The following is a 223,792-nucleotide window of genomic DNA, read 5'->3' on the forward strand; positions in this document are numbered from 1 at the left end:
GGAATCATGTAACACCTCGTCAACCGTGCGCGGAAAACGCTGACTAAACCGAGTCCCACCATCATTTGTTTTGGTCCTGAATAAAAGCGGTTCCGCAGGATCACGCACCAACAGCATGCTGTGTGCAACCGAACGCTTATTAAAGTTAAAATCATAAGGGGAACCATACGAAAGATACAAACCAAGATCACCAACCTGAATACCATGATGATAAATCTGCAGTGCACCTGCATCGGCATGCTGATGATTGCCAAAATGATAACCGCCACCTTTAATTTCTGCAACCACATCGGAACTTCCGTTCTCTTCGCTCCAGCCTGTCCGGGCAACCATAGACCCTAAAATAGGTCCAAAATCTTTCGTCAACGGCATTTTCTCGCGATCAAAATCAGGCTTCAATTTTGGATCATCCAAGAGGAGAAACAAGATTGGATTGTCGGGCAAACCGCCCTGTTTGACAAACTCAGCCTTAATTACCGGATTCCCTGAATAGGCATAACAAAGCAGCATGGTCTGTGGATTTTTCCAATAAAAATCAGCACTGCTGTTGTACTTTACATTGAACATATCGCCGTCGCGTAACATTTTTCCATCAGGCGTGCGCATATACAGCCAATAATAGGGCATATTCTTGATATTATCGTCAAAAACCGGATAACCGAGCATGCGATAATACAACCAGGCTCCATGCATTTCCCACCCAAAACGATAGCCACCGTAATCAACACCTTGATTATGGCGCGGAGACTGATACTCAAACTTGCGCATGGGCACCAACTCTTCCAAAATAGAATACGAAGTATACTTGTAAGGTACCGGATCCTCGTCATATAAAGCAATACTCATTGCCAGCAGATCGCGCGACACCTGCGCCTCATTCCCATGCCCATTGATAATACTTTCGATACCAAAAAAGGGAGGCCAGCCAATTTCCATATCTTGCGCCAGACGCATCATATTTTTATGCAGACTGGTCTTAAGGTGCACATCCAATAATGCGTAGCACCAGTCATACACCAGTGCACCCGTGTAAATTGCACGTCCCAGCTCGCGTGTAATATCACCATAGGAAACATTTCCGAACTCCAACATCGTTAAGTATTGATCGGCTAGCCTGACCGCCTCCCTGCCTATTTTTTCGTCACCGGACATGAGGTAATAAAACGCTTTTGATTCAATAGCACGCTCGATCTTTTCATCGTAAAACATTTCCTTATTCGGATCAAAAACAAATTGAACAGGTTGTTGCGCAAGTGTTTTCACTTTCCCCCAAGCTTCGAGATGCTCCGCTTCTTCCAACCGCCCCTTAACGACCGGCAAAGATTCTTTGTTAACCCAAAGTCTCGGGTGACCTGCAGGCGGAACAATCTTTGGTTTATAATTTTCTGCTGCAGCTGGCGCAACCGGAGGCACAAAGGCATTGATCGAAACAGCTTTAACCTTAAAATAAGCGGGCAATTGCATGCCGACCGTCTGCTTCCCTTTCTCAAAATAAAATTTACCAAGATCTTGCTTCGCACCTTTAAAGCTGTCAAATACGATCCGTTTGGTCGATCGTGCAGCGCGAACATCAATCATCGCATACAGCGTCATCATACCTGTTTTATCTGCGGCCTTAATTTTATCCAAATCGGTAACCTCACCTTCAGAAACCAAGGTATAGACACCGGCCGTCGGAACTTCCACCTGCACCCGTAGGCGCTGTCCATTTCCCTTTATCGAAGTAACCTTTGCCTGTTGTCCATAGGAGGTTCCAAGGATCGCTATAAAAGCGACCCCCAGCATAGTACCTTTAACTTTTAGCCATATCCTTAAACCCATATCCTTATTTTACTTGCAGCCTTTTTACACTGATCTTCATTTCTTTCGTGGTATTATTGACGCTATTTACATATACATAAGCATTGTATTTGCCATCAGCCGTTTGTACCCATATCCCGGATTCAGCTTTTAGATTAATCGCAAAATCTGGCGCATCAACAAACGATTTATCTTTCAAATCCACATCGTCCACAAATACACTGTATTGCAATCGTGCCAGTTGCTGGTCGCGCACCGTCCAAGCCTTCACAATTTTCGTTTTATTTGTCAACCCTACAGGTAAGGTGAAGCTCGGCAAATAGCCAGCATCCGTCGTGGGAGCAACCAAAGAATGTGCATAAGTCACCGTTGGCAATGCCCGGTACAAATAGACCAAATCAATCTTATCCGGGTTTGCTGCCGCTTCGGTAGCAGTATACCATTTTAGGTCGGCCACAGAAAAAAAGCAGGCCGCGCCGTCTTTCCCGATCAAGTCCAAAGCCATATCCATATTACGAATCGCATAAGCTTCGGTCTTCAACGCAATTTCCTGCCCATTACTGGACCTCGCCCTGAACGTAAAAGTGACCGATTTACCTTTTGCTGCTGCCGGTATTTTGTAGCTATAACGCAGCGTTGAAGCGGAGGTATCTTTTGTAAATTTCACCTCCATGCTATTCCCATTTACTGTAGCAGGGTCGCCAACAACAACACCCACATCTGCCCCCGTACTACTGGTGTAATACGATTTGTTTTCAAGTACAGTACCCTCATCACCCGCAATACTGGCTTCTACAGAAATTGATGTAAGTTTCCCCTGATCCGGCAAAATCGCCGCAGCATAAGCAAAGTCCATGGTAGCCCCAACCACATTTGGCCCTAAAGAGCGCTTAATAATATCGTTTTGCAAACCATCTTTTGCTGTTGGAATTTCATAAGCCTCTTCTTTACAGGAACCGAACAACAAGAGCCCAAATCCGATGGACAACAGCCCTATTTTTAAATAATTTGTTTTCATCAGCTTACTTATTTTTGTACTGTCAAATAAACTTTATACGTCTTACGAACCTTTCTATTTCCAGACACGACAGTCCATTCACGTGGCGTATCCAAATTGGAAAAATCTTGTTTTCCTAAAATCTTAGGATCTAACACCGCATCGGTGACCAATGAAAATTGTGGGTATAGATTTTTCAAATCCGTACCAAAGAGCACCTCCACTTTTATGGTTTGCTCAACGGTATCCACCAACGCAGCTTTTGTACGTACCGTCTGAAAATCGGCGCCCAACAGTTCAAAACTACTGACATAACATTCCGACCTGGTCGTGATCAACAAACCATCCTCATCCATTGGATAATCATCCTTACAACCGGACAAGCTAACGAACAGCATACCGATTAAAAATAATGTATATTTCATTTTATTACAGTCAAGTGTTACCATATTATTTCCAAGGTATATTTTGTGTTAAATTCGGATTCCGCGAACGTTCTGTTTCCGGAATTTGATAGATATAACACTTTTGATAAGTCAATTCAGACTCATTGAAGAAAAAGCGTTCCCAATTATTTCCAAAACTATCCTGGAACCATTTTCCATCACCATAAGGTTTGCCAAACACTGTTTCCAGTTTACGCCATCTCCTCAAGTCAAATGCGCGCTGCCCTTCGCCAAACAACTCAACAATTCTTTCCTGCTCTATGGCATCGAAAAATGCATCACGAGACGAGGTTTTAGCTCCAGCAAGCGCAGGTAGGTTACCACGACGCCTAACCTTATTAACCAAATCAATTGCATCCGCCTGTGGACCACCAATCTCATTGGTTGCTTCAGCATACATCAGGTATACGTCAGCAATGCGCATCAAAGGCCAATTGTAATTTCCATCACTACGTGCCACACCACCATAATTGCGCACAAATTTACGCGATTGCAATCCCGAGAGATTTGTGGTATTATCGGTAAAGGAAGTTTTGTAGGAGACACCGTTAACCGTCACCGCAGCTCCCCAAGTTTTGTAGATAAAGGGAATATAACCTGTGGTCTCCGTAGGGCTCATACTCATAATCAATTCGTAATCCCACAACAAAGTCGCTTTCATGCGATAATCTCGATTACGGTACGACTCAGGGTTCACCGCTGAATTTGCCGTAGTACGTGCTGCAGGATTTTTAACCGGATCTAGCTGAGCCATCTTTGGCAAGAAATCTCCTGTAATGGTAGATTGGTAACGATCGGCCAATTCATAGCGCGGAATCGCCTGATTCTGTCCTAAAGACACCAATGGCCCCGTCCATACCCGCTGATATTCCTCACTTTGTTTTGTTCCCACACCGCCATGGGTAAGCACCATGACCATTTCCTCATCTTGGCTCAAGTTGCCGGTAGAAGGTATAAACATGTAGTAATAATTTGGGAGCACATCAGCCTTCCCCAATTCGCCCCATTGACCTGGATCACCATTTCTAAACATTTTGATGCCAAAATCATTGATTACACGTTTAAAATCCGCAGCGGCCGCAGTATATGCCGTTTTAGCCTCTGTAGCAGATTGTACAAATGCATCCAATTCGGGCCATCCATTTTTCTTCCACGCACCCCAATACAATTGAAACTTACCACGAAAGGCCAATGCAGCAGGCTTACCGGCACGACCAATTGCAGACCCCTTGTTGGGCAATTTGTCCACCGCATAGTTCAAATCAGCCATAATAGAATCTTTCAGCTGTGCAATAGGCATTCTCCGCACCGTATCAGCCTCTGCGGGAGCTGGTGCCGATTTATAAAAATAAGGCACATCACCCCACAGGGAAATCAATCTAAAGTATGCAATGGCGCGCAACAACTTGGCCTCCGCCACGATAGTTTCCAGGGTTTGTTTTACAGCATCAGTTTTTGCTACGGGCAACAAACGCGCATTGGTATTTTCGATCACAAAGTTAGAACTGAATATAGATCCATACAATGCTCTATACATTGCCGATGCACCGGAGCCATAATTCATCGGACTATTGACCGTTAATGAAATAGGCGCCGCACCAGTATTGTACATTTTAAGGAAATCTCCATGTCCATCGAAATGATAGTCGCGATCAAAACAAGGCCTAAATATGGAATAGTTCGCCATTAACGCAGCAAGCGCGTCATTTTCGTCCACCCAGAACGTTTCGGAGCTTGGCGTTGTTGTTGGATTCTGATTCAACAAATCTTTGCGACATGCGGACAAACCAAGAAGCAGCAAAGAAGAAATAAACAATATGTTATATATCGATTTCATAAGTTAATATATTATAAGTCAACATTCAGTCCAACCACAAAACTCTTCGTCATCGGATAAGCATCATTAGTATAGGTACTTTTCTCCGGATCTAAGCCTTTAAAACTTGTCAATACCGCTAAATTATCGACCGAACCAAATACACGTAACTTCTGGATGCCCAGCTTCATCAGTAATTCTTTCTTAAAAGTATAGCCAAGCTGCAGATTTTTCACCCTTAAATAAGACATGTTTTGCAGCCAAAATGTGCTCAAATACGCATTTGGACTCGTTGATCCTAATGTACTTGGAAGCAACTTAGGATAATCAGCATCGCGATTGTCCAGGCTCCACATATTATTCCACTGGTCCTCAGTAATAGCCTGATTTGCCGTTCCTAAAAAGTTCGAATTCGCTTTGTTCATCCAAAATTCCTTTCGTCCTGTGGCAGCCTGCAACAGGAAAGAAAAATCAAAACCTTTATAGTCCACCGAACCTCTGAATCCGTAATTCACCTTTGGTCTACCCAGTTGATAAGCTGGATATGCCACACGGTCATTCGCATCCAATTTGCCATCACCATTGACATCTTTCAACAAAATATCTCCCGGAGAAGCGCCCTGAGGAACAGCATTATAGACATCCTGCCAAGATTGAGCAATGCCCAACGATTCGAAAGCATAGATAAAATTATAAGGCATATCAATAAATACCGAACCTCTTTGCAACTGCTCATTCCAGGACAGCAGCTTGTTCTTGTTATACCCAACATTAAAGTTCAGCATGTAACCCACATCGCCCTTTCGGTCATTCCAGGTAACATTTGCTTCCAGCCCTTTATTCATCATATCACCAATATTACGTCGGGGGGCAGTGAATAAACCCGTCAGATGCATGGATACATCCGAAGGCCTGTTCATACCGATCGTCTTTCTTTCGTAATAATCCAGCTCCGCAGTCAGTTTATTTTTAAAGAATCCAAGATCCAAACCCAAATTAAACACACGTGTCTTTTCCCAGGTAAGGTCATAGTTGATCAGTTTCTTATTGATCAACCCTTTGACAACAGACCCTGTTCCTGTACTACTGTCAATCAAATAATAAGGACTAGAGACCAAAGATTGCTTCTGCTCATACAGTCCGACACCACTATTATTCCCCAAAGAACCATAAGAAGCTCTAAATTTGGCCGAACTCATCCTGATCTTTTCCTTGAATGCCGACATAAATACCTCGTCTGAAATCCGCCAGCCCACTGCCGCTGATGGAAAAAAGCCATATTGATCACCCGGCAAGAAACGTGATGAACCATCTACCCGGAAGTTCCCTTCAAACATATACTTTCCGAAGGCCGTATAATTTAATCGTCCAATATAAGAACGCAAACCTTCTGCCGATGATGATCCCGACACATTTTGCACGTCTTCAGAAGCGCCATCAATTTCATGTAAACTAGGATGCAAACGATCTAAGCGACTACCTGCCAAAACACGATTGTTCCAATATTCTTCTGAATACACGGCCAAAGCAGAGAAATCATGGTTAGCGCCAAACTTATGATCGTAACTCAATTTGAAGTTCAACTGGGTTTTGTAATTGTTTCGGTCTGTATTATATATCCCATCATTTGTCGGCACAAGATCCCGGATAGACAATCCCGTCCGGATGTTATATAATTTTGTCGGCATATCTGCCTTCCATTGAAAACGCGTATCATAATTTAGGGCATAATCCACTTTAGCCTCAAATCCTTTAAATGGCTTCCAGTTTAAATAACCATTCACCAAAGCCTGCTTTTGATTCATGTGGTTTTGGTTGCGCGTCATGTAATCTGCATAAATATTATTGGCCTGCGGACTTTCATTGTAAGACATTGCACCGCCATAAAAACCGGTAATAGGATCATAAGGCAATATACCTGCTGGTGAGGTAAACAGATCCATCCCACTTGTCGAGTTTGCAGTCATACCGTCTTCGTAGTTATAACGGTAATCGGACCAGTTTCCGGAGAACCGCACTCCAGCACCGATGGTGTTGGTTACTTTGGTTTCGAAGTTAAATGCAGCATTATAACGTTTAAAATCATTATTGATCTGTATCCCCTTCTCATCCAGCATACCGACAGACAAATAGTAATTATTATTTTCAGTTCCTCCATTAATGGAAACATTATAATTCCCACTTTGACCATTGCGGAGAATAACATCCCACCAATCGGTACTTGGATACAATCTCGGGTCGATCATACTTAAAGCCAACCATTCGTCGATGGTTCCATTCTTAAAATTGAATGCAGATGCGGCCGTATTATAGGCCTGTGCCCTTTGAGTAGCCGTCATTGCTTTTGCATAATTATTGACAAAATCAAAAGAGCGGGTAGGTTTCACCAGCGATTTGTTGGCACTAAAGGAAATAGCCGTCCTACTGTTTCTTTTACCAGACTTTGTCGTGATCAATACAACCCCATTGGCCGCTCTGGAACCGTATACTGCAGCGGAAGAAGCATCTTTTAGTACGGTCACACTTTCAATATCATTCACATTCACACGATTCATATTCACATCGGGCATTCCATCAACCACGATCAGCGGTCCAGCACTGTTGACTGTCCCCAATCCCCGAATCAAAAGATCCGCTGCATTATTTCCGGCCATTCCGGAGTTTTGACTTACGGCCAAACCAGGAATAACACCTTGCAATGCCTGCGAGGCATTGGAAAGGCCCCGACTCGAGGTCGATTGATCAAAATTAACACTGGCCACAGCACCAGTCAAGTTGCCTTTTTTCTGCTTACCATACCCCACCACAACCACTTCATCCAGTGCATTTTCGCTCGCATCAAGCACCAAAGCCTGCACATCTTTCCCCGACACCACTTTTGTATTAAAACCGATTAACCGAAATTGAATCTGATCGGAAACGGAACCCGTTAATTTAAAACGACCTTCTTGATCCGTAACGGTAACAGTTGCATTTTTAAGGTTACGCACTTCTACACCGGACAGTGGCTGCCCTTTGGCGTCCAGCACCTGCCCGACAAGCTGCTGCTGAAATTTAGCTAAACCCGACGAAGGGTTTAAAACTTCCGAGATCGGAATCTTTCCATTGTTAAGGGAAGAAGGTGCATTTGCCAATGCAGCCATCGAAATAAAAGGTAGTCCCAACAAAAGGCAACTCCTGTTTACTACATCCCGGATTTTAATCTGCTTTAGTATCATGAATACTCAGGTTAAAGTGGTTAAATAAATGATTTATAAGCTCTTTAGTTTATTGGTGTTTTTTCAGGAAACATAACGCTCGACCCTAATATGGTCTAAATTGTATTTCCATCGTTATCATAGCGAATACAATAATATATATTTTTTGTATACAATTCAATATTTTTTTTACTTTTTTACAAAAATAGGCTGGCTAATAGGCTCGTGACAATTCCACGACACCGCTCTTTTAGCTGTGTAATTATAAACTAAATCGTATTTACTGTAGACTGATAAAGTATTTTTGTATACAATTTTAATTATTTTTTGTATATTTATTTTTATTCAACTACATTTGACTAACCAAATAAATCAAAGGAATAACCGTAGATCCTATATGAAAAAACAAACCTATATTTGGCTTGTATCGCTGATCCCGCTACTATCCTCCTGTTCTTCCGAAACGGAAAGAGAACGTAAGCCAATAAATAACATCCAACTGGAGCACAGCATACTATCGCTAACAAAAGAAGCTACAAAACTCCATGTGCCATGGGATTTACAATATGACCGGATCAACGATGCCATTCTGTTTTCTGAAATCGGAGGAAGTATACGAAGACTGGATACAAAAACAAAAGCTGTTACTTTAGTGGACAGCCTGACCGATGTATACCATCAGCGCACCCTGGGACTCTTGGGAATGGCGCTCTATCAGCCGGAACAGCAGCAAGCCTATCTTTACCTTTCTTACACAAGCAAAAAGGACAGTCTCATTTTCTCCAATTTATATCGTTACGATTATAATACGGCAGGCAAGTTGTCAAACCCAAAATTGCTTTTACAGATTCCTGGAAACACCGGACACAACGGTTCGAGGGTTATTGTTTCGACAGACAAAAAAGTATATTGGGCTACAGGAGATGCAGCAAGTGATACCTTTGCGCAAGACAGCACCTCATTAAATGGCAAAATCTTACGCCTCAATCTCGACGGGAGCATCCCAAAAGACAATCCAATTGCAAACAGCTATGTCTATGCATGGGGATTTCGGAACATGCAGGGACTTACCCATGATGCAAAAGGCTTAATTTACACGTCCGAACATGGCGATGCCATCGAGGATGAAATCAACCTGATCCAACCCCTAAAAAATTATGGCTGGCCGCAGATCGAAGGTATGATTGACACGGAAAAGGAAAAAGCTATTGCCAAAAACTCCCCAAGACAGGAGCCCATTAAATCGTGGACTCCAGTCGTTGCACCATCCGGAATGGCGTATTACAGTTCAAATGTTATCCCTGAATGGCAACATAGTCTATTGCTCGCGACTTTAAAAAATCAGTCTTTACGTATCCTAAAATTATCCGCCGATGGTCAACAGATCGTCGATGAGAAGATCCTATTCAAAGATCAACTTGGCCGGCTAAGATCGGTATTAACCTTACCCAATGGAGACATTTATTTCTGTTCGAGCAACCGTGACTGGAATCCGCAAAAGGGATTTCCAAAACCCGATGACGATGTTATCTACCGTCTCCGTATTACCGATAAAGCATCTGCACCAATGATTAAACCCCTTGCAGCCAACACGGCCAACTCCCCTGCCAAAAGTGGTCAGGCATTATATGAAGCCTATTGCACATCTTGTCATAAAGCAGATGGAAAGGGACTTACAAATACCTTTCCCCCATTAGCCAATTCATCTCTTGTCAAAGGCGACCCAGCACCGCTATTACAGGTTATCCTCCATGGACTGAAAGACAAAACAATAAACAACGTCAAATACGAAAGTGCAATGCCATCTTTTTCATTCCTGAAAAATGAAGAGGTCATTGAAATCACCAATTATATCCGCACACACTTTGGAAATTCTGCACCTAAAATCAACCAACAGCATTTAACCTCATTACGATAAATCTCATGGAAAATAACCTCGAGCCAAAACCCTCTTTATTGAAAAGTTGGCTATCCATCTTGGGGCCCGGCATCATTACCGCCGCCCTGGTTTTCGGGCCCAGCAAAATGACCATCACATCAAAAATGGGTGCAGATTATGGCTTCTCTCTATTATGGGTTGTCGTCGTCGCCATCTTTTTTATGATGGTTTTCACCAATATGGCGGCACGTATCGGTATCGCGAGAGACGAATCTTTACTTGTTTTAATTCGCCAGAAATTTGGTAAAACAACATCCATCATCATTGGCCTCGGAATCTTCCTCGTTGCAACCTGTTTTCAATCGGGGAATGCGATAGGTGTCTCTATTTCCGTTTCGGAAGCAACGGGGACAAACCCCAAAATATGGATCATCGTTTTTAATGTCATCGGTATCCTACTGTTGTTCTTTAAATCTTTCTACGCGCTATTGGAAAAGCTTATGCTTGGACTTATCATCCTGATGTTATTTGCTTTTCTTTCTACAGCCATTATGATAAAGACACCCGCACAGGACTTTTTCTTAGGTTTTATTCCCAGCATCCCACCTTCATCAGTAGGTTTGATCATCGCTTTTACGGCTTCTTGCTTTTCGATTGTGGGCGCATTTTATCAAAGTTATCTTGTTCAATCAAGAAGAAAATTATCGGCCAACAAACAGCGTACTGAACGACAGATAATCGGTAGCCGAATAGGTATTATTATTCTTGGCATCATGAGTGCAGCCGTTATGGTCTGTGCGGCAAATACGCTTCATCCCCAAGGGATCAAGTTAAATTCTGCCGCTGAGATGGGCCGTGCACTGGAACCGCTTTTGGGAACCTATGCTTCACACCTCTTTTTTATCGGTCTCTTCGGTGCCTCCTTTTCCTCTTTGATCGGCAATGCCGTATTAGGCGGATCCTTACTGGGCGACACCTTTGGCTTCGGCAACGATCTCAATCACCCTAAAGTGAAACTCTTTATTTCTTTGGTCATGATTTTTGGATCTGCCATCGCGCTTATCTTCGGAAACCTTCCCTTGGAGCTTATTGTTTTTGCGCAAAGCATCACCATTTTTTTAGTTCCCTTTATTGGTATCATCCTCTTTCTGATCGCGAACGACAAAGAAATTATGGGCACGCTCAGAAACAGCCCCTTAACGCGATTATGGGCTATACTCGGACTCATATTACTCGTTTTTCTTGCTTTTAGTAATCTCTATAATTTAATCAAATAATTCAGACATGGACCATAACAATTTAGCGGAATTGGAACAGCAGCTGCTTGCACCATCATTAGATCTAATTGAAGATATAAAAAAGATACAAGGTGATATTCTTTTCCTAGGTATTGGCGGAAAAATGGGGCCAAGCATGGCAAAACTAGCCATGCGGGCTATTCAAGCTGCAGGAATAGACAAAAAGGTCATTGGTGTCTCGCGTTTTTCAACCAAGGAACTTCAACAGGAACTGGAGGATCTAGGCATAAAGACAATCGCCTGTGACCTATTGAATGAGGAAGAACTCAAAAAGATCCCGCAGATTCCGAACGTCATTTACCTCGCAGGACATAAATTCGGCACCACAGGAAATGAAGATTTTACCTGGGCGATGAATACCTATCTTCCCGGAATGGTGGCTTCTCATTTTCAAGATTCCAACATTGTTGCTTTTTCTTCGGGTAACGTACTTCCATTTGTACCGATAAGCAATGGCGGCGTTTCTGAGGAAAGAACTCCGGAGCCTGTCGGCGAATACGCGCAATCCTGTTTGGGAAGAGAGCGTATATTCGAGTATTTTTCGAAGAAAAACGGTACACCTACCCTGATCTACCGATTGAATTATGCGGTGGATTTTCGCTACGGTGTGCTCGTAGAAATTGCCAAATCGGTCAAAGGGCAGCTCCCAATAGATTTGACAACCGAAAACGTCAACGTCATCTGGCAGGGAGATGCTAACGAAATTGCCTTAAGATCATTACTGCACTGTCAGTCTCCAGCCAAAATACTGAATGTCACGGGACCGGAAATCCTTTCTACACGATGGATCGCAGAGCGTTTTGCTGAGCATTTCAGCACAAGGCCGATATTTGTAAATGAACCCGCCGGAACCGCTTTACTCAACAATGCGTCCGAATGCCATCGTTTATTTGGCTATCCGAAAACAACCATACGCGAAGCGATAGACATTACTGCCAAATGGTTGACCCAAGGCGGCGAACTATGGAATAAGGACACGCATTTTCAAGAACGAAAAGGAAAATTCTAATGAAAACTTTAGACAACAAATTACAACAGTTGCTTTGGGAAGGAACGGTTATTCCGGCACACCCCCTTGCCTTAAATGAGGACCGCAACATTGACGAGACGCATCAACGGCTCCTGACGCAATATTACATAGCCAGTGGAGCCGGTGGAATCGCCGTAGCTGTACATTCAACCCAATTTGAAATCCGTGACCCCGAGATCAACCTTTTTGAAACCGTATTGAGATGGGCTAGCGAAGAAGTCGAGAAAGCGGCACTCCAACGACCATTTATCAAAATTGCGGGCATCTGCGGTGCCACAGAACAAGCTGAACAGGAGGCAACGACTGCACTTAAATACGGTTATGATATTGGACTTTTGAGTATGGGCGGCCTGCAGAGCTGGACTGAAAATGCCATATTAGATCGAGTCAGAGCAATAGCAGCCATTATTCCTGTCTTTGGATTCTATCTTCAACCCGCCGTTGGTGGCCGTATTTTCTCCTATTCCTTTTGGCAGCAGTTTGCCGAAATCGACAACGTTGTCGCTATCAAATGTGCGTCGTTCAACCGCTACCAAACATTAGACGTTATGCGTGCTATAGCCAACTCCAGCCGACGAGATCAAATTGCTATGTACACGGGCAATGATGACAATATTGTCAACGATCTGATGAGCGTGTATAATTTCCCCGTAGCGGGAGAAAACGTCGCCATAGAATTTAAAGGTGGACTATTAGGCCACTGGGCTGTTTGGACCGCAAAAGCTGTTGAACTCCTTCAGGAAATAAAAACATACAAACAGGACCCCAATAACCTCCATGCAAGTCATCTCCTGAGCAAAGCGATTGCTGTAACAGACAGCAATGCAGCTTTTTTTGACCCAGCAAATGCATTCCATGGCTGTATACCAGGCTTACATGAGGTGCTCCGCAGACAAGGCCTGATGAAAGGGACCTGGTGCCTAAACCCCAACGAAAATCTATCCATCGGACAGCAAGAAGAAATAGACCGTGTATATAAAGACTACCCAGACTTAAACGACGATGAATTTGTCAAGGAATTTTTAAAATTGAGATCCTAATAGGTTAATCTCTTCAAAAGGTCCCATTGCCCCAGGCTCGTCACGATTGCCAGAGCAATGGGCCTTTTCTTTTACCTGCTATTCTTATTTGACGAATCAATGACCAAGCAAGGAAAATAGTGGATAGAACGAAAGGTTTGCTTTTTATAACTTTGCGTCATGAAATTTTTGAAAATAGCATTAACCTCCAGCCTTCCGTGACAAGCCTGCTATTCAAGGCAGCGTGAACGTCCACAGCGACGGAAAATAAATAAAAATTTTATAAAGGATGGAAAAAAACACTACCCCACAACAGTCGCTTATACCGACGATACTTGCATTTGCACTTGTTCCGATTACTGGGCTTGCCACAGATATTTATCTTCCTTCAATGCCACAAATGGCGCAGGAACTTGGCTTAAATGAAAGCAAGATCCAATTGACGCTTTCGCTTTTTCTAATTAGTTATGGTGTCGCTCAATTCTTCACAGGAGCTTTGGTGGATGCCTGGGGAAGGTATCGCATAAACCTCATTTCACTTTTTCTTTTTATTATCAGTTTTTGGGTCACGGCACACACGCAGGATATCTGGGTTATCTACCTAATGCGGATTTTACAGGGAATTTTATCGGCATTTGTTGTCATCTCCAAAAGAGCCTATTTTGTGGATGTCTACGACGGTGAGCAGCGTAAGCACTACCTGAGTATCATGACCATCGTCTGGTCGATCGGACCGATTGTGGCACCATTTATCGGTGGTTATCTCCAAACACAATTTGGCTGGCGTTCTAACTTTATGGTCCTGGCCGCCTATAGTGCTGTACTCTTTGTACTTGAACTGATCTTTTCCAGCGAAACAATCAGACAGAAAAAGCCCCTTCACATCGATTATTTGATTAGCGAGTTTAAAATGATGCTAAAAAGCACCGATTTTACCTTCGGCATATTCATGTGCGGCATATCCTATGGCCTGGTTATGTTTTACAATCTCAGTGGCCCCTTCTTTATTGAGCATCAACTGGGATATAGCGCGATTACCACTGGCTACACCTCCCTTATTATGGGTTTAGCCTGGATGTGTGGTGGATTTATTGGAAAAGCATTGATCAAAAAGGCATTGATACCCAAACTGAGAATTGCAAACTTTATTCAAATATTGCTTATCATAGGCATGCTGATCGTTTCACTTTATAAAGCGAATTTATACACGCTTACGTTCTTTGCATTTGCGGTACACTGTACTGCCGGATTCGTTTTTAACAATTATTTCAGCTATTGTTTGGGACGATTTCCATTGTCGGCCGGTATTGCCGGAGGGTTAGTAGGCGGAATAACCTACCTGCTCACATCTTCACTCAGCTATCTTACCGTGAGTCTGGTAAACCCTACAACTCAATTTCAGATTGGATTAGGATATGGCATATTTTCCATATTGGGTTTGATCATTTTATATGTGATCAATAAGCTCGTCAAGAGCAGCTAGTTGTTGATTGAGTCTTGCACAAAAAAACACCACTCAACTGTAGTCGTTTGGCTACAAAAATGCACATACGAGATAAATTGCTTTTAACTTAGTATCAAAAACAACTATATTTGTATCATCATAATTTAGGTTTATAATTGGTTATTTAAGGTTTTCATTCTCCCCGTTTGAAAACCTTTTTTTATCCTATTTTTTTTGTCTACCGGATAGCACTTGTTCTGGTCTTTTGTGCCGCACCCTAGCTATCAAAAATCAAAGTATCGAATGAAATACGTAGAATCAACCAAATGATGTTTTTGCTCCAATAAAATGGATGCCGTAAGGACCTTTCAACGTGCTATACAAGCTCGGAGATTACCAATTTTCCAATAAAATCGATATATTGTACCCCAAATCAATTTTAAGTGAGGGAGTCGATGACAATAAAAAAATATAGGAGCGTCTATATCTTTTGGTTTTGCACCATTTTATTTATTTTTCCAAACTGCAGCTATTGCCAGACCATCATACCTACAGGTACACCTTTTGTAAAACAATTCAAAAAAGACCAATACAAGGCTGGAAATCAAAACTGGTCCTTGGCAGTAGATAAAGATGGTCGTATCTATAGTGCAAATACTGAAGGTCTATTACAATTTGACGGACAGTATTGGCGTATCTTTCCGCTTCCAAATCATTCCACCGTCCGAAGTGTTTCGATCGGTAAAGATGGGAAGATTTATACCGGTGGCAGAGGAGAATTTGGTTATTGGACTGCTAAGCCTTTTGGAAACTTGACTTATCATAGTCTTTCGAAGCTTGTACGTGACAAGACCTATTTTCCAAACGAAGAAATCTGGAAAATCATTGTAGAAGACCAACGCGTATTTTTCCATACCTTTTCCAAATCATATATTTGGGAAAAAAATACGATAAGACAGTTAACGGCAGAAGGAGAACCTTTTTTATTTCCGCATCAGCTTAATGACCAGTTGTTTTTCGAACAACTACCAAGTGGTCTGCATGAATATAGACAGGGTAAATTGATTCCAATCAAAGGAAAAGACGTCTTAAGAGATAAAAATGTACTCGCCCTATTGCCTTTCGACACAAATACTTCGCTCATTGCCACCGCAAGAAATGGCCTTTATCTGATGAAAGCGGACGGAAGTATCGAACCTTGGTCTGTTCCTGCAAATCAGCTATTGAGCCAATCACAGGTAAATAATGGCATCTACCTCTATGATGGACAATATGCTTTTGGAACCATCCAGAACGGCGTTATCATCATCAACAAAAATGGCAAAGTCATTCAACACATCAATAAAAACAATGGTCTGCAAAACAATACGGTGCTCAGTATCGTAAAAGACAACCAAAAGAACATCTGGGTAGGGCTGGATAATGGTATCGATCGTATTGAAATCAATTCCCCTATTTCATTTTATACAGATTTTATTGGAAAAATTGGAACGGTCTATACATCTATTATCTATCAGGGAAAAATCTACCTGGGCACCAATAAAGGATTATTTTCCAGTGAATGGAAGGGATTGAACAATTACAATGCATTAAACTTTTCTCAGGTTCCAAATTCAAATGGCCAGGTTTGGACGTTAGCATTATTCGGTGATGAACTCATCTGTGGCCACAACGATGGGACCTTTAAGCTACTAGACGGCCGTCTGGAAAAGATTTCACAGATCACTGGCGGGTGGATTTTCAAACCTATATTTGGCACGAGAAATATCCTCCAAGGAAATTATACTGGTCTCTCAAAATTTACCTTCGATGGTATGCACTTACAATTTGTGCAGCAATTTGAGGGTATTAAGGAGCCCGTTCGATTTTTAGCCCAAAAAGATACTCATTCCTTTTGGATTGGAGACTGGGGACAACTACAACTTATCGGATTTGACCCAAGTTTCCAACAGGCAAATATATTATTCTCCTCCAAACAGGACAGTGTTGCCTCGAAGAGACAATTTAAAGGCGTTTATACGTTAGAAAATAATCTTGTATTCGCCACTGACAGCGGATTCCTTCAATTCGACAATATCGTAAAGCGATTCAGTTATGCAAATGAATTGAACGCCGCATTAGGTACCTATAAAAACTCCAATAAGATCATACCGATCAACACAAACAGTTATTGGTTGATTCAGAAGACTAAAATTGCCAAAGTAGATTTTGATAGCAAGGGTAAGTTACACATTGACTCCAACCTATTAAGTCCACTACAGGACCGAATGATGAATAATTATGAAAACATCCTTCCTATTGAAAATCAATACTACCTCATCGGTCTAGATGATGGCTTTGCGATCTATCGACATACAGATAAATCACAAAAACATAGCTTGCCACTTCCGCAAATAGCGCAGCTCATCAACTTGACCACCGGACAGGCTATCTTTCCAGATTCAACGTTTAAATTATCGCCTACAGACAATAACCTGAGAATTAGCTTTTCGAGCCCCTATTATTCATCTTCACCACTTCAATATCAATATTATCTGGAGGGATACTCAGACAATTGGTCTGAATGGAGTGAGACGGCCTACCAGGATTTCACCAATCTGCCCTATGGAAAATTCCAAATTAAAATAAGGGCAAAAAATAATATGGGGATGGTTTCTGAAATCCAATCATACTCCTTTACCATTCAGCACCCTTGGTATCTATCCTGGTGGGCAAAGGCTTTGTACACGCTTGCCATTTTAATACTGCTATATTTTGCCTATATCTTTAATGTTCAACGTGAGCGTAGGCGTCAGTTTCAAATACGGCGAAAATGGCTCGAAGAAAAAAAGATTGCTTTGGAACGCGAAGCTGAAAAAAAGGAAAAGGACTGGATCAAACTGAAAAACCAGCAATTGGAAGACCAGCTTCAATTAAAAAACAAAGAATTGGCGAATGCAGCCCTCAATATCGTCTACAAAAATGAGATGTTGAACAACTTGCATGACGAACTTAAACAGCTTAAAGATGCGGATGGAAACAAATTGAGTTCGGATGAGCTGAAAAAAATCAATAAGCTCATAGATGATGCCCATAATGACGACCGTGACTGGCATATATTTGAAAGAAGTTTTAATGAATCGCATGAAAACTTCTTCAAGAAATTGAAGCAAGAATTTCCTGATCTAGTCCCCAATGATCTTAAGCTATGCGCCTATTTACGGCTCAATATGTCCAGTAAGGAAATCGCTTCGCTGCTCAACATTAGTACGCGCGGGGTCGAGATCAGACGCTATAGATTACGCAAAAAACTAGGACTTCCAACAGACAAGAACCTATCTGAATTTCTGTTAGAACGTTAAATTCCCCTTGCAAACACTACATCATTACCACACACACTCTTTAGTGTACAAAACACACTAAAGAGCGCATTATCTGCTCAAAGAAATTGATTTAAATAACTGACTATCAAAAATATAAGATACACATGAAATACATTTGAGCAGGCGGAATTTTCGTGTAGTAGTGATGTGCAAATGTTAAATTTTGGGAAAGTTGTACTACATCAACATATTTGCCTCAGGGAAATAACCAACTGTATTTTAAACAAACACCAAAAATTTACGATATGAGGAATCTATCCGCATTATTTTTGACTTCCATGGTCGTCTCTGTTGCCTATGGACAAACTTCTATACAAGGAGTGGTCAAAGATGGCTCAAGCATGATATCCATGCCTGGCGTAACCATTAGTATTAAAGGGAAAGCTGTATCTACGAAAACCGACGCAACGGGGAAATTTCAGATTAATGCCGCTCCTACCGATTCGTTAGTCTTTAACTTTATTGGTTATCGCAAACAAACTGTATACATTGGCAACCAAACACAGCTGAATGTATTTTTAGAAAATGAGAATCGAGCATTGGAAGAGGTTGTGGTTATCGGTTACGGTACACAAAAGAAAGCCGATCTAACCGGATCGATCAGTTCATTGAAATCGTCCGATATCACCAAGCAACCGGCCATGTCAGCCATGCAATCCATACAGGGTAAAGCTGCCGGTATCAATATCATTGCCAACGAAGCTCCGGGATCGTCACCCAACGTCGTTATTAGAGGTCTAGGTACAGCGCTTGGAGGTAGAAATCCACTCTATATTGTGGACGGTATTGCGCAAACCGATATCAACAATATCAATCCTTCTGACATTGAGTCGATGGATGTATTGAAGGATGCTTCATCAGCTTCAATTTACGGTCTTCGCGCTGCAAATGGGGTTATTATCGTGACCACGAAGAAAGGTAAAACTGGAACGACAAATATCAACTATGAAAGCTACGCAGGAATGAAGAAGATTCTTAACCGCGTTAAGATGGCTAATGCCGGACAGTTTACAACCTATGCAAATGAATTTTTAGTATCTACTAACGGCAAATATACGTTAGCTAAAAATCAAGCTAATGATACAGATTGGTACGATGAAATATTAAAAACGGGAACAGTTTTTAATAACGCTGTCAATATATCAGGTGGAAACGAGAAAATAGATTATTTTCTATCTGCAAATAATTACACGGAAAATGGCATACTTGACGGATCAAAGTTTATACGGAACACGATCCGCAATAACAATGTCTACAAGTTATTCAACAATCGTCTTAAATTTAGCCAAAACGTCAATTTAACATTGACCAAAGCAACACCTAAACCCTATAGCGCATTTACTACAGCTTATAGACAATCTCCATTGGTACCTGTCATGTATGACAATGGTCGGTATGGCACGAACAGTGTCAATACAACGACGGGGATAGTTGGACTGGAAACAGCTCCAGGCGAAAGTCTTGGGAATTTAAACTCGCAAGGCAACCCAGTCTATGAAGTACTTCGTCAAAATCAATTGACAAACACATTGCGTTTGCAAGGAAGTTTTGAAGGAGAATTCAAAATAACCGATTATTTAAAAGTCAACTCACGTATTGGCGGAAATAAATTCTATTCAAAAGATCGGAATTTTGTCAACATCAAACAAAACTACCTAAATGCCAACCCATTAAAATCGGAAGCCGACTTCTATGCGGAAAAAGAAAAAGGTGGTAAAGGAAATGTCGCTTTTGCAAATAATAGTCTTAAGTATGAAAATCTGGAGCAGTTCAGATGGTCTTGGGAAAACTTCTTAACATTTAATAAGAGTTTTGATAAACACCACATAGAAGCTGTATTAGGTATGTCTCGTGAAAAATACGACATCAATAGTATGAATAGCCAAATGGGCTATAGTGTACCTTCTCAAGAACAATATTGGAATATTGATTTAGCGTCAGATGAATATCAATTGATCTCTCGACAAACTTACTATACGCCCAGAGCATTAGCATCCTACTTTGGTCGGGTACAATATAACTACGATAGCCGTTACTACTTTACTGGAACAGTGCGCCGCGACGGATCAAGCGTTTTTAAAAATACGGGGAAATATTGGGGAACCTTTCCTTCTTTAGGTTTTGGGTGGAATGTTTCTAATGAAGAATTTATGAAAGATGCATCTTGGATAAATTTATTAAAACTTAGAGGTAACTGGGGTAAATTAGGAAACCAAGATATTCCACTAAATGTCTCCACAATTATGAATAGCCCTGGTGCTTCGACTTACAATTATGTTTTTGGTCCGGAGCAGGATCTGGTTTATGGCAGTGCATATGGAACTCCAGCTGTAGATGTTTCTTGGGAAGTAACCCGTGAAACAGGTGCAGGCATCGATTTCGCTTTCCTCAACAACAACTTATCGGGATCTATTGATTACTACCATAAGCTAAATACAAACACGATTTTAAATGTAACCCCTACATTAACTTCTCCTTCCGAGCAGAACTTCTATGCCCACGGTGCCAAAGTCGTCAATCAGGGAGTCGAAGTTGTACTCAATTGGAACAAGAGCATTAGTCCTGATTTTAGCTATTCCTTCGGTGTAAATTATTCATACAATAAAAACAAAGTAACAGAAGTGCTGCCTGCTTATGATGGTGCAACAGGAGGAAGTCTAAATAACGGAGAAATAACCAAACAACTCCGTGTTGGTCAGCCCATTTATGGTTGGTGGATGTTTGAATCTATCGGTGTTTTCCAAGATGCCAATGACATTGCTTCAAATCCATCATTCGGTGTAGCAAAACCCGGTTATTTAAAATTTAAAGACCAAAATAATGACGGGGTAATTGATTCGAGAGATAAAAAGTTCTTTGGATCATTCTTGCCTACATCTACTTACGGAATCAACTTAGGCATCAACTACAAAATGATAGACTTTAATGTATCAGGATATGGTGTCGCTGGCAATAAAGTTTATAACGGCCTTAAAAGTGTTAGACAGGATGCTGGAGAAAATATCACCTTGGAAACATTTGAAAACCGCTGGACGGGTGCAGGTTCAACCAATGTACATCCAGGTGCTGAGCATGCCTATTGGGCATCAAGCTATTATTTAGAGTCTGGTAGCTATTTCCGTATTAATAATATTACGCTAGGCTACACGTTCCGTAATCTCTATAGTTCGAAATCTAATTTACGATTATATGTAACGGCTCAAAATCCATTTATGTTTACGAAGTATAGTGGCTTTTCGCCAGAATTGGCCGGTGATGGCAGTCCCAACTTAACTTCTGGAATAGAACTTTCAGCCTATCCAACTACCCGTAATTTCCTTTTTGGACTCAACATGCAGTTTTAAATTTTAAATTCGAACAAAATGAAAATTAACAAACTCTATATAGCAATTCTCCTCAGCGCAGGTATTACACTACAAGGGTGTAAAGACAATAGCTTTCTCGATGTACCATCAAGAGAAAATGTAGAAGCTAATGATAGTGAACAAGTATTTACCCCAGAGCAATTTGTCAACGGAGTATATGGTATGTTTACTTCCTGGGATTATTCCTTCTCCTATATTGGTATCACAGATATGATATCGGACAATGCCGATAAAGGGAGCTCAGCAACTGACAATGGTGGCGACAAAGCCGATCTCGACAATTTGACCTATACCACCACTACCGGTTCATTTAAATCGATGTGGACCCATTGGTACAAGTCTATAGGAAGAGCGACCCAGGCAATTGAATACACAGAAAAATTTGGCTTGACTGACGCGGTATACAAAAATAGATTAATTGCCGAAGCACGTTTTTTAAGAGCTTTAAACTATTTTTATCTTGTGCGCGGATGGGGCGACGTTCCTATCCAAGATCGTGATTTGATCAAAAGAGAGCCCGCAGCTGAAGTGTATGCCTATATTGAGGCTGATCTTCAATTTGCAATAGATAACTTACCCGTAAAAGCTGCTTATGCAGCAAAAGACTTAGGCAGGGCAACTAAAGGTGCTGCACAAGGATTATTATCCAAAGTATATCTATATCAGAATAAATGGCAGCAAGCAGCGGATATGGCAAAAACTTTAATAAACTCAGGTGGCTACAGTCTAGAATCAGATTATGCTAAAATTTGGAGACTAGAAGGGGAAAATGGTCCTGAATCATTATTTGAGTGGCAAGCTAGAGGTACATCGATCGCACTAGGTGTGAAACAATATAGTCAAGTACAAGCCCCCCGTGGTGGTTTGGTAAGACTTGGCTGGGGTTTCAATACACCGAGTCAGAATTTGCTCGAGGCTTTCAACGCTGAAAAGGACAATATTCGTCGCGATGCAACGATTATTTTCAGAAATTCCACTTTGTATGATGGTCGTGTAATTGATGCCGGCGTAGAAAATGCTATGTACAATATGAAAGCCTACTCATCAGCGAATGGTGGAGCAGAATACACAGATAAAAATGTACGTTACCTTCGTCTGGGCGAAATTTACCTTATCCTTGCTGAGGCTGCGAATGAACTAGGAAATAACAGTGAAGCACTAACAGCGTTAAACACTGTTCGTACTCGAGTGAAACTGCCTAATGTAACAACAACAGACCAGGCACAGCTCCGTCAATTGATCTGGAAAGAAAGACGCCTTGAATTGGCATTTGAGCACGACCGCTGGTTTGATCTCATTCGTACAAAACAGGCTAAAGCCGCGATGGCAGCCAATGGAAAATCGTTTCAGGAGAAAATGATGCTTTTCCCTATTCCGGAAGATCAACGCATCCAAACTCCAGAAATGTCTCAGAATACCGGTTGGTAATCATATAAAGTAAAAGTAACTCCGTTCAAACGGCCAAAGGCCGTTTGAACATTTTTTCAAGAATTAAACAACTTATCCATGAGAAAACGAATAGCTTATCCGGTGTTCACCGGTATAGCTTTGGCGCTTATTCTCAGCAGTTCGTGCCAAAATGCTATCAATAGCAGTCCAGATAATCCCTCAAAAATTGATTCAACAAATGGAAGCCGCATCAATGAAGATTCGCTATTGACCAATATTCAGCAACACACATTTCAATATTTTTGGGAAGGTGCCGAGCCTACTTCTGGCCTTGCCAGGGAACGCATCCATATGGATGGTGTTTACCCTCAAAATGACCGGAACGTCGTCACGATAGGTGGTAGTGGGTTTGGTCTTATGGGGATGATTGTTGCCATGGAACGCGGATTTATCAGCAAAGAACAAGGTGTCCAAAAGCTGGATCACATCATGGATTACCTAGGAAAGATCGAACGGTTCAAAGGTGCATGGGCACATTGGTATGATGGCGAACTAGGCACAGCTAAACCATTCAGTGAAAAAGATAATGGCGGCGATATTGTTGAAACCGCTTTCTTAGCCCAAGGTCTGATTGCGATTCGGGAGTATCTAAAGGATAAAGGTGATCCTGCTCAAAAGGTTGCCCAAAAGGCTGATAATTTGTGGAAAGAAATCAATTGGAATCATTATACAAATGGGCAAAATGTTATTTATTGGCATTGGAGCCCTAAATTTAACTTTCAACAAAATCACCCCGTAAGAGGTTATGATGAATGTCTTATCACCTATATTTTAGCAGCCTCCTCGCCTACTTACCCTATTGCTCCATCGGTATATCATGAGGGCTGGGCAAGATCAGGTGCGATTAAAACTGCAGCAAAAAAATATGACATTCCACTCGTCCTTAAGCATAATGCCAAAAAAGGCGAAGTGGGCCCGCTTTTCTGGGAGCATTATTCTTATTTAGGACTGAGCCCTAAGGGATTAAAAGATCAATATGCAGATTACTGGGAAGCAACGAGCAACCATGCCAAGATAAATTTGGCCTATGCTGATCTAAACCCAAAAGGCTACACAGGTTACGGCTCCACTAAAGGATGGGGCTGGACAGCCAGTTATTCCATCAACGGTTATGATGCCCATCACCCAGACAACGATCCTGGCGTGATCGCGCCTACAGCGGCATTATCGTCTATGCCTTACACTCCGCATGAAAGCATGCAATTTGCACAATACCTCGACAAACAACTTCGCGACAAAATTTGGGGTAAATATGGCTATTACGACGCGTATAGCGAAACAGCTAATTGGTATCCTCAGCGATATCTGGCGATTGATCAGGGACCTATTATAGTGATGATTGAAAACTATAGAACTGGTAAAATCTGGGATCTTTTCATGCAAGCCCCAGAAATTCAACAGGGACTAAAAAAACTTGGTTTTACAAGTCCCTATTTAAAATAGTGGTCTGTGGAATCATTTTCGATCCATCACACGTTGAAAATGGTTCCTACCACTATGATAACATAGTATAGTATCAAGAACGTTCAACAATCCAATTGAACATCTACCATAAATATTAAGTAGCGCAGGGTAGAAAGTTCATGCGCACATTAACAAAAGATAATAAGATGAAAAAAGTAGTAGGTACTTTCCTTCTTGCATTTCTAGCTTGGCATACAAGTTCGGCTCAAACCAATCAGAAAATGGACAAGTTTATTGATCAACTGATGGCTAAAATGACTGTCGAAGAAAAGATTGGACAACTTAATCTAGTAACAGGTGGTGAGGCGACTACAGGAACGACTGTCTCCACCGATGTGGAATCAAAAATTAAAAATGGTCAAATTGGTGGTATTTTTAGCATGAGTACTCCTGCTAAAATCCGCAAAACACAGGAGATAGCCATTAAGCAGTCCCGTTTGAAAATACCCATTATCTTTGGTATGGATGTCATTCATGGGTACCGTACGGTATTCCCTATACCTTTGGGACTTGCCGCTACTTGGGATATGAATTTAATTCAACAATCTGCGCGTATCGCGGCAGAGGAAGCTACTGCAGATGGAATCAATTGGGCATTTTCGCCAATGGTTGATATTTCGCGCGATCCGCGATGGGGTCGTATTTCTGAAGGTGCAGGTGAAGATACCTATCTTAGCTCAAGGGTTGCTGAGGCTATTGTCCATGGTTTCCAAGGTGATAATCTCGCGGCATACAACACCATGATGGCCTGCGTCAAACATTTTGCCCTATATGGTGCAGCCGAAGGTGGTCGTGATTACAACAGCACGGATATGAGCCTCCACCGGATGTACAATGAATACTTGCCTCCTTACAAAGCAGCAATAGACGCCGGAGCTGGAAGTATCATGACGTCTTTTAACGATATCAATGGTGTCCCTGCTTCGGCAAACAAATGGTTAATGACAGATGTTTTACGCCAACAATGGGGCTTTAAAGGATTGGTTGTAACCGATTATACAGCGGTAAATGAATTAACTGCACATGGCCTAGGAGACCTCCAGCAGGTTTCTGCTTTAAGTCTTAATGCAGGTGTTGATATGGATATGGTGGGTGAAGGGTTTCTTACGACGCTAAAGAAATCTTTAGACGCTGGAAAAGTCAAAATCGTAGATATTGACAGGGCCTGCCGCTATGTTTTGGAAGCCAAGTATAAATTAGGATTATTTGATGATCCATACCGCTATTGTGATGAAAAACGGGCAAAAACAGTGATTGGATCTGAAGCCAATCATGCGAAAGCCAGAGAAATTGCGGCAAAATCATTTGTCTTATTGAAAAATGAAAACCAAGCGCTTCCATTGAAAAAAACAGGCACAGTCGCTGTTATTGGACCTTTAGCCAATTCAGGACCAAACATGCCCGGAACCTGGAGTGTCAGTGCTGAACTAGACAAAACAGCCTCGTTAGTTGAGGGCATGAAAGCTGTATTGGGCAACAAAGTAAATATCCTGACACACCTAGGCAGCAATCTGTTGGAAGACCCGAACTACCAAAAACATGCAACTATGTTCGGCCGTACAATCGCACGGGATTCCCGCAAAGAAGAGGAGATCATTGCAGAAGCCGTGCAAGTTGCCCAGCAGTCCGATGTAGTCGTCGCTGCGCTCGGCGAATCTTCGGAAATGTCTGGAGAAAGCTCCAGTCGCTCAGAACTCGATATTCCAAAAAATCAACAAAATCTGTTAAAAGCATTGTTGGCCACAGGTAAGCCAGTTGTCCTTGTGCTATTCACTGGCCGACCACTGACGCTCACGTGGGAAGATGCTCATGTTCCCGCGATATTAAATGTTTGGTTTGGTGGAACGGAAACAGGAAAAGCAGTAGCCGATGTTTTATTTGGGGATGTCGTTCCTTCAGGAAAAATTACGGCCACTTTCCCACGCAATGTTGGTCAGATTCCGATCTATTATGCACACAAAAATACCGGCAGACCTTATGGAAACTCGGGCGATTTTGAAAAATTCAAATCTAATTATCTCGATGTAAGTAATTCGCCACTTTACCCTTTTGGATATGGTCTAAGTTATACGACCTTTTCCTATAGTGACATTCGTCTTGACCGAAACACAATCGACGAAAAAGGTACGTTACAGGCGAGTATCGACATCACTAATACCGGAAACTATGATGCTGAGGAAACTGTACAGCTGTATATACAAGACGTCGTTGCATCAGTTACACGTCCCGTAAAAGAACTAAAAGGGTTTCAGAAGATATTCCTTAAAAAAGGAGAACAAAAAACGGTAAAATTTAAAATTAACGTAGATGATCTGAAATTTTTTGACAACAGCCTGAAATATATCGCAGAGCCAGGAAATTTCAAAGTGTACATTGGGCCCAACAGTCGCGATGTCAAAGAAAAAGAATTTGAACTGCTTTAAACTATTTTTCTAAATAAAAACAAAGCGGCACTTAATTAAATAAGTGCCGCTTTATTTTTCCGTGGCGATGGTCATTGGGTGCTAACAACTTCATCTTTAAAAGATCTTTTATTTTAAAGATCTCAAATAGGTTTTAATCAATGATATTCCATCATCATGCAGTATTGTGGTTCCCTTTTGAGGCATATGCATCTCTCCTAATGTAGACATTCTTCCAATCATCTTGGCCTGTTTCAACAAAATTCCAGTTTCATTCAAGGGGCTTTCGTAACGGAGATCCAGCATCGTCATATAAGCGGTACCTTTAGGATTATGACAATGGGCGCAATTAAGATCTAAATAAGCACGTGCCCGCATAGTTGTCGACCGAGTCACATCATCATAACTTGGCAGGGTTGTATAATCACCCAACGATGTCAAATCAAGCATACCTCTATCGCTCAAATATACCAATTGCTGGACGGGTTCTTTATTTACATGGACAATACGGTTCATATTTCTTATTTTTGGACCTATTGGAAGCACATGATTCCCTTGACGGTGGCATGCAAAACAATCCTCCCGGGAAGGAATGATATAATTTGTCTGTCTTTCAACACCTTTGCTGTCTAGAAACGAAACATGCACGGAAGCGCTGTCCATTAGTAGAAAAGCTTCATCTTGAGCCGCATTCCATTGATAGGTAGCCGCATTCCATTGCCCATCTTTATTGATGAGAAGCCTAGTCTCAAGCAGCAGTACTTTAGTCCCTTTAAGCACACTTGCTGCCGAATAGAAAAAAGTTTTGGCTATGATAGTACCATTGGGGAATTCAGGTAATCCATCGTCCGATGCAGTCATTTTTTTCCCTTTGGGAAGAAAGATTGCACGCTTTTTATCAGTATAGTCTGTGAATAAAGCAGATGCTAATTCATAGGAAATCCCTTGGTCGTTTGGCGTAAGATCAGCCAATTTACCTTTGAACAAATTGTAATCCGATAATTTGCTCCTAAATACAGTATTATCTTTAGCAGGTCTTCCCCGACCGATATTATTTACGACAATCAAAAGTACGGGTATTAATAAAACACCCATCAAAATGATTATTTTCTTCATTTCGCTATATATTCTTCTCTCCCTCTCTAGTCCATCATTAAATCGGACGAAGATAAGATAAATAAGGGATTATGGTGAGTCATGAGGGATTATCGTTCTGATTTTTACAATCAGCTCAGAAAACGATAAAAATGCGCCATTTTTTAGCAAAAATAAATTGTCTCCACGCTAAATTGGGAAATAAAATGGCTATATTTAGCTGTCTTTTAACCAAAACTTCGGATCCATGGAAGATATGATTCTCTACAATCGGCTTCAGTTCGCATTTACTATTACATTTCATTATCTTTTCCCCCAATTGACCATGGGTTTATCGCTGATGATCGTATACTTTAAATGGAAATTTCTTCAGACTCAAAACGAAGATTACAACCATGCTTCAAAATTTTGGATGAAAATCTTTGCCCTTAATTTTACCATGGGCGTTGTCACCGGCATCCCGATGGAGTTTCAGTTTGGCACAAACTGGGCGAAGTTTTCGGAACTTACTGGTGGAATTATTGGACAGACCCTAGCTATGGAGGGCATGTTTTCCTTTTTCCTAGAATCTTCGTTTCTAGGGATGTTTCTTTTTGGAGAAAAGTTGCTCGGCCATAAGCTGCACTTTTTAGCTGGACTGATGGTCTTTATTGGATCTTGGGCCAGTGGTTTCCTGATTATCGCCACGCATTCCTGGATGCAGCATCCTGTTGGATATGAGATTCTCGAAAATGGCAAATTTGTACTTAACAATTTTAGTGCATTATTCAGTAATCCATGGTTATGGCCATCTTATCTACATAATCAAGCCGCTTCATTGGTGACCAGCTCGTTTTTCGTTGCCTCTATTGGAGCCTTCTATCTGTTAAGTGACAGGCATAGTAAGTTTGGAAAGATCTTCGTTAAAAGCGGCGTTATTTTTGGCGCTATTTCCTCCGTTATGCTGGCGTTTCCTACCGGAGACCTTGCAGCCAAAAATGTAGTCAAATATCAGCCCGCAGCCTTTGCTGGCATGGAGGGAATTTTCAAAACTGAAAAAGGGGGATCAGAGATTATTCTGATCGGTCAACCGGACATGGAAAACAAAAAATTGGACAATAAGATAGCCGTACCGAATGTATTGAGCTTCCTTACCTACCAGCGTTGGGATGCAGAAATTAAAGGATTAAATGAATTTGACCAATCGTTACACCCAACGAACGTGCCCGGACTGTATTATAGTTATCACATCATGGTAGGTTTGGGTACCATATTCATTGGCATTATGGTCCTAGGAGCGCTACTGCTTTGGCGGAACAGGTTGTATCAAACGAAATGGTTGTTGTGGATCATTATGTTTATGATTCCTTTCCCCTACATCGCGAATACTGCAGGCTGGTACACAGCCGAGCTCGGACGACAACCTTGGCTTGTGTATAATCTCATGCGTATGGTAGACGGTGTATCCCCTACCGTATCTTCTGGAAATACATTATTTACCTTTCTCGGCTTCGTTGGTTTATACATTCTTTTGGGTTTGTTATTTCTGATGTTAGTCTTGAAGATCATTAGAAAAGGTCCTGAAACGACAGTTGCATCAACCTAATTAGCTATGGAAATATTCTGGTTTATCGTATTAACTTTTATGTTGGGAATTTATATCGTACTCGATGGGTACGATTTTGGGGCGGGAATTGTCCATCTATTCTTTGCTAAAACCGAACAGGAGAAAAAAGCTGTTACTAACGCGATTGGGCCGTTTTGGGATGCCAATGAAGTCTGGCTCATCGCTTCCGGCGGTGTCCTATTCTTTGCTTTCCCAACGCTTTACGCCTCCTCTTTCAGTGGATTTTACTTACCGCTCATGCTTGTATTATGGTTGCTTATTTTTAGAGCGATAAGTCTTGAACTCAGGGGGCAGGTTCACCATCGGCTTTGGGAGGCTTTATGGGATAAAGCTTTTGGTCTAGCAAGCCTGTTGCTGGCACTTTTCTTTGGCGCGGCTCTGGGAAACGTCGTTCGTGGAGTCAATCTTGGTATGGTCGAAAATGGTATATCAACACAAGAACCACATTATTTTTTCCTTGCACTTTGGAACCCGACATTTGACCCATTAGCCCAACATCAAGGCATTATAGACTGGTTCACCATCATATTAGGTTTAGTTGCAGTCGTTACATTAACAATCCACGGTGCAGGCTGGGTCATTCTGAAAACATCCAGCACACTAAATACTAGATTAAAGAATATTGTTTTTAAACTCAACTTTGTCTTGCTTATTCTCGTCCTACTATCGGCCTATGTATGGCATTATGTGAAACCCATCTCCTTAAACAATCTTCAAAATCATTATTGGCTGTGGATATTTCCTTTGATTGCTGCTGTTGGATTGTTTGGACAATTTTGGATCAAGACCTTTAAGAAAGATGGTATTGGCTTCCTATTTTCATCCCTGTTTATACTGGGGAGCTTTGCGACGACCGTTGCTTCCATGTTCCCGATAGTTTTGCCTTCAACGAATGACGTAAACCCTTCCTTGACGATTCAAAATGCTGCAGCACATGAATATGGTCTTTCCGTAGGTTTAGGCTGGTTTATGTTTGCAGCAATTCTGGTGGTTGCTTATTTTATTATCCAATTTAGGGTCTTCAAAGGTAAGCTTGATGACGTCGGTTACGGTGACCACTAAGAGCGTTCTCTATTCGAGTCCCAACAACTTATGTTTCATCGCAAGCTGTACAAGTTCAATCATATTTTTAACTTTAAATTTAGTCAGGAGATTGCGCCGATGCGTTTCCACAGTAACTGGACTTAAAAATAACTGCTCGGCGATTTGGTTCGTGGTAAGTCCATTGGAGATCAACGTCAAAATCTCTTTTTCACGCTGTGTAAGCCTGGGGAGACTGCTGATCGTAGAAATTGCGCCACGATAAAGTTCTTTTGCCCGAACACAAATTGCTTCTTTGCCGTCCAGGCCGAGCTGTACACAGCCTAGAAATTCTTCGTTGCTAACATCTTTTAAGATATAGCCATTTCCGCCAGCCTGCATAAACTGAAAAATAAGATTACCCTCGGCTAAATTGCTCAAGGCGACTATAGGAACCAAAGGGAACTGCTTCCTAACCTGAGTACAGACATCTACTCCATTTGTCTGCAACAGTTGCATATCCATGAGTAGGAGATCCGCTTTCGTGGCCTTTAAAAATTCAATTAACGCAATCTCTTCCAAAAAGGGATATACAAGATACCCATCCTGATTATTGAGAAAAGAGGCAACACCTTCCAGCAATAAAGGATGATCGTCTAACACTGCAATTATCTTCATGACTCAGCCTATTTAAACAGTTACACCAATTTCGATTTGAGTTCCGGATCCAAGCTTACTCTGAATATCAATTGATCCATTGATCCATTTCACTCTATTGACCATATTATTTAAACCCAATCCATAATTTAACACAGCGGAATCAAAGCCTTTGCCATTATCCTCAATGAGGATATGCAGTACTTCGTCCGATTTACTTACCTGAACGATAATTGCATCTGCGTTTGCATACTTTAATGCATTTGAAATGGCCTCTTGAACAATTCGATATATGGCCAACCCTTTTTGAAAATCCACATTCAATTCAGGTTCATAGTTTTCAAATTGGATCGAAACATGACTATTTTTCATTGCTATACACAATTGCTCCAATGCTGCTATCAATCCAAACTGACGCAACGATTCGGGCATTAGATTATGGGATATACGCCTTACTTCGCCTAAGATGTCGTTCAACTTCTGCGGCACTTCATCAGTCAAGAGTGTACCCTTTCCTACATCGCCGGCAATCTTAAATTTTAGACCTGTTAACATACCACCTATGCTATCATGCAGATCTTGGGCTATACGCTGACGCTCCTGCTGCTCCCCCTTGAGCATAGATTCCGAAATTTGCAGCTGTTTTTCCTTTTCCAATTTGTCCAACACGATTTCGTGGTTGAGCTGAATCTGTGTATTGAGCTTCCGTTGTTTTCGATAGAAAAAAGCAACAAAAAGCACAATACAAAAAAGCAAAACGGCAATACCCAAAACGAGAAAAATCCGAAATTGGTTACGGTCCTTTTCTGCGCGTAAATTCAAAATTTCTTTTTCTTTTTCAACGGTCTTATATTTCGTCTCCATCTCATTCATTTTTTCCAGCAATTGGACCTGCTGTATGCTATCGGATAGTTTATTTGCCATATTGGACATCTTCAACGCATCCTGATAATTACCCATAAGCTCATTCACTCCCGCCAGTTGACTGTACACAATTTTACTGTTGTAGAGATCTCGCGTTAATAATCCATTTTTCACGATTTCCTCCAACTGCAGTTTAGCATCAGCATACTTTTTCTGCAAGAGATACACATTAAATTTTCTGAACCGCATCATCTGAAATAATTTCCAATTGTTCATCTTCACCGACCAATCCAAGCCGATATCCAATAACCGTAACGCCTCATCCGTTTGCTGCTTTGTTGTAGCGTAAAGAGCCTCGTTGTAGTAGTAATTGGGCAGCTGAGTGGAATTTGGATACTTGTTTAATAGTTGTTTGACTTTGTCCAACAGTACTCTTGCTTCTTTGGATTTCACCTGATAACAATAATTACTGACTGTATTGAGATAAGCCACCACAAGTGGAGCACTCGGCGGTTGCTGCTCGAGCTGTTTTATAGCCAATTGATGGTATTCGTCCGCTTTTGCAAGCTGTTTGGACGACATAAATGCCATGCCGATCATCGTATTTATACTACCTTCCATAATAGGATCGTGTGCTTTGGCGTATGGCAGACACTTCCCATTGAGGATATCCAGAAAATCAGCAAATCCTTTTTTAGGAAATCGAATTAAGCCCAGATTATACCAAGCTTTGGCCAAAAGCCCCTGCTGAAAAGGCTTTTGTGCATTTCCAAGGAGGTCTACACATCGTTGGGCTTCAACTCCTGCATTTTTACTATCTAGAAATTGCCCATAATAATAGCTTTTATAAAGTGCCCCCATCGCCTGTAAGCTCCGGAACGGTTTGGCTAACCGCTCCCCCTGTTGCATATGATCCCAAAATTCGGTCGTATCTCTAAATCTATAGTAATCTGCCAAATAAAAATGCTGCATTGCTTTCACACTGTCCCCCGAGCTCGATAGCAATAATTTTTCCGCATCAGATCGATATTTATTTTCATCCAATGGCAAAAAACTCTGTGCAGCTACAGCATGTACAGTAAAGTATACTATAAAAAAGGCAATTATCTTCGTTAACTCTCTCAACTGAAACATCATTAATCCAATATCTTAATCAATTAAACTAAATCGGGCCTTTTCAGCCAATGGTTTCATAATATGTAACAAGAAAGTCTTATGGTGGTTAAAGACTTCTCTCTACCTCTAAATTTGCCGTCGATGAGGCTTCTTCAAAGTCGACAATAGAACATATAGGTCGGAAAACCGCGTAATCAAATGGCGGGTCCAAAAAACAAAGATATATCTCCGCGATGAATTGCTAAAGACATTCTTCTACTTTTTTGAAATTAATTTTCCATATAGGGTTTGGCTAATCTATTTAAATATAGGCTAAAATATCTCTCTTTGATAAAAAGACCTCTAGGTAATTCGAGAGGCCTTTTTATCAACGATATTCGCTACTCTTTTTCGTAGCAATATCGATCAGCAAGTCCAGCTTACACTGGTAAGCCGAAGACAGCACATTTGGATTGTCGGACTCAAAAAGCGTAGATTTCATGATGGGCACACTAAAGGGCACTGTCCAGGCGCGGAGCGACTTCGCGATAGCATCCATTGCATTAATGCCCTGTAGTGCATGCACACCATCGGCCCAACAAACTAGTCCAATATGTTTATCCGTCAGGTAAGCCGGTTTATTTTTAGCGCTGACTTCAAGCCAATCCAAACAGTTTTTCATAACACCGGGAATACTTCCATGATAAAGCGGAGACAACCAAAAATGTATATCTGCCTCAAGAAATAAGTTATTCATAATCTTGACCGCATTGGGCACCCGATTGAGACTCAAATCAAATAAGGGTATTCCGCTATCAGCCAAATTAAAAATAGTATTTTCAACACCCCTTTGGTTCAGTTGGTCGGAAAAATAGTGTGACAATTTTCCCGATGTAGATTCTTGCCTTCTTTCCAAGGCGCCATTGAATAGTAATGCTTTCATTATACTTTCCCTTTTTTAAAAATAACTTTTGGCATACCAACCTCACCATACATCAACGTCTGGACGATAGGAATCAATCGTTCTGTCGCCAACATATAAAGTGACGCCGGAATATTAGGACGGGCCCTTATGACAACTTTTTGCTGCTGAAAATTCGACAAATCCATCGCTTGCAAAGCCTGCATCCATAGGTCTATTTCCAAATCCTCCATCGCCTTAAAATCGTAATACGCTGCAACAGGATGAAGTTTTTCCGCCAGGGCCATATAGACCCAAGGCGGGATAATTGCGTCCACAGAACAGCTAATGGCAACCGCCTTATTTCGAAAAGCAGGCCAGTCCACCGCCGCCAAAGCTTCTCTGAATTCTTTTTCTTTAACGATTGCTTCCTGATACAACAATGTTTTGATGTCAAAACTTAGGATAGCAAGATCGGTCTTAAAATCAATCAGATCTAAGGCCAATATACCCGAATTTTCAACTTTATTTATAAACATGTCGTCTTTATACCAAACTAGCGATTACCGTCTCATATTTTTGTTCCACAACAGACCAATCCAAAAGCGACCAAAATGCATCCAAATAATCGGCTCTTTTATTTTGATATTTCAAATAATACGCATGCTCCCAAACATCGACTCCCAAAATAGGGAAACCTCTGCCGATCGATTGTGTATCCATCAGCGGATTATCCTGATTGGGAGTAGCTACGATAGCTAAGGCGCCAGAATGTTTTACATAGAGCCAAGACCAGCCCGAACCAAACTGCCCAAGACCCGCATTTTTTATCTGGGCTTTGAGCTCTTCCAAAGAACCAAATGCAGCGTTTATCTCATCGGCTAACTTCCCTGTGGGTACCGATTTTGGATTGGGCGATAAAATTTCCCAAAATAGCGTATGGTTAAAGTGACCGCCGCCGTTATTGCGGACTGCTGGGCTATATTTACTTACGCTTGTTAATATATCCAATAGATCGTCAGCTTCGCTTGCTGTTCCTTCCAATGCCTTATTTAGATTGTCAACATAAGCTTGATGATGCTTTTGATGATGAATCGTCATGGTCTCGCGATCAAAATAGGGTTCAAGCGCCGCATAGGCATATCCTAACTGGGGTAATTGAAATTTGTGCATAGTTTTATTGTTTTTATGATAAGTCAAAACTAGAGAATCAAACTTAATAAAACAACCAATTTGTTGTTTTATTAAAGTCATAAAAATAAATCAAAAAGGATAAACCTGTGTTTGAAACACATTTTAGAACAAAAAATAAAAACACTACCTTTGCTGATGTTATATAAAACAACTTTTTTATTGCCAAATGCAGAAGAATCCAGCTGATCGAATATTAATGTTATTAAAAATGCGCCGAGAAGCCACTGCAGCTTTGATTGCAACAGAGTTGGCTATAACAAAAGAAGGGGCCCGTAAACATTTATTGAACCTGGCGAATCAAAACCTGATTGTCTCCAATGCCCGGAGCGAAGGTATAGGCCGCCCTTCGACTTATTACAGTCTTTCACCACAGGGCATGGCACGATTTCCGGATAGTCACGCCGACATTACAGTACAATTGTTGCAGTCGATTAAACAAGTGCTTGGCGAGAATGCTTTGGATCTACTTATCAGTGATCGGGAGTCTAAGGTATATCAAAAATATACTGACGCACTATCGGATATTGACTCCATCGAAAAAAAACTTGAAATTATAGCCGCAAAAAGAACGGCGGAAGGTTATATGGCAGAATGGAAAAGAGAGGCTGACGATTATCTTCTCATTGAAAATCATTGCCCCATATGTGCAGCAGCAACCGAATGTCAGGGATTTTGCCGTTCAGAACTGAATAATTTTCAGCAACTCATCGGTCCGGCATATCGTATCTGTAGAACAGAATACATCATCGAAAATGCCCCCCGCTGCACCTATCGCATTTCAAAGGCAAAATAAAACCAATTTCTAAGGCATTCCTGCAGAAATTATTAATATACCAAAAAGTATTTTTTATATTTGCATTAAATGAACAGGAATTACATGTCAAAAGCAGAACAGACACGACAATATATCATTGAAAAGACTGCGCCCATCTTTAATAAAAAAGGCTACTTTGCAACTTCGCTCTCGGACATCACGACAGCGACAGGTTTAACAAAAGGAAGTATCTACGGTAATTTCAAAGACAAGGATGACCTAGCTACCCATGTCTATACCTATCAGAGCAGAAAAATTTCAGAAGCTGTTAATCAGCAGATTATACAGCAAAAAACATCGCTAAAGAAGCTTTTGTCTTTTCTAGATTTCTACAAGGACAATTTCAAAAATATCGCAGCTTCAGGGGGCTGTCCCATGATGAATGCGGCCGTGGAGGCTGATGATTCGCTTTCTTTTTTAACGCCTAAAGTCAAACGTTCCTTTGACCTTTGGAGGCAGCGGCTAATCCTAATTCTTGAAGAAGGAGTTGCCAGCGGTGAATTTAAGCCGCATATTTCTGCTGAAAATTATGCTATCACCTTTATGGCCATGGTCGAAGGCGGAATCTTGCTTTCCAAGATTTCCGGACGCGGAAAAGATCTTGCCATTGTATTGGACAAAATGAAGGAAATGGTGGATCGGGAAATCAAAAGCTAGTTTTTTTTAAAATCTAAATACCAATCGGTATATTATTGCGCACATAATAAAATAAAAAGAGATGAAAAGAGTTGTAGTTACCGGCATGGGAACAATTAACCCGCTGGGAGAAAACATAGACATATTTTGGGATAACATTTTGCGAGGCGAAAACCACACAACACTTATTAGCCGTTTTGATGCTTCGTTGTTTCGAACACAGATTGCAAGTGAAATTAAGCAATTTCAACCTGAAAAATACTTAGATAGAAATGAGATTAAACGGAGTGATCTCTTTACGCAATATGCGTTATACAGTGCAGCGCAGGCAATGGAAGATTCGGGACTAGATCTCGATACCATGGATCCCTTTGACATCGGTGTCATCTGGGGTGTTGGTCAGGGCGGAATGGAAACTTTCGAAAAAGAGGTAGAAGGTTACGTAACGGGAGATTACAAACCACGATTCAGCCCTTTCTTTGTTCCTAGACTTATCGTCAATATGGCTTCAGGCATGATTTCAATGAAGTATGGTTTAAAAGGAATCAATTACACGACCGTATCGGCTTGCGCCACATCCAATACGGCCTTTATGGATGCTTTTAATTACATTAGGCTCGGCAAAGCCAAAGTCTTTATAAGCGGCGGTTCCGAAGCCCCCGTTACCCCGGCTTCCGTTGGCGGTTTTTCTGCCATGAAAGCCATGTCGAGCCGGCATGATAGCCCCCAGACCGCAAGCAGACCATTTGACCGTGATCGTGATGGTTTTGTCATGGGTGAGGGAGCTGGAGCACTCATCTTGGAAGAATACGAACATGCCAAGCAAAGAGGCGCAAAAATTTATGCGGAGCTTGTCGGAGCTTCAATGACCGCAGATGCTTACCATATGACCTCCCCTCATCCCGAAGGGATAGCCGCAGCAAAAGCCATGACTCTGGCTTTGGAGGAGGCTAAAATTAATACCAGTGAGCTCGACTATTTAAATCTCCACGCGACTTCAACGCCAGTTGGAGATATCGCCGAACTTAAAGCCGTACAACGAGCTTTTGGAAAGCTAAATAATCTATGGGTCAGTTCTACCAAATCAATGACAGGACATTTACTTGGGGCAGCCGGTGCTATCGAAGCAATCATTGCCATAAAATCCATCAACAATAATGTAATTCCGGCAACAATTAATATCGAAAATATCGATCCCGAAATTCCCGAGGGAATTCACATTGTCGTCAATCAGCCCCTAGAAAAAACTGTTCAGACTGCGATGAGCAATGCGTTTGGTTTCGGCGGGCACAATTCGAGTATCGTTTTCAAAAAGATTTAATTTTTTTTGAAATAATTCTTGACAAAGTGTAATAAACACACTATCTTTGTTGTATCATAATTTAGGTTTATAATTGGTTATTTAAGGTTTTCATTCTCCCCGTTTGAAAACCTTTTTTTATGCCTGTTCAATTCTTGTTATCAGCAAACTAGAATTTTTATTTTTAACCGATACGACAAAACTATTTGGCCCATTTATCCATTTACCAGATACAAATCCGTTGAGGATCTTCAATAGTGTCTACTATTTACCCCCTTCTTCGAAGTTCATTCGAGGCATCTTCGGGTCTTATTCGTACTTAGGAGCAGATAATAGCGTTTTCTGACAGCCATGCTACTGTCTTATCTCCGAGTATAACTCGGACTCACCACGGACTCATGTCGCTCTTACCACGGATACACCCAGACTCTGATACGGTGATGTATCGGAGGAGACACGAAACGATAGCGAAGCAGAGGTCTTGCGTCCATGCCATAATCAGAACATTCAAAATCCCGCCCCTATCATTGATGACTAAATGAAGCTTGTAGCCATCCCATTGTAGATTTTCCAACTTCGGCTATTCCTTTAAATACCCTCTGCTCGCCTTAATCCGCTTATTCTTGCAACTCCTGAACGGTGTCGAATCAAAAGAAATCATAAAAAAACAGCGGGATAACCGAAGTTACCCCGCTGCGTAAAAATAAACATGTGAAACTATTCTTTGCCATTATCTTTAGCCCACCATAACCGCTTACCCCAATTGTAATCGACTGTTCCAGCCGCTGCAGCTTTAACATTTTCTGCATTATACAAATATTCATTATTTGGATACGGTAAACGGAACGGCTGATCGGTGTGAGGTTCTTTAAACTTCTGAATGAGCGAAGGATAGTTTGTATTTGGAATACCCGTACGGCGATATAAGCTCCAAGCTTCATAATTCTCCTTAAATAAAGCCACCCACATATCCCAATAAACACGTTCTTTGGTATTGTTAAACTTACCCTCACCAGCCAAGTAATTTGCTACATCACTTGCTGCTACGTTATTATCTTGCATCGAAAGTGTAACGGCTTTTTCATACGCATCCTTCGCTGTGAGCGACCCTACATTATATCCTAATAAAGCTGCTTCCGCTAAAATGTAGTAGGTTTCACAGGCTTTAAAGAAGGGTACTGCTCCGGCAGGATCATTAATATAATGTAGACCAATCCAAGAGATTGAGGTTGCTGGCGACGGATTGTCTTTTGAACCATTTATAAATCCTATATACTTACCTGCGTTATTCTTTTGTGCAATGGCTGCTATACGTGGATCTTTGGTCTCTAATAAATGATTGATAAAAATATCAAACATTCCCCAATTGTTAATACGACTACCGTAAATGCCGGATTCATACCAAGGTTCCATATAAGGTAAGGTGCCAGGGAAAAACATTTGGCAACTTTCTGCATTTGTTTCAATAACAGGATATTTCTCTTTATTACCGGCAATTTCCTCAATAGTCGATTTAGCTAATGCTGGCGCAACAGAAGAAATACGCATGGCCATCCGTAAGCGCAACGCGTTACAGAATTTTTGCCACCTTAGCATTTGCTCCTTTATATCCGCACTTCCACTATTGGTTTTTCCATAGATCACATCATAATCCCCCATTTCATCCGTTCCTATCCCTGCCGCCATTTCATCCGCAATTGATTTAAGGTCGGCCAATACTGCAGGGAAGATATCTTCCTGTTTATCATATTTGGCTTTCAAGATCGAGCCATCCTCGGGACGTCCTTGAAATGCTTCTGAGTATGGAATATCTCCCCAACCGTCCAATAAATACGACCACATATAATTATTCCATATTCTGGCAATGAGGCGGGTATTTTTATACCCTTCAGCATTTTTTTCCGTTTTTTTCAACAAATCAAGCATTTGGGTAATATTATAATAACAGGCTGCCCAACGATTTCCATACGTATTATTCGAAGGTGTTAACCCGCTTAAATCGTCCGGATATTGAATTTTAACAATATAGCCGGCAAAGGTACCATAGCCATCTACATCGCCACCGAATTGGTCTCCGGCATAGCGCATCACATTCACCAACATATTTTGAGGAGGAACATCGTGTAAAGCATCCGGATCTGTATTTATTTTTTCAAAATTCTTGGTACATCCAGATACTAAAAGAGCGACTAGGATAGGTGTATATTTTAGTTTTTTTATTAAAGCATTCATATTCATATTTTTTTTGGTTTTCGATTTTCAAGTTTCAAAATATCTTTAAAAATTAAAATGTAAAACCCAGTTTAAGACCTATACTTCTTGAATTTGGCACGCCCGCTTGTTCAAAACCAACTCCTCTTGAATCACTTGATACACCACCTCCTTCCGGATCCAAGCGCATCGTATTGCTTTTGTGCACCCATAAAAGCGCTAAATTTGTCCCGGTAACGGAAACATTTGCGCGTTTTATCCCTTTTATTCTGCTGTATAAAGTTTTTGGTAAATTATAGGATATATAAGCTTCTCTCAACTTTAAGAATGAACCATCAAAAACAAATGTTTCTGCAATGCTGTTATTTTCATACCAGTCTTGTGCATTAGTTTCAATGGTGTTTTCTATCCATCCATTATTTCCGTCCGACATAGCAAAGCGTTCATTTTTCATTACATCTCTACCTGCCAAAATAGCACGTTCACGAATTCCATCTGCTGCGGTAATTGATGCTATCCCTGTATTATACCCATGTGCCATTGTTTGAGACCAAATATCGCCACCTTTTCGAAAATCAAGCATAAAGCCAAATCTAAAATCCTTGATGGTAAAATCATTTCGCATAGAAGCCAAGAAATCAGGTACCACGTTACCGATATCTTGAGCATCTAAAGAATTAGCAATTGTTCCTTCTTTTCCTATTTTAATTGCTCCTTTCATTGGTCCGTCTTCAACACGATCAAAACCAGATCCGACTAAAGTGCCCCATGGCTTTCCAACAGATGCCATATTGGAGATCCCCCAAGTCCAGCCAAGCCTATAATCTTTTAAATCCAATTGTGGATATAGTTCAACAACTAAATTATTGTCTTTAGAAAAATTAACTGTTGTTGTCCAATTCAAACCGTCACCACCTTTAAGGATATCGCCTCTTAATTGCAATTCAACGCCTTTGCTTTTAATTTCACCAGCGTTTAGGAATATCGAACTAAAACCCACCACATTGGATGTGGATACTTGAAGTAGTTGGTTTTTATTTGTTTTATTATAATAAGTAAAATCAAGATGTAAGCGATCTTTGAATAAGCCCAGCTCCGTTCCGATTTCGTATGAAGTAATTGCTTCGGGTTCTAAGCCCTCAATTGCATACGTCATGCTCTTATACATCTGCGCTAAATTATTATAGGAATCGGTCTGCGCATAGTAGTAATTTCCGTTTTGATACGGACGCGTTGCATTACCAACCTTAACTACATTTAAGCGCAATTTCCAGAAATTTAAATAATCACTTTTTAGCCCTTCAAAACTTGCTGTTGGCAGCCAGCTTAAACTCGCCGAAGGGTAAAAGAAGGATTTCGTCAAGGTTGAAGACCAATCATTCCGCGCTGTCAAATCCAGATATAATTCGTCACGCCAGCCTAAACTAGCCTGTGCATAAACAGAATTTGACCGGCCTTTCGAATGGTCCATAACGGTATAAGCATCTCCAATTTTATTGGTAATGGTATAAACCCCTAACACATTTAGCCCCTTAGCACCCAAGGTGTTGGTTTCATATTGATAATCCCGATAGTTGGCGCCTAAAATTCCCGTCAAACTTAAATCGCCAAATTGTTTATTAAAGTTTGCAATAAAATCGGCATTAAATTCAGAATTACTATTTTTTATTTGATTGAATTTACCGTTTTTATTGTCATAGTTAAAATAGGTGGTTTCAAATATATTCGTATTATAATAATCTAAGCCGACTCGACCTTCAAATTTTAAGAAATCAAAAGGTTGATAGTATAAAGATGTCTTTCCAAATACACGATTTATCTTCAAGGCATTTTGCGATTTATTCATCGTGAAGTAAGGATTCATATGGTACACGGAATTCCAATTGTAATAGGTATAGTTACCCTGCTCATCTACCTGATCCCAATTATTCTTCAGGTCTTGCATATCTACCTGGCGGCCGAACCAAATCAAGCCATTCATTGGATTGGCACCGTCGTAACCTTGCGTGACTAAGTTATTACTTTCAGTACGTGTGAAATTACTCATAATATCATATGAAACTTTATCACTGATTTTATAATTATTATTTATTTGTGCCGTATATTTCTTTTGATCGGTATTGGGCACTGTTCCGCGTTGATCACGAAAAGAAATGGAAGCTCTCGTGGATGAACGATCTGTTTTTGAAAGTAAAGAAACGTTGTGATTTTGGGAAAAACCTGTCTGAAAAAAATCCTTAACGTTATTTTTATGGGAAATCCAATCAGTAGCTTCGCGCACCCCATTATTGACAGGACTATTAAATTGAGGAACCTTTAATCCGATATCCAATCTTGCTCCCCAGGATTCATCTATATTGTCATTTGTACCAAAACTTCCTGTCCCATCAACATAACTAAATGATTTCTTCAATACATAATCCTGATACGACATGCCAGCGCCATTAATTTTATAACTGTATTCATCCCCTCTGGAACCTTGGCCATATAAATTTTGATATTTGGGTAAATTAGCTGCTCGATCAATGGAAAAATTTCCATCATAGGATATTTGTACTCCATTCTCCGCCCGCTTTCCCGATTTAGTTGTAATCATAATAACGCCTGTACCGGCACGCATACCATAAAGTGCAGCAGCTCCACCTTTCAGAATATTGATACTTTCGATATCATCCGGATTAATATCATTTAATCCCGAACCATAATCCACCCCAGAGTAGGTATTATCACCCGAACGTTGCGCATTATTTGTAATTGGCACTCCATCGACAACAATTAACGGCTGTTGATCTGCCTGCAGAGAAGAGTTTCCCCGAATGGAAATACGAGCTGAGGATCCTATTGCTCCACCAAATTGGTTTACTTGGACACCAGCAGCCTTACCCGCCAAAGCTCCTGTTAAACTGTTTGCTCCTGCGTCAGTCAAAACTGCAGCTTTCAATTCCTGAGTCGCATATCCTAACGATTTTTTTTCCCGGGTAATGCCCATCGCAGTTACCACAACTTCGTCCAAACTGCGCTCATCGGTCGTTAATGTAACCTGAATTGTACTCTGATTGGTTAAATTCACTTCTTTACGACCATAACCAATAGCCGAAACGCTTAAAGTCCCTGCCTGCTTGTAGTTAATCGTAAACTCGCCGTTTTGTCCTGTTTGTGTCGCTGTTCCGTCCTTGAGTGTCAGTGTAACTCCGGGTATTGGCTTTCCATCTTGGTCGACCACCTTCCCCTTTAAAACTGTTTGCGCATATACCGCCGAGCTTACCAAAACGGTAGCGGCTAGCATAGCAATGCTTCTTCTGTTCATAAGTTTAGTTTCAGATGTTAGTTTTTAGTGTTTTTACAAAAACTAAGTTAGGGGTACTTAGTCTGCATTGATAACCGAATATTGATCATTATTACCCGATTTTTAACCCAAAGTATTAAATAACTAACATGTTCGCAACAAAAAAAGCTCCGTACCACTTACATATCCCAAAAAAGACACTCCAAAAGGCATTAAATAGCTTTTTCCTTATATAAAACAACTAATAAAAGCACAGATTTAATAAAACACATTAAAACACATTAATCTCACAAGCTATTTTTCAAAGAAAACAATAAAAAAAATAAAAACTTTACTTGTTTGAAGGTTTTTAAGAAAAAAATAATATTTTTTTTTAAAAAACAATAGGTAGAGACGACCAATTGCTACCATCAAATTTGTAAACTACATGCGTTCCTTACGAAATAGATAGATCAATAAGAAGCTGAAAATCCCATTAAATAGAACTTTAGCATTTCAATTTAATGAGATTTTAGTATCGTTGGATTTTAATAGCTATCTAATCAAAGCGAGCAAATAGAAGAATATTTAATAGCTTAAATATCCTTCATCCTGTCTTTTCGACTAACATTAGATCATAGCATATAGCGTTTGTTTGTACTGCTGGACATACTCTTTTGGATTGCAGCCGACGATTTGTTTAAATACGCGATTAAAGTTGGTAATGCTATTGAAGCCACAGTTGTAGGCAATAAAAGAAACACTGTCCAAGTGGTCTTCATTTAACTGGTTACACACTTCTTTGACCCTTATGCGATTAAGATAAGTGACAAATGTAACCCCACAATGCTTTTTAAAATAGCGACAAAAAGCTTGTGGCGTAAGATTGGCGTGATCAGCAACTTCTTCCAACTTCAGTTCATCTCTATAATGTTCTCTGATATAGTTGCAGATAAAATGAATGCGATTTGATCCATGCACTGTTTCAAAGCCTGCTTCCACACGCTCGTTACAAAGCGCATCGGCGCCCCTTGAAATATTTGCTAACGTTCTCAATAGATAAAAAAAATGCATCAACATGTCCATTTGATTCGCAGATTTCAACTGACAAACTCGTTGTGATATCTGGTCAAAATAAGGTTCGGGGACTTTAAATCCTCTGGAGTTACTACAGATAAATTGATGCAGCGATTCAAATTCGTCCAGGGAAAATAGGGATTTAAGCTTTCCGTTTGGATCGAAAAAAATGGAAACAGAGCGAGATTCATTTGAAAAACCGTCCTGAGAGACCGATTTAAACACATGCGGTTGGTTTGCACCCAAAAAGAAAATATCATTTTCCTTAAAGGGGTGTAAGGTATCTTCAACAATCAAAACTCCTTTGCCTTTTTTTATCCACATTAATTGAGCTTCTTGATGTCGATGAAAATGAGGGTAGAAATTTTCCAAAACATCTTCTTGAATAGTAAGGCTTTGGCCTCGCATGGTAGGAACATTAAATTGGAGCGTTTTCATAGGTATGTTTAGTTTATGTTACTGTTTAGTTAACATAAATATAGCAACTGCAAAGCAACAACAATCTATTTAGTTTGTTCTTAAAATTACAATACTAAAATATGTTTAGAATCCGACAATATTTAATAATCCTTAACAAATCTTCTAAAGAAAAGTATAATTGTTATTAAAAACGTTTTAATATTAAAAAAATGGGTTAAAATACAATTAGACTTTGATAAATTGTGATAATTAGAATTCCACAGAAACATAGAACTTTATTAAATTTCATTTTTGATTCTTTAAAGTGTATAAAAATGAATCTTATTCGTTTGTAACAATAGCAAAAATTGCACTATCAAAGATAGACCTCTTAAATAAATCGTTTTGAAGCGCTTAAATTTTACGATATTCGTATTCGACAATTTACATCTAAGGGGCAAGCCAATTGCAAATCACAAGTATTTCAAAAATCTATGGCTTTAACAAAATAAAAAGCATTACATTCTAAAATTTCCAAAATTTATGTTCAAAAAAGAAATATATCTTCACCGCCGAAATAAACTGTTATCATCCGTCAGTTCTGGCAAAATTCTTTTGTTAGGCAACATTGAAAACCCGATTAATTTTGAGCACAACACCTATCCTTTTCGTCAGGACAGCAGCTTTTTATATTATATAGGAATAAAAAGTCCAGGTTTGGCTGCTGTATTGGATATTGAAAAAAATGAGACTATCCTATTTGGGGACGAAATGACGATCGACGATATTGTGTGGATGGGCCAGCAGCAAACTTTAGCGGAAAAAGCAGAACTGTCGGGTATTCGTACAGTCCTCCCATTCAATCAACTCTTCGACTATCTTAACAAGAAAACGCAAGCAGGAATTCACTACCTTCCTCCTTATCAATCGCACAACAAATTATTACTTCAACAAATAACTGGCCGATCTGTCAGTCAGCTAGCACCTTCGGTCGCTTTAATTAAAGCCGTGGTTGCTCAACGTAGCATCAAATCGGAAGAAGAGATCGCTGAACTAGAAAAGGCGGTAGATATCGCTGTCGATATGCATCGCATAGCTATGCGAATGACAAAACCTGGTTGTTATGAATATCAGATCAGCAATGCTATGCAACATTTTGCGCAAGATCAAGGAGCCCCATTTTCCTATCCTCCGATAGTTACAAAACGAGGTGAAATTCTGCACAATCATATGCAATTTCACCAACTTGATGAAGGTAATATTCTCCTCAATGATTCCGGCGTTGAAACTGCTATGGGATATGCTTCTGATCTAACCAGAACCTTTCCTGTAGGAAAACGATTTACAGGTTTGCAAGAAGAAATTTATCAGATTGTTTTACATTCTTTTAAATCTGCTGAACAGCTGCTGACATCCGGAATACGTTTTAAAGAAATACATCTAAAAGCCTGTGAAGCACTTGTAGACGGACTTATCCAAACCGGATTTATGAAAGGCAACGCGCAAGATGCGGTCATGAATCACGCGCATGCGCTTTTCTTTCAATGTGGACTTGGCCATATGCTCGGTCTTGATGTGCATGATATGGAGGATCTTGGTGAACAATATGTAGGTTATACCGAAGCTGAGCCAAAAGAGACCAAGACTTTTGGAATCAAATCACTGCGGCTAGGTAAGAAATTGGAGGCTGGCAATGTGCTAACCGTTGAACCCGGCATCTATATTATCCCGGATTTAACGGAGCTTTGGGAACAGCAAAATTTACACAAAGACTTTATCAATTATGATTTCTTAAAAAAACATCTCGATTTCGGCGGGGTTCGTATTGAAGATAATTATCTTATTGAAACAGATGGATATCGCCGTTTGGGAAAATACCTTGAACGTGAAATACAGGAAATATATCAGCTTAAAGACAATCCAATTAATTAAAAAACAGATAACGAACATAGCAATTAACCCGAAAAGTGAACTTAGATCACTTTAGGGACAACGCTCAAATAGATAAACAAATGAACAGCATTAAACAGTCGATTTTTATTATTTTATTACTGATTTTTCAGGTTCCAGCTTCCATTTTTGCGCAGCGACTCTGGACAGATCAGGGTGATCAGTATTATGAATTTTCTGACAAGGGAATAGAAATGGTCAACCCTAAAAATGGGATGAGATCCATCTTTCTTTCACAGCAATCGCTTATTCCAAAAGGGGTAACTACAGCGCTTAAAGTTGAGAATTTTTCGATTTCCAAAAACAAGGAGCTTATATTGATCTATACCAATAGTAAAAGAGTTTGGCGCGAGAATACAAGAGGCGATTATTGGGTTTACAACAAGAAGACCAATCAGTTGCAGCAACTAGGCCAAAAATTCCCGACCTCACAACTGATGTTTGCGAAATTTAACCCACAAGCAGATAAAGTCGCCTACGTTAATAAAGCCGACCATAATGTTTACGTGGAAGATCTCGCTAATGGCAGCATCGTTTCCGTTACCAAAGATGGAACAGATCGTTTAATCAATGGTACTTTCGACTGGGTATACGAGGAAGAATTTGGCTGTAAAGATGGTTTCCGCTGGTCGCCGGACGGTGCTTCCATTGCTTATTGGAAGCTTGATGCCCGTAACATCCGTAATTTTCTGATGATCAACAATACGGATAGCCTCTACTCCTATACCATTCCAGTGGAGTATCCTAAAGTTGGACAATCGCCGAGTGCCTGTTCGATATGGACCTATGAAATTGCCACTGGAAAAAATACCATGCTGAATATCCCGGGAGATCCCAACCAGCACTATATCCCTCGCATGGAATGGTGTCTTGATAGCAAGCAGGTTATCCTAGAGCAGCTCAACAGAAAACAAAATGAGAGTAAAATCTATACCGTCGCTCTCTCCGATAATAAAGCGCAAAACATACATCAGGAGCAAAGCGACTCGTGGATTGATATCAAAGCTCGGTGGAACAACAACGATCCTTCGGGATGGGATTGGGTTCAAGGCGGCAAGGCCTTCATCTGGGTATCTGAAAAAGACGGCTGGCGCAAAATCTATCAGATTGATTTATCGGGCAACGAGAAGCTGGTTATGAAAGCGGACTACGATATGATCAATCTTGATTTTTTCGATCCGAAAAATGAAACGATTTATTTTACGGCCTCTCCAAGCAATGCGACACAAAAATATCTATATAGTGTTTCTACTAAGGGCGGCGTTCCAAAAAGACTGACACCAGCATCATTCGAAGGAACCTGCGAGTATGATATTTCAAAAAACGGTAAAATTGCCATCTTTAACTTTAGCAACCGGGCAACATTAAAACACAATGCCGTTATTGAGTTACCGACACATAAAGTGCTCGTAGATTTTGATTTTAAACGTGAAAAGAAAGTCAGCGATGGTATTGCCGAGTTTTTTAAAGTTAAAACAACCGACGGTATTGAGTTAGACGGCTGGATGGTAAAACCCCTTGATTTCGATCCCAATAAAAAATATCCTGTCGTCTTTATGGTGTACGGCGAACCAGCATCACAAACTGTATTAGACAATTTTGGTGCAGGTTATAACAGTCTTTATAAAGGAAACATGGCGCAGGATGGCTACATTTATATTTCTCTGGATAATCGCGGAACTCCCGCTCCTAAAGGCAGCTTGTGGCGAAAAAGCATCTACCGCAATATCGGACAGCTCAATATCCGCGACCAGGCTTTAGCAACACAAGAAATACTGAAATGGCCGTTTGTCGACAATTCACGTGTGGCCGTCTGGGGCTGGAGCGGTGGCGGATCAAGCACGCTTAACCTACTTGGCCAATATCCGCAAATCTATAAAACAGGCATAGCCATTGCAGCTGTAGCAAATCAGTTACTTTACGATAACGTATACCAAGAACGCTACATGGGCCTACCCCAAGAAAATCTTGCCGACTTTGAAAATGGCTCCCCGCTGAGATATGCAAAAAACATCAAAGGTAATTTACTCTATATTCATGGAACCGGAGATGACAATGTGCATTATCAAAATGCAGAAGTCCTGATCAATGAACTGATCAAAAATAACGTGCAGTTCCAGTTGATGTCTTACCCCAACCGCAGCCATTCGATCAGCGAGGGACAAGGTACGCATGAGCATTTAAAAACATTATTTACAAACTATCTAAAATTACATTGCCCTCCGGGTGGAAGATAGACCGAATAGTTATCATTTACAGATGAAAAGAATACTATTATATGCACTGGGAACCTGTGGTCTACTGACCGCAGGTATACAGCAATCAGCAGCGCAGCTGATGAAAGAAAAAAATGACTTCACAAGAGCGGATTCACTGCGCGGATATCTGTCACCGCTGCGAACCTGCTACGATATCCAATACTACCATTTGGATGTTAAGGTAGATATAGACAATAAGTTTATTTCGGGTTCAAACCTTTTCCGTTTCAAGGCTACAACTGATTTTAATCGCCTGCAATTTGATCTTTTTGCCAATCTCAACGTAGACAAAGTCGTATATAAAGGGAAAGAACTTTCCTTTACCAGAGAACACAATGCTGTCTTTGTCGAATTTCCTGCAACTATCAAGAAAGGAATACAGGAAGAGTTTACGGTATATTACGAAGGTCATCCTACAGAAGCGGTCAAAGCTCCCTGGGACGGCGGCTTTGACTGGAAAAAAGATAGCAATGGAAAGCCATGGGTGGCAACGGCCTGCCAGGGTATGGGCGCGAGTGTCTGGTGGCCAAACAAAGACCATCAATCCGATGAAGTGGATAGTATGCTGATTTCCATCGCTGTCCCAAAAGAGGTGATGAATGTATCCAATGGACGTTTGGTCAAGGTAGAAAAGATGAAGGATGGTTACACCAAATACCACTGGAAAGTTGCCAATCCAATCAACAACTACAATGTCGCCATCAACATCGGCGACTACGTTCATTTTAAGGAAAAATACAAAGGTGAAAAAGGACCATTGGATATAGACTACTATATTTTGCGCGAAAACGATACGGCAGAAAAAAAAGCCCATCTTCAAAAAAACGCCAACCAGACCTTAGAAGCCTTTGAACATTGGTTTGGTCCATATCCCTTCTATGAAGATGGCTATAAACTTGTTGAAACCTACCATACCGGCATGGAACATCAGAGTGCCGTCGCCTACGGAAACCATTATCAGAATGGCTATCGTGGCAGAGATGCTTCAGAAACCGGTTGGGGAAATAAATGGGATTTTATTGTGGTTCACGAATCTGGTCATGAATGGTTTGGCAACAATATTACGTCTGCCGACTTGGCCGATATGTGGATCCATGAAAGCTTCACTAATTATTCCGAAGGCTTATTCATCGACTATTTCTATGGTAAGGAAGCCAGCCAAGCTTACGCCCATGGTATCCGGAGCGGGATCCAAAATGATAGCCCCATCCAGGGCCCCTACCACGTAAATAAAGAAGGATCTGGGGATATGTATCCCAAAGGCGGTGTTATGCTCAACATGATCCGTACGATGATCGACAATGATGAAAAGTGGCGGGATATCCTCCGGGGATTAAACAGCAAGTTTTATCACCAACAAGTCGATTATACTGATGTTGTCAACTACGTAAGCCAGCAGTCCGGTCTAGACCTGTTAAAAGTATTTGAACAGTATGTAAAACATACTGCCATTCCTACACTGGAGATCAAACAAGATCCTTCAGGCAGAATATTGGGTCGCTGGATCAGCGAAGTCAAAGGCTTCCATATGCCCATACATATTGGCGTAAAAGGTCAAAAAAGAGAACTTATCCAGTTGGACCAACATTTCAGACCGATTAAAGTGGCCGATTTAACGAAAGAGAATATCGATATTGATACGTTTAACTATTATGTCGGCGTATTGGTCGAATAAAAACAGCTTCAACGTTACCAACATGAAATAAACACAGCGCCCCAGAAAGTTAGCTACTTTCCGGGGCGCTGTGTTTTTGAACCACTCTTATCGCTTCATACCTCTTCCAAATTTGAATAAAACCTTTATGACTTCGCAGACATCTATAGCAATAAAAGCAAATTGAAGGTTCTTTCTGAACAATAAGATCAGACTCGTTCAGAAAAAACAGGAAATAGACCTGCATTAGCGGATTATTGTCCTGATGAAAGATCAATACTGATTCCAGGCAGGTGGATCTACGCCAAGAAGATGTTTTACAAAATAGTCCCTTCTTTTTCGTTCACCATAATCTCCCCCTGAAGAATGCCCCATCCCAGGAACCATGATAAAATCATGATTCTTACGCGCTTTGATCAAAGCATCAACCAATTGGAAAGTGGATGAAGGATCCACATTATCATCAAGTTCACCAACAATCAGCAAAAGATTTCCTTCCAGCTTAGCGGCATTTTCAATATTCGAGCTAGCCACATATTCAGGACCTACAGGCCAGCCCATCCATTGTTCGTTCCACCATATTTTATCCATTCGGTTATCGTGACAACCACAGGAGGAAACGCCAACTTTGTAAAACTCGGGATGGAATAACAACGCGCCAGTTGAACTTTGCCCCCCAGCAGATGTACCATAGATCCCTACCCTACCGATATCCATGTATTTATATTGTTTTGACGCAGCCTGCATCCAGGCAATTCGATCCCGAAAGCCCGCATCTTTCAGATTTTTCCAACAGACATCATGGAAAGCCTTCGAACGATTTGAGGTCCCCATCCCGTCGATCTGCACCACAATAAAGCCCAATTCAGCGAGTTCGTACATCCCGCTCGGATTGCTGTAAAATGATTTTGGCACGAAAGAACTATGCGGTCCCGCATAAATGTATTCGATGACAGGATAGCTTTTAGCAGGATCAAAATTCGTCGGCCGAATAATAATCCCCCAGATATCCGTTGCGCCATCACGTCCCTTGGCTTTAAAAACTTCCGGTGCACGCCATCCTGCAGCTTCGAGCAGACTACTGTTTGTTTTCTCTAGCTCCATGATAAGACGGCCATTTTTGTCGCGCAATACTGAAATTGGTGGCTGATCGACCCGGGAATACGTATCCACAAACTGCGAATAGTCTTTATTGAAAAAAGCTTGATGATTTGCATTTTCTTCGGTCAGCAGTTTTAAGCCCTTTCCGTCTAAACCGATAGCATAATAGTGGACCAAATAGGGATCTTCTGCAGCATTCACTCCGCTGCCTTCGAAAATAACCGTTCGTCTTTCAGCATCAACATGCACAACTTTCCGAACAACCCAGTTTCCTTTCGTTATCTGGTTCTTTATTTTCCCAGTAATTCCATCATAGAGATACAGGTGGTTCCAACCATCACGTTCGGAGCTCCATACAATCTCCTTTCCATCGGCCAGATCCTCCCGGTATTTCTTACCGCTATAATCAATAAAGGTCTTATTCTGCTCCTGAATTAGAAAACTCGAGGTACCGCTATTTGCATCCATCTGCATGACGCCATAGACTTGATGCCCCCGTTTGTTATACTCGAAGGTAAATGCTCTGCTGTCATCGCGCCAGGAAAGATCCGAAAGGTAAAATTGATTTGGTATGAGCGCAGCATCAAACACCGACAGCCGGTCTTTTTCAAGATCATATAAGATGGGTAGCTTTTGCGCCAGCTCATCTCCGGGCTTCACGTAATCGCGTGTCTGAATTTTAGGCTGCAGCTGATCTTTCGGAGAAGATTCAATAAGCGTCAGTTGCCTGATCTCTATTTTTTGAGTTTTTACTGTAGCCAGCTTACGGCTATCTGGTGCCCATTGAATATCATTGCTATAATAATTTGCCGTGTTGCCATCAAAGGTAATTTGTCGCGCCTCGTTTGTGTTTCCTTTTTTTGCCAGGAATACATTATTATTGCGGATAAATGCCACATGTTTTTTATCTGGAGATTCGACTTCCCTATAGGCATTTCCCTGCTCACGCTGCCCCCAATATCGCGTATTTCGATCTTTGTTTCCACTTGCAGCGCCCTGGCTCAATTGCGAGGAACGGCGGTTCCAGATCCACAGGTAGCCCGCGATATCGAGCGACACTTGATCCTGGTCCAGCAATTTTATCTGATCATTGGAAATAACACGATTTTCGATTTTCTTTCCCAATTTTTCATCCACTAACGAAAATACTTTCGTCAGATCAAACAGCTGTTCTTTTGTTTTTGCCTGGGGATTGACCAAAATATACTCTTTTCCCTGCAACGTATTTCGATCGTACCAAAAGAGATCCCCCTTATCATTCCAATAAAATTGGCCGGGCTGATTTTCAATTTTGTTGGTCAATTGTTTTTTTAGGTTTTGTGCACGTGTATAATCTGCCAAAGTTCCTTGACCAAACAGAAACTGTGCCGACAACAACAAAACCGCTGTACTAAGAAACTTCATGCTTTCTTCACTTAGGATTGATTAAATAATAGATCGGGATACCCAATAGTGCAATGATAATGCCGGGCCAGGTATAGTTGGGTTTAAAAATAACCATCAACCCAATAAAGGCAAGTCCCATCAGAATGTAAAGAATGGGAAGAAAAGGATAGCCAAATGCTTTATAGGGTCTGTTCAAATCTGGACGTGTGATACGGAGACGAATAATACCCGCAATCGCGAGTACATAAAATATAACGACCACACAGGTAATCATGTCCAATAAATCACCATATTTTCCGCTTAAACACCATATTGACGCAGCAACACATTGTATCCAGAGTGCCCAGGCAGGTACCGCATGCGCATTGAGCTTACCCGCCCTTTTAAAAAACAAACCATCTTTGGCCATAGAATAATACACCCTCGCTCCTGCCAGGATAATCCCATTATTGCAACCAAAGGTGCTGATCATGATCATAATGGCTATAATAGTAATCCCAAAAGGGCCAAAAACTTCTTGTGCGACACTCATGGCTACACGATCTTTTGGTGCATTGACCATAGCTTCCAAAGGCAAAATGCCGGTGTACATCAAATTAGTCAGGAGATAGATTACGGTAACCAGTAAAGTCCCTAATGCTAGACTCAACCCGATATTACGTTGTGGATTTTTAATTTCGCCAGCTACAGCGGAAGATGAGTGCCAGGAATCGCTGCTGAAGAGTGCACCGACCATAGCCGCAGAAAAAGCGCCCATTGCTGAAAATCCATCATAAGATGTGTACGTTCCATCCGTATTTAAACGGCGCATTGACCAAAGTGATATATTGTCCCAGTTCCAAGTCCAAACTTCATGTTTCAAAGCCAGGAATCCAAAGAGCAACAAGAGCAGCAGACTCCCGATCTTGATCAATGTGATGGATGTCTGTACGCGCTTTCCGCTATTTACGCCTCTTGAATTAATATAGGTTAATACAATAATGACGGCAATTGCCAGCAGTTGCGCTGCCGATACCCGATAATCTGACCATTCTAGCAGGTAAACATCTTCATCCATAGAAGGGAAGAGATAGGCTGTAAATTTAGCAAAAGCCACCCCCACAGCCGCTATAGTCGCAGTTTGTATAACGGCAAAAAATGTCCAGCCAAATACAAAACTCAACACTGGCCCATAAGCCTCCCGTAGGTAAATGTATTGTCCTCCTGCCTTTGGAAACATCGCACTCAATTCACCATAGCTCAACGCTGCAGTCAAAGTCATAAAACCACAGATCAGCCATACGACCATCATCCAGCCTGCAGACCCCGTGTTGCGCGCAATATCCGCAGATACAATAAAAATCCCAGAACCGATCATACTTCCAACCACCAGCATAGTGGCATCCAGTAACCCGAGAGACTTTTGAAAAGTTTGTTTCGATTCACTCATAAACACCTAGTTATTAAAATGATAAAACTTCCAGTTTGTCTCGTAATCGGGGGTTAACTTCTCGCCCTTGATAATTGCTCGCAACATTTCCATCGGTAGATAATTTTCTTTGATCACACGGTCGTGGAATGCAGCAAATGACATTTTTCCTTGATCTACGACCTCCTCTTTGATGCGCATCAATTGCAAGCCGCCTACGAGATAGGCCAGCTGATATAGAGGATCATAGGAACCTTCAAACGATCTCTTTACTTCACCGTGCGCATTAGCCGACTCAAATCCCACGCGGTTTACTAGATAATCGATGCATTGCTGCGGCGTCCACTCCCCTAAGTGAAATTTAATACTAAAGGTTATTCTTGCACAGCGGTGCATGCGCCAAAATAACATCCCGATTCGCTCCTCCGGAGTTTTTGCAAATCCCTTGCTATACAGCAGCAATTCCCAGTACAATGTCCATCCTTCCGTCCAAAATGGCGTGTTAAATGCCTCTTCGCGGTAAGGCTTGTAACGCCTATTCATAAAATATTGAAGATGATGACCAGGAATCAATTCATGTTGGACTGTGCCTCGCGAGAAATAAGGATTATTGCCACGCATACTCATCAATTTCGCCTGCTGATCCATCGTGTTTGTCGGATAGGATATGCTAATTTCCCGTCCGCCTGTAAAAAAGGGATTGACCCGCTGCCGTTCAGGTGTCATCATGATCATGCCCCAAGTCTCGTCTGCCAGATCAGGAATAGTCATGAGTTTATTTTGTTCAATAAATTGCTGTGCATCGTTATACAATCTCATGATCAGCTCCGGCTGTTGTCCAATGGGTACGTAGGAGTTTTTAACTTTTTCCTGTGCAGCCCGCCAGTCATTGCCAAACCCCATTTCACGGCTCGCTTTCAATAACTCCGCCTCACACCATTTAAACTCTTGATGAGCCAATTTTAAAAGATCGGCAGCGGTATAACTGATCATTTCTGCTTTAAGTCTTCGGTTTATCTCTTTTTCCCCAATAGGCCAACCAGCAATCTGACTACCGTCATCAAACACTTTCCAATCACTTTTTGCTGCCAATTTCTCCTTATAATCCGAGAGCTTGCTTTTCACTTGCTGATATATGGCGGGTACCCACCATGTAAATTCAGGGTCGTATCCATTATAGAAATCGAAGGTGCTGGAGATCCTTAAGTCCAGTGAATTTAATAGTTCAACCAAAAAGTTAACATCTGAATAAGGAATATTGGTCTTTTCTTGAAGCGCAGCTATTGACCGATCGATTTCACCAGCAACCAGCGTCAGCTCTTTCGCGACATCTTCTCCTACCAGACGCTCCCCTCTACGGCGTTCCTTTTCAAGTGCAAAAATTCGCTGTGCGAAAGGTAAATACACAGATAACCGGTTGTAATCCGACTCATCTTCTTTCAATGAAAGGAGATCACTTTTTAATTTGCGCTTCAGTAAGATAAAGTCGACCTGCCCCGATGTTTCGAGTTCTTCATAAGGGAACTTGTCCAGCTTGTTCAAATATTCGTTATCCAAACGCTGAAGACGTGCTAACTGTTCGGGCGAAGCGGCAGCCTGCTGATTACCCCAGCCTTTGGGCATAGGGCCATAAAAATAGTTTATCGCCTCAACATCATGCTTATATTGCACAATAAAAGGTTCTATAGGGGTTGTATGCTCGTATAATTTCATCTTCTGTGCATGCATGGAGATGGGAAATAGAAAGAGTAGTCCATAAAACAAAGTTTTGGAAGCTTTAAAAGAAAAAGAACGATTCATAATTCGGGCGTCGGTTTTATATCTCTATTTTATCGGTCAAAACGATCCGGCCTAAAACCAGCGATTTCAGCCTCTATTTTCTGTCCTGCCAATAAATCTGCAACAACTTTCCCATAGGCAGGGCCCAAGCTCAACCCCATCATACCACCCCCGCCGGCAACCAAGACATTATCAAGTTTTTTCAATCTTCCCAGATAGGGCAATCCATCAGGCGAGCAGGGCCTGTAACCATACCATATTTTTTCGCTTGGATAATCGACCTTCAATTCTGGATAATATTTTGGAATGGATTCTACAATTCCGCGGACACGATTTTCATAAATTTTGTCATTTGCTGGTCCCAATTCCATCGTACCGCTGAATCGGATCTGGCCGTTCATAGGCGTTACAGCAACACGAGCCTCCAGTAATAATGCCGCATGATTCAGTATATTATCTTTCTCGGGCTGATACATAAATGAGTACCCTTTTCCTGGCATAAGCGGTGTATTTAACTGCAATTTTGAAGTCAGTTGTGGCAAATAAGCACCACCAGTCAATACAAAAGCATCTGCTTGAAAACTTCCCTTATCACTGATTGCCTCTTTCACCTTACTTCCGGACGTAATAAATTTATGGACTTCAGTTTTTTCAAAAAAAGCTACGCCAGCAGCTTTCAAATATTCAATCAATTGCCGCATTAACTTTTGCGGATATAATTTTCCGTCACAACGATACAGTATAGCACCTAAAACATCCAGCTTCAGATTTGGTTCTAAATCCTGGACAGCGTTCCCTTCCAGAATATCGACATCCAGTCCAAGATCCTGGGCACGATGGGCCAGTTCAATCTCTTCATGTTGCATTTCCTTGGATTTATACATCATCAGGATCCCGTTCTGCTTCAGTTCAAAATCAAACCCCTCCTCCTGCGCCAATTCATCATATAATCTGCTGCTGTAGAGATTCAAATCACGTATTGCAGTCGCGTGTTGTTCTACGTGTGAGCGATTAGCATGTTTTAAAAACTTTAATCCCCAGTTTACCAACCGTGGATTTAGCGAAGGCCGTACATAAAAAGGGCTTTTGCTATTAAACATCCACTTTATCCCCTGCGCTACAATACCGGGGGCAGCCAAAGGCGTGAAATGACTGGGGACAATCATGCCGGCATTACCATAAGAACAGTTATCATCCAAGGTATTTTTTTCCAGGATTTTCACATCCCATCCGTCTCTCACCAGGTAATAGGCCGAAGCAAGTCCTGCAATTCCAGCGCCAATGACGACAACTGTACCTCTATTGTTTTCTTTCACGTTGCTATTGTCTTATTAATTTCTAAATCACCTCAACTATATTAAATCACCTGAAAACCGCCAAAATAAGGATCTTCATCATCCAAAAAAATGGTATTATAGCCCGTTATGCGTGCCCATCCTTCGATCGATGGGACAATAGCCGGCCGACCATCCACGGATGTCTCCGCTTCAATTTTACCGGTAAATTGCGAACCTATATAGCTTTCATGTATAAATTCGGTTCCTTTTTTGAGTTTTCCCCTTGCATACCACTGTGCCATACGGGCTGATGTGCCTGTACCACATGGTGAACGGTCCAATGCATTGTCGCCAACCAGTACCGCATTGCGTCCGGATGAATTTGAAAGCTTTGGATTGCCCGTCCATTGGATGTGTGTCAACCCATGGATATTGGCATCTTCGGGATGAACAAAAGAATATTTTTCGTTCAGCAGCTGCCGGATTATTTTTCCATAATGAATGAGCTGGCTGGCCGAATAAAAACTGATATCTTGAAAATTAGTCTGCGGATCAATAATACCGTAGAAGTTTCCACCGTAGGCCACATCGACGCTGATGTTGCCTAGATCCGGGCAATCGACCGTTAAGGCTTCAGCATATAAAAAGGATTTGACGTTCGTAAGCTTTACACTTTTCACCTTAGGTCCCTCTTGAACATAATCGATATGTACAAGTCCAGCCGGAGTTTCCAGCCTTAATTTTCCGGGAACTTTAGGTTGAACGAGCCCCTCCTCAATGGCAATCGTCACGGTGCCGATCGTTCCATGTCCACACATCGGCAGACAGCCGCTGGTCTCAATGTAAAGGACACCGATATCATTTTGCGGATCAAAGGGGGGATAAAGCATACTTCCGCTCATCATGTCGTGCCCTCTTGGCTCAAACATCAATCCCATACGGATCCAATCGTAGTCACGTATAAAATGTAATCTGCGCTCCATCATGGAATTTCCCGCTAATAACGGGGCTCCCCCGGCTACCAATCGCACGGGACAACCACAGGTATGCGAATCAATACAAAAAAAAGTTTTCTTCATTTCTGATTCCTTGTTGTTGATATGCTCATTCGTTTAAATTATGCTTTTGTCCATTGCTGATTGACCAAACGGTCAATTTGTAATGGATTTCCATCTTGCAATTCTTTAGGTAAAAATTCATTTGGCCAATTCTGAAAGCTAAAAGGTCGGAGGAAACGCTTTACGGCATCGGGTCCGACAGAAGTGAAACGCGCATCTGTGGTTGCTGGAAAAGGGCCACCATGCTGCATCGCATATTGTACTTCCACGCCCGTTGGCATACCCTGGAATAAAAGCCTTCCGCATCTATCCTGTGCCAACGCAAAAAGATGCTGACATTCGCCAATATCATGCGTCGATGCCGCGAAAGTGATGGTTATCTGCCCTGCAAGCTGCTCCATTACCTGTCTCATTTCGTTGAGATCCGCACAGGATATAATTAACCCAAAAGGTCCAAAGACTTCATCCAATAACTTAGGATTAGCCAAAACTTCACTTGCGTCCGTTTCTAGAAGGATTGCCTGCGCAAATTCTTGCGCTGTATTATCCTGCCCTTCTTCCAATATACGAACACCATCGTATTGAATCATTTGCTCTTTTAAACGGTTGTAGCTATCCAAAATTCCTGCGTGCAGCATTTTGCCAGTGGCGGTAGCTTGAAGTTCATTTTTCAGCTCTGCTTTAAGTCGATTCAGCTGTTGGCTTGCAACACTTACCAAAACACCTGGATTGGTACAAAATTGACCAACACCTAAAAGTAATGAGGCAATATATTGCTTTGCAAATGCTTCAAGATTGTTAGCAAGGTAATCCGGTAAAAGAAAAACCGGATTTACGCTCCCCATTTCAGCAAATACCGGAATAGGATCGGTTCTTGACTGTCCAAGATCAAACAAGGCTTTACCGCCATGAAAAGAGCCTGTAAATGCGACCGCTTTCACACAGCTATGGCGAACCAACTGCTGCCCAGTATCAAAAGAATCCGACACCACATGATTAAAAACACCAGTTGGAACGCCCTGTTTTGAAACCGCACGATCAATAGCGTCAGCCATTAATTGCGAGGTTTTAAGATGAGCGGGATGCGCTTTTACGATAACCGAACAGCCTGCACCAATGGCACTTGCTGTATCCCCACCTGCCGTTGAAAAAGCAAAAGGAAAGTTGCTTGCGCCAAAGACGACAACGGGACCGAGTCCTTTGTTATATTTCCTTAAATCAAATTGGCCATTTGGATCCCGATCTATCCGAGCTTCACTGTATAAACCTGTGCGGACGGCATCGGCATACCGACGCCACTGATTGACGGTTCTCGCCTTTTCCCCTTGCAGCCTTGCCAAAGGAAGTGCCGTTTCCAGATGAGCTGTTTCAATCAATATTTCGCCCAATCCCTCAATCTCAGCGGCAATAGCATACATTAATTCCGCTCTTTCAGTGACATCAGTTTTCTGAAGAAACTGATATCCAGCCTCCGCCTGTTTTACGACGTAATCAATATCATTTTCCGTTCTATCCATTCCTTTTGTTGTTATTGTTAGTAGTATCTTCAAAAATCAATAAAAACCTTCCCTATATTTTCATCCTTATGACTTGAATATAAATAAGAAGGCTCTTTGTGTCTATTATTAACCGACCTAAAAAGGAAACTTTCTAAACCTTCTTCCAGAAAGTTCAGAAAAGCCCTTATAGTTGTGGTCTAGTTGCGATTGAATCTGCAATAATTTTCTTCACCCGTTGTTCTTCCTCACCGATCAATGGTAATCGAGGAGCGCGTGTATAGGGTGTTGAAATTCCTTCTGCCGTCGCCGCCAATTTAATATATTGGACCAATTTAGGATGGATATCCAATTCCAATAAAGGCATAAACCACCGGTATATTTCTACAGCTTTACTGTACTCGCCAGCTTTTACAAGATCGTACATGACGACCGTTTCTCTTGGAAATGCGTCGACCAGTCCAGCAACTAAACCATCAGCCCCTAACATCAAAGACTCGAGCCCTAATGTATCTACACCAGCCATAATCTTTAATCGATCTCCAAAACGATTTTTCAAACGCGTGATATTGGTCAAATCGCGTGTAGACTCTTTCACCGCCTGAATATTTGGTTCTAATAAGAGTTCTTCAAACATATCCAATGACACATAAGTACTATAGTCAACAGGGTTATTATAGATTAGAATTGGAAGTTTGGTACTTTGTGCAACAGCACGGAAATAAGCAACGGCCTCTCTGTCATCTGCTCTATAGCGCATCGGTGGCAATAACATCAAGCCATCTGCGCCCAACTCTTCACTGGTCTGAGCTACTTTGATCGCAGCAGCGGTTGTATTTTCTGCAATATTTAGCAACACAGGTACACGTCCATCGACAAGTTTCAACGCATATGTCAATAAATCATATTTTTCTTCCGTACTTAAAACACTTGCCTCTCCCAACGATCCAGCGATAATTAGACCGTGAACACCTCCATCCAATTGTGCTTCAATGTTTTTACCAAACATATCAAAATCCAAATTTCCATTTTCATCAAATGGAGATAACATTGCAGGGTAAATTCCTTCCCATTTAAATTGTGCCATAGCGTATATTTTATTATTTCTTTATCACAAATCTATCTGAAATAAGATATACAGTCTTCTTATGAATTAATCAACACTGACCTAATATTGACCTTTTCCAGTAAAAATTATCCCTGACAAAGCTGAAGAAGGGCTTTTTAACTTAAATGGCGACATGGAATTCTTTTTAGCAGGAGATGGAACTATTTTAAGATACAATTCGGCATGAAAAACTCAAATGTAAGTTCAACATTTATAATAAAATTTACAAAAAATGGGCTATAAAAAGTATATTTTCAATTCATGGGGGACGCGATGGCTTTAACCAACAAAGGTTGCACTGTCTAACAGGCAACCTTTGTATCGTATATAATAATTAAAAATGGGTAACTAATCGCTGCTCTCCTTCTTATATGCGTAATAAAAAACTATTGGTAATATTGAAAAGGACAGTATCATACACATAATTAATCCGCCCACAATCATGATCGCTAGTGGCTTTTGAATTTCGGATCCCATTCCATTGGAAAGCGCCGCTGGCAATAATCCCATTGCACCCATTAAAGCGATCATTAAAATGGGTCTTATACGGCTCTTTACAGCTTCATAAATAGCAGGCTTTAAACTCATTTTATGCAACAGATTTTCTTTCATAACTCCAATTAAAACAATACCGTCAATCGTCGCTACACCAAAAAGAATAATAAATCCAATGCCTGCCGAAATCCCAAAAGTTGTTCCGGTGACCCACAAGGAAATAAATCCGCCAATAAATGCAAAGGCGAGGGTCAGCGATGATATCAATGTATCTTTTACATTGCCGAAATTGGCATAAAGTAATAACAAAATTAAAATCAAAGAAATAGGAACGACATTCATCAACTGTTTGGTTGCCCGTTCTTTGCTTTCAAATTCACCAGCCCATATCACTTTATAGGATTTAGGCAACTGAATATCCTTATCTATCTGCTTTTTTGCATCGGCAATAGTACTGCCCAAGTCTCGTCCTTCAATGTTAAAACCAACGCCAATATAACGGGAATTACCTTCTCTATAAATAAAAGCCGGGCCGGTATGATAATCTATTGTTGCGATCTCGCGTAGTGGGACTTTCTGATCATTCATTGTCGGAATGATGATATTTCCGATCTTTTCTGGATTATCACGATATGATTTTTGGAAGCGTAGGCGAACATCAAAAATCCGCTCATTTTCGTAGAAATGTGTAACAGATTGCCCACCAATAGTCATTTCAATAACAGACTGTACATCTTTGGTTGAAACACCATATTTTGCCATCTTTGAATCATGCAATTGGATACGCAACTCAGGAAGGCCTATATTTTTAAAAACATTGACATCTGTGATGCCATCCACCTTTTTAAGTGACTCTGCAAATTTATTAGCTTTATTTTCTAAATCTTGTAAGTTTTCACCAAAAATTTTGATCACTAGTGGACTTTTTACTCCTGCTACATACTCCTCTACATTATCTTGAATCGGCTGGCTAAAACCAAAGTTGATTCCAGGAAAAGTCTGTAGGCTATCCCGCATTTGACCGATCAATTTCTCTTTTGACAGTTTACGTTTCCACTCACCCTGAGGTTTTAATTCAATATTGAATTCTATATTAAAAAAACCTGTTGGATCTGTTCCATCATTGGGGCGACCTGTCTGCGTCATAATAAACTCAATCTCATCAAACTGCTTCATCAATTTTGTTTTCATGGTTTTGGTTAATTTGACCGATTCTTCCAGATTGACACTGTTGGGTAGAGTTGCACGAACATAAATTGCTCCCTCATTCAATTTAGGAAGAAACTCAGAACCATAGTGGCTAAATCGAACAATACAAACTAACAACACACAGACAAAAATAGATAACGTCCATTTTGGATGATCAAAAGCTCTCTTAAAACCTTTAAAAATGGCATTACGACTAACTTTAGTGATCTTATTTTCATCCTCTTTGATATTTTTTTTCAGCAAGTATTTACACATGGCGGGTACATAGGTCAAACTCAGGATCAATGAACCCAACAAAGCATAACCGAGTGTAAAAGCCAATGGTGAGAACATCTTTCCTTCCACCTTTTGAAAAGAGAAGATGGGAGTCAACGCAACGATTAAAATCAACAGGGCAAAAAAGATATATCCGGCTACTGAACCTGCACTTTTTTTGATAATTCCTAACTTTGATATCTTATTAAAACGTGCTGTCCCAAGCCGATGTGCCTCTTTTTCCAGAGACACGAAAACAGTTTCTACAATGACCAGCGTACCTTCGAGCAGCAGTCCAAAGTCTAGGGCTCCCATGGAGATCAAATTTGCAGGCAGCCCCTGTATTTTCAATAAAATAATCGCAAATAGGAAGGCCAATGGAATAACAGATGCTACGATAAAAGTTGTCTTCCAGTTGTTTAAAAAGATAAAGACGATGATCGAAACGAGCAGGACCCCCTCTATCAGATTTTTAGAGACTGTATGTACGGTATTGTTCACCAATTTCGTACGATCTATGACGGGTTCAATCTTGACATTTTCGGTTAAAATACGTTCATTCAGTTCCGTTATTTTTTCTTTTAACTTTGTCACGACTGCAGATGGATTTTCTCCCCTAAGCATAATGACAATTCCTTGGACAAGATCATCTTCTTGATTAAGACCTACCTGACCGAGCCTAGGCTTGGCCCCTAATTCTACTTCTGCGACATGCTTCACTAGTATCGGTGTATTACCCACCACTTTAATTAAGATATTGCCTATATCATCGATTTTATCTAACAAACCGACACCTCGTACCACATAGGCCTGATTACCTTTTTGGATAACATCTCCGCCCACGTTGATATTCGACCGCGATACGGCCTCATATACATCCAACGGCGAAAGGTTATAATTGGCCAGCTCTGTTGGATTGATTTTTATTTCATAAATCTTTTCCTCGCCCCCAAAACTAACGACGTCTGCCACTCCAGGCACACCAACGAGTTCCCGTTCAATCACCCAATCCTGAATGGCAGAGACCTCTTTAATCGGAAGATTACTCTTCACCACATAGCGAAAAATTTCTCCCGTTGCGCCAGAGGGTGGTTCAATGGAACTTTCAGCACCTTCTGGCAATTCAATAGAACGCATTTTATTACCTGCATACTGCTGTGCGTAAAAGTCTGCTACACCATCTTCAAATTGAATTGTTACAACAGATAAACCAAATAGTGATATTGAGCGAACATCCGTTTTCTTTGGAATCGTATTCATTTCTTTGGTCACTGGCAGTGTGACGAACTTTTCTATTTCCTCAGCACTGCGTCCCGGCCATTGCGTGATAATCCTAACCCTTGTATTGGTCACATCGGGAAAAGCTTCAATGGGTGTATGTAAATAGGCATATATACCGCCAAATAACAATGCCATCGTAAAAAAAAGGACGACCAAGGAGTGTTTCAATGAAAATGAAACAATATTTTGTACAACTTTCTTCATCCTATTTATTTATCAATTCATCAAATACAATTAGCTCATTTTCAGTCATCACCTGATCCCCCTCAGCCATTCCTGTTTTGATGAAAGCATAGGTTTCATTCTCAGCAACAATGTCTACTGGCTTTACAGCTAAATCACAATCATTCTTGTAGAGAACTACAAAATTCTGATTGTTGTGAAGGATAATTGCATCTTTGGGTATTGCCAACATGTGCTCTTCTTGTCCAGACACGGCTTTTTCTACCAATACGTCTACACTCATCCCGGGCTTTAATCTCAAGTCTTTGTTCAACAATTTTATACGCGCTTTAACAACACGTTCATCGGGATCAAAAAAATTCGCTACTTGATCAATGTAACCTTCAAAAGATTCTCCTTTATAAGCTAATGTTGTGATCTTGACAGAAGCACCATTTTTTACAAAAGGCAGGTTATTTGCATAAATATTGACCGAAACCCATACTTCATTCAGTTTACTAACCGACAGTAACTCCGTATCATCACCAACTGTCATACCGGGGCTCACCTTTTTATCCACAATATAACCAGCTTTAGGCGCACGGATGTAAAACATACCGTTTTCTAATGACCCATTGAGCAGATTCATATTGGCCTTTACATTGCGAATTCCGATCTCTATGGCTTTCAGTTCACTTTCCATCTCTTCCAGTTCGCGTTGAGAAGCCATACCATCTTTCAGCAGGCTGTGCAGACTTTCCAATTTACGCTCCGTCAAGCGCTTACTATTTTCGAGTTCACGCAGCTCCTTTCCTAAATCATTGACTGATGTGCCTTTGAGCGACACGAGAACCTGTCCTTTCTCCACGTAATCACCCATTTTGAACGAGACAGACTGTACGATACCAGGTATCGGACTCTTCAGCGCTGCAAGTTCATCCTGATCGTATTGGATCACACCATTCAAAGCAATCTGTTCAGATACCGCCCTCTTCTTTATAGAATCAATTTTGATTTGGTTTTTGAAATCAGCACTAAGGCAGAAACCTTTGGTTGACAGGATAGCTTGCTCTTCATTCTTTGTTGACTGACATCCCCAAATTACACAGATGGACATCAAGGTCAATGGCATCAATAAGTTTCTTTTCATTAGACAATATCCTTTCCGATTAAATACATCAACTCTTCTTTATACTGTAGGTATTTGACCCTACGCTCCAATATCGATTCCTTATTTTCCATATAATTATTGATAAAGTCTATAAATTCAACAATGGTCAATCTTCGCTCTTGAAAATTTCGTACATAGCGCTCCAGCGCTACATCCAGATTATGATCAAAGCCTGTGTTCATCGTTTTCAAACTCGCTTCAAGATTGGTCAAGCGCGCCGAAAGGAAATCAATTTCGCGTTCGATGTCGATACGAAATTGCTCGATTTCTACTTTATTTTTCTCAAGTTCCAGTTTAGCGATTTTGATATTGCCCTGATTTCGATTAAATAAAGGAAGATCCATAGCCACCCCCAACCCTACGAAATCACGCATAATATTTCCACCGCGGTCATAATTGATTGATACCTTCAAATCCGGAATACGTTCTGCCTTTTCTATTTTCAGCTGAGCATCGCTTTTCTTGAATTCGTTTTGGACGATTTTATAGTCGCTTCGATTATCAAGGGCCATAATTTTCCACTCCTGTTTTTTTCCCTGCAAAAAATGTGGCACGTCAATCGTATCTGCTATTGTGAGTGCAGCTCCCTTATTCCCGAGGTATTGTGCAACTGCATTCATTTTTTCAATTTTCTCCTGTTGAATTTCATTCAATTTGTTCCCAAACGCGATAGATTCACTTTGAATCCTGAGGTAGTCCATCTCACTTACATTACCTTCTCTCCATTGATTTTGATAGGATTGAGCCAATGTCTGAAAGATATTGACTTGATTACCATATAACTTTTCTTTCTCCTGTAAGATCTGTAATTCGAGACACTGACTCCGAAGATCATATTTCAGGTTCCGCAACAATTCTTGGAACTGAAGCTGCGCATTCTCTTTTTCAAGCAGCTGCAGTTGCACCCTTTTCTTTCGTTTACCAGCCATTTCAATGGTCTGTTCCAATTCGACCGACACCTGTTGATATTTACCGTAATTACCGACCAACGCTGGAAGCGATTCGCTGGAGGAATTTTTCCAAAGATTGAACTCAGAAATTGAGATCGTTGGATTGGGCCACAACTTTTGCTGAAGCACAGCTGCCTCGGCTTGTTGCATATGAAAACGTTGAGCCATTAAGTTCAGGTTATGGGCCAGGAAAATTTGTTCTATCTCCGATTTTTGTAAACGGTTTTCTCCGGCTTCCTGTGAAAATAGCTTACTATTCAGGCCTAGTAGTAGCAATAATGTAATCTGTAGTTTTCTCACCTAATTTTGAATTTCTACAAAACTAACTGGCGAGGATTACAGGTAACTTTAGAGGAAATTAAAGTTTGATTAGAAGAGATTAGAAAACGGTTAGAATTTAGGGAATAGTAGCGATACCGTTGTACCCAAATCGGTTGAATGGATATCAAAGTCAACCCCTTGATCCTTAAACACAATTTGCGCAAAAGAAAGACCTATACCGCTGCCCTTGACGTTACCTACATTAGAGCCACGATAAAAAGTCTGCTTTACAGACTCCAGTTCGGCTGCTGGAATGCCAATGCCGTGGTCTATAATCTGCAAAGACAATCTGCCATTTGCATTTGTCATTTGGACAAGTACTTCTTGCCCATTTGCATATTTGAGTGCATTCTCTATTAAATTGGAGATAGAAAGTGTGACAAGCATCTTATTTCCCCAAAAATTAAAATATTGCGGTTCATCGACCTTTACATCAATCTTTAAAGGCGCAGTGAACGATCGGGAAAGCTTAGGTACAAGATCCCAAACCACCTCATCGATCCGAAAAAGTTCTTGGGAACGTTTCACGGCCTGATCATCTGTGAGTAAAAGAAAATTACCTATAAGCTGATTAAGAAAATTGACATGGTCGGTAATAGTTTCAGCCAATTCACGATATTCTTCTTCGCTTCTCACTTTTGCCCCGAAAACCTCCATTGACCCTAGTATACCTGCCAGAGGCGTTCGAAATTCATGTGAAACATAACTTACAAAGTTCTTTCTAATAATCATGTTTTCACTAATCCGCCGCAGAAGAGCATTATAACTTTCAATAAGATCTTGCAGCTCATCCTTGGTGTTTATACTTGTCAAGGGCTCTTGGATAGTACTTAAATCCTTGTGCTGAATTTCCTGGATCACTTTACGAATGGGCAGATAGGCATACTTACTTAACCAAACTGACAACAGGGCAATACTGATCAATGCTACAAGAAATACAAGGACAAGTGTCATGAGCAAACGATTTAATTGATGATCAAAGTCAGCACTTGATTCTTTTACAAACACAAAGAAATCGCCTTGATTATCGGGATAATACAACCCAAAATAAAAGCTATCTTCTGTTTTTAAATAGATTGTTTTATCTTTTTTCAGCTGGCTTAATAAATCCTTAGTAATCAGACTATCGAACCGCATACCACCGTAACTTACTTTTCCTGCGGCATTGTAAACTGCTACCATAGCACGTTTGACCAAACTTTCATATTGATTTTTAGATTCCAAATGCTTTAATGGACTCTGTTCATCCGCTTCTAGGTAATAAATACCCGCAATCTTAGCATTTTTTTCCAGCGAGCTTACTAGATGTCGTTCAGATGAATTATAAAACATCCAGTAAATAACTACGGTTGCAAGTGCGAAAATGATGGTGAATACCAACGTCGAAAAAAGTGTAAGCCGAATCTTTAAATTCATAATCAGTCCGTTGTAAGCATGTACCCCACACCTTTCACTGTTTTGATAATGGAAGCCACATGACCAGTGTCGACCTTACCTCTTAGATAAGAAACATACACATCTACTACATTGGTATTATTATCAAAATCAATGCCCCAAACAGCCTGTAATATTGCTGTTCGCGAAAGAGTTTTATTGCGATTTTCAATCAGATACTTCAATAGCTTAAATTCTTTGGGAGATAGATCAACATTTTTACCATTCTTGAATACTTCGTAGCGTTCAAGATCGACCTTTAAGTCGCGGATCTCTATACGACTATCATTTTGTACATTTTTATAATTGTCCCTCCGTACCAACGCTTTAATACGGCTTACCAATTCCTTAAAAGAAAAGGGCTTAACAAGATAGTCGTCAGCTCCACTTTCTAAGGCCTCGACTTTATCTTCAATTTCTCCTAAAGCACTTAAAATCAATATAGGAATATGATTTTTTCGATACCTGATTGTCTTTGTAAACTGTATGCCATCTATTCCAGGCAACATAATATCAAGTACAATAATATCCAATGAATCGACATTGATCCATTCACGTGCCGCTTCCGCAGATTCAACCAAGATAACCTGGTTTCCCATTTCTTCTAAGCCTTTAACGACGAAGCTGCTAATGCGACGATCGTCTTCTACTAAAAGTATCTGCATAGTATACGCTGTTTAGTTTTATGTGGGATGATAAAAATCATGAATTCCTCTTAGAATCTTACAAGTATACAAATTTACAATTTAATCGTCCGATAATCCATAGCGCCCCTACTTCTTCAATCCTGTCCACTAAGTTTTAGGAGCATTCCCAATCAAAATTTGATCTATTCTGATATAAAATACTTCGCATCACCTAAATTGATTATACTTTAACAATATGTTGCTACCCATCAATGGAAGTTCCCACTATACTGGGATCAGAGGATGTTTACCCAATATTAACGGAGGCATGCTGCCCCCACAGCTGCGGAAACTGAAAGAACGTGGAGTGGTAAAGCGTCACGTATATACAGAGGTACCAGGACGGGTTATGTATGAACTGACCGAACTTGATTATCAGCTCAGACCGATCATCAAGGAACGCGGGAAATGGGGGGAAGACAACGTGCCGTCACCAGCAATTGGCCAACGTGACGCTGGGCATGTTCTGCAGCATGAAACAACAGTCCTATCAATGTGGTGGGGATGCGCTTTCTTCCCAAAAAACGTTGCTCGGTCAATGTATTCGAATCGATTAAAGCTAGCATTTGTAAGGCTATTTTGACCTGTTCATGTAAGTTTTCGACAAGAGATGCGGGACTTGCATCGACATTTTCTTTGCCTTCTCTATGGAGGTAATCCAATTGTTCGTCCGTTAGGGGTTTGTTTTTAGCATAAGTAAACATGCGATCGATCACTCCAGTGATATGCTGTAAGTGAAAACCTATACTGGCATTCCCACAGGGCTTTATCCAAAGCTGTTGTGCAGACAGCTGACCAGTATAGGTTGAAACATCCTCTGCAACCTGCAAAAGTGTATGTGCAACAGGCTGCAACAGAGCGGGAATTCCAGCAATAGGTCCACGCATCCAAACTTCTAAATTTTCCATATAAATATCTAGATGTTGTTTTCAACTATTCATGTACCACCATGTATAAGTCGTGAAAATTTGTAAAAAAACAAAGCTTTGATAATGTAAAAATAATGACTTCTTTCAATTCGTTTAAAGAACATCAAATTATTTTAAAATAAATTTGCATAGTGTAGAAAATACACTTACATTTGTGTCATCATAATTTAGGTTTATAATTGGTTATTTAAGGTTTTCATTCTCCCCGTTTGAAAACCTTTTTTTTTGGGGGGCTGAAGTATCGTAACAGTTCCTAATTCACCAGCACGTCAAAATAGGTCTAATTCTTCTCTCTACATCCAGACTTCCCACTTATTATTATTTTCACTCATTTAAATGTATTGATGGCAGGTAAATCACTGGATAAGAACAAAGCTTTTATTAACGTAAAAGGGCAACGTTTAACATTGCCCTTCATTTCTATGTTCAATCTTCGATTCTTTACATCTTATAATACTGTTCCCAGCCTCTTGCAGGTGGAGGTCCAGCTAAGAGTGCATTGGCAAACTTATCATTGACAATTTCCTTTGTCTGTGTATTCAGTATCAATTTACTGTTTAATCGCTGTGCAATGACACCTAAACAGAACACCTGGCTCAAAGGACCTGCAATTTCAAAAGCCGAACGCGTCTTCTCTTCACCTTTACAACCCTTTAAGAAATTAGCAAAGTGGTTGGATGGTGATGTTGGCACTTCCGGTAAACGAGCCTGCATTTCTTTGCCTTTCGCTTCTGGAATAATCTGAAGCGTACTGCCGTGCGAACCACCTTTAAATATCAGATCTTTTCCGTAAATAATCTTTCCTGGATTTAATTTAGCGGGCTCTAATTTCCCTGTACTTGGCGGAGGAATATTAGGATCCAGTCCGGATACCCCATATCCTTCGGGTATAGGGGGCAAATTATCTAATCCATCATACCAATTAATATCTACTGCAGGCATTTTTTTCCTTTTTGGAAAATGAAATTTTAAGGTGGAAGACATCGGAAAGAAATACGAATTATACCCCTCTAGCTTTACCGCTGAGACTTCGGTTGGGAGTCCCAAATCTAAAAATTCATGTGCTGTATCCAATATATGAGCCCCCCAATCGCCCAAAGCGCCCATTCCGAAATCGTACCAACAACGCCATTGTCCATTGACAAAATCTTTATTATAATTGTGACCAATAGTCTGCATCTGCCAAAGATCCCAGTCTAGCGTTTCGGGTATCATCTCCGCGGCAGGAAAGCCCTTCATATTCACGTCCCAGCCATGCCATCTGCGCGGCATATTCATGTGCGCATCTATGCGCGTAACATCTCTAATAATGCCCGCATCTTTCCAAGCCTTAAACTGAAAATAATTTGCTTCGGAGTGTCCTTGGTTTCCCATTTGGGTAGCAAGTTTCGGATTTCTCCGAGCTTTATCTGCCATCAGCTCAACTTCAAGGAATGTTCTTGCCATTGGTTTTTCCACGTAAACGTGTTTACCCAAATCCAATGCAAGCATCGTTATCGCAAAATGAGAGAAATCAGGAGTTCCTATACTTACAGCATCGATCTGATTTCCCATTTTGTCAAACATCAGCCTAAAATCCTTAAATCGGGGCGCGTCAGGAAACATACCCAATATCTCCTGTGTATGTTTAGCGCCAAGATCCACGTCACATAATGCTACGATATTACAGAGTCCAGTTTTATAGAGTTCTTTAATGATTTCTGCTGCCCTATTGCCTAATCCAACGCAGGCAAGATTAACACGTTCATTCGGTTTGGCCAGATTGACTTTTCCTAAGACACTTTTGGACAACATAACAGCTCCTGCAGCAATAACGGACTGCTTAACAAAGCTTCTGCGCGATAAATAATGATTCATAAAGAGTAGTTAGTCTTAATTGGGTGTATTGATTTTTATACTGCGAAAGGAGACCCGATCTCCATGGTCCTGCAAAAGAATAAAGCCTTCCTGAGCTTCGCCAAAGTTCTCCCAGTCTTTATACTTGCTGATTTGAACCAAATCTTTAAACGCTTTGGAGCCCCGTTCATAAGATAGCATTTTGATGCCATTTAAATAATGTTCCACTTTATTATCTGCTGTAACAACAACTCTACCCCTATTCCATTCACCGATCGGCCTGCGTGCACGCTCATCACGATTGGATGTAATGAGGTCATATAGGGAGGCCAACGTCCGGTTTCCATCCCTACCCAATTTCGCATCAGGGTGCAAAGCATCATCAAGCACTTGGTATTCCAAGCCAATAGCCGATCCTTTTGATTTTTCTTTCAAGGTGACAAAATATTTCACACCACTATTTGCACCTGGACTAAGCTTAAATTCAAATGAAAGATCAAACACAGCATATTTATCTTTTGTGACAATATCTCCACCATTCGTTGATTCTCCACCGTCAGATTTTAGTACAGTCATTTGTCCGTCCTTGACTTCCCACCCCCGTTCTGGAAACTTATCGCTATGTATGCTACGCCAACCTTTATTGGTTTTACCGTCAAATAAGAGTTTAACACCCTTTTTCTTTTCAGCATCCACCACTTCATTGGGCTTCAGATTGACGATATATACATCTTTAGGAAAACCTTTTGGTTTAAGATCAGTTGTTTTTATTTTTACATTCTTAAAATAAACTTTCTTTCCATCCAATTGCGCCGGAATACTATGCACCTGAAGTCCGATAAACCCCGTTCTATCAATAGTATCAACAACGTACGACACTGGTATATCATTGACCCAAGTACGCAGCTCATCGCCGATGGCCTCTATTCGGATATGATTAAATTGTTCTGCTTTATATGCTTTTTTTGCATTCTCATTTAAATCTAAAGGATAAATCCATCCGCGACGTGCTTCATCATATATTCCACCCGTCCATGCGCGCCCGGATGGGTCAATCTCCACTTGTCGTCCATATACACGCCCTCGTCCATCGTTGGCTTTTGGATCGAGATGGCTTCTAGTCTGGATACCTGAATTAGTTTCCTTCCCTTCAAGTTTAATATCAAGCTCCAATATGAAATCACCGTATTCTTTCTCAGTAATTAAAAAAGAATTGGGGGTACCCTTTGTCATTCGCCCAACAATAGCATCTCCCTCAATAGAATAGGGTGCTTTTCCTCCAACAGTTTTCCAGCCATTTAGCGTCTTTCCATCAAAAAGGTTTGTCCAACCTTTGTCATTACTCTTACCTGCCTGGGCATAGGCCAATACAACATTGCTGACCATAGCTGCCACTAAAACAGATTTAAATAGTGTGTTTCTTCTCATTTTATCATTTAATCTAGAGTCTATCGACCCGGTTTATTTATTCATCATTGGTTTGTAAATCATAACAAGTTTACCCCACATTCATCCTAATTTAGATATGGGCTATTCGTTTCAATTGAATTGAATTGGCAAAACAAGATATTAATTAATATAAGTGAAATGAACCAAATGATATGATTTATTTACGAAAACGTTTGAATCTATATAAAGAAAGCTTGTTCCATGCAAAAGTAAAAGTGTATAGGCTATATCTTTAGGTTAAAAGATGAAGTGTAAAAAAGCTTCTTAAATCGCACTTTTAGATTGTTCCTTTTGAGAGCTGATAACGAGTTTATTTAAAACGTTGACGTGTTCCTTTTGTGTCAATATGCATAAATGAAGCTGATCAGCAAGCTGCGTTCGATATCGATTTCGTGTGCTGGAGGGCGAATTTGGTGATATGATAATCTTTAATATGCGTAAATGAAAACAATCGGTAAAATATTTGGATAATACGAAAATTATACACAACTTTAAAGCACAAGCACCTGATCTAAAACAGGCTACAAATTAGTAGAGGAAATTTTTTATTTTAAAACGATGATTTTATCTTACAATCGATGATGGATAAAATTCTAAATTAGTTTTTTTTGCAGAAAAACTTACTTAATGTACAAAAAGTAGCATACGAAATATGACAACCAACCTCATTAAGGTATATACAGTAGTTTCAAAAGAAGTAAGGGAAGATCCAGATTTGTTCACTAATCTCGAAGGTGTCTTCTCAACATATGAAAAAGCACAGGAATATATTGATCAGTTTTTTGGTAATGCTAAATATGGTTATCGCTCTATCATTACGACATATTTAGATCCTTTTCAAGAAGAAATCCAAAATAAAAATTCTTATTATAGCATTTCATCACAATTAATAGGTACGCATCTAGATGTTGAGATTTGTAAAACTTCTTTCGCGGTTGTTCTCTCGGAAGTTGAACGACTGCGCATCGATCCAGCAACCTCAGAAAAACCGCTTGAACTAAACCTGCATTGTTTTGCTGCTTCCGAAGGGAGTGCTATGGAAAAATTCGAAAAATTAGTGCATGACTATGCAAAAGAGCACAACCTTCAATTCAGAATTAATCCCTTCCGTGTTGCTGACTCGGAACAATGTTACTAGTCTTTAGTTGCCGCTAATTTTAACGGCGCATTCAGCGGATTTATTGTTTATCGGATCACTTAGATATTCGGGTGTAAAGCTTAGAAATGATGCAATTGAATGTGGCGGAATACGCTGCAAAATGAGGTGCGTTTTTGTCCTAAAATAACCCATTATTTCGGCTAATTGGATCGGATCTACATCGATAAGTTTCTTTAAATGTTGCTTGAGATTTACCAACATTATGTCAATTTATTCTTCAAGCAAAACTACTATTCATTAGACTAAAAAAGATATATTCAAATCTATTTCAATGCCATTTAATTTAGAAGTACTCACAACATAAATTGATATATTGCGGATAATCACTCAACAGCTGCGAATAATAATTGCCAAGAGATTCGACCGGTTTTACTGCTTATATTTATAAAAGGTATCTCAAAATGGGCACAGAACATAAAGAGCCGTTTTGCAGCAGATAGTCTTCGCCTATTTTTAACAGAGTTTATATGCTTATAAAAAAATAATGATCAAAATTCATTTTAACAGAGGAAAAATTATCATAAGTATGGCGCTTTGTTTTTTCGCTATAGTCGTTACGCTTAATGCATGGTTACATAAAGATTTAATGTTAAAATTGGCTTCGACGGTGTGGGCACTAGCAGCAGCAAGCGTATTTCACCTCAGAATACAACAAATGAACCGCTATCGAAAAGGGATAGCAGCACTCACGATAGGTCAAGACATGCTCGTAAACAACAGCGCATTAGTACCCCAACCAATTCCGTGGACGGACATCGATTGTTTTGTAACTGGTTTATATCGAACATCCTCTATATTTATAAAATTAAAAGAATCTTCCTTGCTACGAAAACAAAAAACAAACCGTGTTATAAATCTCTTAAGCTTTATCGATCGTAATCTTATTACAAAGCCAGCTCATCTATGGATCGACATGGATGTGATCAATATCCGGATTGAGGAACTTGTTCCACTGTTAAATCAAAAATTGAAACAGTAAATAGGAATTGTTCATATCTTAACAAAGGATAATTTCAAGATACCCTTTGTTAAGATGCTATTTACTGTATGACATACTGAACTTCGTGAGCTTCTGTGAGCTGAGGAACATCCAAACTACCGAGCATTTTATCTAAGACTGCATCAGGTAATGGATATTCTCGATCTCTATTCTGTGTTCGCCATACCTGATAGGGTTTTTCGATATACAATAATTTAACATAGGCTTTGTAGCCAACAAAAAGATCGATCAGCTGCTGACGCATTTGGGAAGTTATATTCGTGGCATTCCAGATAAAATCTTGTCCACAGCGCAAATATTTTTTTGCCTGTTCTTTTGCTTCTTGTATGACCCATCCATTTCTCCTTTTATCAGTGGGATCAATTCGATATTTGCGTCTGATATCATCCAGGCTAATAACGGGGATATCTGCATTCATTTTTTGAATATGATAGTCTTTACCCATCCCTGGCAGCCCTGAAAGAACGATTACTGTAGATTTAAACGTATCAAAAGGAACATAATCGACGTAGTTGTCATTTCCATTAAAATAAGTAAATCGAGCATTTTCTGTTAAAAAGGGCCGAGGCCCATTCCAGCAGCCAACCTCCTTGCTATACAGTTCAAACATATCCAACGCATAAAGCAGTGTATCCAGATCGCGACAATATCTACCTTTGGCATCTGCTTCAGCCAACAGTTTGAGCTGACTCATATCTACAGCGAGCGAAGCCTCCAGGGCGCTTTTCATTGGATCAACTTTTTCCATAAGCCATAATGGCAAACCATGGTAGCGTACCAAAGACACAATTTGCTCCCGTATGACGAAAGGAGTCTCCACATCACGAAACAAAATCTCCCGCGTGGTTTTCGCCCCTTTTTTAGCGTGATTTGGCGAACTGATACGGCCATCTGATCCGATGATGGTGGTGGACCTTTTTTCGACATCATGCAATAAGGCCGAAGCCCAGATCAACTCCTGTTTTTGCCGGTTCAGCTTTTGGTATTCAGGTAGCTCTTGAAGCTGCTGAAGAACCATTTGTGTATGAATTGCTACATTGCCTTCTGCATGATGCAAAGGATCCTGCTGTACCTTTCCCATATCCTTTACCCAAGAGAATGTATTCTCTAACGTCGACCAGTCCTTATCTACTGCTATCGTCCATTCCATTATCATCTCTCCTTTCCCAAATCATTTTTGTTCTGCGCCATGATTTTGTCCAATGCTCATCAGTCTGCACATGTCCTTTTCTCACATATTTAAAGACGTTGTGCTGAAATTTCCCAACAGGATATGCGTCGACATTCCTACATACCACCCCTTCCATCGTACACATATGTCCCGTTTTAGCATCAACAGATCCGAACACCGAGGGCTGTATGGCCAAGTTTTCGACTGAACGTTGAAGTTGCTGTTCTGACAGATCCTTTACATTTTCGAGTTTTAAAACAGGTACCATGGGCAAATCAAATAAACTAGCGTAAAATGTAACTTCTTCCCAAGAAAGCCATCGATCTTTAATTCGAGCAGCGAAAATATAGTAATAGTGCTCTAGTTTCCGATATTCGATTGAATGTACAGCATAAAGATTTTCACCAAAAAACTCCAAATCATCCAGATCATTTTTTAATCTGGCCCAATGTTCCCTTAGCTGAGCCGTCCATGGCGAAGTAGTTGGGGCTGCATGAGATCGCGCAAATACCCCCCTTTGTGAAAGACAGTTGTTTTCACCATCTAATTTTTCTGTATATAACAGTTGATGGAAGGATTGTATATCCGTCCAATAATGCTGATTAAAACGATCGTCGCTGCTTGTTCCCGGAGAAAAGGGAAAATGGTAGGTACGACCATATTTTGTTGAATCCATTTTTAAAATTTAAGTCCATACTAAAAAATTGAAGACATAGGTATAGGGTAGTCAAATCGGATAAATCCTATTGATTACTTCCACCCTAAATATCGACAATGCATTACATGGCTTTACGTTTTAAAAATTGATAACATAAATGATCTACAGCTGCAAAATTATAAAATTTATTTTAAAAATATATGCGCAATGCTATCGATTCTAGAAATAAGCGTGTATATGCATACCAAAGAGAAATGTTATTCACCTGAAATTTATGAAAATTATTACATTTGCCACCAATTACATCACTCGCAATTTCGTTTAAACTGAATTGAGGACTTAATCAAATGAAAGATTTCCCACAACTAGAAACAGAACGACTTATTCTCAATGCAATTACTGCTTCTGATATTCCGCAGATTGTCGACTATCTTCAAGATAAAGTATATTCGGACTTTACATCAACTATTCCTTATCCATACCGAAAAGAAGATGCTGAATATTGGCTTAAATTAGCAGAAGAAGCATATATCACTCGTAAAGGTTTTACATTTGCTATCAGAAATAAAGACAAAAAACTGATTGGCGCGATCGGATTACACGATGAAGGCTCGGATAAGGCTGAACTGGGATACTGGATTGCTATTCCTTATTGGAATAAGGGTTATGTCACGGAAGCAGCAAAAGCAATCATTGACTTTGGATTTAATGAACTGCATTTTAACAAGATTTTTGCGACCTACTTTCCACATAACCCCGCTTCGGGAAAGGTCATGGAAAAAATAGGCATGGAAAAAGAAGCGCTATTGAAACAGCATCTAAAAAAAGATGGAAAATATTATGATATTCCATTATACTCTATTTTCAATACCGAAAAATAAAACAAGTATACGTGAATAAAAAAATCAAGTTTCGCTCGGATTATATTTGATCAATCTGAATCACTATGACATGCCAGTTTTTTCCGTCAATCTGGAAAAAGATGGATTCCCAGGGGAAGGATGCTTAATAGGCCAAGTTACATACATACACCTCCGCATAGGGGTAATTCTATGCTATCCATCAGGCAGGAATTAAGACAAACTCGGTACAAAAACAGTAATTCGCTATTTACTTTTTACGCGCTACCTACGCTATTAATTCTGGTAATTCTGGTTCTTCGTAAAAGGATTCGTTCCATTTAGCCAATTGGCACATAATAGGAATTAAGGCTTTACCTTTCTCAGTTAAAGAATATTCGACGCGTGGTGGCAGTTCCTTATATTCTTCTCTAAGAATAACACCATCCTCTTCCAATTCTTTTAATGAGCTGGTCAGAACCTTGCGGGAAATGTTTTCTATCAACGCATCGAGCTGACCAAATCGGGCTTTCCGATCACGCAGTGTATAAATAATGACAGGTTTCCACCTCGTACCTAAAATTGCCATCGAGCGCTGCATCGCACAGGAACAGCTTTTAAATTCAGTCCTTTTCATTTGATGTTTTGAGAATAGTTACACAAAGGTAACTAGTTTATACTAATAATAGTTACAAATATACACTATTTAAAATATCTTTGTGGAGATTTACAATTTAAACAAGAAAAATGAGCATACAAACACTTTTTAATCCCTTTGAATATAAGAATTTAAAATTGAAAAACCGCTTTGTCATGGCACCAATGACGAGAGCATTCTCTTTGGACGGAATTCCCGATAGCGCCGTAGCTGGTTATTATGAGCGGCGTGCTGCTGGTGATGTCGGCTTAATCTTAACAGAGGGTACAGTAATTGAAAGACCTTCTTCAAAAAATTTAAAAGACATTCCCAATTTTTATGGTGATCAAGCTTTAAATGGCTGGAAGAATATTGTTGATGCTGTGCATAGCAAAGGCGGAAAAATAGCCCCTCAAATATGGCATGTCGGTTATACCCCAATGCAATGGACGCCGCCGGCAGCATTTGAGAGTCCGGATACGATGACATTGGCTGACATAGAAGCCACCATACAGGCATACGCTGCCGCAGCCAAGTCTGCGAAAGATCTCGGCTTTGATGCTTTTGAAATCCATGGTGCCCACGGTTATTTGATCGATCAGTTTTTTTGGGAAGGAATGAATCATCGAACTGACGAATTTGGAGGCAAAACGATTAAGGAGCGTTCTAAATTTGCTGTGGAAGTTGTTAAAGCCATGCGAAAAGCTGTAGGACCGGATTTTGTGATTATCCTGAGATTATCACAATGGAAACAACAGGACTATACTGCCAAGCTTGCTCCTACCCCTGCAGCAATGGAAGATTGGATCCTACCATTGACGGATGCCGGTGTCGACATTTTCCATGGAAGCCAACGCCGTTATTGGGAAGCAGAATTTGAAGGCAGTGATTTGAATTTCGCCGGCTGGCTTAAAAAGATCTCCGGACAACCCACAATCACAGTTGGATCTGTAGGCCTTGATAAAGACTTTGGCGACGTATTTACAGACTCCGAATTCGAATCTTCACCTGCGTCGCTAGACGAATTGGTCCGTCGGTATGACCGTGGCGACTTTGACCTTGTCGCCGTGGGAAGGGCTCTCTTACAAGATCCAAATTGGGTAAAGAAAGTACAGGCCGAAAAATACAACGAACTGTCCACTTTTGAAGCGAAAAGTTTAGCGAGCCTGTCGTAAAATAGGAGCAATAACCGCTGCACTAAAATTATGTTACTCCGTTATATAAAACAGGGGCGAAAATTGATTTTTAATCATTATTTTGCCCCTATTTATTTAAAGTGATCATCCAGCAGCTGTCTCCATAAATGTATCCAAACACTTGATTCAATGAAAACAACTGATACCAAAATATATATCATAAGCGGATTAGGTGTAGACCAACGGGTATTTAGCAAGATAAACTTTGGTTCGCTTGACATCGAATATCTAGATTGGATTACGCCAAGCCCCCATGAATCACTGACCATTTATGCAAAAAGATTATCGTCAAAAATCACCGTAAGACTATCAAGAATGTAAAGTCCAACTTTATACGGTCACGCATGCCAAGGAAATTGAAAAGCTTTTATGGGGAATGCTATTGTAGATCTCTACTTAGTGGTTATTTATTGAGATCACCTTATCTAAAAATTTGGGCATCTAAAATTCAAGTGGATTCAAATCGGAATCATTCATTCCATATACGGATAGCTATAAAGAAATATACTTGAAAGCAAGACAGTACAGCTATAAAAACTTGATAAAGCTTTTCCTTATTAAAACAATACTAGCCGAAAGACAGTTATTTTATAAAGGCATCGACCCGCTATGAAGCTTATAACATACCGCTTTGTAACGCTAAGGGAATAAAATCAGGTTAAATTAACACAATAACATGCGAAAAAGGCTCTTATTTAGTTTTCTATTCTTTCACATCTTTTTTCTCAACATAATGGCCCAAGTCAATAATTCAACAAGCCCACAACTAGAGGTAGCAGTAGATCTAGGTCCCTTCCGTCCCATTGGCGTGAGTGTTACATCCAGCAACCGTCTATTTGTTTCCTTCCCTAAACAAACTAAGAATTTTCAGTATGCACTGACTGAAATCATCGACGGAAAACCTGTCCCTTATCCGGATATTGAGTGGAATAAAACAGGAATAGAGAATTCCCACTTTGTTAATGTACAGGATATATTTGTCGATGCCCAGGACAATCTTTGGGTATTAGATTCCAAACCATCATCTGCCGGATCAATTTTTGGCGATGATGAAAAACCAAGCCAAGGGCAGTTCAAATTGTTGAAAATCGACACAAAGAAGGATCAAATTGAACGTATTTACAGTTTCGATGACCTTGATAAAACCAAATCGGGTCTAAATGATATGCGCATTGACGGAAAGAAAAATTTAGCCTACCTCTCTGATCCAGGCCAAGCCGCCATCATTGTTCTAGATCTTAAAACCGGAAAGAGCCGAAAAGCATTAGCTGGAAGCCGATTTACACTGGCTGATCCTGAAGTGATATTAAGCTACGACGGTAAAGATATGCGCAATGAAAACGGAAAACCTTTTTCTTCTAATGTGAATGGCATTGCATTGAGTCACGACTTTAGATATTTATACTTCAAACCGATCAATCAAACTCATTTATACTGTATCGCAACGGAATTTTTGGCCGATTCTACGTTAACGAAACAAGATCTGGAGGCGAAAGTTGAAGACAAAGGACAAGTAGGTATCACACATGGCTTACTATCAGATATGAACGGAAATATTTACCTAACTTCATCCATCGATTATAGCATAAAATATTTAAGTCCTGATGGAAAATTGCATAACTTAGTCCAGGACCGACGCATATTATGGCCTGATTCTATGGGGATCGGCGAAGATGGATATCTTTATTTTTCTTGCGCACAGCTTTTTAAAGATCCACAATGGAATAAGGGAATCGACGAGGTGGAATTGCCTTATTATATTTTTAAAATAAAACTACCTAACTCAAAAAATGAGTTTAATAACAGATAAAACAATTAAATACAACACGTTATAGAGTACTGCTGTTTACAGAACTGATATGCCATGCACCGTTAAATATAACGGTGCACGTGTTGCAGCTATCCATATTCTTACGAACTCTTCTCCCCATGAAGTTCAACGCCTCAAGCCCCATTATTGGTCATCAAAACGCTAGAATAGGCAAAAGCTACATCCCCAAAATTCAACCAACTGCTAACAATAAAAATAACATGTAGCGAAAAACCGCTCAAAGGATATGTTCCGCCTAACAGAATCAACGAGCGCCTACTAAAAGAATAAAATTTTTAGTAATAATTTTTAAATACTAACATTATTAGTATATTTGATTATCAGTTTTAGACGACACTTTTATGGAACAAATCACAGGTTATGACAATAAGGAGTTGCACGTTGGTGACATCGTTCGCTTTCATACCCCCTATCCCGATGAAGACCCGAATACGATTTTCATTGTACTGTGGTCATACTATGATCCAGAAGGAAAATCATCGAGAGCTGAAGTCGTTAAATTCGAACAGCGTTGCAAACAGCATCCTGTCATTCAGAAATGGTTTATAAGGGATCTCGAGAGGGTACCCTAAGTAAGCCTGGAATTATTGAAACAGATTGAGCTATTTATGAAAAGTAAACTTGGCAACGCTATTATCAGCAAGCTAATTATCTAATAGATTTTACAAATCAGATTTAAAGAAATACATGGTAAACAAATTCAAAGAGAAAAGAACAGCAATATCGAACTCCATTTGGTCCGACTGGCGCGAGCAGCTTAGAGAAAGTGAATTAGTGGGCTTACAGCAAAGGCTTGAAAAACTTGAAAAAGAAATGCTGCTTGATTGGCTACAATGGAATAATCCAAAAGGAAACTATACCGATCGCAAATGCATTGAAAATGGAGTACAGCAGATCTCTAAAATGAAGGCTGTAGAATATATATACAAAGAAATATTGCGTATCCATATGAAAAGAAAATATAAAGCTTTTTCGAACACCCATGCACAACTTATGTTCAACAACTAAAATTTGAAATTATGGAATCTTTTATCAAACAGATCATCGATCATCAGCTGCCAAAAATTCTAGCAATGGAATCGCATCGAAATGATTGGCGTTATCAGCTTTTAGGCTTAAAAGATAAGATGCTTTTCGATCAATTAAAGCTGATGACTCGACAAGAATTACTCGGTTGGCTTCAATGGTACGATAAGACTGGAACTTTCTCCGATCATGACTGCATCCGGAGAGGTATACCTTTATTGACGAAGGTTCAGGCATTGACAGCAGCATACCAGCGAATTATGCGTGAACATGAGGGCTGGGATGGTTATATGGGAACTGAATATATACGTAATCGGATCCTTTAAAGAGAAAATAGTTTTAAAGAGATGATGCTTTGCTCGCTGTGATATATTCCGTCAATGTATTCAAGTTAGCAAGTGCCGATCCAATGGTATTATTAAAATATACATATACCTCTTTTTCCTCTGCGATCCAACTATTGATATAGGTACTGTATTCCCTCAGTACACTGTCTGAATAGTTTCCCCGATAGTCACCATCCGGCCCATGGAGACGCATATAGATAATTTTAGTATCGGTATATTGAAGACGCATGCCACGAGTATCCTTATCATGGATAACAACATGCATTCCATATGATTTTAACAGAGTCAGAGTTTCTTCCCTATACCAAGAATCGTTTCTAAATTCTATGCATACCTTATAGGCCTCACTTCTCTGATCCTGACTGATACAGTCCAATAGCGCAGTAAGCTTTCCAATAGAAGTAAATTTACATGAGGGCGGTAATTGTATAAGCAGACATCCTTTCTTTTGACCGACACCATCAATAACGGATAGAAATCTAACTACATCCTGCGGATCAAACCTGAGTTCCTTTTCATGCGTAATTCCTTTCCATAATTTAAAAGTAAATCGAAAGCTGTCTGCTGTTTCTTCGGACCATCTTCTAACAGTTTCTTCACAGGGAATTTTATAGAAAGAACTGTTCACCTCCAAAGAATTAAATAATAAGCTGTATACGGCAAGGCGGCTCTTTCCCTGTAAATGCTTGGGATAAAAACTTCTATTTTTATATGGCAAAAGGATACCACTTGTTCCAGAAAAATAAGATTGTTCCATATTGTTATAACAATCGAACTGTATACAATGGTTCATTTTTTTCATCAAAAAAGATTCCCTTTTTTACATAAAAAGTAATTGAATTGCATATAAAAAACATTTTAGTTGATTTTGAGTAACGAGATATATAACAGCCGCTCTTTTCAGGCATCTCTTTTTTCTGCTTATTACAAGATGATAAAACAAGCATACCATCTCAATGAAGAAAAAATCTTATCTAATTAGTTTCATGATTATGGCCGTTTTGAGCGGCTGTAATGAAAATAATCGCAATAACACCAGTAGGACTTCAAATTCCCAATCTGGACAGCCCGAAGAAAGTCCAACATTTACCTTTGACAGTATCAAACAGCACTATGCACTGGGAGAAGATTTGGTTTTAAAAATAAATCGAGAGAAGAAGCAGAAATTAGATACTGTGGTCTATTACATCAATAGTAAACAGATTGGACAAGTAAGGGGCAATGCGTCATTCAAATATTCATTAAAACATGAAAAATTTGGGAAACAGATTATTAAAGCAGTCGTGTTTAGTGATGGAAAACAAGAAGAAAATACAATAAGCATAGATTTATTCGCTTCTGCTCCTCCTCGCTTGCTCCAGTATAGCATTGTAAATATTTATCCACATGATATTAAAGCTTATACGCAAGGCTTAGAGTTTTATGGTAATAACCTAATCGAAAGCACGGGAAATGGTATTGGACCAAGTGGAAATAAAGGTAAATCGAGTATTCGCATTACAAATCCTAAAACTGGTGCACCCATCAAGAAAATTGAATTGGATGATTCAATTTTTGGCGAAGGCGCCACTGTCCTGAATGGAAAATTATATCAATTGACCTATAAAAATAATACAGGCTATGTATACGATATAAACACCCTAGCCCTTGTTAGTACACTGCCTTACTTTCAGCCAATGGAAGGTTGGGGCCTGACTTCTGACGGCAAAAACCTATACATGTCCAATGGTTCGGATTACATCTATATACTCAATCCACATGACTTATCAAAATCGGACTATATTCGTGCCGCGACGAACACAGCTATGGTCGATCAGATCAATGAAATGGAATGGGTAAATGGAAAAATATATGCAAATTTCTATATGGAAGATGTCATTGGACGGATCGACCCTAAAACAGGCACCGTAGAGGCATTGGTGGATCTTTCCAAATTACGTGAAAAAGTAACGCAACATGTCGATTTGGATGTACTCAATGGGATCGCCTACAATCGAAAATCGAATACCTTTTTCGTGACTGGCAAAAACTGGGATAAAATGTTTGAGGTTAAGCTGATCGAATAGCTTTATCTTAAATGAGAAAAAAAAGCATCACTATTGAATCATTTAACCTATAACTTCTCGCGCTAGGGCAACTCTTTCATTTTATTAAATCCTTCAGTTACCATCGGAACGAGTTGTGGGGCGAATAGCTGAGATAAAATGGGCGTTTCGCGGTTATCTTTAGGGCTAGTCCATTGTGCATATACATTAGCTAAAAAATCCAATCGCTGTACAGAGGATAATCCAGGCAACGTGTAGTAGATACTTTTTTCACCTTCTTTCCCTTCCATTTGCACATATCTCCCTCTTGTAATGTTCAGGTAATGCCGTCTTTCAAAATCACGTAAGAAAGATTCAGCTTCATGAGCAGTATCCCACTTCGGATCACGTGGACAACAGACGGATCCATAACTTTCCTTCCTATAAACTGTTAGCATATTTTTAGGAGATACGGGTTTAAAGAAATCAAATACCGGATTATCATCACCTGAACGACGAATACTATCAACCCTAACCACACCGTCCTGTCTATTAATATAATAATAAAAATTGGTCGTCGTTGGTTCTATACACATACCTTGTTTTGACGCCTGTTCAGCAATCCGATCATAAAATGCCCGATCTGGTACAATCAACACAAATTTTTGAAGATCGGGATAAAATTCATTTGCTTTTTTAAATAACTCCACTGGAATTCTAGCGTTCAAAAAGAAAATATAGGTAGAATCTGGAAGGATCTGCAAAGGAAGGTCTATTAAATAACTGTCGTTTTTTTTAACCACTAAATCATCGTCAATCATAACAACCTGACCATAGTTTTCACGATACCAATCTGGCTTTACGGTATCCACCAGTGCAATAGGCGTTGATGGCTGCTGTGCTGTTATTTTACTCTTACAGGATGATGCCATCATTGATAAAATGATGAGCAAATACCACATATTTCTTTGTTTTATCATCGCAACATTAAGTTAAACATTTTACACTATTTCCCCCCCCCTAATCGCTATCCAAATGCACCGCTACTTGTGTCTAGGGATCATGGTTCAAAGCGCGTGCCGTATTCAATTATTGGTTATTTATTGACATCATGATTGCCATCCAGCATGACCGGCTACTTTACTGAACAATAATTTAGCGTATCAATCTCATTTGGCAAATAACATATTTTTGAAATTAAACTTTCTTGACATTTTATATTCGCCGTGACTATTTTAAGATTCGTAGCCGTTTAAATAATCCTTACGAGTTATATGGCGATATCTTGTTTTTTTGTGCAACTTTGAAAAATATAGATCTATCATTTCTCCTTAAAATGATCAAATTCCCAAAATCTATTTAACATTTTCATCAAAAATATTGAATCTATTAATATTTATACGAAATTTAACATAAAACACTTTGTTTCTTAGATAGAATTATAGAAATTAGAGGTATAAACCGAAGAATTTATGAATAATAGACCTTTAAACGGAATGACTATAGAAGAGCTGCATAACAATAGGAAAAACACCCTCGTCGTCACTTGGATGCTAACCATTATGCTATTTATCTTGTTGGGCACGGGGATATATACATCAATCACTAAAGGATTTAGTGCACTAATGGCTATTCCCTTTGCTTTATCCCCAATTGCAATACTCAATTTCAAAAGAATAAAAGAGATCAATGAAGAACTCAAAGTAAGAAAAGCACACTAAAATATTAAAAACAGTTTAGGTTATTTATCCTGTTTATATTCGCTTCGGGTACAGTATATGGTCAGGAGATCAGTAAATAAAAGACACAGACAATAACGCAATCAGGAATACGCCCTAGCCGTCATCACTTCTTGGGACCGTTATAGATCAATTCTTTTGGCTTTAAGTCGCGGAATACTTGACTGGCTATATGTCGTCCATTTTGCTTTTACCCGAAGGGGAAAAAGATTTACAATCAAACATGCCTTTCCATGCTTACTTCCACTATAGAATATGTTATTGAAGAAATCAAAGAATCCAGTGACATCTTAATTACTCAACTCGTACACTTGACTTTTAACGTTGTCCAAGGAGGTGCCTCTATAGGTTTTATGGACGACTTGACGGTTGAACAGGCGAGCAGGTTCTGGTCCGAAGTCCTGGATAAGGTCAAACAGCAGAAAACTGTATTAATTGTGGCCAAAAATAGCGTGACAAATCAGCTCTTCGGAACAGTTCAATTGCAGATTGATCTTCCTACCAATCAGGCACATCGTGCAGATGTTGCCAAAATGCTGGTTCATTCTGATTTTCGGAGAATGGGTATTGCACAGAAATTGCTTCAGCGAATTGAAAAGATAGCCATTGCTCTAAATAAGACACTCATGGTGCTCGACACGGTAACTGATAGCGCCGCATATTTCATGTACCAAAAATGTGGCTGGACTATTGTCGGTGATATTCCAAATTACGCTCTTCTTCCCAATGGCTTGCCGTGTAGCACAACCTACTTTTACAAAAGCCTTAATAGTCCAGCAGAGAAAACAAGCAGCCCCCAAATTCATTGAATATTCATTTGGAGGCTGCGTTTAAAAAGATCTATCTAAATAGAAATGAGGCTACTCATTTTTGTACCACACCGGTCCTGGTTTCTCGCCCATTTCAAACACTAATGTCGCACCTGACATAATCTGTTCATGTGTAATATAACTTGTTTCAAGAGGTTTACCGTCAAGGGTAACAGCTTGTATATAAATTTTGGATTTGCTCACCTGATTAGCTTTTACAGTAAATTTCTTTCCATTGGACAGTTTTAATTCGGCTTTTTCAAACAAAGGTGTGCCGATCTCATATTTCCCACTGATAGGATCAACGGGGTAAAAACCCAACGAGCTGAATACATACCAAGCTGACATCTGTCCACAATCATCATTTCCACTCAATCCAGCAGGAGTATTTAAATAAAGTTTATTCATAACCTCTGCTGCATATTGCTGTGTTTTCCAAGGTCGTCCAACAGCATTAAATAAATAGAGTGCATGGTGACTTGGCTCGTTGCCATGTGCATATTGACCAATCATACCTGTACTAAAAATTGGTAGTTTGCTGGTATCCGAAGGATGAAATGTGAACATGCTGTCCAACTTCTGAGCGAAGCGTTCTTGCCCACCAACAAGCTTAATCAATCCAGGGATATCATGCTGCACCGACCAGAAATATTGCCAAGCATTACTCTCACAGATATGCGCACTATACTCTTCGGGATCAAATGGGGTGATAAATTTACCTCTACTATCCAGGGGCTGCATAAATGAAGTCGACGGATTATAAACATTTTTGTAGTTCTGCGCTCTAGAAAAAAATGTTCCCGCAATTTCTTTCTCTCCCATCTTATCTGCCATCATGGCGATACAATGATCATCGTATGCATATTCAAGTGTTCTCGATAGCGACCAGTTTTCAGCATTATATTCATCCTTTACATCATAGGGAACATAGCCCAATTTTTTATACAGACCTATTCCTCTATAATTGTCGATATTAGCTGTCGCAACACAGGCTTCTAATGCTTTTGCAGCATCAAAATCACCGATTCCTTTTAAATATGCATCTACAATGACAGGAATTGCATGATTCCCGATCATCATATCTGTTTCACTCCCGTAAATATTCCATACTGGCAATCGGCCATGTTGTTCATAAAAAGCGATGAACGATTTAATCATATCGTTTACGCGATTAGGATCAATATAAGTAAATAAGGGATGCGACGCTCTATAAGTATCCCAAAGGGAAAAGGTGCTGTAGTTGGTCCAGCCTTCAGCCTGATGTATTTTTCTGTCAGCCCCCCTATAAGCACCATCAACGTCACTAAAAATTGTAGGTGCAAGCATGGAATGATACAATGCTGTATAGAATTTGATCTGCTCCTCTCTGTCTTTTGTTTCGATGGCAACCCTCCCCAATTCATTGTTCCAATTTTGCTGTGTCTCTTTCAAATAATAGTCAAAATCATCTTTAGGAACTTCCGCTTTCAAATTTTTGGAAGCACCTTCCATGCTTACACCTGAAAGTGCTGTGCTAAGCGTTACCTGTTCACCTTCGGCAGTTTTAAAATCAAATCTTGCTTTATAGGCTGTACCGATTCGCGTTGCATTCTTCGCTGTTGTATCGGCACTTGATAATATTACTGTGCTATCGATATGAACAGCTGTAAAAGGTTTGGAAAAACGAGTTTCAAAATAGACACGTTGCCCTCTGGCCCAGCCTTCAGAAAATCGATAGCCACGAATAGTCACAGAATCTACCACTTCGATGCGCGAATCTGTAGTCGCATCCCAGTTCATCGCTTTCTTTAAATCTAAAAATACGGCAGATTCTGCCTTTGGAAAAGTATAGCGTTGAATACCACAACGTGCTGTTGCCGTCAGTTCTACATTGATATCATAATCAACCAGTTTTACCTGATAATATCCTGCATGTGCCTTTTCGTCTTTGTGGGAAAACTTCGAATGTATACCAAGCGGAGCTTCCGCTTCATGATAAGGCAATGTCACCGGCATGAAAGATATATCGTATAAGTCACCTGCCCCGGTACCGCTTAAATGGGTATGGCTAAAGCCAGAAATTGTACTGTCGGGATAAAAGTATCCGGAAATACGGTCCCAGCCGGGCAGTCCATTATCTGGACTTAGCTGCACCATCCCAAAGGGGGATTGTGCGCCTGGATATGTATTTCCGGTAAAGTCCGTTCCGATAAAAGGATTTACATACTTTGCATAATAACTTTCATCGGAGCTTTTTAGCGAAGCACAACCAATCAAAGATAATAGGCCCGCGCAGACCGCATAATTAATATAGTTCATTGTGTAGATCAGTTTTCAATTTAGTTTGCTTATTTATCTATTTCCAGTCACAATTAGAATATCCTTGCTATTGACTAAAGTCTGGTGACTGATTTTAAATCCACTGAATGTTTTTCCGTCGATCACAATCTTTTTGATATATTCACCAGTCCCCTCTTTTTGGCGTCTTATAGTTACTCTATCGGCATTTGGATAGTATTTCTTATCGAGCTGAATAGTTACTTTATCAAATACCGGGGTTACAACGGTGTAATCTGGTCTACCCGGACAAAAAGGATAAATACCGATCATGTTCATGAGTGCCCATGTGGACATCGTCCCCGTGTCATCATTACCTGGTATACCACCGGGGCTGTTGGTAAAATGTTTTTCCAGTATTTCTTTCACCAACTTTTGAGTGCGCCATTCTTCGCCTTTAATTTCTGAAAACACATGTGGATACAGCATATCCGGTTCATTTGTCACATCAAAATAACCCTTATCAAACGTTGCCTGAAGCCGATCTACAAATTTTTTCTTTCCGCCCATCAATTTCACCAAACCAGGAATATCAAATGGAATTGCAAAACTGTAATTCCAGGCATTACCTTCATGGAAACCATGGTTAGGTTCAAAATTAGCTCCCATCAATGGATTAAATGGGCTCAAAAACTTGCCGGTGGGGAGGATAGGTCTGAAAGTCCCATACTCGGAAGAATAGTAATGTTTATACCCCTGCGCCCGCTTACCAAAAAGCTGTGCATCGTCGGTTTTCCCTAAAGAGGCAGCCAACTGCGCTAAATTCCAGTCCGCAACATAATATTCTATCGCATGCGATACGGAATTATCAAACGAATCGCGCAACGGTACATACCCATACTTCACATAATCCGCATTGTCAGGCCTAATTTTATTTTTTGAGTCAGTTGTAGTGGCAGATTTCAAAAAGGCTTCATAAGCTGTATTGATATCAAAATCCCGAATACCTTTCATCCATGCATCAACGATCACAGGAATTGCGGGATCGCCATCCATCGTATAGCTTTCTCGGCTATACAATTCCCATTTGGGCATCCAACCGTTTTCGTTATACATATCAATCATGGAACGTATCATACCCACCTGCTTATCGGGATAAACCAACGACATAAGCGGCTGTACATTTCTATAGGTATCCCATAGTGAAAACACTGTATAACGATTATGAGCTGCAACCAGAGTCTTCCGGCTCTCCATTGCGGGATACTCCCCATTCACGTCCTGTAAAACATTGGGATGAATCATGGCATGGTATAGTGCTGTATAAAACACGGTTTTCTGATCTTCCGTTCCACCCTCTACCTGTATCTTGGACAAAGCATTATTCCATTGCAAAGAAGCCTGCTGATGCGTTTTCTCAAATCCCAAATCGGCCTGCTCGGCTTCTAGATTTTTACGGGCATTATCAACGCTCACAAACGACACGGCAAGCTGTACCTCTAAACTTTCATTCTCTTGCACATCAAAGCTAAAAAATGAACCAAGATCATCACCCGAAAGCTGGTCTGTATAGTCTGTGAAAATTTTATATTTTCCAGCATCTTTATTCCAGTCATTTTCCCATTTTTCTCCCGCACGCTGGAATTTCCAGTAACCTCTTTTTGCGGGCTTTTTATTGACACGCATGACGAAGAAAATTGGGTAAACAGCTTGATTATTACTGTAGCAGAAAGAGCCCAACAGCTTAGATCCTTCTATTTCAGTATCACTCACATAACGAACTGTCGCCCCCGTTTCATTTGTTAAACCTTCGCCCAAATTGAGCAGGATATTTGCCTGCCCTTTTGGAAAAGTAAATTTTGAAACTCCCACACGTGCTGTGGCTGAAACTTCCGTCTTAATGTTATATTTCTTCAAAACGTTGCTGTAATATCCTGGATGGGCAACCTCTTGCGTATAGGTACTGCCATATTGATGGTAATCAACCTCCAGTTTTCCCGCGGTTGGCATCAACAACAAACTTCCCATATCTGGACATCCTACTCCACTTAAATTGACATGCGAGAAACCTGTAAAATAGCTGTTGCTATGCTCATAGGGAGTTGACCACCATCTTGCATCTTTATCAAATGCATTAAGTGATGACCCCATTACATTAAAAGGGGAGACATTCATTAAACCGTTGGGAACCTGAGCTCCCGGATTGGTTGTTCCATAATTGCTGGTACCGATAAACGGATTGACATAGTCGGCAGGAAGCTTTTGGGCAGAAATATTCTCCCAAAGAAAGAATCCTAAAAATAAAAAATGAATAAATTTGATCATATAATCTTGATAGGCGGCTTTGCTAATCGCTTTTGTTGAAGCAAACATCATAGGCCGCGCATTTTAGCGTGTACCTACAATACTACAGATAATCAGAACGATTTACAAATCTTAATGACCGTTATATCGATGATTTTACGTTTGTTAATAGGTTTTAGCATAATTAAAAACATCAAGCCATGCTATTAATTTCAGTGAATAACAATAAAAACCTGAAGCGGGGAACTTCAGGTTTTTATCAACTAACCAATTATTAACCTAAATTATGAAACTACTAGTATAACGCCATACATAGTCGTTTGTTATATGGTCGCCTGCGTTTAACTAAACTTTAACAAATCGGTGTCGTCATAATCTCTAATCCCCATCTGATAGGCCCCGACAGTAAACGGTATTTCATGTTGTGCAACCATAACGGGTGTTTACTTCATTCCGTCTGGTTCTTTAGCCAACCAACCATTTGCGTCATACATTTCAAGCTGCGACCGGACCCTTTTATTGGAGAACTCGGGTGTAATCAGATTCCAAAATTGATTTAAATTCCAAAATGCATCATTGCTTAAAGTGCGATCCCCTTTATGGGATAAAATTCGTATCACTTCGTATGAGGTTCTCCATTCTCCATTGACATGGCTGAATGTGTTTCGGCTTGCCAAAACGAGATGCATATTGGTATATAACATCCCTTTTTCTAGACAATCTGAGGATCGCCGTCATAACCAAAATCATGTTCCAAAAATTTCTTATTTCCGTTAAGTGCAAAAGCAACCCCATTACTTGAATCGTTTGAATTTTCCAATTGGCAAATTGCATGCCCTTGCCCTAAGGCAGACTGTCAACACATCAATATCAGACCAGCCGCAAAAGAAAGTTAACCACTTAGCAAAACGTTTAAAATTAAGAATTTAAGTAAAAAATTACTGCAAAAAACAAATATCAAATGAATAAAAATAAAATATATATACATACTATTAAAGAAATAAATTGAACTGAATTAATCAAATTCACACGAAACCTAGAAAATAAACGATTGTAATTTACAGTTAGGGAAATAGGAAAATTTACGATTTATATAATTTCAACCCTATTGAACACCTTTCCTGATTGTGGGAGTCGGCAAGTTCCGTCAACAAAAAAGTTTCTACTGAGTATGCGCCGGAAAACGAGGCGTCGAGGTAAGCACACAAATTAAGAAATCGCTGGACGTCATCATTTTAGGATTGTACCTTTGTCAAAAACTAAGGCAAAGTAATAATAACTATTGGCTATTTGGCTCCAATAGGTTATATTTATACATTATTTGCTTTAAACCCTTAAAGATAATAGTATTATCTTTTGTATTATCATTATAAACAATATTCTACCCATTTGTGTAGAAACTTATTAGATTGTTGGATAGATATTTAATATTTTGAATAGGTTTAGATATTACTTTAACGATGGTTACAAAGTAAGAATAGGATGTAAAAAAGCCTTTTCCAGCGTATAGATTGAGAGTGTGCCCTTATTTTTGTAACTTGCACGCCAAGACAACATCGATTTTACGTGGTATTTCAAAAGCGATTACGGATCATCTTTGTAATTTACACTATGAAAATTAAGATTGAAGATTTTTTCAAGCCGATACAAGTTAAAGACGACTTTAGCAAAGATGATTATGAGATTGTCGAAGCCTTTATTAATTTCGCTAAATCCTTAAGCAGATTAACCTATCAAAGTATATATTTAATTGATTATTCAAAGAAAAGCTTTCTATTTGTTTCTGATAATCCGATCTTCTTGTGCGGAAGCACACCTACAGAAGTAATGCGGGACGGTTATTATCACTATGTAAATAATGTCCCTGAGAGCGATTTGCATTTACTTAAAAAAATCAACGATGTTGGTTTTGACTTCTTTGGAAATTTAGATGTCGAAGATCGTTTAAAATTCTCCATATCTTATGATTTCCATTTAAAGCAACCCGGTAATAAACCACTTTTAGTGAACCATAAACTAAAACCCCTACTCTTGGATAAGTTTTCCAATCCTTGGATCGCGCTATGCCTGGTTTCGATGTCCTCGCATGCAAACTCTGGAAATATTCGATTTAAATCTGATGAAGATGGGAAACAATTTGAATATGACCTGAATAAAGATGTATGGATAGAGACTCCGCGTATTAAATTGAAGCCACGTGAAAAGGATATTCTTCTCTTTTCGGCACAAGGGCTTACGATGGATCAAATAGCAGATCGACTATATGTATCAATTGATACCGTAAAATTTCATAAAAAACAAATATTTTCAAAACTAAAAGTCAAAAGTATAACAGAAGCTACAGCATTGGCTATTGAATTATCTCTTTTTTGATGTTATTCACTATTTTTTGAACGTAACAGCATCCGGTTAGACATCTCAACAAATTTTTGTATATCCACATTATTTCCCACGCTAAGCTGGGAATACTTATTTTTCTCTATAAAAGCCTCCAGCCATTCCGATTTAATATAGATTGGTAAAGTTTCAGAATATAAGTATATAATAGGATCTCCAAGCTGATAAGATTCAATTTCCAGTTTACGAAGTGTGTTCACAACTTTCCGGTCACATTCGGCTATGACTAATCCGCTACCAAGGCAATGTGGCCCGTAAAAAGCATCAAAAAGCATCTTTTTTAAGATATTAATTCGGTTACCTACTATCTTACCAGAGATAACAAAACGACCGATATGCCAAAAATTAGTTACATGTGGAATTAATAAGCTTTCTGTTTCGATATCAAACAATTTCTGAATAGGTAAGCTTGTTTCCTTATCCCAAAATGTAATTCTAATACATGCATGGATACTGTTATGGAGCTTACTTCGAAGGACATAATAAATAGAACAATCAAAAAAAATCTGATCCTCCCCCATTAATGACTCAAAATCAAACTTATATGCCTCTTCAGAATAACTATCCAGTTTGTAATGCTCCCGGGTCGTTACTAAATAAAAATGAATAAGTTCAGGAAGTTCGCTTTTATTAAGCTTAGTAAAATAATAATTTTCAGGCGTCCAGTTCATGCAAATGTTATTCGATATGCAATTATAAAAATAAATACTTTTCGTTTAAATTCCTACACCTAAAAATTTAATACAGAAAAGTGTAATGGAAAGAATATTTTCTTCAATTATATTAAGTTCAACTCATCATTGACAAATAATAGGAATCCGGAAAGAATTTTACAGGTTTTATTGTTGCCAAGTTGAACACGATGTGACTAACCATCCCCGATAAGATGTACAAACCTAATGATAACTGTGGCGGGGGGGATATTAAGGCTATTTTACCATATTCTGCCAAAAACTCCTCAAACCATTTCGCATCAATATCTTTTGCTCTTAAGCTATCCGCAATAAATTTACCGACATTTAATTCAAAAGTCTCATGTGCCTTTTCCAACGACTGCAGATTCAGGCCTTCCGGAGGAAGAACAGTTAAAAATCCCGCCCAACCTAAATTATAAGGATGTACTACTGGTATATTTTTCTTGGCCATATATTGGTCAAAAACAAAAGGTATATCAGAAGAAAAATCCAGCGCATTAATGGCAACCTTATGATTGAGATCGATTTCATGCAAGTTGTCCTGATTAATAAATTCAGGAAACACGGTTATATTGGCTTCTGGATTAATTGCATGTAAACGATCTCGTAAGACTATTGCTTTCTTGACACCAATATCCTTGTTTGTATAATTTTGACGGTTTAGGTTTGTCAATTCAACAACATCTCCATCGGCAATTGTCAAATTTTCGAAACCCATACGTAATAAGCATTCTGCGATATAACTTCCTATTCCACATCCCCCGATCAATACAGGAAAATCTTTGATACGTTGTTGATCCTCTTCTTTAATATGTATGTTATTCCGAATATACCTCAAATCCATAGCTAATATTTAATAATTTTGTATCACATAAAGATAGAATTATAATTTATAATATTTTTATTAAAGAAATTACTAAGCACTTTTTTAGATAGTCGCGTAGCAAATAGGTTCGATTTATTGTTATTTTCAAACTAAAATTACTGAGAATGAAAAACAAAATACATATCTTTAGTAGTATCAACCTATAAAAAATGGATAATACAAGAATATATCGCATGACATTTGCCGGCGTATATCCGCTTTATATACAAAAGGCCGAAAGAAAAGGACGCACCAAAGAGGAGGTCGACGAAATTATATTTTGGCTAACCGGTTATAATCCTGCATCGATAAAGCACCTAATTGTGGATAAAACTGACTTTGAACACTTCTTTGAATATGCACCATGTTTACACCCGAATTTATCGAAGATTAAGGGTGTCATCTGTGGCTATCGGATTGAAGAGATTGATGACCCGTTGGTCCAAAAAGTTCGCTATCTCGATAAATTAATTGATGAGTTAGCTAAAGGCAAACCCATGGAAAAAATTTTAAGAAAATAGTTTTTATCCCACTACCTTTGGAATATCATTTAGACACCACCTCTAAATGAGGCGATGAGTAATATTTAAACATCGCGTTGAGCTAAATTTTTATATAAATTGACAATGGAAAAGCAGGTAAATGCAGGTGAATTTGTAGATCGTTTTATGACAGGCAGTCTGAAGCATCTTCGCTATCAACAATCTCCGATCAAGATATTTCAGCTCAGTGAAATCGCTCCTTACATTAAGTTTCCTACCCCGCCAATTTTCTTAGGTTATAACCTCCTTGTTCATATAACTGAAGGGTATTTCAAACACCAGATCGGAGCCAAAGAATATGTCGTTCAGGCTCCGGCGATTCTTATCAGTAATTACGGAAATATTTCCACCATAAAGTCTGTCGATAAATCTGCGAAAGGACATTGCGTTTTAATAAACGACAATGCGATGACCTCCATTTTTCGGGAGCAGGAGATTTTGAATATCTTCAATATCTCACCCTTGCTTAACTTAACTTCCCAAGACAGCATTGATCTCCAAGAGCTTTTTAGATTGCTTTATAATGAACTGCTTTCGGAATTACCCTATAAAGAATTGTTTGAAAATCTATTAAAATCAGCAATTTTAAAAATCATCAAACTCTCTTCCTCCAATCAAGCGCTCAATCGGAGACAAGAAATTGCAATGATGTTCAAACAGCTTGTGCACAAAAACTTCAAAAAGCAAAAAAATATTGCATTCTACGCGGACAAGCTCGCAGTATCTACAAACTATCTTAATCGTTGCGTATTTTCGGTGTTCAAAAAATCTTCCAAAGAACTCATTCTTGAAGTGCTGATTATGCACAGTCAATTTCTATTGTTTGAATCCAACAAAAGCATTGCAGATATCTGTTATGAATTGGATTTTTCAGACCCCTCTTACTTCTCACGACTTTTCAAAAAGATCGTTGGCGTTTCTCCTACTTCTTATCGAAACAGAGCGACTTAAATTTCCAATATGCACGATTTGTCCTATCTTTTATACTGAAGTACACAAGCGAATCAAATTGATTGCAGTTAATTTTGTGTAAGTGATTGAAACAAAAGAGAAGTTTAGTTCAACAGACACTCTTTATTCTTTCTGTTTCGATCTGCATTGTTCCATCATTTAATTATATATTTTAAAGATGCTTAAGGTTCCAGCACACAACAATATAACCCAAGATTTCGATTTATTTATTGCGGATTTTAAAACTAGGCTATCAAGCTTATTCCATAAAGAATATGATTACAACTCGCTCAGTCTAACACGCGGGCTACCGCCTGATTTTTTAGCTGAGATCATGAAAATGCAACCCTTATCGGTTGCTATCCCCGAAAACCACGGTGGCCGAGGCCTTCATGTCAAAGAATGCTTGGGGGTACTTGCAGCCGCTTCTTATGAGTCACTATCTCTCTCGCTGATCTTCGGAATTAATATTGCTTTATTTTTGGAGCCTTTTGCTAAATATGGCAATACATTACTTCAGGAGAAGGTATTCCAGCAATTTCTGGAAAATCAAGCCATGGGAGGACTGATGATTACCGAACAAGCTTACGGCAGTGATGCACTCAATATGCGAACATCTTACGAACAAAAGGATGATAAGTATTTTATAAAGGGGGAAAAACATTGGCAGGGTCTTACTGGCGCGGCAGATTTTTGGCTCGTAACAGCACGTAAGAAAAATGAAAATGGAGAATTGGTGCGGGATATAGACTTTTTTGTAACGGAGAATGCTTCCGAAGAACAAAAGATAGTAGTCACAAAAAAATACAATAGTCTTGGCCTATATGCAATCCCTTATGGGGTTAATAATATTGATATCAATGTTCCTACCGATCACAAACTAAACCCAGAGAGCACAGGTATTAAATTGATGCTGGATACCCTGCACCGCAGCAGACTTCAATTCCCTGGCATGGGCATGGGTTTTATCAAACGCATGTTGGACGAAGCGATGAGACATTGTTCAGAACGCCGTGTAGCAGGTATTAGTTTAAATGAATTAGACTCCGTTAAGTTTCAGTTGTCTCGCATACAGGCTGCATTTACATTGTGTTCCGCAATGTGTTCGTACAGCGTCTCCATTAGTTCCATCAATAATGATCTTTCCGCTCATGGTATAGATGCCAATAGTGTAAAAGCGTTTGTGACAGACTTAATGCACGAAGCCGCGCAAATATGTGTGCAATTATCAGGTGCAAATGGCTACAGATTGGATCATGTAGCAGGCCGAGGCCTCATTGACAGTAGACCTTTCCAAATCTTTGAAGGATCAAATGAGATGCTTTATTCGCAAGTGGCTGAAGCGATTGGCAAACTTATGCGTAAAACCAAAGAAAGCAACTTATTGTCTTTCTTAAAAAAATATAGCGGAACCGAGTTCGCTGCGCCATTTTTCTCATCAATCTTAAATTTTGATTTTCCGCTGCAGCCTAAGCAGCGTGAACTGGTTACCCTTGGAAAGATAATCGCCCGCGTCATTTGTTTTCAATATGTTCTACAAATTAACAATGCAGGTTTTAATGATAAGATGACAGAAATAACACGTCAGCATGTTAGCATGGACATTTATATGTTGGTAGGTCAATTATCAAATAATAATAATGCCGAACCATTGATGAACTATGACGAGAACACAGACTGGATGAAGTTCAATTCTTAATCAAGCGTTGTGTTAACAAAGTCAAACGTTTTTAGCATCGTGAAATATAATGCACAAAGCCATTTCCTAGGAAATGGCTTTATGCATTATATCGCTGAAATATCCCATTCCCATACGCTATGGTAATGCCCGATTGCTTCCGTATAGGCGATAAATTCACGATAAAAAGAATGTGAACCGATTGTGGCACTATCACCTATTACAATTAGTTTTTTCTTAGCTCTAGTCATCGCCACATTCATCCGGCGGACATCAGACAAAAAACCAATCTGCTGTTCGGCATTGCTTCGTGTCAAACTGATATAGATTATATCTTTCTCCTGGCCTTGAAAACTATCGATGGTCTGTATTTTAATCAAATCAGCAAAAGATTTCAGGCTATCCCTCCCCTCAAATATTTCCTGTAATAGCGAGACCTGTCTCCGATAAGGTGCGATCACGCCAATGCTCAAGCTCCCATCAATGCTTAACGAAGCTGTCCAAGCCCCAATATGTTCGTTCAGATGAGATGTCAGAAAATGGACTTCCCCGGAATTGAAGATTGCTCCATCGATCTCCGTTTCTTCAAATCCCGCTCCCGCTGTATCAATAAATAACACGGGCTCAGAATCTCCTGGTATGTTCCAACGTGCGACTGCACTATCCGCCCTCAATAAACCATCATACAACGCTACGGAAGGATATTGCATAATTTGTTCGTTCATTCGATACTGTATATCCAACAAAGAAACTAATTGCGGATTATGGTCTACCAATTTTTCGAACAATGTATGGCTCAGGCCATGACCAGCTATTTTACTTGATTTTACTGTGGGCGACAATTGATTGTGATCGCCAGCTAAAACAAGTCGATGTGCTTTTAATATCGGGATCCAGCAAGCAGGTTCCAGTGCTTGTGCAGCCTCATCTATAATGACTGTTTCATAGCTACGATTTCGAATAACCTCATGGTTTGATCCAACCAAAGTTGCAGTGATTACCTGCGATTTATCTAAAACATCAGCGCTGATAAAATCTTGAATCTGATCGACCTCCTTCCGGATTCGGTGAGCTTCATCAAACAATGCCTTTCTCTGCTCCCGCTCCGCCTTTCCAAAACTACGTTTATATTTTTGAGCCATCTCGGTATAGGCACGCACTTGCTTTTGAAGTATTTTAATATCCTTATTTGCAGGATGTCGATCAATTTTTGCATCGAGTGTCAGTTCCTGCAGATGCTCGGAAACTTTTACAGGGTTACCTATTCTTGTTACCGCGACTCCAACCGCATCTAATCGTTCGGTCAACAGATCAACTGCCGTGTTGCTCGGTGCAACAACCAACAGCTGCTTGCTGTCCTGTTTTAACAACGCCTTCACGGCCTGTATCAATGTTGTTGTCTTTCCAGTTCCCGGAGGGCCATGCAAAAGTGCCACTGTATTGGCTTTCAAGATTTGCTGAACAGCATTATTCTGACTGACATTCAAGTTGGGGTGGACAAAGAACTCTTCGTTGGATTCCATTGGAATTGATTCTTCTCCGATTAGCTTCCTCACGAAACCACCCTGCTTTGTATCTTTACTCAATTCCTTGCCTTTTTCAAGCGCATTGAACATCTCCCGATAAGAATACTCATCAAATAATAAATCAATACCAAGCTTCCCTCTCCTGCTCCATTCAGGCAGTTCATCCACACGGAATGAGATTCGCATCCCGTCCCTACTTACGGAGGATATCATCCCATCTATTCGGTCCCTTTCGGGATCGTGATTCGAGAATAGGGAAACTGGCATACCGAAGCGGAACTTGTGATCGACATCATAATGATTGGTTCTGTTTAAACTAACAGACAAGTAATCCCCTCTTCCCAGCTCAGTATCTATTAGCTGAATCGGAAACCAAGTAACCCCTTGCATCCGTCGTTCATTCAAGCCACTTTTCAATAACAAATTCTCATGCTGTAATCTATCAAATTGTTGTTCTTCACGTAATAAAGTGATAAGTTTGTCGAAATAATTCATACTTGGATATCCATATTGCCCCAGCGCAAAATAACTGTTTTTTCCGTTATTTGAATCATTTGTGTTTAATTCTCTGCGTCTTTGACCAAATTCTAGAAAGCATATTTATATGCTCACCACAAATTCATATTTATTTGCTATAATTGAAAAACAAAGAATTTACGATCGAAACATTCACAAAAATAGCAATCAGATGAGCGCAATATTTCTACACGACAGCGAACAGCAATGGACAGACTTGGGCGAAGGCGTCATGCGCAAGATACTCGTTTTTAATGAGGAGCTCATGCTCATGAAAGTTCGATTTGAAAAAGGGGCCATCGGGGCACTTCATCAACATCCACATACGCAAATTTCTTATGTCAGTGCTGGAAAATTCAGCTATCATATTGATGGTGTTGATAGCATCTTGACGGCAGGAGATTCGTGTATCATTTATTCAAATCTGATTCATGGATGTGAATGTCTGGAGGAAGGAGAACTGATCGATTCGTTCAGTCCCTATCGTGAAGATTTTGTGCAATCGACATAACATATTCTAATCAAACGTTGAAGAAGCAATATTCATTTCGTTCCAACGTTAATGCAATAACATTAAAAAATATGATTTCACTTCTTTCAGCTAGTATCCGTGGTGTCCTTGTTAGTTTTTGCTTGGGCACTGGTTTTCTATGTCTTTCTCCAGCAGTACAGGCGCAGGAGAAACCTCTTTTAATAGAGAAAATTAATCCGAAACTATATCTTTACACGACCTTTAATACCTTCGACGGCACCAAATATGCAGCTAATGCCGTGTACTTAATCACGAAAAAAGGTGTTATCCTTTTTGACACCCCATGGGATTCAACCCAATATCAGCCTTTATTGGATAGTATCAAACAGAAACATAATTTACCCGTCATTGCTGTTTATGCAACACATTGGCACGAAGACCGTGCAGGTGGTTTTGCCTATTACAATCACATTGGGATTCCCACCTACGCTACAAAAATGACGAATGATCTACTAAAGGCAAATCACAAAGCACAAGCCGCCCATCTTGTTGACCTCAATAAAACCTATAAAATCGGTGGTCAATCTTTTGTTCTGAACTTTTTCGGCCCCGGACACTCCATGGACAACGTTGTTGTCTGGTTTCCCCAATATAAGATCCTGGACGGTGGCTGTTTTATAAAAAGCGCTGAGGCTCGAGATCTAGGTTTTACGGCTGATGGAGACGTAAAATCCTGGAAACCGTCATTGGCGAGGTTGCTGACAAAATATCCCCAAATTAACATGGTGATTCCCGGACACGATGCCTGGAAAGATGAAGGTCAGATAAAACGAACAGAAGCGCTTCTAACAGCAAAAATAATATGTCTATAGGAGGAGCTTTACAAAAAGTTTTTCGCCGGGGCTAATTGGAACAGTTGATTGATAAGAAAGACCCCTTATTGGTAAAACTCACTTATTTTCAATAGGATAAAAATACGTAAAGTATTTTGTTGGACAGATTAAAATTGCTCATTAGCCTGCATTTAGGTAATCAAAAAAACGAAAGTGGATAACAGCGTAGAAAAAACAGCATAAAAGTAAAAAAAGGACTACGTTTATCTAAAAAAGTGCTATATTAGCGACACGAAATAAAAGCAGGGGCATTAGCTCATTTGGCTAGAGCGCTTCGCTGGCAGTGAAGAGGTGATCAGTTCGATCCTGATATGCTCCACAGAAAAGGGTACTTAATACAAGTACTCTTTTTTTTATTCTTTATGCCACGTTTTAAGATACAGTCCTATTTGTATGAATTTACAGATTTTGAAATTTTCCAGGTTCCGTTTTCTTTAACAAGCGTAATCAGATCCGTTTTAGCGAAATCGTCGAATTGCATAGTAACTTTCGCGATTGCATAATCGGGTAATTCTTCCACGATCTGGGTTGTTGTTCTGCAGTTCAATTTGATCCCTTTTTGTTTTTTCAAAAACTCAATCATCTCAAGACGACTATGTTGCAAATCTTGTTTGCCACAAATTCTTTGGTTAAAATCAGCAGTAAAAAGATTATCCAAATTAGCTACCTGACCTTCGGTCATCGCACCAACATACTCGTCGATGGCCAAATCAGCAGTAATTAAATTGCGTTCTTCTGGTTTAACAGAAGCCATTGAGCAAGTAGAGATTGCCACCATTGCTGCTGCTACAAATGTTTTTACTAGAGTTTTCATATTTCTTTTTTAAATTTTATAATGAATTGGTATATTTTTTTCCTATCGTATTGTCGCTTCCTATATAAATTTGTTGCGCACTTTTAAGTTATTTTCTGTTTCAAAGTTAAGACAACTCATCTATTGATATCATTACATTTAGATTAACCTTGTATTAAAGTCGGTGAATGATCTAATTTTCTAGGCGAGTGAAATTTTCAATCGGTTCTTTATATATCCAAAACGTGACAGAATGAATAAATTATTGGTTTGAATATTGTTATTCTGTCTTTTTCCTATTAGATTGCACGCTTTCATGACACATACTAATACACAATATCTTTTTGACTTTAGACTACCCCTGCTCTTGATTTTATTGCTGTGCAGCGAGAAATTTATATATGCTCAACGCCCTGCAAATGAAATAGAAGCCACCAAACATCTGGCTGATACAAGCAAACAACGTGACCTAATTGATATTGGCAAAGAAATATTAAATATCAGGCCGCCGCAAACGGTAAAAAGTACAGGAAAGAAAGTCTATTTTTCATTTTTGCCGTTTTCGACAAATGTTCCTGGCGGAGGGCATGCTTTAATTACCAGTACGACAGCAGGATTTTATCTGGGTGATCGTTCTAATACCTATATGTCTAAAATGACATTTACTCCATATACAAATTTTGGCAAAAGATTTGGCCTTCCAATCCGATCCTATGTTTGGTTAAAGGAGAATTCCTGGGTAATTGACGGAGATATACGTCTTTTAAAATACCCACACGAAACTTGGGGCATAGGTAAAGAGCACCAAGGTGACCAACAGATTAATTTAGATTACACTTATTTTCGCCTATACCAACACGCATTAAAAAGAATTCATGGAGGTCTTTTTATGGGAATTGGTTATGATCTGGATTATCGAATGAATATTAAGTCGACAAGCGATATCAAGCTTGAGGACTACACCTCCTACCCTTATGGAACAGATTTAAAAGATAATACCATGTCTTCAGGAGTGAGTTTCAATTTAATTTATGATACACGTGCCAATTCGATCAATACCTGGTCGGGGAACTATGCCAATTTACAGTTTCGAGTAAATCCAACATTTTTAGGTAGTGATCAAAATTGGAAATCACTATTTTTTGAAGTCAGAAGATACCATAGGCTTACCCAAAACCGAAATCGACAGAATATGATCGCGGTAAGGAGCTTTTTCTGGACTGTATTTAACAGCAAAGCTCCATATCTCGATCTTCCTAATTTAGGTTGGGATCCCTATAATAGTTCTGGAAGGGGGTTTCCTGTAAGTCGCTTTCGGGGTAAATCGCTTTACTATTTAGAGACGGAATATCGGCGTGATATTACGAGAGATGGCTTATTTGGATTTGTAGCATTTATGAATTTTACCACTTTAAACGGGCCAAAAAATACCATGTTTGAAGATTGGAATGTCGGTACCGGGGCTGGTGCGCGAATTAAGTTTAACAAAAATTCAGGCACCAACATCGGCATCGATTATGGAATTAGTAAGAACCACCGCAGCGTGAGACTTACCTTAGGAGAAGTATTCTAACCCCTAACTCAAGTGATAACTTTGGTTTTTGAACTCCATTGAAGTATAGTACTGGTATTTTTTATTGTCAAGCGGATAATCCCAACAACCCATGCGGTGATAGATTTCACCACCAAAGCCTGTTTTGAACCGATAAAGCCCATAAAGAGGATGTGAAGAATCTGCTTGTGGAGCGACGCCAAAGAAGTCATATTCTGTACACCCTTTTTCTTTCGCAAGCTGCATTGCACGCCATTGCAGAGCATATGTTGCCATATAATTACGATTCTCGGAAGCAGAGGCTCCATAAAGGTAAGTGCCACGATTTGCTGCAATCACCAAAAACATAGCTGCCAAGGACTGATTATCCACTTCTGCCACTAGAAGATACACATCAGCGGGCGATGATGTATCATTTGCCCTTGCAGAGAGAACAATCTTAAAATAATTGATATCATGTAAAAAAAAGTTATTTCGAAGTGCCGTTTGTCTATAAAGTTCATACCAAGTTTCTAGACTTTCCATTCCCAATGAACGCACGCGCACCCCTTTCCGTTCTGCCAAATTAATATTATATCTCGTCTTGGATTTCATATTTCCAAGTAGCATATCCTCTTCCTTTTTAAGATCCATAAAAATAGTATTGGAAGGAAGTATATCCGTATTTGCTTTATGAAAATTCCAGTTTTCTGTATTAAAGTTAAAACGCATCTCCTGAATACGTTTTTCGGGGACACCCAACCAGTTTCCATGAAGGTCATAACAATCATCCTCTTTAGCCCAATGAGACTCCCAAGATAGATCGTAGCGTATCATAATGCAATTTGGCGGCAGATGGGAACGCAAGCTCTCCGATAACTGTTCCAAAAAATAACCTTGATTTTCGTCCGATGGTTCAACCTCAGGCCCATAGGGTACATAGGCGATGCTATGCTCTTGATCTATGGCCTGTATAATAATCAATAAATCGCCGATAAAATACGTATCGTCGTCGACCCCAACGTAGAGATCAGATTGTTTCGACTTAAAGTTAAATGCCTTCGAATGTATTCCCTGCATTTTTTTTACTGCAGACCAATAAGCAGTCTGTTGAATAATACCTGTTTTATAAAGCCCACTGATTTCTTTGTCATTAATGTCTGCTATCATGATATTTCTCCAATTTTAATAAGTATTTTTTCAGATTCTTATAAAAACCATCGATTTTTAAGCCCAAAAACGGCAAACATAACCAAAATTTTCGCCCAAATAGTTACTCATTTGTCACTTTGTTGTTAATTTTGAGGAATACAAAGAAATAGCTATCTAAGATGGCTATTTCAAATATTTTACCGTTAGAATATCCTCATCTGAATTGTTATTTTGATCTAAAATTTAAGATATTTGTAGCTTAACAATTCAGCACACGATGGACAATAAAGCGATTTCCAAAATTTTCAAATTATGCAGCCAATTGATGGAATTGCACAATGAAAATCCTTTTCGAACAAAATCCATGGCGAGTGCATCTTTTAAGTTGGACAAGCTACCTTTCCGTATTGCTGAGGCCAATATCGAAGAATTGAGTGCGCAGCCCGGCATAGGAAAAAGCATCGCTGAAAAAGCAAAGGAAGTAGCTGCTACCGGAACATTTAAAGAGCTTCAAACTCTTATGGAAAATACGCCGTCCGGTATTGTTGACATGTTAAATATTAAAGGATTGGGTCCTAAGAAGATTCAAATAATCTGGAAGGAGCTAAAGATCGAAAGTATCGGAGAGCTACTTTATGCCTGTAACGAAAACCGTCTTGTTGAAGCGAAAGGATTTGGACTTAAAACCCAAGAAGACATCAAAAAATCCATAGAGTTTTCGATCTCCAACAAAGGATGGTTTCTATATGCAAAAGTGCTTCGGTGGGCAGAACGCTTTTTCACTGACCTTAAATCGCATTTTCCGGCTTCGCTATTGTCTTTTACTGGCGATTTCAGAAGAAAGTGCGAAATTTTAAGTACTGTAGACCTATTGATTTCTGAGCATATCGATAGCGTAGAGAAATTTTTAGGAGCATATACCTTAATCGAAAAAACAGAAAACTCCATAGAATTAACCGACGATCTAGGATTTACTTTCAAAGTCTTCAGCAGTAATATCAATGATTTTTATCGTGATCTGATTCTTAGCACCGGATCTACCGCACACCTGGATCTCCTATATAATATACTTCCAGACCTCCCTTTACTTTCCAGTGAAGAAGCAATTTACCGCAACTTGGGTTTGGATTATATCGAGCCCCAACTACGTGAAGGATTGAATGAAATAGATCAGGCCCAAAATCACAGCCTACCAAAACTAATCGAATACAGAGACCTTAGAGGCACACTTCATAATCACTCTACGTATAGCGATGGTGTACATAGTCTCGAGCAGATGGCCCTGCATTGTAAAGGTGTGTTAGGACTCGAATATTTGGGAATCTGTGATCACTCGAAAACGGCAGTTTACGCTAACGGATTAACTATCGAAAGATTAGAAGAACAATGGAAGGAGATTGCTGCATTAAATGAAGAATTGGCACCATTCAAGATCTTCCGCGGGATTGAATCCGATATTCTAGGTGATGGTTCATTGGACTACCCTGATGAGATACTGGCAAAATTCGATTTTGTGGTTGCTTCCGTTCACTCCAATCTAAAAATGGATGAAGAAAAAGCAACCGCCAGGCTAATTAAAGCGATCGAAAATCCATACACAACAATATTAGGACATCCTACCGGAAGGCTATTGTTAAGTAGAGCGGGCTATCCATTAGATTTTAAAAAAATCATTGATGCCTGTGCTGCAAATGGAGTTGTGATTGAGATAAATGCCAATCCTTTACGCTTGGATCTTGACTGGAGATGGCACCGTTATGCCGTAGAAAAAGGAGTACTGCTATCTGTGAATCCGGATGCCCATCGTACGGAGGGGCTACAAGACATGCAGTATGGTGTTTTAGTGGCTCAAAAAGGCGGTCTTCAAGCAAACAACTGCCTAAATACGTACTCTTTAGACGACATTACAGCATATTTCTACAAGAAAAAACAGCACTAGTCTATGTCCAGTAAAACAAATGCCGTTCGCCTGCTGGACACCGCTGGAATACCTTATGAACTACGAGAATACGAAGTTGATGAGCAGGACGTCAGTGCCGAGCATGTTGCCAAAACCTTAGGTTTATCACTTGAAACATTATACAAGACTTTGGTTCTAAAAGGAAACAAAGACCCTTACATTGTGGCAGTCATCCCTGGCAATGCGCATCTTGATTTAAAAAAAATAGCAAAAGCTTCAGGCAATAAAAATTGTGAGATGCTTCTTATGAAAGATCTCTTATCGGTCACGGGCTATATTCGCGGAGGCTGCTCTCCCATTGGAATGAAAAAGCAATTTCCAACATTCATTGAAGAAGCCGCTCAACTAGAAAATCATATTTCAGTAAGCGCAGGAAAAAGAGGTCTTCAGATGGTATTAAATCCGCTGGATTTCGCTTGCATTGTTCATGCCCACTGGGCGGATCTGATTAGTTTATAATAGACTTACTTTTTACGCCCGTATAATAGTATGCGTTTGAAAGAGTAAATAGCCGGAAATTTTGAAAAATGTTTATTGATTCGAGTTTTGAACTCATCAATAAACAGTACCTTCTTATCTTCTGCTAATCTTTCAAGATAGGGAATCAAAGCTGAGCCTGCAATGAAGCTGTAAAGCGTATCAGCGTCAGTAGCAATTAAAGGATACACGCGGAGCGAAAGATCTAATTGATCCACGCCATTTTCAAACAGCAGCTTTGCGTAGGCATCAATATCCAATACTGACGATGACCTATTCCAATCATTTAGATACGTACAAAAAGGCTCCTCGTTCCCTAGTTCAAATAACATCTTATTTAAGATATTTTCTGGCTGATAAGGCATCTGCACTGCTAATTGTCCGCCAGCATTTAATTTGGAAATCAGTTGAGGGAAAAGAGCCTGATGGTTTTCCAGCCATTGTAAGGCAGCATTGCTAAAAATAAGATCCCAGGTCCTTGGCTCATTAAGGAATTTTTCGACTGAACTTTGTCTAAATTTTAAACGTTCAGTTTCAAGTTGATGGCTTCCAGAAAGCATTTCTGCTGAAGAATCTATCCCAAGAAAATCTGCTTCAGCTAATTTTTCACTTAGAATAGCTGTTTGTTCCCCGGTACCGCAACCCAAATCTACGGCATTAAGTATGGTATCTCCAACGATAAGCTCGGCCAAATCATAAAATGGTTTAAAGCGAATTTCTTTAAATTGATTATAGTTGTCCGGATTCCAAGACATATTGTTTTTTTATTATATTTATAGGGCAATACGATATTTTCTATTTAAACAAAGCGAGAATTTCAGCAACATCGACCTGACCAAAATAAGCGGTCAGATCGACGGATTGTAACAAAAGATCAATATCCTCCAATTCATGCTTTCTTCCAACCAATAAACTTTCAATTTCATGGATCGATTTCGATGCAAAAAAATCTCCAAAAATTTTAGCGCGTTCAATATATCCTTTATGTACATCCAGGTGTAATTCGATAAATCCCGCAGGAATCTTAATTGCTTTTTTAAAATTGTAATTTGGAGAAAAACCAAAATTCCAGTCCCATGTTTCGTATTTTTCTTTGATCAGCTTTTCAATATTTTCAATATCCAGAGGAGAAAACGTGCTAATTTTAGCTTGTGGGTTCTCCATTTTCATTTCCTCAATAAGCAATTCTTTAAAATGAGCAGTTGTAAAACCAGTAGGCAAATATCCAATTAAATTCGTTACGCGTGCGCGATTAGATTTTACAGCTTTATCGACAAATTTCAATGGATTGACTTTCAAAGCATCACTTAGCACCTGCATCTGTGAATCGATCAATATGGTGCCATGTTGAATCATTTTGCCATTTTTGGCCAATTTAGCATTTCCGCTAAATTTTTTCCCGTCGACCAACAGGTCATTTCTTCCTTCCAATTTTGCAGGTATATGCAATTGATTCAGTAGCGAAATAATTGGCTGGGTAAAGGTTGAAAAGTCCATAAAATCATGATTCTCCAATAAGGTGTGAAACGAAAAATTAAGATTTCCAGCATCATGATAAACAGCACCTCCACCTGACATTCGTCTAACAACCTTAATATTATTGTCGTTAACGTAATCAAGATTTATTTCTGCAAGCGTATTTTGGAACTTACCTACTATAATTGAGGGAGCATTTATATAGATTAGAAAGATATCTTCTTTAGGATATTTACCCAATAAATATTCTTCGGAAGCGATGTTAAAATAAGCATCGTCAGACGGAGATTCTATAATTAGCATATTTTTCTTTTTTCAAAAATAAAAATAAATTAACCAAGGTTCTTCATCTCAAATCCATAATTATCTCAAATCTATCTAACAATATTCCCTCGCGTTGCTCATACAACCAATTTATTTAAGTGATACTTTTTTGCTGATTGCCACCTTTTCCTCCAGTTTATTAATAATAAAACCTGAGAAATCCTCCTTTAATATTTCTTCCGCCTGACATAACGCACCTGGACTAAATACATTAATTTCCATAATACGATTACCAACCACATCTAGACCAACAAAACACATCCCATCCCGGATCAATTTGTCTTTTATTTTTTCGACCATCCCCAATAGTTCCGCTGAAATAACGGCACCTTGCGTCGTTGCTCCTTGATGAACATTACTCCGTATCTCATCGCCCTGTTGTACCCGATGAACAGCAGCAAATTTACCATTGATCAAAATAGGCTCTCCATTTAGCAAAAAGAACCTTATGTCGCCATGCGCAGCTTCCGGCAGGTATTCTTGACCAATTACATAACCATCTCGCGCAATAGCATCTACGGTTTGTTTTAGATTTTGCTGATTATCTTTATTGATCAAAAACACATTTTTGCCACCCGAACCTTTTAAAGGTTTTAAAATTATTAGCCTGTTCTGTTGTTCAAAAAATCGTACCACGTCCGCATAATTTCGTGTTACAATAGTTTTAGGACGAATAGATTCATCGAACTCTTCTAAATACAACTTATTACTGGCTCTACCAAGGCTATCTGGATCGTTGATGACCAATACTCCTTTCGCTTTTAGGAAAGACGCAAATTGCAGTGCGGAAGCTGCCGCCCAAGGTCTGCTTACCATATCCAATACTGGATCAAATCTTAGCCAAACTACGTCCATCTCCTCCAAAGACATTTTAGTTTTTTCCGTTTCTCGTAATACCTCCATGAAACGGTCAGCAGATGTCAGCATCTGATTAGGCATTACTTTTCGCACATGGGCAGCAATATATGCCGACTCGTAGTAGAAATCGGCCAGGCCAATATAATAAACTTCATGTCCCATTTGATGGGCCTTCAATGCCAAAAGAGTAGTCGTAAAACGCGCAGTTTCTTTGTGGGTTTGGTTGATCACGAATGCTATCTTCATATACAAAATTCGATTATTGAATCATTTGGAATATTCCGTTATTCTTTTTGAGATTTAACAAGGCATCCCTATAGGGAGCCATTAAGTATCTCGGGGTTAAAATTGGAGACTTCAAGACCCCTTTTAAAGTGAGCTCCTCGACAATTGGTATATAATCTTCACGGATTTTGCCCATAGTTAAAAGTGCAACTTCCCTTCCGCTTTTGATATAATTGGTCAATTCTATTAATCCACTCAAGTACAATGCATCTTTTGTAAGCCCACCACTTCTATAGACTCGCATTGTCATTTGGAAAGCAGTTTCGTGCAAAAATTGGTACTTGTCTACTAGAAGTGAGAACGTATCAATAAATGAATTGCCTTGCTGCATATGATGCACAGCAATAACTCTTCCAGCTAGGATACGCAATCTATTATTGGTCAGCCCTCCGACTAAATATTCGGCGAGCACAGCGAGACCTTCCTGAAGTTTTTCATAACCAGGAACTCCAAGTCTAAAAAGGCTGAAAGGTTGCTGTTTCCCATTATAGTAGGTGACAATGTGTGTTCCAACTTCATGCTGTATGAGTGCCTTTACCCTATTACGTGGTAAACTGTACTGCTTGCTTATGTTGAGCACACCTTGGTTGACCATCACACCGTAGATGTCATCGCGAAGTCTTACTGTCGTTCCAAAGTTTGGATCTTGGCTTTTCAAATAATCCAATTCCTCCTGAGCCAGCTTGGCGAATTCCTCAGCGTAAACAATGTCTTCGTCTTTTGTCCTCACTTCTCGATCAGTTGTGGTAATCGTTAGGATTGCTTGTGCTTTTTCCAATAATTTCTCATTAACTGTACCAAAAACTTGCATACTTCCGAGCAAGAACCCCTCTTTTCCACGCTCACTCAGCATTGTCATCATCTGGTCGAGCTCTTTTCGTTTATCACGAAATAAATAGGCCATGGAGGGATCAAATAAATCTTCTATATGCAAATTATAAAGATTCCTTTTAATAATATCTGGATCGATAGGCATGGGCCTATAGCGGAATACAGGTGTTTTTCGATAATTCCCTTTCTTAAATTGTTGCCAAGCATCGTAAGAATTTGTCGGAGTAATCAACAGCAAAAAATCAAATCTTTGGCTCTCTCGAGCCAATTTCTGATCAATTTCCCATGCTAAAGGAAGCATCTTTTTTGGCTGGCTGATTTTAAATGCAGTAGGTTTCGATAATGTATGTATACGAATGAACTCAAAGAATGTTTTAGACAAGCTTCTAGATATGGCTTCACGGAAATGGCGCAGATCGATCGGTAAAATCTGCTGATCTACTCCTAATAGATACTTAGGTTTTACCTCAAGCCCCATGTAAAATATATTTGTGTTTAGATTATCCAATTGAATACTTGACGGTGACAGACTCTGCGTTGCATTCGTTTTTGATTCCGTCAGTATTTCTACTTTGGAAATCGACTCTTCAGTAGTCAGTTGCTTTACTAAATATTGAGCAATCGACTGCACGTTTTTACGGGCAATGTGGATTAAAATATCCTCTTCCTGCCCAGGATCTGATGCCCAGACTTCAATGATTAGACAAGCACCAAACTCCTCTACGAGTTTGTTTAGTATAGGTGCAATCCATTCAGAAACATTCATCCGCTCATCTCTTACTTTAAAATAAGCTGGTTCTGACTTGACCAACTCTGCAAGCATGGGATCTGGACTCAAAAACTGTCGGTATAAAAATAGATAAGGAACGATTTGATTGAATACCAATTTATTCTTAGACGGAATTTGTGCGTGAAAAACTTCCTTGTTTTTGATCATTTTTAAAATGCCAGCAAGTTGTTTCGCATTATCTTTCATAGGCAAAATAATTTTCCAGTGTTTCTATACTTTGCAAAAGAAGTTGCTTATATTCCTGTAGTTTTTGTGGAAAAACTTCCCCCGTCCACTCATCCATAAAATCTTTCCTAAATTCTATCGAAAAAATACAGCCTTTATCGCCAAACTTACTATTCAAGTACGCAGAAAGAAAACCACCTTTAAATTTCACATTCTCACGCACGTCGTAAACTTGCCCATCTTTTCCAGTTTGTAATACTTTTAATAACTGATCAGTCAATTCTCTCCATTTTTGGTGATTATGTTGCGTACCTAAATTGATTTGTGGATCGGTAGCAGTGTTCAAGATTGCTTCAGGTCCTTCGCGCCGCATGTTGTAGCTATGAATATCATAGATGACAAAATAACCATAACGATCAATAGTATGCTGAATATGCTGACATACATCTGCATACACACGGTCATAAATCGCATATAACTCATTTATCTGCCCCTGTGGCAATGCTGCTCGCCAAACACGCAAGCCCCAAGATTGCTCAGGTTTAAGATAAATAGCATCTTCTCGCTTTCGGTTCAAGTCTAATTGAAACCTAGACGTTCCAGACACGAACCTATTGAAAGGTAACTCCGCCAAAAGAGCCGTGTAAGGATCCTCCTCCCGTAATCGCTCCTCTTCAGAAATATTAAAATTGAGTAGTATATTATCGTCGACGTGATGACCATCATGTATTGCAAAAGCCCAAAATGGACTTTCTTTATTTTCAAATTGATAACGGTATGTTAGTGACATAGACTTTTTTTTGTAGTTTATGAAAACAAGGCCATATTGATTGATAGCCCCCTGTGTTAAATTAACAGCTATGACCAAAAAAAAGTTTGAAAATAAAACGGATTACCGCTATAATCAGAAACCTTTCTCATTACTCAAGTAAGTGCATGTTAAAAATCGTTAAACGGCGGGTTCTATACAAAGTGTTGGCATCTTTCTTGAATAAAAAATAGTAGTTTCATAAAGTTAGGTTAATAATTTAGTTAGTTTATAAAAAACCTGTTAGTATACCCACTAACAGGTTTTTTATTTCTAGAAGGAGATCTTATAGAAAATATGATTGTTTGTTGAATTCCGCTCTTAATTATTAAAAAATGTTAAAATTTGAAATAAAGGATATGAAATGGAAACATTTTTTGAAGATACTACGTTATATAAGTACTTTTCATAAATTTAGGTTAATAATTGGTTAGGAAAACTCCTGTTAGCTCCCAGCTTCAGGAGTTTCTATTTTATCCATTTATTGAAAATAATAAAAGACAGCACATATCACAGCGACCAGATTTATTAATTTACTTTCATTATGTCACATTTGAATGGCGAGTACCATCACATAAAGAAAATGTTTTTTGGCACAGCCTTTGTACTGTTTTAAGCATTCATAAATTTAGGTTAATAATTGGTTAGTTAGAAACACTTGAAGTTCCCCGCTTCAAGTGTTTTTTTTATAGTTGTACACTATATAATATAAAAAACCGTCGGCTTATATTCAGTTGACCGTTTCCACCAATTGCTTCAGGGCAATTTCGTAGGCTCTTGACGAAACATGAGTCTTTTGCGGAGAAAATGCCTTGATTTTTTTGAGTGCTTCAAAAATCACTTTAGAAACATCCGAAAAAATTGCATCATCACTAATTTCGATATTGCGTTGCATTAAATAGGCAAATACTCTCGCCATGCCACAATTGGCAATAAAATCTGGTATAACTGCAACATGCTGGTCAGCAAACTCCATAACAGGTCCATAAAATATTTCCTGATCAGCAAATGGAACATTCGCACCGCAAGCAATTACCTCAAGTCCGTGATCTATCAGATGTTCAATCTGATCTTTCGAAACTAATCGCGAAGCGGCGGCGGGCACGAAAATATCTGTTTGTAAATTCCAAATCTGTTTTTGTATCTGATCAAAAGGGATCAAGTTTGCTGCATGAAGTTCATTACCTTTCCGTTCTAAAAACAAGCGAGTGATAGCTACCTCATCAAAGCCTTCCGGATTGATCAATCCACCAGCACGATCGATTATTCCGACGACTTTAACCCCTAGTTTCGACAGATAAAATGCTGCTGCGGCAGCAACATTTCCCCAGCCCTGAATCACCGCACGCTTTCCAGCACAATGCGATCCAAAAAGCTCGTAGTAGTGGCGAATTGACTCTGACACGCCATAACCAGTGATCATATCTGCCACTTTGTACTTTCGTTTCAGATCTGGACTGTAGGAACTGTCCTCCAATACTTTGGAAACCCCATAGCGCAATTGTCCAATTTGGTGAATGCGATTGCTTTCATTCACCTTAAAGTGTCCATTCAAGATTCCTTCTTGTGGATGCCACAGTCCATATTCTTCCGTCAATGGAATGACATCATGAATTTCGTCTATGTTCAGGTCCCCACCTGTCCCATAATAATTCTTCAATAGCGGTGTGACAACCTTAAACCAACGTTCTAATACTTCGTTTTTCCTTGGGTCGTGTGGGTCGAAATCAATGCCCGATTTTGCTCCACCAATTGCAGGGCCCGATACCGTAAACTTAACCTCCATTGTTTTGGCCAGAGATTCTACCTCATGCCTATCCAATCCAGCTCGCATCCTTGTTCCACCACCAGCAGCCCCCCCACGCAAAGAATTGATCACAATCCATCCTCTTGCATCCGTCTCGCTATCTTTCCATTCGAAAACAATTTCGGGGCTTTTATGCTCAAACGCCCGTAATAACTCTTTCATCTCTCCCATACTACTATAAATTTCCTCGACGTTCCTGTTCACGTTCTATCGCTTCAAAAAGGGCCTTGAAATTTCCTGCTCCAAAGCTTTGTGCCCCTTTTCGCTGGATGATCTCATAAAATAAAGTTGGCCTATCTTCTACAGGCTTCGTGAAAATCTGCAGCAAATACCCCTCTTCGTCACGATCGACCAGAATTCCAAGTTCTTGAATGATCCGTATTTCTTCATCAATTTTTCCAACTCGCTCGGGCAACATATCGTAATAGGCTTCGGGTGGGGCACCCAAAAACTCTACTCCTCTTGCTTTAAGTGCTTTCACCGTAGCAACGATATCTCTCGTTGCCAACGCAGCGTGCTGTACGCCTTCTCCCTCATAAAACTCAAGGTATTCTTCAATCTGCGACTTCTTTTTCCCTTCAGCAGGCTCGTTAATCGGGAACTTGACATAGCCATTTCCATTGCTCATCACTTTACTCATTAGCGCGGAATACTCGGTATTAATCTGCTTGTCATCGAAAGACAGGATGTTGACGAAACCCATGACATCCTGATACCATTTCACTGTTTCGTTCATCTTATTCCATCCGACATTACCAACACAATGGTCGACATAAAGCAGACCTGTCTCACTTGGATTGTAATCACTTTCCCATTTTTCATATCCCGGCATAAATGTACCGGAATAATTCCGCCGTTCGACAAATAGATGGACCGTTTCGCCATAGGTATAGATACCGGCAGTCCAGACTTCCCCATTTTCATCCTTCATAAGCTGTGGTTCCTGATATACCTTTGCTCCTCTTTTTGTTGTTTCTTCAAAAGATTTTCGGGCGTCATCTACCCAAAGCGCTAATATTTTAACGCCATCACCGTGTTTTTTAACATGTTCTGCGATGGGATGATCAGATTTCAGCGCCGTGGTGAGCACCAAACGTATTTTATTCTGTTTGAGCACATAGGATACCCGATCTCGAACTCCTGTTTCAGGTCCGGCATAAGCATCCGACTGGAAGCCAAATGCGGTCTTGTAGTAATGCGCCGCTTGCTTCGCATTACCAACATAAAATTCAATATAATCGGTTCCATTGATAGGTAGAAAATCTTGCGCTTGGGCAATCTTTTCTGCAAATGTATTTGCCATAATTTATATAAAGGTTACTCTTCTTTTTATTAATCTAACTCATCCAAGACTTATAATAATCTGGATCTTCTATACTGAGCGCTTCTTCTGTCAGCATCAATGGTCGAAAAGGATCGATCATCACAGCCAGCTCTTCGGTTTTAACCTGTCCGATACTTTTTTCCACTGTCCCTGGATGAGGTCCATGCGGTATACCACCGGGATGCAGTGTAATCTGTCCTCTTTCAACCGACTTTCTGCTCATAAAATCACCATCGACGTAGTACAGTACTTCATCCGAATCTACATTGCTGTGATTATACGGTGCAGGAATCGAATTTGGATGATAATCATACAGCCGTGGACAAAAGCTACATAGTACAAAGTTGTCAGTCTCAAAGGTCTGGTGGACAGGTGGTGGCTGATGTAGTTTACCCGTTATCGGCATAAAATCATGGATCGAAAAGGCCCAGGGAAAATGATAGCCGTCCCAGCCAATAAAATCAAACGGATGACTTCCGTAGACATACGGATAAATCATCCCCTGTTTCTTGATTTTCACTTCGAAATCACCCAATTCATCAAAGGTTTCCAAATTTTGAGGTACTCGAATATCGCGTTCAAAAAAGGGAGCGTGCTCCATCAATTGACCAAATTCATTGCGATACCGTTTTGGTGTACGCACAGGAGAAAACGATTCAACGATAAACAACCGGTTATCTTTCTGCTCAAATTCCATTTGATAAATCGTTCCCCGGGGAATAACTAAATAATCACCATATTTAAATGGGATATTTCCATATCCAGTTTTTAATCTTCCGATCCCTTGATGAATAAAAACAATCTCATCTGCCTGACTATTTTTATAGAAGTAGTCATCCATGGACCGACGAGGAGCTGCCAAGGATATGTGCAGGTCCTGATTAACCAGCACGGGTGTTCGGCTTTCGAGATAATCATCTTTGGCCTGTACCTGAAACCCTTTTAAGCTGGTATGCTTAAGATGTTTATCCCGGGCGATCTTGGGTGATACATCGTAAGGCTCCCTGATTTGCTTGACCAATGTAGGCGGATGGCAATGATACACCAAAGAATAAAGACTGGAAAATCCATGGGTGGATACGAGTTCCTCAGCATAAAGCGTATTATCGGGCTTTCTAAAAACAGTATGTCGCTGTATTGGAATTTGCCCTTGTTTTACATAAAATGGCATAATACTACGATTTAAACGGTTATAAAATTAATTGAATATCTAGGCACCAATAGAACTATTGGCAAGTGCATGAGAGAAGGTTAGTATTGTGCGAAAACGATATCAGCTATAATTGCTCTATTAAAAGCAATATAGGGCATGGAGAACGAAAAGCGATTTACGCCACGATTGATCATTTTTTTAGTTTATAATTCTTTAATAAAGTTAAGCATATTTTTCTATTTATAAGAGAAGAAATATTTTTTTCAAATCTTATACGATATATTTGTGTCAAATGCTCACAACATTAAATAACCAAATAGAACACACAATATATGAGAATTGTCACCTGCATTTGGGAAGGTAAGGAGGAATTGGGGATTGTCATAAACGACCGATGTTATCGTTGCTCAGCAATCGATCAAACCCTTCCAAAAAATATGTCTGATTTCCTAAAAGGTGAAGAAAAAGCCATGGGTAAGCTACAGGAATTCGAGCGTGCTTTGGCCCGGGGAACGATCAAAAGATCTTATCATCCCTTACAGGACACACAGCTTATCGCTCCAGTACCTCATCCAGCCTCTTTTAGAGATGCCTACGCATTTCGTCAGCATGTGGAAACATCAAGAAGAAACCGCGGACTCGAAATGATCCCCGAATTTGATAAATTTCCTGTTTTCTATTTTTCAAATCATCAGGCAATCCAAGGTCCTGGGCCTATTCACTGCATGCCCTTACATTTATATCAACTTGATTTCGAACTTGAGATCGCTATCGTCATCAATAAAACAGGAATCAACATTCCTGCGGCCAAGGCAGATGAGTATATCGCCGGATTCATGATCATGAATGATTTTAGTGCAAGAAAACTGCAGATGGAAGAGATGAAATTGAGTTTAGGACCAGCCAAAGGCAAAGATTTTGCGACAGCAATTGGACCTTGGTTAGTTACCAAAGATGAATTGGAGCCTTATAAAATTCAACCAGCCAAGGGGCATATTGGCAACTGTTATGATCTCGATATGACTTGTAAAGTAAACGGCCGACAGGTTTCAGCTGGTAATTTTGCGAGCATGCACTGGACTTTTGCAGAAATTATTGAGCGGGTTTCTTATGGTGTACAGATCTTCCCCGGTGATGTGATCGGTTCAGGTACTGTTGGGACAGGTTGCTTTCTCGAACTCAATGGCACTGCACGCATAGCGAATCCTAACCACGAAGATCAATGGCTTAACCTTGGCGATGAGATTGAATTGGAGATCACCGCACTCGGAAAACTTTCCAATTCTATTGCTTTACACCATTCATAAATCTAGCGAATATGAAGCCATCTTTCGAAACCATAACCTTTGAGTCTGTAGCGGACAAAGCCATCATCGATAATTTAATCAAATATGCTATTGCACCGCGTCCAATTTGTTTTGCGAGCACGATAGATCGCAATGGACAAGTCAACTTAAGTCCTTTTAGTTATTTCAACCTGATGTCGCATCAGCCGCCTATCTGCGTTTTTTCGCCACTGCGGCGGATGCGCGATGGCAGTACGAAGCATACATTGGATAATATACAGCAAGTTAAGGAAGTCGTCATCAATATTGTCAACTACGATATGGTGCAGCAGCAATCTCTTGCCAGCACCGAATATGGGAAGGAAATAAATGAATTCGATAAGTCGGGTTTTACTGCTGTCCCTTCTATGCATGTTGCGCCACCACGGGTAGCCGAATCTCCAGTTCAGCTGGAATGTCGGGTTAGAGAAATCGTCGCTTTAAGCGATGAACCGGGGGCTGGTAATCTTGTTATTGCCGAGATCCTCTATATGCATATCCACAAACACTTATTGGGCAAAGACAATACCATTCAACAAAAAGATTTGGACCTTGTGGCAAGACTGGGTGGTGACTGGTACTGCCGCGTCACTGATGAAAATCTATTTATTGTACCAAAACCCCTCCGTAGTTTGGGAATTGGCATAGATCAACTTCCAGAAAAAATTAGATTTTCTACCGTATTGACCGGAAATCACCTGGGATTGTTGGCCAATGTTGAAACACTACCCACATTAAAAGATATACAGCCAGCAGATAAGTATTTAAACTACCTGAAGCTAAATTTTGAAGACAGCCCATCGAAATTTAGCCAGAAAGTTCATGAATATGCTGCACAGCTATTGGATGCAGGCCAGCTCGATAAAGCCTGGCAAATTTTATTAATGGGATAATTTAAGTAAGCGCAAAAAAATAGGACTTTCAAACTTTTGGATAGTCCTATTTTTTGGATCCTATTATATTGCTCCAAAGATTGAATTTAGACCTTTGGAAGAACTATTTTTCATTGATTATTTAAAAGAGCTTCCTCCTTTGCAACACGCAGTCCATCATCAATCAGTTTTTTCAAATGTGGATATAGCGTAACAAATTTTAAAAGTCTCACTTCTGCCAGATGAGCTAACTCCTCTGCATTATTCGCCCAGGCGATTTCAAATAACTCAACCAAACCTAACCAATGATCCGCATTTTCCGGTCCCAGGAGATTGAAGATATAAAGCCAAGCCTCTTGATCAAATCCTTTGTCTCGCAAATTCCTTATCGCAGCATGGAGATTCACGAGCTTTACATCTTCGGTTTCGTTAGTCATGGAAAATGAAGCCTGCCCCGGATGTTCTTCCAGGGTTTCATAGGCATCCTTATCGGCAGCACCCGCAAAGACGGAGATAATTTCAGTTCCTACAGCCATATCATATATCCCCCATTCAGGTCTAAAGTACACTTCTTTCCCATCGTTACGGTATACTTCACATGCCGTAAATGAAATCAAAACAATCTTGTCAAATTGTCGGACAATCCGTTGAACAGTTCCTACGACAGTAATCCCCGAAGCAAAGTTTAACAGACACTGCTGGCCTTCAACTATACCGTATTGAATCAATGTTACTGCATCAAAATCTTCCAGATCTTGATCTGCACCTCTCAAATTTCCTACTGGAGAACCAAATCCTTCGCTATGGTAATCTATACCGTGTCCTTCGAGTTGTTTACCCGCGAATGCCAAAGCGGTGGGTCCCTGTGTCTGAATATATGAAAGATTTTGATCTGTGTTGGCTAATTTAAACACTCCCGATACTTGCAGGCCAGAACTATATTGCACCGTACATACAGCACGGCAATCAATGGCTTTGTCAACGCTCAGTTTCCCTCCTACTCGAAATGCCATGGTATCAGCAAATTTATCCAACACAATTTTTAGATGTTCAAAATCTGGTGTAACAAATAGCTGTGGCTGTGGTTTGGTAATATCATACGCATATTCAATCGCATTTAAACTATACGGCAACTTAGGCACATCTTCTTGCATGCAGCTTGCGCTTTCTCCAATGGATGACAGTAAGCCAGCTCCGTAAATTTTTGGGTTATGAAGATCTCCAATAAGTCCGTATTCCACAGTCCACCAATGCAGCCTACTCAACAACGCCATCTCCGAAGGTTCGCCCATATTATCTTGAATGATCTGCAAATTTTTCTCTGCTTCCGCCAGCTCAACTTCCGTTGTTGTAGCATGTTCCTTTAAAATAGATAGGTAACGAATAGCTTCGTAGAGTTCAAAATCTTTGCCCGAAGAAAGTGCTTTTGTCCCGACTTCTCCAAAATATTGAAGGTATGCAGCATAATCTGGCTCACCTATTATAGGTGCATGGCCAGAAGATTCGTGGATAATATCCGGCGCTGGTGTATATTCGATATGTTCCAATTGACGTATGTCTGCTGCAATAACCAGTACGCGATGCGCCTGAAATTCCATAAAAGCAGCTGGCGGAATAAAACCATCCACTGTCACAGCTCCCCAGCCAATTAACTTTAGACTATCGTTCATATCCTGCAGGTTTGGTATGGTCGCAATTGATAAACCTGCTTTCTTCAATCCAGGGATATAAGGGTAATACGCTACATCTTTCAAAAAAGAATAATTCTGACGCATGACATAACGCCACAAAGCCTGATCCAGGGCGGTATAACGTTCATATCGCTGAGCTACCACATAGCGTTTCAAATGTCTGGGTAATCGCTCCAAAACTATGTTATTGTATGTTTCCATCTATAATTGGTATGAAAATAAAGTTTGAGACTTCTATATGAAGTTAGAGATTATTTATGGTTTAAGAAAGCACTACAATGTCATTTTCTTGCTTTTCGCAAAATATTACAAAAGTATACCTTCATAAACCTTACTAAACAACTTTAAAATAAGTTCTTTTACCTAATTTAATTTTAAGCCCAGGGCTTAAATCAATCGACAATTCCGGATTGAGCAGTTTTATGGAGTCGATCTGAACTGCACCACCGATAATCAGTCTTCTGATCGCCGACTTTGTTGATCCTTTCAGGAAATGACACAGATCGACCAGTTTAGCTTTTTCACCAAGCTCCTCCCGCAATGTTTGACCCGATATCTCCTCAAAAGCTTTTTCCTCCAATTTCTTGCTCTGAAATTGCTTGACAAAAAAATCAGCTGCAGTCAAAGCCAACTCTTCGCCATGGTACTGAGCGACAAGATTATGTGCTATAAGTTTCTTAATTTCCATAGGATTTTCGCCCAATTCAATACGGGTCTTTATTCCAAGTTTGGTTTCCTGATTGAAATCAGTTGTCAAATCAATATATTCTGGAATTAAGTGATCGGGAATAGACATGGTTTTACCAAACATTTCATTCGGTTCATCCAAAAGACCGATCGTATTGTTTAATGATTTGCTCATTTTTTCTTTTCCGTCCAGCCCGCGCAACAAGGGCATACACAGCACTATTTGTGGATCCTGTCCAAAAGATTCCTGTAGCTGCCGGCCCATCGCGCAATTAAACAGTTGGTCCGTTCCCCCCATTTCGATATCACTTTTGATTTGGACAGAGTCAAAGCCCTGCAATATCGGGTAAAGCAATTCATGCATGGCTATTGATTGGTTTTCGTTAAAACGCTTATTAAAATCATGCCGCTGCATCAATTGAGCGACGGTAACTTTCGATACCAGCTGGATAACTTCTGTAAAATTTAGTTGATCCAACCAGTCTCCATTAAAAACAATTTTCGCTTTTGAAACATCAATAATTTTAGACAACTGCGCAATGTAAGTTGCCGCATTGTGCGCTATCGCATCCTGGCATAAAGGTTTACGGGCTTTATTTTTTCCTGTAGGATCGCCGATCCGAGCTGTAAAACTCCCCACTAGGATCACGACTTCGTGTCCCAGCTGCTGAAACTGCCGTAGTTTCTTTAACACTACAGCGTGCCCTAAATGAAGATCCGGCGCTGTCGGATCGAAACCAAGTTTTATGATCAAGGGTCGGTTCTTTTCTTCAGCCTCCTTCAACTTCGATGCAAGCCCCTCCTTCGGTAAAATAATTTCGATATTTTCTTCTAACTCTTTTAACATGGTGTTATATAAAATAAAAAAAGCCCGAACGTTATATTCGGGCTTAGCTATAAATAATAATTTGAATTTCTTAATTTAATAGGCATAGGGGTCCCGAACGATTATCGGGCGATAATAATTAAAGAAAGATGGAAGACGTAATATGTTGTTCATTTTCTTCATTGCTTGACAAAGGTAGTGCTATATTTTTAAAATGCAAAAATAGTGCGACCTCCTACCCGATTCGACATACTTTTTCCAATTAGCCACCGGTATTTTTATCCATCAATTTTCCGGAGGCATTATAAACATACGTTTCGGTATTCCCTTTATCCCTTTTCTCCACTACCTTTTGCAAGAGCAATGAATTCTTAAAATACTCATGGTAAAAGCAGTTATTAAGGGTATATTTCCGCTCGACAAGATTATTATGCTGATATAAATCTATATAATCAATCTTAGCTTTCCGATAGGTATGTTTTAGTAATTGGCCTTGAGTATCAAATGACTTTGATTCCTGTATCTGCCCACTACAATTCAATTTGGCACTGTAAATTAAGCTATTGTCTAATCGATATCCAGCCCGGGTATGGTCAAAATCGTTTTCAATCGTATAATAATTATCAAAAAAGACCTTTGTTATTTTTTTCCCCTTATTTGCAACTCCGTAGAATACCGTTTTTTCCTGACTGATTTTCCCATTCTTAAAATTACGCTGCACACTAGAAGTATCCGTTATTATGTATTGGAAGTCTGGTAACGTGGCAGATTTTACATTCATTTGCTGCAATACACCGTGTCGCACCACAACGATACCTTGTTTTCCGTCCTTTTCAATCTTAAAATCACCCGCTACTATACCTTCCTGATTGATCGAAATAAATGCATTGGAAAGTCCCATAAATTGATTCTTCTGCAGAATATATTTACCTGGCTTTAACTTCGCTTCTTTACCTTTTTCAAATATCCGGATCGTATCCCTTGGATATTCTGATAAATGAAGCTGGTAACTATCTTTATCTAACCGAACATACTCTTGGGCAATTCCCAACTGAACAGCTAAACACAGGTATAATAATGTAATAAAACGTGATTTCGACATAGTGTAATAAAATTGTTGCAAAAAAAGTAACACAATTATTACACCAAAATTAAAATGAGACTGTTTTTTAAAATATTTTTCTAAAGAAAATGTACTAAATGTCCCCCATTACATATCTGTTAAAAGCTTACGCGGACAAAAAAAGGAGAATTATCTACATATAACTCTCCTTATAATCAAGCTCTATTAATGTTCGCACGGAAGGCGCGAACAGCATCCAGCATCTAAACAGACTCCAAATACTGGGCATAACAATAGCCCTCCTCATTATCTTTGGTTCTGACCAGCCACCATTGATCATTAGCTTTACTGATCAAAGTGATGATTTCTCCTTTAGCAGCTTTGCCTACGATAGGCTGATCTGTACCAGGACCTTTTCTAATATTCAAGTTGCTATTTTCCGTAATGACCTTCATCTGACTTCCCGGCACTTCTGTAGCCACATCTACATTCAGTACCACATCTCCAGTTTGGAAATTAGGATCTATATTACCGTAGATTTCCCACAGCTTATTTTTCACATCTGCAGTAGGTGCAGTACCTCTAATCTGCAATACACCATCCATTTCGGCATAATTCAGGTCATTTACACCTGAAGATTGCGCCGTATCCAAAAGAACTTTATATTTTTCTTGCAATGACATAGTTTTGTTATTTTATTTTTTGACAACAATACCACTTAGATCCACTTTTTTGGGATTCAAGTTATCCAGTCCCTGTTTTAAAGTTATTATCTTTGGTTGCTCTAAGGTACCTGTAACAGCGATTACACCATCCTTTACACTTGCCTGTACGGTCGGAAAATCCTTCATAAACGTATTTACTGCAGCGCCCAGTACCGCGTCGTTATTGGCTACTTCAATTGGAGCTGGGGTAGATGACACCGGAGCGCTAACAATAATATTGTTTTGAATAGACTTAACGTCTTTATCTCCTGCTGTTTTAGCAATCGACTCCACCTGTTGTTTTTCTTCCTCCGAAGCGACGGTACCGCTTAAGATAACTTTTCCTTTTTCAACTTCGACGTCCACTGTTTTGCGGCCAGTAAGCGCATTTTCTATCTTTTCCTCCAGCTTATCGTCTGACAATCCCGATTTGCAGTACGTAAAAGAAAGTACAGCTGTCGTTGCCAATAGACAAAATGTTAATTTGCTAAATTTCATAAGACCAATTTTAATTTATAATTCCAACAATAATCCTAACAAACTCCCATCACAATTGTTTGTCCAATTATTTTTAAACTTAAATTCCCTTGCCGGATCGTAATTATATAATTAAATTTAGAAGCAGAGGGTTTCATGGTCATTTCATTCGGATTATTTTCTCCTCTAGGCTATAAAAACATTTTTAAAACACAGATACAAACATTGTTGATTCAATCGAACAACTATTAATTATGGGATTTTTGAATAATATTTTTGGTAAAAAAGAAAACAAAAAGGATGATGTGCAAGGTTTTTGGAACTGGTTTATAAAAAACGAACAGATATTTTTTCAAATTGTTAAAAGTGGAGAACAAATTGATCAGAATTTTTTCAGCAAGCTTTCACCGAAGATCGATGCGCTTCGCAAGGAACTGTATTTTTTGACTGGTATGTATGATGATGAAACAGCTGAACTTGTAGTCACTCCTGATGGGGTCATTAAAAATATTGCTTTCGTAGAACAGCTGATTGCTTCTGCTCCATCACTACCACGCTGGAAATTTACGGCACTAAAACCAGCTATTGCGGATATGGAAAAATTCAAAATCAAGATGTATGGATTCTCCTTTGACATCAAGGATATGTTTTTTTACCCTATTCAGCATAAATACCAGCCGGATGAAGTCGATATCGTTATCGTTCACCCCGATTATACGGAAGAAAACAAAGCTAATATTGCCCATGGAATAGAAATATTCCTTGATAATTACATTGGTGAACTCAATTCAATTATAGCTATAGACAATTTAAATGTGACCTCAACAGATCTCGCAGCTGAAGAGTTGATTCCGATGATCAAATTAAAAGATTATTTGATCTGGCGAGAAAAAGAATTTGTGGAAAAGTACACTGATCTAAGACACAATACCGCCGATGACACCTATATTGCCTTTGAAGGTATATTAGAAAACGACCTACCTATCTTGGCTATTATTAACACAACGCTATTAGACTGGGATGGAAAAGTCTCCCACCCTTGGATCGTTACCCTCAAAATCAGCTATGATGGAACGGCAACCAATGGAATGCCAAATCAGGAAACTTATGATTTAATGGATAGGTTTGAGCGGGAATTAATGAATAAACTTGCTGCTGATATTGGCTTTCTTCATATTGGTCGGGAAACCGCTGATAACCTAAGGGAAATATACCTGGCCTGCAAAGAATTCCGAAAAACCTCCATGACCATTGATGAGTTAATCGAGCAGTATATGGAAAAACTTCAAATTGATTATAGTATCTACAAAGATAAATACTGGAAATCCTTCGAGCGATTCTATACTCAAATAGAGTAAAGTTCCTTGATCGAATCTAACAAAACCTGATAAGGGCTTCCAGAAACAACAAGAGCCTTTAACCAAGCAACAAACCCCATAACAAACAAATCTTTATTTTCTTTTTGATTCACCATGGCTTCGACTGCTGCACGAAAAGATTTCCCTTGAATGACTGCAGGATTTAAAAGATATTTTTCCACCAATTTAGCAAAATCAATAACTCTATTTTCATTGACACTCATCAAGTACTTTTTATACCTGCGGACAAAGCTCTTTAGCTTCGAAGTTGCCAAATCGATGTGATCGAATTGAATATGGATCAGAATCTCAAGCAGACTCTTCCGAATAGTCCATAACATCCCCATTTTCTTCTCATACCAGGCGTCTGTTCGAGTCAATTTTTGAAGCTCAGCTAAAGCAGTTTTATCACGGAATTGGGTTAAAAACATGACCAAACATAATTGCAGATCCGCGAGATCAAGTTCACTTGACTTTGGTGCGGCTTGTTTGACCCCTTCTCTCAACAGAGCAAGACCTTGCTCGCCATCGCCAAGGTAATGAAAATTCAATGCCTTCAACAATTGGCACCGCAGCTGAAACTGTGTTCGAAAAGCAGGACTTGCTTGCGACAAAACCACATCCATTCGTTCCAAATCACCCAGACTTTCCGTAAAAAAACCATTCCGCAAATTGAAGTTAGCGAGATAATACAAGATATGGAGATAGTAAAATAGCTGAAGGATTCCCTGCTCCTGATGCTTTAGCAGGAAATTACCTGCTGTTTTTAAGAAAGAACGCACCAGCGTATAATTTTGATGAATTGCGGCATACTCGTTTGCAATATACAAGAGTTGATAAAGTGATTTAAATGATAAAAGATCATCTAAGGAAATACTGTATTTGCTCAACGTATCCATAATCAACTTATTGAGATCAACTATTTTTGCCTTCAGATGAATTTCCTGTAATTCCGCGCGCAACAAAGCATAAGCTATCTGAAATTTCGCTTCCTGCTGTAATTTTCGTTGATTTTCAGCAAAACAATCGACAAGCAATTCCAAATTGACACTTGGATCCAAATAAGCATATTGTAATCTAGTTTGCAATATCTCGTTCAACAAACTAAACTGTTCAAGAAGAAGCGCTTTATCTTCCGCTCGCTGAAGACATTTAAACCCAATCTTAATGAGCTGACTTTCCAGTAGAAAACGGCCCACAACAAGCAATCTCAATGCTTCATGCGCCTCGCTGTTGTCCCGCTCAAAAACCTTATTTGAAAGAAAAAACAACAGACTCTCATGAAGCCTCTTCCTCAAGGCATGGTAAGCATTACGATTTTTTGCAGGACCATATAATTTTTTTAATCTATTTATATCGTCAGTTTCTATAATTTCGAGCAACTTGATATTTTTCACGTCATTTCGCTTGTTTTTACGTTTCAAAAACGCCTTAAAATCCTTTTTATCGTCATCATTAAGCAGTAATAGTAAGTCTGATATTGCATCTGTCATAGCTCAAATATAGAATTAAATAAACACATAAAATAAAATAATATCGTCAGTATTCTTATAAAATTAAGTTTATAAATAATTAGATCTTATAGATATTTGAATCACAAAACAACAACAAATTAAAACTAAAACAAGAAAATTATGGAACCGCTAAAAAACATGATTGAAGAAAAAAAAGCTGACAGAGATTCAAACAAAAGAAATCCATTTAAACCAACAGGCGCATTTATTGGTGCTTCATGGGCCGCATTATTGGTTGGAACCGTTGGCTATTGTATAGGATTATGGAATGCAACAATGGCATTGAATGAAAAAGGGTATTATTTTACCATTTTACTGTTTGCCCTGTTTGCTGTTATCTCCGTTCAAAAAAGTGTCAGAGATAAAGCGGAAGGACTGGCTGTTACCGAATTATATTATGGTCTCAGCTGGTTTGCAACAATTGCTTCCGTTGTTCTATTAACTGTAGGCCTATGGAATGCAGAACTGCTTTTAAGTGAGAAAGGATTCTATGCGATGTCCTTCTCCTTGAGTATATTCTCTGCAATCGCAGTTCAAAAGAACACACGCGATGCAAAACTTATCGATGACCATGAAATAAAACTTTAGCGGGTGCCGATCCTGCGGCCTCTGCAATGCAAGTCGCAGGATCTTTCAATCCCCTTTTGGACGAAAAAAATGGAAGAGCGTGTTATTTTAGCTTTTCCTTTTTTTTAGGCTGGTGGGTTGTAGGCTAATGGTCTAGGCCGAGCAGTCGGAAGGTAAACAAAAAATGTACTTCCAGTCCCAAAATCACTTTGAACATCAATTTCTCCCCCCATGCTTTCGATAAATTCTTTGCTTATGCTCAGCCCCAAACCCGTTCCTTCTTTTGTACTTCCCGGGACACGGAAATAGCGATCAAAAATTTTCGTTAAATATTGCGCGGGAATACCTTGACCATGATCTTCAACAAGTAAAAGTACCCTTGCACCAATTCTTTTGGTAGAGATAGCGATCACTCCCCCCCCATGGGAATACCGAATTGCATTGGATAATAAATTCGTCAACACCCATGCGGCTTTTTCCGTATCGATAAAAACCATTGGCAACTCTTTTTCCAATTGCACGTCTATCCGAATTTGTTTTTGCTCTACCATCGACCGATTGGCTAAAAGTGCATAATCTACAATAGGTCCGATAGAGGCTGGGGCCAGCTTCATCTGAATCGTACCGCTCTCCACTTGTGCAATATCTAAAAGTTCTCCCGTAATCTTCAGGAGACGCGCTGTATCATCAGCTATCCCTTCGAGCAAGTTTTTTTGTTCTTCATTTAAATCTCCGACCCGCTTATTCTCTAACAATTGGATACCCATTCGTATTGAAGCGATAGGCGTTTTCAATTCATGGGAGACCGTTCCAATAAAATTTGTTTTTGCTACATCACGCTCCTTAAAACTGGTTACATTCTTCAACAAAATAAATTGTCCGATAAATTGGGAACTTTCCTCTCCTGTTGGAACAACATTGAGATCAATGACCTCTAACTCAAAATAGTTTTCTTTTCCAAAAGCAAATGCCTGCACCAAGCCCAGATGACCAGATTCCTGATGCAAGGAATTAATTTTGTCGAGGAGGTTTCTGATCAAATCATTAAATGATGCAATTTCCTCCAAATTCTTCCCCTCAAATTCAACAAGCTTTAACCCCGAAATTAAACATGCAGGTTCATTTGCAAACAGCACTCTTTTTTCCTCATCCACCCCTATAACAGCATCATGCATATTATCGATAAGTGCTTCAATTCTCTTTTTATGCTGCAAGATCTTACCCAATTTACTTTCCGTATATTCCTCGAGTTTTTGAGCCATTGTATTGAACGATTGCGCCACTTCTCCAAATTCATCCTTCCGCTTAAAATGAAGTCTCCTTTTATAGTTCCCGGCAGCAATCTGTTTAATACTATCTGTTAATTGTACAATTGGACCAGCAATGGCTAGGGGGAGATTGACAAGTAATACAAACGCAATCATAAAACAGATCGCACCTACAATGGAGATCGCCAAAATAGCTTTTTCTGCTGTTGTATTGGCAACATTGTTTTTATATTCAATCGCCTGCATATTAAGATACATCAACTGGAATATATCTTTACGTAAATTGGCCACGATAGTGCCATTTTTCACTTCTCTTTTTAAACGCAAAAAGTGACGATTTACACGTTCAGTTACAGCCCGTTCCCCACGCTCGGTCACATTGCTTTTTTGGAGCATTAAATTATGTTCAAATAGCTGAACACTCTTCGCCTTTGTACGAAAATCTTCCAAAGCCAACAGCATATTCCGGGAATAATGCAAGGTCTTATAGTTGTCGACTAAAATATTGTTTGTATCTTTTTTCAGCCGGTAAATGTAACACCCACTCACTATGGCAAGCAACAAGATCATGAAAAATAAAAAACCTACCCCAAATGTCAGCTTAGCTTTTAGTTTCATTGAATTTTATATTCTTCAATTTTTCGATATAAGGTAGCTATACCGATTTCTAACAATCGAGCAGCCTCCGCTTTATTTCCATTCGTATGTTTCAATACACGCTGTATATGCTGCCTTTCTATATTCGTCATCGAAAAGTTTGACGCCCCCCCCGCCCCTTCTCTATACTCACGTGCTCCAAAAGGAAGACTCTGAATATCCAGCACGCCGTCCTCACTTAAAATTACACTGCGTTCAATCACGTTTTTCAGTTCACGAATATTTCCCCGCCATACATTGTGTTCCAAGGCCTGCATAAATGCAGGGCTCATCTGCAAAGGTTTCAAATTGGATTTTACAGCAAAAATATCGGCGTAATATTGCGCCAGGGGCACAATATCTTGTACCCGCTCACGCAGCGGAGGTAGTTCTATCGTAAAAACAGATAATCTGTAAAAAAGATCACTCCTAAAATGATCAGAAGCAAGTTCAGTTTCTAGATTTCTGTTGGTAGCAGCTATGATTCGTACATCCACTTTCGTTGGTTTGGAGTCGCCTACTTTCAAAAACTCTCCGGTTTCCAAAACACGAAGAATTTTAGCTTGCAGCTCCAATGCCATCTCCCCGATTTCATCCAGAAAAATTGTACCCAAATGTGCTTCTTCAAACAAGCCGCGCTGATCTTTCGTCGCTCCGGTAAAAGCACCGGATTTATGGCCAAACAATTCATTTTCTAGCAGATCTTTTGTAAATGCGGCGCAGTTAATAGCCACAAAATTACGGTCTCTCCTTGAACTGGCCTGATGAATTGCCTGTGCAAAAACCTCTTTGCCGGTACCAGTTTCTCCAGTTAGTAGAACCGTTGTATTTGTAATAGCAACTTTTTGCGCCATTCCGATGGCCGCTTGAATCACATGAGATTTTCCAATAATCTTATCGAAAGAAAGTCTATCTCCTAATCGTTTTTCTAATTGCTGTACCCTTCGAGCCAATGCAACCTTTTCGCAAGCTTTATAAAGCAATGGTATAATGCGATTGTTGTCATCTCCTTTGGTGATGTATTCAAAAGCGCCATTTTTTATTGCCATCACCCCATCAGGTATATTCCCGTAAGCCGTCAATAAGATAACTTCCACCATTGGATATCGCTCCTTAATCAACTTAGCAGTTTCCACCCCATTACCGTCAGGCAGTTTAACATCGCAAAGCACAACATCTACATCATTGACTTCAAGTTTTTTCAATCCCGATTTAATATCCCCTGCCTCAATCACATCAAAACCTTCCAAGTTAATGATTTTGGACAGCAATTTCCGAAGTTTCTCTTCGTCGTCTATAAGGAGAATTCTATTCACAATATTCGTTTTTTCAAAATTACAATTTGTCTGAAGCAAATAGTAGAAAAATAAACAATTTGGCTATTCCTCAAAAGTTCAACTGATATCAAAATAAAAAAAACTATATTTGTACCTCCACAACAGAAATAAACTGCATGTAAGATTAAAATTCTTTAGAACGAAATACATTCCATGTATTGGCAATACCTGCTTAAATGGTCTTTTTCTAATATTTAAAGAATTTCAACATGCTTTCATTACAACAACTTTCTTATATACATCCGAATAAAGATTTATTGTTTGAGAATATAAATCTTCATATAAACGCGCTAGAGAAAATTGCGTTGATCGGCCATAATGGCGTTGGCAAATCAACTTTATTGCGACTAATCGCCCGCGAACTATCCCCAGCGGATGGCAGCATCCTTCTGAGTGCCAATACGTACTATGTTCCACAAGTTGTCGGACAATTTGAGGACAAGACCGTTGCCCAAGCGCTCGGAATCCACAAAAAATTAGATGCACTTCATGCCATATTAGCGGGTGATGCATCAGAAGAAAATTTCAACAGCCTTCAAGATGACTGGACGTTGGAGGAACGTTGCAAAGAAGCTTTCGAACAATGGAACCTGCCCGACATCGCATTGACACAAAAAATGTCTTCTCTTAGTGGTGGACAAAAAACGAAAATTTTATTGGCCGGAATCCAGATTCATCCATCCGAGGTCATTTTGCTCGATGAACCGAGCAACCATTTGGATTTGGATAGCAAAAAGCTCTTATACAACTGGATTCAATCTACCCAAAGCACACTGATCATTGTAAGCCATGATAGAACCCTGCTTAATTTATTGGACGATATGGCCGAAATGACGCCCAAAGGTATTAAGCGATACGGAGGCAATTTCAGTTTTTACGAGACCCAAAAAGAAAGCGAACACCATGCTCTGCAACAAGATATCCATCACAAGGAAAAGGCGATCAAAATTGCGAAGGAGAAAGAAAGAGAGACAATAGAACGTCAAAATAGATTAAATAACCGTGGTAAAAAAAAGCAGGAAAAAGCTGGTGTAGCGCGTATCATGATGAATACGCTACGCAATACTGCCGAAAAAAGCACCGCCAAAATAAAGAGTGTACATCAGGATAAAATTGGAGATATCAGATCTGATCTACAGGAACTTCGGGGCTCTCAATCGGCATTGGATGAAATTAAAATAGATCTAGGAAATAGCACTTTTCCGACAGGAAAAAGTATGGTTAAAGCAGAAAACATCAATTTTAGCTATGGCTCGCAGCAGCTTTGGGTAGATCATGTTGACTTTCAATTATTCAGTGGCGACCGCATCGCACTACAGGGCCAGAATGGGTCTGGTAAAACGACATTGGTCAAACTCATACTTAACCAACTGACACCTGAGAAAGGAAAAATTGAGCGACAATCATTTGACGCTATCTATTTAGATCAGACATATTCGATTATTTCGCCTAATTTAAGCGTTTACGAACAAGCTCAGCAATTCAATACTAATGCACTGCCTGAACATGATATCAAAATCAGGCTCAATCGCTTCCTATTTGGAAAGGAAGATTGGGATAAACCCTGTGCGCCACTTAGCGGCGGCGAAAAAATGCGCCTGATCCTATGCTGCCTCACTATTCAGCAACAGTCACCGGATTTAATTATCCTGGATGAACCGACAAACAATCTTGATCTTCAAAATATCCGTATACTGACGAGAGCCATTCAACTTTATAAGGGCACAATCCTCGTCATTTCTCATGATGAAGTTTTTCTTAACGAAATTCATGTAAATAAAGTTATCACACTCTAAGCACTGCACATACATAATCCTTCTATTTTACTGCTACAAAATAGAAGGATTATTTATGGCTAACCGCTATACGTTTCACTAAAACATTGTAGTTTTTGTAACAATCCCATATTCTTTATTTAAAATCTGCTAAATCGATAAATTAAATTAAAAAAAACAAATTTTTATCGATATATTCACGATGATTTTAAACATGAAACAATAACCATTAAATTAATTGAACCTTCTCATTTACATAGCAGCCTTAGGGCAAATGTATCGCACAGGCCTCTCAATTAATTACTTCATTTAATTATGTCAGATTATCAAATTAAAGAAAATCCCGAATTATTTGACGCCATCGTAGTTGGTTCCGGCGCAGGTGGTGGTATGGCAGGTTATATACTTGCACATGCGGGGCTTAAAGTATTGATGCTAGAAGCAGGTCCTTTTTATGACCCAGCAAAAGATTCGTTACAACTGCGTTGGCCTTGGGAATCTCCAAGAAGAGGTGCGGGCACAACAAGACCATTTGGGGATTTTGATGCAGCCTTCGGTGGCTGGCAAATCGAAGGTGAACCCTACAGCAAGGTAGCGGGAACTGAATTTGAATGGTTTAGAGCACGTATGCTGGGCGGCAGAACCAACCACTGGGGTCGAATTTCATTACGTATGGGACCCGATGATTTTAAACCCAAAGATGGAGTTACTGAAGAATGGCCTATCACTTATGAAGAAGTTAAGCCATTTTATGACCGTGTAGATCGAATGATCGGTATATATGGCACCGTGGAAGGTATTCATAATGAGCCGGACGGAATTTTCATGAAACCACCTAAGCCACGCTTAAACGAACTATATATTGCAAAAGGTGCAAAAAAAGCGGGGGTTCCAGTGATCCCGGGAAGAGGGGCTGTGCTGACTGAAGTCTCCAAAGACATCAAGGATCGGGGAGCCTGTTTCTATTGTGGTCAATGTGGTCGTGCATGTAAAGTATATGGAGACTTTTCATCATCCTCATGTCTTGTTATTCCTGCGATGAAAACGGGTAACCTAAAAGTAATAGACAATGCAATGGTAAGAGAGGTCATTACAAATGATGAAGGAATTGCCGTTGGTGTTTCTTATGTTAACACCAAGGATTTGCAGGAATATACCGTTAAGGGGAAAACCGTTATTTTGGGTGCTAGTGCTTGTGAAAGTGCGCGGATCATGTTAAACTCCAAATCAAAATCACATCCTGGCGGTATTGGTAATAGCAGCGGTTTAGTTGGAAAATACCTCCACGATTCTACGGGAGCCAGCTTATCGGGCTTTTTACCACAACTACTTGATCGGAAGCGTTATAATGAAGATGGCGTTGGAAGTGTCCATATTTATTCACCATGGTGGGAAGATAACGCCAAATTGAACTTTCCTAGAGGTTACCACATCGAATACGGTGGTGGTTTGCATATGCCCTCTTATGGATTTTTAAATTGGGTGCCTAAAGTAAATGATATCGCCAAAAACTCGGATGGAAAAACAAAAGCCAAAGGCGGTTATGGCACTGCATTAAAAGAAGATTTCCGCAGCTATTATGGTGCAAATGTAGGCATGGCAGGACGAGGAACGGCATTGGCAAGAAAAGACAATTACTGTGAGATAGACCCCGATAAAGTTGACAAATTTGGGATTCCAGTGCTACGTTTCAACTATAAATGGGCAAATGAAGAAATTGCACAAGCGAAGCACATGCAAGAAACCTTTCAATCGATTATGCATGAAATGGGCGCTGTGATCACATCAAAAATTCCAGGAGCCGATACCTTATATGGACTGGAAGCTCCAGGAAAAATTATTCATGAAGGTGGAACCACAAGAATGGGTAACGATCCTAAAACTTCTGTATTGAACAAATGGGGCCAGGCGCACGATTGTAAAAATCTCTATGTGGTTGATGCCGGGCCATTTGTACAACAAGGGGATAAAAATCTAACCTGGACAATACTCGCTTTATCGATGCGAACAGCAGAATATATACTTCAAGAAAAGAAAAAATTAAACGGTTAAAAGCATGAATAGAAGAGAATCTTTACGGGCATTAGGATTAATTGCAGCTGGATCTGGTCTTTTAACAGCAGCTTGCAATTCAAAAGATGCTAAAAATACAGTAGCAGACAATAGCAAAAAATTACCTGGAGTCCAGGATTTTGAATACGAACGCACAGAACAATTATATGCCGAAAAGTTTTTTGACGAACATGAAATGGCTACAATAACTGTGTTGGCTGACATTATTATACCCAAAGACAGTAAGTCTGGCAGTGCATCGGAAGCTGGTGTACCCGATTTTATCGAGTTTATCGTAAAAGATTTGCCTGACAATAAAATCCCAATGCGAGGTGGACTTCGTTGGCTAGATCTCCAATCTAAAAGACGTTATGGTACGGTATTTATAAAATGCAGTGAAAAGGATCAGCTTGCGTTGATAGATGATATCGCTTACCCCGAATTAGCAAAACCAGAAATGAAACAGGGTGCTGCATTTTTCTCCTTGATGCGCAACCTGACTTCCTCAGGATTTTACACGAGCGAAATAGGTATAAAAGATATTGGCTATGCAGGAAATAAACCTGGCGTCTGGAATGGTGTACCAGATGATGTATTGAAAGAACACGGTTTTGACCCGACTAAATTTTTTGGATAAAATAAAAAAATCCNNGGATTTTTTTATTTTATCCAATTCAAACTATTGTGCTGATGGAACTTCCGTAGCTTCTGGAGCCTTATCAATTAATTCCATAAATTGATCCAATTTAGGGGTTATAATAATTTGCGTTCTTCTATTCCGTTGCTTACCGAGCGCAGTGGAATTGTCCGCTATGGGGTTATATTCTCCCCTACCTCCTGCAGTTAAGCGTTTCGGATCCACACCATATTTATTCTGTAAAGCCTGTACAACAGAAGAAGCTCTTAGGGTACTTAAATCCCAGTTATTCCGAATATTAGGTTTTGAAATCGGGTCGGTATCGGTATTACCTTCAATCAATACTTCGTAATCTCTATAATCCTGGATAATTTTTGCAATTTTACTCAATGTCTGATCTGCCCTATCGTTAATTTCATAACTGCCGGATTTGTAAAGCATATTATCAGCAAGTGAAATATAGACCACCCCTTTCAAGACCTGTACATCCACTTCCTGCAACTCCTCACGGCTAAGTGATCTGGTTAAATTGTTTGATAATACTAGGTTTAAAGAATCGGATTTATTCTTCGTTTCTACGAGATGCTTAATGTATTTGTTTGAAGCGTTGATTTCGTCAACCAACTTTGAAATATTAATGTTTCCCTGTGAATTCTGATTAATACTATTATCTAACGACTTCTGCAAAGCAACGTAAGCAGATCGTAGATCAGCATTATTTTGTTTTTCGGTGGCTAGCTGATCCTCTAAACTCTTAATTCTAGTGCGACCTTCCGCTATTTGAAGCTGCCCGTCCTGATATTGCTTGTTTAACTGACTATGCTCTGTTTGTAATTTATTGTAGTCAGACTGCAAACCAGCATATTGCTTTTTGCTGACGCCGCATCCAATAACAAACAAACTGGCTGTCAATACTGACATTGGAAAAACTAAATTCTTCATGATATACTCTTTTTGTAGATGTTGAATTAATTCATATAGCAAGATACGCAATATTCTGGCCAAAACACCTTAGGGATGTCAAATTAACAACCTTTAACGTCTATTGAGCTAACTCTTTTAATTCGGTTGAACTAAATACCTGTGCACCTTTGAGGTAAGAATTGGCGCCTTTTAAATAGTTATAAATAATGGACTTGGCTTCCCCATTCGGTAATTTGTACAGATTTTTGACAAGGAAATTTTTATCTTCAAGGATATTATTGTTATAACCTAAAAAGGAAGGTGCATGTACCTGTACACTCCACCGTATAAACCGTGCCTCGATATGATTGGGATTTTCTCTTATCACTGCTTCCAAATAATTTTTACCCTCCTTAAACTGCCCAACTTTTTTAAATGGATTACCAATATGTTTCGCTAAAAGGATCTGATAAGCTGCCAAGTATACTTTGTCAGTAGGTGATTTGGCCCCCTCCTTTAACACCTTTAAATTATGTTCACATAGATCCTCATCCTTTACAGCCACTGCATATTCCCTTCGAATTTTATCTATATTCACCTGTTGGCCAAGTCCAGCCTTCGATAGGAAAAATAGAACAATGATCATTACTATTCGTGTTATCATAATTATAAATTAGGTCGTTTAAACCATTTCATTTTCCCGCTTAAATTACTAAAAAAATCGAATCCAACTATTAATTTTAAATTATCGTAGCGCAATGTCAAAAATTCATGTCAACGCATCGCCACAACCAGCCTTAAAAAAGAGAAAAGTCTCCATTCCAATATGTTTTTAAAGCAATTTTGCGGCATGAAACTGATTTTAGCAACAAGCCCAGTCTGGTTAAAAGTGATTTTGTCGATTCTTTTTGGCGTTATACTAGGCTGCTTCTTAGGGGGGATTGTATTTAACTTATTACGAGCTTAAGCTCGTAATAAGTTAAATACCGTCCGCTACTTGACAATTCGTTGAATTTTATGCCTAGAGATAATCCGCTTATTGCAGCGCTATAGATCAGGCCAATAAGTTTCATTTTGCTTGCCAAAAGTCAAATTATTTTTACTATATTAGGTAGACCATTATAAATTTAAAAGGAGCTATGGAGACAAAAGCAGAATATCAGATTTGGGATACTATTGTGAATAGTGCAAAAACTAAATTCGATTATAAGCATATTCGTGCTATGTTTAAAAAAGAAGATGACGAAATAACCGATAAGTTTCTATTTCATATTATTGCAGGTTTTGCCTGCGGTGAAAATCATCAGACGATTTCGACTAATCTTTTCAATGAATTGCAAAACATTAATTTTGAATGTAATGAAGAACAGATCGATAGATTTATCGCTGATAAGCACGTGAAATTTAGTCCAGAAATATATGCCACCTATCTAGCATTCTCAATGCTGGAAGATGGTGAGAATATTGATAATATCACTGAAATCATAAACAATCTTCTGCAGTTAGATAAATAATTACCTTAAATTATCGTTTAATTTTGGCTAAAAACTTATATTTGTGAATTATTACACCTATAGTTATGCGCCAGTTTTTAACGTTGTTTTTAATATTTTCTATTTATACAAATAGTATCGCTCAAAACTTTGATTTTGGTAAAGTTTCTATTTCGGATTTCTCACGTATAGATTTGGATAGCAATGCCCATGCTATCGTTCTGAATGAGTTTGGCCAAAGCTCTGTTTTCGTGGATGATTATGATAATCGTATTAAACTGCTACATGAATACCATGTACTGATCCACATCATAGATAAAGAAGGATTTAAAAAAGCTAATTTTGAAATTCCTTCTTATAAACGTGGAAATTATATACGTGACTACTTTGATGAATTAAAGGCTGTTACTTATAACTTAGAAAATGGTAGAATAGAGAGAACAGAGCTTGAAAATAAAAAAGTTTTCAAAGAAAATTATTCAGCACATCTGGACCTTAATAAATTCACACTTCCGAATATTAAAGAAGGATCTATTATTGAAGTGTCTTATCGAACGCTAGAGCAGGATTTATTTAATTTTAAAACATGGGAATTTCAAGATGATGTTCCTAAAATTCAAAGTCAATACATCGCTATCATACCTGCTTCTTTTACCTATAATGTAGCTTTACGTGGACCTTATAAACTTACCGATCAAAAAGGTGAAGTATTGCGAGAATATATTTTTCTAGATGGTTTACGAATGGATTGTTCAAAATTGACCTATAAAATGAACAACGTTCCGGCATTTATCGAAGAGGATTACATGACCTCCCCTACGAATTTTAAATCTGCAATTTATTATGAACTTGAATCGATTTTTTATCCGAGTACAGGCAGTAAGAAAACATTTAGCAAAACTTGGAAAGACGTAGATGTAGAACTGATGAATGAAAAGACTTTTGGCGGTCAATTAAAAAAAACAGACGTATTCAAATCCAGCTTAGCAACATTCATATCTCCTAATGACAGTAAACTTGAAAAAGCAAAAAAGATATATAACTATATTAACAAACAAATAAAATGGAACAATCATTTAGGCAAATATGCGGAGACTGGCGTTGAAAAAGCACTTGAAAAACGAAATGGTAATATTGGGGATATTAATCTAGCATTAGTAACCGCTTTAATGGCTGCAGACCTAGAAGCATACCCTGTCATTCTCTCGACCCGCCGAAATGGTAACCCTAATGCACTTTTCCCTGTGTTATCTGACTTTGACTACGTCATCGCTTGCGTGGATATCGATGGTGTAAAATATACATTGGATGCCTCTAATGCTTATTTGCCTTTTGGAGAATTGCCCTTGCAATGTTTAAATGAACGGGGAAGAATCATCTACTCAAAAAAAAGCTCAAATTGGTTCCCACTTGTAGCGACAGAGTTTTCCGAAGTAAATTATGCCTTGGAAGGAACATTAGATGATCAATTAAAAATTAAGGGAAAATTAACCATAAGCAGTAGAGGCAACAAAGCATTCTTAAAGCGTCAACATATTGCTAAATTTAATTCTTTGGAAGAATATTGGGAAAAAATGGATGAAGAAATGCCCAACATCACACTGATAAAGTCGAGTATTCAAAACCTTGAGGATATTGATCAAATCTTGATAGAAGAATTCGATGTCGTCGCGGATGTTTCCAAACAGATGGGACAAGATGAGATAGTTTTGGCTCCAACTATTATTGACAGGGTCGTCCACAACCCATTTAAAGCGCAGGAAAGAACTTACCCTGTCGATATGGGTTATAAATCCAAAACTCTGTATTCGATTAAATTAACAATTCCTGATCAATATGAGATTGTCGAAAAACCACAAAATGCTTCTTTAGTACTCCCAGAGTCAACTGCAAAATATAAATATGTCAGCCAAGTTGATGGTAACCAAATCGAAATCCTACAGAGCCTCACGTTCAACAAGCCCCTATTTTCAGTCGATGAATATTTTTCACTTAAAGAATTGTATTCCCGTATCATTCAACAACAAAAAGTAGATCTAAAATTAATTAGTAAAAAATGAAAATTCTATTCGTCAACTTACTATACATCCTGCTTCCGGTCCTTGCCAGTGGGCAAGAAAACTATGACGTTGCCAATATTCCAAGTACATTAAAAAGCCGTGCAGTAGCGACTGTACGCAATGATAAAACTGTGGTAGAAATAAAATCTCCCGAACAAGTCGTCACCACGACAACTTGCGCCATTACCGTGTACAATAAAAACGGAGACCGTTATGCAACGCTTCCGGTGTATTATGATAAATCCACTGAGATCAGAAGCATTAAGGGAGCGATCTATAACGAAATGGGCATATTGCAAAAGAAAATTTCAACGAAAGATTTTAAGGATATTAGTGCTGTTGACAACAGTACGATGTTTGCCGATTCCCGAGTAAAAATATATGTCCCCAACTACCACAGTTATCCCTATACCATCGAATATCAATACGAGGTCAGAAGCAAGCAAAACTTGATCATTCCATCTTGGACTCCGGAGGTCTCAAACAATGTGTCCATAGAAAAAAGCAGTTTCCAATTTATCGCACCAATTGGCACAGAATACAGAATAGAAACAAAGAATTATAATGGAACGGCAAAACAAGAAAAAAATGAGAAGACCGAAAGCAAGACGTGGAATGTGGAACAGATCGTGGCCAGAAAGGACGAGTCTTATAGTCCCAACTCCAGTCTTAAAAAAACGAATGTACTCATCGTTCCCAAAAATTTTATTTACTATGGGAGAGAAGGAAATTTCTCAGACTGGAAAGAATTCGGTAACTGGGTATCCAACAGTTTGCTAAATAAGAAACAAGATCTGACCGACGCCTCTAAACAAAAATTTATTGCATTGACCAAAAATGCCAGTTCAGACAAGGATAAAGCAAAAATTCTATATGATTACTTACAAAAAAACACACGCTATATCAGTATTCAGATAGGTATTGGCGGCTTAGAGCCATTTCCTGCCTCAGAAGTAGACCGTTTGGGCTATGGCGATTGTAAAGCGTTAGTCAACTACATGCGAAGTATGCTGTCGGCCGTCAATATCCCTTCCTACTATTGCATCGTTGAAGCTGGAAGAAGCAAAGAAAGTTTCAATAAAACCTTTGCAAATGCTCAAGACGGAAATCACGTCATATTATGCATTCCGTTTAAAAATGATACAACTTGGCTAGAATGTACAAGCCAGAACCTTCCATTTGGTTTTCTCAGCGATTTTACCGACGATAGAGATGTCGTTGCTTGCACTGAAAACGGTGGAGTTATTATGCACACTCCTAAATATGTTAATTCAACAAATCTTCAGCTTCGCTACGCCGATCTAAAACTTTCAGAAGATGGGAATATACAAGGTTCGCTAAACACCAAGTTCTACGGAACCCAATATGCAAACCATATGGATGTACTTTTGGCTAGCAATATTGACAAGAATAAACTTCTAACTGAATATTACAATATAGACAATATCAATTTCAATCGTATAAACTATATTGAACACAAAGAAGACAATCCATTTATTGAAGAGAACCTGGATATTTCCATTAAAAATTTTGCTGTAAAAAATGGCAATAAACTTTTGATCCAGCCTAATTTGTTCAACTTGCATTCCAATATTCCTGAAAGCAGAAATAGAACAGAAGATATTTTCATTGAAAGAGGGTTTACCGATATTGACAGCATTAGCATTATTCTTCCTGAAAATATACTTAAAACAGTAGTCCCTGAAAAGAAAATCATTGAAAAACCGTTTGGAAAATATGAGTTTAGATCAGAAATAAAAGGCAATAAACTCTTCACCTACAGAAAATTGGAGCTTTTTGAAGGCACCTATCCTGCTAGTAATTATGAGGAATTTTTTCAATTTCATAACGAAGTAAGCAGTAGTGATAGAGGCCGTTTTAACCTTAGCTTTCTCTAAACAAATGAAAATATTTACCAGAATATGAATGTGTGCACTCCGCCAGAGCACGGCAATAATTGTATATTAGCCAAATGACAGAATACGCAGCGATATTTGACATGGACGGTGTTATAAGTCACACCAATCCTTTCCACGCACAAGCCTTTAGAGCTTTTTTTAAAAACCACAATGTGCAACAAGCTACAGAAGAGGAATTTGAACAGCACATGTATGGTAAGCACAATAGTTATATTATGCAACATTTCTTTAAACGTCCAATTTCTCCTGAAGAACTGAGCACGCTTGAATTTGAAAAAGAGCAACTTTTTAGAGTAATTTACAAAGACCATGTAGCGCCTATAAAGGGGTTAATTGAGTTTTTGACAGCCTTAAAAGAGAAAGGTTTTAAGCTTGCTGTAGCGACATCTGCTCCGCGGGAAAACATGGATTTAATTCTAGACGAATTGAATATACGGCAATTATTTTCTTCCACACTAAGCAGCGAAGACGTGAAATTACATAAACCTCATCCTGAGGTTTACCTAAAATCGGCAGAAAATCTTCAAATTTCAACCGATTGCTGTATCGTTTTTGAAGATTCTTTTTCAGGCATTACTGCAGCTAAAAATGCTAATATGAAAGTTGTAGCCGTACTTTCAACGCATAAAAAAGAAGAATTACCAACAAGCAATATTTATATCAATAATTATACGGAATTATCAGTTGCGAATGTTGAAGCTATTTTAAAAATACAGTAGCCAGGACTTTACGGTACAATTCCCAAGTTGCTGTTGATGTATAAAAAAAGAGATTCCTCAAGGAATCTCTTTTTTTAGTATTGATAGTCTAGTTTGCCTAAAGAATCATGGACAGCTAATGGCTAAGTAAAATTTTATTCAGCTATTAATCTCTTTTCAGACCGAACTTTTCTATTTTACTATAAAGATGACTACGTTGAATGTCCAAATCATCCGCTGTCTTGGAGACGTTCCAATTGTTTTTTTCCAACTTGTATTTTATAAATTCTTTCTCAGCATGATCCTTGTAATCTTGAAACGAATCAAAGGAGTCCATATCTAATCCATAATTTGTTCTACCTTTTTCATGGGCTACACCATTTATCGGTTCGCGCGAAGGATTGGCAAAGGCAATGACATCTTTGTCGGTAATAGACTTGTCGCTCAAAATAATTAAACGTTCAATCATATTTCTTAATTCGCGAATATTTCCCGTCCAAGGAAGGTGGCTTAACTCTTTCATGGCTGCTGTAGTGATATCCTTAACGGGAATTCCGTACTCCATACAGATCTCTTCGCAGAAGTTAGTAGATAATAAAGGAATATCATCAACGCGATCAACTAATGCAGGTACATGGATCAATATAACAGAAAGACGGTGATATAAGTCCATTCTGAAATTACCATCTTCAATTTCTTTCAATAAGTCCTTATTGGTCGCAGCAACCACACGTACATTGACATCAATTTCTTTATCGCCCCCCACCCGAGTAATTTTATGTTCCTGTAGCGCTCTTAATACTTTTGCCTGCGCCGAAAGGCTCATGTCACCAATCTCATCTAAAAACAATGTGCCGCCACTAGCTTGTTCAAATTTTCCAATACGTTGCTTAATAGCCGATGTGAAAGATCCTTTTTCGTGACCAAACAGCTCTGATTCAATTAATTCGGAAGGTATTGCCGCACAGTTCACTTCGATTAATGGGCCCTGCGCGCGATTTGATTTCTCATGTAACCAACGTGCAACCAATTCTTTTCCCGAACCATTCGCACCAGTAATCAATACGCGAGCTTCAGTTGGTGCAACACGGTCAATTGTTTCTTTAATACGTTTGATAGCCCCAGATTCACCTAATATATCTTTCGTTTTCGAACTGCTAACTTTTCGTTTCAGAACTTTCGTTTCGGTCACTAGGGAACTTTTATCCAATGCATTTCGAACCGTGATCAATAATCTATTTAGGTCCAATGGCTTTTCTAAAAAGTCAAATGCTCCCTTTTTCGCAGCTTCAACAGCGGTTTCAATCGTACCATGTCCGGAGATCATTATGAAGGGAATATCTGGACTGCTTTGGTGGGCATCTGCCAACACTTCCATCCCATCCATCGTGTTCATCTTGATATCACACAGAACAAGATCTATTTTTTCCTTTTTTAAAATATCTAAACCATCCCGGCCATTGTCGACATCTAAAATCGTATAATCTTCATATTCCAAGATATCACGCAACGAACTTCTGATGGCGCGCTCATCATCAATGATTAAAATCGTACTCATAAATAGAGAATTATGCTATTTTTTCAATTATGAAAATCAATATAAGTTTTTTTTGGCAATTAGCGAAAAAGAAGCAAACCTTGTAAGCCGGGTTCTGTAGACCACCGAAGTGGAATTTCTATCATTTATCTAGATTTGCCATCACTGACAAACTCAATCAACCTACCCATTACGAATTCCAATACATTGAAAGAAGACGAGCAGCCTTCGATTTTCGCAACCTATTTGGTCTTTCAACACACGAGGTTTACCGTAATGCATGTCACCATGCAAGACCGTAAGCTCTTACCTTACGTTTTCACCCTTACTCCGAAAAGCGGTATATTTTCTGTGGCACTTTCTGTCTACTATTTCCATAGCAGCCTTCCCGTTAGGAAGCGTGTCGCTCTATGTTGCCCGGACTTTCCTCTCCTCTCAAAAAGAGCAGCGATAGAACCAGTTTGCTTCTGCGCAAAAGTAGCTATTTTACTCGGATAAAACTGAAATTCTTTTCAATTTCGAAAACACCGGTAATTATTTAGCTTGTGCTGTAAATTCTACGCAGTCATATTGCGTAGATAAAAGAAAGTTTTCGTATTTTCAGTTAACCAAAAGAAATCGAACGTGGCACTTAATAAACTCGCGCTTATACGCTATAAAACTATTGATCAATGTCTCCGTTTGCGACATCGGAAATGGACGTTGGAAGATCTTATGGAAAAGGTATCCGATGCACTCTATGAATGTGAAGGAATCAAAAATGGGATAAGTAAACGCACCATACAAGGTGATATTCAGCTCATGCGTAGTAATAAGCTCGGCTACAATGCGCCTATAGTCGTCTTGCAACGCAAATTCTACACCTATGAAGATCCCCACTATAGTATTAGCAATTCTCCTATTTCTGTCGGAGATATGCAAAAAATGAAGGAGGCTGTGGAGGTGTTGAAGCATGTGAGCGGCTTCTCGAGCTTTGATGAATTGAGCGATATTGTTGCACGGCTCGAAGATAGTATCCATACCAAAAAGGATAATGCGCCATCGATTATACAAATGGAAAATAATAATCTGCTAAAGGGACTTTCCTTTATCAATCCATTGCATCAAGCCATTCGAGAAAAAACCCCGCTACTCATAAGCTACCAGTCGTTCAAAGCAAAACAACAGCAAGATCTTGTCTTCTCCCCCTATCTTCTAAAAGAGTATCGTAATCGGTGGTTTCTAATTGGGCATCACAAAAAGAATGAAGGGTTGATGACGCTAGCACTTGATCGCATAAATTCTGTAGAAGAAATGGGTAAAAATTCATATAAAGAATATAACGGGGTAGATTTTGAACGCTATTTTTCGGATACCATTGGCGTTACTAAATCACACAAAGACCGCGGACATCGCGTAATATTACTTGTCAATGCAAAAAATGCGCCTTATGTGACAACAAAACCCATACATTCTTCCCAGCAAATTTTAGGTAAAAAGGAAGACGGATCGATTTTGATTCGCCTCGATGTTGTACTTAATTTTGAGCTGGAAAGAGAAATTTTAGGTTTTGGCGAATCCGTTAAGGTGCTCTCACCGAAAAGTCTTCAAACTCGAATAAAGCAGCGCTTGGGAGCTGCCATACAACGCTATACCCAAGAATCTGTAGATAGAATTTTGGATTAAAAAAATGTATAGTATTTCAGTTCATTCTCCCACTTAGGCGATATTTCCAGAAGAGATGGAAACCATTTTCTCCTTCACTAAGGCTAAATATCTTGAGCAATGGCATAACCACTAGCCCAAGCCCATTGGAAGTTATAGCCGCCCAGCCATCCGGTAATATCCACAGTTTCTCCTCCGAAATAAAGGCCATTTACTTTTTTTGACATGAGTGTCTTAGGATGAAGTTCCGCTGTCGATACTCCCCCTCGCATAACCTCAGCTTTATCATAACCCTTATCTCCCGCAGGTTTTACCTTGAAGTGATGAATAGTATCAATAATCAATTTCGCCTCAGCCTTACTAAGGGAGGCAATTTTGGTATCCAATACTAGGAATTTTCCAAGAGCATCAACTAATTTCCTCGTGAAGTGATCGTTCAACAATTGGGAAACAAGTCTTTTTCCGCCGTATTGTCGCTCTTGTTTAATCAGATTATCTAAATTAAAATTAGGCAGTAGATCAATGCTAATCTCCTGTCCAGGCCTCCAATAACTTGATATCTGAAGAATTGCGGGTCCGCTTAATCCCCAGTGTGTAAAGAGAATATTCTCTTCAAAAGACATTCCGGCAACAGATACCTTTGAGAATACCGAATTTCCAGCTAAGGAACTATACCAATCGGCATCTTTTCCTGTTATGGTCAGCGGCACTAATGCAGGAGCTGTACCGACCACTTCCAAACCAAATTTTTTGGCTAGGCGTAAACCAAAGTCTGATGCGCCAAGCTTTTGAACCGGAAGCCCTCCGGAAGCAATGATAACTTTTGGGCTATGATAGTGGGATTCACCTGCTTCATTTTCTACTGTTACAACAAAACCATCGGCATCTCTTTCAACAGATTTCACCAATGTATTTAAGGCAATATCCTGATCCGTTTCATATAAAATTTTAGAAAACACAGCAACAATATCTTTTGCTTTATTGGTTATCGGAAACAGCTGCCCCAAGGTCTTCTCCTGCCCCACAATGCCATAGCTTTCAAAAAACACAACAGTATCCTCTACAGTCCATTGCTTGAACACGCTATGTAAAAAATCTGGATTTTCAGAAATGAAATTTGATGGGCTAGTACCCGTATTCGTATAATTACAGCGTCCACCTCCAGAAATCAATATCTTCGCACCAACTTTATCGTTTCGTTCAATAACTAAAGTCTTCTTTCCAATGAGCCCTGCTTGCGCAGCGCACATCAAACCACAGGCCCCAGCCCCAATAATGATAGCATCGTAGGTTATACTCACAGTAACAGATCTAATAAGCAATCAATGTGTCGTCAACAGAAATCACCCTCCGCTCCAATTGACTCTGATATGCTATTTCAATAATTTTAATAACATCTCGGGCTTGTTCTGGCGATGCGATTAAGGATCTTTTCCCTAATATACTATCCGCAACGTTCTGATAAAAATCAGGATAGGAACCAATTTCAGAAGGAATCATTTCTTCAATGTCATTCCCCTTTTCAACGATATTGAGCTTGCCGTATAGACTTGGATCCTCTTGTCCCCAGGTTGGATCTTCATCAGGAAATTTACCATCGCGCAGTAAAGCTTCCTGTGGGTCGATACCATATTTTACAAAATTTCCGTTCATTCCAAAGACACGATACCGAGGTGTGGGTTCTTTTGCAAGCATAGACCCTTTCAACGATACCCGTAAGTTATCATAGTACAATAGGCAGTCGAAATTATCGATAGTCTTTGCGTGATCCCGTTGGATAGCTAAATCTGCAAAAACAGCATTTGGCTTTCCAAACAACTGTAAAGCCTGATCGATGAGATGAGGCCCTAAGTCATAAAATACTCCAGAACCCGGCAAATTTTCCTCACGCCAAGCATTCGGTCGCAGGTAGTTTCGAAAACGATCAAAGCGAGATTCCAAATTTACAATCCGTCCCAATCTTCCACTTTTGATTACTTTTTCAACTGTACGATAATCTGAGTTGAACCTTAAATTATGGTAGGGAGCCAAGATCAGATTGTACTGCTTTGCCAACGAAATCAACTCATCTGCCTGATCCACACTATTTGTAAACGGCTTTTCAACCACGACATGTTTTCCCGCTTCCAATGCACGTTTGGCAAAAGGATAATGCATTTCATTGGAGGTTGCAATCACGACTAAATCAATGGTTGGATCATCGAATATGTCATTTGCAGACAAAGCAATTTCCGCATGCGGATAGCGTTCCTTAAGCAAACTCTGCTGATCAGCTTTGCGTGCCGTCACCTTGACAAGATCCAGTTCCACAATCGAACGCATCACGGGGGCATGAAAAACTTGGCCTGAAATTCCAAAACCAATAAGTCCTACGCGAATTTTCTCCATCATATTACATTCTTTCGGGCACTTGGATACCCAATAAGTTCATTCCTTTTGCAATAACCTTCGCTGCGGAAGCAGATAAGTGCAACCTAAAGTTTTTAACATCATGATCTTCCGCTTTCAAGATGGTTTCCTCATGATAAAATTTATTGTAAATCTTGGCTACTTCATAAATATAATTTGCCAACTGGGCAGGGCTGAACTCTTGTGCGGAGGCTTCAATAGTCTCTGGAAATGCTCCAAGTTGCTGAATCAAATCACGTTCGTAAGAAGAGATCGTTGCCGGTACAGAAACCGCACTGTCAAAATTGAATTCAGCTTTACTTAAGACAGATTTGATACGTGCATGAGTATATTGAATAAACGGCCCAGTATGTCCTTGAAAATCGACGGACTCATTGGGATCAAATAAGAGACGTTTTTTGGGATCTACCTTCAATAGAAAATATTTAAGCGCCCCCATTCCAATCGTATCATAAAGAGCTGCTTTGGATGCTTCGTCCAATCCTTCCGTCTTTCCAAGTTCTTCAGTCCGTTCCTGCGCAGTTTTAAGCATTTCAGCCATCAAATCATCCGCATCAACAACTGTTCCTTCCCTTGATTTCATTTTGCCGGATGGAAGATCGACCATTCCATAAGACAAATGGAACAAACCTTCAGCCCAGGCTTTACCAAGTTTTTTTAAGATTAAGAACAATACCTTGAAATGATAATCTTGCTCGTTACCAACAACATAGATAGATTCACTCATTTTGAACTCATCATACTTTAGTTGAGCTGTCCCCAAATCTTGGGTGATATAAACAGAAGTACCGTCGCCACGAAGCACCAGCTTCTGATCCAATCCTTCATCTGTTAGATCAATCCAAACGGAGTTATCTTCTTTCTTGAAGAAAACGCCTTTATCCAAACCTTCTTGAATAATATCTTTACCTAACAAGTAAGTATTGGATTCATAATAATATTTGTCGAAATCGACGCCCAATTGTTTGTATGTCTTTTCAAATCCAGCATACACCCAGTTATTCATGGTTTTCCAAAGTGAGATTACCTCTTCATTGCCCGCCTCCCATTGTTGCAACATCGCTTGGGCTTGCTTCATCAACGGCGCATTTTTCTTTGCTTCATCTTCGGTTTGCCCTTCAGCCTTCAATGCCTCGATCTCCTTTTTATATTCTTTGTCAAAAACGACGTAATATTTTCCGACGAGGTGGTCTCCCTTCATCCCTGTAGATTCAGGTGTCTCACCGGCACCAAATTTCTGCCAGGCCAACATCGATTTACAGATATGGATACCACGGTCATTTACCAAATTCGCTTTGATCACCTCATAACCATAGGCCTTCAGAATTTCGGCCACGGAGTATCCTAATAAATTATTCCGAATGTGGCCTAAATGCAGCGGTTTATTCGTATTGGGAGAAGAGTATTCCACCATCAGTTTTTTTCCATTTGCCGGAAATATGCCAAAGTCCTTCGACGAGATGGTCTGATTCAACAACGTGATCCAGTAAGCATCCGAAAGGACAATATTCAAAAACCCTTTGATCACATTGAAATCCGATATTTCAGCAATGTGCTGTTGCAAATAGGCTCCAATTTCTTTTCCAGTTTGCTCAGGAGAAGATTTCGAAAAGCGCGTTACGGGAAATGTTACGATCGTAATTTGTCCTTCAAACTCCTTTCGGGTAGCTTGTAAAGCAATTTGATTTTCTAAAATATCTGCATTGTAAAGCTCTTTTACTGCCTGTACAGTGACTTCAACAAGTCGCTTTTGAATAGAATTTGCCATTTAATGATTTTGTAATTTTTACAACTTCCTGATAGTGAATTGGAAATAAATAACATTCCTTATTTAGGTATTCACCATTAAAGTATATCTTTGCAAAAATAATAAAAAATGCAGAGCTATCAGGAATTTCTTGACTTAAGTGTTGGTTTTCCGCAAGACGGATTCGAAATCATCGACGACGAATTGTATTTCCACGATTTGAATTTAATGGAAATGATAGAAACGTACGGTACGCCGTTACGTTTTACCTATTTGCCTATCGTCAGCAAAAAAATTCAGCAAGCGAAAATCCTTTTTCAGACCGCAATTCTGAAACATAACTATCGCGGATCTTACAAATATTGCTATTGTACTAAATCATCCCATTTCAAGCACATCGTAGAAGAGGCGTTGAAAAATGATATTCACCTGGAAACTTCCTCTGCATTTGACATGCCGATGATCGATTCATTGGAAAGACAGGGTACGGTAACAAAAGACATTACAGTCATCTGTAATGGATTCAAAACGTATCAGTATAAACAGTATATTGTAGATATGATCCATGATGGATATACAAACATTATACCCGTACTAGATAATAAAGAAGAGTTTAACCTTTACGACGATGAAATCGAACTGGATGAACCTTGTGCGCTAGGAATCCGCGTTGCATCCGAAGAGCAACCAGATTCTCAATTCTATACATCTCGTTTGGGAATCCGTCAGGAAGACGTCATTGACTTCTATAACAACAAAATCGTTGACAATCCAAACTTTAAAGTCAAGTTACTTCACTTTTTCATCAATTCAGGTATCTCAGACACTCCCTACTACTGGAATGAACTGGAGAAATATGTGACATTGTACTGTAAATTCAAGAAAGTAAACCCAGACTTAGATACATTGGATATCGGTGGGGGTATGCCGTTTAAGGATTCACTGGTGCACGACTTTGACTACGAATACATGGTCAATGAAATCGTGAACCGGATCAAACAAATCTGCGCGCACCACGAGGTAATGGAACCCGATATTATTACCGAATTTGGTAAATACACCGTCGCTGAAGCTTCAGGTATTCTATACAAAGTACTCGGCCGCAAGCAACAAAATGACCGTGAGCGCTGGTTTATGATTGATGGCTCATTTATTACGAATTTACCCGATGTATGGGCATTGAATCAAAAATACATCCTCTTGCCAATCAACAACTGGGATTCGGAATATGAACGTGTCAATCTAGGCGGTATTACCTGCGATGGTCAGGATTATTATAATCAGGAGGCACATATGAATTCGGTATTTATGCCAAAGACACGCAAGGTACAATACCTGGGATTCTTTCATACAGGGGCCTATCAGGATGTATTAAGTGGATATGGAGGAATTCATCACTGCCTATTGCCTTCCCCTAAACATGTGCTCGTACGCCGCAATAGAGACGAAACATTCAACTACGAAGTGTTTGGTGAGGAACAAAACTCGAAGCAAGTCATGAAGTTATTGGGGTATCAATAAGATATTATAACCAGAATACCCGCTCTTTCAATTGCCGGATGATAAATACCGTGCAGAGAAAGCGTGTTTTTAAGCACAAAAAAACGGTCCCAGTCTTAAAAACGGGACCGTTTAATTTTGCGTTTAATCGCGCCAATTATAACCGAGATTAAATTCGAAAACCAAGTGCAGATACCCAGCCTCATTCATCAGCGTAAATAGCACCGATAAACTTCATACCAAGGCCTGAAATAATACGGACTTTGTCCGGACCTAATAGGGACTTGATAGGGGCCTCATTCGGATGAAAGCGTTTAAAGTACCTGTTAGCTTCGAATTAGATCAGCATAAAATACAAGGCACTTAGCTTGTTGGAGTTTTCTATTTCCGAACTTGTTCACAACGGGAAATCCCGATTTCAGCAGGCGATTAAGGTCTTACAAAGCAAGTTAAGGTCTTACAAAGAAAGCCCCTTAAAAAGAGGCTTTCAGTTTATTTATTTACTATTTTCTATTTTAATTTATCATAGAAATTACGGCATCAAAAACATTTATTTCGCCACCCAAGCTGTAAAGAAGTTAAGTACTTTTTCTTCATCATAGCCTTTTCCTTTTTCCAGACTACCACTTTCCTGTACATGCAATGTTTTTCCGTTTCTGTCTAAAACAATAAAAAATGGATAACCTAATTTATTTCCTTCAGGAGCATACTTCTGAAAAACAACCTCGTTTTTATTCTCCTTTGAATAATTAAGGTGATAATAGAGAAAGCGAGTCTTCAACAACTTGTCTACACTTGCCGTTTTATGGATATAATCATTAAATTTCAAACACCAAACACACCAGTTTCCCCCAGCTTGGATAATAATATTTTTCTTTTCTTTCTTTGCCTGAACTAATAACTGATCAATATCATTTTGTGCATTAGCATCTGGACGGTAAGGCTTTGAAAGCTCCTCGGTCGCAGTAGCCTGTTGTGAGAACGCTTTAGACTGTAAAACTACCGTTCCAAAAAACACAACGGCTCCGCACAGAAATAATCTTATATTTCTCATCATAAATAAATTAAATAGTACTCTAAAATTACAAAATCATTTGCCTAAACCAAAACATAAGCAGCATACAATGGTTAAACATGATATAGCTATCGACCCAAAAAAAACATCCAAGATCACACAGCACATATTTTGATCGGATCGTTAAACATGGTAAGAAAGTGCAGATGCCAGCTAAAGTTTTCAAATTGGGGTAATCATCGAATACTCCTCATTGGCGAGGGAAAAAACACAGCTTGACACGCCATACGGAACTGCTGGCAAAAAAGAAAAGCTAATATTTTATTACAATCAAAACAATAAAAAACAAAACAAAACAAAAGCAAATATCATATCTTAACATAAATATGATGTAATTCCTTTTAAATTTGATGAATATACTATAACTTAGTATTGAGAATAGGGAAATAAACCAGCAACAAAGTTTACCATAACACTCCAAAACGAAAGAAAATGAAACATCAAAAATTCAATAGATCAAAACTGATAGAAAAAATAAGAGATACGAGTGCATGGGATGTTATCGTAATAGGTGGTGGAGCGAGCGGATTAGGTGTTGCATTAGATGCTTTAAGCCGTGGATTCAAAACCATTTTGCTGGAACAGGTTGATTTTGCAAAAGGTACTTCAAGCAAAGCGACCAAACTCGTTCATGGCGGTGTACGCTATTTAGCTCAAGGTGATATTAGTCTGGTTAAAGAAGCGCTTCACGAAAGAGGTCTACTTCAAAAAAACGCTCCTCATCTGGTGAAAAACCAATCATTTATCATACCCAACTACAATTGGTTCGATGGTCCATTCTATACTATTGGAATGAAAATATATGATCTTTTGGCCGGTAAATTAAGTTTGGGAAAATCCATCCATATCAATAAAGATGAAACACTTAGTCGGATAAGCACAGTTAGACCAAAAGGTTTATATGGTGGAGTGGTTTATCAGGACGGGCAATTTGACGACTCAAGACTTGCACTCAATGTAGCCCAAACCTGCATACAGATGGGTGGAGTTGCCCTAAATTATGTAAGAGTGAATAATCTCACTAAGGATAAGAACGGACGAATAAACGGTGTTATCGCCAATGACACCGAAACAGGTGAAGTTTTTACGATACAAGGTAAGGCGATAATCAATGCCACAGGCATATTTGTAGATGATATCTTAAAAATGGATAGACCGGAAGCCAAACAAATGGTACGTCCCAGCCAAGGAGTCCATCTCGTATTTGACAAATCCTTCCTCCCTGGCGACGACGCGATCATGATTCCAAAAACAGATGATGGACGTGTCCTTTTTCTAGTTCCCTGGCACAATCGGGTCATTGCAGGAACAACCGACACCCCGATTGATGAACATAGCCTTGAACCCGTAGCTTTGGAACAGGAAATCGATTTTATTTTGAAAACTGCGGGACGCTACTTAACGAAACAACCAACAAGAGCAGATGCATTGGCGGTATTCGCTGGACTTCGTCCATTGGCCGCCCCTACAGGCAACTCCAATAAGACCAAAGAGATTTCACGAAGCCACAAAGTTATTGTAAGCGACTCCAAATTACTGACTTTAACAGGTGGAAAGTGGACAACATTCCGTCGAATGGGGCAAGATACAATCGATAAAGCGATAAAAATTGGCTGTTTACCGCAAAAAGAAAGCCGGTCCGCCACACAAATGATTTATAGTGCCATTCCGACAGCAGATAGAAGCAATCATCTCTATATTTATGGTGCTGACCAAGAAGCTATCCGTGCATTAGCCCAGGAAAATCCTGAATGGAATGAGAAATTATTAGCGCACCTAGAATTTAAAAAAGCAGAGATTGTTTGGGCCGCACGCAATGAACTTGCCAGGACAGTAGAAGATGTGCTATCCCGTCGTGTACGCATACTCTTTCTAGATGCCAAAGCTGCCGTTGAAGCAGCTCCTGAGGTCGCTAGATTACTCGCACTGGAACTAGGTAAGGATGAAAATTGGCGAAATGATCAAATTGAAAACTTTCAAAAAGTTGCAAAAAATTACATCTTGAAGTAACACAAAAATAACCAACAATACTCAATTATGGAACAGCAATACATCTTGGCAATGGATCAAGGTACCACCAGCTCCAGAGCAATAATTTTTGATAAAGACAGAAATATAGTCTCCATTGCCCAGAAGGAATTTACACAGATATTCCCACAACCGGGATGGGTCGAACATGACCCACATGAAATCTGGTCAACGCAGGCAGGTGTCACAGCAGAAGCCACCACAAAGGCAGGATTAAATGGTAAAAATATTGCCGCTATTGGTATAACCAATCAACGCGAAACTGTAGTCGTCTGGAACAAAGAAACTGGAAAACCCATTTATAATGCCATCGTTTGGCAAGATAAACGCACAGCAGATTATTGCGACGAATTGCGCAAGTCCAAAAAGCATGAAATGATTCAGGAAAAAACGGGACTGATATTAGATCCGTATTTCTCTGCTACCAAAATCAAATGGATTCTGGACAATGTAGAGGGGGCGCGGGAAAAGGCACAAAACGGAGAATTAATTTGTGGAACGATCGACACCTGGCTCGTCTGGAACCTCACCCGCGGCGACGCGCACATCACTGACGTTACTAACGCATCCCGTACCTTACTGTTTAATATCCACAGCATGGAATGGGACGAGGAACTCCTTGAATTGTTTGACATCCCCGCGGCCATGCTTCCGCAAGTAAAAGAAAGCAGCGAAATATATGGAGAATCCCGGACGACCATTTTTGCACACAAAGTCAAAATAGCAGGAATTGCCGGCGATCAGCAAGCGGCACTTTTTGGACAGCAATGTATCGAGAAAGGAATGGTCAAAAATACATACGGAACAGGATGCTTTATGTTAATGAATATTGGCGATAAACCAATCCGATCAAAGAACAACCTTTTAACAACCGTTGCATGGAAAATCAACGGAAGAACAGAATATGCATTAGAAGGCAGCATATTCATCGGCGGCGCACTGGTCCAATGGTTGCGCGACAATCTTAACATTATCCATAAGTCGGCCGACGTTGAACAACTGGCACTTACAGAAAAAGATAATGGTGGCGTCACCTTTATCCCAACATTTGCAGGTTTGGGAGCACCATACTGGAATGCCCGTGCACAAGGCACTTTATTTGGACTCACGCGCGCAACAACGAATGGCCATATTGCACGCGCTTCGCTCGAAGCAATCTCCCTTCAGACACGGGATGTACTACAGGCAATGGAGGCTGATAGTGGCATACCAATCAAAGAATTGCGTGTAGATGGTGGTGCGACTGGAAATGACCTGCTCATGCAAATTCAGGCTAATATACTCAATTGCAACGTTGTGCGACCTAAAATTACAGAAACAACGGCTTTGGGCGCGGCATACTTAGCAGGACTAGCTGTAGGCTATTGGAAAGACCCGCAGGAAATATCGAAGTTTTGGGCGCAAGATCGTCTATTTGAACCCGAAACTGAACAAGAAGAGCAAACCAACAAAATCATTAAACTCTGGACAAAAGGAGTTAAAGCATTACAGTACTGGACCGAAAACTAATCCACAAGCATGAACCATTATTTAGCAGAATTTATCGGTACAACACTCCTATTACTTTTGGGGAACGGAGTTGTCGCCAACGTTATATTGAAAGGTACAAAAGGAGAAAATGGAGGATGGATTGTAATCACTACGGCATGGGCACTTGCAGTATACGTGGGGGTAGTATTTGCCGGACCCTATACCGGTGCGCACCTCAACCCTGCAGTAACAATTGCTGTCGCTCTGAATAATGGACTCTCATGGACGGAAGTACCTGGCTATATTCTTGCGCAAATTGCCGGCGGTTTCTGTGGCGCCATGTTAACCTACTTCATGCACAAAGATCACTTTGACGCTACTTCAGATGCCACGACCAAACTCGGTGTTTTTGCCACTATACCGAACATACGAAATACTTCAACAAACCTGGTGAGTGAAATCATCGGAACCTTTGTGTTAATTTTTGCGATTTTCTTCATTACAGGCCAAGAGATTACCATCAATGAAAAAACTGAGCCCATCGGGATGGGTTCCCTTGGTGCTATTCCTGTCGCTTTCGTCGTTTGGGCCATCGGTCTATCATTAGGAGGTACTACAGGCTATGCCATAAATCCTGCCCGTGATCTCGGTCCACGCCTATTTCATGCGCTTTGGCCAATTAAAGGTAAAGGCAGCTCGGACTGGTCCTATGCATGGATTCCTATTTTGGGGCCCATCATAGGCGCTATTTTAGCCTTTGCACTCTATATATGTATAAAGCCTGCCTAGTCAGCGTATTTTATAACATCTAAAAGGGGATTCAATTTATGAATCCCCTTTTAGTTTTTTACCCGCGTTTAGGCTTTCGATGACCATATTCACGATCCCGCTCAAACGTATTCATATGACGTTCCTTCTTGCCAGGGTATACATCGTCTATTACAATTAAGATACCTTTTTCCTCCACCGTACCAAATTCATCATTACGTGCTGTACCAAAAGATTTCATGGTTGGCGAAAGGTTCATATACGTATTGATGAGTGGTGGAATGTTCTCTCCCAATGCCCTTACACGACTGTTTAAAACTTTATATCCCTCCCTATAATCCAATCCATCAAAAATGCCGATAAAACGATCGTAATCGTTCTTTATTTCCAATTCAGGAAGGGGTAACACCAAGTTGTCGTGATCAGGGAAATAATAATCCATAAAGTAAAGTAGCATATCACGCGCATCTTTATTGTAATGCGGATACATCGTTACCTTACCGAAGAGATATTTTATTTCCGGATTAAGCATAACCAAAGCTCCTAAGCCGTCCCACAAGTTATCTAATGAAAAAATTCCTTTTCGATTATCTATGGCGGGTTGGTATTTAGGTTGAACAAAAGAGCGCCCCAATTCTATGGTGTAAGGCAAATACTCTTGTGCGAACAAATCAGAAAACTGAAAATAATGCGCTGTTGACAAATTGGGCACACCATCTACCTCTCCAGCGTCAGCACATTTAATGACACGATAACCAGCAACCACTTCCTCATCTTCGGGATTCCATGCGATCAACTGATCGTAACAATCTTCGCAGGTATCATTTTCATCAATATCAATTGAAAGTCCTGTACCTCCGCCTGCCCCACGAAAAGTCAACTCACGTAAACGCCCAATTTCCCGCATGACATTCGGCGAATTATGATAGTTGATTAAATATATCTCGTTATTTCCATTGTTGGTATATCGTAAGAAAACGTCTTTATTCAATTCGGTCTTCAATAATGCTCTATCAACTGGGGGTATAATTTCTTGCATAAATTCTATTTTTCTTGAGCCAATCCATAAACCCTTCTTTTCACTTCCTCAGCCCAAGTTTTTTCGTTTTTTGATTGATCAAACGCTGTATAAGGGATTCGTTCTCCTACTATAATATTGACGGTATGCCCACGTTGAGCAAACATTTCATCAGGTAAATATAACATTTCAATGTTTACCTTAAGACCTATTTTCTGTCTAAGCCTTGCAAAATTATAAAAAAACTTAGAGTTTTTACCGTCGATTAACACTGGAATGACATCTTTTTTATATTTTTTTGACTTACTGATGAAACTTTTCTTCCATTCAAGATCCTCAATATGGCCATCTTTTTGTTTTCTGGAAACCAAACCAGCTGGAAATACCAATAGCGCGTCATCGGCACCATAAGCCTCTTCAATCGCTGTAATAGCCTGTTTTCCCTGCCCTCCAAGCTTGTTTACACCCACAAAGAGGGGTCTCAAATTGTCTATATTTAATAGAATATCATTCACTAAAAATTTGACGTCACGCCGGTGCTTACCAATAGCATGCATAAATGCGATACCGTCCAATCCGCCCAAAGGATGATTGGATGCAAAAATTACAGGATCCGATGCTGGAATATTTTCCGCACCGTACAAATTGACCTTTACATCCAGATCATTGATCAGAGCATCAACAAAATCCAATCCCTGAAGGTCTGCAAAGCGTGTCATAATATCATTTATCTCATCTTCATGAATTGTCCTTTTTAAATAATTCATTAAAAAAGACGGAATCCATTTAGCAAGCCCCGCGTTCTTTTTGTGAATAACTTCACGTATATCAATAAATTTTTTATTCTCGCTTGTGGTCATCAATCCTATTTTTCTGATTAGAAATTACATCTTTAGAAAGGCTTCTAACCAAGCCTTTCTCAATTCGCTGACAAAAATAATAACAGAACGGTAATAAAAGTACAATTTTAAACTTTAAAAATGTACTTATTTGCGATTATGCAATCTGTCCTTTTGCCTGAGTTTTTGAAGTGCTTCAGCAACTCAAACAATTAAGCAGAAATCTCATCTTCGAAAATTTCTTTTGACCTAGTTTTTTTATTAAGTTTGGATATGCTAATAAGTCAATTTCTTTCAAACGCAGATTTCAGCATTCAAAATGCTGATTCAATACAACAGGCGCTCGAAAAGCTCCAAGATATGCTTTGTAAAGAATTAATTGTTTTAAATGGTGACGAATATATTGGCTTGGTCAATGAAACCATTTTATTGGAAGCCGAAGACGAGGAAGCATTGCTTTCTTCCATCCCCATAAATACAGTTCCAATACCGTTAAAGTTTAATCAACATCCTTATGATGCCCTGGTGATGATGACTGTGTACAATAGTACAATTGTTCCTATTTTGGACCAGGACAACAAATATATTGGAGTCTGTACGCAGTTAGATATCTTAAAAGCAATCAGTTTGATTCAATCACAGAATGAATCGGGCGCAATTATTGTCTTAGCCATCGGACTACATGATTTTTCATTGTCTCAAATTGCGCATCTCGTGGAAAGTGATAATTGCAGAATTCTCAATTGTGCTACCAAAATAAATTTGGACACCGATAATATTGAAGTTACACTAAAAATAGACAAATCAAATATTGGTGCTTTGCTCAATTCATTTTTGCGACACAACTACATAATTTTGGAAACTCACAATACGATAGCATCCTTCGATGACACTGCCGACCGCTATCAACAGCTCATGAATTACATCAACATATAATTAGAATTATTTTTTTCTCATCTTTGCCCCCATTAAAATTGAAAACAATATGAGAATCGCAATATATGGAAGAGAGTTTCAACCCTCTGTTATAACACATGTGAAACACTTGTTTGAATATCTTGTAGATAAAAATATTGAAATTTGGGTGTATGAACCATTCCATAAATTTCTCATCACACAGTTTGAATGTGATTTTAATTTCTTAACATACAATACGTACCAGGAAATTAAAGGTTGTATCCACATTATGCTGAGTTTGGGTGGTGATGGAACAATGTTGTCTGCCGTTTCACTAATAAAAGATTCTGGAATTCCAATCGCTGGAATGAATTTTGGTCGACTTGGTTTCCTAGCCTCAATCAATAAAAATGATTTCGAAGACTCTTTGGATGACATTCTTAACCAGCGTTATAGCATACAAAAGCGTGTATTGCTTTCTGTCGAATCCGAGCAGACAAATTTGTTCCAAGGTAATCACTATGCTCTGAACGATATTACGGTGTTTCGTTACGATAGCTCGGCTATGATTACCGTAAATGCCCGCATCAATGGTGAATGGCTTAATTCATATTGGGCTGATGGACTAATTATCGCTACACCTACCGGTTCCACGGCATACTCGCTGAGTTGTGGCGGACCTATTATTATGCCCGAAAGTGGTAATTTCGTGATAACCCCTATTTCACCTCACAATCTTAATGTTAGACCGATTGTCATTTCCAATCAGTTTACCCTGGAGTTAGAAATAGAAAGCCGGAGCAACCAATACATTCTAAGCTGTGATTCGAAAAATGAATCTATTGATACATCCATAAAATTAACGATTAAACAGGCTCCATTTACGATTAATCTCATTAGACTTCCCCATGAGAGCTTTTTCAGCACATTGCGAGAGAAATTACTTTGGGGAATTGATGTCAGGAACTATTAAGCTATTACTAAGTTCAAACTAGCTCAGGCTAGTTGAAAAAAAGCACCAAAACTGATTGCCCAAGATATTTCAATCAATCTTTATATATAATGTACTTCTGAATTTCCAATTAAAAATCGATATTTGGAAGAAGTAAAGGACGGTAGAATGATTAAGTTCCTATGAGAAATGCGCATGAAATCATTCATTCGATGAAAAGTTTAACAAACACTATTCATTGATAGGAATACAGAATACAAAGCATAGGTTTTAACACACCGAAACAGCATCACCGTTAAGGTGTTAATTTTATTGAAAACAGCAAAAATGAGTTTTTTAGATCAGATAGATAATATTAAGTTGCCACAGCATATCGCCATCATCATGGATGGAAATGGACGCTGGGCAAAACAGAAAGGAAAACTTCGTGTTTTTGGGCACCAAAATGGTGTAAAAGCAGTGAGAGAAGCTTTAGAAGGATGTGTAAAAGCCAATATTAAATTTCTGACACTTTATGCATTTTCTGCAGAAAACTGGAATAGACCTAAACTAGAAGTCATGGCGCTAATGGAGCTATTGGTTTCTTCACTCAAAAAAGAAATTAAAACTTTTCAGGAAAATGGCGTTCGCTTGAATGTCATTGGCGACATTAGCAAACTACCTTTACATGCACAAAAAAAGCTTCAAGAGACCATAGTAGCGACGAAAGAAAATAAACACTGTACGTTGACGTTAGCATTGAGCTACAGTTCCCGCCAAGAAATCCTAGATGCTACTCGAAATCTAGCACAACAAGTAAAAGATGGACTACTCACTATAGATGAAATTGACGATGAGTCATTTGCTTCAAACCTCTATACGCAAAACCTTCCAGACCCTGATCTGCTCATACGTACAAGTGGAGAATTGAGAATAAGCAACTTTCTACTTTGGCAAATTGCTTACTCAGAACTATGCTTCTTAGATAAGATGTGGCCTGAGTTTACTAAAGAGGATTTGTACAAATCAATAGTAGACTACCAACAGCGCGAAAGAAGGTTTGGAAAAACAAGTGAGCAGTTATAAATGATTTTATTAAATTTGTCCACTGATTTGAAGAAAACAAGCTGGTTAAATTTTCTTAATTAACAAAAATTAACAAACGATTGGTGTACTTTAGCGCCAATAATTTTAGATAAATGAAGCGTATACTACCCGTAATACTATTTTTTGGTCTCTCATCAATGCAGCTCGTCTACGGACAGGACAAAGGTGCTTTCAATTTAAATGACCCAGAAAAAATCAGCTATCTCAATCCCAAAAACTATGTAATTAGTGCAATTGATATAACTGGAACACAATTTTTAGATAAAAATGTATTAATTACCATATCTAAATTGTCTGTCGGTCAATATTTGGAAGTTCCAAGTGAGGCAACTGCAAAAGTAGTGAAGGATATGATGGCTCAAGGCCTCTTTGATGATGTCGAATTATGGGCAGATAAAATTGAAGGTGAAAATATATTTTTAACCATTCGTGTAGTAGAACGTCCCCGTTTAACTCGAATTGACATCAATGGCTTAAGTAAAAGTCAAACCGAAGAAGTACGCAAACGTTTAAATAGCAACACAGGTAAAATCGTCAATGAAAATTTGATGAATACTACACGTGCTACTATTCAGCGTTTTCTAAAAGAAAAAGCTTATTTATATCCGGAGATTACGTTAAAGACGGTAAAAGACTCTGCACAGGCTAATAATGAAATACTTATTGCCGATGTAGATAAAAAACATAAGGTTAGAGTCAAAAAAATGACTTTTACGGGAAATGAGCATTTTTCCCAAAAAGAGTTGAGAAAAATGGCCAAACCTATCAAACAAAAAATGTGGTACCGTATTTTTGGCCCAGGAAAATTCAAGGAAGAGAAATACAAAGAAGGTAAAGAAAACCTGATCAAAAAAATGGCTGACAAAGGATATCGTGATGCGACTATCCTTAAAGATACTGTTATTCGAGAGGGTGAGAAAAATGTGTTAGTTAATTTTGACATCTATGAAGGTCCTAAATATTATGTAGGTAATATTGTCTGGACAGGTAACGCAAAATATTCTGACACTTTACTTAACAAAATTTTAGGAATCAAACGTGGCGATGTCTTTTCAGAAGAAAAATTAACCGCAAAATTGATGGGGCCCACAAAAAATAGTGATGACATCTCTTCCATCTATATGAACGATGGATATCTTACTTTTTCGGTAGACCCTGAACAAACCCGTATTTACAACGACACCATCGATTTGAATTTACGCGTATATGAGGGGGCTCAATATACAATCAACAATGTTATTGTCAAAGGTAATGATGTTACCAATGACCGTGTTGTATTACGGTCAATTTACACAAAACCAGGTCAAAAGTTCTCAAAAGAACAAATTATGCGAAGTGTGCGTGAAATTGCGCAGCTGGGAAATTTTGATGAACAGAAAACCAACCCGGTACCCACCAATTTAAATTATGCAGAAGGTACAGTGGACATCGTGTATAACGTAACAGAAAAACCTTCGGATCAGGTCGAACTTTCTGGTGGTTATGGTGCAGGTCAGATTATCGGAACCTTAGGATTAACATTCAATAACTTCTCTACCAGCAATTTCTTTGACAAAAGTTCATGGAAACCCTTGCCACGTGGGGATGGGCAGAAATTGAGTGTCCGTGGGCAAACTTCGGGTAAACGCTATCAATCGTATAGCTTCTCGTTCTCAGAGCCGTGGCTAGGTGGAAAAAAACCAATTTATTTTGGCTTGAGTGCCTATACGTCGAGCTCATCGTATGGAGGATTTAACTATTATACTGGAGAACAAATTGTTAAAGATTCAGAGTTAAACCGGATCTGGATGACGGGTGTTACGGCTACTTTAGGTAAACGCTTGCAATGGCCAGACAACTGGTTCCAGGCAAATACTTCTTTGTCATTCCAGCGCTATAAGCTACAAAACTATGGAAATTATTTCCTGTTTGATAATGGTACAGCCTATAATATCAACTTGACACAAGAATTTAGCCGTAATTCGATCGATGCTCCTATCTATCCTACTTCGGGCTCTAATATCAAATTTTCTGTACAATTGACCCCTCCATATTCATTGTTCAATAACATTGACTATAAAAATGGTTCCGCGCAAGAACGCTACCGTTGGACTGAGTATCACAAATGGAAATTTGATTCGCAGTGGTATGCAAAAATTGTTGGTAAACTTGTTTTCAAAGCGCAAGCTCAATTTGGTTTCTTAGGTAAATATTCGAGCAAAACTGAAATATCAACGTTCGAGCGTTTTAAAGTCGGGGGCGATGGTATGCAAGGGTTTGATTACTTACAAGGTTCGGAAATTGTTGCACTACGTGGTTATGCAAATGGTGTAATCATTCCTGAAGGGACACAGAATGTGAATGTAGCGCGAAATTCAGGTAGCCCAATTTACACAAAATATCAAATGGAGTTGCGTCATCCGGTTATGTTAAATGACCAGGCAACTGTTTACGTCTTGGCATTTGCTGAAGCCGCAAATACCTGGAACAAGTTTACCGAATACAATCCATTTAAAGTTCGCCGCTCTGCAGGTGTAGGTGCCCGTATCTTCTTACCTATCTTTGGTATGTTGGGAATAGACTATGGACATGCATTCGATCCTATCCCTGGTTTGCCGAGCAGTACATGGAAACAAAACTTTACATTCAGTATCATGCAAAATATGGGCGGTTTCTAGTCCGTGTTGATTCCAAGCTATTTGGACATAAAGTTTAAAAAAAAGCTATCGCAAGAAATTGTAGATAGCTTTTTTGTTTAAAACGTTTTCCTTAAAATCTTGCCTTACGTTAGCGCTAAAAAGAATACCTTGCCAACATTAGGAGAAGAATTATGGTAGACTGACCAACAAGTTAAATAGTGTTAAACCTGACAAATATCTATTAGATTGCTTCTTTTTTCTTATTTTTGAGCGTTAAATTTACGTAGAACGAATTTACCAAATTAAACTTTTGGAATTATCAAAAGTCATAAGGTAAATTAGTGTTAAACAATTAAACGTATAGTCTATAAAAACTTACAGGAAATATGAAAAAACTATTGTTAGTTATAGCTTTTGTCGTCGTTAGTGCTACAGTGACATTTGCTCAACAAATTGCATATGCTGATTCAGAATATATCTTAAAACATATTCCTGAATATACAACTGCGCAAAAGCAGCTGGATGATCTGTCTAAACAATGGCAAGAAGAAGTTGATCAGAAGTATGCGGAAATCGAAAAGCTCTATCAGGCATACCAAAAAGATCAAGTTTTACTCAATGAAGACATGCGCCGCCGTCGTGAGGATGAAATCGTAACAAGAGAAAAAGAAGTAAAAGACTATCAAAAACAAAAATTTGGATTTGAAGGCGACCTCTTTAAAAGAAGGGCACAGTTAATGAAGCCTATTCAAGATCGTGTAGCAAAAGCTATCCAAGAAGTTGCTACTGCACAGGGTGTAGATTTTATTATGGATAAAGGTAATGAGTCAACTTTTCTTTATGCTAATCCAAAATTGAATAAAAGTAATGATGTCATTACAAAATTAGGGTATAAACCGAATCCTAGTCTTGCAAACTAGGCTGGAGTTTATTATCATTGTGAACACAAATAATATTAATAGTAATTAATTAAAAAACTAAAAGATTGCCATAGTGATGGCTCATTAGATTAAAATGAAAAGCATGAAAAATTTATTAAAGGGTGCGGTTGCTTTAGTGGCAGTATTTTTCTCAACTCAATTTGCAAATGCGCAACAAAAGATTGGTCATATCAACTTTGCAGAAATAATTCAATCTACATCTGAATTTAAAGCAGCTGAAGGGCAATTGAAAACATTGAGTGATGGTAAAACCAAAGAAATTCAAGATATGGTTACCATTTATCAAACAAAACAGAAAGATGCAAACGATAAATTGCGTAATAGAAGTGAAGCAAATAAAGATACAGTTGATCCAGAAATCAACAAGATAGGTCAAGAATTGCAAGATATTCAAGCTCGTATTCAAACAGCTCAACAAGCTGCTCAGGAAGACTTAAATAAAAAAGAAGAAGAATTAATTGCTCCAATCCATAGAAAAGTTGGCGAAGCTGTAAATGCTGTTTCTAAAGAAAAAGGTATGGCTTATGTATTTGATATTTCAAGTACAAATATCCCTTACTTCCAAGGTGGAGAAGATTTAACTGCTGCTGTAAAAACTAAATTAGGTATTTCAGCAACGGCAGCTCCTGCTGCTGCTCCAGCAAGAAAATAAGTTAGTATATAACTTGATATATAAAAAAAGGATCATCTGTATGGATGATCCTTTTTTTATATAAACTCCATTTCAATAAATCAAACGCAATTTTATTTGTAATAGATCGTACAATTCTTCCAAAAAAGCTTTCCCTTAAGTCTAAAGAATAAGATAAACTAAAAATCTCATACTTGATTTTCTTGCATTTACCAGCTAAATTTTGGATATTGCTCTAGAAAAACAAACATATCTACCCTAATGAAAACTTCGTGGTCCCAAAATTGTTCTTTAATAGACAAATGAAAGGTACCCAAGAATGCTTCTTCGTTAATTTGATTTTATTCGCATGAAAAAAAAAGTAATTGAGGATAATCCTAAAAAAGAAAGAAAGGTGACTTCCGGTCCTATTCGTGACAAGGAACGCACTAAGGCTCGAATGATCGCAGCTGTAGGAAAGGTAATTCAGAAAAAAGGATATCACGCGTTGAATGGCCCTAATATTGCTTTGGAATGTGGGCTGAACAAAGCATTAATATGGAATTATTTTGGTGGTCTTGATCAGCTAGTGGAGGCTTATATGGCGCAAAAAGACTTTTGGCAATTAGGAGACAAGGGAGTCTTAGAGCAAATGATCTCGAACCCGAGCTCCATCAATATCTCCTCGCTAGAAGAACTACTTCAATCTCAGTTTAACACCTTTTTAAAAGATAAAACGAAACAAAAAGTCATTCATTGGGGATTAGGCGAGAAGACAAAAGCGTTAAAAAACATCGCTGAAAAAAGAGAAATGCTTGGCGAAGAATTGTTTAAACACATAGACGCTAGGTTCGAAAATTCGGAAAACGACCTTCGAGCGACATTTGCTATTCTGGTGAGTTCCATTTACTATATGAGCCTACAGGCGAAATCTACGGGAAGTACTTTTTTTGGTATCGATATCAATACCGAAGCAGGAAAACAACGCATTGAAAAAACCATACGCAAAATTTTAGAGCAAACCTTCGCTAATGTCCAGCGATAGACTAATCGAGTATATATAGAAAAAACGTCCAAAAAAATAATCATTTTTGGACGTTTTTTTATCAGCCTCCATAATACCTATTTAAAATTTCAATAAAATATTGCTATATCTCCATTTTTGATTTATTTTTACTATGTTAGCATAACAAAATAATATAGTATATTTGTTTATAACCAAGATTCAAACATATGATAGGTCAACTGATATTTGCAGTTTGTTTCGCTGTAGCATTATTCTTTTTTAGCAAAAATGCTCAAGAGATTTATCAGAACATCAAGCTGGGGCGTCCAGCGGATCGTTCGGATAAAGCGGCGGAGCGTTGGAAGATGATGCTGCTTGTCGCCTTTGGACAAAAAAAAATGTTTAAGCGAATTTTTCCTGCAGTCTTGCATTTATTCGTATACCTCGGTTTTGTTATCATCAACATTGAAATGTTGGAAATTATTATAGACGGACTATTCGGCACACATCGTATCTTTTCATTTTTAGGAAGCTTTTATAATTTTTTAATCGGAGCATTCGAATGGCTCGCGCTGAGCGTGCTGCTATCGTGTATCATTTTCTTAATCAGGAGAAATATCGCTAAAGTAGCTCGTCTAAATAGCCTGGAATTGAAAAATTGGCCCAAGACGGATGCAAATATTATTTTAATCACAGAGATTCTTTTAATGTCGGCTTTTTTACTCATGAACGCTTCTGATCTTAAATTGCAGCTCTATGGCTATGCACATTTTACCTCTGTAGGTTCGTTTCCAATAAGCCATTATCTTCTTCCCTACATTCCAGCTTCAACAGATACATTATTTTTGATAGAACGGCTTTGCTGGTGGTTTCATATTCTAGGCGTACTCGCCTTCTTAAATTACCTACCCTATTCTAAACACCTACATATTATTCTGGCTTTTCCAAACACTTATTTTTCGAATCTGAATGCCAAAGGCAAGCTATCAAATATGCCTGCTGTCACCAATGAGGTAAAAGCGATGCTTGATCCTAGTTTCACTCCGCCTTCCACAGATGCAAATGCACGTTTTGGGGCCAAAGATGTACAGGATTTAACCTGGAAGAATTTATTGGATGCGTATACCTGTACGGAATGTGGACGTTGTACATCTTCTTGTCCTGCAAATATGACAGGAAAGCTGCTATCGCCACGAAAAATAATGATGGATACACGGGATCGACTAACCGAAGTAGGCGCCAATATTAAAACAAACGGGAGCTTTCAAGATGACGGGAAATCTTTAATTGATACGTATATCAGCCGGGAAGAATTATGGGCCTGTACGAGCTGTAATGCATGCGTAGAACAGTGCCCCGTCAATATTAATCCCCTTGAAATTATTATTGAACTTCGTCGCTTTGCTATTATGGAAGAATCACAAGCTCCTTCAAGTATTAATAATATGTTTGGAAATATTGAGAACAACGGCGCGCCGTGGAAATATGCACAAATGGATCGCGCTAATTGGACTCAACAAAAATAGTTTTATGATGGACAATGAATTAAAAGTTCCGACAGTCGCTGAACTGTTGGCTAAAGGAGAAACTCCGGATATACTATTTTGGGTTGGCTGTGCTGGCAGTTTTGATGAACGTGCACAAAAAATTACACGCGATATCTGCAAAATATTAGCACATGTTGGTTTAAAATATGCCATTTTAGGTACAGAAGAAACGTGTACCGGAGATCCGGCTAAAAGAAGTGGAAACGAATTTCTATTTCAAATGCAGGCCATGATGAACATCGAAGTACTAAATGGTTATGAAATTAAGAAGATAGTTACTGCCTGTCCCCACTGTTTCAATACATTGAAGAATGAATATCCGTCGCTAGGTGGAAACTATGAGGTCATTCATCATACACAATTGATCCAAAATCTGATCGATGATGGAAAGTTGAAACCAGCTGACAACAATGTATTCAAAGGAAAAAAAATAACCTACCATGACCCGTGCTACCTTGGCCGTGCAAATGAAGTGTATGAAGCACCAAGAAAGGTATTGGAAAGCCTAGATGCCCAGTTGATTGAACTAAAGCGCTGTAAGAGCAACGGGCTCTGTTGTGGAGCAGGGGGCGGTCAGATGTTTAAAGAACCAGAACCAGGTGTAAAAGACATTAATATAGAACGTATTGAAGAAGTCATTGATGCACGGCCTGATGTTCTTGCGGCAGCATGTCCTTTTTGTATGACGATGTTAAAAGATGGAGTAAAGATCAAAGAAAAAGAATCAGCGATAGAAGTGTTAGATATAGCAGAAATTACCGCGCGGGCAAACCACTTGTAAATATATTGCCATACAAATTAAAAGAGGCCCGATCATACGATCGGGCCTTTTGTGTAGGGAGAAGAATATCTCCTTTTCACGATTAAATTAGGGGAATCCCAAAGCCGGTTAAAATATAGGGGATTCCCCCGAATCGAAGATCAGCGCTGTATTTTTGCTGACCAAACGACTCTAACATCTAGCCATAACAAAGATACACCCAATCGGTCGATCAATTGTTGTTCATTTCGTTGAAAATGTTGTTCAAAACTTGCCATTTATAAAAAAAATGATCTGAATGATTAGCTATTCAACTTAGTATTGGATCTTAAAGCTCTTTAATCAGGTCATAATTTCTATAGGGCTATCTGAAACAAAATTCAATTAGGTCACATTTTTCGGATATTTTATAAGTAGGAACGGGCGTTATAAATGTGGGACAGCAACAGCATACTTACTTGCTGGATTAAGCAAAGTACTTTTATACAACTTTTAAAGATTTGTTTGAAAGTCTTTGAACTAAAAATGCCCGAATCAAATGATCGGGCATTTCTTTTAAAAATAGAATCAACGCGCCCCTACAATGATTTACAAGGAGCTATCTAGCATATAATTACCAAACGATTCAATTTAACTTTTTTTTCTAATAGGCTATTGGAAAAAAAAATCTACTTTAGTAACGATTGTTGTCTAAACTTCATCTCTCTCAATCCACTTCTGTACCATTGGTGCCTCGTACTTTTGCATCTTTTCAATCAGCTCCTCAATCGTATCAGCAACCAATAGCATGGCTCTATTTTCCGATTTCAGAAGCCCCTCTTCTACCATGTGATCCACAAATTGAATTAAATGATTATAAAATCCATTAATATTTAACAAACCAACGGGTTTTTTATGTAAACCCAACTGCCCCCACGTTATCATTTCAAAAAGCTCTTCCAACGTACCAAAACCTCCTGGCAGAGCAATAACCCCATCCGCATAATCATTCATAATGCGTTTACGGTCGTGCATGGTATCTACAGTAATCAGTTTTGTTACTCCCGTATGTTCTCTTTCTTTCGAATTTAAAAAGTCAGGAATAACTCCGATTACCTCCCCCTCCTGAGCGAGAGCTCCATTCGCAACAGCACCCATTAAGCCAACGCGTCCACCACCATAAACTAAACGAATACCAGATTTAGCCAAAACCTGACCAACATGGGAAGCCTGTACTTCATAAATTGCCGAATTACCTAAACTGGAAGCACAAAAAACTACAATACTTTTAACTTTATTCATATACAAGTATAGCTAAAAAAACTAGTGGATCAACTTTATTTTTCATATGGTCATACACAAAATTAAAACACCCACATTCCACTCAACTTTGAAATTATGCCTCATGATGATCACCTGATTCGCAAAAATTATCGCCTATTTTAGAACAAAGAAATATAAATGTAAAAAAAACATTTAAAATAAGTAACACATTTAATATCTTTGATTTACCGTTCCTCTTACATAATTGCTAACCAGACAAGCTCATCAGATCTTGTTAAAAACACACGATAATTTCATTCGATATGATTTTAAAAAACAAATTTTTCCACAGCGTTCTTGCATGTTTATTTAGTTTAGCGCTTGACGCCCAAACAACACCCCGATTAAATTATTTCGATTTAAGAGAGATAAGGTTGTTGCCTGGTTTTTTTAAACATGCCGAAGATCTGGATATTAATTATTTATTGGAAATGGATCCAGACCGACTGCTGGCTCCCTTTTTGCGTGAAGCCAGTTTACCATTGAAAAAAGAATCTTATACCAATTGGGAAAATACGGGATTAGATGGACATATCGGCGGGCATTATTTATCCGCTCTAGCATATATGTATGCTGCTACAGGAGATCGTCGTATCAAGGAACGCCTCGATTATATGCTCGACAACTTGAAACGATGTCAGGATGCAAACGGAAATGGGTATATTGGTGGTGTACCTGATGGTCAAGTTATTTGGACGGAAATTCAACAAGGCAAGATCAATGCAGGTAGCTTCAACCTGAATGGGAAATGGGTGCCGCTATACAATATACACAAAACCTATGCGGGTCTAAGGGATGCCTATGTTTTGACCGGAAATGAATCTGCTAAAACTATGCTTATTAAAATGACCGATTGGGCACTAAAGCTGGTTAGTCAGCTTTCAGAAGCCCAAATACAGGATATGCTAAGGAGTGAACATGGTGGCCTAAATGAAACCTTCGCAGATGTCGCTGCTATTACCCAAAATAGAGCTTATCTTGAACTTGCACGCAAGTTCAGCCATAAATCCATTCTCAATCCCCTTTTGCAACGTGAAGACCATTTAACAGGACTTCATGCGAATACACAGATTCCAAAAGTTCTGGGTTTCAAACGTATTGCTGACCTTTCTCATGACGAAAAATGGGCGGAAGCCGTTAGGTATTTTTGGGACAACGTTGTTGAACAGCGTTCCATTTCCATTGGTGGAAATAGCGTGAGTGAACATTTTAATCCGACAGATGATTTTTCAAAGATGATCCACAGCATTGAGGGCCCCGAAACCTGTAATACATACAATATGTTACGCCTCACAAAAATGCTATACCAAACTGATCCGCAGGGCAAATATCTCGACTTTTATGAACGCGCTCTTTACAATCATATTCTATCGACACAACACCCCGAACACGGTGGATTAGTATACTTCACACAGATCCGCCCTGGACATTATCGCGTTTATTCACAGACACAGACAAGTATGTGGTGCTGTGTTGGTTCAGGTATGGAAAATCACGCCAAATATGGTGAAATGATCTATGCCCATCGTAACAATGATTTATATGTCAATCTCTACATTCCTTCACACCTAGACTGGAAGGAGCAAAATATAGAAGTTATTCAAGAAACAAAATTTCCGACAGAAGCGAACACAAGCATACGAATCAATCCAAAAAAGCCGACTTCATTCAGTCTGTTTATTCGTAAACCGGGCTGGTTAAACACTAATCCGAAGGTTTCGATCAATGGTAAGCGCTACGAAAATTTCTATTTGACCAATGAGCATATACACATCAAACGAACATGGCGAAAAGGTGATATTGTTAGCGTAGAATTACCTATGGAGATACATACTGAACAATTGCCCGATAAAGGTAACTATTACAGTATTTTATATGGACCTATTGTTTTGGGAGCTCGCACAGGACAGGAAAACCTCAGCGGACTGCAGGCAGATGATAGCCGAATGGGACACATCGCATCAGGAAAACAAATCCCTTTACGTGATCTTCCAGTCCTTAAGGCTGAGCCTAATAATATTCCAGCTCTTATAAAACCTATAGCATCCAAACCTTTGCATTTTACACTCTCGGATCTCTATATCGGAAAACAAAGTCTTCAAATGGAACTCGAACCATTTTTTGGTATTCATGACTCTCGTTATATGATCTATTGGCCTCAAGCCACAGCGCAAGAATTACAGGAATTACAGGATAAAATGAGTAGAGACGAAATAGAAAGTTTGGCCCTTAATGCCAAAACGGTCGATAAAGTAGTTGCTGGTGAACAGCAACCAGAATCAGATCACTTTTTTCGCGAGGAAGGTAGCAATGCTGGAGCATTCGGCGATACGCGATGGCGAGAGACAAAAAGCTGGTTTAGTTATACGATGAAAATAACACCCGAGACTAAACTAGTAGCAATCAAATTGCTGGCAGATAGCTCACCTCGAATAACTGAAGTTATGATCAATGGTAAAACCATAAGTACATGGGAAGACAAGGATGAGAAAACAATTATTAAAACAATACAAATACCGCTTCCCCAAAATGCTATAGATAAGACGAAAATAGAACTGAAGATTAAGGCTGGGACAGCATCAACAAGTCACAAGATCTTAGAAGTCCGAACACTTCTCCCTGATTAAAGAAAGCTTCCTTTAATCAAGGGAGAAGTGCCAATTATTTGCTATTTCCCTATTAAAACAGCAGCACCTTGGGGCTGTAATGTCAATTTGATTGTTTTAGCATTAGCAAGTCGGATTTGTTTTTGTTCAGATGTCCGCGCTTTATTGTCTTCAATCAGTTGTACCTTATCTGTGGTCAACATGGGTAATGTTACCGAAATAGTTTTTTCCTTACCCCCTGCGTTGATGGCAGCTACATACCACGTATCCGCCTTCCTGCGGGCAAGTATAACGTATCTACCTGGATAACCATCGATAAAAGTAGTCTCATCCCAAAGTGTTGGAACCTGCTTCATAAAATCGATTACATGGGTTGGCATATCCTGTAAGTTATTCGGTGTCAAACCAAAATTTTGAACCGGATTTTGAAATAAAACAGCGGTTGCTATTTGGAAAGTTTCCGTTGTCTTGCGGATAGTACCACCATTATTTTCGCGGTTATGGCGTTTGTTTAACAAAACTGGCCCAAAGTCCATAGCAGCGACCGAGTTGCGAATAAAAGGATGCAATGTTGCGTTAAAAGCTTCCATATCATTTGCATGCTGTGTAAAAATTAAGTTTTCAGAAGCCAATACGGCTTCGCTACCCGCAAAATTCGGGTACATTCGCTCCCACCCTCTCGGTAAAGTACATCCGTGAAATATAACAGTTAATCCATAATCATTAGCATCAGAAAGAATATCCTCGTATAGCTTAAATGTTTCCTGTTTATCACCTCCAAAAAAGTCGACTTTAATGCCTTTAATACCGATTTGTTGCATCCATTGCATCTCCGCCTTACGCGCGATGGATGTATTCATTTTATTTTTAGGTGTTTGTGGTGCATCGTTCCAGTATCCATTTGAGTTGTACCACAAGCAAATACTGACCCCGCGCTCTTTTCCATAATCAACCAGTTGTTTAATTTTCGCGCGACCAATCTTTGTATCCCACCAATTGTCTATTAAAACAAATTCATAACCCATTGCGGATGAAAGGTCTATAAACTTCTTTTGGTCTTCAAAATTAATACTAGCGTCTTGCCATTCCAACCAGCTCCATGTTGCCCGTCCAAACTCGTATTGCTTCGAAGGCTTATACTGAGGCTCGACGACATCGAAAGGAATTGTGGTTTCGACAATAGGTTTTAAATTACTTCCAACAGTTAGTGTTCGCCAAGGTGTATAACCAGGTAATGAAATCGTTGGAGCCGCCCGACCAATCCCATTATTCTCCCCATTTTCTGGAAAAGCTATCTTGTAAAGGCCATCTTTCGTACCCTCACTTAATTTAGATCCACAATACGCACTTGATACGCCAGTTTCTGAGACAAGTACCCATCCGCGATCTCCGACATGAAAGAGCGCTGGGAAAGTGAAGCCCATACCATATTTTGAAGGAAGTCCCAAATGCTGATCTGTTTGATACTCCTCTTCATAACTTGGCTTTGTCTTCATCCAACCGATCATCGGAGGAGCCTGAGCTGTCAAAAATGTCGTTGTAAATATTGGAAATTTAAATCCACTCTCTTCTTTTATCAAGGCGAAGTTGGCCGGTTCCCCCATCTGAGGCACATAGTATCTGAACGCAATATTGTTATTGCTTACTCTAAAAGTAACCTCTATCTGCTGCTTTGAAGGATTCTCTAAGCGGTAAATTAGCTCATTTGCCTGATAGGTGACTTGACTGCGCTTTATTTTTAATTCGTTGTAATTACTGGAGATTTCTGACCTCTTTTCTCCTATAGGACGCAGACTATCAATTAAATTAATCGTACTGCTTTGGAGTCCAAGCGGTGAAGCTTCCAACATAGTCTTTCCACTCAATTCAACTTCATAAAATAGATTGCCATTTCTAAGATTCAGTTTAACGGCAAGAGCGCCATCCGGACTAGATACCGATGTCTGTTGTGCTAAAGCAACGGTGCTGTTCAATGACACTACACACAATAAAATGCACCCCTTCAATGTTGATCGTCTAAAAAGATGCCTATAAATATTATTAAACATAGATTTATTAAATTTTAGGTCTGTTATTATGCTAAAGATAAGCTTTTTATTTATAAATGTATAAGAAACACTTATTATCTAATATATCCTTTTCATACAAACTAATGCCACTAAGACCAACAAATGATTGTTATGAATAGAAATTTTTTCATAACGGCTTTTTCTTATCCTATGGAAAGTTATAAAAAACAAAAAAGCATTATAATTGTAAAGAAGTAGTGACATTTATTTTTCAATCTTAAAACATGTTAACTTATGAATCTAATTATGAACGCGATAGCAATTGCCAGTGTAGCAACTGCTTCCTTAATACCCCCAATAGCTGAACTCCCCTCATTGCTCATTCAGAACCATCAAAGCGTTGCTTTTTTACAAGAAAGACAGACCTTAAAAGATGAGTACATCGGAACCGACTCGCTAGTACAGTACTTTAATCAAACAAGTGCAGAACTTGAAAGACAAGTTGCTGGACTAAGCGAAGCGCAACTTCAGTTTAAGCCCGCATCCGACAAATGGTCTATCAGTCAATGCCTTGAGCATATTATCCGTTCGGAACGGATAATATTTGAAATGGCGAAGAAGGGCCTGGATCAAGATCCCCAACCTGAAAGAAGAAATGAAATCAAATTGACAGATGAGAATCTTAAGAATGCCCTGACTGACCGGAGCCAAAAATATCAAGCGCCCAAGGAACTTCAGCCCGAAGGAATTTATAAAGATGTAAGAACTGCACTCACTGATTTCAATGCAACCCGACAACCCGTGCTTGATTATATTAAAAAGGCTGATGTAGAAGATCTCAGAAATCATGTCAGCGATTCTCCAACTGGTCCCATTGATGGTTACCAAGCTCTAATGTTTATTGCCGGACACTGTGCACGTCATACCAAACAGATCGTAGAAATAAAAGCAGATCCAAACTTTCCTAAAAAATAGAAAATGAAGAAACTGACTTATCAAATTAAGATTAATGCTGCTGTCTCACGCGTTTTTAAAACAATGCTTGATAAAGAAACGTATAAAAAGTGGACAAGTGCTTTCAATCCAAGCTCTGATTTCGAAGGCATATGGGAGGAGGGCGAAAAAATTAATTTCATCGGAATCAATGAGCATGGTGAGAAAGAAGGGATGATCGCTGAGATTGCACAATATATTCCCAATGCATTTGTATCGATCAGGCATTTGGGAATTTTGAATAAGGGCCAAGAAATATTATCGGGCCCCGCTGTCGAGGATTGGGCTGGCGCACTGGAAAACTATTCTTTTTTCGCCGTCGAAGGAAAAACCGAATTGAAAGTGGATGTAGATACGAACGACGACTTCATCGAATACTTTAATCAGGTTTGGCCGAATGCTTTACTCCGCTTGAAGAATCTGAGTGAAATGGAATAAAAAAATATTGCTAACTATCTCCTTTCTATTTTTGTCTCGTTTATTTTTGTTTCTTTACCCTAACGTCAAATATATTGTAATACCGCAACGTGCTGAAGTCTTTAAGACTCATAAAGTCATAGGTAAGAGGATAATTAAAAATATTTTCTGTTTGCTTCTTATATAGAAGCATATCAAGGAGTACTGTTTCGATAGCTTTTGCTCCTGTTGGATATTGAATAAAGCTCCTCTTACCGCCACCACGGTAGTATATCAGTAGCTTACTGCAATCAAGCACTTTAATATCGAATTCATCCAATGGTTTGTTGTCCAATATTTTATCTATGGCTGTATTTAAGCTTGCCCGTGTTGAATCCGTTTCTCCCATCAGAATCGTATGCGTGCCGTAAGTTACTGAGGAGAGTACGTAAGGAGAATAACCTGCCTCGGAAAAAACAGCTACTTCAGCTTCTGGATAAGCATCATGATATTCCATAAAATCGATAAATAGGGTGAGTTTATTGACGTTGCTTACCCGCAGTGTACTATTTGTTTTGTTAATTGTCGTTGAGTCGCCCCTTTTTACAAGCGACAATATTTTTTTTACATCTTTCGAGTTACCGAGATATCCTTGTATTTGGGCATAATCCTCAAACGTACTGGAACTGAATATTATGCTGCTCACCTGTTTCGATTTTTCGAACTTATCTGCATAACTAAGGACATTACTATAACTAGGTTCAAAAAATCCCAAATCGACAGAAGCGTCGTTGTGAGATAAAAAATGGAATTTTACTTTTTTTGCCTTAGATTCCATGCTTTCCAAACGGGGACCTTCTATCGTATCCTTTAGATGCCATATACCACCTAAGTAAACCTGCTCATCGATGTTGTCATCGGCAAAAAGTTCACTCATCGGTAACTGTACTTTCCGAATTTCGTATTTATCCTTTGGAAAAGTAGGTTCATTTTTCGTGGTATCTGTAGGTACCACTACAGGTGGTTCTACTTTAGGCTCGATAGGATCTTTGGTACAGCTAATCCATACAAGCAAGCTGATAAGAAGCAAAAAATTTCTTGTAAACATAATAAAGTTTTAATGGGCTAGTTCTACTATCGGTAATATATAAAACGATATGAATTTATTATCAATAAAATTAAATATAATAACCTAAGATAACACTTATTTTATACAAATCCAAATATGCCCAAACATTATTAAATTTCTGCCAAAATAACAACCTCTTAAATTTCGCATTTACGATAAAGTATTGTGATGTTGCTAGAACAGCTGAAAATTGAAATTGCAGAAGAGGTAACTGATTTTAGGCATAAAAAAAGCAGACAAACTCAATTTAAAGAGTTGTCTGCTAAAGTGCCCAGGAGCAGATTCGAACTGCCACGCCCATACGAGCGCCACCCCCTCAAGATGGTGCGTCTACCAATTTCGCCACCTGGGCTTATGTTGACCTTTGGTATCACAAAAATAAAGAATTTTCAGTCTTTTACAAGTCGAAAATACCTTTTTAAAGCATTATTTTACTAAATTCCTATTGATCAACGTTCTAATTACACCGTCAACAAGCCCAACTCTTGGTACGATGATTTGTTTTAGACGGCCATGCTTCATAATTGTCAGGAAAATTTCACTCGCAGGTATGATTACATCTGCACGATCTTCGTTTAAACCCAATAAAATTATACGCTCCTTTAAAGAAAATGACGATAAATGTTCATATACAGCCTTTAATTTGGCATAGGATAACGGCCTATCCAATTTTTCATTGGATAAGCGCGCAAGCTTATTAATATTACCACCCGTACCAATTCCAATCACCTGCTTATACATATGTGTATTGCTTCGCACCCATTCTTTCAATTCATCCCAGGTTTCGGCCTTGTCCTGATTATCGAGAATTCGTATTGTTCCTAGATTAAAAGACCTTGAGTTGACCAAAATGCCATTCGCGAACAACGACAATTCTGTACTACCACCGCCTACATCAATGTAAAGGTAAACTTTATCCTTTTCCATCTTATTATCCCAATGACTATTGTAAATAATCTCAGCTTCTTTTGCACCTTCTATAATATCGATGTTTATACCGTTTTTCTTTACCTCAGCAACAATATCAGCTCCATTCTTCGCATCACGCATAGCGGAAGTGGCACAGGCTATATAATCTTCCACATGATATACGTCCATCAGTTCACGAAATGCCTTCATTGTTTTTACCAAACTCTCTGCTTTCCGTGGCGATATTTCCTGATGAATAAAAGCATCATCCCCCAAACGAAGCGGAACACGTAGCAGTGTAGTTTTCTTAAAATTATACTGGTCTTTTTGTCCTATAATGTCAGCTATCAAAAGACGAACTGCATTGGAACCTATATCTATTGCGGCGTATCTCACTTTATATATAATTCATTAAATTATGCTAAAATAAACACAGTAATTAAAAACTATGTTATACGAATGTTAAGTTATCATTAATTTAACAAATAACAAACGATTATTGCAGGGAGTTTGATCAGACATGGCCATAAAAAAAGAGTATTCATTTACATGAATACTCCTTCTCAATTTCTTTAGCCTACTGCTTAGTGATGATGCTCTTCAACTTTACCACCGGCTAACGTATAGATTTCTGCCACTTTTTTCAAAGATTCTTCGGAAACATGAATGACATTTTTATTCGTATTGCGCTCCTCATGCGATAATCTTGTATTGATCTCTCCTTGTTTTTCAACCACAAGTGCTAAAAATGCTTTATCGTTGAATGCAGATGTACTGTCTGAACCTATTGACGCTGGGATCTGAAATGCAGGCACACCGCGCTGTGCGTCGCCAACATGCAATTCCTTCGCTAGATTGTCCAATTCTGGTAACACGGCTGCATATGCTTCTTTAATCTTAGCAGCCACATTTTTCACCTCAGCTGAAGTAGATTGTTTTACTGCTACATCGGCAAGATTTACCAGGTAGTTTCCATTTTCGCCAACGAATTTAATCATTGCAAATGCATCACCATCTGCTAACGAAGCATTCGCATATTGACGCTGTCTATCTTCAGCAGTTTGTCCACAAGATGCAAATAATGTACTTGCACAAGCCGCAACAATAAATAACTTATTAATCTTCATATCAATTTTGTTAACTATACAAAAGTAGATAAAATATATGTTCTCCGAAACCCTATCTTTGAAAAGAAAGCAAAATTACGCAACATTTCTTCCCGCATTCACAACGCCAAAGATTGTACGTGCTATTAATTTCGAATAATCGTCACGTTGTGCATCCGTCAGCTGATCCGAATTTAATGCACGAATAGCAAAATGCTGTATAACCAATAACGGCAGCACAATTCCTTCCCGCGCTAAAATAGACTCACGATCCACTGGATAATTCTCCATCAGTTGTGACGTTCCACTAAGTTTCAACAGATATTCTTTGGTGACCTGATATTCGTTGTACAGTGATTTCCAAAAATCACCATAAATAGGATCGTCTTTCATGTAAGCGGTAATGTCAAAATTGGATTTTGTCATCGACATCATACAGTTATCGATCAATGTCTGGAAAAATCCCGAAGAAACATATAATTGCTGCACATCCTTCCAAAGATTATTTTTTTCCGCCCATTGCAGTGCAGTTCCCACCCCATAAAATCCGGGGATATTTTGTTTCAGCTGGCTCCAAGAGGTCACAAAACTAATTGCGCGCAAATCTTCCAACCGCAACTCACGGCCCGAATTACGTTTAACAGGTCTACTTGAAATATTGATCGACGATAACGCTTTTAATGGCGACATGGTCTCCAAATACGGCAAAAATAATTCATTCGTGCGTAGATCCATAAACTTATGGTGACTTAGCTCAGCCAGTTTGTCAATGATTTCTTGTTGATGTTTCGTTAATGTGTCGCCCACACGTTGTTTCAAGTCAGAAATAATTCCGGCGTGCAACAATTGCTCAATATTAAAGCGCGCCGTATCTAAAGACCCGTACTGACTACTGATGGTTTGTCCCTGAATCGTCAACTGAATATGATCATTGGCGATTTCTTTTCCCATAGATGCATAAAAACGCTGTGTTTTTCCTCCACCCCGGGCTGGCGGGCCACCACGACCGTCAAAAAATACCAGATCGACTTCATACTCGCGTGATATTGCCGTGAGTTCGATTTTTGCACGATAGATAGACCAATTGGCCATCAGATACCCACCGTCTTTCGTGCTATCTGAATAGCCCAACATGATTGTCTGCTTATTTCCTCTTCGTTTTAAATGTGCTTTATACTCCTTATTACTGTACAAGGTTTTCATTACATCTGCCGCCCTAGTCAAGTCATCAACAGTCTCGAACAAAGGCACAAAATCTATCGTCAAAGCCTCTTTTTTCCAACCTGACCATAAAAATAGTTGACGAAGTCCCAAGATATCACTGGCCTGTTGGCAATTACTAATAATAAAGCGTTGTGCTGCTCGCTCAGAACCTGAACGCTGGATATCTTTCAATAATTTGATCACTCCGGAAGTATCCTTCGTCAACGCATCCGCATCCTCTCCTACTGTTAAGTCAAGTTCTTTAAATTTTAATGCCTTTTGCTTATCGCTTTCATTCAGCGTTAGGTAATCCAATGGCATCCCGGTCTTCTCTTGGTTGTGCTGGATCAGATAATTGGTAGCCTCACGAAGTATGCGGCTATCTTGTCGGATATCCAATGTGGTGAAAAAACAACCGAAAGTCATCACTTTGCGGAGTAAATCATCAACAATCTCAACGAAAAGACCATTGTGGTATTGCACTAAAACATTTTTGATTGCTTTTAGATTAGTGATAATATTGTCGGTTTCGTCCACAGGATGATCAACTGGATTAAAGCTATTTTCGTAGAACAATGTTTGCAGATTTTCCATATATTCTTCAACCCCACGAAAGGTGATCCGCCGCCTAACGATACGAAAATCCCTGTAATAACATCTAAATAAAATAGTACGTAATAGGGCGGCAACTTTCTTGGTGCTCTCCACACTTACGTTTGGATTACCATCACGGTCACCTCCCGGCCAAAAGCCCAATTCGATCAATTGTTTTACTTCTTCTGTCTCTACATTTAGTTCATCATCAATGAACGACTGAATCTCCGAAGCGACCTTATAAAACACATTTTCCAAAAACCAAGCTAAACTGGCAGCCTCATCTACTGGAGTCGGCTTATTTTTGTTGATGAATGGCGTCTTACCCAATTGCTGCAGTAACAAGTGAATACTATGTATATCATTGGTTTTGATTGCATCAATTAGGTCGTTTATAATGCCTAATACTGGTCCGGGGTAAAACTGGGTAGGATGTGCAGTCAACACGAGACGTACAGAAAAATCCTTCAATTTAGAAACGATCTTACGTCGCATATCATCACTGCCTTCGGCATTCTTAATCAATGCTCCTAAAACGTTTTCATCATCGCCGCGGCCGACCATCTGAAATGAAGAATCTTCTATTGCGTCAAATAAGACGACCTGACGCTCTATATATTGAACAAATCGAAACAACAAATCGATACGTTGCTCTTCCGAAGAAAATTCCTCATGCTGATCGAAGAAACTTTTTATGATCTCATCAGGAGTTAAATGCTGATCGACACCCTTTTCACATTGCTTTGCAAAAAATGGCAATAAAGTTCCGGTATCTTTAACACGCTGAAACGGCAATGTTAAAAACAAACTTTTGAAAAGCTCAAAGCGTGTCAATACCTCGTCCTGAAAGACGGCTTCATTTTTACTTTGCTTCATATTTAAATCTTTGAAAGTGGTCAAGAGAGTTTAGGTGACTCTTGAAATTCTGTAATATCTCTGAAATTACCCTATGCCTCCAAATATAATAATATTATATTTAAACAAATAAAAAAATATAAATTGATCAAAAAAACAATTATATTATTATAAACATACTAACAAACACTTCTGATATTGCTATCCTTAGATCACCAGTAATACTAAAAATTAAGCTTCTTCCTCTGTTAGAGGGCTATAAATGAAATAGCGATTTACCGCGCTCATGGAGTAATATCGAAGAACAATTGTTTTTAATATGAAAAGCAATTTATCTAAGTTTGTACTATACATTATGAAACAGACACAAGAAATAAAAAGTTTTTTCTACAGCCAATATTTTGCTGATGGACTCCGAATCACTATTGGATGTATCGTGCCTGTCCTTATATTTGCTACTTTCGGACAGTTTACCAATGGAACAATCGTTTCCTTGGGCGCCCTTCTAGTGGGCCTTTCCGATACACCGGGAGCCCCCAGCCACAGAAGGAAAGGGATGATTGCGGGAGCAATTTTGACTACACTAACTTTTATTCTGACCAATGTAGTTAATCAAAATGTATATCTACTAGCAATATTTATCGGCATGGCCTGCTTTATATTCGCTATGTTTGCAGTATTCAATAGCAGAGCTGCCAATGTGGGCCTCATGTGTATTCTGATGATGTTGATTCATGTACAGATTCACTACCCCATCGCAGAAGCCATCAATTATTTAGGCTTTTATACATTAGGAGGATTATGGTATATCGCCATCAGTCTTTCCATTACCCAGGTTCGTCCTTACCGGTTGGCTGAACAGGAACTGTCCGAAACGATCCGTTATGTCGCAGATTACATCAGGTTGAAAGCTAATTTTTACGATGCCAAAATCGATAATGACAAAAATTACCTGAAGCTTATTGACAAACAAGTTGAAGTAAACCAGCATCAGGAAAACTTACGGGATGTATTGTTTCAAAGTAAACGATCGATTAAAGATACCACGAAAGTAGGACGCTACCTAACACTCGTTTTCAATGATATCGTCGACCTCTTTGAGCAAAGTATGGCAGCGCATTATGATTATAACGCCATCAGTGAGCGCTTTGGCCCCACGGGAATCTTAGAAGATTTCAAAAATGTGATCTTAAAATACACCAACGAGCTTGACAATTTAGCCTATCAGCTCAATACAAATACACAGCCTAAACCCTTATATGATTTCGACACAGATCTCAGCCGTCTTCATGCTAAGATCGATCAGCTGGATCGAAACCAACAGTACAGCACGTTCGCATTACGCAAAGTATTAATCAATTTGCGCGATCTCGTTCGTCGAATCAGAAATATATACGGCTACTCACATCTACAGCCGGATGATGTCAAACGCAAAGAAATTGATGATGCAAAACGTTTTGTCCAGAGCTCCCCAATCGATTTAAAAAAGTTTCGTGAAAACCTTACTTTAAAATCGACTATATTTCGACATGCCTGCCGGATGGCAATTGTCATGTCGATCACTTATTATGTGTTTGAAGTAACCAATATCACCAACAATGTGTACTGGATCCTGCTCACGATTATGGTGATCTTAAAGCCTGGCTTTGGACTCACAAAAGAGCGAAATATTCAACGGCTTATCGGAACCACAATAGGTGGGCTCATAGGAGCCTTTATACTCTTAACCATTCATGATCCCACTGTGCTATTCGTACTGTTGGTATTCTTTTTTCTAACGGCATACAGCTTGTTCCGAGTTAATTATGTTATTGCCGTACTTTTTATGACACCCTATGTATTGATTATGCTGAGCTTTGTCAGTGCCAATACCTTGGATGTCACAAAAGAAAGAATATTGGATACATTTATAGGTGGTATGATCGCGTTTCTATCCAGCTATGTTATTTTCCCAAATTGGGAAAGCATGCAAGTCAAGGAATCCATGCGTAAGCTACTTATCGCCAACTACAATTACATTGTTCAGGCATTGAAAGAAATTGCAGGTCAAGCACCTTCCGTCACCGATTATAAATTGACCCGCAAGGCTGTCTATGTAGAAACAGCCAATATGGGTTCTACATTCCAACGGATGCTGACGGAACCAAAAAAACGTCAAAAATATACGAAGGAAGTGAATAAATTCGTCATATTCAACCATATTTTGGCTTCTTTCTCGGTGACCTTAATGAACCATCTTGACGAAATGGACAATAATTATATCAATAAGGACCATGTTCGGGCAATCCGAAAAATCTTAAGTTCACTTGAACAATCCATTCAACTGCTACATTCTGAAGATAGTACCAAGGAATTCGTTCCTCTGATCATCGAGATTCCAAATGACCGATTTGCCCATACAAACACCAGTTCAGTAGATGGACAGCTCCTGAACGAGCAATTAGAGTTTTTAGGTAAAATTGCTCAAGATTTACATAAAATTGTTCAGGATCTCCACGCCAAAAGCACAGCAATGTCAGAAAATGATCTGCAAAAGGCTTTAAGCTGATTTATTCTATAAAATTATCGACATTTACATCATGAGTGATAGCATGACACAGTACGACCTGATTATAGTTGGAGGCGGGCCAATTGGCTTAGCTTGTGCCCTAGAAGCGAAAGAATCAAATTTAAATTATCTTATCCTTGAAAAAGGCTGTTTGGTTAATTCTCTTTATAATTATCCCCAGAATATGACTTTTTTCTCTTCCTCCGAAAGATTAGAAATTGGAGATATTCCTTTTGTAACAACCAATCCTAAGCCTAGACGGATGGAGGCTTTGGAGTATTACAGACGCATACAACAAAAGTTCAACCTAGATACACACCTCTTCGAAGAAGTACTTGACATCAAACAGCAAGGATCCGGTTTTTTGGTTACCAGCAATAAAAGGATGTATTTGAGCAAAAAAATCATTATTGCGACCGGCTTTTACGACATTCCGATGTTGCTCAATATTCCGGGCGAAGAACTTCCCAAAGTCAGGCACTATTATGATGACCCGCATTATTATAGCAGTCAAAAGGTAATTGTTGTTGGCGCTAGTAATTCATCTATTGATGCTGCGCTTGAAACTTTTCGAAAAGGAGCTCAAGTATCTTTGGTCATCCGTGGCAGCGCAATCAGTCATCGGGTAAAATACTGGGTAAGACCAGATATTGAAAATCGAATTGCTGCAGGGGAAATTGATGTCTATTATAATAGCTGCTTGACCGAAGTAACACCGACCTCCGCGTATATCCAAACCCCAAATGGTACTATCGAAATCGAAAATGACTTTGTGCTGGCTTTAACGGGCTATCGACCCAATTTTGATTTTTTGAAAAAGATCGGGATTGACATTCCCCTAGAAGCACCTTGTATTCCAAGTCATAATGAAGACACGATGGAAACAAATGTAGCGGGAATCTATCTAGCAGGCGTTGTTTGTGGTGGCTTAAATACCCACCTATGGTTTATTGAAAATTCACGAATACATGCCAAACAGATTATCGGACACATTCTTCAATCAACACTTACTTAGCCTGAAATCGTAAGCCATTCAAGAAGATTTTCATCATTTTCTTTTGTAAACTCAGGATATGATCGAATTCCTCTTTTGTGGGAAATAGCATATTTTTCATATCCTTCAGTATGCCCATACGCATACCGAACAGCGAGTATAAAAGAATTCTGGCCGTTTCATTGATATCTTCAACCTGTATTTCTCCAGCATCAATACCGATCTTCAGAATCTTCTCAATAATTTCAACTTCCCGAAGATAAGATTCTTTAAACACCTGCTCCAATTCGTCGGGGAGTTCTTTCACCATCTTCATGGTATATTCAAACAAATTGTAATATTGATTGATAATTTTGACACGCATATCAATGGAGTACATCATGATTTCCTCGAAGTCGCCTCCCTTCCCTATCACGTCCTCCAGATCTTCGATCATTTTATCAATTACATATTCGAAGACAGCAGAATATAAGCTATTTTTGTCTGGAAAATAGTAGTATAGCAATGCTTTTGAAAAATTGAGATCTTTGGCTATTTCCGACATCGTTGTCTTAGCCATTCCGAAGTGTGCAAAGCGCCTTGTCGCAGCTTCTAGAATTTTGATTCTTTTTACATCTGCATTACCCATTAAACTTATATTTTTTATCGTAAAATAAACGGTTTATACTATCTTTACCGATTATCATGCTAAAGATAGCTGATTTTTTTGAATTTCTGAAAATTAAAGTCAATATGGAGTTAAACGTTCAATCGAATATTTCTTTGAAGCCTTTCAATACGTTTGGAATAGAGGAAAAGGCAAATTTTCTCATTGAAGTGAAGGATAATGAAACATTGACCGAAATTTTTAAAAACAACATTTTCAAAGACAATTTTTTTGTTCTGGGAGCTGGAAGCAATGTTTTGTTCACCAAAGCTTTCGAGGGATATATTATCCGCATGACGAGCAAGGGCATACAGTCAAAAACTGATGGCAACGATGTCTATGTAACAGCGCAAGCTGGAGAAATCTGGAACGACTTCGTCTGGTATTGCATTGAGCATAATTACGCTGGTGTTGAAAACATGGCGCTGATTCCTGGCACTGTAGGCGCCTCCCCCGTTCAAAATATAGGTGCCTATGGGACAGAGTTAATGTATATCTTTCACGAATGCCAGGCTTTTGATACACATACAGGTAGGTTTGTACTATTCCAGAAGGAAGATTGCTGTTTTTCCTATAGGGACAGTATCTTTAAAACAGCACATAAGGGCCGGTTTATTATCACTCAAGTAACCTATAAACTCAGCTTAACCCCTTATCTTAACACAAGTTATGGCGCAATAGAAGCAGAGCTTGATAAAGAAAATATAACCAATCCAACTATTGCCGATATTGCAACCGTTGTCTCCAAAATACGCGTGGAAAAGCTTCCCGACCCCAGTACCGTCGGAAATGCAGGAAGTTTTTTTAAAAATCCCATAGTAACTGAATCATTCTTCGCTACGCTCCAAAAAGAATACCCAACTATTCCGCACTATCCAATGCCCAATAATGAAACAAAATTAGCTGCAGGATGGTTAATCGAACAATGTGGTTGGAAAGGAAAGGAATATGGACAAGCAGGTGTATGGAAAAATCAGGCTCTTGTACTAATAAATAGACAAAGCGCTAGTGGACAGGAAATTTACCAGCTGTCGGAACATATTATAAGCGACGTAGCCAACAAATTTGGCGTTACGCTAGAGCGTGAGGTTAATTTGTTATAAAACCGTTAATTAATTCGCGTAAACTTTTCACAAGTAAAAAGTGACTCCAAAAACCCTCCATAGGGCTACAGAATCACTTTTAGCTAATTTTATTTACTTAAAGTTAGTCTTAAAACTGTCTTATCTGCCTTAAAATAACCTTAAAATTATATTAACAAATTCTATTTTACAATTTTTGGCGCATTATTTGCCTCATACTTAATGAACCTGATTTTATAAACTTACTGTTTTGTAAAAAGAACAGTTATAATTCATTAAGCTATGACTAAGAATGAATTTGACACCATGGTGATTGAGCAATCCGACTCATTAAAACTGTACGCCAGAAATTTTACCAGCGATTACGAAGATGCAAACGATCTCGTTCAGGATACAATTCTGAAAGCTGTAACCTATTTTAAAAATTTTAGAGAAGGTACAAATTTAAAAGGATGGCTGTATACCATCATGAAAAATACATTTATTAATAACTATAGACGTATTGTAAAAACAAACTCCTTTATCACAAAAGATGAGGATATTTCTAATGCAAACCTCCTCTTGTCTGCTTCCGCCAATCAAGGAGAAAGTAAATTTGTGATGCAGGACATTCATGAAGCATTATCAAATCTTTCCGAAGAGTATTACATCCCCTTTACACTTTACTTTGAAGGTTTTAAATATCATGAGATATCTGAACACCTGAATATCCCTATTGGAACAGTAAAGACACGAATACATGTTGCCAGAAAATTAATGAAAAAATCGCTATCGTCGTATAAAGTAGCCTAGTTTTTATATCTTCGCCAACTTAACATCACTAATGGCAGAGGAATTATTAGAATATAGCAAAAGTCAATTAGCTTTACGCAACGGTTGCGACAAACCGCAGATCTGGGTTGCCTACCGTGGCTACATTTATGATGTGGGCAAAAGTAGATTGTGGAAAAATGGAATGCATTATGAGCACTGGGCAGGGCAAGATCTAACTGAGGAGCTTCAAGACGCTCCTCATTCAGAAACTGTATTTTTAAAATTCCAAATTATTGGAAAATTAAAAGATAAATGATGATTATAAATTAAACTGAGATAGCGCTACAAAAGCGTTCAATCGCTTTTGTATGTCCTCTTGAGTGAGATTAACCAAGCGATCTGTTCCAAATTTCTCTACACAAAATGAAGCCAGTGCAGAACCGAAAATCAAGGCGTTCTTCATATTTGTAAAGTTTACGCTTTTTACTTTCGCCAGATATCCAATAAAACCTCCTGCAAAAGAATCACCTGCGCCAGTTGGATCAAACACATCTGCTAATGGAAGCGCCGGAGCAGAAAAGATCTGATTCTCACCGAACAAAAGTGCACCATGCTCACCCTTTTTAATAATTAAATAGCGCGGCCCCATTTCCAAAATAACTTTTGCTGCCTTAACAAGGGAATACTCGCCAGATAGTTGTCTGGCTTCTGAATCATTTATAGCTAAGACATCAACCATCAGAAGAACCTTTCTTAAGTCATCCATCGCAACATTCATCCAGTAGTTCATTGTATCGAGCACAACTAACTTTGGCTTATGTTTAAAGCGCGCCAAGGTGGTTAACTGTATTTGAGGGGTAAGGTTACCCAAGAGAAGATATTCACAATCCTGGTAGCTCTCTGGAATAATTGGATCAAATTCAGCCAATACATTTAAGTCTGTAGCTAAGGTATCGCGGCTATTCATATCATTATGATATCTGCCCGACCAATAAAAAGTTTTACCACCATTTATTACCTGAATGCCCGTTACATCTATACCCCGGTTCTTGATAAGATCAAGATAGTCGTTTCCAAAATCTTCTCCAACAACGCTGACCAACCTGATTTGATCACACAGATAGGATGCCGCCAGACTCGCGAATGTACCGGCACCACCTAGAATTTTGTCAGTTTTACCGAACGGCGTCTCGATAGTATCGAAAGCCACCGTACCAATAATTACTAAACTCATAGTTTTTTTATAAGCATGGTAAACAAAAAAAACCGGCATAAAGCCGGTTTAAATATTGCTCCTGAAGCTGGGCTCGAACCAGCGACCCTCTGATTAACAGTCAGATGCTCTAACCTGCTGAGCTATTCAGGAATTTAATTCCGAGAAATTTCTTTCCCAATGAGTGTACAAAAGTAGTACATTTTAATTTGTTATGCAAATAAAATTATTGCATTGCTGCTCCTGAAGCTGGGCTCGAACCAGCGACCCTCTGATTAACAGTCAGATGCTCTAACCGGCTGAGCTATTCAGGAATAAAAAATTGAATAATATAGATAACTCCGGTTATGTAAGTTACTAACTTGCTCCTGAAGCTGGGCTCGAACCAGCGACCCTCTGATTAACAGTCAGATGCTCTAACCTGCTGAGCTATTCAGGAGTATTTTTCAATTTTTCCGGAGACCCTATTGCGTTTCCGTGATGCAAGTATCGGAAGATTATTAGAATAGTACAAATTTTTTGAGCACATTTTTTACAACTTCCTAAATTCCAATTAGAATAATTTATTTTTATTTTTCCACTCCCCTTTAAAAAACCCCTTTCCCGGTTATAAAACGAACTTTATAGTTCTTTTGCTGACTATGAATAGGGTATATCTATCAATATCAATACCCCCTAAAGCAGTACACCTTTCAAAATAAGCGTAGCCACACTAAAATAAATCAATAAGCCAGTAACATCAACTAAAGTCGATACAAAGGGTGCCGATGAGCTCGCAGGATCAGCTCCCAGCCGTTTCATCACAAAAGGCAACATAGACCCCATCAAAGATCCCCAGAGCACAACACCAACCAAAGACAGCGAAATAACTAATGCAACCAACACCCAATACTCACCATAGCTATGCGCAAAAGACTGCCAGGCCATAATCCGCACAAAACCTAATGTACCCAAAATAAGTCCCAGGAGCAAGCCTGATATAATCTCCCTACGCATCACCCGCCACCAGTCGCCTAGCGTAACTTCCCCCAAAGCCATCGCCTGGATAATCAATGTCGACGCCTGCGAACCACTATTGCCACCACTGGAAATAATAACCGGCATCAATGCAAATAACATAATCGCACTTGCCATTTGCTCTTCAAAATGTTCAATCACTGTCGCTGTCAAAAGTTGCCCAAGAAAAAGTACAATAAGCCAACCGGCTCTCTTCTTCACCAGGTTCTTAATCGATACATCCAAATAGGGCTCATCTAAGGCCTCGGTTCCCCCGATGCGCTGCATATCTTCGGTATACTCCTCGTTGGCAACCCAAAGAATATCATCAACAGTAACAATACCCAACATCACGCCATGTTCATCAACAACAGGCAAGGCCACCCGATTATTCATCCGGAAGATGTTGATTGCCTCCTCCTGCGGGTCATAAGCATTGAGCGATATTAAGCGATGATCGATCAATTCCCCAACCACTGTATCGGGCTCCGCCATCAATACATCTTTGATCCGTATATCATCAACGAGCTTACCCGCACCATCAATCACATACAATACATCTATCGTCTCTGAATCCCTTCCATACCGCCTGATATGACCCAGTATTCGCTCGATACTCCAATGCTCTTTTACGGTGATATAATCAGGCGTCATTAAGCGCCCCACACTATCTTCAGGATATCCCAGTAAAGCCAATGCTTCAACACGATCTTTGGGTGGTAAAAGTAAAATTAGATGCTTTATATCGTCCTTCATTTCAGAAAAAAAAGAAGTCCGATCATCAGGGGGCAATTCGTTAATTAAGGCACTAATTTTCGCTTTAGAAAGCTTCTTAAAAATCCTGTTCTGAGTAGGGAAATCCAGAATACGAAAAACGTTTACTGCGCGATTCAAATTTAATGATTCAATAAATAACGGACCATGTTCGGGCAACTCATCAATCAGCTCTTCTACTTCTGAAATATTTAATTCATTCAAAAATTCTTCCAGCCCAACAAGGTCTTCACTTGCTATTAATTGCTCTATTTGATTCACCTGCATTTCCAGTTCTTCCATATCTCCTATCGATTTAAAAAGCCTACATCTACACAAAATTTATATGTTACAAAAATCGCTTTTTTAAAGTAAATTCTGAATAAAAAAATAAATAATAAAAACCTGCTGTCTGTGGTTGCGATTAGCACAAACAACTCAAGCTATGTTCAATATCTAAATCAAAAAGAAGACATTTTGTCATTAATAAAATTTTGAAGAAAAACGATCTTGCCAACAATTTCCATTGGTTCGAGAGAAAAGATTATGATGAAATCTAACATCTTACTACTAATTCATTTTTTATTATGGAAGAAAACAGAAAGAATCCCGTCACCTCAACAACATTCCCCAAAAAGCAACAATCCATAGTAGCTAAATTTCGACATAAAAAAAAGGCAAATTTTCCAGGTACACTCATGTAATCGCTAATTATTTAAGTATATTCGTCGTATGCTTTAACCTATTTCATATAGTGTTTTTTTTTATAAACGTTCACTATTCGCAGGCACCTGTAAAGAAAAAAAAATAGCAGAAAAAAAAGCAAATTACAAAAATATAAAAACCTATCATTCAGAAATAAAAAAGAATTTAAATGAACTTAAATTTCATATAACAAACCTTAATAAAACTAAAAAAAATAGCAAACACAAAATAAACTAAGATTAATGAGATATAACAAAATAATTACCAGCACATTAATACTGTTATTATTAACAATATATTCACAACAAAGTTGTGCTCAATTTTTTGAAGATAGTCAAGCGCCACTAAGCCAAAAATGGTATCAGATTGAAACGAAGAATTTTCAACTTATTTTCCCAGAGGAAATGAAGAGCAAAGCCCCTACCCTAGCTGAATATGTTAACCGATCGCTACGTACAACTGCTAGAAATTACAAAGTAACACCGCGGAAAATTCCATTCATTATTCATAACACGAATCTACAAACGAATGGATTCGTACAATTGTCTCCTCGTAAATCTGAACTGTACAGCACCGCTGGAGCAGAGCCAGACAATCAGACATGGCTACCCAATTTGATCCTGCATGAGTCAAGACACGTAAGTCAATTTGACAAATTGACAGGTAAACTTCGCGCTCCATTTTTTGAACAATTAGCCCTAGCTTACTATGGACTGACCGTCCCTTCATGGTACTTCGAAGGGGATGCAACGCTTACAGAGACGATATATTCGGAGGGCGGAAGAGGAAGATTACCCGCTTTTGAAATGCCCGTAAAAGCAAACTTTCAATCGAATCACAATTATAGTTTTAACAAATATTTACTCGGATCCTATAAAGATATTGTCCCAAGCTACTATACAATCGGCTACCTGATGACCTCCACTTTAAAGTCAGAATTGCCTTCGGATTATGAAGCCGACTTTTTTTCAGAACTTAACAAGAAACCACTATATCCCTATAATATCAATCGCGTTTTAAAGAAAAAAATAGGTGGAAACAGCGCCTATTTATACCGAAAAACAATAGCAAATTTAAATGCAATATGGACAAAAAAAACAAGCGATTATCACTATCAGAATTATGCAGAAATAAACAAAAAAAGCAACAGCTATTACAACAGTAATTTATTACCAAAAAACAAGAATAGTCTGGTCTATTTTATTAAGGAAAACCCACAAAAGACTAACGCAATTTATACGTACGATGCAGCAAAAAACACAGAAAATAGGCTCGTCAAAACCGGCATACAGTTGACACCACATTTTGACGTAAACAGCAATTACATCCTATGGGATGAGCTTCATAAAGATCCGCGTTTCAATAAACGAACATATAGCATCATTAATATCATGAACCTCAAGACAGGAAAAATTAAACAGATTACCAAGCAATCCAGGTATTATTCCCCTGTTTTTAGCCCGATAGACGAATTCATTGCATGCGTCGAAGTAGATTTATCCAACGACAGCTATCTCACGCTTATAAGCCTCGAAAATAACACTGTCGTCAAACGCATCAAGATAGGCAACGACGAACAGCTCCAACATCCGGCTTTCAACTCCGAAGGAGATAAAATAATTGCGATACGTTTATCGCAATCTGGAACCGCCCTGTGTGAAATTGATCTGAAAAATGATAAAATCACCAACCTAATAACGTGGGGTAATCAGCAATATGAAAGACCACAATACCTTTCAGGTAACAAAATAATAACAAAAGCAAACTTCAATGGTATCGATAATATTTACAGTATCGACCTCTTATCTGGAAAAAAACAGCTTTTGACAAAGGCACAATTTGGCGCATTCAATCCTTTTTACGATAAGAATACAAGGCAATTATTCTTTAACGACTACCAGTACGACGGCTACAAGATCGCCCAGACATCCGTCGATACCGCATTTGATATCGCTACCGAAACGGATTATTTTTCCCACTACTACACCACCGCATTGACCAAAGACAGTGTCAAAAACATTGCTTCAATCCCAGCAGATACCAGTCAGTATAACCAAATCGTCCCCTACAATGGTCTGGGCAGAACATTTAATTTTCATAGTCTTTCGCTAAGCAGTAGCAATTTTGAAAGCTTCGACAATTTTAAACCTGGAGTCTTCTGGTTATCAAACAATATCTTAAACACCACACAAATTGCGCTTGGGTATGAATATGACACCGATATTCGCAAAGGGCTATATTCAGCTGAACTAACCTACAACAAGTACTTCCCAAAATTCTCGCTTCGCTATGAAAACAGAGGGCAAATCGCAGCAGCAAGTATCCCGAATAAACCGGACAGTAGCATCCGTTTCGATTGGCGCGAGCATTATGTATCTTCACAAATCTCAATTCCACTCTCCTTTTACAGAAGAGACTACGTCTATTCTACTGGATTCAACCTGGCAACAGCCTACCTAAGGCGATATGATCTTAGTCGAACAGATGTCAAAAATTTTAATTACGAAACCGCATTTCCATTAACATACCAGCTTTATCTCAATCGCAACGCCCGAATGGCTAAGATGGATCTTTATCCAAGATGGGGACAAAACGTGAGTGTCACCTATCGACATACTCCCTTTGAAAACCACGCAAAAGGTGAAATCCTATCAGCACGAACAATATTCTATCTTCCGGGGTTTAGGAACAATCACGGTTTTCAAATCCGATTGAGTGCTCAAACTGGATCGGGAATTTATCAATATATCAACGATATCCCTTTAGTGAGCGGGTTTAGCTATTACAAATATGAAAAAGTAAAAAATACCGTATTGGTCAACTACCGTTTTCCAATAGCTTATCCTGACCTTGGATTAGGATCAGTGGCTTATATTAAGCGCGTAAAAGGCGGTATGTTCGCCGACTATCAAAATATTCACAAACACCCTGATGTTTCACCAAAAAGCTTCGGCGCATACGTTTCACTTGACTTCAACGCCTTCAGATATCCGCTTCCAGACTTCGAATTCATCGTTAAGGGAACCTATATCAATGACAACTCAACAACGCAACGTATAGTTCCAACATTCAGTCTAAGCTACAGCTACTAAGGGTGGATCGCCCAATTAAAATTGAGTGCCAACGCATAATGATCTGACAAGGGCAACCCCTTTGCATTCGTGAATAGATTGTTTTCTATATTATAGTCCCGGGCGGCAAGACTGAGTTCACTGCTGCTCCTGTAAAGAATCTTATCAATGGATTCGCTCTGATTACATATAGACAACATATGCTGGGGTTTGAACGTGTGGCGGGCCTCTGGCACTAAGCCCCCATTTTCTAGTTCAACCCAGCTATCAACCAAAGCCGTTGAATCCATAAAATCATGCAGATTATCATCACAAAAGCTATAATGTGCATTAAAATCGCCCATCACAAGAATTGACCTACCGCCAGAATGTTCACCGATGTAATCGCGCAACTGATTGAGATTATCGCGACGTGCGCTTGAAGCTTTTCTGCTGTTTTGTGCATTTGCATGAACATTGTAGACGTCCAGCCAGACATCGGGCACAATCTCCACTTGAACAAAAGTAAAGCCCTTGGGTGTTAAAAAATCTGCACCCGTACGTTTCTTCCATGGAATACGGACAACATCAGTCATTGGAAAACGAGACAGTGTATTTAAACCATCACCAAAGGGCACACGACCCTTTGTTTTCGTGCGGAAGGGATGTAAATTTCCGCCTAAATATAAACTTCTATTGTAGTTAAAATCTTCCTGTACATTCACGATATCAAAAGGATTAATCTTCCTTCCAATTTCGGCAATACTCCTGCTTCTACCCGTTATCGCCGACGAAATAATCCCAGGCAATCCCGCGACATTATATGTCAGCACTGAAAAGAAACCGGAACTTATTTTTTCTCTATTCTTATTTTTGTCCATCGATATCTGCATATATAACCTTGTCTGATAAATTTAGCAATTACAATAAAAACTCACGAGTACTGTACAGTTAATTAACGGATAATTGATATAATCTGACATTACATCCATAGTTCAACACGAGCAATAGCGCTATCCTTAAAATACAAAAAGGGACAACGCAATGCTGTCCCTTTCCTGAAAGATTTAATTTATATTAATCTTCGAGTGCCTTTACGCCAGGAAGTACCTTTCCTTCCATGTATTCCAAAAGTGCACCACCGCCTGTGCTGACATAACTTACATCTTCAGTCATACCGAATTTACTTACAGCAGCAGCGGAATCACCGCCACCTATTAAAGAAAAAGCTCCATTCTTCGTTGCTTCCACAACTGCATCAGCCACCGCTTTAGTACCTTTTGCGAAAGTATCAAATTCAAACACACCCATTGGACCGTTCCAAAGAACTGTTTTAGAATTTTTAATGATCGACGCAAAGTTTGCTGCAGAATCCTGACCAATATCTAAGCCTTGCAAATCTGCAGGAATTTGGTCATTTGGCCCATCATATACATTAGCATCGTTGGAAAATGCATCTGCTATCTGCGCATCAGTGGGAATAACTAGGTTTACACCTTTTTCTTTCGCCTTTTGAACAAGCTCATTTGCTAAATCAAGTTTATCCATCTCCACCAATGATTTGCCAATTTCGCCACCTCTAGCTTTAATAAATGTATAGGCCATACCTCCGCCTATCAGGAGATTATCAACTTTATCCAATAGCGCTTCGATCAATTGAATTTTATCTGAAACTTTCGCTCCACCCATAATAGCGGTAAAAGGTCTAACCGGATTATTCAACACCTTCTCCGCATTTCCGACCTCAGCTGCCATCAGATAACCACTATATTTAGCTCCTGGAAAAAATTGAGCAACAATAGCTGTCGAAGCATGAGCTCTGTGGGCTGTACCGAAAGCATCGTTCACATAGATATCACCTAATTTTGACAACTTCTCAGCAAATTCAACATCTCCCTTTTCTTCTTCTTTATAGAAGCGTAGGTTCTCTAGCAACAAAACCTGACCAGCCTGCAAAGCCGCGGCTTTTTCTATTGCTTCTGTACCAATACAATCATTGGCAAACTGAACATCAGTGCCTAGAACCTGTGAAAGATGAGAAACAATATGTTTTAATGAATACTTATCAGTAGGACCATCTTTTGGCCTTCCTAAATGGGACATCAATATCACGCTTCCACCATCTTTCAAAATCTTCTTTATCGTTGGAGCCGCTCCCTGGATACGATTATCATCCGTAATATTGAAATTTTCATCCAAAGGCACGTTGAAATCCACACGTACCAAGGCTTTTTTACCTGCAAAATTTAAATCGTCTACTGTTTTCATTCTGTAACTTTATTGATTTGGGATTAGGTCGTTTTGTCAAACGAACAGCTAAATATAAAAAAAAGCATTTGCTTTCATTAGAAATAATTATTTATTCATGGCAATTCCTAACTTAGATTGAACTTATCAGCACGCAACGTAAGAACTACCCGCATCATTATAAATTGTAATTACCTACACCATACTACGGTTGAGCTTCCTTTACGAATCAATTACTAATGAATCTCAACGCTATAAGGCAATCTCGCCTGTATTCCCGTCTGTGCTGTAGCTTTTTTCATAACATCAAAATAGCGATAGTACTCGCCCATTTGCTCTTTGGCAAGCCAAACTTGAACTTTCTCTTTCGAATTATTCAATATTGAGGTAAAAGGATCTTCTTTCTCCGGATACTGGAACACTTTATAGTTACTCAATTTGGCCTTTTTAGCGGCAGCCTGAATTGCGGCATCCAAGTTACCCAGTCGGTCAACCAATTTATTGTTCACTCCCTGCGCGCCAGTCCAAACTCTTCCCTGTCCAATGCTATCCACATCAGCGATGGATAATTTGCGGCCATCTGCAACAACTTTAGTAAATGTACCATATACTTTATCCACTTCCCGCTGGATGATATCCCTTTCTTCTGCTGTCAACGGCCGATCGAAAGAAGTCATCAAATCAGCAAACTTACCCGTCTTTACACCATCATAATGCACTCCAATTTTATTGTTCATCAGATTTTGGAAATTAGGAATTACACCAAATACACCTATAGATCCTGTAATTGTAGTCGGTTCGGCAAATATCGAATCTGCTGCCGCCGAGATATAATACCCCCCTGATGCAGCTAAATCTCCCATCGATACGATTACAGGTTTCACTTTCTTGGTCAAAACAACCTCCCGCCAGATAATATCCGATGCTAGAGCAGATCCACCAGGAGAATTGACACGCAAAACAACAGCTTTAACAGCATCATCTTCTCTTAATTTCCGTAGTTCACGGGAAAATTTATCACCACCGATTTGACCCGGTCCTGTCCCCTCACCGTCAACAATTTCTCCAGCAGCATAAAGAACTGCGACTTCAGATCCACTCACATCTCCTTTTACCTTCTTATTATAATCCAATAGGGAAACGAACGATATGTCATCTTTTTCCGAAATTTTCAAACGTTTTCGCAAGTCCGATAAAAGTTCGTCTTTATATAGCTTGGCATCCGCAAGCTTATATTTTACCGCATCGTCCGCATCCCGAACTAAATAGTTATTTGCTATCGCCCGCAATGAATCCGAAGAAATTTTTCTGCTTGCTGCTATTTCATCAATAAAAGTAGTATATATACTTCCCAAATAAGAAGTTACCTGCAAACGGTTGGGCTCACTCATTTTATTCAAAAAGTAAGGTTCAACAGCACTCTTAAAGGTACCTACCTTGACAATTTGCATCTCTACACCAACCTTGTCCAGCAAGTCTTTATAAAACATCGTCGAACTTGCCAACCCTTTAAAATCGATTGTACCTTGTGGATTAACATATACCTTATCAGCGATGCTCGCCACATAATAAGCCTTTTGGTCGTAGCCGGCATTATAAGCAACAACAAATTTACCCGTCTTTTTAAAGGCCAAAAGTTCGTCCCTTACTTCCTTTAAACTTGCAAAGCCAACACCGACATGACTCGCATCTAAATAAATACCCTTAATATTTCCATCTGTAGCCGCATACTTGATCCTTGCCAAAATATCATCTAGTCCAATATTTTTGGTCGAATAACCGGGAAGATTGAGACTCCCCAACGGATTGGCTTCACTTCTTTCGGTAATATCATAATCAAAAGACAGGTATAAAACCGAATTGCTTTTAACAACAACTTCCTGATCAGAGGATGCCGAGCTGATAATCGCTCCAATAATTCCCATCAAGACAATAAACAACACAACAAAAGAGATTACAATCCCTGTAATTGTTGCCAGTACATATTTAAAAAATGATTTCATATTTTGTAATTATATCCGATTAATAACAAGCTCTACCAATCGAATGCGCTATTTTCCATTAAAGGTAATGCAATATTTTTTATTCACACAGTCTTTTATTTCATCTATATCATATTTTCTTCCCAACGTGAGCTAACTCGCTAACAGAAATTTGCATAATCAGATGGAATTAACAGGCAAACTTCATCATTAAATCCCTCAAAAGCCTATTTTTGCAATATGAATAAGATATATATCCTATTGGGCACCAATCTAGGGGATCGCTTTCAGCAGCTTAATTTAGCGAGAAAGCAGCTCGAGAAACATGCTGGAGAGCTAATTGAAGCATCGTCAATTTATGAAACTGCTGCCTGGGGAGTTAGAGACCAACCTGCTTTTTTAAATCAGGTTATCTTGGTAGCTTCCGAATTACCACCCTTAGAATGCTTAAAACTAACACAGCATATCGAACAGGAATTAGGACGCGTACGTAAGGAAAAGTGGGGCGAAAGAGTTATTGACATCGACCTACTCTACTTCAACCAAGAAATCATCGACCTACCATCACTTCAGATTCCACACCCCTACATTGCCCAACGTAGGTTCACACTCGAACCCTTAGCGGAAATCGCCCCCGACTATGTTCACCCTGTTTACAAAAAAAATAATGTATATTTATTGGATAAATGCAAAGACGATTTACCTGTAAAGAAAACAAGCAACAATGAACCATCTCGACATTGAACTGATCAGCCTAAACATGTTCGACAATCAAGAATTAATTAAACAATTTGTATCCATGTACCTTATTCAAACACCTGTCGATCTCGATAAACTCCGTCAGGCACTTGCTGAAGGTAACCTGCAGAAAATTGGTGATGCCGCCCATCATATCAAACCGACAATGGACTATATAGGTGCTTTTCATCTGAAAGAAAAGTTGGAAGAATTGGAGAGCCAGGCAAAAAACAAGGAATCTTTAGAGATATTGCGGGCAACTTTCAGTATCATCGATATCGAGATGAAGGAACTCCTTTTTGAATTAGAACAATATGAAAAAACGATCTAAGCCAGATCGTTTTTTTTATTGAAATGCAATGCAGATAAAATGAAATACAAAATAAGAATAATAGGAAGAGCCATAAATTGACCAATCATAAAAAAGATCAAAGTCAAGATCAGAAATATAAACCGATATTTATTTGTTTTCCATTCCATGGAACTAAATTTCATCGAAAACAACCTAATTTCACTCACCAATAGATAACTTGTTAAAAAAACACTACCGATTAAAATTAACGGATTTAAAACAAATTGGGGATAGGTATCAGCAATATACGGAAGTGAGAGCACATAAAATGTATTCATTGGTGTATTGAGGCCGATGAAATCAGAAGTTTGGCGCTCATCCAAATTGAACTTGGCTAAACGCAAAGCCGAGAAGACTGTAATAATAAATCCCAAATAAGGATATAAAGAGCCATCAGGAAATACCTTTGACAATAAAGTAAACATGATTGTTCCAGGTAAAAAGCCAAAACTAACCATATCGGCCAACGAGTCAAGTTCCTTCCCAATCGACGATTTAACATGAAGCAGACGCGCTACCATTCCATCAAAAAAATCAAATATCCCCGACGCAAACACACAGATGGTAACAATTTTAATATTACCTTGTAAGGCCATTAACACAGCGATACACCCACTAAATAAATTTAGACAAGTCAGCAAATTGGGAATATGTTTTTTCATATACAGGATCTACATTATAAAAAAAGCCATCATTTTTTTCAAATGATGGCTAAAATATCAAAATTTGATGGAATTACCCATTCATACTGATCAAAAATTCTTCATTTGATTTAGTTCCACGCAATTGTCCTTGTAAAAATTCCATAGCCTCTGTAGAATTCATATCGGACAAATGGTTACGAAGTACCCAAATGCGTTGCAATGTTTCTTTGTCGGTCAACAAATCATCGCGACGCGTACTGGATGCCGTAATATCGATTGCCGGGAAGATACGTTTGTTTGCCAATTTACGATCCAGCTGTAGTTCCATATTACCCGTACCTTTGAATTCTTCAAAGATAACTTCATCCATTTTAGATCCTGTATCTGTCAATGCCGTAGCTAAAATAGTTAATGAACCACCGTTTTCGATATTCCGGGCAGCACCAAAGAAACGTTTTGGCTTATGTAAAGCGTTAGCGTCCACACCACCTGACAAAATTTTACCAGACGCAGGCGCAACTGTGTTATATGCACGAGCCAATCTCGTGATTGAGTCTAACAAAATAACGACATCGTGTCCGCACTCTACCATACGCTTTGCTTTCTCAAGCACGATATTCGCAATCTTAACATGGCGGTCAGCCGGTTCATCAAATGTAGAAGAGACAACTTCAGCACGAACACTTCTTGCCATATCGGTCACCTCCTCTGGGCGCTCATCGATTAATAAAATAATCAGATAAACTTCCGGATGATTTTTTGCTATAGCATTCGCAACCTCTTTCAACAAGTTTGTTTTACCCGTTTTCGGCTGCGCAACGATTAATCCACGTTGCCCCTTACCGATAGGCGTAAATAAATCCATGATACGCGTAGAATAATTTCCAACGCCCATATCCAAATTTAAACGCTCATCTGGGAACAATGGTGTCAAATAATCAAATGGTACACGATCACGTACCTCTGCAGGATTTTGTCCATTGATAGCCTCTACTCTGACCAAAGGAAAATATTTCTCCCCTTCTTTAGGTGGGCGGATACAGCCTCGTACCGTATCTCCTGTTTTCAAGCCAAATAATTTGATTTGAGATTGTGATACATAAATATCATCAGGGGATGTCAAATAATTGTAATCAGAAGAACGTAAGAAGCCATAACCATCGGGCATGATTTCCAATACCCCTTCATTAACAATTACATTATCGAAATCTGTACTTGAAGAAGTGTTTTCTGCTTTAGGAGTTTGAATGGTTTTCTCAGGTTGGGCGCCTTTATCTGCTGCTGTTGTGTCCGCAGCTGCAACGGTGGGTTCTTCATGCTCAGAAACTTCACGTTTCCTTACCGTTACAGGTTCCGCAGTTTTAATGGTCCGCACACGTTTACGTGTACGTTCAGCATGTTCCTGACTATCTTCCTCTACTTTTGATACTTTTTCAGCTGAAGCTGGAGCGGCTTCCTCTTCTGCGCCAGTATTACTAATTCTTTCGATTAATTCTTGTTTACGCAATTTATCAGCATCTGCGATACCGATCAACTTAGCAATCTCGCGCAATTCTGATACGAGTTTAGCGTTTAATTCGTTAATATCCATTAATGTGTTGTGTATGATTTTTGGATTTTCTTTTTGAGCTTTATTCTGAATTCTGATAACACTTAAGCGAGTTTCCAAGATTAAGTGAGATGAAGAACTTAATGATTTCTTTTAAATCCGAAGCGGATTAAATATTGAGAACCTTGACAAAGAAAAAAACAAATTTTGTTATTTCAAAATATTTCAAAAAAAATATTTACTATTGTAACTAGTAAAACGATTTAACAACATTTTTAGATTGAATTTATATTTTTTTTCATAAGTTCGTACCTTTCAAAATTTAAGTTTTTAGATCCCTTATATGGAACAGCAACAAACTAAAACTAATTACCCCGCGCTTTACACACTAATTATTGTGTTTTTCTTCTGGGGGTTCATTGCCGCAGGGAACAGTGTTTTTATACCATTCTGCAAAAATTACTTTCATTTAGATCAGTTTCAATCGCAGCTGATTGACTTTGCTTTTTATACAGCCTATTATATCGGCGCATTGCTACTGTTTATTTTCAGTTCAATTGGTGGAAAAGACCTGGTTGGAAAATGGGGATATAAAAAGAGTATCGTTTATGGTTTACTTTTCTCAGCTTTAGGTGCTGCAGCCATGATCGTTGCTGTCGAAGTGAACCTCTATGTTGGTATGTTGTTGGGCCTCTTCGTCGTTGCACTGGGTTTTTCATTACAACAGACCGCGGCAAATCCATTCGCAGTTTTGTTGGGTGACCCAAAAACCGGTGCGTCTCGGGTCAACCTCGGAGGTGGTATTAACTCTTTCGGTACAACAATAGGCCCGCTTGTTATCGGATTTTCGTTATTCGGAACATTTGAACCTATTTCAGACTCCGAAATTGCCAACCTTCCGTTAAATAAAGTAGTCTATCTCTATATAGGCGTTGGCCTGTTGTTTATTTTAGCTGCAGCGCTATTTAATTTCAGTAAAAAAGTTCCTGCTGGGATTAGCGACGAGCCAATGGAAAAAGCGAACAAAGCTTTACGTACATTGATTATTATGACTGTTTTGCTCTTCGGTATGTTCACACCCGTTTTCTTAAGCTATAAAAGTGATTTAGCCTTAGAAGTAGAGCAATTACACAAACAAGTTTCGAGTTTAACCGATCCCGTTCAGATCGATCAACTCAAATTACAGATTAAAGAACTTGCCAAACCTCTCGAAACACAGCGTATGCTTTGGTTAGCAGGCGCTTTGGTCGTTGTTATTGGTGGTTTGTTATTCTCTAATAAAAGTGCCCAAAAGAATCCAGAAGGTTGGGGTGCGATGAAATACCCTCAATTGGCTTTAGGTATGCTTGCTTTGTTTATCTATGTTGGTATCGAAGTAGCCATTGGTAGTAACCTTGGCGAATTATTAACCCTGAAAGAATTTGGTCACCTGCAATCATCACAAATTACACCTTATGTATCTATGTACTGGGGGAGTATGATGATCGGCCGATGGGCAGGCGCAATAACCGCGTTTAACTTAACTAAAACCACCAAAAATGGTTTGTTGGTCATAGTTCCACTCGTTGCCTTCTCTATTATTATTGGAGTTAATACACTCGCTGGATTTGAAATGTCACACCTCTATTATTATGTTGTGTGTATTATTCTTCAAATTGTAGCATTCTACCTAAGTAAAGAGAAACCTGCTCGCACATTAATTATTTTCGGATTATTCGGAATTATTGCCATGTTGGTTGGGTTGTTCTCATCGGGTACAATCGCTATCTATGCTTTCTTATCAGGAGGTCTTGCTTGTTCAATTATGTGGTCGTCCATTTTCAGTTTATCTATTGTTGGTTTGGGTAAATACACCGCTCAAGGCTCGGCATTCCTCGTTATGATGATTCTTGGGGGAGGTGTTCTTCCTCCGATCCAAGGAAAATTAGCAGATATTATCGGTATTCACAATTCATATATTCTACCATTGGTCGGATTCTGTTATGTTGTTTTCTTTGCGATCTTTGTGAAGGGAATATTAACAAAACAAGGAATCAACATTGACGAAATAGAGGCTGAAGGAGGACATTAATACCCCTCACTAATTGTAAATAGTACACTATTTAAACAATTTTATTACACAGCTCAAAAACAGGCTTAGCGATATTGTTAAGCCTGTTTTTTTATCTACTGACTTAATGACAAAAATTTATTTTTCGAAAAATCAACGGATAAATTATGATATTTAAAATTAAAAAATGTATTTTCGGGGAATTGATTAATGATTGATTACTCATTTTATAACGATTAAACACAATTAAAACTACTCAATAATGATAATCATTGCTGACGGGGGATCAACAAAAACAAACTGGTGTTTGTTAGACGATTCGAATAAAAAAATCTACTTCAATACAGAAGGATATAATCCTTATTTTGTTGATAGTGAATACATTGTAAACTCCCTAAAAAAAGGACTACCGCAAGATTTGCCTTTTGAAAAAATCTCGGAAGTAAACTATTATGGTGCCGGAGTCCACAACAAGGAAAAAGCACAAATCGTAGTTAATGCCTTGAAAGAAGTATTTACAACAGCCGAAGTTGAAGTAGGACATGATCTTCTTGCGGCAGCAAGAGCATTATTAGGAACTCAAGCCGGATTTGCTGCGATACTAGGAACAGGAACAAACTCCTGCCTTTATGATGGCAAAGAAATCACATTGAACATCGACTCCGGCGCTTATATTTTAGGTGATGAGGGTTCTGGTAGTTATATCGGTAAAAAATTACTAGCAGATTATGTTCGTAATTTAATGCCCAAAGATGTGAAGGAAGTATTCTATAATACGTATAAAATGACAAAAGACGAAATTATGGATGCGGTTTATACCAAGCCTATGCCTAATCGTTTCTGTGCTAGTTTTAGCAAATTTGTTTATGACAATAACGTCAATATCGAATATACGCGCAATATCGTCGATGAAGCTTTTGAAGCTTTTTTCAGAAACCTTGTCAGCAAATACCCGAATTATCAGAGCTATACCTTCAACTGTATAGGTTCAGTAGGCTATAATTTCAGAAATGTATTGGCTGAAAAAGCTGAACAATATGGAATGAAAGTAGGTAAAATCTTACGCTCTCCAATTGACGATTTGGTACAATTTCATATTGATAGAGCGACAGCAACTGCCAAATAAAAGAACACAATCTTTAACATAGTGAAAAGGTATCCAATTTTTATTGGATACCTTTTTTAGTATAGCATACTTCAGTTTCCAACTTCTTTAACGATCAAAATAGTTCATATCTGCTGAGTGCATTAATTTCCAATTAACTATTTAAACCTTTTTACAAGATATTTTAATGATTTAATAACGATAATTTCATAGGTACAAAATAAATGTATCTTTCTTTTGTAAAAGAAGATAAGAGATTTATCGAATAAAATCAGTGTGGTTCAACTCAGGTTGAGTCATCATTCTAAACAGAGATAAATAAAAAATTATTGCAAATGAAAAGAAGCCTTGATATACTTGTAATCTCAGATTTACACTTAGGTACCTACGGCAGTAGAGCAAAAGAACTTTTACTTTACTTGGAGTCAGTATCTCCCAAAATATTGATATTGAACGGCGATATTGTAGACATTTGGCAATTTAAAAAAAGCTACTTTCCGCAAGAACATCTCAAAGTCATCAAAAAAATAATTGACATGAGCTCCTCAGGTACAGAAGTACATTACATCACGGGCAACCACGACGAAATGTTGCGCAAGTTTACAGACCTTAAATTAGGTAATATCAAGCTGAGCAATAAATTACTTCTCTCCCTCAATAACCAAAAAGTGTGGATCTTTCATGGGGATGTTTTTGACGCTTCCATTCATCATTCTAAATGGTTGGCAAAACTGGGTGGGTGGGGTTATGATAAACTTATACAGCTCAATAACATTATTAATTACTGTCTTGACAAAATGGGTAAGGAGAAATTCTCCCTGTCAAAAAAAATTAAAAGCTCTGTTAAAAAGGCAGTAAAATATATATCGGATTTTGAACATACAGCAACCGAGTTAGCCATAGAAAAAAACTACGATTTTGTCATCTGTGGACACATACATCAACCTCAAATCAAAGAAGTCATTACCCGTAAAGGAACCTGTACGTATATGAATTCTGGTGATTGGATTGAAAACCTCAGTAGTTTAGAATATAAAAATGGTGAATGGAAACTGTTCTATTTTGAAGAAAACAAAGAACAAATACTTAAAAACAAAATCATCGATATTCCCCTATTCAGTTTGGAAGATCTTAAAAAAATTGTCATATCCTCATAGATACAAAGGAATTAAATCTGAAAAAGCTGCATCGTAGAAAAAAGCCGAGTTAGCTCGGCTCTTTTGACTTTAAAGCTCAACTGTCGTACCGATTTCAGGTAATGATAGTGATATATCCGCATTTTGGAATTTATCCAACGCTTGTTGCTTATCGATAGTGATTGGCGGAAACGAATCATAATGGATTCCGATCACCCGGGCGCAGTTCACAAATTCAGCCGCTTTGACTGCATCATCCACGTCCATAGTGTAATGCCCTCCTATCGGTAAAAAGGCCCAATCGAGGTTCATTTCAGCCAATAATTTCATTTCCATGGTTAAAGCCGTGTCCCCTGCAAAATAAATTCGTTTGCCCTTCACATTGAAAACAAAACCTACTGGAAACCCTCCGTATCGACCGTCAGGTGTACTATTCGTATGTGCAGCATAGACCATTTTTACCGAACCAAATGGCAGCTGAACAGTTCCACCTAAGTTAAATTCGATGACTTTATCATCGGCAACTCCCTGTCTGCGGACCCAGTCTGCGGTTTCAACAATTGCTAAAACAGTAGCATTACTATTTTTTTGGATCGCAGCCATATCGGCTACGTGATCCTGGTGCCCGTGGCTTAAAAAGATATAATCTGGTTTAATCGAATCGACGTCGATTTCTTTTGCCAATGGATTATAGGTGATAAATGGATCCATAAGTACCTTTATCCCGTCAAAATCAAACTCCACGCAAGATTGTCCGTAATATGTCGCTTTCATGATGGTCACCTTATTGATTAAATAATCCGCCCAGTCCTCCCAACATATCCTTGCTAGCTGCCTGCATTTCAGCCTGGCTGATATTCTCAGCTTGAACAATAGCCTTATTCAAAGCAACCACAAGTAATTCTTCCAATTCTTCCTTATCCGCGTTTGATAAAAATACAGGATCGATGATTACCTCTTTTATCTCTTTATTTGCTGTCGCCACCACACGGATTAATCCACCTTCCGCCTCACCGGAAACAGAAATTGAATCCAGTCTTTTCTTAATTTCCTCTGCCTTTTGTTGGGCCTCAAATAATTTGTCAAACATATTTTATAGCATTTATTTTATGCCAATTTACAAAAATATGTGCATACCTACTATCGCTAATTTACTTTCTAAAGTACTCACCTCTTTTTCTGAAATTGGCTGTCCTTATAGATAGAAAGAACCTTCAGTTCGCTTTCATTGCTCTTGGTGTCTACGAAGTCGTGAAGGTTTTGTATTTTTGTGGTATGCAAAGCAATCAAGAAAAACTTGTCGCCCATATTTTGGACCAGCTGAACCTAAATTCAGCAGCTATTCCAGCGGAAACTTATAACAAATTACTTTCAGTGCAGCCTCAAATCGTGGATATCGATGATATGATCACCTATGTCAAAAGCATCGGCAATAAACTCGATGCTAGTGATAAAACCGATGAATTCATTGAAAAAATTGAAGATGAAACGAATATCCTCATCCATAAACTTAAGTTTATCTCGGCTACTGATAGGCCTAAAGTCTTGGTGGTAGATCAGATTGAACCTCTTGAAATTAACCATTCAGCTTATCTACATGAAGCCATAAAGATTGCAGGTGGTGTTCCAGTGACGACTGAAAGTGAAGCCGACAAAATCATTGTCATTGGCCATGGCGAACAAATGTTTACCCAGCTACCTAAATTGTTGAATACGCCATCGATAACTTCATCCAAAGCTATCGAGCTAGATCAGGTTTTTATGATGACCGATAAACAGTTTGCACAGATTCCAGGATACAATTATCTAAAGGAACTCGAATCATTAGCTGAAATTCTTCAGCCCAAATATTTTGTATACGGTCACGAAGGAAATGATTGGTTACAATTTCAACTAAACTGATAAATCTGAAGTATCGGCACAAAAAAACAGCTCCGATATTGTGAGAGCTGTTTTTCTATTGTTTTAATATTATAGTTATATCTTCTGCAATATTTTAGCTAAATCTTCTACGCAGGACATTGTATAATTTTTCAACGGTATTCGGTTTATCCGCCCACCTATTTTTAATCGCATAATTTGTTTGTAAAAACGCATCCGCTTCCGCATAGCTTGTAAATCTATTTAATAATTCTATTGCCTCGCTATATGCCAAGCTGTAGCCATTAAACAAATCTTTAATAAACAAAAGTTTATCATTTAAGCTTATACCTGTTTTAATATCTGTGAGTTTATCATTACTTCCAGATTGATTTACCTGATAGACTCGATTTTGCACTCCTGCTTGTTTCTGCTGAGAAATGATTTCATTTAAAGTTAATGGTCTAGCAGGAACTTCCTCAACTACAGTGTTGATTTCTTCCTGAATAAGAACTTCCTTGGGCTGTTCAATAATAACTTCTTTGGGTTCTTCAACCACTTCTTTAACAAAGACATTCACTTCTTCCATCGGTGAGGTTGCCTCCTTTTCGACCTGATAAGGTGGCTCAACTACCTGAGACCCTGTTATACTAGAATCTACAGATTCATCAGCAACAGGGATAGATTCCTCCGATTTCAATGGTCCGCTTTCGTAAGTTACCGATCTCTCGCGCTCTTCCACCAAATTCTCGTCTTTTAAGGATTTAAAATCTTGAACCTGCTCCGTTTCCTGAACTACCTTTGCGGGCTGCTCAGCGACAAATTGCTGCGCCGCTGCTCTAATGGTAGAAGGCGGCGTAAAATAATCGTTGAATGCAATCTTCTTACTTTCCAATGCGGCTGAATTTAACGTATGCTTCGATGGATCTTCACAAAGCACAGTTGTTGTCTTGAGTAGCGTTATATAGGCTGCCGCAGCTTGTGCCTTAGCCTCCAATAGGACTAATTCATTAATTTCCGACAAGCCGTCTCGTTCTGACAAGGTCAGATACTGTCCATTTAAATCCTGTAATAAATCACCTATCTTATTAAAAATTTCCTCTTGAGTACCCATAATTATATTTGAAATCACCAATTAATCGTTTATCATACCTACACCCTCAACTAACCTAAAAGTGGAAAACTCAAACCTTTGATTTATAAATATTTGGATTTACATTCACTTTTTTGCTACCCAAATTTAATATTTAATTCTGATATTAGTAGCGTCAAAAACAGAATATAGTAGTAGGTTATTATACGAATATCACCTTATTTGTAGACCGTACGACAAAATTAAATTAATCAAATGCTTTTTTCCGAACATAATTTGGCTTTGCGCCCCGCTCAATATGGTAGCATTGAAATTATCTGTGGTTCCATGTTTTCAGGCAAAACAGAAGAATTGATTCGCAGACTAAAACGAGCGCAGTATGCACGTCTGAATGTTGAAATATTTAAACCATCCGTTGACAAGCGATACGACGAGAAATTAGTCGTTTCACACGATAGTAACAGCATACCATCAACCCCTGTCGATCATTCTTCCGCTATCCTACTTTTAAGTTCATCCACTAAAGTGGTCGGAATCGATGAGGCGCAATTCTTTGATGACGGTTTGACAGAGGTATGTGTCAAATTGGCAAACAGTGGTGTTAGAGTAATTGTGGCAGGACTGGATATGGATTATCAAGGAAAGCCATTTGGGCCAATACCACATCTTATGGCGGTAGCTGAACATGTGACAAAGGTGCACGCGGTGTGCATGCAATGCGGGGCTCCGGCAAATTATTCTTATCGCTTGACCAGTGAAACGGCAACGGTGCTTTTAGGTGAAAAAGAAGCCTACGAACCTCGGTGCAGACATTGTTATTTTAATTTGAGTAATTGATTCAAATAAGCATTCAATAAATATCTGCCAAAAAATATACAAATAAAGTTTGGCATAAAATTTGAAATATTCTCTACAAATAGAAGATTAACGCTTTAATGAGCGACAAAATACTTTTCATAATTTAGGTTTATAATTGGTTAGTTAGCAGCTCCTTGCCCATCAAGGAGCTGCACTTTTTTATGTCCTTATGTAATAGTTAGGGCTGAACGCTATAGTTTATCACCTTCCGTCCAATATTCCCAGTTTGGTCCATCCCTTCAACAATCACTTTATAATTTCCATTTCCGTCTGCATTATAAAATTGAATTGCAGCTTCCCCTGTTTCTGATATGGAGACTTTCGGATTCCAGTAAATAGTAGTTCTCAAATCATTTACAGCCTTTCTCTCTGGAGTATCATATTTAGGAACGTAGAATTTTCTTTCTTTGATGTAGCCCAAAGGATACATATCGATAACATTTGATTTCGGTAACATACTTTCAATCTCACTCAATGACATCCGTGGTTTCTTAGCTTCTACTTTCTTTGTATAGATGGAAACAACACCATTATTCTGATACATTCTGGAGACTGTGCCCAACTCATCGCGCAAGAAAATTTCGATACCTTCGATATCTGCAACATTGATACTATTCAAGCCCGGTTCATCAATAGCCATACCATTGAGAAAGAATTGGACAGGTGTACGCCCACCTGCATTGTAATCGCGGGAAACATAATATTTCAATGTCTGCGGATCATAAGTAATGCCCGTCAACACCGTTTGGAGGCACATCGTCAACACATTACACCCTGTCAAACGATCGGGTTCAATACGATGCTCGGGCATCGATAATCCCGAAATAGAAGGAAAATCTTTATTTGTGATTACTTTTTTTACTACGGCTGTTACTTCGACTTCATCCAACAAGATGGATTTTCGGTATTCTTTTCGGCTATTGGCCAAATAAGGCGCAAAAGCCTGATCTATATTGGGTATAAAATAGCTCTTATATCCGTTGTTCTTATCAATCTCAGGATAAAAGCTCTGATCCATATTAATAACTAAACTTCTGTAATTGTCATTGGACCGGGCATTTACCGTTACTTTGGATGAATCTGGAAAGACCAGATCTTTAAATGTGAATCGTCCATTTTGATCCGTATACACATCCTTTTTAATGTTACGGGAAGGTACCGATAAAAGTAAGCCTCCATTTGGAAAAGGGCGCCCTGTGTTCATCCGAAGGGTACCTGACAATTCTATACCTTGCTCAGGGAGAAAACTAATCTGCGGTAACTTCTCTGAAATAAGTGTTGGATAATCAAATCGACGATAACCCTGTGTCATTAATAACGCATCAAGCGCTTTGTCACGATTGGCATTTTTTTCATCGAAATAGGAATTTGGATTCTCCACATTTCCTTTCAGGTCAGAAGTTAGTAAAAAGTTACTCACGATAGAAAGGTCCGCCTGATCGTTATAGGGAACTTTAGATTCATCGATTACAGATACGGAGTAACTTCCTGGAAATTTCTGTCCGTTGTTGTCCACCGCAAGTTTAAGGTTCACTAATTCTTTGGCCTTATAACTCTGCTTATCACTTGTAACTTGGATATTTAAAAGTTTTTCGCTTTGAACAAATGCCAGACGCTCGCTGATAGGCTTTCCCTCCGGACTCAATAAAGTTACTTGTACAATACCGTTTGGTAAACGTTCTTTCGGAATATTAACCAACGCCGAGGAAGATTTTAGATTCACTTGAGCCCCAAAACAAAGGTGCCCATTGGACTGAACCAAAACATAATAAGATTGACTTTGGTTTTTTGAGAAATTTTCTTCACTGGTCACCACGGCGAACTCCGCATTCGTGGCATCCTGCTTCACAAAAACGACGTTTGCTTTGTCCGTCGCAACAGCCGGCAATTTATATGTGCGTTCTTGCCCGTTGTCAAACTTTATCACAGCTTGATACTTTTCTCCAGCAAGGGGTAACAGCGAAAAATAACCCATTCCAGTTCCAAAGTCCTCAATCTCTGCAACGGACTTGCCCTTTGAATCCAGAATATTGCCTTTAACCTTTAGCCCTTTTCCATCAGATCCAACGGATTTAAATGCGACCTTTTTAGCTAGGCCTGCGATCAGATCACCTCCTTCAGGAAAGAACTGTACGTCGGCATCCCATAAGGCATTTTTGAGTAAGAAAGAACTAGACAGCGGCTTTTCATTTTTGTTTTCCTGAATACTAATTTTCAGTTGTCCCTTTTCTAAATTCGACTTTTCCTTCGCCGACAGATTTATAGTTACTTTCCCCAATCCGTCAGTCTCACCTTTACCCTTATCATACGTTTCCCACCCGGATACAAACTCCCAATTAATTTTTGAATTGATCATCGGTTTTCCCGTTCGATCGCGAAACTGTATAACAGCCTGCGTCTTATTGCCACCAATATTATTTTGAAATTCAATATTCGTAATCAATTTCTTATTGATTACGTCGCCAATGGGAATTACTTTATTAAAGAAGTAAGCATTATCGAAATTAGCCATCCATTTCGTATACCCTCTAAACCGATAATTGTCCTGAACCATAAATTGAGGATCAAGCACAATCTGCCCATTTCCTACCCCTTTATCCAATGGAATCCGAAGAGTCTGGATAAGGGAATCCCGGCTATTCAGCACCTCAACGTATGCTATTTTACTTGGCTCATATTCGGGCAAATTGCGGGATAAATAGGTAGAAAACCAAAGGGTGTCCCCTACAGCATAATATGGCTTATCGAAATGTAAATGTACCTTTTCAACCGGGTACACTTGAAAATATTTCTGAACTCGTTCTACGATCGTATTAATAGGCAGTGTAGGTGCGGTTTGCGCATACGTTGTCCCTATTCTTAATAGTCCTATCGATAAAGTCAATAGTTTTATGTGCTTCATGGAAAGTCTTAGAATAAAAAATGAATAGCTAAATATATTCAATTTTGAGCAAAGACCAACCGCATTGGGCTATTTTTAACATTTATTATCCCTATTCATCGGGTCAATCTCTACGCCCTAAAGATTATTTAAAGCAAGGGAGCCAATAGTCTGCAGATAGAATCTACACCTCGTTTCCAACGACTTCGCTGCATCCAACTTCGAATTGTAATCAGATCTGAAAATTCAATATCAGCCAAAAACTGTGCATTCAGACGGTCACAGAGTGCTTTATCCGAGATAATTCCTGAAATTTCGAAATTGATATAAAAACTCCTGATATCCAGGTTTGTCGTACCAATATAAGCCAGCTTTCCATCAATGCAGACCGTTTTAGCATGGAGAAACCCTTTTTTATAGAGGTAAACATTAACTCCTCTTTCCAGTAGCGGCTTGATAAATGAAAAAGAAGCGTGTTGGACGAAATACGAATCAGACTTGGCCGGCAACATCAAATCCACACGAACACCCGACGAAGCAGCCAACATTAAAGCAGTTGTCAATTGATCGCTTGGAATAAAATATGGAGTACACAACTGTACATACTCTTTAGCTTCATTTATACCGGCAATAATTGCTTCCATATTGAATGGTGCTGGCGATCCGGGATCACTCGCTGTGAACCCTACTCCGCTGGCATCTTCATTGGTTAATGGAAATCGATTTAAATAACCCCGCCCGAGTTCAAAAGATTCCGCTTCTGTCTGATTCCAGCTATTCCAAAACTGTATCTGTAAGGTATTTACTGCTGCGCCGATTACCATCATCGCCGTATCCCGCCAGTAAATCTCATTCTTTCCGTTATTGATATATCGATCCGAAATATTGATCCCACCAACAAAGCCGATCTTGCCATCTATAACCACGATCTTACGGTGATTTCTGTAGTTACTATTTGCCAAAGAGCTAAAAGTAACAGGAAGAAAGGCTTGAAATTCAAAATTAGGTTTATTCCGTCGCAAATATTTAATTACAGCGGGCGCACCAAAACTGTCTAATATTAGACGCACAGTGACACCATTTTTTGCTTTTTCTTCTAAAATATGCAAAATTTCACAGCCTATTTCATCCATTTCCCAAATGTAATATTCCATATGGATGGAATGCTCGGCTGCTTTAAGCCGGTCGATAAGCACAGGAAACTTTTCTTCCCCATTGATAAATAGCGTCACCTCGTTATTCAGGGAAAAGGTAGATATTTTTTGGTTTTTGAGGTATCGAAACACCATAGCTAAACTTCCGATACGCTCATTTAACGTATCAATATGTTCCTCCATAATTTCGGATTCCTTACGCCAAGCATCCAATAGCTTTTTAGACTGCTCACGGTATACCCGTTTCATTCTTTTGACCTTTTTAAATTTTTGTCCAAAGAAATAGTAACTAAGTAAACCAATGCCGGGCAAAAACACAATGACCATAATCCAGGCAATAGTCTTGGATGGATTACGGTTTTCGATCAATATGGTCCCAATTACACCAATGTAAAGAATCAGTAAAGGGATCCAATAATATTGTAATATTATTTGTAAGATATGATGAAGTACCTCCATTTTGTATGTTAAGGGTTTGACCAAATATAATATTTAGTACCGACATATTGTTGTCGTTAAACACAGTTTATTGCACCCTCAACATGAATAAATGGACTTAAATAGGGAATATCTAAATTGGCACCACGAAGTACAAACCATATTCCCAACAAGAAATATAGAAAAGGTACCCACTTTGAAAATCCAATTTTGAAGGATTTGGAAAAATTTCCAAGAAAAGAAAAGAGAAACAACAACGGTATAGTTCCCAAACCAAAACATAACATAAAGAAAAAACTTTGGAGTGGACTATCCGCATTGATGGAAGACATGAGTGCCATATAGACCATGCCACAGGGTAATAATCCATTCAACACACCAGCTATAAAGCTACCCCCTGGCTTATACAACCACTTAGACAACAACCGTACAATAGGCTGCACAGCTTTGGTCTGCCAGCTGGCAATCGTTTTGTTATGCTTACCGACTAGCTGAAACAAAGCAATTCCTATTAGTATAATGCCTGTGGCCCAGCTCAAGCTGCGCTGCCAACCTTGAATTTGTGCAAATGTCCCTATCGTACCGAGTAACAGCCCCAAACAACCATAGGTCAGTACCCTACCGGATTGATATAATATTTTATTTAGGAAAACTGTCCAACCCAACCCCTGTCTCCCTTCTATGGCAAAAATCAGTGGACCACACATTACCGCACAATGTATACTGCCAAACAATCCCATGAAAAAAGCAAAATAAGTATAGCTCATTTCCCTAAACTAAAATAAAATATGCTCTTCAAACAGAAAATCTTTACCCGCACTTTTCCAGTCAATATAGAGGTTCCACATTCCTTTATCGAACGTGGAGATTGGAAGGGTATAGAGATTACCTGTCGTCTGAAACGGTAATTCTCTATCCAATCGATTGTCAGAAGGCTTTCGAAAAACCAATTTCCCTTTGTTTTCTTTGGATACAAAATGAATATACAAGGTGTCTTTCCTGATTTCGACAGTCGGAGATTCCTTCATAGTCAATACATTCTGCTTTTTATCGTACGCTTGGTCATAATTCAGTCCCTGTTCGTAGTAATCATCTTCCTCCAGACTATCCGAGTCATGGCTTACCATATAGACACCTGCTCCGACTATGCACAACATAAATACCGCCAAGGTTAAAAAAATTTTTGTACCCCAATTCATTGTTTTTCATTTTAATTCATACCGGGAGGCGCTATAAAAGTAGTTTTTAAACTTTCCACTTTCTTATCACCCGAATAGATCGCTAATTTTACATTACTTTTATAAGTCTCCACGTCTTTATTCGCTATAATGAGAAAAAAACTCATAGTTGCGTGCCCATCTTTATCTAATTTTTGGATAGGGTTAACCAGCTGAATCTTTAAACGAGGATCATCGCAGACCAGCTTGAAAGGCATTTCTTTGCCAGACTTATTGATCAATTCCAAAGAATACAAGTTGCTTATTGTTTTATCGTCACGAAGCTGGTAAGTACTTCCCTTTGCACGGAGTAACCTTCCATCCACCTGAGAACGATTGAACAATAGAAAACAAAAGACAGTCATTAGAGCGACCAGCACGATGGAGTAAGCTATCGTTCTCGTATTGTTTTTTTTCTTGAGCGTACCCTCGATCTCGCCCATTGGATAAAAGCCAATTAACTTTTTAGGCTTTCCGATTTTGTCCATGACAGCATCACAGGCGTCGATACATGCCGTACAACTTACGCATTCCAATTGCAAGCCTTTTCGAATATCGATTCCTGTAGGACATACATGGACACAGAGCTTGCAGTCCACACAATCACCCTGAGGTGTCATGACATCCTTTTGATGTTTTCCTCTAGGTTCTCCACGTCTATGATCATAAGCAACGGTAATACTCTGATCATCCAAGAGTACTCCTTGCAATCGTCCGTATGGGCAGATTGCTATACATACAATTTCTCTAACATATGCAAAGACACCATAGAAAACTAATGTAAATATTGTGATTGAGATAAGACCACCAATATGTTGATCCAGCGGATCAGTGATAATCTTTAACAAAGCATCGACACCGATAATGTAAGATAGAAAGATATTGGAGATGAAAAACGATATGATCAAAAAAATGCTATGTTTCAACAATTTCTTAAACTGCTTTTGATCCGTATTCGGACCTGCATCCAATTTTTTTTGCTGTTGCCAATCACCTTCAATCCAATACTCGATCCTTCTAAATATCAATTCCATAAAAATGGTCTGAGGGCAAGTCCACCCACACCATACCCGTCCAAAGACAACAGTAAACAAAACCACACATACCATCACGATCAACATGCCAAATACGAATATGTAAAGATCTTGCGGATAGAAAAGATTTCCTAAGATGGAGAATTTCCGGTCAATAATGTTAAACATTAAAAACGGTTCGCCATTTATTTTGATAAAAGGAGCGACAAATAAGAACAGTAGCAGTGAATATCCAACCCACTGTCTCTTTTTGTAAAGTTGTCCCTGCGGTTTCTTGGCATAAATCCATTGTCTCTTTTTTGACTTAGATCGACCATTATTGGCATTATTCAATACTACTGTACTCATTGTCATTTCGATTTATTAGTCCGCTTTTTTTTCTGTTTCAGCTTGATCTGTTTTACCTTCTTCTGCTGATTTATCTCCACTTGCTGCCTGCCCACTACCATAGTTAACCTCTTCACCTTGCGGAGCTTTTGGATTAGCAGGGTTAGTATCCCTTAATGTGACAATATAACTCGCAACCTGGGCAATTTGAGCAGGGCTCAAAGTTTGTTCCCAAGGCACCATTCCTTTATCAGGAACGCCATATTTAATGGTTTTGAAGATATCTTTTATTTCACCACCATGTAACCAAAACTTATCGGTCAAGTTCGGTCCGATACCACCTTCACCGCTTCCACCGTGGCATGCCACGCAGTTTGCCGTAAAGATAGCTTTCCCATCGGCGGCCAATTCCGGCTGAAACTCCACGCTACTTTCATCTACGTTACTCGCTGAAGCTGTCAGATAAGCCTGACGTTCTTTCTCAGCAATGACCATTTCATGTTCATATTCCTGATCTTGGTTCATTCCTATACCAGAAACCTGATAAACGAATAAGTAAACAAGACCAAAAAAGATTGTTCCGTAAAAGAGGAAATTAAACCATATTGGAATCGGATTATCTAATTCGCGAATACCGTCATACTCATGGTCTATGACAATATCTTTCTCTTCTGAAATCGGTCTGATCCCCATGATCTTGTTCCATGACCTTTTCATCCAACCCTTGTTTGCTGCCTTCTTGAGTTTTTCCTCGTTGGCCAATTCAGGCATGGTAATCTTAATAATGGATTTCATCGCACGATTGACCATCAATGCCGAAGCGAGGAGAGCCAGCATCACAACAATCAATACGATAATTAAGATATCTGTGTATAAATTATCTGTACCAAATCCTATCGTAGATTGAACAACTTCTGCGGTAGCCGGTGCAGTATCCAATAATAAACTCATATATTATAGACTTTCAGGTGAATGATTCAGTTCCTTTTCTGTTTCGTCTTCTTCCAAAGGCAATTCCTTCATGTAAGTAACATAGTCTCTTTTCATGCGGAACAACATAATTGCTACTGAGATGAAGAAAATCAAGAAGATCCAAAGTGATGCGATTAAATAAAGCTCACTGCCGTTTAGATTTGTTATTTGCTTAAACATCGCTTTATTGATTTGCGTTAATAGTATTATCAGCTACCTTCGGCGCTGCTTTTATATCTGTTCCAAGTCGCTGCAAGTATGCAATTACGGCTACAATCTCACGATCAGCTAGCACATTCACTTGATTTTGTTTCAGATCATCAGCAATTTTTTGCGCTTGCTTAGTAAGATCCTGTTCAGCATGTTCAATTTCAGCATCGGTATATGGAATACCCAATTTGCGCAATGCTTTCATTTTATCCTGCAGAATAGAATTGTCCAATTTCTGATCGATCAGCCATGGATAAGTTGGCATGATACTTCCAGGAGAAGTAATTGTTGGATCCATCAAGTGGTCAAAGTGCCATTTGTTCGGATATTTCCCTCCGATCCGGTGCAGATCCGGTCCAGTCCGCTTCGAGCCCCATAAAAACGGTGTATCGTACACAAACTCACCAGCTTTACTGTATTCACCATATCGCGCTGTTTCTGACCTAAACGGACGGATCGTCTGTGTATGACAATTCACGCAGCCTTCTCTAACATACAGATCCCGTCCTTGCAATTCCAATGCTGTGTAAGGTTTCACACTAGCAATTGTGGGAACGTTCTTAGAAATTGTAAACGTCGGTACCATCTCGACCATACCTCCGATAAGGATGGCAATTAGCGCTAACACCATAAATAAAATTGGCTTACGTTCAAGGCGACGGTGTTGAGACTGTTCGTTTACCTGAACCGGCAATAATGCAGGGGCTTCCGCTGGTTCATTGGCCAGAAGCTTTCCGCCTTTCATCGTTTTGATCAAGTTGAACGTCATCAAGAACACACCAGACAGATAAAGAGCCCCACCTAACGCACGCATCATGTGCATCGGCAGAATTTCTAATGTCGTCGCAAGGAAGTTCGGATATTTCAAAACGCCCTCTGGTGTGAATTCTTTCCACATCAAACCTTGCACTACAGCTGCCCAATACATTGGGATTGCATAGAACAAAATACCCAGTGTACCAATCCAGAAGTGAGTTGATGCCAGTTTTTTAGAGTAGAGTTCTGTTTTATAAATACGAGGGATCAACCAGTACAAAATTCCGAATGTCATAAATCCGTTCCATCCCAATGCCCCCACGTGTACGTGTGCTACAATCCAATCGGTAAAGTGAGCAATTGCATTAACTTGTTTCAAGGATAACATAGGTCCCTCGAAAGTTGCCATCCCATAACAGGTAAGTGCCACGACCATGAATTTTAACATAGGCTCTGTACGTACCTTATCCCAGGCACCTCGTAAGGTCAACAAGCCATTGATCATACCGCCCCAACTCGGAGCAATCAACATAATGGAAAATACAACCCCTAAAGACTGTACCCAACCAGGTAGCGCCGTATAGAGCAAATGGTGAGGACCTGCCCAGATATAAATAAAGATTAAAGACCAAAAGTGAAGAATACTTAACTTGTAAGAGTAAACTGGACGGTTGGCCATCTTAGGAAGGAAATAATACATCATTCCCAAATAAGGAGTTGTCAAGAAAAAAGCAACTGCATTGTGACCATACCACCATTGTACCAGCGCATCCTGTACACCTTTGTACACATAGTAACTTTTCCAGCCCGCTACAGGCAATTGAATGGAGTTGACAATGTGCAAAACAGCGACCGTAACAAATGTGGCGATATAAAACCAAACTGCGACATACATATGACGTTCGCGTCGTTTGATAATAGTACCGAACATATTGATACCAAATACAACCCAAATAAGGGTAATAGCGATATCAATAGGCCATTCCATTTCGGCATACTCATGGCTTGAAGTAAGACCGAGTGGGAGTGTAATAGCCGAGGCAACAATAATTAATTGCCAACCCCAAAAATGGAGCTTACTCAAAGCATCACTGAACATTCTTGCTTTAAGCACCCGCTGTAAGGAGTAATAAACTCCCATAAAAATACCATTCCCTACGAAAGCAAAAATCACCGCATTGGTATGTACAGGACGTACACGGCCAAATGTTGTAAATTGCAATCCAAAGTTCATCTGAGGCCAAACAAGCTGAGTCGCCACAAGCAATCCTATGGTCATACCAACTATCCCCCAAATAATGGTAGCGATTCCGAAATTTCTGACAATCTTATTGTCGTAATTAAATTGCTCTAACTGCATTACTTAAATTGTTGATTCTGCTTCAAAAGTAAGCAGCATTTTATGACAATCTAATGATGCACAATGCGTACAAAAGTGATGTGCATCACTTTTAGCTCAATCTCGGTTTTCCCTTCGTAAACACAATTTGCTACTGAATATAAATAAGTTATCAGAAATAAAATTTGGTGAATCGGCGTTCCTATAATTAATTGTGAAGTCAAAAGTGATCTCCATCACTTTTCTCAGTATCTTTCAATATAAGTTGACCTATTATTACAATCGAAAAGGTTGTCGTTACCTTACGACAATCCTCTGCCTTAGTTATAAAATAGCCACTATCGATACAATTGCTCATTTGGCCTGAGATTGATCAAGATACTTCGATGAAGATGCATTATGCAACTGAGGTTGTTGCCAGTCGCGGAACAGCTACGGATAGACCAGCCTCAACATCTTTTAGCGGCAGCAGACAAATCGAAGTAATAAAGCAATTATGAAATGCAAACGATTGTCCAATAGTAATGTTGCAGGATAGCGGCAGTTTCGGAGCAGCTGCCGCTGGACCGGGCTCTCCGACGTTCCTGTACTGCGATAACCATAGGCGAAGGATAGGCAATAGCCTCTACATGGAAATACGGAAGTATGTATAAAAACGAAAGAAGCCCTTGACT

172 protein-coding genes, 5 tRNA genes, 1 other RNA gene and 2 pseudogenes (1 of these 180 cut by a window edge) are annotated in these 223,792 nt (G+C 39.2%); 81 read left to right on the forward strand and 99 right to left on the reverse strand.

All coding sequences use genetic code 11. The annotated features are described in order from the left end of the window. The 5 genes in view from B2107_RS09530 to B2107_RS09550 are tightly spaced (at most 25 nt apart) and all read right to left on the reverse strand, a layout consistent with a single transcriptional unit that may run on beyond the window. Positions 1-1,821, reverse strand: partial view of a hypothetical protein gene (locus B2107_RS09530; RefSeq protein WP_293955352.1) — the 5' portion only. Its footprint begins 828 nt before the window's first position; only the first 1,821 of its 2,649 coding nucleotides appear in the window; its start codon is at positions 1,819-1,821; the stop codon falls past the left edge of the window. 4 nt (positions 1,822-1,825) lie between these two features. Beyond that, positions 1,826-2,818 carry a DUF4466 family protein gene (locus B2107_RS09535; RefSeq protein WP_293955354.1) on the reverse strand — a complete coding sequence of 331 codons (993 nt, stop codon included), beginning with the start codon at positions 2,816-2,818 and terminating at the stop codon, positions 1,826-1,828. 8 nt (positions 2,819-2,826) lie between these two features. Next, positions 2,827-3,222, reverse strand: a complete 396-nt coding sequence (locus B2107_RS09540; protein ID WP_046676362.1) for a hypothetical protein — start codon at positions 3,220-3,222, stop codon at positions 2,827-2,829. Positions 3,223-3,247: 25 nt separating this feature from the next. After that, positions 3,248-5,080 carry a RagB/SusD family nutrient uptake outer membrane protein gene (locus B2107_RS09545; protein ID WP_293955358.1) on the reverse strand — a complete coding sequence of 611 codons (1,833 nt, stop codon included), beginning with the start codon at positions 5,078-5,080 and terminating at the stop codon, positions 3,248-3,250. Positions 5,081-5,091: 11 nt separating this feature from the next. Further along, complete coding sequence (locus B2107_RS09550) at positions 5,092-8,277, reverse strand: SusC/RagA family TonB-linked outer membrane protein (protein ID WP_293955360.1); 3,186 nt, start codon at positions 8,275-8,277, stop codon at positions 5,092-5,094. 376 nt (positions 8,278-8,653) lie between these two features. Between B2107_RS09550 and B2107_RS09555 the strand changes: the two genes are divergently transcribed. From B2107_RS09555 to bglX, 10 genes are all read left to right on the forward strand, one after another. Beyond that, positions 8,654-10,174, forward strand: a complete 1,521-nt coding sequence (locus B2107_RS09555; RefSeq protein WP_293955362.1) for a PQQ-dependent sugar dehydrogenase — start codon at positions 8,654-8,656, stop codon at positions 10,172-10,174. Between the two features lie 5 nt (positions 10,175-10,179). Continuing rightward, complete coding sequence (locus B2107_RS09560; protein WP_293955364.1) at positions 10,180-11,412, forward strand: Nramp family divalent metal transporter; 1,233 nt, start codon at positions 10,180-10,182, stop codon at positions 11,410-11,412. Between the two features lie 7 nt (positions 11,413-11,419). Then, a complete protein-coding gene (locus B2107_RS09565; protein ID WP_293955366.1) occupies positions 11,420-12,442 on the forward strand; it encodes an NAD-dependent epimerase/dehydratase family protein in 1,023 nt (340 codons plus the stop codon). Then, complete coding sequence (locus tag B2107_RS09570) at positions 12,442-13,503, forward strand: dihydrodipicolinate synthase family protein (protein ID WP_293955368.1); 1,062 nt, start codon at positions 12,442-12,444, stop codon at positions 13,501-13,503. Before B2107_RS09565 ends, B2107_RS09570 begins: the two co-directional genes overlap by 1 nt. Positions 13,504-13,771: 268 nt before the next feature. Then, positions 13,772-14,965 (forward strand): MFS transporter, encoded by a 1,194-nt coding sequence (locus B2107_RS09575; RefSeq protein ID WP_293955370.1) that lies wholly within the window; start codon positions 13,772-13,774, stop codon positions 14,963-14,965. Between the two features lie 416 nt (positions 14,966-15,381). Further along, positions 15,382-18,267 carry a helix-turn-helix and ligand-binding sensor domain-containing protein gene (locus B2107_RS09580; RefSeq protein WP_293955372.1) on the forward strand — a complete coding sequence of 962 codons (2,886 nt, stop codon included), beginning with the start codon at positions 15,382-15,384 and terminating at the stop codon, positions 18,265-18,267. Between the two features lie 266 nt (positions 18,268-18,533). Beyond that, complete coding sequence (locus B2107_RS09585; RefSeq protein WP_293955373.1) at positions 18,534-21,632, forward strand: SusC/RagA family TonB-linked outer membrane protein; 3,099 nt, start codon at positions 18,534-18,536, stop codon at positions 21,630-21,632. 18 nt (positions 21,633-21,650) lie between these two features. Then, on the forward strand, positions 21,651-23,081 hold the full coding sequence (locus B2107_RS09590) for a RagB/SusD family nutrient uptake outer membrane protein (protein ID WP_293955375.1): 1,431 nt from the start codon (positions 21,651-21,653) through the stop codon (positions 23,079-23,081). Positions 23,082-23,159: 78 nt separating this feature from the next. After that, positions 23,160-24,545, forward strand: a complete 1,386-nt coding sequence (locus B2107_RS09595; RefSeq protein WP_293955377.1) for a glucoamylase family protein — start codon at positions 23,160-23,162, stop codon at positions 24,543-24,545. Between the two features lie 167 nt (positions 24,546-24,712). Further along, positions 24,713-26,989 carry a beta-glucosidase BglX gene (gene bglX, locus B2107_RS09600; protein WP_293955379.1) on the forward strand — a complete coding sequence of 759 codons (2,277 nt, stop codon included), beginning with the start codon at positions 24,713-24,715 and terminating at the stop codon, positions 26,987-26,989. Between the two features lie 108 nt (positions 26,990-27,097). Here bglX and B2107_RS09605 read toward each other — a convergent pair whose 3' ends face one another. Further along, positions 27,098-28,084 carry a hypothetical protein gene (locus tag B2107_RS09605; RefSeq protein ID WP_293955380.1) on the reverse strand — a complete coding sequence of 329 codons (987 nt, stop codon included), beginning with the start codon at positions 28,082-28,084 and terminating at the stop codon, positions 27,098-27,100. 226 nt (positions 28,085-28,310) lie between these two features. On the opposite strand from B2107_RS09605, the gene B2107_RS09610 reads away from it, so the two are divergent. Both B2107_RS09610 and cydB read left to right on the forward strand, forming a co-directional pair. Further along, positions 28,311-29,648: a cytochrome ubiquinol oxidase subunit I gene (locus B2107_RS09610; protein ID WP_293955382.1), complete on the forward strand. Its 1,338-nt coding sequence runs from the start codon at positions 28,311-28,313 to the stop codon at positions 29,646-29,648. A gap of 6 nt (positions 29,649-29,654) precedes the next feature. Further along, positions 29,655-30,731 (forward strand): cytochrome d ubiquinol oxidase subunit II, encoded by a 1,077-nt coding sequence (gene cydB, locus B2107_RS09615; RefSeq protein ID WP_293955384.1) that lies wholly within the window; start codon positions 29,655-29,657, stop codon positions 30,729-30,731. A gap of 9 nt (positions 30,732-30,740) precedes the next feature. Here the strand turns inward: cydB and B2107_RS09620 are convergent, their stop codons facing one another. The 5 genes from B2107_RS09620 to B2107_RS09640 all read right to left on the reverse strand — a co-directional run bounded on the left by B2107_RS09620 (position 30,741) and on the right by B2107_RS09640 (position 35,379). Continuing rightward, positions 30,741-31,367, reverse strand: coding sequence for a LuxR C-terminal-related transcriptional regulator (locus B2107_RS09620; RefSeq protein ID WP_293955386.1), 627 nt, complete (start codon positions 31,365-31,367; stop codon positions 30,741-30,743). A 12-nt stretch (positions 31,368-31,379) separates the two neighbouring features. Then, positions 31,380-33,347: a sensor histidine kinase gene (locus B2107_RS09625; RefSeq protein ID WP_293955388.1), complete on the reverse strand. Its 1,968-nt coding sequence runs from the start codon at positions 33,345-33,347 to the stop codon at positions 31,380-31,382. Between the two features lie 346 nt (positions 33,348-33,693). Continuing rightward, positions 33,694-34,248 carry an NADPH-dependent FMN reductase gene (locus tag B2107_RS09630; RefSeq protein WP_293955389.1) on the reverse strand — a complete coding sequence of 185 codons (555 nt, stop codon included), beginning with the start codon at positions 34,246-34,248 and terminating at the stop codon, positions 33,694-33,696. After that, positions 34,248-34,745 (reverse strand): DUF2480 family protein, encoded by a 498-nt coding sequence (locus B2107_RS09635; RefSeq protein ID WP_293955391.1) that lies wholly within the window; start codon positions 34,743-34,745, stop codon positions 34,248-34,250. The genes B2107_RS09630 and B2107_RS09635 overlap by 1 nt, the downstream gene beginning before the upstream one ends. 7 nt (positions 34,746-34,752) lie before the next feature. Beyond that, the gene (locus B2107_RS09640; RefSeq protein ID WP_293955393.1) at positions 34,753-35,379 is read right to left on the reverse strand and encodes a superoxide dismutase; all 627 of its coding nucleotides are present in this window, start codon (positions 35,377-35,379) and stop codon (positions 34,753-34,755) included. A gap of 187 nt (positions 35,380-35,566) precedes the next feature. On the opposite strand from B2107_RS09640, the gene B2107_RS09645 reads away from it, so the two are divergent. The 3 genes from B2107_RS09645 to fabF all read left to right on the forward strand — a co-directional run bounded on the left by B2107_RS09645 (position 35,567) and on the right by fabF (position 38,171). Continuing rightward, the gene (locus tag B2107_RS09645) at positions 35,567-36,193 is read left to right on the forward strand and encodes a helix-turn-helix transcriptional regulator (RefSeq protein ID WP_293955395.1); all 627 of its coding nucleotides are present in this window, start codon (positions 35,567-35,569) and stop codon (positions 36,191-36,193) included. 84 nt (positions 36,194-36,277) lie between these two features. After that, on the forward strand, positions 36,278-36,871 hold the full coding sequence (locus tag B2107_RS09650) for a TetR/AcrR family transcriptional regulator (protein ID WP_293955396.1): 594 nt from the start codon (positions 36,278-36,280) through the stop codon (positions 36,869-36,871). 61 nt (positions 36,872-36,932) lie between these two features. Beyond that, on the forward strand, positions 36,933-38,171 hold the full coding sequence (gene fabF, locus B2107_RS09655) for a beta-ketoacyl-ACP synthase II (RefSeq protein ID WP_293955398.1): 1,239 nt from the start codon (positions 36,933-36,935) through the stop codon (positions 38,169-38,171). Positions 38,172-38,646: 475 nt separating this feature from the next. Here the strand turns inward: fabF and B2107_RS22000 are convergent. From B2107_RS22000 to B2107_RS09670, 4 genes and pseudogenes are all read right to left on the reverse strand, one after another. Continuing rightward, positions 38,647-38,808, reverse strand: a pseudogene (locus B2107_RS22000) (transposase); the annotation flags it as partial. A 59-nt stretch (positions 38,809-38,867) separates the two neighbouring features. Beyond that, positions 38,868-40,382, reverse strand: coding sequence for a SusD/RagB family nutrient-binding outer membrane lipoprotein (locus B2107_RS09660; protein ID WP_293955400.1), 1,515 nt, complete (start codon positions 40,380-40,382; stop codon positions 38,868-38,870). Positions 40,383-40,434: 52 nt separating this feature from the next. Beyond that, positions 40,435-43,668 (reverse strand): SusC/RagA family TonB-linked outer membrane protein, encoded by a 3,234-nt coding sequence (locus tag B2107_RS09665; protein WP_293955402.1) that lies wholly within the window; start codon positions 43,666-43,668, stop codon positions 40,435-40,437. A gap of 588 nt (positions 43,669-44,256) precedes the next feature. Continuing rightward, positions 44,257-45,141: an AraC family transcriptional regulator gene (locus B2107_RS09670; protein WP_293955403.1), complete on the reverse strand. Its 885-nt coding sequence runs from the start codon at positions 45,139-45,141 to the stop codon at positions 44,257-44,259. Positions 45,142-45,645: 504 nt separating this feature from the next. Between B2107_RS09670 and B2107_RS09675 the strand changes: the two genes are divergently transcribed. From B2107_RS09675 to B2107_RS09685, 3 genes are all read left to right on the forward strand, one after another. Next, positions 45,646-47,034, forward strand: coding sequence for an aminopeptidase P family protein (locus tag B2107_RS09675; RefSeq protein WP_293955405.1), 1,389 nt, complete (start codon positions 45,646-45,648; stop codon positions 47,032-47,034). Positions 47,035-47,114: 80 nt separating this feature from the next. Next, positions 47,115-49,289 (forward strand): S9 family peptidase, encoded by a 2,175-nt coding sequence (locus B2107_RS09680; RefSeq protein ID WP_293955407.1) that lies wholly within the window; start codon positions 47,115-47,117, stop codon positions 49,287-49,289. A 22-nt stretch (positions 49,290-49,311) separates the two neighbouring features. Next, complete coding sequence (locus B2107_RS09685) at positions 49,312-50,985, forward strand: M1 family metallopeptidase (RefSeq protein WP_293955409.1); 1,674 nt, start codon at positions 49,312-49,314, stop codon at positions 50,983-50,985. Positions 50,986-51,237: 252 nt separating this feature from the next. Here B2107_RS09685 and B2107_RS09690 read toward each other — a convergent pair whose 3' ends face one another. The 12 genes from B2107_RS09690 to B2107_RS09745 form a co-directional block, all read right to left on the reverse strand. After that, complete coding sequence (locus tag B2107_RS09690; RefSeq protein ID WP_293955411.1) at positions 51,238-53,469, reverse strand: S9 family peptidase; 2,232 nt, start codon at positions 53,467-53,469, stop codon at positions 51,238-51,240. A gap of 7 nt (positions 53,470-53,476) precedes the next feature. Continuing rightward, positions 53,477-54,880, reverse strand: coding sequence for an APC family permease (locus B2107_RS09695; RefSeq protein ID WP_293955413.1), 1,404 nt, complete (start codon positions 54,878-54,880; stop codon positions 53,477-53,479). A gap of 6 nt (positions 54,881-54,886) precedes the next feature. Next, positions 54,887-56,659, reverse strand: coding sequence for a DUF885 family protein (locus B2107_RS09700; RefSeq protein WP_293955415.1), 1,773 nt, complete (start codon positions 56,657-56,659; stop codon positions 54,887-54,889). A 29-nt stretch (positions 56,660-56,688) separates the two neighbouring features. Further along, complete coding sequence (locus tag B2107_RS09705) at positions 56,689-57,954, reverse strand: NAD(P)/FAD-dependent oxidoreductase (protein WP_293955417.1); 1,266 nt, start codon at positions 57,952-57,954, stop codon at positions 56,689-56,691. A 41-nt stretch (positions 57,955-57,995) separates the two neighbouring features. After that, positions 57,996-58,994 carry a 4-hydroxyproline epimerase gene (locus B2107_RS09710; RefSeq protein WP_293955418.1) on the reverse strand — a complete coding sequence of 333 codons (999 nt, stop codon included), beginning with the start codon at positions 58,992-58,994 and terminating at the stop codon, positions 57,996-57,998. 38 nt (positions 58,995-59,032) lie between these two features. After that, positions 59,033-60,490, reverse strand: coding sequence for an aldehyde dehydrogenase (NADP(+)) (locus B2107_RS09715; protein ID WP_293955420.1), 1,458 nt, complete (start codon positions 60,488-60,490; stop codon positions 59,033-59,035). 166 nt (positions 60,491-60,656) lie between these two features. Further along, positions 60,657-61,556 (reverse strand): dihydrodipicolinate synthase family protein, encoded by a 900-nt coding sequence (locus B2107_RS09720; RefSeq protein ID WP_293955422.1) that lies wholly within the window; start codon positions 61,554-61,556, stop codon positions 60,657-60,659. A 369-nt stretch (positions 61,557-61,925) separates the two neighbouring features. Beyond that, positions 61,926-65,021: an efflux RND transporter permease subunit gene (locus B2107_RS09725; protein ID WP_293955424.1), complete on the reverse strand. Its 3,096-nt coding sequence runs from the start codon at positions 65,019-65,021 to the stop codon at positions 61,926-61,928. Position 65,022: 1 nt separating this feature from the next. Next, positions 65,023-66,129, reverse strand: coding sequence for an efflux RND transporter periplasmic adaptor subunit (locus B2107_RS09730; protein WP_293955426.1), 1,107 nt, complete (start codon positions 66,127-66,129; stop codon positions 65,023-65,025). Then, complete coding sequence (locus B2107_RS09735) at positions 66,129-67,400, reverse strand: TolC family protein (protein ID WP_293955428.1); 1,272 nt, start codon at positions 67,398-67,400, stop codon at positions 66,129-66,131. The genes B2107_RS09730 and B2107_RS09735 overlap by 1 nt, the downstream gene beginning before the upstream one ends. Positions 67,401-67,490: 90 nt before the next feature. Next, positions 67,491-68,837, reverse strand: coding sequence for a sensor histidine kinase (locus tag B2107_RS09740; RefSeq protein ID WP_293955430.1), 1,347 nt, complete (start codon positions 68,835-68,837; stop codon positions 67,491-67,493). A gap of 2 nt (positions 68,838-68,839) precedes the next feature. Further along, positions 68,840-69,520 (reverse strand): response regulator transcription factor, encoded by a 681-nt coding sequence (locus tag B2107_RS09745; RefSeq protein ID WP_293955432.1) that lies wholly within the window; start codon positions 69,518-69,520, stop codon positions 68,840-68,842. A gap of 289 nt (positions 69,521-69,809) precedes the next feature. On the opposite strand from B2107_RS09745, the pseudogene B2107_RS21910 reads away from it, so the two are divergent. After that, positions 69,810-69,911 (forward strand): annotated as a pseudogene (locus tag B2107_RS21910) (winged helix-turn-helix transcriptional regulator); the annotation flags it as partial. A 22-nt stretch (positions 69,912-69,933) separates the two neighbouring features. On the opposite strand, the gene B2107_RS09750 reads toward B2107_RS21910, so the two are convergent. The 3 genes from B2107_RS09750 to B2107_RS09760 form a co-directional block, all read right to left on the reverse strand. Next, the gene (locus B2107_RS09750; RefSeq protein ID WP_293955434.1) at positions 69,934-70,449 is read right to left on the reverse strand and encodes a DinB family protein; all 516 of its coding nucleotides are present in this window, start codon (positions 70,447-70,449) and stop codon (positions 69,934-69,936) included. Positions 70,450-70,911: 462 nt separating this feature from the next. Beyond that, positions 70,912-72,327, reverse strand: a complete 1,416-nt coding sequence (locus B2107_RS09755) for a Gfo/Idh/MocA family protein (protein ID WP_293955436.1) — start codon at positions 72,325-72,327, stop codon at positions 70,912-70,914. Between the two features lie 15 nt (positions 72,328-72,342). Beyond that, positions 72,343-73,734, reverse strand: coding sequence for a 3-keto-disaccharide hydrolase (locus B2107_RS09760; protein WP_293955438.1), 1,392 nt, complete (start codon positions 73,732-73,734; stop codon positions 72,343-72,345). Between the two features lie 673 nt (positions 73,735-74,407). Between B2107_RS09760 and B2107_RS09765 the strand changes: the two genes are divergently transcribed. After that, a complete protein-coding gene (locus B2107_RS09765) occupies positions 74,408-74,893 on the forward strand; it encodes a hypothetical protein (protein WP_293955440.1) in 486 nt (161 codons plus the stop codon). A 3-nt stretch (positions 74,894-74,896) separates the two neighbouring features. Here B2107_RS09765 and B2107_RS09770 read toward each other — a convergent pair whose 3' ends face one another. Beyond that, the gene (locus B2107_RS09770) at positions 74,897-75,115 is read right to left on the reverse strand and encodes a hypothetical protein (RefSeq protein WP_293955442.1); all 219 of its coding nucleotides are present in this window, start codon (positions 75,113-75,115) and stop codon (positions 74,897-74,899) included. A 325-nt stretch (positions 75,116-75,440) separates the two neighbouring features. Here B2107_RS09770 and B2107_RS09775 point away from each other — a divergent pair, with 325 nt between their 5' ends. After that, a complete protein-coding gene (locus B2107_RS09775; protein WP_293955444.1) occupies positions 75,441-75,893 on the forward strand; it encodes a hypothetical protein in 453 nt (150 codons plus the stop codon). Between the two features lie 61 nt (positions 75,894-75,954). On the opposite strand, the gene B2107_RS09780 is transcribed toward B2107_RS09775, so the two are convergent. Beyond that, positions 75,955-77,064 carry an AAA family ATPase gene (locus B2107_RS09780; protein WP_293955445.1) on the reverse strand — a complete coding sequence of 370 codons (1,110 nt, stop codon included), beginning with the start codon at positions 77,062-77,064 and terminating at the stop codon, positions 75,955-75,957. Then, positions 77,039-77,761, reverse strand: coding sequence for an RNA ligase family protein (locus B2107_RS09785; RefSeq protein WP_293955447.1), 723 nt, complete (start codon positions 77,759-77,761; stop codon positions 77,039-77,041). The genes B2107_RS09780 and B2107_RS09785 overlap by 26 nt, the downstream gene beginning before the upstream one ends. 329 nt (positions 77,762-78,090) lie before the next feature. Here B2107_RS09785 and B2107_RS09790 point away from each other — a divergent pair, with 329 nt between their 5' ends. Beyond that, entirely contained in the window at positions 78,091-78,624 is a 534-nt protein-coding gene (locus B2107_RS09790) for a GNAT family N-acetyltransferase (protein ID WP_293955449.1), read from the forward strand. 247 nt (positions 78,625-78,871) lie between these two features. Here the strand turns inward: B2107_RS09790 and B2107_RS09795 are convergent, their stop codons facing one another. Continuing rightward, positions 78,872-79,183 carry a winged helix-turn-helix transcriptional regulator gene (locus B2107_RS09795; RefSeq protein ID WP_293955450.1) on the reverse strand — a complete coding sequence of 104 codons (312 nt, stop codon included), beginning with the start codon at positions 79,181-79,183 and terminating at the stop codon, positions 78,872-78,874. A gap of 146 nt (positions 79,184-79,329) precedes the next feature. Between B2107_RS09795 and B2107_RS09800 the strand changes: the two genes are divergently transcribed. The 5 genes from B2107_RS09800 (at position 79,330) to B2107_RS09820 (ending at position 83,598) form a co-directional block, all read left to right on the forward strand. Next, positions 79,330-80,394, forward strand: a complete 1,065-nt coding sequence (locus B2107_RS09800) for an NADH:flavin oxidoreductase (protein ID WP_293955451.1) — start codon at positions 79,330-79,332, stop codon at positions 80,392-80,394. A gap of 754 nt (positions 80,395-81,148) precedes the next feature. Next, complete coding sequence (locus B2107_RS09805; RefSeq protein WP_293955452.1) at positions 81,149-82,225, forward strand: L-dopachrome tautomerase-related protein; 1,077 nt, start codon at positions 81,149-81,151, stop codon at positions 82,223-82,225. Positions 82,226-82,587: 362 nt separating this feature from the next. Then, positions 82,588-82,818: a hypothetical protein gene (locus B2107_RS09810; protein ID WP_293955453.1), complete on the forward strand. Its 231-nt coding sequence runs from the start codon at positions 82,588-82,590 to the stop codon at positions 82,816-82,818. A 115-nt stretch (positions 82,819-82,933) separates the two neighbouring features. Further along, positions 82,934-83,254: a hypothetical protein gene (locus B2107_RS09815; protein WP_293955454.1), complete on the forward strand. Its 321-nt coding sequence runs from the start codon at positions 82,934-82,936 to the stop codon at positions 83,252-83,254. Between the two features lie 11 nt (positions 83,255-83,265). Further along, positions 83,266-83,598 carry a hypothetical protein gene (locus B2107_RS09820; protein WP_293955455.1) on the forward strand — a complete coding sequence of 111 codons (333 nt, stop codon included), beginning with the start codon at positions 83,266-83,268 and terminating at the stop codon, positions 83,596-83,598. Positions 83,599-83,611: 13 nt separating this feature from the next. Here the strand turns inward: B2107_RS09820 and B2107_RS09825 are convergent, their stop codons facing one another. Beyond that, on the reverse strand, positions 83,612-84,376 hold the full coding sequence (locus B2107_RS09825; RefSeq protein ID WP_293955456.1) for a DUF72 domain-containing protein: 765 nt from the start codon (positions 84,374-84,376) through the stop codon (positions 83,612-83,614). A 199-nt stretch (positions 84,377-84,575) separates the two neighbouring features. Here B2107_RS09825 and B2107_RS09830 point away from each other — a divergent pair, with 199 nt between their 5' ends. Next, positions 84,576-85,685, forward strand: coding sequence for a glutaminyl-peptide cyclotransferase (locus B2107_RS09830; RefSeq protein ID WP_293955457.1), 1,110 nt, complete (start codon positions 84,576-84,578; stop codon positions 85,683-85,685). A 62-nt stretch (positions 85,686-85,747) separates the two neighbouring features. Here the strand turns inward: B2107_RS09830 and B2107_RS09835 are convergent, their stop codons facing one another. Further along, on the reverse strand, positions 85,748-86,623 hold the full coding sequence (locus B2107_RS09835) for a hypothetical protein (RefSeq protein ID WP_293955458.1): 876 nt from the start codon (positions 86,621-86,623) through the stop codon (positions 85,748-85,750). A gap of 492 nt (positions 86,624-87,115) precedes the next feature. Between B2107_RS09835 and B2107_RS09840 the strand changes: the two genes are divergently transcribed. Next, a complete protein-coding gene (locus B2107_RS09840; RefSeq protein WP_293955459.1) occupies positions 87,116-87,364 on the forward strand; it encodes a redox-active disulfide protein 2 in 249 nt (82 codons plus the stop codon). Between the two features lie 251 nt (positions 87,365-87,615). After that, positions 87,616-88,191, forward strand: coding sequence for a GNAT family N-acetyltransferase (locus B2107_RS09845; RefSeq protein WP_293955460.1), 576 nt, complete (start codon positions 87,616-87,618; stop codon positions 88,189-88,191). Positions 88,192-88,242: 51 nt separating this feature from the next. Here B2107_RS09845 and B2107_RS09850 read toward each other — a convergent pair whose 3' ends face one another. From B2107_RS09850 to B2107_RS09860, 3 genes are all read right to left on the reverse strand, one after another. Beyond that, complete coding sequence (locus B2107_RS09850) at positions 88,243-90,489, reverse strand: GH92 family glycosyl hydrolase (RefSeq protein WP_293955461.1); 2,247 nt, start codon at positions 90,487-90,489, stop codon at positions 88,243-88,245. A gap of 33 nt (positions 90,490-90,522) precedes the next feature. Continuing rightward, a complete protein-coding gene (locus B2107_RS09855) occupies positions 90,523-92,823 on the reverse strand; it encodes a GH92 family glycosyl hydrolase (RefSeq protein WP_293955462.1) in 2,301 nt (766 codons plus the stop codon). Between the two features lie 371 nt (positions 92,824-93,194). Beyond that, positions 93,195-93,455 (reverse strand): glycoside hydrolase domain-containing protein, encoded by a 261-nt coding sequence (locus tag B2107_RS09860; RefSeq protein ID WP_293955463.1) that lies wholly within the window; start codon positions 93,453-93,455, stop codon positions 93,195-93,197. 907 nt (positions 93,456-94,362) lie between these two features. Here B2107_RS09860 and B2107_RS09865 point away from each other — a divergent pair. After that, on the forward strand, positions 94,363-95,124 hold the full coding sequence (locus tag B2107_RS09865; protein ID WP_293955464.1) for a response regulator transcription factor: 762 nt from the start codon (positions 94,363-94,365) through the stop codon (positions 95,122-95,124). 2 nt (positions 95,125-95,126) lie between these two features. Here the strand turns inward: B2107_RS09865 and B2107_RS09870 are convergent, their stop codons facing one another. Together B2107_RS09870 and B2107_RS09875 are read right to left on the reverse strand one after the other, a co-directional pair. Next, positions 95,127-95,819, reverse strand: a complete 693-nt coding sequence (locus B2107_RS09870) for a hypothetical protein (protein ID WP_293955465.1) — start codon at positions 95,817-95,819, stop codon at positions 95,127-95,129. Between the two features lie 118 nt (positions 95,820-95,937). After that, on the reverse strand, positions 95,938-96,687 hold the full coding sequence (locus B2107_RS09875) for a HesA/MoeB/ThiF family protein (RefSeq protein ID WP_293955466.1): 750 nt from the start codon (positions 96,685-96,687) through the stop codon (positions 95,938-95,940). Between the two features lie 191 nt (positions 96,688-96,878). On the opposite strand from B2107_RS09875, the gene B2107_RS09880 reads away from it, so the two are divergent. The 3 genes from B2107_RS09880 (at position 96,879) to B2107_RS09890 (ending at position 99,900) form a co-directional block, all read left to right on the forward strand. Then, entirely contained in the window at positions 96,879-97,229 is a 351-nt protein-coding gene (locus B2107_RS09880) for a DUF2200 domain-containing protein (protein WP_293955467.1), read from the forward strand. Positions 97,230-97,334: 105 nt separating this feature from the next. After that, positions 97,335-98,201 (forward strand): helix-turn-helix domain-containing protein, encoded by an 867-nt coding sequence (locus B2107_RS09885; RefSeq protein ID WP_293955468.1) that lies wholly within the window; start codon positions 97,335-97,337, stop codon positions 98,199-98,201. A 178-nt stretch (positions 98,202-98,379) separates the two neighbouring features. Further along, positions 98,380-99,900: an acyl-CoA dehydrogenase family protein gene (locus B2107_RS09890; RefSeq protein ID WP_293955469.1), complete on the forward strand. Its 1,521-nt coding sequence runs from the start codon at positions 98,380-98,382 to the stop codon at positions 99,898-99,900. 86 nt (positions 99,901-99,986) lie between these two features. Here B2107_RS09890 and B2107_RS09895 read toward each other — a convergent pair whose 3' ends face one another. Beyond that, positions 99,987-101,900, reverse strand: a complete 1,914-nt coding sequence (locus B2107_RS09895; protein WP_293955470.1) for an AAA domain-containing protein — start codon at positions 101,898-101,900, stop codon at positions 99,987-99,989. Positions 101,901-102,093: 193 nt separating this feature from the next. On the opposite strand from B2107_RS09895, the gene B2107_RS09900 reads away from it, so the two are divergent. From B2107_RS09900 to B2107_RS09910, 3 genes are all read left to right on the forward strand, one after another. After that, on the forward strand, positions 102,094-102,432 hold the full coding sequence (locus B2107_RS09900; protein WP_293955471.1) for a cupin domain-containing protein: 339 nt from the start codon (positions 102,094-102,096) through the stop codon (positions 102,430-102,432). Positions 102,433-102,503: 71 nt separating this feature from the next. Continuing rightward, positions 102,504-103,265, forward strand: coding sequence for a BlaB/IND/MUS family subclass B1 metallo-beta-lactamase (gene bla / locus B2107_RS09905; protein ID WP_293955472.1), 762 nt, complete (start codon positions 102,504-102,506; stop codon positions 103,263-103,265). Between the two features lie 266 nt (positions 103,266-103,531). Further along, a tRNA-Ala gene (locus B2107_RS09910) sits at positions 103,532-103,605 on the forward strand. Between the two features lie 66 nt (positions 103,606-103,671). Here the strand turns inward: B2107_RS09910 and B2107_RS09915 are convergent. After that, positions 103,672-104,100 (reverse strand): nuclear transport factor 2 family protein, encoded by a 429-nt coding sequence (locus B2107_RS09915; RefSeq protein WP_293955473.1) that lies wholly within the window; start codon positions 104,098-104,100, stop codon positions 103,672-103,674. 295 nt (positions 104,101-104,395) lie between these two features. Here B2107_RS09915 and B2107_RS09920 point away from each other — a divergent pair, with 295 nt between their 5' ends. Then, positions 104,396-105,652, forward strand: a complete 1,257-nt coding sequence (locus B2107_RS09920; RefSeq protein ID WP_293955474.1) for a hypothetical protein — start codon at positions 104,396-104,398, stop codon at positions 105,650-105,652. Positions 105,653-105,655: 3 nt separating this feature from the next. Here the strand turns inward: B2107_RS09920 and B2107_RS09925 are convergent, their stop codons facing one another. Further along, a complete protein-coding gene (locus B2107_RS09925) occupies positions 105,656-106,780 on the reverse strand; it encodes a lipid II:glycine glycyltransferase FemX (protein ID WP_293955475.1) in 1,125 nt (374 codons plus the stop codon). 259 nt (positions 106,781-107,039) lie between these two features. Here B2107_RS09925 and B2107_RS09930 point away from each other — a divergent pair, with 259 nt between their 5' ends. Beyond that, complete coding sequence (locus tag B2107_RS09930) at positions 107,040-108,701, forward strand: DNA polymerase/3'-5' exonuclease PolX (protein ID WP_293955476.1); 1,662 nt, start codon at positions 107,040-107,042, stop codon at positions 108,699-108,701. Between the two features lie 3 nt (positions 108,702-108,704). Then, complete coding sequence (gene ybaK / locus B2107_RS09935) at positions 108,705-109,181, forward strand: Cys-tRNA(Pro) deacylase (protein ID WP_293955477.1); 477 nt, start codon at positions 108,705-108,707, stop codon at positions 109,179-109,181. 5 nt (positions 109,182-109,186) lie between these two features. Here the strand turns inward: ybaK and B2107_RS09940 are convergent, their stop codons facing one another. From B2107_RS09940 to B2107_RS09975, 8 genes are all read right to left on the reverse strand, one after another. Continuing rightward, on the reverse strand, positions 109,187-109,954 hold the full coding sequence (locus tag B2107_RS09940; protein WP_293955478.1) for a methyltransferase domain-containing protein: 768 nt from the start codon (positions 109,952-109,954) through the stop codon (positions 109,187-109,189). A gap of 40 nt (positions 109,955-109,994) precedes the next feature. Beyond that, complete coding sequence (locus B2107_RS09945) at positions 109,995-110,978, reverse strand: lipoate--protein ligase (protein ID WP_293955479.1); 984 nt, start codon at positions 110,976-110,978, stop codon at positions 109,995-109,997. Between the two features lie 111 nt (positions 110,979-111,089). Continuing rightward, positions 111,090-112,103 carry a glutathione synthase gene (locus B2107_RS09950; RefSeq protein ID WP_293955480.1) on the reverse strand — a complete coding sequence of 338 codons (1,014 nt, stop codon included), beginning with the start codon at positions 112,101-112,103 and terminating at the stop codon, positions 111,090-111,092. A gap of 13 nt (positions 112,104-112,116) precedes the next feature. Then, a complete protein-coding gene (locus B2107_RS09955; protein ID WP_293955481.1) occupies positions 112,117-113,949 on the reverse strand; it encodes a flavohemoglobin expression-modulating QEGLA motif protein in 1,833 nt (610 codons plus the stop codon). Further along, positions 113,939-114,718: an N-formylglutamate amidohydrolase gene (locus B2107_RS09960; protein WP_293955482.1), complete on the reverse strand. Its 780-nt coding sequence runs from the start codon at positions 114,716-114,718 to the stop codon at positions 113,939-113,941. The genes B2107_RS09955 and B2107_RS09960 overlap by 11 nt, the downstream gene beginning before the upstream one ends. A 748-nt stretch (positions 114,719-115,466) precedes the next feature. Further along, positions 115,467-116,705: a Glu/Leu/Phe/Val dehydrogenase dimerization domain-containing protein gene (locus B2107_RS09965; RefSeq protein ID WP_293955483.1), complete on the reverse strand. Its 1,239-nt coding sequence runs from the start codon at positions 116,703-116,705 to the stop codon at positions 115,467-115,469. Positions 116,706-116,718: 13 nt separating this feature from the next. Continuing rightward, positions 116,719-117,846 carry a 4-hydroxyphenylpyruvate dioxygenase gene (hppD, locus tag B2107_RS09970; RefSeq protein ID WP_293955484.1) on the reverse strand — a complete coding sequence of 376 codons (1,128 nt, stop codon included), beginning with the start codon at positions 117,844-117,846 and terminating at the stop codon, positions 116,719-116,721. A 34-nt stretch (positions 117,847-117,880) separates the two neighbouring features. Beyond that, positions 117,881-119,038, reverse strand: coding sequence for a homogentisate 1,2-dioxygenase (locus B2107_RS09975; protein WP_293955485.1), 1,158 nt, complete (start codon positions 119,036-119,038; stop codon positions 117,881-117,883). 314 nt (positions 119,039-119,352) lie between these two features. On the opposite strand from B2107_RS09975, the gene B2107_RS09980 reads away from it, so the two are divergent. Together B2107_RS09980 and B2107_RS09985 are read left to right on the forward strand one after the other, a co-directional pair. Next, the gene (locus B2107_RS09980; RefSeq protein WP_293955486.1) at positions 119,353-120,327 is read left to right on the forward strand and encodes a fumarylacetoacetate hydrolase family protein; all 975 of its coding nucleotides are present in this window, start codon (positions 119,353-119,355) and stop codon (positions 120,325-120,327) included. A gap of 11 nt (positions 120,328-120,338) precedes the next feature. Further along, positions 120,339-121,238, forward strand: coding sequence for a flavin reductase family protein (locus B2107_RS09985; RefSeq protein ID WP_293955487.1), 900 nt, complete (start codon positions 120,339-120,341; stop codon positions 121,236-121,238). 110 nt (positions 121,239-121,348) lie between these two features. Here the strand turns inward: B2107_RS09985 and B2107_RS09990 are convergent, their stop codons facing one another. The 5 genes from B2107_RS09990 to B2107_RS10010 form a co-directional block, all read right to left on the reverse strand. Further along, positions 121,349-123,109, reverse strand: a complete 1,761-nt coding sequence (locus B2107_RS09990; protein ID WP_293955488.1) for an aromatic amino acid hydroxylase — start codon at positions 123,107-123,109, stop codon at positions 121,349-121,351. A 133-nt stretch (positions 123,110-123,242) separates the two neighbouring features. Next, complete coding sequence (tyrS, locus tag B2107_RS09995) at positions 123,243-124,442, reverse strand: tyrosine--tRNA ligase (RefSeq protein WP_293955489.1); 1,200 nt, start codon at positions 124,440-124,442, stop codon at positions 123,243-123,245. Positions 124,443-124,683: 241 nt separating this feature from the next. Continuing rightward, on the reverse strand, positions 124,684-125,523 hold the full coding sequence (locus B2107_RS10000; protein WP_293955490.1) for a hypothetical protein: 840 nt from the start codon (positions 125,521-125,523) through the stop codon (positions 124,684-124,686). A 224-nt stretch (positions 125,524-125,747) separates the two neighbouring features. Continuing rightward, positions 125,748-126,167, reverse strand: a complete 420-nt coding sequence (locus tag B2107_RS10005) for an SH3 domain-containing protein (RefSeq protein ID WP_293955491.1) — start codon at positions 126,165-126,167, stop codon at positions 125,748-125,750. A gap of 12 nt (positions 126,168-126,179) precedes the next feature. After that, positions 126,180-126,686 (reverse strand): BON domain-containing protein, encoded by a 507-nt coding sequence (locus B2107_RS10010; protein WP_293955492.1) that lies wholly within the window; start codon positions 126,684-126,686, stop codon positions 126,180-126,182. A gap of 233 nt (positions 126,687-126,919) precedes the next feature. On the opposite strand from B2107_RS10010, the gene B2107_RS10015 reads away from it, so the two are divergent. Further along, positions 126,920-128,023: a DUF695 domain-containing protein gene (locus tag B2107_RS10015; RefSeq protein WP_293955493.1), complete on the forward strand. Its 1,104-nt coding sequence runs from the start codon at positions 126,920-126,922 to the stop codon at positions 128,021-128,023. Here B2107_RS10015 and B2107_RS10020 read toward each other — a convergent pair. Beyond that, on the reverse strand, positions 128,011-129,516 hold the full coding sequence (locus tag B2107_RS10020; RefSeq protein WP_293955494.1) for a hypothetical protein: 1,506 nt from the start codon (positions 129,514-129,516) through the stop codon (positions 128,011-128,013). The genes B2107_RS10015 and B2107_RS10020 overlap by 13 nt on opposite strands. A gap of 159 nt (positions 129,517-129,675) precedes the next feature. Here B2107_RS10020 and yiaA point away from each other — a divergent pair, with 159 nt between their 5' ends. Then, the gene (gene yiaA, locus B2107_RS10025) at positions 129,676-130,125 is read left to right on the forward strand and encodes an inner membrane protein YiaA (protein ID WP_293955495.1); all 450 of its coding nucleotides are present in this window, start codon (positions 129,676-129,678) and stop codon (positions 130,123-130,125) included. 104 nt (positions 130,126-130,229) lie between these two features. On the opposite strand, the gene B2107_RS10030 is transcribed toward yiaA, so the two are convergent. Both B2107_RS10030 and B2107_RS10035 read right to left on the reverse strand, forming a co-directional pair. Beyond that, positions 130,230-131,990 carry a sensor histidine kinase gene (locus B2107_RS10030; protein ID WP_293955496.1) on the reverse strand — a complete coding sequence of 587 codons (1,761 nt, stop codon included), beginning with the start codon at positions 131,988-131,990 and terminating at the stop codon, positions 130,230-130,232. Next, on the reverse strand, positions 131,987-133,324 hold the full coding sequence (locus B2107_RS10035) for a sigma-54-dependent transcriptional regulator (RefSeq protein WP_409456563.1): 1,338 nt from the start codon (positions 133,322-133,324) through the stop codon (positions 131,987-131,989). Before B2107_RS10035 ends, B2107_RS10030 begins: the two co-directional genes overlap by 4 nt. A gap of 230 nt (positions 133,325-133,554) precedes the next feature. On the opposite strand from B2107_RS10035, the gene B2107_RS10040 reads away from it, so the two are divergent. From B2107_RS10040 to B2107_RS10050, 3 genes are all read left to right on the forward strand, one after another. Next, a complete protein-coding gene (locus B2107_RS10040; RefSeq protein WP_293955497.1) occupies positions 133,555-135,141 on the forward strand; it encodes an ABC-F family ATP-binding cassette domain-containing protein in 1,587 nt (528 codons plus the stop codon). A gap of 294 nt (positions 135,142-135,435) precedes the next feature. Then, positions 135,436-137,172, forward strand: a complete 1,737-nt coding sequence (locus B2107_RS10045) for a GMC family oxidoreductase (RefSeq protein ID WP_293955498.1) — start codon at positions 135,436-135,438, stop codon at positions 137,170-137,172. 4 nt (positions 137,173-137,176) lie between these two features. Beyond that, positions 137,177-137,809: a gluconate 2-dehydrogenase subunit 3 family protein gene (locus tag B2107_RS10050; RefSeq protein WP_293955499.1), complete on the forward strand. Its 633-nt coding sequence runs from the start codon at positions 137,177-137,179 to the stop codon at positions 137,807-137,809. Positions 137,810-137,851: 42 nt separating this feature from the next. Here B2107_RS10050 and B2107_RS10055 read toward each other — a convergent pair whose 3' ends face one another. Continuing rightward, positions 137,852-138,751 carry an OmpA family protein gene (locus B2107_RS10055; RefSeq protein WP_293881785.1) on the reverse strand — a complete coding sequence of 300 codons (900 nt, stop codon included), beginning with the start codon at positions 138,749-138,751 and terminating at the stop codon, positions 137,852-137,854. 100 nt (positions 138,752-138,851) lie between these two features. Continuing rightward, positions 138,852-139,376 carry a hypothetical protein gene (locus tag B2107_RS10060; RefSeq protein WP_293955500.1) on the reverse strand — a complete coding sequence of 175 codons (525 nt, stop codon included), beginning with the start codon at positions 139,374-139,376 and terminating at the stop codon, positions 138,852-138,854. Positions 139,377-139,851: 475 nt separating this feature from the next. On the opposite strand from B2107_RS10060, the gene B2107_RS10065 reads away from it, so the two are divergent. The 4 genes from B2107_RS10065 to B2107_RS10080 all read left to right on the forward strand — a co-directional run bounded on the left by B2107_RS10065 (position 139,852) and on the right by B2107_RS10080 (position 144,903). After that, complete coding sequence (locus B2107_RS10065) at positions 139,852-140,226, forward strand: hypothetical protein (RefSeq protein WP_293955501.1); 375 nt, start codon at positions 139,852-139,854, stop codon at positions 140,224-140,226. A 65-nt stretch (positions 140,227-140,291) separates the two neighbouring features. Then, on the forward strand, positions 140,292-142,265 hold the full coding sequence (locus B2107_RS10070; RefSeq protein ID WP_293955502.1) for a transglutaminase domain-containing protein: 1,974 nt from the start codon (positions 140,292-140,294) through the stop codon (positions 142,263-142,265). Continuing rightward, positions 142,262-144,163 carry a DUF3857 domain-containing protein gene (locus B2107_RS10075; RefSeq protein WP_293955503.1) on the forward strand — a complete coding sequence of 634 codons (1,902 nt, stop codon included), beginning with the start codon at positions 142,262-142,264 and terminating at the stop codon, positions 144,161-144,163. The genes B2107_RS10070 and B2107_RS10075 overlap by 4 nt, the downstream gene beginning before the upstream one ends. Before the next feature lie 74 nt (positions 144,164-144,237). Continuing rightward, the gene (locus B2107_RS10080; RefSeq protein ID WP_293955504.1) at positions 144,238-144,903 is read left to right on the forward strand and encodes an HAD family hydrolase; all 666 of its coding nucleotides are present in this window, start codon (positions 144,238-144,240) and stop codon (positions 144,901-144,903) included. A 145-nt stretch (positions 144,904-145,048) separates the two neighbouring features. Here B2107_RS10080 and B2107_RS10085 read toward each other — a convergent pair whose 3' ends face one another. Together B2107_RS10085 and rnpB are read right to left on the reverse strand one after the other, a co-directional pair. After that, the gene (locus tag B2107_RS10085) at positions 145,049-146,440 is read right to left on the reverse strand and encodes a sigma-54-dependent transcriptional regulator (protein ID WP_293955505.1); all 1,392 of its coding nucleotides are present in this window, start codon (positions 146,438-146,440) and stop codon (positions 145,049-145,051) included. A gap of 67 nt (positions 146,441-146,507) precedes the next feature. Further along, an RNA gene (gene rnpB / locus B2107_RS10090) (RNase P RNA component class A) lies at positions 146,508-146,886 on the reverse strand. 157 nt (positions 146,887-147,043) lie between these two features. Here rnpB and B2107_RS10095 point away from each other — a divergent pair. Further along, positions 147,044-148,084 carry a helix-turn-helix transcriptional regulator gene (locus B2107_RS10095; protein ID WP_293955506.1) on the forward strand — a complete coding sequence of 347 codons (1,041 nt, stop codon included), beginning with the start codon at positions 147,044-147,046 and terminating at the stop codon, positions 148,082-148,084. 83 nt (positions 148,085-148,167) lie between these two features. On the opposite strand, the gene B2107_RS10100 is transcribed toward B2107_RS10095, so the two are convergent. From B2107_RS10100 to argS, 3 genes are read right to left on the reverse strand one after another with little or no spacing between them, the layout of a single operon-like run. Next, a complete protein-coding gene (locus B2107_RS10100) occupies positions 148,168-149,358 on the reverse strand; it encodes an NAD(P)/FAD-dependent oxidoreductase (RefSeq protein WP_293955565.1) in 1,191 nt (396 codons plus the stop codon). 16 nt (positions 149,359-149,374) lie between these two features. Beyond that, positions 149,375-150,454: an oxidoreductase gene (locus tag B2107_RS10105; protein ID WP_293955507.1), complete on the reverse strand. Its 1,080-nt coding sequence runs from the start codon at positions 150,452-150,454 to the stop codon at positions 149,375-149,377. 1 nt (position 150,455) lies between these two features. Then, on the reverse strand, positions 150,456-152,240 hold the full coding sequence (argS, locus tag B2107_RS10110) for an arginine--tRNA ligase (RefSeq protein ID WP_293955508.1): 1,785 nt from the start codon (positions 152,238-152,240) through the stop codon (positions 150,456-150,458). Between the two features lie 108 nt (positions 152,241-152,348). Between argS and B2107_RS10115 the strand changes: the two genes are divergently transcribed. Beyond that, positions 152,349-153,740 carry an arginine decarboxylase gene (locus tag B2107_RS10115; RefSeq protein WP_121123983.1) on the forward strand — a complete coding sequence of 464 codons (1,392 nt, stop codon included), beginning with the start codon at positions 152,349-152,351 and terminating at the stop codon, positions 153,738-153,740. 529 nt (positions 153,741-154,269) lie between these two features. On the opposite strand, the gene B2107_RS10120 is transcribed toward B2107_RS10115, so the two are convergent. After that, entirely contained in the window at positions 154,270-154,776 is a 507-nt protein-coding gene (locus B2107_RS10120) for a thioredoxin family protein (RefSeq protein WP_293955509.1), read from the reverse strand. 450 nt (positions 154,777-155,226) lie between these two features. Between B2107_RS10120 and B2107_RS10125 the strand changes: the two genes are divergently transcribed. From B2107_RS10125 to B2107_RS10135, 3 genes are read left to right on the forward strand one after another with little or no spacing between them, the layout of a single operon-like run. Beyond that, positions 155,227-156,804: a glycerol-3-phosphate dehydrogenase/oxidase gene (locus B2107_RS10125; RefSeq protein WP_293955510.1), complete on the forward strand. Its 1,578-nt coding sequence runs from the start codon at positions 155,227-155,229 to the stop codon at positions 156,802-156,804. Positions 156,805-156,831: 27 nt separating this feature from the next. Then, entirely contained in the window at positions 156,832-158,331 is a 1,500-nt protein-coding gene (gene glpK, locus B2107_RS10130; protein ID WP_293955511.1) for a glycerol kinase GlpK, read from the forward strand. A gap of 9 nt (positions 158,332-158,340) precedes the next feature. Continuing rightward, positions 158,341-159,081, forward strand: a complete 741-nt coding sequence (locus B2107_RS10135; RefSeq protein ID WP_293955512.1) for an MIP/aquaporin family protein — start codon at positions 158,341-158,343, stop codon at positions 159,079-159,081. Between the two features lie 58 nt (positions 159,082-159,139). Here the strand turns inward: B2107_RS10135 and B2107_RS10140 are convergent, their stop codons facing one another. Next, complete coding sequence (locus tag B2107_RS10140; RefSeq protein ID WP_293955513.1) at positions 159,140-160,099, reverse strand: GNAT family N-acetyltransferase; 960 nt, start codon at positions 160,097-160,099, stop codon at positions 159,140-159,142. A gap of 5 nt (positions 160,100-160,104) precedes the next feature. Further along, positions 160,105-160,938 (reverse strand): 1-acyl-sn-glycerol-3-phosphate acyltransferase, encoded by an 834-nt coding sequence (locus B2107_RS10145; RefSeq protein ID WP_293955514.1) that lies wholly within the window; start codon positions 160,936-160,938, stop codon positions 160,105-160,107. 252 nt (positions 160,939-161,190) lie between these two features. Between B2107_RS10145 and B2107_RS10150 the strand changes: the two genes are divergently transcribed. The 9 genes from B2107_RS10150 to B2107_RS10190 all read left to right on the forward strand — a co-directional run bounded on the left by B2107_RS10150 (position 161,191) and on the right by B2107_RS10190 (position 171,355). Then, positions 161,191-161,853 (forward strand): CBS domain-containing protein, encoded by a 663-nt coding sequence (locus tag B2107_RS10150; RefSeq protein ID WP_293955515.1) that lies wholly within the window; start codon positions 161,191-161,193, stop codon positions 161,851-161,853. Positions 161,854-161,902: 49 nt separating this feature from the next. After that, the gene (locus B2107_RS10155; RefSeq protein ID WP_293955516.1) at positions 161,903-162,787 is read left to right on the forward strand and encodes an NAD kinase; all 885 of its coding nucleotides are present in this window, start codon (positions 161,903-161,905) and stop codon (positions 162,785-162,787) included. Between the two features lie 306 nt (positions 162,788-163,093). Beyond that, on the forward strand, positions 163,094-163,831 hold the full coding sequence (locus B2107_RS10160) for an isoprenyl transferase (protein ID WP_293955517.1): 738 nt from the start codon (positions 163,094-163,096) through the stop codon (positions 163,829-163,831). Positions 163,832-163,944: 113 nt separating this feature from the next. Next, positions 163,945-166,509, forward strand: a complete 2,565-nt coding sequence (gene bamA / locus B2107_RS10165; RefSeq protein ID WP_209576016.1) for an outer membrane protein assembly factor BamA — start codon at positions 163,945-163,947, stop codon at positions 166,507-166,509. Positions 166,510-166,856: 347 nt separating this feature from the next. After that, entirely contained in the window at positions 166,857-167,390 is a 534-nt protein-coding gene (locus tag B2107_RS10170) for an OmpH family outer membrane protein (protein WP_293955518.1), read from the forward strand. A gap of 103 nt (positions 167,391-167,493) precedes the next feature. After that, the gene (locus B2107_RS10175; protein WP_293955519.1) at positions 167,494-168,063 is read left to right on the forward strand and encodes an OmpH family outer membrane protein; all 570 of its coding nucleotides are present in this window, start codon (positions 167,494-167,496) and stop codon (positions 168,061-168,063) included. Positions 168,064-168,391: 328 nt separating this feature from the next. Next, complete coding sequence (locus B2107_RS10180) at positions 168,392-169,066, forward strand: TetR/AcrR family transcriptional regulator (RefSeq protein WP_293955520.1); 675 nt, start codon at positions 168,392-168,394, stop codon at positions 169,064-169,066. A 188-nt stretch (positions 169,067-169,254) separates the two neighbouring features. Next, positions 169,255-170,553 (forward strand): (Fe-S)-binding protein, encoded by a 1,299-nt coding sequence (locus tag B2107_RS10185; RefSeq protein ID WP_293955521.1) that lies wholly within the window; start codon positions 169,255-169,257, stop codon positions 170,551-170,553. 7 nt (positions 170,554-170,560) lie between these two features. Then, complete coding sequence (locus tag B2107_RS10190) at positions 170,561-171,355, forward strand: (Fe-S)-binding protein (RefSeq protein WP_293955566.1); 795 nt, start codon at positions 170,561-170,563, stop codon at positions 171,353-171,355. A 669-nt stretch (positions 171,356-172,024) separates the two neighbouring features. Here B2107_RS10190 and B2107_RS10195 read toward each other — a convergent pair. Further along, positions 172,025-172,615 carry a TIGR00730 family Rossman fold protein gene (locus tag B2107_RS10195; RefSeq protein ID WP_293955522.1) on the reverse strand — a complete coding sequence of 197 codons (591 nt, stop codon included), beginning with the start codon at positions 172,613-172,615 and terminating at the stop codon, positions 172,025-172,027. 284 nt (positions 172,616-172,899) lie between these two features. On the opposite strand from B2107_RS10195, the gene B2107_RS10200 reads away from it, so the two are divergent. Next, the gene (locus B2107_RS10200; protein ID WP_293955523.1) at positions 172,900-175,263 is read left to right on the forward strand and encodes a glycoside hydrolase family 127 protein; all 2,364 of its coding nucleotides are present in this window, start codon (positions 172,900-172,902) and stop codon (positions 175,261-175,263) included. Positions 175,264-175,304: 41 nt separating this feature from the next. On the opposite strand, the gene B2107_RS10205 is transcribed toward B2107_RS10200, so the two are convergent. Then, positions 175,305-177,290 (reverse strand): glycoside hydrolase family 97 protein, encoded by a 1,986-nt coding sequence (locus tag B2107_RS10205; RefSeq protein WP_293955524.1) that lies wholly within the window; start codon positions 177,288-177,290, stop codon positions 175,305-175,307. A gap of 255 nt (positions 177,291-177,545) precedes the next feature. Here B2107_RS10205 and B2107_RS10210 point away from each other — a divergent pair, with 255 nt between their 5' ends. Next, positions 177,546-178,226: a DinB family protein gene (locus B2107_RS10210; RefSeq protein WP_293955525.1), complete on the forward strand. Its 681-nt coding sequence runs from the start codon at positions 177,546-177,548 to the stop codon at positions 178,224-178,226. Between the two features lie 3 nt (positions 178,227-178,229). Then, positions 178,230-178,682 carry an SRPBCC domain-containing protein gene (locus B2107_RS10215; RefSeq protein ID WP_293955526.1) on the forward strand — a complete coding sequence of 151 codons (453 nt, stop codon included), beginning with the start codon at positions 178,230-178,232 and terminating at the stop codon, positions 178,680-178,682. A gap of 40 nt (positions 178,683-178,722) precedes the next feature. Here B2107_RS10215 and B2107_RS10220 read toward each other — a convergent pair whose 3' ends face one another. From B2107_RS10220 to B2107_RS10240, 5 genes are all read right to left on the reverse strand, one after another. Continuing rightward, entirely contained in the window at positions 178,723-179,748 is a 1,026-nt protein-coding gene (locus B2107_RS10220) for a hypothetical protein (protein ID WP_293955527.1), read from the reverse strand. A gap of 289 nt (positions 179,749-180,037) precedes the next feature. Then, positions 180,038-180,121, reverse strand: a tRNA-Leu gene (locus B2107_RS10225). A gap of 74 nt (positions 180,122-180,195) precedes the next feature. After that, the gene (locus B2107_RS10230) at positions 180,196-181,074 is read right to left on the reverse strand and encodes an exopolyphosphatase (RefSeq protein ID WP_293955528.1); all 879 of its coding nucleotides are present in this window, start codon (positions 181,072-181,074) and stop codon (positions 180,196-180,198) included. Positions 181,075-181,262: 188 nt separating this feature from the next. Then, positions 181,263-181,805, reverse strand: a complete 543-nt coding sequence (locus B2107_RS10235) for a hypothetical protein (RefSeq protein WP_293955529.1) — start codon at positions 181,803-181,805, stop codon at positions 181,263-181,265. A 75-nt stretch (positions 181,806-181,880) separates the two neighbouring features. Beyond that, positions 181,881-184,457 carry a phosphoenolpyruvate carboxylase gene (locus B2107_RS10240; RefSeq protein WP_293955530.1) on the reverse strand — a complete coding sequence of 859 codons (2,577 nt, stop codon included), beginning with the start codon at positions 184,455-184,457 and terminating at the stop codon, positions 181,881-181,883. Between the two features lie 334 nt (positions 184,458-184,791). On the opposite strand from B2107_RS10240, the gene B2107_RS10245 reads away from it, so the two are divergent. Beyond that, positions 184,792-186,984, forward strand: a complete 2,193-nt coding sequence (locus B2107_RS10245) for an FUSC family protein (RefSeq protein ID WP_293955531.1) — start codon at positions 184,792-184,794, stop codon at positions 186,982-186,984. A gap of 31 nt (positions 186,985-187,015) precedes the next feature. Next, on the forward strand, positions 187,016-187,999 hold the full coding sequence (locus tag B2107_RS10250) for a YpdA family putative bacillithiol disulfide reductase (RefSeq protein ID WP_293955532.1): 984 nt from the start codon (positions 187,016-187,018) through the stop codon (positions 187,997-187,999). Here B2107_RS10250 and B2107_RS10255 read toward each other — a convergent pair. Next, positions 187,992-188,606, reverse strand: coding sequence for a TetR/AcrR family transcriptional regulator (locus B2107_RS10255; RefSeq protein ID WP_293955533.1), 615 nt, complete (start codon positions 188,604-188,606; stop codon positions 187,992-187,994). The two genes, B2107_RS10250 and B2107_RS10255, sit on opposite strands and share 8 nt — an antisense overlap. Positions 188,607-188,710: 104 nt before the next feature. Here B2107_RS10255 and murB point away from each other — a divergent pair, with 104 nt between their 5' ends. From murB to B2107_RS10270, 3 genes are all read left to right on the forward strand, one after another. After that, entirely contained in the window at positions 188,711-189,727 is a 1,017-nt protein-coding gene (gene murB / locus B2107_RS10260) for a UDP-N-acetylmuramate dehydrogenase (protein WP_293955534.1), read from the forward strand. Positions 189,728-189,988: 261 nt separating this feature from the next. After that, complete coding sequence (locus tag B2107_RS10265; protein ID WP_293955535.1) at positions 189,989-190,498, forward strand: RNA polymerase sigma factor; 510 nt, start codon at positions 189,989-189,991, stop codon at positions 190,496-190,498. 31 nt (positions 190,499-190,529) lie between these two features. Beyond that, a complete protein-coding gene (locus B2107_RS10270) occupies positions 190,530-190,775 on the forward strand; it encodes a cytochrome b5 domain-containing protein (RefSeq protein WP_293955536.1) in 246 nt (81 codons plus the stop codon). A gap of 3 nt (positions 190,776-190,778) precedes the next feature. Here the strand turns inward: B2107_RS10270 and B2107_RS10275 are convergent, their stop codons facing one another. From B2107_RS10275 to mgtE, 5 genes are all read right to left on the reverse strand, one after another. Continuing rightward, positions 190,779-191,693 (reverse strand): PfkB family carbohydrate kinase, encoded by a 915-nt coding sequence (locus B2107_RS10275; protein ID WP_293955537.1) that lies wholly within the window; start codon positions 191,691-191,693, stop codon positions 190,779-190,781. A gap of 58 nt (positions 191,694-191,751) precedes the next feature. Continuing rightward, positions 191,752-191,825: transfer RNA gene (locus tag B2107_RS10280), tRNA-Asn, on the reverse strand. 87 nt (positions 191,826-191,912) lie between these two features. Then, positions 191,913-191,986, reverse strand: a tRNA-Asn gene (locus B2107_RS10285). A gap of 51 nt (positions 191,987-192,037) precedes the next feature. After that, positions 192,038-192,111: transfer RNA gene (locus B2107_RS10290), tRNA-Asn, on the reverse strand. 236 nt (positions 192,112-192,347) lie between these two features. After that, a complete protein-coding gene (gene mgtE, locus B2107_RS10295; RefSeq protein WP_293955538.1) occupies positions 192,348-193,724 on the reverse strand; it encodes a magnesium transporter in 1,377 nt (458 codons plus the stop codon). 644 nt (positions 193,725-194,368) lie between these two features. Here mgtE and B2107_RS10300 point away from each other — a divergent pair. After that, positions 194,369-197,218, forward strand: a complete 2,850-nt coding sequence (locus tag B2107_RS10300; protein ID WP_293955539.1) for a hypothetical protein — start codon at positions 194,369-194,371, stop codon at positions 197,216-197,218. On the opposite strand, the gene B2107_RS10305 is transcribed toward B2107_RS10300, so the two are convergent. The 3 genes from B2107_RS10305 to sppA form a co-directional block, all read right to left on the reverse strand. Further along, positions 197,215-198,069 carry an endonuclease/exonuclease/phosphatase family protein gene (locus B2107_RS10305; RefSeq protein WP_293955540.1) on the reverse strand — a complete coding sequence of 285 codons (855 nt, stop codon included), beginning with the start codon at positions 198,067-198,069 and terminating at the stop codon, positions 197,215-197,217. The genes B2107_RS10300 and B2107_RS10305 overlap by 4 nt on opposite strands. A 184-nt stretch (positions 198,070-198,253) precedes the next feature. Then, positions 198,254-199,444, reverse strand: coding sequence for a phosphoglycerate kinase (locus B2107_RS10310; protein ID WP_293955541.1), 1,191 nt, complete (start codon positions 199,442-199,444; stop codon positions 198,254-198,256). A gap of 215 nt (positions 199,445-199,659) precedes the next feature. Continuing rightward, positions 199,660-201,426, reverse strand: a complete 1,767-nt coding sequence (sppA, locus tag B2107_RS10315) for a signal peptide peptidase SppA (protein WP_293955542.1) — start codon at positions 201,424-201,426, stop codon at positions 199,660-199,662. Positions 201,427-201,645: 219 nt separating this feature from the next. Here sppA and folK point away from each other — a divergent pair, with 219 nt between their 5' ends. Next, entirely contained in the window at positions 201,646-202,149 is a 504-nt protein-coding gene (folK, locus tag B2107_RS10320) for a 2-amino-4-hydroxy-6-hydroxymethyldihydropteridine diphosphokinase (RefSeq protein WP_293955543.1), read from the forward strand. Then, a complete protein-coding gene (locus B2107_RS10325; RefSeq protein WP_293955544.1) occupies positions 202,130-202,474 on the forward strand; it encodes an Hpt domain-containing protein in 345 nt (114 codons plus the stop codon). Before folK ends, B2107_RS10325 begins: the two co-directional genes overlap by 20 nt. Here the strand turns inward: B2107_RS10325 and B2107_RS10330 are convergent. Both B2107_RS10330 and rho read right to left on the reverse strand, forming a co-directional pair. Continuing rightward, the gene (locus B2107_RS10330) at positions 202,471-203,157 is read right to left on the reverse strand and encodes a CDP-alcohol phosphatidyltransferase family protein (RefSeq protein ID WP_293955545.1); all 687 of its coding nucleotides are present in this window, start codon (positions 203,155-203,157) and stop codon (positions 202,471-202,473) included. The two genes, B2107_RS10325 and B2107_RS10330, sit on opposite strands and share 4 nt — an antisense overlap. Before the next feature lie 73 nt (positions 203,158-203,230). Then, positions 203,231-204,730 (reverse strand): transcription termination factor Rho, encoded by a 1,500-nt coding sequence (gene rho, locus B2107_RS10335; RefSeq protein ID WP_293955546.1) that lies wholly within the window; start codon positions 204,728-204,730, stop codon positions 203,231-203,233. A 301-nt stretch (positions 204,731-205,031) separates the two neighbouring features. On the opposite strand from rho, the gene B2107_RS10340 reads away from it, so the two are divergent. The 3 genes from B2107_RS10340 to B2107_RS10350 all read left to right on the forward strand — a co-directional run bounded on the left by B2107_RS10340 (position 205,032) and on the right by B2107_RS10350 (position 209,000). Further along, the gene (locus tag B2107_RS10340; RefSeq protein ID WP_293955547.1) at positions 205,032-206,759 is read left to right on the forward strand and encodes an MFS transporter; all 1,728 of its coding nucleotides are present in this window, start codon (positions 205,032-205,034) and stop codon (positions 206,757-206,759) included. 241 nt (positions 206,760-207,000) lie between these two features. Then, positions 207,001-207,864: an N-acetylglucosamine kinase gene (locus B2107_RS10345; RefSeq protein ID WP_293955548.1), complete on the forward strand. Its 864-nt coding sequence runs from the start codon at positions 207,001-207,003 to the stop codon at positions 207,862-207,864. 314 nt (positions 207,865-208,178) lie between these two features. Continuing rightward, on the forward strand, positions 208,179-209,000 hold the full coding sequence (locus B2107_RS10350; RefSeq protein WP_293955549.1) for a UDP-2,3-diacylglucosamine diphosphatase: 822 nt from the start codon (positions 208,179-208,181) through the stop codon (positions 208,998-209,000). A gap of 69 nt (positions 209,001-209,069) precedes the next feature. Here the strand turns inward: B2107_RS10350 and B2107_RS10355 are convergent, their stop codons facing one another. Both B2107_RS10355 and B2107_RS10360 read right to left on the reverse strand, forming a co-directional pair. Next, positions 209,070-209,753, reverse strand: coding sequence for a metal-dependent hydrolase (locus B2107_RS10355; RefSeq protein WP_293955550.1), 684 nt, complete (start codon positions 209,751-209,753; stop codon positions 209,070-209,072). A gap of 10 nt (positions 209,754-209,763) precedes the next feature. Then, on the reverse strand, positions 209,764-210,069 hold the full coding sequence (locus B2107_RS10360; RefSeq protein WP_209582269.1) for a YbaB/EbfC family nucleoid-associated protein: 306 nt from the start codon (positions 210,067-210,069) through the stop codon (positions 209,764-209,766). 185 nt (positions 210,070-210,254) lie between these two features. Here B2107_RS10360 and B2107_RS10365 point away from each other — a divergent pair, with 185 nt between their 5' ends. After that, positions 210,255-210,881 (forward strand): hypothetical protein, encoded by a 627-nt coding sequence (locus B2107_RS10365; protein ID WP_293955551.1) that lies wholly within the window; start codon positions 210,255-210,257, stop codon positions 210,879-210,881. Positions 210,882-210,975: 94 nt separating this feature from the next. Here the strand turns inward: B2107_RS10365 and B2107_RS10370 are convergent, their stop codons facing one another. Continuing rightward, positions 210,976-211,953 carry a hypothetical protein gene (locus tag B2107_RS10370; protein WP_293955552.1) on the reverse strand — a complete coding sequence of 326 codons (978 nt, stop codon included), beginning with the start codon at positions 211,951-211,953 and terminating at the stop codon, positions 210,976-210,978. Between the two features lie 234 nt (positions 211,954-212,187). On the opposite strand from B2107_RS10370, the gene B2107_RS10375 reads away from it, so the two are divergent. Next, positions 212,188-212,769 (forward strand): thymidine kinase, encoded by a 582-nt coding sequence (locus B2107_RS10375; RefSeq protein WP_293955553.1) that lies wholly within the window; start codon positions 212,188-212,190, stop codon positions 212,767-212,769. A 199-nt stretch (positions 212,770-212,968) separates the two neighbouring features. Here the strand turns inward: B2107_RS10375 and B2107_RS10380 are convergent, their stop codons facing one another. The 8 genes from B2107_RS10380 to B2107_RS10415 form a co-directional block, all read right to left on the reverse strand. Then, the gene (locus B2107_RS10380) at positions 212,969-215,692 is read right to left on the reverse strand and encodes a carboxypeptidase-like regulatory domain-containing protein (protein ID WP_293955554.1); all 2,724 of its coding nucleotides are present in this window, start codon (positions 215,690-215,692) and stop codon (positions 212,969-212,971) included. A gap of 128 nt (positions 215,693-215,820) precedes the next feature. Continuing rightward, positions 215,821-217,284 (reverse strand): cardiolipin synthase, encoded by a 1,464-nt coding sequence (gene cls, locus B2107_RS10385; RefSeq protein ID WP_293955555.1) that lies wholly within the window; start codon positions 217,282-217,284, stop codon positions 215,821-215,823. 56 nt (positions 217,285-217,340) lie between these two features. Further along, positions 217,341-218,030, reverse strand: a complete 690-nt coding sequence (locus tag B2107_RS10390; protein ID WP_293955556.1) for a sulfite exporter TauE/SafE family protein — start codon at positions 218,028-218,030, stop codon at positions 217,341-217,343. A 9-nt stretch (positions 218,031-218,039) separates the two neighbouring features. Then, entirely contained in the window at positions 218,040-218,462 is a 423-nt protein-coding gene (locus B2107_RS10395) for a FixH family protein (RefSeq protein WP_293955557.1), read from the reverse strand. 11 nt (positions 218,463-218,473) lie between these two features. After that, entirely contained in the window at positions 218,474-219,862 is a 1,389-nt protein-coding gene (gene ccoG / locus B2107_RS10400; RefSeq protein ID WP_293955558.1) for a cytochrome c oxidase accessory protein CcoG, read from the reverse strand. A gap of 15 nt (positions 219,863-219,877) precedes the next feature. Then, entirely contained in the window at positions 219,878-220,792 is a 915-nt protein-coding gene (locus B2107_RS10405) for a cbb3-type cytochrome c oxidase N-terminal domain-containing protein (RefSeq protein ID WP_293955559.1), read from the reverse strand. Positions 220,793-220,997: 205 nt separating this feature from the next. Continuing rightward, a complete protein-coding gene (ccoN, locus tag B2107_RS10410) occupies positions 220,998-223,139 on the reverse strand; it encodes a cytochrome-c oxidase, cbb3-type subunit I (RefSeq protein WP_293955560.1) in 2,142 nt (713 codons plus the stop codon). Between the two features lie 473 nt (positions 223,140-223,612). Next, positions 223,613-223,792 (reverse strand): hypothetical protein (locus B2107_RS10415; RefSeq protein WP_293955561.1); only part of this gene is annotated, 180 nt, incomplete at its 5' end.

Origin of the sequence: Sphingobacterium sp. UBA7855, assembly GCA_002500745.1 — a bacterium.
Taxonomy (GTDB): Bacteria; Bacteroidota; Bacteroidia; order Sphingobacteriales; family Sphingobacteriaceae; genus Sphingobacterium.

Bases quoted from the DNA above. Each gene is read 5' to 3' on its own strand.
- B2107_RS09535 (WP_293955354.1), bottom strand. From the start codon at position 2,818: ATGAAAACAAATTATTTAAAAATAGGGCTGTTGTCCATCGGATTTGGG.
- B2107_RS09540 (WP_046676362.1), bottom strand. From the start codon at position 3,222: ATGAAATATACATTATTTTTAATCGGTATGCTGTTCGTTAGCTTGTCC.
- B2107_RS09545 (WP_293955358.1), bottom strand. From the start codon at position 5,080: ATGAAATCGATATATAACATATTGTTTATTTCTTCTTTGCTGCTTCTT.
- B2107_RS09550 (WP_293955360.1), bottom strand. From the start codon at position 8,277: ATGATACTAAAGCAGATTAAAATCCGGGATGTAGTAAACAGGAGTTGC.
- B2107_RS09555 (WP_293955362.1), top strand. From the start codon at position 8,654: ATGAAAAAACAAACCTATATTTGGCTTGTATCGCTGATCCCGCTACTA.
- B2107_RS09560 (WP_293955364.1), top strand. From the start codon at position 10,180: ATGGAAAATAACCTCGAGCCAAAACCCTCTTTATTGAAAAGTTGGCTA.
- B2107_RS09565 (WP_293955366.1), top strand. From the start codon at position 11,420: ATGGACCATAACAATTTAGCGGAATTGGAACAGCAGCTGCTTGCACCA.
- B2107_RS09570 (WP_293955368.1), top strand. From the start codon at position 12,442: ATGAAAACTTTAGACAACAAATTACAACAGTTGCTTTGGGAAGGAACG.
- B2107_RS09575 (WP_293955370.1), top strand. From the start codon at position 13,772: ATGGAAAAAAACACTACCCCACAACAGTCGCTTATACCGACGATACTT.
- B2107_RS09580 (WP_293955372.1), top strand. From the start codon at position 15,382: ATGACAATAAAAAAATATAGGAGCGTCTATATCTTTTGGTTTTGCACC.
- B2107_RS09585 (WP_293955373.1), top strand. From the start codon at position 18,534: ATGAGGAATCTATCCGCATTATTTTTGACTTCCATGGTCGTCTCTGTT.
- B2107_RS09590 (WP_293955375.1), top strand. From the start codon at position 21,651: ATGAAAATTAACAAACTCTATATAGCAATTCTCCTCAGCGCAGGTATT.
- B2107_RS09595 (WP_293955377.1), top strand. From the start codon at position 23,160: ATGAGAAAACGAATAGCTTATCCGGTGTTCACCGGTATAGCTTTGGCG.
- bglX (WP_293955379.1), top strand. From the start codon at position 24,713: ATGAAAAAAGTAGTAGGTACTTTCCTTCTTGCATTTCTAGCTTGGCAT.
- B2107_RS09605 (WP_293955380.1), bottom strand. From the start codon at position 28,084: ATGAAGAAAATAATCATTTTGATGGGTGTTTTATTAATACCCGTACTT.
- B2107_RS09610 (WP_293955382.1), top strand. From the start codon at position 28,311: ATGGAAGATATGATTCTCTACAATCGGCTTCAGTTCGCATTTACTATT.
- cydB (WP_293955384.1), top strand. From the start codon at position 29,655: ATGGAAATATTCTGGTTTATCGTATTAACTTTTATGTTGGGAATTTAT.
- B2107_RS09620 (WP_293955386.1), bottom strand. From the start codon at position 31,367: ATGAAGATAATTGCAGTGTTAGACGATCATCCTTTATTGCTGGAAGGT.
- B2107_RS09625 (WP_293955388.1), bottom strand. From the start codon at position 33,347: ATGATGTTTCAGTTGAGAGAGTTAACGAAGATAATTGCCTTTTTTATA.
- B2107_RS09630 (WP_293955389.1), bottom strand. From the start codon at position 34,248: ATGAAAGCATTACTATTCAATGGCGCCTTGGAAAGAAGGCAAGAATCT.
- B2107_RS09635 (WP_293955391.1), bottom strand. From the start codon at position 34,745: ATGTTTATAAATAAAGTTGAAAATTCGGGTATATTGGCCTTAGATCTG.
- B2107_RS09640 (WP_293955393.1), bottom strand. From the start codon at position 35,379: ATGCACAAATTTCAATTACCCCAGTTAGGATATGCCTATGCGGCGCTT.
- B2107_RS09645 (WP_293955395.1), top strand. From the start codon at position 35,567: ATGCAGAAGAATCCAGCTGATCGAATATTAATGTTATTAAAAATGCGC.
- B2107_RS09650 (WP_293955396.1), top strand. From the start codon at position 36,278: ATGTCAAAAGCAGAACAGACACGACAATATATCATTGAAAAGACTGCG.
- fabF (WP_293955398.1), top strand. From the start codon at position 36,933: ATGAAAAGAGTTGTAGTTACCGGCATGGGAACAATTAACCCGCTGGGA.
- B2107_RS09660 (WP_293955400.1), bottom strand. From the start codon at position 40,382: ATGAATGCTTTAATAAAAAAACTAAAATATACACCTATCCTAGTCGCT.
- B2107_RS09665 (WP_293955402.1), bottom strand. From the start codon at position 43,668: ATGAACAGAAGAAGCATTGCTATGCTAGCCGCTACCGTTTTGGTAAGC.
- B2107_RS09670 (WP_293955403.1), bottom strand. From the start codon at position 45,141: ATGAAAACGCTCCAATTTAATGTTCCTACCATGCGAGGCCAAAGCCTT.
- B2107_RS09675 (WP_293955405.1), top strand. From the start codon at position 45,646: ATGTTCAAAAAAGAAATATATCTTCACCGCCGAAATAAACTGTTATCA.
- B2107_RS09680 (WP_293955407.1), top strand. From the start codon at position 47,115: ATGAACAGCATTAAACAGTCGATTTTTATTATTTTATTACTGATTTTT.
- B2107_RS09685 (WP_293955409.1), top strand. From the start codon at position 49,312: ATGAAAAGAATACTATTATATGCACTGGGAACCTGTGGTCTACTGACC.
- B2107_RS09690 (WP_293955411.1), bottom strand. From the start codon at position 53,469: ATGAAGTTTCTTAGTACAGCGGTTTTGTTGTTGTCGGCACAGTTTCTG.
- B2107_RS09695 (WP_293955413.1), bottom strand. From the start codon at position 54,880: ATGAGTGAATCGAAACAAACTTTTCAAAAGTCTCTCGGGTTACTGGAT.
- B2107_RS09700 (WP_293955415.1), bottom strand. From the start codon at position 56,659: ATGAATCGTTCTTTTTCTTTTAAAGCTTCCAAAACTTTGTTTTATGGA.
- B2107_RS09710 (WP_293955418.1), bottom strand. From the start codon at position 58,994: ATGAAGAAAACTTTTTTTTGTATTGATTCGCATACCTGTGGTTGTCCC.
- B2107_RS09715 (WP_293955420.1), bottom strand. From the start codon at position 60,490: ATGGATAGAACGGAAAATGATATTGATTACGTCGTAAAACAGGCGGAG.
- B2107_RS09720 (WP_293955422.1), bottom strand. From the start codon at position 61,556: ATGGCACAATTTAAATGGGAAGGAATTTACCCTGCAATGTTATCTCCA.
- B2107_RS09725 (WP_293955424.1), bottom strand. From the start codon at position 65,021: ATGAAGAAAGTTGTACAAAATATTGTTTCATTTTCATTGAAACACTCC.
- B2107_RS09730 (WP_293955426.1), bottom strand. From the start codon at position 66,129: ATGAAAAGAAACTTATTGATGCCATTGACCTTGATGTCCATCTGTGTA.
- B2107_RS09740 (WP_293955430.1), bottom strand. From the start codon at position 68,837: ATGAATTTAAAGATTCGGCTTACACTTTTTTCGACGTTGGTATTCACC.
- B2107_RS09745 (WP_293955432.1), bottom strand. From the start codon at position 69,520: ATGCAGATACTTTTAGTAGAAGACGATCGTCGCATTAGCAGCTTCGTC.
- B2107_RS09750 (WP_293955434.1), bottom strand. From the start codon at position 70,449: ATGGAAAATTTAGAAGTTTGGATGCGTGGACCTATTGCTGGAATTCCC.
- B2107_RS09755 (WP_293955436.1), bottom strand. From the start codon at position 72,327: ATGAATCATTATTTATCGCGCAGAAGCTTTGTTAAGCAGTCCGTTATT.
- B2107_RS09760 (WP_293955438.1), bottom strand. From the start codon at position 73,734: ATGAGAAGAAACACACTATTTAAATCTGTTTTAGTGGCAGCTATGGTC.
- B2107_RS09765 (WP_293955440.1), top strand. From the start codon at position 74,408: ATGACAACCAACCTCATTAAGGTATATACAGTAGTTTCAAAAGAAGTA.
- B2107_RS09770 (WP_293955442.1), bottom strand. From the start codon at position 75,115: ATGTTGGTAAATCTCAAGCAACATTTAAAGAAACTTATCGATGTAGAT.
- B2107_RS09775 (WP_293955444.1), top strand. From the start codon at position 75,441: ATGGCGCTTTGTTTTTTCGCTATAGTCGTTACGCTTAATGCATGGTTA.
- B2107_RS09780 (WP_293955445.1), bottom strand. From the start codon at position 77,064: ATGGAATGGACGATAGCAGTAGATAAGGACTGGTCGACGTTAGAGAAT.
- B2107_RS09785 (WP_293955447.1), bottom strand. From the start codon at position 77,761: ATGGATTCAACAAAATATGGTCGTACCTACCATTTTCCCTTTTCTCCG.
- B2107_RS09790 (WP_293955449.1), top strand. From the start codon at position 78,091: ATGAAAGATTTCCCACAACTAGAAACAGAACGACTTATTCTCAATGCA.
- B2107_RS09795 (WP_293955450.1), bottom strand. From the start codon at position 79,183: ATGCAGCGCTCGATGGCAATTTTAGGTACGAGGTGGAAACCTGTCATT.
- B2107_RS09800 (WP_293955451.1), top strand. From the start codon at position 79,330: ATGAGCATACAAACACTTTTTAATCCCTTTGAATATAAGAATTTAAAA.
- B2107_RS09805 (WP_293955452.1), top strand. From the start codon at position 81,149: ATGGCCCAAGTCAATAATTCAACAAGCCCACAACTAGAGGTAGCAGTA.
- B2107_RS09810 (WP_293955453.1), top strand. From the start codon at position 82,588: ATGGAACAAATCACAGGTTATGACAATAAGGAGTTGCACGTTGGTGAC.
- B2107_RS09815 (WP_293955454.1), top strand. From the start codon at position 82,934: ATGGTAAACAAATTCAAAGAGAAAAGAACAGCAATATCGAACTCCATT.
- B2107_RS09820 (WP_293955455.1), top strand. From the start codon at position 83,266: ATGGAATCTTTTATCAAACAGATCATCGATCATCAGCTGCCAAAAATT.
- B2107_RS09825 (WP_293955456.1), bottom strand. From the start codon at position 84,376: ATGGAACAATCTTATTTTTCTGGAACAAGTGGTATCCTTTTGCCATAT.
- B2107_RS09830 (WP_293955457.1), top strand. From the start codon at position 84,576: ATGAAGAAAAAATCTTATCTAATTAGTTTCATGATTATGGCCGTTTTG.
- B2107_RS09835 (WP_293955458.1), bottom strand. From the start codon at position 86,623: ATGATAAAACAAAGAAATATGTGGTATTTGCTCATCATTTTATCAATG.
- B2107_RS09840 (WP_293955459.1), top strand. From the start codon at position 87,116: ATGAATAATAGACCTTTAAACGGAATGACTATAGAAGAGCTGCATAAC.
- B2107_RS09845 (WP_293955460.1), top strand. From the start codon at position 87,616: ATGCTTACTTCCACTATAGAATATGTTATTGAAGAAATCAAAGAATCC.
- B2107_RS09850 (WP_293955461.1), bottom strand. From the start codon at position 90,489: ATGAACTATATTAATTATGCGGTCTGCGCGGGCCTATTATCTTTGATT.
- B2107_RS09855 (WP_293955462.1), bottom strand. From the start codon at position 92,823: ATGATGTTTGCTTCAACAAAAGCGATTAGCAAAGCCGCCTATCAAGAT.
- B2107_RS09860 (WP_293955463.1), bottom strand. From the start codon at position 93,455: ATGTTATATACCAATATGCATCTCGTTTTGGCAAGCCGAAACACATTC.
- B2107_RS09865 (WP_293955464.1), top strand. From the start codon at position 94,363: ATGAAAATTAAGATTGAAGATTTTTTCAAGCCGATACAAGTTAAAGAC.
- B2107_RS09870 (WP_293955465.1), bottom strand. From the start codon at position 95,819: ATGAACTGGACGCCTGAAAATTATTATTTTACTAAGCTTAATAAAAGC.
- B2107_RS09875 (WP_293955466.1), bottom strand. From the start codon at position 96,687: ATGGATTTGAGGTATATTCGGAATAACATACATATTAAAGAAGAGGAT.
- B2107_RS09880 (WP_293955467.1), top strand. From the start codon at position 96,879: ATGGATAATACAAGAATATATCGCATGACATTTGCCGGCGTATATCCG.
- B2107_RS09885 (WP_293955468.1), top strand. From the start codon at position 97,335: ATGGAAAAGCAGGTAAATGCAGGTGAATTTGTAGATCGTTTTATGACA.
- B2107_RS09890 (WP_293955469.1), top strand. From the start codon at position 98,380: ATGCTTAAGGTTCCAGCACACAACAATATAACCCAAGATTTCGATTTA.
- B2107_RS09895 (WP_293955470.1), bottom strand. From the start codon at position 101,900: ATGAATTATTTCGACAAACTTATCACTTTATTACGTGAAGAACAACAA.
- B2107_RS09900 (WP_293955471.1), top strand. From the start codon at position 102,094: ATGAGCGCAATATTTCTACACGACAGCGAACAGCAATGGACAGACTTG.
- bla (WP_293955472.1), top strand. From the start codon at position 102,504: ATGATTTCACTTCTTTCAGCTAGTATCCGTGGTGTCCTTGTTAGTTTT.
- B2107_RS09915 (WP_293955473.1), bottom strand. From the start codon at position 104,100: ATGAAAACTCTAGTAAAAACATTTGTAGCAGCAGCAATGGTGGCAATC.
- B2107_RS09920 (WP_293955474.1), top strand. From the start codon at position 104,396: ATGACACATACTAATACACAATATCTTTTTGACTTTAGACTACCCCTG.
- B2107_RS09925 (WP_293955475.1), bottom strand. From the start codon at position 106,780: ATGATAGCAGACATTAATGACAAAGAAATCAGTGGGCTTTATAAAACA.
- B2107_RS09930 (WP_293955476.1), top strand. From the start codon at position 107,040: ATGGACAATAAAGCGATTTCCAAAATTTTCAAATTATGCAGCCAATTG.
- ybaK (WP_293955477.1), top strand. From the start codon at position 108,705: ATGTCCAGTAAAACAAATGCCGTTCGCCTGCTGGACACCGCTGGAATA.
- B2107_RS09940 (WP_293955478.1), bottom strand. From the start codon at position 109,954: ATGTCTTGGAATCCGGACAACTATAATCAATTTAAAGAAATTCGCTTT.
- B2107_RS09945 (WP_293955479.1), bottom strand. From the start codon at position 110,978: ATGCTAATTATAGAATCTCCGTCTGACGATGCTTATTTTAACATCGCT.
- B2107_RS09950 (WP_293955480.1), bottom strand. From the start codon at position 112,103: ATGAAGATAGCATTCGTGATCAACCAAACCCACAAAGAAACTGCGCGT.
- B2107_RS09955 (WP_293955481.1), bottom strand. From the start codon at position 113,949: ATGAAAGATAATGCGAAACAACTTGCTGGCATTTTAAAAATGATCAAA.
- B2107_RS09960 (WP_293955482.1), bottom strand. From the start codon at position 114,718: ATGTCACTAACATACCGTTATCAATTTGAAAATAAAGAAAGTCCATTT.
- B2107_RS09965 (WP_293955483.1), bottom strand. From the start codon at position 116,705: ATGAAAGAGTTATTACGGGCGTTTGAGCATAAAAGCCCCGAAATTGTT.
- hppD (WP_293955484.1), bottom strand. From the start codon at position 117,846: ATGGCAAATACATTTGCAGAAAAGATTGCCCAAGCGCAAGATTTTCTA.
- B2107_RS09975 (WP_293955485.1), bottom strand. From the start codon at position 119,038: ATGCCATTTTATGTAAAACAAGGGCAAATTCCAATACAGCGACATACT.
- B2107_RS09980 (WP_293955486.1), top strand. From the start codon at position 119,353: ATGAGAATTGTCACCTGCATTTGGGAAGGTAAGGAGGAATTGGGGATT.
- B2107_RS09985 (WP_293955487.1), top strand. From the start codon at position 120,339: ATGAAGCCATCTTTCGAAACCATAACCTTTGAGTCTGTAGCGGACAAA.
- B2107_RS09990 (WP_293955488.1), bottom strand. From the start codon at position 123,109: ATGGAAACATACAATAACATAGTTTTGGAGCGATTACCCAGACATTTG.
- tyrS (WP_293955489.1), bottom strand. From the start codon at position 124,442: ATGTTAAAAGAGTTAGAAGAAAATATCGAAATTATTTTACCGAAGGAG.
- B2107_RS10000 (WP_293955490.1), bottom strand. From the start codon at position 125,523: ATGTCGAAATCACGTTTTATTACATTATTATACCTGTGTTTAGCTGTT.
- B2107_RS10005 (WP_293955491.1), bottom strand. From the start codon at position 126,167: ATGTCATTGCAAGAAAAATATAAAGTTCTTTTGGATACGGCGCAATCT.
- B2107_RS10010 (WP_293955492.1), bottom strand. From the start codon at position 126,686: ATGAAATTTAGCAAATTAACATTTTGTCTATTGGCAACGACAGCTGTA.
- B2107_RS10015 (WP_293955493.1), top strand. From the start codon at position 126,920: ATGGGATTTTTGAATAATATTTTTGGTAAAAAAGAAAACAAAAAGGAT.
- B2107_RS10020 (WP_293955494.1), bottom strand. From the start codon at position 129,516: ATGACAGATGCAATATCAGACTTACTATTACTGCTTAATGATGACGAT.
- yiaA (WP_293955495.1), top strand. From the start codon at position 129,676: ATGATTGAAGAAAAAAAAGCTGACAGAGATTCAAACAAAAGAAATCCA.
- B2107_RS10030 (WP_293955496.1), bottom strand. From the start codon at position 131,990: ATGAAACTAAAAGCTAAGCTGACATTTGGGGTAGGTTTTTTATTTTTC.
- B2107_RS10040 (WP_293955497.1), top strand. From the start codon at position 133,555: ATGCTTTCATTACAACAACTTTCTTATATACATCCGAATAAAGATTTA.
- B2107_RS10045 (WP_293955498.1), top strand. From the start codon at position 135,436: ATGTCAGATTATCAAATTAAAGAAAATCCCGAATTATTTGACGCCATC.
- B2107_RS10050 (WP_293955499.1), top strand. From the start codon at position 137,177: ATGAATAGAAGAGAATCTTTACGGGCATTAGGATTAATTGCAGCTGGA.
- B2107_RS10055 (WP_293881785.1), bottom strand. From the start codon at position 138,751: ATGAAGAATTTAGTTTTTCCAATGTCAGTATTGACAGCCAGTTTGTTT.
- B2107_RS10060 (WP_293955500.1), bottom strand. From the start codon at position 139,376: ATGATAACACGAATAGTAATGATCATTGTTCTATTTTTCCTATCGAAG.
- B2107_RS10065 (WP_293955501.1), top strand. From the start codon at position 139,852: ATGGAGACAAAAGCAGAATATCAGATTTGGGATACTATTGTGAATAGT.
- B2107_RS10070 (WP_293955502.1), top strand. From the start codon at position 140,292: ATGCGCCAGTTTTTAACGTTGTTTTTAATATTTTCTATTTATACAAAT.
- B2107_RS10075 (WP_293955503.1), top strand. From the start codon at position 142,262: ATGAAAATTCTATTCGTCAACTTACTATACATCCTGCTTCCGGTCCTT.
- B2107_RS10080 (WP_293955504.1), top strand. From the start codon at position 144,238: ATGACAGAATACGCAGCGATATTTGACATGGACGGTGTTATAAGTCAC.
- B2107_RS10085 (WP_293955505.1), bottom strand. From the start codon at position 146,440: ATGAGTACGATTTTAATCATTGATGATGAGCGCGCCATCAGAAGTTCG.
- B2107_RS10105 (WP_293955507.1), bottom strand. From the start codon at position 150,454: ATGATGGAGAAAATTCGCGTAGGACTTATTGGTTTTGGAATTTCAGGC.
- argS (WP_293955508.1), bottom strand. From the start codon at position 152,240: ATGGCAAATTCTATTCAAAAGCGACTTGTTGAAGTCACTGTACAGGCA.
- B2107_RS10115 (WP_121123983.1), top strand. From the start codon at position 152,349: ATGCAGAGCTATCAGGAATTTCTTGACTTAAGTGTTGGTTTTCCGCAA.
- B2107_RS10120 (WP_293955509.1), bottom strand. From the start codon at position 154,776: ATGATGAGAAATATAAGATTATTTCTGTGCGGAGCCGTTGTGTTTTTT.
- B2107_RS10125 (WP_293955510.1), top strand. From the start codon at position 155,227: ATGAAACATCAAAAATTCAATAGATCAAAACTGATAGAAAAAATAAGA.
- glpK (WP_293955511.1), top strand. From the start codon at position 156,832: ATGGAACAGCAATACATCTTGGCAATGGATCAAGGTACCACCAGCTCC.
- B2107_RS10135 (WP_293955512.1), top strand. From the start codon at position 158,341: ATGAACCATTATTTAGCAGAATTTATCGGTACAACACTCCTATTACTT.
- B2107_RS10140 (WP_293955513.1), bottom strand. From the start codon at position 160,099: ATGCAAGAAATTATACCCCCAGTTGATAGAGCATTATTGAAGACCGAA.
- B2107_RS10145 (WP_293955514.1), bottom strand. From the start codon at position 160,938: ATGACCACAAGCGAGAATAAAAAATTTATTGATATACGTGAAGTTATT.
- B2107_RS10150 (WP_293955515.1), top strand. From the start codon at position 161,191: ATGCTAATAAGTCAATTTCTTTCAAACGCAGATTTCAGCATTCAAAAT.
- B2107_RS10155 (WP_293955516.1), top strand. From the start codon at position 161,903: ATGAGAATCGCAATATATGGAAGAGAGTTTCAACCCTCTGTTATAACA.
- B2107_RS10160 (WP_293955517.1), top strand. From the start codon at position 163,094: ATGAGTTTTTTAGATCAGATAGATAATATTAAGTTGCCACAGCATATC.
- bamA (WP_209576016.1), top strand. From the start codon at position 163,945: ATGAAGCGTATACTACCCGTAATACTATTTTTTGGTCTCTCATCAATG.
- B2107_RS10170 (WP_293955518.1), top strand. From the start codon at position 166,857: ATGAAAAAACTATTGTTAGTTATAGCTTTTGTCGTCGTTAGTGCTACA.
- B2107_RS10175 (WP_293955519.1), top strand. From the start codon at position 167,494: ATGAAAAATTTATTAAAGGGTGCGGTTGCTTTAGTGGCAGTATTTTTC.
- B2107_RS10180 (WP_293955520.1), top strand. From the start codon at position 168,392: ATGAAAAAAAAAGTAATTGAGGATAATCCTAAAAAAGAAAGAAAGGTG.
- B2107_RS10185 (WP_293955521.1), top strand. From the start codon at position 169,255: ATGATAGGTCAACTGATATTTGCAGTTTGTTTCGCTGTAGCATTATTC.
- B2107_RS10190 (WP_293955566.1), top strand. From the start codon at position 170,561: ATGGACAATGAATTAAAAGTTCCGACAGTCGCTGAACTGTTGGCTAAA.
- B2107_RS10195 (WP_293955522.1), bottom strand. From the start codon at position 172,615: ATGAATAAAGTTAAAAGTATTGTAGTTTTTTGTGCTTCCAGTTTAGGT.
- B2107_RS10200 (WP_293955523.1), top strand. From the start codon at position 172,900: ATGATTTTAAAAAACAAATTTTTCCACAGCGTTCTTGCATGTTTATTT.
- B2107_RS10205 (WP_293955524.1), bottom strand. From the start codon at position 177,290: ATGTTTAATAATATTTATAGGCATCTTTTTAGACGATCAACATTGAAG.
- B2107_RS10210 (WP_293955525.1), top strand. From the start codon at position 177,546: ATGAATCTAATTATGAACGCGATAGCAATTGCCAGTGTAGCAACTGCT.
- B2107_RS10215 (WP_293955526.1), top strand. From the start codon at position 178,230: ATGAAGAAACTGACTTATCAAATTAAGATTAATGCTGCTGTCTCACGC.
- B2107_RS10220 (WP_293955527.1), bottom strand. From the start codon at position 179,748: ATGTTTACAAGAAATTTTTTGCTTCTTATCAGCTTGCTTGTATGGATT.
- B2107_RS10235 (WP_293955529.1), bottom strand. From the start codon at position 181,805: ATGAAGATTAATAAGTTATTTATTGTTGCGGCTTGTGCAAGTACATTA.
- B2107_RS10240 (WP_293955530.1), bottom strand. From the start codon at position 184,457: ATGAAGCAAAGTAAAAATGAAGCCGTCTTTCAGGACGAGGTATTGACA.
- B2107_RS10245 (WP_293955531.1), top strand. From the start codon at position 184,792: ATGAAACAGACACAAGAAATAAAAAGTTTTTTCTACAGCCAATATTTT.
- B2107_RS10250 (WP_293955532.1), top strand. From the start codon at position 187,016: ATGAGTGATAGCATGACACAGTACGACCTGATTATAGTTGGAGGCGGG.
- B2107_RS10255 (WP_293955533.1), bottom strand. From the start codon at position 188,606: ATGGGTAATGCAGATGTAAAAAGAATCAAAATTCTAGAAGCTGCGACA.
- murB (WP_293955534.1), top strand. From the start codon at position 188,711: ATGGAGTTAAACGTTCAATCGAATATTTCTTTGAAGCCTTTCAATACG.
- B2107_RS10265 (WP_293955535.1), top strand. From the start codon at position 189,989: ATGACTAAGAATGAATTTGACACCATGGTGATTGAGCAATCCGACTCA.
- B2107_RS10270 (WP_293955536.1), top strand. From the start codon at position 190,530: ATGGCAGAGGAATTATTAGAATATAGCAAAAGTCAATTAGCTTTACGC.
- B2107_RS10275 (WP_293955537.1), bottom strand. From the start codon at position 191,693: ATGAGTTTAGTAATTATTGGTACGGTGGCTTTCGATACTATCGAGACG.
- mgtE (WP_293955538.1), bottom strand. From the start codon at position 193,724: ATGGAAGAACTGGAAATGCAGGTGAATCAAATAGAGCAATTAATAGCA.
- B2107_RS10300 (WP_293955539.1), top strand. From the start codon at position 194,369: ATGAGATATAACAAAATAATTACCAGCACATTAATACTGTTATTATTA.
- B2107_RS10305 (WP_293955540.1), bottom strand. From the start codon at position 198,069: ATGCAGATATCGATGGACAAAAATAAGAATAGAGAAAAAATAAGTTCC.
- B2107_RS10310 (WP_293955541.1), bottom strand. From the start codon at position 199,444: ATGAAAACAGTAGACGATTTAAATTTTGCAGGTAAAAAAGCCTTGGTA.
- sppA (WP_293955542.1), bottom strand. From the start codon at position 201,426: ATGAAATCATTTTTTAAATATGTACTGGCAACAATTACAGGGATTGTA.
- folK (WP_293955543.1), top strand. From the start codon at position 201,646: ATGAATAAGATATATATCCTATTGGGCACCAATCTAGGGGATCGCTTT.
- B2107_RS10325 (WP_293955544.1), top strand. From the start codon at position 202,130: ATGAACCATCTCGACATTGAACTGATCAGCCTAAACATGTTCGACAAT.
- B2107_RS10330 (WP_293955545.1), bottom strand. From the start codon at position 203,157: ATGAAAAAACATATTCCCAATTTGCTGACTTGTCTAAATTTATTTAGT.
- rho (WP_293955546.1), bottom strand. From the start codon at position 204,730: ATGGATATTAACGAATTAAACGCTAAACTCGTATCAGAATTGCGCGAG.
- B2107_RS10340 (WP_293955547.1), top strand. From the start codon at position 205,032: ATGGAACAGCAACAAACTAAAACTAATTACCCCGCGCTTTACACACTA.
- B2107_RS10345 (WP_293955548.1), top strand. From the start codon at position 207,001: ATGATAATCATTGCTGACGGGGGATCAACAAAAACAAACTGGTGTTTG.
- B2107_RS10350 (WP_293955549.1), top strand. From the start codon at position 208,179: ATGAAAAGAAGCCTTGATATACTTGTAATCTCAGATTTACACTTAGGT.
- B2107_RS10355 (WP_293955550.1), bottom strand. From the start codon at position 209,753: ATGAAAGCGACATATTACGGACAATCTTGCGTGGAGTTTGATTTTGAC.
- B2107_RS10360 (WP_209582269.1), bottom strand. From the start codon at position 210,069: ATGTTTGACAAATTATTTGAGGCCCAACAAAAGGCAGAGGAAATTAAG.
- B2107_RS10365 (WP_293955551.1), top strand. From the start codon at position 210,255: ATGCAAAGCAATCAAGAAAAACTTGTCGCCCATATTTTGGACCAGCTG.
- B2107_RS10370 (WP_293955552.1), bottom strand. From the start codon at position 211,953: ATGGGTACTCAAGAGGAAATTTTTAATAAGATAGGTGATTTATTACAG.
- B2107_RS10375 (WP_293955553.1), top strand. From the start codon at position 212,188: ATGCTTTTTTCCGAACATAATTTGGCTTTGCGCCCCGCTCAATATGGT.
- B2107_RS10380 (WP_293955554.1), bottom strand. From the start codon at position 215,692: ATGAAGCACATAAAACTATTGACTTTATCGATAGGACTATTAAGAATA.
- cls (WP_293955555.1), bottom strand. From the start codon at position 217,284: ATGGAGGTACTTCATCATATCTTACAAATAATATTACAATATTATTGG.
- B2107_RS10390 (WP_293955556.1), bottom strand. From the start codon at position 218,030: ATGAGCTATACTTATTTTGCTTTTTTCATGGGATTGTTTGGCAGTATA.
- B2107_RS10395 (WP_293955557.1), bottom strand. From the start codon at position 218,462: ATGAATTGGGGTACAAAAATTTTTTTAACCTTGGCGGTATTTATGTTG.
- ccoG (WP_293955558.1), bottom strand. From the start codon at position 219,862: ATGAGTACAGTAGTATTGAATAATGCCAATAATGGTCGATCTAAGTCA.
- B2107_RS10405 (WP_293955559.1), bottom strand. From the start codon at position 220,792: ATGAGTTTATTATTGGATACTGCACCGGCTACCGCAGAAGTTGTTCAA.
- ccoN (WP_293955560.1), bottom strand. From the start codon at position 223,139: ATGCAGTTAGAGCAATTTAATTACGACAATAAGATTGTCAGAAATTTC.